General features: G+C 70.2%; 151 protein-coding genes, 5 tRNA genes and 4 pseudogenes (1 of these 160 cut by a window edge). 90 read left to right on the top strand and 70 right to left on the bottom strand.

All coding sequences use genetic code 11. The features are described from left to right. Positions 1-296 precede the first annotated feature (296 nt). From ACWCQ1_RS09060 to ACWCQ1_RS09040, 5 genes are all read right to left on the bottom strand, one after another. Positions 297-2,264, bottom strand: a complete 1,968-nt coding sequence (locus ACWCQ1_RS09060; RefSeq protein WP_451026154.1) for a copper resistance CopC/CopD family protein — start codon at positions 2,262-2,264, stop codon at positions 297-299. A gap of 129 nt (positions 2,265-2,393) precedes the next feature. Further along, complete coding sequence (locus ACWCQ1_RS09055; protein WP_133049730.1) at positions 2,394-3,152, bottom strand: SDR family NAD(P)-dependent oxidoreductase; 759 nt, start codon at positions 3,150-3,152, stop codon at positions 2,394-2,396. Then, positions 3,149-3,622, bottom strand: coding sequence for a cupin domain-containing protein (locus ACWCQ1_RS09050; RefSeq protein ID WP_451026146.1), 474 nt, complete (start codon positions 3,620-3,622; stop codon positions 3,149-3,151). The genes ACWCQ1_RS09055 and ACWCQ1_RS09050 overlap by 4 nt, the downstream gene beginning before the upstream one ends. Further along, positions 3,619-4,227 carry a GNAT family N-acetyltransferase gene (locus tag ACWCQ1_RS09045; protein WP_451026145.1) on the bottom strand — a complete coding sequence of 203 codons (609 nt, stop codon included), beginning with the start codon at positions 4,225-4,227 and terminating at the stop codon, positions 3,619-3,621. Before ACWCQ1_RS09045 ends, ACWCQ1_RS09050 begins: the two co-directional genes overlap by 4 nt. Continuing rightward, positions 4,220-6,298 carry a penicillin acylase family protein gene (locus ACWCQ1_RS09040; RefSeq protein ID WP_451026144.1) on the bottom strand — a complete coding sequence of 693 codons (2,079 nt, stop codon included), beginning with the start codon at positions 6,296-6,298 and terminating at the stop codon, positions 4,220-4,222. Before ACWCQ1_RS09040 ends, ACWCQ1_RS09045 begins: the two co-directional genes overlap by 8 nt. Positions 6,299-6,436: 138 nt before the next feature. Between ACWCQ1_RS09040 and ACWCQ1_RS09035 the strand changes: the two genes are divergently transcribed. The 3 genes from ACWCQ1_RS09035 (at position 6,437) to ACWCQ1_RS09025 (ending at position 7,711) form a co-directional block, all read left to right on the top strand. Continuing rightward, entirely contained in the window at positions 6,437-7,039 is a 603-nt protein-coding gene (locus ACWCQ1_RS09035; RefSeq protein ID WP_133049734.1) for an HhH-GPD-type base excision DNA repair protein, read from the top strand. A gap of 199 nt (positions 7,040-7,238) precedes the next feature. Then, positions 7,239-7,541: a hypothetical protein gene (locus ACWCQ1_RS09030; RefSeq protein WP_451026143.1), complete on the top strand. Its 303-nt coding sequence runs from the start codon at positions 7,239-7,241 to the stop codon at positions 7,539-7,541. Between the two features lie 47 nt (positions 7,542-7,588). Next, on the top strand, positions 7,589-7,711 hold the full coding sequence (locus ACWCQ1_RS09025) for a hypothetical protein (RefSeq protein WP_358607319.1): 123 nt from the start codon (positions 7,589-7,591) through the stop codon (positions 7,709-7,711). An 18-nt stretch (positions 7,712-7,729) separates the two neighbouring features. On the opposite strand, the gene ACWCQ1_RS09020 is transcribed toward ACWCQ1_RS09025, so the two are convergent. Next, positions 7,730-9,319, bottom strand: coding sequence for a helicase HerA-like domain-containing protein (locus tag ACWCQ1_RS09020; protein ID WP_451026142.1), 1,590 nt, complete (start codon positions 9,317-9,319; stop codon positions 7,730-7,732). A 104-nt stretch (positions 9,320-9,423) separates the two neighbouring features. Between ACWCQ1_RS09020 and ACWCQ1_RS09015 the strand changes: the two genes are divergently transcribed. Next, a complete protein-coding gene (locus tag ACWCQ1_RS09015) occupies positions 9,424-9,720 on the top strand; it encodes a type II toxin-antitoxin system VapB family antitoxin (RefSeq protein ID WP_003999914.1) in 297 nt (98 codons plus the stop codon). 112 nt (positions 9,721-9,832) lie between these two features. After that, positions 9,833-10,471, top strand: coding sequence for a LytR C-terminal domain-containing protein (locus ACWCQ1_RS09010; RefSeq protein ID WP_358607305.1), 639 nt, complete (start codon positions 9,833-9,835; stop codon positions 10,469-10,471). A gap of 93 nt (positions 10,472-10,564) precedes the next feature. Here the strand turns inward: ACWCQ1_RS09010 and upp are convergent, their stop codons facing one another. After that, on the bottom strand, positions 10,565-11,200 hold the full coding sequence (gene upp, locus ACWCQ1_RS09005; protein WP_133049737.1) for a uracil phosphoribosyltransferase: 636 nt from the start codon (positions 11,198-11,200) through the stop codon (positions 10,565-10,567). A 96-nt stretch (positions 11,201-11,296) separates the two neighbouring features. Between upp and ACWCQ1_RS09000 the strand changes: the two genes are divergently transcribed. The 9 genes from ACWCQ1_RS09000 to ACWCQ1_RS08960 all read left to right on the top strand — a co-directional run bounded on the left by ACWCQ1_RS09000 (position 11,297) and on the right by ACWCQ1_RS08960 (position 16,486). Then, positions 11,297-11,482 (top strand): hypothetical protein, encoded by a 186-nt coding sequence (locus tag ACWCQ1_RS09000; protein ID WP_133049738.1) that lies wholly within the window; start codon positions 11,297-11,299, stop codon positions 11,480-11,482. A 240-nt stretch (positions 11,483-11,722) separates the two neighbouring features. After that, a complete protein-coding gene (locus ACWCQ1_RS08995; protein WP_133049775.1) occupies positions 11,723-12,256 on the top strand; it encodes a tRNA adenosine deaminase-associated protein in 534 nt (177 codons plus the stop codon). Positions 12,257-12,294: 38 nt separating this feature from the next. Further along, a complete protein-coding gene (gene tadA / locus ACWCQ1_RS08990; RefSeq protein ID WP_451026141.1) occupies positions 12,295-12,720 on the top strand; it encodes a tRNA adenosine(34) deaminase TadA in 426 nt (141 codons plus the stop codon). A gap of 45 nt (positions 12,721-12,765) precedes the next feature. After that, positions 12,766-12,850 (top strand) — tRNA-Ser (locus ACWCQ1_RS08985). 84 nt (positions 12,851-12,934) lie between these two features. Beyond that, positions 12,935-13,111, top strand: coding sequence for a hypothetical protein (locus ACWCQ1_RS08980; RefSeq protein ID WP_165955203.1), 177 nt, complete (start codon positions 12,935-12,937; stop codon positions 13,109-13,111). 12 nt (positions 13,112-13,123) lie between these two features. Next, complete coding sequence (locus ACWCQ1_RS08975; RefSeq protein ID WP_133049739.1) at positions 13,124-13,417, top strand: Dabb family protein; 294 nt, start codon at positions 13,124-13,126, stop codon at positions 13,415-13,417. A 178-nt stretch (positions 13,418-13,595) separates the two neighbouring features. Then, the gene (locus tag ACWCQ1_RS08970) at positions 13,596-14,480 is read left to right on the top strand and encodes an RNA polymerase sigma factor SigF (protein ID WP_439959899.1); all 885 of its coding nucleotides are present in this window, start codon (positions 13,596-13,598) and stop codon (positions 14,478-14,480) included. Positions 14,481-14,794: 314 nt separating this feature from the next. Continuing rightward, positions 14,795-15,685: an RNA polymerase sigma factor SigF gene (locus ACWCQ1_RS08965; protein ID WP_133049741.1), complete on the top strand. Its 891-nt coding sequence runs from the start codon at positions 14,795-14,797 to the stop codon at positions 15,683-15,685. Positions 15,686-15,754: 69 nt separating this feature from the next. Further along, entirely contained in the window at positions 15,755-16,486 is a 732-nt protein-coding gene (locus ACWCQ1_RS08960; protein WP_451026140.1) for a hypothetical protein, read from the top strand. Between the two features lie 23 nt (positions 16,487-16,509). Here the strand turns inward: ACWCQ1_RS08960 and ACWCQ1_RS08955 are convergent, their stop codons facing one another. Further along, a complete protein-coding gene (locus ACWCQ1_RS08955) occupies positions 16,510-16,707 on the bottom strand; it encodes a hypothetical protein (protein WP_133049743.1) in 198 nt (65 codons plus the stop codon). Between the two features lie 194 nt (positions 16,708-16,901). Between ACWCQ1_RS08955 and ACWCQ1_RS08950 the strand changes: the two genes are divergently transcribed. The 5 genes and pseudogenes from ACWCQ1_RS08950 to ACWCQ1_RS08930 form a co-directional block, all read left to right on the top strand. After that, positions 16,902-17,408 carry a MarR family winged helix-turn-helix transcriptional regulator gene (locus tag ACWCQ1_RS08950; RefSeq protein ID WP_451026139.1) on the top strand — a complete coding sequence of 169 codons (507 nt, stop codon included), beginning with the start codon at positions 16,902-16,904 and terminating at the stop codon, positions 17,406-17,408. Positions 17,409-17,421: 13 nt separating this feature from the next. Beyond that, a complete protein-coding gene (locus ACWCQ1_RS08945) occupies positions 17,422-19,986 on the top strand; it encodes an MFS transporter (protein WP_451026138.1) in 2,565 nt (854 codons plus the stop codon). A gap of 103 nt (positions 19,987-20,089) precedes the next feature. Further along, the gene (locus ACWCQ1_RS08940) at positions 20,090-20,911 is read left to right on the top strand and encodes a YceI family protein (protein WP_358607245.1); all 822 of its coding nucleotides are present in this window, start codon (positions 20,090-20,092) and stop codon (positions 20,909-20,911) included. A gap of 48 nt (positions 20,912-20,959) precedes the next feature. Further along, positions 20,960-21,433 carry a PPOX class F420-dependent oxidoreductase gene (locus ACWCQ1_RS08935; RefSeq protein ID WP_133049747.1) on the top strand — a complete coding sequence of 158 codons (474 nt, stop codon included), beginning with the start codon at positions 20,960-20,962 and terminating at the stop codon, positions 21,431-21,433. Between the two features lie 51 nt (positions 21,434-21,484). Further along, positions 21,485-21,568: pseudogene (locus ACWCQ1_RS08930) on the top strand (PPOX class F420-dependent oxidoreductase); the annotation flags it as partial. 3 nt (positions 21,569-21,571) lie between these two features. Here the strand turns inward: ACWCQ1_RS08930 and ACWCQ1_RS08925 are convergent. The 9 genes and pseudogenes from ACWCQ1_RS08925 to ACWCQ1_RS08885 all read right to left on the bottom strand — a co-directional run. Next, a complete protein-coding gene (locus ACWCQ1_RS08925; protein ID WP_451026137.1) occupies positions 21,572-22,330 on the bottom strand; it encodes a TetR/AcrR family transcriptional regulator in 759 nt (252 codons plus the stop codon). A 56-nt stretch (positions 22,331-22,386) separates the two neighbouring features. Next, positions 22,387-23,193, bottom strand: a pseudogene (locus tag ACWCQ1_RS08920) (MFS transporter); the annotation flags it as partial. Between the two features lie 71 nt (positions 23,194-23,264). Continuing rightward, positions 23,265-25,508 carry an ArnT family glycosyltransferase gene (locus ACWCQ1_RS08915; RefSeq protein WP_451026136.1) on the bottom strand — a complete coding sequence of 748 codons (2,244 nt, stop codon included), beginning with the start codon at positions 25,506-25,508 and terminating at the stop codon, positions 23,265-23,267. Further along, positions 25,505-26,989 carry a glycosyltransferase gene (locus tag ACWCQ1_RS08910; protein WP_451026135.1) on the bottom strand — a complete coding sequence of 495 codons (1,485 nt, stop codon included), beginning with the start codon at positions 26,987-26,989 and terminating at the stop codon, positions 25,505-25,507. Before ACWCQ1_RS08910 ends, ACWCQ1_RS08915 begins: the two co-directional genes overlap by 4 nt. Before the next feature lie 14 nt (positions 26,990-27,003). Then, positions 27,004-28,647 carry a HAMP domain-containing sensor histidine kinase gene (locus tag ACWCQ1_RS08905; RefSeq protein WP_451026134.1) on the bottom strand — a complete coding sequence of 548 codons (1,644 nt, stop codon included), beginning with the start codon at positions 28,645-28,647 and terminating at the stop codon, positions 27,004-27,006. After that, positions 28,644-29,384, bottom strand: a complete 741-nt coding sequence (locus ACWCQ1_RS08900) for a response regulator transcription factor (protein WP_165955204.1) — start codon at positions 29,382-29,384, stop codon at positions 28,644-28,646. The genes ACWCQ1_RS08905 and ACWCQ1_RS08900 overlap by 4 nt, the downstream gene beginning before the upstream one ends. Before the next feature lie 243 nt (positions 29,385-29,627). After that, positions 29,628-30,503, bottom strand: a complete 876-nt coding sequence (locus tag ACWCQ1_RS08895; protein WP_451026153.1) for an amidohydrolase family protein — start codon at positions 30,501-30,503, stop codon at positions 29,628-29,630. 444 nt (positions 30,504-30,947) lie between these two features. After that, positions 30,948-31,832, bottom strand: coding sequence for a DUF2797 domain-containing protein (locus ACWCQ1_RS08890; RefSeq protein ID WP_451026133.1), 885 nt, complete (start codon positions 31,830-31,832; stop codon positions 30,948-30,950). A gap of 177 nt (positions 31,833-32,009) precedes the next feature. Next, positions 32,010-32,407, bottom strand: a pseudogene (locus tag ACWCQ1_RS08885) (aminoglycoside phosphotransferase family protein); the annotation flags it as partial. Between the two features lie 316 nt (positions 32,408-32,723). Between ACWCQ1_RS08885 and ACWCQ1_RS08880 the strand changes: the two are divergent. After that, positions 32,724-32,924, top strand: a complete 201-nt coding sequence (locus ACWCQ1_RS08880) for a hypothetical protein (protein ID WP_451026132.1) — start codon at positions 32,724-32,726, stop codon at positions 32,922-32,924. A gap of 228 nt (positions 32,925-33,152) precedes the next feature. Next, the gene (locus ACWCQ1_RS08875; protein ID WP_133049755.1) at positions 33,153-33,983 is read left to right on the top strand and encodes an alpha/beta fold hydrolase; all 831 of its coding nucleotides are present in this window, start codon (positions 33,153-33,155) and stop codon (positions 33,981-33,983) included. A 90-nt stretch (positions 33,984-34,073) separates the two neighbouring features. Here ACWCQ1_RS08875 and ACWCQ1_RS08870 read toward each other — a convergent pair whose 3' ends face one another. Next, positions 34,074-34,598, bottom strand: a complete 525-nt coding sequence (locus ACWCQ1_RS08870) for a MarR family winged helix-turn-helix transcriptional regulator (RefSeq protein WP_358607223.1) — start codon at positions 34,596-34,598, stop codon at positions 34,074-34,076. A gap of 85 nt (positions 34,599-34,683) precedes the next feature. On the opposite strand from ACWCQ1_RS08870, the gene ACWCQ1_RS08865 reads away from it, so the two are divergent. After that, the gene (locus ACWCQ1_RS08865) at positions 34,684-35,271 is read left to right on the top strand and encodes an NADPH-dependent FMN reductase (protein WP_451026131.1); all 588 of its coding nucleotides are present in this window, start codon (positions 34,684-34,686) and stop codon (positions 35,269-35,271) included. A gap of 189 nt (positions 35,272-35,460) precedes the next feature. Here ACWCQ1_RS08865 and ACWCQ1_RS08860 read toward each other — a convergent pair whose 3' ends face one another. Continuing rightward, positions 35,461-35,829 (bottom strand): VOC family protein, encoded by a 369-nt coding sequence (locus tag ACWCQ1_RS08860; RefSeq protein WP_451026130.1) that lies wholly within the window; start codon positions 35,827-35,829, stop codon positions 35,461-35,463. Positions 35,830-35,892: 63 nt separating this feature from the next. Between ACWCQ1_RS08860 and ACWCQ1_RS08855 the strand changes: the two genes are divergently transcribed. Continuing rightward, positions 35,893-36,354, top strand: a complete 462-nt coding sequence (locus ACWCQ1_RS08855) for a MarR family winged helix-turn-helix transcriptional regulator (protein WP_451026129.1) — start codon at positions 35,893-35,895, stop codon at positions 36,352-36,354. Positions 36,355-36,822: 468 nt separating this feature from the next. Here the strand turns inward: ACWCQ1_RS08855 and ACWCQ1_RS08850 are convergent. Beyond that, positions 36,823-36,895: transfer RNA gene (locus ACWCQ1_RS08850), tRNA-Arg, on the bottom strand. A 1,121-nt stretch (positions 36,896-38,016) separates the two neighbouring features. Further along, a tRNA-Ser gene (locus tag ACWCQ1_RS08845) sits at positions 38,017-38,110 on the bottom strand. A 160-nt stretch (positions 38,111-38,270) separates the two neighbouring features. Between ACWCQ1_RS08845 and ACWCQ1_RS08840 the strand changes: the two genes are divergently transcribed. Together ACWCQ1_RS08840 and ACWCQ1_RS08835 are read left to right on the top strand one after the other, a co-directional pair. After that, a complete protein-coding gene (locus ACWCQ1_RS08840) occupies positions 38,271-38,768 on the top strand; it encodes an SSI family serine proteinase inhibitor (RefSeq protein WP_451026128.1) in 498 nt (165 codons plus the stop codon). A 323-nt stretch (positions 38,769-39,091) separates the two neighbouring features. Then, the gene (locus ACWCQ1_RS08835) at positions 39,092-43,930 is read left to right on the top strand and encodes a PAS domain-containing protein (RefSeq protein WP_451026127.1); all 4,839 of its coding nucleotides are present in this window, start codon (positions 39,092-39,094) and stop codon (positions 43,928-43,930) included. A 112-nt stretch (positions 43,931-44,042) separates the two neighbouring features. On the opposite strand, the gene ACWCQ1_RS08830 is transcribed toward ACWCQ1_RS08835, so the two are convergent. The 6 genes and pseudogenes from ACWCQ1_RS08830 to ACWCQ1_RS08805 all read right to left on the bottom strand — a co-directional run bounded on the left by ACWCQ1_RS08830 (position 44,043) and on the right by ACWCQ1_RS08805 (position 49,971). Then, positions 44,043-45,719, bottom strand: a complete 1,677-nt coding sequence (locus ACWCQ1_RS08830; protein WP_207930059.1) for a long-chain fatty acid--CoA ligase — start codon at positions 45,717-45,719, stop codon at positions 44,043-44,045. Positions 45,720-45,834: 115 nt separating this feature from the next. Then, entirely contained in the window at positions 45,835-46,392 is a 558-nt protein-coding gene (locus ACWCQ1_RS08825) for a SigE family RNA polymerase sigma factor (RefSeq protein WP_133049763.1), read from the bottom strand. 239 nt (positions 46,393-46,631) lie between these two features. Further along, positions 46,632-47,798: a lipid-transfer protein gene (locus ACWCQ1_RS08820; protein WP_451026126.1), complete on the bottom strand. Its 1,167-nt coding sequence runs from the start codon at positions 47,796-47,798 to the stop codon at positions 46,632-46,634. A 170-nt stretch (positions 47,799-47,968) separates the two neighbouring features. Further along, positions 47,969-48,358: pseudogene (locus ACWCQ1_RS08815) on the bottom strand (MaoC/PaaZ C-terminal domain-containing protein); the annotation flags it as partial. Then, positions 48,355-49,317, bottom strand: coding sequence for a bifunctional MaoC family dehydratase N-terminal/OB-fold nucleic acid binding domain-containing protein (locus ACWCQ1_RS08810; protein ID WP_358605667.1), 963 nt, complete (start codon positions 49,315-49,317; stop codon positions 48,355-48,357). The pseudogene ACWCQ1_RS08815 and the gene ACWCQ1_RS08810, both read right to left, overlap by 4 nt. Before the next feature lie 342 nt (positions 49,318-49,659). Beyond that, positions 49,660-49,971 (bottom strand): hypothetical protein, encoded by a 312-nt coding sequence (locus tag ACWCQ1_RS08805; RefSeq protein WP_451026125.1) that lies wholly within the window; start codon positions 49,969-49,971, stop codon positions 49,660-49,662. A 350-nt stretch (positions 49,972-50,321) separates the two neighbouring features. On the opposite strand from ACWCQ1_RS08805, the gene ACWCQ1_RS08800 reads away from it, so the two are divergent. After that, complete coding sequence (locus ACWCQ1_RS08800; protein WP_451026124.1) at positions 50,322-51,191, top strand: bifunctional DNA primase/polymerase; 870 nt, start codon at positions 50,322-50,324, stop codon at positions 51,189-51,191. A 57-nt stretch (positions 51,192-51,248) separates the two neighbouring features. Further along, positions 51,249-51,680: a hypothetical protein gene (locus tag ACWCQ1_RS08795; RefSeq protein WP_165955205.1), complete on the top strand. Its 432-nt coding sequence runs from the start codon at positions 51,249-51,251 to the stop codon at positions 51,678-51,680. 74 nt (positions 51,681-51,754) lie between these two features. Here ACWCQ1_RS08795 and ACWCQ1_RS08790 read toward each other — a convergent pair whose 3' ends face one another. Then, on the bottom strand, positions 51,755-52,093 hold the full coding sequence (locus tag ACWCQ1_RS08790; protein ID WP_133049769.1) for a DUF6233 domain-containing protein: 339 nt from the start codon (positions 52,091-52,093) through the stop codon (positions 51,755-51,757). A gap of 307 nt (positions 52,094-52,400) precedes the next feature. On the opposite strand from ACWCQ1_RS08790, the gene ACWCQ1_RS08785 reads away from it, so the two are divergent. Then, complete coding sequence (locus ACWCQ1_RS08785; protein ID WP_358605675.1) at positions 52,401-52,724, top strand: hypothetical protein; 324 nt, start codon at positions 52,401-52,403, stop codon at positions 52,722-52,724. A gap of 142 nt (positions 52,725-52,866) precedes the next feature. On the opposite strand, the gene ACWCQ1_RS08780 is transcribed toward ACWCQ1_RS08785, so the two are convergent. Both ACWCQ1_RS08780 and ACWCQ1_RS08775 read right to left on the bottom strand, forming a co-directional pair. Continuing rightward, positions 52,867-52,953, bottom strand: a tRNA-Ser gene (locus ACWCQ1_RS08780). A gap of 112 nt (positions 52,954-53,065) precedes the next feature. Beyond that, positions 53,066-54,547, bottom strand: a complete 1,482-nt coding sequence (locus tag ACWCQ1_RS08775) for a S1C family serine protease (protein ID WP_358600434.1) — start codon at positions 54,545-54,547, stop codon at positions 53,066-53,068. 257 nt (positions 54,548-54,804) lie between these two features. Here ACWCQ1_RS08775 and ACWCQ1_RS08770 point away from each other — a divergent pair, with 257 nt between their 5' ends. The 3 genes from ACWCQ1_RS08770 to ACWCQ1_RS08760 all read left to right on the top strand — a co-directional run bounded on the left by ACWCQ1_RS08770 (position 54,805) and on the right by ACWCQ1_RS08760 (position 57,565). After that, a complete protein-coding gene (locus tag ACWCQ1_RS08770; protein WP_133049771.1) occupies positions 54,805-55,632 on the top strand; it encodes a glycerophosphodiester phosphodiesterase in 828 nt (275 codons plus the stop codon). 146 nt (positions 55,633-55,778) lie between these two features. After that, positions 55,779-56,426 (top strand): ATP-binding protein, encoded by a 648-nt coding sequence (locus ACWCQ1_RS08765; RefSeq protein WP_133049772.1) that lies wholly within the window; start codon positions 55,779-55,781, stop codon positions 56,424-56,426. Between the two features lie 176 nt (positions 56,427-56,602). Next, complete coding sequence (locus ACWCQ1_RS08760) at positions 56,603-57,565, top strand: DUF5926 family protein (protein WP_451026123.1); 963 nt, start codon at positions 56,603-56,605, stop codon at positions 57,563-57,565. A 245-nt stretch (positions 57,566-57,810) separates the two neighbouring features. On the opposite strand, the gene ACWCQ1_RS08755 is transcribed toward ACWCQ1_RS08760, so the two are convergent. Together ACWCQ1_RS08755 and ACWCQ1_RS08750 are read right to left on the bottom strand one after the other, a co-directional pair. After that, a complete protein-coding gene (locus ACWCQ1_RS08755) occupies positions 57,811-58,377 on the bottom strand; it encodes a hypothetical protein (RefSeq protein ID WP_133048286.1) in 567 nt (188 codons plus the stop codon). Positions 58,378-58,433: 56 nt separating this feature from the next. Beyond that, positions 58,434-59,099: a bifunctional DNA primase/polymerase gene (locus tag ACWCQ1_RS08750; RefSeq protein WP_358600442.1), complete on the bottom strand. Its 666-nt coding sequence runs from the start codon at positions 59,097-59,099 to the stop codon at positions 58,434-58,436. A gap of 495 nt (positions 59,100-59,594) precedes the next feature. Between ACWCQ1_RS08750 and ACWCQ1_RS08745 the strand changes: the two genes are divergently transcribed. The 4 genes from ACWCQ1_RS08745 (at position 59,595) to ACWCQ1_RS08730 (ending at position 65,501) form a co-directional block, all read left to right on the top strand. Continuing rightward, complete coding sequence (locus ACWCQ1_RS08745; RefSeq protein WP_207929974.1) at positions 59,595-61,106, top strand: PP2C family protein-serine/threonine phosphatase; 1,512 nt, start codon at positions 59,595-59,597, stop codon at positions 61,104-61,106. Between the two features lie 116 nt (positions 61,107-61,222). Then, on the top strand, positions 61,223-62,713 hold the full coding sequence (locus ACWCQ1_RS08740) for an aminopeptidase P family protein (RefSeq protein WP_133048289.1): 1,491 nt from the start codon (positions 61,223-61,225) through the stop codon (positions 62,711-62,713). 80 nt (positions 62,714-62,793) lie between these two features. Then, a complete protein-coding gene (pdxR, locus tag ACWCQ1_RS08735) occupies positions 62,794-64,161 on the top strand; it encodes a MocR-like pyridoxine biosynthesis transcription factor PdxR (RefSeq protein WP_358600446.1) in 1,368 nt (455 codons plus the stop codon). A gap of 68 nt (positions 64,162-64,229) precedes the next feature. Then, on the top strand, positions 64,230-65,501 hold the full coding sequence (locus ACWCQ1_RS08730) for an MFS transporter (RefSeq protein WP_451026122.1): 1,272 nt from the start codon (positions 64,230-64,232) through the stop codon (positions 65,499-65,501). A 37-nt stretch (positions 65,502-65,538) separates the two neighbouring features. On the opposite strand, the gene ACWCQ1_RS08725 is transcribed toward ACWCQ1_RS08730, so the two are convergent. After that, entirely contained in the window at positions 65,539-65,985 is a 447-nt protein-coding gene (locus tag ACWCQ1_RS08725) for an ATP-binding protein (RefSeq protein WP_133048292.1), read from the bottom strand. A 233-nt stretch (positions 65,986-66,218) separates the two neighbouring features. Between ACWCQ1_RS08725 and ACWCQ1_RS08720 the strand changes: the two genes are divergently transcribed. The 9 genes from ACWCQ1_RS08720 (at position 66,219) to ACWCQ1_RS08680 (ending at position 76,074) form a co-directional block, all read left to right on the top strand. Then, positions 66,219-67,022 (top strand): hypothetical protein, encoded by an 804-nt coding sequence (locus ACWCQ1_RS08720; RefSeq protein ID WP_358600453.1) that lies wholly within the window; start codon positions 66,219-66,221, stop codon positions 67,020-67,022. Positions 67,023-67,265: 243 nt separating this feature from the next. Beyond that, complete coding sequence (locus tag ACWCQ1_RS08715; protein WP_358600456.1) at positions 67,266-67,997, top strand: YcnI family copper-binding membrane protein; 732 nt, start codon at positions 67,266-67,268, stop codon at positions 67,995-67,997. 79 nt (positions 67,998-68,076) lie between these two features. After that, complete coding sequence (locus ACWCQ1_RS08710; protein ID WP_133048295.1) at positions 68,077-68,730, top strand: SCO family protein; 654 nt, start codon at positions 68,077-68,079, stop codon at positions 68,728-68,730. Next, positions 68,727-69,179 carry a copper chaperone PCu(A)C gene (locus ACWCQ1_RS08705; protein ID WP_358600460.1) on the top strand — a complete coding sequence of 151 codons (453 nt, stop codon included), beginning with the start codon at positions 68,727-68,729 and terminating at the stop codon, positions 69,177-69,179. Before ACWCQ1_RS08710 ends, ACWCQ1_RS08705 begins: the two co-directional genes overlap by 4 nt. Before the next feature lie 14 nt (positions 69,180-69,193). Then, positions 69,194-71,107, top strand: a complete 1,914-nt coding sequence (locus tag ACWCQ1_RS08700; protein ID WP_358600463.1) for a copper resistance CopC/CopD family protein — start codon at positions 69,194-69,196, stop codon at positions 71,105-71,107. 8 nt (positions 71,108-71,115) lie between these two features. Continuing rightward, positions 71,116-72,405 carry an iron uptake transporter deferrochelatase/peroxidase subunit gene (efeB, locus tag ACWCQ1_RS08695; protein WP_358600466.1) on the top strand — a complete coding sequence of 430 codons (1,290 nt, stop codon included), beginning with the start codon at positions 71,116-71,118 and terminating at the stop codon, positions 72,403-72,405. Between the two features lie 110 nt (positions 72,406-72,515). Next, entirely contained in the window at positions 72,516-73,448 is a 933-nt protein-coding gene (gene pheA / locus ACWCQ1_RS08690) for a prephenate dehydratase (RefSeq protein WP_358600469.1), read from the top strand. Between the two features lie 551 nt (positions 73,449-73,999). After that, a complete protein-coding gene (gene serS / locus ACWCQ1_RS08685; protein WP_451026121.1) occupies positions 74,000-75,277 on the top strand; it encodes a serine--tRNA ligase in 1,278 nt (425 codons plus the stop codon). Next, positions 75,274-76,074 (top strand): HAD family hydrolase, encoded by an 801-nt coding sequence (locus ACWCQ1_RS08680; protein WP_451026120.1) that lies wholly within the window; start codon positions 75,274-75,276, stop codon positions 76,072-76,074. The genes serS and ACWCQ1_RS08680 overlap by 4 nt, the downstream gene beginning before the upstream one ends. 402 nt (positions 76,075-76,476) lie before the next feature. Here the strand turns inward: ACWCQ1_RS08680 and ACWCQ1_RS08675 are convergent, their stop codons facing one another. The 5 genes from ACWCQ1_RS08675 to ACWCQ1_RS08655 all read right to left on the bottom strand — a co-directional run bounded on the left by ACWCQ1_RS08675 (position 76,477) and on the right by ACWCQ1_RS08655 (position 80,254). Further along, the gene (locus ACWCQ1_RS08675; protein ID WP_451026119.1) at positions 76,477-76,683 is read right to left on the bottom strand and encodes an SGM_3592 family protein; all 207 of its coding nucleotides are present in this window, start codon (positions 76,681-76,683) and stop codon (positions 76,477-76,479) included. Between the two features lie 72 nt (positions 76,684-76,755). After that, positions 76,756-77,475 (bottom strand): ABC transporter permease subunit, encoded by a 720-nt coding sequence (locus ACWCQ1_RS08670; protein ID WP_133048302.1) that lies wholly within the window; start codon positions 77,473-77,475, stop codon positions 76,756-76,758. 10 nt (positions 77,476-77,485) lie between these two features. After that, entirely contained in the window at positions 77,486-78,397 is a 912-nt protein-coding gene (locus ACWCQ1_RS08665) for an ABC transporter ATP-binding protein (protein ID WP_133048303.1), read from the bottom strand. After that, positions 78,394-79,302 carry an ABC transporter permease gene (locus ACWCQ1_RS08660; protein WP_451026118.1) on the bottom strand — a complete coding sequence of 303 codons (909 nt, stop codon included), beginning with the start codon at positions 79,300-79,302 and terminating at the stop codon, positions 78,394-78,396. The genes ACWCQ1_RS08665 and ACWCQ1_RS08660 overlap by 4 nt, the downstream gene beginning before the upstream one ends. Beyond that, positions 79,292-80,254: an ABC transporter ATP-binding protein gene (locus ACWCQ1_RS08655; protein ID WP_451026152.1), complete on the bottom strand. Its 963-nt coding sequence runs from the start codon at positions 80,252-80,254 to the stop codon at positions 79,292-79,294. The genes ACWCQ1_RS08660 and ACWCQ1_RS08655 overlap by 11 nt, the downstream gene beginning before the upstream one ends. A gap of 236 nt (positions 80,255-80,490) precedes the next feature. On the opposite strand from ACWCQ1_RS08655, the gene ACWCQ1_RS08650 reads away from it, so the two are divergent. The 8 genes from ACWCQ1_RS08650 to ACWCQ1_RS08615 all read left to right on the top strand — a co-directional run bounded on the left by ACWCQ1_RS08650 (position 80,491) and on the right by ACWCQ1_RS08615 (position 87,933). Then, positions 80,491-81,333, top strand: a complete 843-nt coding sequence (locus ACWCQ1_RS08650; protein ID WP_451026117.1) for a M24 family metallopeptidase — start codon at positions 80,491-80,493, stop codon at positions 81,331-81,333. Continuing rightward, positions 81,330-83,090: an SDR family oxidoreductase gene (locus ACWCQ1_RS08645; RefSeq protein ID WP_451026116.1), complete on the top strand. Its 1,761-nt coding sequence runs from the start codon at positions 81,330-81,332 to the stop codon at positions 83,088-83,090. Before ACWCQ1_RS08650 ends, ACWCQ1_RS08645 begins: the two co-directional genes overlap by 4 nt. Then, the gene (locus tag ACWCQ1_RS08640; protein ID WP_451026115.1) at positions 83,087-83,956 is read left to right on the top strand and encodes a metal-dependent hydrolase; all 870 of its coding nucleotides are present in this window, start codon (positions 83,087-83,089) and stop codon (positions 83,954-83,956) included. Before ACWCQ1_RS08645 ends, ACWCQ1_RS08640 begins: the two co-directional genes overlap by 4 nt. Continuing rightward, positions 83,953-84,891, top strand: coding sequence for a MerR family transcriptional regulator (locus tag ACWCQ1_RS08635; RefSeq protein WP_451026114.1), 939 nt, complete (start codon positions 83,953-83,955; stop codon positions 84,889-84,891). Before ACWCQ1_RS08640 ends, ACWCQ1_RS08635 begins: the two co-directional genes overlap by 4 nt. A 122-nt stretch (positions 84,892-85,013) precedes the next feature. Continuing rightward, complete coding sequence (locus ACWCQ1_RS08630) at positions 85,014-85,562, top strand: RNA 2'-phosphotransferase (RefSeq protein WP_451026113.1); 549 nt, start codon at positions 85,014-85,016, stop codon at positions 85,560-85,562. A gap of 19 nt (positions 85,563-85,581) precedes the next feature. Then, positions 85,582-86,028, top strand: a complete 447-nt coding sequence (locus tag ACWCQ1_RS08625; protein WP_133048309.1) for a hypothetical protein — start codon at positions 85,582-85,584, stop codon at positions 86,026-86,028. 51 nt (positions 86,029-86,079) lie between these two features. Then, entirely contained in the window at positions 86,080-86,985 is a 906-nt protein-coding gene (locus ACWCQ1_RS08620; protein ID WP_133048310.1) for an LLM class flavin-dependent oxidoreductase, read from the top strand. A 78-nt stretch (positions 86,986-87,063) separates the two neighbouring features. Continuing rightward, the gene (locus tag ACWCQ1_RS08615; protein WP_133048311.1) at positions 87,064-87,933 is read left to right on the top strand and encodes an HAD hydrolase family protein; all 870 of its coding nucleotides are present in this window, start codon (positions 87,064-87,066) and stop codon (positions 87,931-87,933) included. Positions 87,934-87,966: 33 nt separating this feature from the next. On the opposite strand, the gene cydD is transcribed toward ACWCQ1_RS08615, so the two are convergent. The 4 genes from cydD to hisC all read right to left on the bottom strand — a co-directional run bounded on the left by cydD (position 87,967) and on the right by hisC (position 95,423). Further along, positions 87,967-91,461, bottom strand: a complete 3,495-nt coding sequence (gene cydD / locus ACWCQ1_RS08610; protein ID WP_451026112.1) for a thiol reductant ABC exporter subunit CydD — start codon at positions 91,459-91,461, stop codon at positions 87,967-87,969. A gap of 59 nt (positions 91,462-91,520) precedes the next feature. After that, entirely contained in the window at positions 91,521-92,525 is a 1,005-nt protein-coding gene (gene cydB / locus ACWCQ1_RS08605; protein ID WP_451026111.1) for a cytochrome d ubiquinol oxidase subunit II, read from the bottom strand. Positions 92,526-92,543: 18 nt separating this feature from the next. Further along, a complete protein-coding gene (locus ACWCQ1_RS08600) occupies positions 92,544-94,052 on the bottom strand; it encodes a cytochrome ubiquinol oxidase subunit I (RefSeq protein WP_358600510.1) in 1,509 nt (502 codons plus the stop codon). A gap of 291 nt (positions 94,053-94,343) precedes the next feature. Continuing rightward, positions 94,344-95,423, bottom strand: a complete 1,080-nt coding sequence (gene hisC, locus ACWCQ1_RS08595; RefSeq protein ID WP_451026110.1) for a histidinol-phosphate transaminase — start codon at positions 95,421-95,423, stop codon at positions 94,344-94,346. Between the two features lie 451 nt (positions 95,424-95,874). On the opposite strand from hisC, the gene ACWCQ1_RS08590 reads away from it, so the two are divergent. The 5 genes from ACWCQ1_RS08590 to ACWCQ1_RS08570 all read left to right on the top strand — a co-directional run bounded on the left by ACWCQ1_RS08590 (position 95,875) and on the right by ACWCQ1_RS08570 (position 100,766). Next, positions 95,875-96,987: a LacI family DNA-binding transcriptional regulator gene (locus tag ACWCQ1_RS08590; RefSeq protein WP_451026109.1), complete on the top strand. Its 1,113-nt coding sequence runs from the start codon at positions 95,875-95,877 to the stop codon at positions 96,985-96,987. A 200-nt stretch (positions 96,988-97,187) separates the two neighbouring features. Beyond that, positions 97,188-98,264 carry a metallophosphoesterase gene (locus ACWCQ1_RS08585; protein WP_133048317.1) on the top strand — a complete coding sequence of 359 codons (1,077 nt, stop codon included), beginning with the start codon at positions 97,188-97,190 and terminating at the stop codon, positions 98,262-98,264. A 192-nt stretch (positions 98,265-98,456) separates the two neighbouring features. Next, positions 98,457-99,326 (top strand): hypothetical protein, encoded by an 870-nt coding sequence (locus tag ACWCQ1_RS08580; RefSeq protein ID WP_451026108.1) that lies wholly within the window; start codon positions 98,457-98,459, stop codon positions 99,324-99,326. A gap of 236 nt (positions 99,327-99,562) precedes the next feature. Beyond that, positions 99,563-100,501: an NADP-dependent oxidoreductase gene (locus ACWCQ1_RS08575; RefSeq protein WP_451026107.1), complete on the top strand. Its 939-nt coding sequence runs from the start codon at positions 99,563-99,565 to the stop codon at positions 100,499-100,501. Between the two features lie 34 nt (positions 100,502-100,535). Next, positions 100,536-100,766 (top strand): S1 domain-containing protein, encoded by a 231-nt coding sequence (locus tag ACWCQ1_RS08570; RefSeq protein WP_133048320.1) that lies wholly within the window; start codon positions 100,536-100,538, stop codon positions 100,764-100,766. A gap of 114 nt (positions 100,767-100,880) precedes the next feature. Here the strand turns inward: ACWCQ1_RS08570 and thiC are convergent, their stop codons facing one another. Next, a complete protein-coding gene (gene thiC, locus ACWCQ1_RS08565) occupies positions 100,881-102,677 on the bottom strand; it encodes a phosphomethylpyrimidine synthase ThiC (protein WP_451026106.1) in 1,797 nt (598 codons plus the stop codon). Between the two features lie 251 nt (positions 102,678-102,928). Between thiC and ACWCQ1_RS08560 the strand changes: the two genes are divergently transcribed. Continuing rightward, on the top strand, positions 102,929-104,428 hold the full coding sequence (locus tag ACWCQ1_RS08560) for a YibE/F family protein (protein ID WP_451026105.1): 1,500 nt from the start codon (positions 102,929-102,931) through the stop codon (positions 104,426-104,428). A 76-nt stretch (positions 104,429-104,504) separates the two neighbouring features. On the opposite strand, the gene ACWCQ1_RS08555 is transcribed toward ACWCQ1_RS08560, so the two are convergent. From ACWCQ1_RS08555 to ACWCQ1_RS08540, 4 genes are all read right to left on the bottom strand, one after another. After that, on the bottom strand, positions 104,505-104,942 hold the full coding sequence (locus ACWCQ1_RS08555) for an SsgA family sporulation/cell division regulator (RefSeq protein WP_133048323.1): 438 nt from the start codon (positions 104,940-104,942) through the stop codon (positions 104,505-104,507). A 98-nt stretch (positions 104,943-105,040) separates the two neighbouring features. After that, positions 105,041-105,775 (bottom strand): IclR family transcriptional regulator, encoded by a 735-nt coding sequence (locus tag ACWCQ1_RS08550; RefSeq protein WP_451026151.1) that lies wholly within the window; start codon positions 105,773-105,775, stop codon positions 105,041-105,043. Positions 105,776-106,236: 461 nt separating this feature from the next. Beyond that, a complete protein-coding gene (locus ACWCQ1_RS08545; RefSeq protein ID WP_058924335.1) occupies positions 106,237-106,449 on the bottom strand; it encodes a DUF5326 family protein in 213 nt (70 codons plus the stop codon). A gap of 181 nt (positions 106,450-106,630) precedes the next feature. Beyond that, positions 106,631-106,948 (bottom strand): cupin domain-containing protein, encoded by a 318-nt coding sequence (locus ACWCQ1_RS08540; protein ID WP_133048325.1) that lies wholly within the window; start codon positions 106,946-106,948, stop codon positions 106,631-106,633. Between the two features lie 59 nt (positions 106,949-107,007). Here ACWCQ1_RS08540 and ACWCQ1_RS08535 point away from each other — a divergent pair, with 59 nt between their 5' ends. From ACWCQ1_RS08535 to ACWCQ1_RS08515, 5 genes are all read left to right on the top strand, one after another. Next, on the top strand, positions 107,008-107,385 hold the full coding sequence (locus ACWCQ1_RS08535; protein WP_133048326.1) for a phage holin family protein: 378 nt from the start codon (positions 107,008-107,010) through the stop codon (positions 107,383-107,385). Positions 107,386-107,392: 7 nt separating this feature from the next. After that, positions 107,393-107,884 carry a low molecular weight protein-tyrosine-phosphatase gene (locus ACWCQ1_RS08530; RefSeq protein ID WP_451026104.1) on the top strand — a complete coding sequence of 164 codons (492 nt, stop codon included), beginning with the start codon at positions 107,393-107,395 and terminating at the stop codon, positions 107,882-107,884. Continuing rightward, positions 107,881-109,026 carry a cystathionine gamma-lyase gene (locus tag ACWCQ1_RS08525; protein ID WP_451026103.1) on the top strand — a complete coding sequence of 382 codons (1,146 nt, stop codon included), beginning with the start codon at positions 107,881-107,883 and terminating at the stop codon, positions 109,024-109,026. The genes ACWCQ1_RS08530 and ACWCQ1_RS08525 overlap by 4 nt, the downstream gene beginning before the upstream one ends. 241 nt (positions 109,027-109,267) lie before the next feature. Next, positions 109,268-110,170: a LysR family transcriptional regulator gene (locus ACWCQ1_RS08520; RefSeq protein ID WP_133048329.1), complete on the top strand. Its 903-nt coding sequence runs from the start codon at positions 109,268-109,270 to the stop codon at positions 110,168-110,170. 88 nt (positions 110,171-110,258) lie between these two features. Beyond that, the gene (locus ACWCQ1_RS08515; protein ID WP_133048330.1) at positions 110,259-110,741 is read left to right on the top strand and encodes an NUDIX domain-containing protein; all 483 of its coding nucleotides are present in this window, start codon (positions 110,259-110,261) and stop codon (positions 110,739-110,741) included. On the opposite strand, the gene ACWCQ1_RS08510 is transcribed toward ACWCQ1_RS08515, so the two are convergent. Further along, positions 110,684-111,904: a globin domain-containing protein gene (locus ACWCQ1_RS08510; protein WP_451026102.1), complete on the bottom strand. Its 1,221-nt coding sequence runs from the start codon at positions 111,902-111,904 to the stop codon at positions 110,684-110,686. The genes ACWCQ1_RS08515 and ACWCQ1_RS08510 overlap by 58 nt on opposite strands. Positions 111,905-112,075: 171 nt before the next feature. Beyond that, positions 112,076-112,708 carry an HAD family hydrolase gene (locus tag ACWCQ1_RS08505; RefSeq protein ID WP_451026101.1) on the bottom strand — a complete coding sequence of 211 codons (633 nt, stop codon included), beginning with the start codon at positions 112,706-112,708 and terminating at the stop codon, positions 112,076-112,078. A 167-nt stretch (positions 112,709-112,875) separates the two neighbouring features. Between ACWCQ1_RS08505 and ACWCQ1_RS08500 the strand changes: the two genes are divergently transcribed. Together ACWCQ1_RS08500 and ACWCQ1_RS08495 are read left to right on the top strand one after the other, a co-directional pair. Then, the gene (locus ACWCQ1_RS08500; RefSeq protein ID WP_358600539.1) at positions 112,876-113,742 is read left to right on the top strand and encodes a GNAT family N-acetyltransferase; all 867 of its coding nucleotides are present in this window, start codon (positions 112,876-112,878) and stop codon (positions 113,740-113,742) included. A gap of 81 nt (positions 113,743-113,823) precedes the next feature. Then, on the top strand, positions 113,824-114,276 hold the full coding sequence (locus ACWCQ1_RS08495) for an N-acetyltransferase family protein (protein WP_451026100.1): 453 nt from the start codon (positions 113,824-113,826) through the stop codon (positions 114,274-114,276). A gap of 86 nt (positions 114,277-114,362) precedes the next feature. On the opposite strand, the gene ACWCQ1_RS08490 is transcribed toward ACWCQ1_RS08495, so the two are convergent. Together ACWCQ1_RS08490 and dnaB are read right to left on the bottom strand one after the other, a co-directional pair. Next, positions 114,363-115,748, bottom strand: coding sequence for a serine hydrolase domain-containing protein (locus ACWCQ1_RS08490; protein WP_358600545.1), 1,386 nt, complete (start codon positions 115,746-115,748; stop codon positions 114,363-114,365). A 68-nt stretch (positions 115,749-115,816) separates the two neighbouring features. After that, positions 115,817-117,295 (bottom strand): replicative DNA helicase, encoded by a 1,479-nt coding sequence (dnaB, locus tag ACWCQ1_RS08485; RefSeq protein WP_133048335.1) that lies wholly within the window; start codon positions 117,293-117,295, stop codon positions 115,817-115,819. 458 nt (positions 117,296-117,753) lie between these two features. Between dnaB and ACWCQ1_RS08480 the strand changes: the two genes are divergently transcribed. Beyond that, on the top strand, positions 117,754-119,091 hold the full coding sequence (locus ACWCQ1_RS08480) for an MATE family efflux transporter (protein WP_451026099.1): 1,338 nt from the start codon (positions 117,754-117,756) through the stop codon (positions 119,089-119,091). 141 nt (positions 119,092-119,232) lie between these two features. Here the strand turns inward: ACWCQ1_RS08480 and rplI are convergent, their stop codons facing one another. The 4 genes from rplI to rpsF form a co-directional block, all read right to left on the bottom strand. After that, positions 119,233-119,679, bottom strand: coding sequence for a 50S ribosomal protein L9 (rplI, locus tag ACWCQ1_RS08475; RefSeq protein ID WP_030938854.1), 447 nt, complete (start codon positions 119,677-119,679; stop codon positions 119,233-119,235). A gap of 18 nt (positions 119,680-119,697) precedes the next feature. Next, complete coding sequence (gene rpsR, locus ACWCQ1_RS08470) at positions 119,698-119,934, bottom strand: 30S ribosomal protein S18 (protein ID WP_003949403.1); 237 nt, start codon at positions 119,932-119,934, stop codon at positions 119,698-119,700. A gap of 57 nt (positions 119,935-119,991) precedes the next feature. Next, the gene (locus ACWCQ1_RS08465) at positions 119,992-120,579 is read right to left on the bottom strand and encodes a single-stranded DNA-binding protein (RefSeq protein WP_133048337.1); all 588 of its coding nucleotides are present in this window, start codon (positions 120,577-120,579) and stop codon (positions 119,992-119,994) included. Positions 120,580-120,657: 78 nt separating this feature from the next. Then, positions 120,658-120,948 (bottom strand): 30S ribosomal protein S6, encoded by a 291-nt coding sequence (rpsF, locus tag ACWCQ1_RS08460; protein ID WP_005482942.1) that lies wholly within the window; start codon positions 120,946-120,948, stop codon positions 120,658-120,660. Positions 120,949-121,212: 264 nt separating this feature from the next. Here rpsF and ACWCQ1_RS08455 point away from each other — a divergent pair, with 264 nt between their 5' ends. The 3 genes from ACWCQ1_RS08455 to ACWCQ1_RS08445 all read left to right on the top strand — a co-directional run bounded on the left by ACWCQ1_RS08455 (position 121,213) and on the right by ACWCQ1_RS08445 (position 123,931). Then, on the top strand, positions 121,213-121,524 hold the full coding sequence (locus ACWCQ1_RS08455) for a hypothetical protein (protein WP_133048338.1): 312 nt from the start codon (positions 121,213-121,215) through the stop codon (positions 121,522-121,524). Positions 121,525-121,703: 179 nt separating this feature from the next. Beyond that, complete coding sequence (gene femX, locus ACWCQ1_RS08450) at positions 121,704-122,825, top strand: peptidoglycan bridge formation glycyltransferase FemX (RefSeq protein ID WP_133048339.1); 1,122 nt, start codon at positions 121,704-121,706, stop codon at positions 122,823-122,825. Positions 122,826-122,899: 74 nt separating this feature from the next. Beyond that, a complete protein-coding gene (locus ACWCQ1_RS08445; protein WP_133048340.1) occupies positions 122,900-123,931 on the top strand; it encodes an alanine racemase in 1,032 nt (343 codons plus the stop codon). A gap of 85 nt (positions 123,932-124,016) precedes the next feature. Here ACWCQ1_RS08445 and ACWCQ1_RS08440 read toward each other — a convergent pair whose 3' ends face one another. Then, on the bottom strand, positions 124,017-125,525 hold the full coding sequence (locus tag ACWCQ1_RS08440) for a glycosyltransferase family 87 protein (RefSeq protein ID WP_451026098.1): 1,509 nt from the start codon (positions 125,523-125,525) through the stop codon (positions 124,017-124,019). Between the two features lie 131 nt (positions 125,526-125,656). Further along, the gene (locus ACWCQ1_RS08435) at positions 125,657-128,314 is read right to left on the bottom strand and encodes a transglycosylase domain-containing protein (RefSeq protein ID WP_133048342.1); all 2,658 of its coding nucleotides are present in this window, start codon (positions 128,312-128,314) and stop codon (positions 125,657-125,659) included. A 352-nt stretch (positions 128,315-128,666) separates the two neighbouring features. On the opposite strand from ACWCQ1_RS08435, the gene ACWCQ1_RS08430 reads away from it, so the two are divergent. From ACWCQ1_RS08430 to ACWCQ1_RS08415, 4 genes are all read left to right on the top strand, one after another. Further along, the gene (locus ACWCQ1_RS08430; RefSeq protein ID WP_451026097.1) at positions 128,667-129,350 is read left to right on the top strand and encodes a helix-turn-helix transcriptional regulator; all 684 of its coding nucleotides are present in this window, start codon (positions 128,667-128,669) and stop codon (positions 129,348-129,350) included. A gap of 44 nt (positions 129,351-129,394) precedes the next feature. Next, positions 129,395-130,477, top strand: coding sequence for an inositol-3-phosphate synthase (locus tag ACWCQ1_RS08425; RefSeq protein ID WP_451026096.1), 1,083 nt, complete (start codon positions 129,395-129,397; stop codon positions 130,475-130,477). Positions 130,478-130,578: 101 nt separating this feature from the next. Further along, positions 130,579-131,871: an MFS transporter gene (locus ACWCQ1_RS08420; protein ID WP_451026095.1), complete on the top strand. Its 1,293-nt coding sequence runs from the start codon at positions 130,579-130,581 to the stop codon at positions 131,869-131,871. A gap of 91 nt (positions 131,872-131,962) precedes the next feature. Then, complete coding sequence (locus ACWCQ1_RS08415) at positions 131,963-132,487, top strand: LppU/SCO3897 family protein (protein ID WP_451026094.1); 525 nt, start codon at positions 131,963-131,965, stop codon at positions 132,485-132,487. Positions 132,488-132,592: 105 nt separating this feature from the next. Here the strand turns inward: ACWCQ1_RS08415 and ACWCQ1_RS08410 are convergent, their stop codons facing one another. Next, the gene (locus ACWCQ1_RS08410) at positions 132,593-134,035 is read right to left on the bottom strand and encodes a CCA tRNA nucleotidyltransferase (RefSeq protein WP_451026093.1); all 1,443 of its coding nucleotides are present in this window, start codon (positions 134,033-134,035) and stop codon (positions 132,593-132,595) included. 211 nt (positions 134,036-134,246) lie between these two features. Between ACWCQ1_RS08410 and ACWCQ1_RS08405 the strand changes: the two genes are divergently transcribed. The 7 genes from ACWCQ1_RS08405 to trxA all read left to right on the top strand — a co-directional run bounded on the left by ACWCQ1_RS08405 (position 134,247) and on the right by trxA (position 143,955). Beyond that, positions 134,247-136,637 carry a DUF6049 family protein gene (locus ACWCQ1_RS08405; RefSeq protein ID WP_451026092.1) on the top strand — a complete coding sequence of 797 codons (2,391 nt, stop codon included), beginning with the start codon at positions 134,247-134,249 and terminating at the stop codon, positions 136,635-136,637. Positions 136,638-136,680: 43 nt separating this feature from the next. Further along, a complete protein-coding gene (gene murJ, locus ACWCQ1_RS08400) occupies positions 136,681-138,936 on the top strand; it encodes a murein biosynthesis integral membrane protein MurJ (protein ID WP_451026091.1) in 2,256 nt (751 codons plus the stop codon). 138 nt (positions 138,937-139,074) lie between these two features. Further along, the gene (locus ACWCQ1_RS08395) at positions 139,075-140,796 is read left to right on the top strand and encodes a serine/threonine protein kinase (RefSeq protein ID WP_451026090.1); all 1,722 of its coding nucleotides are present in this window, start codon (positions 139,075-139,077) and stop codon (positions 140,794-140,796) included. Between the two features lie 26 nt (positions 140,797-140,822). Further along, on the top strand, positions 140,823-141,548 hold the full coding sequence (gene sigM, locus ACWCQ1_RS08390) for an RNA polymerase sigma factor SigM (RefSeq protein WP_133048351.1): 726 nt from the start codon (positions 140,823-140,825) through the stop codon (positions 141,546-141,548). Beyond that, on the top strand, positions 141,545-142,423 hold the full coding sequence (locus ACWCQ1_RS08385) for a hypothetical protein (RefSeq protein ID WP_451026089.1): 879 nt from the start codon (positions 141,545-141,547) through the stop codon (positions 142,421-142,423). Before sigM ends, ACWCQ1_RS08385 begins: the two co-directional genes overlap by 4 nt. Positions 142,424-142,613: 190 nt before the next feature. After that, entirely contained in the window at positions 142,614-143,582 is a 969-nt protein-coding gene (gene trxB, locus ACWCQ1_RS08380) for a thioredoxin-disulfide reductase (RefSeq protein ID WP_133048353.1), read from the top strand. Between the two features lie 43 nt (positions 143,583-143,625). Continuing rightward, positions 143,626-143,955 (top strand): thioredoxin, encoded by a 330-nt coding sequence (gene trxA, locus ACWCQ1_RS08375; protein WP_058924306.1) that lies wholly within the window; start codon positions 143,626-143,628, stop codon positions 143,953-143,955. Positions 143,956-144,030: 75 nt separating this feature from the next. Here trxA and ACWCQ1_RS08370 read toward each other — a convergent pair whose 3' ends face one another. The 9 genes from ACWCQ1_RS08370 to rpmH all read right to left on the bottom strand — a co-directional run bounded on the left by ACWCQ1_RS08370 (position 144,031) and on the right by rpmH (position 150,946). Then, positions 144,031-144,648: a GNAT family N-acetyltransferase gene (locus tag ACWCQ1_RS08370; protein ID WP_133048354.1), complete on the bottom strand. Its 618-nt coding sequence runs from the start codon at positions 144,646-144,648 to the stop codon at positions 144,031-144,033. Between the two features lie 326 nt (positions 144,649-144,974). Continuing rightward, positions 144,975-146,063, bottom strand: coding sequence for a ParB/RepB/Spo0J family partition protein (locus ACWCQ1_RS08365; protein WP_133048355.1), 1,089 nt, complete (start codon positions 146,061-146,063; stop codon positions 144,975-144,977). Then, positions 146,060-147,133: a ParA family protein gene (locus ACWCQ1_RS08360; protein WP_133048401.1), complete on the bottom strand. Its 1,074-nt coding sequence runs from the start codon at positions 147,131-147,133 to the stop codon at positions 146,060-146,062. Before ACWCQ1_RS08360 ends, ACWCQ1_RS08365 begins: the two co-directional genes overlap by 4 nt. A 265-nt stretch (positions 147,134-147,398) precedes the next feature. Next, positions 147,399-148,115, bottom strand: a complete 717-nt coding sequence (gene rsmG, locus ACWCQ1_RS08355) for a 16S rRNA (guanine(527)-N(7))-methyltransferase RsmG (protein WP_208780334.1) — start codon at positions 148,113-148,115, stop codon at positions 147,399-147,401. A 117-nt stretch (positions 148,116-148,232) separates the two neighbouring features. After that, positions 148,233-148,745, bottom strand: coding sequence for a Jag family protein (locus tag ACWCQ1_RS08350; protein ID WP_133048357.1), 513 nt, complete (start codon positions 148,743-148,745; stop codon positions 148,233-148,235). Between the two features lie 15 nt (positions 148,746-148,760). After that, on the bottom strand, positions 148,761-150,038 hold the full coding sequence (gene yidC / locus ACWCQ1_RS08345) for a membrane protein insertase YidC (protein WP_133048358.1): 1,278 nt from the start codon (positions 150,036-150,038) through the stop codon (positions 148,761-148,763). 3 nt (positions 150,039-150,041) lie between these two features. Continuing rightward, entirely contained in the window at positions 150,042-150,419 is a 378-nt protein-coding gene (gene yidD / locus ACWCQ1_RS08340; RefSeq protein ID WP_208780332.1) for a membrane protein insertion efficiency factor YidD, read from the bottom strand. Continuing rightward, complete coding sequence (rnpA, locus tag ACWCQ1_RS08335; protein ID WP_451026088.1) at positions 150,416-150,787, bottom strand: ribonuclease P protein component; 372 nt, start codon at positions 150,785-150,787, stop codon at positions 150,416-150,418. Before rnpA ends, yidD begins: the two co-directional genes overlap by 4 nt. Positions 150,788-150,808: 21 nt before the next feature. Continuing rightward, the gene (gene rpmH / locus ACWCQ1_RS08330; protein ID WP_003956500.1) at positions 150,809-150,946 is read right to left on the bottom strand and encodes a 50S ribosomal protein L34; all 138 of its coding nucleotides are present in this window, start codon (positions 150,944-150,946) and stop codon (positions 150,809-150,811) included. A gap of 384 nt (positions 150,947-151,330) precedes the next feature. Between rpmH and dnaA the strand changes: the two genes are divergently transcribed. The 9 genes from dnaA to ACWCQ1_RS08285 all read left to right on the top strand — a co-directional run bounded on the left by dnaA (position 151,331) and on the right by ACWCQ1_RS08285 (position 164,108). Further along, positions 151,331-153,286 carry a chromosomal replication initiator protein DnaA gene (gene dnaA, locus ACWCQ1_RS08325; RefSeq protein WP_133048361.1) on the top strand — a complete coding sequence of 652 codons (1,956 nt, stop codon included), beginning with the start codon at positions 151,331-151,333 and terminating at the stop codon, positions 153,284-153,286. Positions 153,287-154,145: 859 nt separating this feature from the next. Further along, entirely contained in the window at positions 154,146-155,276 is a 1,131-nt protein-coding gene (gene dnaN / locus ACWCQ1_RS08320; RefSeq protein WP_133048363.1) for a DNA polymerase III subunit beta, read from the top strand. 180 nt (positions 155,277-155,456) lie between these two features. Continuing rightward, on the top strand, positions 155,457-156,332 hold the full coding sequence (gene gnd / locus ACWCQ1_RS08315; protein WP_358600604.1) for a phosphogluconate dehydrogenase (NAD(+)-dependent, decarboxylating): 876 nt from the start codon (positions 155,457-155,459) through the stop codon (positions 156,330-156,332). Positions 156,333-156,384: 52 nt separating this feature from the next. Beyond that, positions 156,385-157,506, top strand: coding sequence for a DNA replication/repair protein RecF (recF, locus tag ACWCQ1_RS08310; protein ID WP_133048365.1), 1,122 nt, complete (start codon positions 156,385-156,387; stop codon positions 157,504-157,506). Continuing rightward, positions 157,503-158,036: a DUF721 domain-containing protein gene (locus tag ACWCQ1_RS08305; RefSeq protein WP_133048366.1), complete on the top strand. Its 534-nt coding sequence runs from the start codon at positions 157,503-157,505 to the stop codon at positions 158,034-158,036. The genes recF and ACWCQ1_RS08305 overlap by 4 nt, the downstream gene beginning before the upstream one ends. A 374-nt stretch (positions 158,037-158,410) precedes the next feature. Continuing rightward, entirely contained in the window at positions 158,411-160,495 is a 2,085-nt protein-coding gene (gene gyrB / locus ACWCQ1_RS08300; RefSeq protein ID WP_208780327.1) for a DNA topoisomerase (ATP-hydrolyzing) subunit B, read from the top strand. A gap of 42 nt (positions 160,496-160,537) precedes the next feature. Next, positions 160,538-163,132 carry a DNA gyrase subunit A gene (gene gyrA, locus ACWCQ1_RS08295; RefSeq protein ID WP_358600609.1) on the top strand — a complete coding sequence of 865 codons (2,595 nt, stop codon included), beginning with the start codon at positions 160,538-160,540 and terminating at the stop codon, positions 163,130-163,132. Between the two features lie 18 nt (positions 163,133-163,150). After that, on the top strand, positions 163,151-163,930 hold the full coding sequence (locus tag ACWCQ1_RS08290; protein WP_451026087.1) for a DUF3566 domain-containing protein: 780 nt from the start codon (positions 163,151-163,153) through the stop codon (positions 163,928-163,930). A 101-nt stretch (positions 163,931-164,031) separates the two neighbouring features. Beyond that, a tRNA-Ile gene (locus tag ACWCQ1_RS08285) sits at positions 164,032-164,108 on the top strand. Between the two features lie 230 nt (positions 164,109-164,338). Here the strand turns inward: ACWCQ1_RS08285 and ACWCQ1_RS08280 are convergent. Beyond that, positions 164,339-168,340, bottom strand: coding sequence for an nSTAND1 domain-containing NTPase (locus ACWCQ1_RS08280; RefSeq protein ID WP_451026086.1), 4,002 nt, complete (start codon positions 168,338-168,340; stop codon positions 164,339-164,341). A 408-nt stretch (positions 168,341-168,748) separates the two neighbouring features. Then, a complete protein-coding gene (locus ACWCQ1_RS08275) occupies positions 168,749-169,219 on the bottom strand; it encodes a hypothetical protein (RefSeq protein WP_358600618.1) in 471 nt (156 codons plus the stop codon). Between the two features lie 197 nt (positions 169,220-169,416). Here ACWCQ1_RS08275 and ACWCQ1_RS08270 point away from each other — a divergent pair, with 197 nt between their 5' ends. Continuing rightward, entirely contained in the window at positions 169,417-169,917 is a 501-nt protein-coding gene (locus ACWCQ1_RS08270; protein ID WP_358600621.1) for a hypothetical protein, read from the top strand. Here the strand turns inward: ACWCQ1_RS08270 and ACWCQ1_RS08265 are convergent. Next, on the bottom strand, positions 169,902-170,481 hold the 3' portion of the coding sequence (locus ACWCQ1_RS08265; protein WP_358600623.1) for a glycosyltransferase family 2 protein. It continues 173 nt past the right edge of the window; 580 of the gene's 753 nt are visible here — the last part of the coding sequence; its start codon lies beyond the right edge, outside the window; it ends in the stop codon at positions 169,902-169,904. The two genes, ACWCQ1_RS08270 and ACWCQ1_RS08265, sit on opposite strands and share 16 nt — an antisense overlap.

Raw genomic sequence — 170,481 nt, 5'->3', positions numbered from 1 at the left:
GCAGCGCGGCACCACCCACACCACGCAGCACACTGCGCCGGCTGGGCGAAGGAAGAGAAAGACCCGAGGGGGAGAGGTCCATGTACGGCTCCTGAAGGCAGGGTTCGGCCGCCACTGCGCCACGTCGAAACAAGTCGAAACCGACCAGAAATCAACTCGACCGAACATCGTGGCGGTAATAACAGCCCCATATCCGGTCATGGGTCAAGACCTGCCCTAGAGCTTTGTGGAAACGTAACCGACACACTTGTGATCATCCCGTTCGATCATTCGAACAGATCGGGACGCAGGGTGACTTACTGGATACGCACGGTCTTCGAGACCGTCACCTGATCAATGTCGGACGTCCTGACGGTGACGTTCATCGTCCACGTCCCGGCGATGGGCAGGGTGACCGAGTTGGTCCCCCAGTAGCCGCCCTGATCGGTGAGTTTCGCGTCGAGCGGGCCGACCTTCTGGGCGGGGAGGGTGAACGAGAGCCGCAGCTCGGGGATGCTGACGATGCCGCCGTCGGGGCCGAAGACCACGGCCTGCACGGAGTTGTCGCCGACCCGGCCCCGGTCGAGGGTGATCTGCACCTTGCCGTGCGCCCCGGGGGTGCCGACGTCGAAGGGCACCGTCGTGACGGAGGCCGCGGGCAGCCCGCCCGCGGTCGCGGGGGCGGCCTCCGCCTCGGCCGCCGCGCGTCCCGGCAGGGTGCCGCCGAGCACGGTGGTGACCACCAGCACGACGACACCGACGGCGACCTCGGCGAGCACCGACCGGCGGAGGTTGCGGCGCGGGACGGAGCCGTCGGCGGCGATCGCGGGCGCGTCCGGCGCGGCGGGCAGCGGCGGACCGCCCACGGGCTCCGGCACCCGTTCCCGTACGACCGTCCCGGTGCCCGCGGTGACCAGCCGGGCCGTCCAGCGGCGCGAGACCTGCGCGGCCGCCAGCAGCAGCACCACGGCGACCAGTTTGACGAGCAGCAGACGGCCGTACGTCGTCCCGGTGAGGGCGCTCCAGGAGCCGAGGCCGCGCCAGGACTGGTAGACGCCGGTGGCGACGAGGACGGTCACACAGGCGAAGGCGAGGCGGGAGAAGCGGGCCACGACGGAAGCGGGGACCTCGGTGCGGTGCAGCAGGATCAGCAGCGCCGTGAGGCCGCCCAGCCAGACCGCCATGGCCAGCAGGTGCAGCACCGTGGACACCATCGCCGCGGGCACCTGGATGCCCGCCGAGGCGTGTTCGGCGGCGGCCCAGGTGAGGGCGAGGGCCACGGCGAAGGCGGTGGCGGCGAGGAGCGGGAGGCGCGGGGTGCCGCGGAGGGCGCCGGGAACGGGGCTGCCGGGCTCCTGGAGGGCCTGGCGGGGGACGGGCGGACCCTGGGCGCCCGGAGGCTCGGCGGAAGCCTGTGAGGGGTCCTCACGTTCTGCGCCCTCGGACCGGGTGCCGGACCCGCCGGCGTCCTGCCTCCCGGCCCCCGGCTCCTCGCTCCCGCCGCGCCCGGCCTCCTGCGCCCCGGACGCCGGCAGCAGGCGCGCCCGCGCCGGGTGTTTGCGAAGCAGTACGTACGCAACGGCCGCGAGCAGCAGCAGGGTGAGCCGGGCCAGCAGGGCCAGGCCCGGACGGCCGGTCAGGGTCCGGGTGAAGGCGGCCGTGTCGAAGGCCGTCGCCGGGCCCGTGCCGTTCTCGTACGGGGCGCGCAGCACCAGCAGGCCCACGGTGGTGCCCAGCAGGATCCACCACCCCACCACCAGCGGTTTCCGCAGCGGGCGCCCGTCCGTCGGGCGGCACAGCAGGGCGAAGGCGGCCGCGCCGATCACCAGCGCCACGGCGAGGTAGGCCAGATAGCGGCCGATGTTGTACAGGCTCTGGGTGGCCGGGTTCTCGACGGGACTCGTGTCGACGGTCGCCGCCGTCGCGGAGGGTTTGCCGACCGAGAAGGTGAACGCGCCGCCCACGGGATGGCTGTCGGCCGACACCACCCGCCAGGCCACCACGTACGTCCCCTGCGCCAGCTTGGCCGGCAGGGTCACGCTCGCCGTGTCGGAGCGGCCCTGCGCGTGCCCGGCCGCGCCGATGCGGACCCGGCGGTTGTCGGGGTCGAGGACCCGGAAGGAGTCGTCGAGCAGGCCGACGGACTCGGTGAAGGTGAGGGTGATGCGGTGCGGGGCCGACTTCAGGACCGTTCCGTCCTCGGGATCGGTGGACTTGAGGGCCGCGTGGGCCGACGCGGGTACCGCGCCGCCGAGGACGAGCAGGAGGAGGGCGCCCAGCAGCACCAGCACCCTGAGCCCGCGCCGGTCGAGTCGCCGGAGCCCCCGGCCGTCCACACCCTCACACTCCACGTCGTCTCTCCGTCGTCGGACTCGCCGCCTTCCCGATGGGTACGGACGTGAGCCGCCGTGTGCTCACCACGTGGGCCGTGCGCACACCCCGCCGTCGACGAGCAGGTCGTGCCCGGTCACCCAGGAGGCCAGCCGCGAGGCCAGGAACACACAGGCGTCCCCCACGTCCTCCGCCCGCCCCAACCGCCCGAGCGGCACGGCCCGTTGCCACCGCTCCACGCCCTCCGGCCAGGCCTCCTCCAGCCCTTCGCGTCCGATCAGGCCGGGCGAGACGGTGTTGACGCGGATACCGAACCGCCCGTACTCCAGCGCCGCCGACCGGGCGTGCATCACGACGGCCGCCTTGGAGGCGCTGTAGTGCGCGTGCAGCGGGGCCGGTTGGCGCGCCTCGATGGACGCGATGTGGGTCACGGACCCGCCGTCCCGCTCCCGCATGACCTCCGCGGCGGCCTGCGTGCAGGCGAACACGCTCGACAGGTTGGTGTCCACGACCGCCCGCCAGTCACCGGCCGTCATCCCGGGCAGCTCCTGGGTCGGCTGTACGGCCGCGTTGTTGACCAGCGCGTGCAGCCCGCCGCCCCACTCGGCCGCCTCGCCCACCACCCGCCGGCACACGTCCTCGTCGCTGAGATCCCCTTGCAGGACGACGGCCCGGCCGCCCGAGTCCTGGATCCGCGCGGCCAGTTCACCGGCCGCCTCCACCGCCGTACGACAGTGGACGGCGACCGCCGCGCCCTCCTCGGCGAACCGCAGCGCGATGCCGCTTCCGATGCCGCCGCCCGCGCCGGTGACCAGGGCGACCTGTCCTTCGAGCAACCTCATGGACGGCACAGTCCCGCGATCTCGGCCGCCCGGTCGGGGTGACGCGCCGTGAGAGCGGCCTCGTCCCCGTGCTCGTAGCCCTCGAAGGTGAATCCGGGCGCCATCGTGCACCCGAACAGGGTCCACGCCCCGCCCGCGAGGACCCGCCCGCCCATCCAGGTGCCGGCCGGCACGGTGAACTGGATCTGCTGGCCCCCCAGGACGTCCGGCCCGAGGACCGTCGTCCGGGAGGTGCCGTCAGGCGCGAGGAGCAGGAGTTCGAGCGGGTCGCCGAGGTAGAAGTGCCAGATCTCGTCGGTCGGCAGACGGTGCAGGGCGGAGAAGTCGTCCGCCGTGAGCAGCGCGACGATCGCCGTTCCCTCGGGCCGTCCGTCGGGTCGCTCGGGGCCCGCCCAGGTCTCGCGGAACAGGCCGCCCTCGCGCGGGATCGGCTGCAGGCCGTAATGGGAGATGAGCTCTTCGGGAGTCACCCGGGGAAGGCTACCGTCCGGTCGAGAAATGCCAGTTGAGCCGTCTTCTCGGGCAGGTGCACGTCGGGGAGGTCGATCTCCGGCAGCACGACCACCGGGCCCGCCTCGAAGCCCTGCCGCAGGAAACGGGCGATCGCCTTCTCGTTGCGCACATCGGGATCGACGACGATCCGGCGCCGGCCGAGCCCCGTCAGGACGTACGCCGTCACGGCCGTGAGCAGCGATCCCGACCACCCGGACCGGGCACCGCCCTCCCCCGCCGGCGCGAGCAGCAGATGGACCCCGATGTCCCCGTCCCGCACCTGGTAGCACTCGCTGACGCGGTCGGCCTCCGGCTCGTAGGTCTGCAGCAGCGCCACCGGGTCGCCGTCCCTGACGACCAGGAAGGCGTGATGGGTGGCGAGACCGGCCATGTGGGCGTAGATCTCGGCGACCTGCTCCCGGCCGAGCCCGTTCATCCCCCAGAACACGGCCCGCTCCTCGCTCACCCAGCGATGGACGACCTCCGCGTCCGCCTCCGGGTCCAGCGGCAGGACCCGGACGGTGCCGAAGCCGTCCAGCCGCTGCTCGTGGACGGCGGCTCGGGCCTCGTACGGATCAGACATCGCTCTCCTTGGTGAGTTGCTCGAAGTCGGTGACGACCGGGACGAGATCCCCCTCGGCCCACAGGGGGAGCTGATCGCGGTGGTGGGGCGAGCCGGGCACCCCGGAGGCCCCGAAGGGCACCACCCACCGGCTGTCCTCCCGGCGCGCCAGGTCCCACACATAGCGGGCGGCGGGGCCCCGCGCGCTCAGGTCGGTCAGCCCGGGCACGGCCGAGGTGCACAGCACACAGTCGTGGTCGCCGGAGAGACCGGGTTCGTCGTACGAGGAGGTGGTGAGCGCCCGCCAGGGGGCGAGCCGGTGTCTCGTGCCCCAGGGGGCGGCGGGCGGCCGGGCGGCCACCTCCTCCAGGGCCGCCGCCACCGCCGCGGGCCGGTCGACGCCGTACAACTCCTCGGCGCGCAGCAGGTGTTCGAGGGCGAAGGCGATGCGGGGGAGCAGGGCGAGCCAGGGGAGGAGGACCTCCGGGTAGGCGGGCGGGACGGCCAGTGCGGCGAAGGCGGGGTGTGCGGCGAGATGCCGTACGACCGCTCCGCGCACCGCCGCGTAGAGGGCCGCGTCGGTGCTGTCCGCGTCCATCCGGCGGTCCCAGGCCAGGAGACGGTCGCGGAGGCCGGTGGCCGCGGGGGACAGGTCCGTCAGGGCCGCGAGGTGGTCCAACAGGGCCGCGGCTGAGGCGAGATGGGTGTCCCTGTGGATCGCGGGCATGTCGGCGGCCGACCAGCGGTCCTTCTCCGCGAGCAGGGCGGCGATGCGGTCGGCCCGGTGGGGCGGGGCGAACTCGACGCCGAGGGGGGTGGCGAGGCCGCGCTGGTTGGCCATCACCGCGACGGCGCCGGTGAGTTCGGCGCGGGGTGTCCCGTGCCGGCCGCGCCACTCGTGGCCGGGCTCCCAGGCGGGGACGAGACGGGTCCGGTTGGCCTCGGAGCGCAGGGGGACATGGCCGGCGACCCGGTGCAGGACTCCGCCCTCGGTGTCGGCGGCCAGGACGACGTTGACGGGCTCGGCCCACAGGTCCAGGGCCCGGTCGACATCGGCGACCCGGCGGGCCCGGAGGAGGGGGAGGAGGGCGCCGAAACCGAGGTCCCGGGTCACCCGGGGCGGATAGCGCAGGGCGAGCGCCAGGGGCTCGTCGTCCGGCACCCCGCCGTCGAGCCCCTCCGGGCCCCCGGCGATCACCGGCCCCCGTTCCGTCTCGAGCACCTCGACCTCGACGGGCGCCTCCCCCGCCACCACCACGGTCTCCACCTGCCTCGACGCCCGCCGCCACACCCCGTCCGGGCCGAGGGCCTCCACGCCCGCGCCCGTCCGCCGGAGCCGCTCCCGGTAGAGGTCCTGGTAGTCGGCCATGGCGTTGGTGATGGCCCAGGCGACCGTGCCGGTGTGGCCGAAGTGGGCGATGCCCGGGACGCCGGGGACGGCCAGGCCCACGACGTCGGAGTCGGGGCAGGAGAGATGGATCTGCTGGTAGACGCCCGGGTCCTCGATGAAGCGGTGCGGGTCGCCGGCGATCACCGCGTGCCCGGTCGTGGTCCGCGCCCCGCCGACCAGCCAGCCGTTGCTGCCGGCGGTGGCGGGCCCGTCCGTGGCGAACAGGGCCACCGACTCCGGCCCCAGATGCCGTATCGCCTGCTCGCGCCAGAGTTTCGCCGGGAACCCCGCGAACAGGATGTGCGTCGCGAGCCAGACGCCGAGCGGGGTCCAGGGCTCCCAGCGGCCGGGGGCGAGGCCGGTCCGGGCGAACTCGGGGGCGGTAGTGGCGGGCAGTTCCCGGTTGACGCCGTCGACGTACGCGGCCACCCACTCCGCGGTCTCCGGGTCCCGCTCCTCCAGGGCCGTCCAGCAGCGCCGGGCGGTGTCGTCGAGTCGGGCGCGACGGGCGAACACGTCCCAGGGCAGCGCCTCCGGGCCCAGGAAGGTGGCCGAGGTGCCCTGCGCGCGGTGCCGTTCGACCTCCAGCTGCCAGGCCCGGTCCCGGGCGGTCACCACCCCCTGCGCGCGGGCGAGTTCACGGACGCCGCCGGCCCGCAGATGCGGAATGCCCCATGCGTCCCGGTGGATCTCGGTCGCCACCCTGCCCCCATCTCTTAGGTAAGGCTTTCCTAATATTCTGTGCCCGAATCGTACGGGAGCCGTGCGGGCTCGATGAGACAGGGTGCGGGCCTCGCGCTCACGTGGAGCTCCGCCCCGTACCGAGGCATGATCGGGGGCATGGACGTCACCCTTCACCTCGCCCAGGACCCCGCGGCCGACGCGCTCCTCGGACGGTCCCCGCTCGCCGCGCTGGTCGGGATGCTGCTGGACCAGCAGGTCCCGATGGAGTGGGCGTTCAAGGGGCCCCGCACCATCGCGGACCGGCTCGGCGCCGACGACCTGGACGCGCACGAGATCGCCGCGCAGGACCCGGAGGCCTTCGCCGCGGTCCTCTCCGAGAAGCCGGCGGTGCACCGCTACCCCGGCTCCATGGCCAAGCGGATCCAGCAGCTGTGCCAGTACCTGGTCGAGCACTACGACGGCAACGCCGAGCTGGTGTGGAAGGGCGTGGCCGACGGGCGCGAGCTGCTGCGGCGCCTGGAGGAGCTGCCCGGATTCGGCAGGCAGAAGGCGCAGATCTTCCTCGCCCTGCTCGGCAAGCAGCTGGGCGTGACGCCCGAGGGGTGGCGGGAGGCCGCCGGGGCCTACGGCGAGGCGGAGTCCTTCCGGTCCGTCGCCGACATCACCGGGCCCGAGTCGCTGGCCAGGGTGCGGGCGCACAAACAGGAGATGAAGGCGGCCGCCAAGGCCGCGAAGTCCTCGAAGTCAGCCGGGAGATAGGGGCCAGTCGACCGCCCTCAGAGGTGGCGCGCCGCCCCGCGCGGGTCCAAGCCCGGAGCATGACCGCCCCACCGTCCAATGCCCCGTGGGGGGCGCAGCCGATCCTCGGTGTTCTGGTACCCGTGCGCGGTGTAGCCCGTACGGGCGGATCCGGTGACCGGCAGGTCGATCACCGGGCGTGTCGGGGCAGACACCTGACGTGAGTGCCGCACGACACCTCCCCCGCAGCCGCACCTGGCTGCGGGTGCTCGTGCTGCTGCTCGCCCTCCTGGTGCCCGGTGAGACACACACGGCCGCTCCGGTCCCGGTGTCGGCCGAGTGCGTCCAGTGCGACGCGGCCGAGGCGGCTCTGCCTCCCGTGGTCCGCGCCGCGGCCCGGGCGGTCGTACCCCTGCGGCCCGCGCCGCTGCCGGACCCGGCTCCCCAGGAGCCCGGGGTGACCGCGACGACCGTCCTGCCCCGGGCACCGCACGCCCTGCGCACCGTGGTCCTGCGCTGCTGACCGACCCCGCTCCGGGAAACGTCGGTACCTACGCGAGGAACACAGCCATGCCCACCGACCCGTACGCGGTCCTGCGCGCCCTGCTACGCGCCGAGGCCGCGCGCAGCGCACCGAAACCGGAAGTGAAGCGACCGGAACCCGAGCGGACCCCGCAGGAACGGGACCGCTGACCCGGCGGCCCGGCGGGGTCAGCGCCTCCGCCGGGCCGTCCCGAACAGGGATCGGGTGATCTCGCGCCCGATCTGCGTGCCGACGGAACGGGCCAGCGACTTGAACATGCCGCTGTCGACGACCTGTTCGACCACGGACCGCTGGGATTGGGACTTCGGCGCCCGGGCCGCCTCCCTCATCTCGTCCGGCCCCTTGGCACCGGCGGGCTTGCCGGACGTCAGCTTCTCGTACGCCGACTCCCTGTCCACAGCCTGTGCGTAACGTCCGTACGACTGCGAGGACCTCACCGCCCGGTCGAGGGCGCCCGCGTCGACGGGGCCCATCAGGGACTGGGGGGCGCGCAGCCGGGTCGCCGCGACCGGGGTCGGGGCGCCCTTCTCGCTGAGGACGGTCACGACGGCCTCGCCCGTGCCGAGCCCGGTGAGCAGCTCCTCCAGGTCGTAGGCGGAGTTGGGGAAGGTCTTCACCGTGGCCTTGAGGGCCTTCTGGTCGTCGGGCGTGAAGGCCCTGAGCGCGTGCTGGACGCGGTTGCCGAGCTGGCCGAGGACGTCGGACGGTACGTCCTTCGGGGTCTGGGTGACGAAGAAGACGCCGACCCCTTTCGAGCGAATCAGCCGGACGGTCTGGGTGATCGAGTCCAGGAAAGCCTTCGAGGCGCCGTCGAAGAGCAGATGCGCCTCGTCGAAGAAGAAGACCAGCTTCGGTTTGTCGGCGTCGCCGACCTCGGGCAGGTCGTGGAAGAGATCGGCCAGCAGCCACATCAGGAAGGTGGAGAACAGCTGCGGCCTGTCCTGCACGGCGGGCAGCTCCAGGACCGAGACCACGCCCCGCCCGTCCTGCGCCGTCCGCAGCAGGTCTGCGGTGTCGAACTCCGGTTCCCCGAAGAAGTCCGCCATGCCCTGCGCCTCGAAGGCGGTGAGGGAGCGCAGGATGACGCCGGCCGTGGCGGTGGACAGCCCGCCGACGGTCTTCAGCTCCGCCTTGCCCTCGTCGGAGGTGAGGAAGGCGACGACCGCCCGCAGGTCCTTCAGATCGATCAGTTCCAGCCCTTTCTGATCGGCGTAGTGGAAGATCAGCCCGAGGGACTGCTCCTGGGTCTGGTTGAGCCGGAGCACCTTCGACAGCAGCACCGGGCCGAAGCTGGTGATCGTGGCCCGTACGGGGATGCCGTGACCGAGTCCGCCGAGGGCGTAGAACTCGGCCGGGAAGCCGGCCGGCGTCCAGTGCTGATGGACCTCGGCGGCGCGTCCCGTCACCCGGTCGTTCGGCTGCCCCGGCGCGGAGATCCCGGACAGGTCGCCCTTCACGTCGGCCAGGAACACCGGCACGCCCTGGGCCGAGAGCTGCTCGGCGATCAGCTGGAGGGTCTTGGTCTTGCCGGTGCCGGTGGCGCCCGCGACCAGGCCGTGGCGGTTGAGCATCGGCAGCGGGACGCGGACCTGCGCGTCCGGCAGACAGGTGCCGTCCCAGAGCAGGGCGCCCAGGTCGAGGGCCGGTCCCGAGAAGGCGTAGCCGGAGGCGATCTCCAGGGCCTCGCGGGGCAGGGCGGGCGCGCTTCCGGGTGCCTCGGGAGCGGTGGCCTCAGGCATGGTCTCGCTGTCACTCATCTCGGACCCCAGTTCCCATATGCCCGGCTTTGCGACGTCTTTTCCAGCGTCGCACTCCGTCTCCATGGCTGCGCCCGGAACGTCTGGACCGGTAGGCTTTCCGTGTGATCTTCAAGCGCATCGGAAACGGCCGGCCGTACCCCGACCACGGCCGGGAAAGCACCCGGCAGTGGGCGGACGTCGCGCCGCGCCCGGTCCGCCTCGATCAGCTCGTGACGACGAAGGGGCAGCTCGACCTGGAAACCCTCCTGGCCGAGGACTCGACCTTCTACGGCGATCTGTTCGCCCATGTCGTCAAGTGGCAGGGCGATCTGTACCTGGAGGACGGCCTCCACCGCGCGGTGCGGGCGGCGCTCCAGCAGCGCCAGGTACTGCACGCGCGCGTGCTCGAGCTGGACTGACGCGCGCCGCGGTGAGGCGGTTCGGTAAAGGCTTGGCCCTTTCGGGTTCACCTGTGCGGCGTCGAATGATCATCTAGTAGGCATCGCCGCTCAGGCGCACTACGCTGCGCTCATGAGCATGCTGACTCCCCCGGGCATGGGCGGGAAGTACCGGATCACGGGGGACAAGTACCCACGGATGCGACAGCGGCGCAGGCGCGGCCGGCTGGTGCTCGCCGTGGTGGCCTCCGTCGTCGCGCTCGGGGTGATCGGCTGGGGCACGCTGCAGCTCATCGACGTCTTCACCGGCGGCGGCAAGAAGGCGTCCGCCGCGGGGCCCAAGTCGGACTGCTCGACGCGGGTGAGCGCGTCGGCGAAGGCTTCCGCCTCGCTGCCGAAGCCCGCGCAGATCACGGTGAACGTCTACAACGCCACCACCCGCAGCGGGCTGGCCAAGAGCACGGCCGACGAGCTGCGCAAGCGCGGCTTCAAGATCGGCGACGTGGGCAACGCGAGCAAGGACTACGACAAGAAGGTCAAGGGCGCCGGGATACTGCTCGGCCCCGCGTCCGCCGTGAACACCTCGCTGCCCGTGCTCGGCACGCAGCTGGTCTCCGCCGAGAAGCGCACCGACACCCGCAAAGGCGTCGATGTCGACCTGATCATCGGGGACGCCTTCAAGAACCTCACGGCCAAGGCGGACGCGGACAAGGCGCTGGCCGCGCTGTCCGGTCCCCAGCCGACGGCCACGTCCAAGAAGAAGGCCTGCTGAGGCGCCCCGCAGGGGCGCGGGGAACTGCGCGATCAGCCACGGCGGACCCGCAGTAACCGCGCACCCGCACCCCTAGGCGAACGGGGATCGTCCCTATTCGGCCGCGCCGTAAAGCCGATCGCCCGCGTCTCCGAGGCCCGGCACGATGTAGCCGTGCTCGTTCAGGCGCTCGTCCACCGCGGCCGTCACGACCGTGACCGGCGTGCCCGCCAGTTCGCGTTCCATGAGTTCGACGCCCTCGGGGGCGGCCAGCAGGACCACGGCCGTCACGTCGTCCGCGCCGCGCTTGATCAGCTCCTGGATCGCGGCCACCAGGGTGCCCCCCGTGGCCAGCATGGGGTCGAGGACGTAGACCTGGCGGCCGGAGAGGTCCTCGGGCATGCGGGAGGCGTACGTGGACGCCTGCAGCGTCTCCTCGTCGCGGATCATGCCCAGGAAGCCCACCTCGGCGGTCGGCAGCAGCCGGACCATGCCGTCCAGCATGCCGAGGCCGGCCCGCAGGATCGGCACGACCAGCGGGCGCGGCCGGGACAGCTTCACACCGGTGGTCCGGGCGACCGGGGTCTCGATGTCGATGGCCTCCGTGCGCACGTCGCGCGTGGCCTCGTAGGCGAGCAGGGTGACCAGCTCGTCGGCGAGACGGCGGAAGGTCGCGGAGTCCGTGCGCTGGTCGCGCAGCGTGGTGAGCTTGTGGGCGACCAGGGGGTGGTCGACGACGTGGAGACGCATGACCTAACAGTAACCGCGCTCGAGGCGCCTTCGCGCTGGCATCAAACCGCCCATCAGGGGGAAAGTGGGAGAGACGCACGTCGGGGTGGTGAGCCTATGCCTGAGCCTGAGTCCCAACAGGACGCGTCACAGCAGCAGACCGACGCCGAGCGCAGGCGCCGCAGGGCCCAGTTCCTGCGGGAACGCGCCGAGGCACGTGAGTTGCGGGACCGCGTGCAGCCGCGGCGGGCCAAGGTCGCCCGGCTGCGCCACGCCATGCGTATGCGCACCTTCCGCTGGTAGCCGCGAGCCGCCGGGGGACGCGCAAAGGGCCGACCGGGTGCGTGCGCACGGGATTCGCCGCGTACGATCCCGCTGGTGGTCGATCAAAACGGGCGGACACAGGGAGCCGAAGACGTCCCCTGAACGCCTTGTTTCTGCCACGATTCCGAGTGGGTGGGGCTCGGCCCTGGCTTTTCCCCGCCCAAGCCTCCGCCGGGGGGACCCCCAACCGGCACGCCTATGACCAGTGGGAGAGTCACGGTGTACTTCGCCGCACTGCTCGCGCGCACCGAAGACGGGTGGGAAGCGAGCGACACAGAGCTCCTCGACAATGTGGAGACGCTGTCGGATCTGGCCGACCTCGCACGGGAGGCCTCGGCCGAGGACGACACGGTGCTCGTTCTGATCGAGCAGGAGGACGCCTGGTTCGGCGTCGTCCGCATCGACGGCGAGGACGACCCTCGTATCTACGTCTCGGACGCCGCCGCCGCTGCCCGCAGCAGCTACGGCGAGATCCTGCTCACCGACGAACTGCTCGGAAGGGAGCCCGGCGACGACGGCCCCGACCTGGACGCCCTCGACCTCGACGGCACCGAGGACGGGGAGGACGAGGACGACGGCGAGGACGACGACGCCCCGTCCGCCGAGGCGGTGCCGCACAGCCCCGTCGGCGACGCCGAGGTCCTCGACGACCTGGGCGTCAGCGCCAAGGAGCTGCGCTCGCTGGACGAGGACGCGCTGACCGCGATCGCCGAGGCCCTCGGCGCCTCGGAGGTCCTGGAGACCGTCCGCTGACGGCGGCGGACCCCGTACGTGACCGCTGGCGGGCCGCGATGCGGCTCGCCCTGACCGAGGCCGGACGGGCGGGCACCGACGTGCCCGTGGGCGCCGTCGTCCTGGCCTCGGACGGTACGACCGTGCTGGGCGCCGGACACAACGAGCGTGAGGCGAGCGGCGATCCGACGGCGCACGCCGAGGTCCTCGCGATCCGCCGGGCCGCCGCCGACCTCGGCGAGTGGCGGCTCGCGGGCTGCACGCTCGTGGTCACCCTCGAACCGTGCACGATGTGCGCGGGCGCGATCGTGCAGTCCCGGCTGGACCGGGTGGTCTACGGCGCCCGCGACGAGAAGGCCGGCGCGGCCGGGTCCCTCTGGGACGTCATACGCGACCGGCGGCTCAACCACCGTCCCGAGGTGATCGAGGGCGTGCTCGCCGAGGACTGCGCCCGGCTTCTCACCGAGTTCTTCCGGGGCCGCTGAATACCGATTTCTGAGCACGGCTCGCGGTGCTGTAAGGTCTCCCTCGGTAGCGTGTCCGAGCGGCCGAAGGAGCTCGCCTCGAAAGCGAGTGTGGCGCAAGTCACCGAGGGTTCAAATCCCTCCGCTACCGCTTCTGAAGGGCCCCGTCGAAAGACGGGGCCCTTCGTGCGATCATGTGCGGTCGTTGGGCAAGGAATGACCTGGGGAGGCCGCGATGGCGGTGAACGCGAAGAAGATCGCCGTCTATGTGCTCGTGGTCTTCGCCCTGTACGTGATCATCACGGACCCGGCCAAGGCCGCCGACTACGTCCAGATAGGGTTCGAGGGCATCTCGGACGCCGCGAAGGCCATCGGTGACTTCTTCACCTGGATCGCCGACGGGGCCCACTAGCCAGGAGCGCAGATGATCCGCCACCTCGTCCTGTTCAAGCTCAACGAGGGCGTCGAGCGCGACGACCCGCGGGTCGTGGAGGGCGTCGAGGCCTTCCGCTCGCTGGAGGGCAAGATCCCCGAGATCCGCTTCTGGGAGCTGGGCTGGAACCTCAGCGACCGGCCCATCGCCTACGACTTCGCCATCAACTCCGGGTTCGAGGACACGGCCGCGCTGCGCGCCTACGTGGAGCACCCGGAGCACCAGGCCGGTGTGACCCTGTGGAAGGAGTTCTCCACCTGGGTGATCGCCGACTACGAGTACTGAGCCCGGAGCGCTCCCCGGCACCGAGCCTCCCGCCGCGACGGCGGGAGGCTTTCGTGCATCTTTTGCACCAACTTGCCCCTCAACACGGCGTAACACATCGTTATGCGGTGCTTGCACACAGTGCACATGTCTTGTGATGCTATGACCGCTTTTGACGGATGAGTTGATCGATGAAGAGGTGGCGTTGACCGTGTCGGCCAGTACTGCGCCTCCCCAGGAAGCCGTCGCCGAAGCCGTCGTGGAAACCGTCGTGGAAGCCGTCACGGAACCCCCGGCGGCCCCCGCCGCCGCGCCGCGCAGCCGTGGCGCCGACACCAGGGCCCTCACCCAGGTGCTCTTCGCCGAGCTCAAGGAGCTGCGGCCGGGCACCCCGGAGCACGACCGGGTGCGCTGCGCGCTCATCGAGGCCAACCTGCCGCTGGTGCGCTACGCCGCCGCCCGCTTCCGCTCCCGCAACGAGCCGATGGAGGACGTCGTCCAGGTCGGCACCATCGGGCTCATCAACGCCATCGACCGCTTCGACCCGGACCGGGGCGTGCAGTTCCCGACCTTCGCCATGCCGACGGTCGTCGGGGAGATCAAGCGGTACTTCCGGGACAACGTCCGCACGGTCCACGTACCGCGCCGGCTGCACGAGCTGTGGGTACAGGTCAACAGCGCGACGGAGGACCTGACCACGGCGTTCGGGCGCTCCCCCACCACCGCCGAGATCGCCGAGCGGCTGCGCATCACCGAGGAGGAGGTCCTGTCCTGCATCGAGGCAGGCCGCTCCTACCACGCCACCTCGCTGGAGGCCGCGCAGGAGGGCGACGGGCTGCCGGGACTGCTGGACCGGCTCGGCTACGAGGACCCGGCCCTGGACGGCGTCGAGCACCGCGATCTGGTCCGGCATCTGCTCGTCCAACTCCCGGAGCGCGAACAGCGAATCCTTCTTCTGCGCTACTACAGCAATCTCACCCAGTCGCAAATCAGTGCGGAACTCGGAGTCTCCCAGATGCACGTCTCCCGCCTACTCGCGCGTAGCTTCCAGCGGCTGCGATCCGCGAATCGGATCGAGGCATAAGAGGCGCACGGGCGCACGCTCCGGAACACACCGGAACGCCCCAGTTCGCAAGCAGGATCGAGTTGTCACCGGCACGAGCGAATCGCTCACCAGGGACGTTCCCGACCGTTCTCTGCCGAAAAACGCTCAGACCCCCTCTTTCCAGGGCCGTTTCGCATCTCGCATGTCGACATGTCACTACAGCGTGTTGCCGACATGTGACATTCTTCCGCCAGTGCGTTTGCCGCGGCTTCGGCTCCGGTATTCAGGTGAAGGCTGAACTCCTCACCAGGGGAGGCTCGGCCGCGACCGTCCCGCGACCCAAAGGGGGTGGCATGTCCGCAGATCAGGGCAGCTCGAAGGTGCTCACGCTCACGAAGAGCGAGACCGCGCCCGACGCCGTTCTCGACGACGTCACGGTCCTGGAGGCCGTGCCGGCCCCGGCCCTTCCGGCCTCCTCGGAGGCCATCGACACCCGCACCCTGTCCCGCTCCCTCTTCCTGCGGCTTGCCACGCTGGACGAGAACAGTCCCGAGCGCATGTACGTCCGGGACACCCTGATCGAGCTCAACCTCCCGCTCGTGCGGTACGCGGCGGCCCGGTTCCGCTCGCGCAACGAGCCGATGGAGGACATCGTCCAGGTCGGCACGATCGGGCTGATCAAGGCGATCGACCGCTTCGACTGCGAGCGGGGCGTGGAGTTCCCGACCTTCGCGATGCCGACGGTCGTCGGGGAGATCAAGCGGTTCTTCCGCGACACCTCGTGGTCGGTGCGGGTGCCGCGCCGGCTGCAGGAGCTGCGCCTGGCCCTCACCAAGGCCAGCGACGAGCTCTCGCAGAAGCTGGACCGCTCCCCGACCGTCCCCGAACTCGCCGCCGTGCTCGGCGTGTCCGAGGAGGACGTGGTCGACGGCCTCGCGGTCGGCAACGCGTACACCGCGTCCTCGCTGGACTCGCCGGCCCCGGAGGACGACGGCGGCGAGGGTTCGCTGGCGGACCGGCTGGGCTACGAGGACACGGCCCTGGAAGGCGTCGAGTACCGCGAGTCCCTGAAGCCGCTGCTGGCCAAACTCCCGCCCCGGGAGCGGCAGATCATCATGCTCCGCTTCTTCGCGAACATGACCCAGTCGCAGATCGGCGAGGAGGTCGGCATCTCGCAGATGCACGTCTCCCGCCTGCTGACCCGCACGCTGGCCCAGCTGCGCGAAGGCCTCATCTCGGACTGAGAGCGGAGACCGAGAGCGGAACGGAACCCGGGGGTTCCTTTTTGACGGAGCGTCAGCCACCATGGCGCGATGCTGCGAGCGACTCCCGGGACGACATGGACACGTGGCCGTCGAGGCGCCCTGATCGGCGCGTCGGCGGCCGTCGTCTGTCTGGGCGCGGCACTGGCGGCGTGCGGGGGCGGCGGGCGCGAGGGCTATGTCGCCACGGGCGCGGTGGGCGGTCCGCAGGTCTCCGGTGCGGCGGCCCCGACGGGCGGGGTGACGCTGGTGCCTTTGGAGCGGCCCCGGACTACGACGGGCGGGAGCGGGGCGCCGACGACGGCGAACGGTGAACGGGACGCGGGCGCGGGGAGTGTGGACGCGCCGGGCAGCGCACCGGCCGCGGGGACGCCAGGTGCGCAGGGGGGTTCCTCGACCGGCGGCGCCGAGCCCGGTCGTACGACGCCCGCTTCACCGCCCTCGACGGCAACTCCCGGTCCGACGGCTCCCGTCGGGCCCGCCGCCCTGAGCTGGGGTGAGCCGGTTCGCACGGCCGCCGAGCAGCGATGGTGCGAGGACGTCCAGCTGACCTTCGCCAACTCGGGCGGGACCGCGGTGCGTTCGGGCACGGTGACGTTCGGGACGCACATCATCGGGCTGCTCGGCATCGACTGGGGGACGGTCGAGTCGGCCGAGCCGCTTCCGGTGCCGATCGGGGCCGGGGCGCGCAAGGAGAAGACCTGGAGGGTGTGCGTCGACGCCTGGCGCGTGCCGCTGGGCATGCACGTCGAGACGCGGGACGTCACCGTCCAGTGGAAGTAGCGCGCCCGAGTGGCGCGCCCGGGTTACATCAGGGCGAGCCAGGCCACGGCGGCGACGACCGCGACGGCCACGACGACGCCGACGATCAGGCCGATGCGGGGGCCCGAGGGGGCGGGGGCCTGCTGCTGCCGGCCCTGCGGTCCCTCGTCCACGAACGCACGGAACATCTGCGTGCTGCCGGCGGGGTCGTAGTTGCCCTGGGGGTTCTGGGGGTTAGCCATAGCCCGAGACCCTAGCGAATAGGCGAGGGGGACCCAAGTGGGGGCCCTCCGGCCCCGGCGCCCCACCCCACCTGCGTGTTTACTTTCGCAATACTTGTCTTTGCCAAGTTTTTATGTCGATCACACCATATTTGTTTGCCTGCAGCAACCAACAACTTCTATGGTTGCCCCAAGCAACGAATGCGGGAGGTGTGATGGCCGAGCGGGTGCAGTACGAGGAGTTGATGCGCCAGTTCAGCGCCTTCGGTGCCGTGAAACGGGAGATCGGACGGATCATGCCGTCCGACTGCCCGAGCGGCAGCGCCGCCGTGCTGACCCTGCTGGGCCGCTTCGGCGACATGCGCATGAGCAAGCTGGCCGACCTCCTCGCCGTGGACATGTCGGTCACCAGCCGCCATGTCGCGCACCTCGCGGAGCGCGGCTGGATCGACCGCTCCCCCGACCCGGCGGACAAGCGGTCCCGGATCGTGCACCTCACCCCCGCGGGCCTCGCCCGCCTGGACGCGCTGTCCGAGCGGACCACGCAGCTGCTCGCCGAGCGGCTCGCCGACTGGAGCGACGAGGAGGTCGCCCAGCTCACCGGGCTCATGGCCCGGCTGCGGGCCAGCTTCGACGACAACCGGGTCGCCGCGCTGCCGCCCCGGCTCCCGCCGCCCGCCCCCGCACTCGAACCGACCACCCGTACACCCGCGAGCACCTAAGAAAAGGAAACCCATGGCAACGACCACACCAGCCGGTGTGCGGGCTCATGCCAAGCACGGGGGAGGTGCCTCCGCCGGCAGCGCCCCGATGACGCACCGGCAGATCATGGAGGCGCTCTCCGGGCTGCTGCTCGGCATGTTCGTGGCGATCCTGTCCTCCACGATCGTCACCAACGCCCTCCCGCACATCATCGGCGACCTCGGCGGCGGCCAGTCCGCCTACACCTGGGTCGTCACCGCCTCGCTGCTGGCGATGACCGCGACCACGCCCCTGTGGGGCAAGCTCGCCGACCTGTACAGCAAGAAGGCGCTCGTCCAGATAGCCCTGGTCATCTACGTACTGGGTTCGATGGCCGCCGGCCTCTCGCAGAACCCGGGCATGCTGATCGCCTGCCGTGTCGTGCAGGGCATCGGCGTCGGCGGTCTGAGCGCGCTCGCCCAGATCGTCATGGCCGCGATGATCTCCCCGCGTGAGCGCGGCCGTTACTCCGGCTACCTCGGCGCGACCTTCGCCGTCGCCACCGTCGGCGGCCCGCTGCTCGGCGGTGTCATCACCGACACCTCGTGGCTGGGCTGGCGCTGGTGCTTCTACGTCGGCGTCCCCTTCGCCGTCATCGCGCTGATCGTGCTGCAGAAGACCCTGCACCTGCCCGTCATGAAGCGGGACGTGAAGGTCGACTGGGCCGGCGCGTTCTTCGTCGCCGCGGCCGTCTCGCTGCTCCTGGTCTGGGTCACCTTCGCCGGTGACAAGTACGACTGGATCTCCTGGCAGACCTACGCGATGGTCGGCGGTTCGATCGCCCTGGGTCTGGTCTTCGTGCTCGTCGAGTCGAAGGCCCGGGAGCCGATCATCCCGCTGCGGCTGTTCCGCAACCGCACCATCACGCTGGCCTCGCTGGCCTCGCTGTTCGTCGGTGTCGCGATGTTCACCGGCACGGTGTTCTTCAGCCAGTACTTCCAGCTGGCCCGCGACAAGTCCCCGACGATGTCGGGTGTGATGACCATCCCGATGATCGGCGGGCTGTTCGTCTCCTCCACCGTCTCCGGGCAGTTCATCACCCGCACCGGCCGCTGGAAGGCCTGGCTGGTCAGTGGTGGCGTCCTGGTGACGGCCGGCCTCGGCCTGCTCGGCACCATCCGGTACGACACGGCGTACTGGAAGATGGCGATCTTCATGGCCCTGATGGGTCTCGGCATCGGCATGATGATGCAGAACCTGGTGCTGTGCACGCAGAACCAGGTCGACCCGTCCGACCTCGGCGCGGCCAGCTCCACGGTCACCTTCTTCCGCTCCCTCGGCGGTGCGGTCGGCGTCTCGGCGCTGGGCGCGGTGATGGCCCGCCGGATCACCCACTACGTCGCGGACGGCGTCGCCGCCCTCGACCCCAAGTACCGGGCCGCGCTGGCCGGTTCCAGCTCCTCCGCGGACAGCATCCCGGACCTGGGCAAGCTGCCGGCCCCGATCCGCACCCTCATGGAGAGCGCGTACGGGCACGGCATCGCCGACGTCTTCCTGATCGCCGGCTGTCTCGCCGCCGTCGCGTTCGTGATCACCCTGTTCATCAAGGAGGTCCCGCTGAAGACCAAGGGCGCCCTGGCGCAGGCCGCGGACGCGGACCGGACGCCGGCCGAGGCGGAGGCCCCCTCGGCGGCTCCGGTCGCCGCGCAGGCCCCCGCCGCCGCGCAGGCTCCCGCCGCCGACCACGTCCCGAGCTGGGCCGTGTCCGACACCGAGGCCACGGAGGCCGCCGCCGACCGCACGCAGAAGCTCGCCGCCGTGGCCACCCTCGCCCGGCCCGAGGCGACCGAGGGCTCCGGCGGGATCCCGGTGCGCGGCTTCGTGCGCGGCGCCGAGAGCGCGCCGGTGCCGCAGGCGGCCGTCACGCTGATCTCGCTGGCCGGACGTCAGCTGGGCCGCTCGGTGACGCAGTCGGACGGTTCGTACGCGGTGGACGCGCCGAGCGTCGGGTCGTACGTCCTGATCGCCTCCGCGGACGGGTTCCAGCCGCAGGCGTCCACGGTCGTGGTCAACGGTGAGCCGGTGTCGTACGACATCCTGCTCAGCGGCACCAGCGGGCTGAACGGGCTGGTGCGGGCCGCGGAGAACGGGCTGCCGGTCAAGGACGCGATGGTCATCGTGACCGATGTGCGCGGGGATCTGCTGGCCACCGGAAACACCGGTGAGCAGGGTGAGTTCTCCTTCGCCGAGCTGGTGCCGGGGCAGGTCACCGTCGCCGTGAACGCCGCCGGGTTCCGGCCGCGGGCGCTGCCCGTCGAGGTCGGCGGGGCCGGGGTGACCCGGATCGAGGTCGACCTCGACTCGGGGGCGCAGCTGCAGGGTGTCGTACGGGCGCCGCACGGGCCGCTGGCCGACGCGCGGGTAACGCTGGTCGACGCGGCCGGCAACGTCGTGGGGACCGCGACCACCGGGGCGGACGGGGCGTACGCCTTCACCAACCTGAACAGCGGCGACTACACGGTCATCGCGACCGGCTACCCGCCGGTGGCGACGGCCCTGACGGTGAACGGCCGCGGGGTCGACGACCACGACATCGAACTGGCCCACCCGGCCGAGTAGTTCGAACCCCGGCCCGTGGCGGTCACGCGCTCCGATCGCTCGGACGCGTCCCCGCCACGGGCCGGTTCTCTTGAGACCGACAGCTTTCGCAGGGAGAAACGGGATGGGACTGACCGCGAGGATCCGTACGCGGGACGGATGGGCCGTGTCGCACGCGGTCGTCACGGTGACCGACATGACCGGCGCGCAGGTGCTGCGGGCCGAGGCGGACGCCGAGGGCGCCGTACGGGACACGACCGCGCTGGCCCCGGGGCCGTACGTCGTCATCGTCACCGCCGTCGGGTACGCGCCCACCGCCTCCACGGCGATCGTCACGGCGAGCGGCCGGGCCGAACTCGGGAACGTGACGCTGGCCCGGCAGGGCGGTACCGAGCTGCCGCCGCCGGGGGCGTGGACCATCGACCCCGCGCACTCCTCGGTGGGCGCGGTCGCCCAGCACCTGGCCATCTCCAGCGTCCACGGCCGCTTCACCGACTTCGCCGGGCGGATCGAGATCGCGCCGGACGAGGTGGAGAAGTCGCGGGTGGAGGCGGTGATCCGGGCGGCCTCGATCGACACGGGCAACGGCATGCGCGACGATCATCTGCGCTCGCCGGACTTCCTGGACGCCGAGAAGTACCCGGAGATCACCTACCGGTCCTCCGGGCTCACGGCGGCGGGCTCCGACCGCTGGACCGTGCACGGCGAGCTGACCCTGCGCGGGGTCGTCCGGCCGGTGGACCTGGACCTCGCCTACCTGGGCACGGGCGCCGACCCCTGGGGCGGCACGCGGGCCGCCTTCCGCGCGACGACCGAGCTGCGGCGCGAGGACTTCGCCATGAACTACAACCAGGTGATCCAGGCCGGGATCGCCGCCATCGGCACGACCCTGCGGGTGGAGCTGGACATCCAGGCGGTGCAGGGGGAGTCCCTGCCGCAGGCGTAGGCCTGACAGAAGCAGGCTGAGCGGAGGCCGTCGGCCTAGGCTGGCTCCATGGCACCGAACATCGCTACGAACACGACCGTCTCGCTGGACGAGTTGCTGGACTTCGTACGGCCGCGGCACCGCGCGATCCTGCTCACGCGACGGGCCGACGGAAGCCCGCAGGCCTCACCGCTGACCTGCGGGGTCGACGACTCGGGGCGGATCGTCGTCTCCACGTACCCCGAGCGGGCGAAGACGCGGAACGCGAAGCGGGACGACCGCGTCAGCCTGCTGATCCTGAGCGACGACTGGAACGGACCCTGGGTCCAGATCGACGGCACCGCGGAGGTCATCGACTCGCCCGACTCCGTGGAGCCGCTGGTGGAGTACTACCGCAACATCGCCGGCGACCACCCCGACTGGGACGAGTACCGCGAGGCGATGGTCAAGCAGGGCAAGTCCATCATCCGGGTCACGCCGGAGCGGTGGGGCCCGGTCGCCACCGGAGGCTTCCCGGCACGGCTGGCTTCGCCGGAGGCCTGAGGGCCAACCGGATGCCTGAGGGCTAATCGACGCCGCCCAACACCCCAGGGCACCATCATCCGAGTCACCCCCGAGCACTGGGGACCCGTCGCCACCGGAGGCTTCCCGGCACGGCTGGCTTCGCCGGAGGCCTGAGGGCTAGTGGGGCTTGGTCATCGCCTCGATGCCTGCGATCAGGAGGTCCAGGGCGAAGGTGAAGTCCCTCGCCCTCATCTCCTCCACCGTGTCACCGCCCCGGGCCGCCATGATCTCCTCGTTCTCCTTGACGATCTCGGCGGCCTCCGGTGACCGGGTCACCGCAGTCATCGCGTGCTGGAAGTACTCGTCCTGGGTCATCCCCGCCTCGGCACAGCGGGCGATGAAGTGGCCCTCGATGGTGCCGTAGCCGTACACGAACTGGAAGACGAGCGAGATGGCGCCGGTCAGGCCGTGCACCGGCAGGCCGGTCTTGCGGATGACCCGCTGGACGACCCGGGAGAAGGCCAGCGAGTTCGGGCCGATGTTGAGGAACGTGCCCGCCAGCGGGGACAGCCAGGGATGGCGGACCAGCAGGGCGCGGTACTCCGTCGCCAGCGTGCGCAGCTGCTCGCGCCAGTCCTCGCCGGCGTCCGGGTCGGGCAGGGTGAGTTCGCCGTAGGCCGCGTCCAGGGCGAGTTCGAGGAGATCGTCCTTGGTGTCGACGTACCAGTAGACGGACATCGCGGTGACGTTCAGCTCGGCGGCCAGCCTGCGCATGGAGAACTTCGCCAGCCCCTCGGCGTCCAGGAGCCGCACGGTCACCTCGGTGATCCGGTCCCGGTCGAGACCCGACGGCTGCCCGCCGCCGCGCCCGCCCCGACGGACCTTGCCCTCCAGCCACACACTGGTCCGCACGGCCCGCTCGGCTGCCCTCACCATGGCGTACCTTCCTAGACTTCCATTCACACATCGAGGTGCCGGCCGGCGGCCGGCCCTCAGGCGGCCACCATCTCCGAGTCTGCCCGCTGGGCACGTCGCAGCAACGCCGCCGCCACGAACCCGCCCGGCAACACGGCCCCCGCACCCACCAGCTGACCGGCCTTCAGCCCCTCGGCCAGCCCTCCGGAGGAACTGAGCACGGCCCCGAGCACGGCGACGCCCAGGCCGTTGCCGAACTCGGCCAGGGTGCCGTTGACACCGGCTCCGACCCCCGCCTTCTCCGGGGGAATCGCGCTCATGATCGCATGCGCCATCGCCGGGTTGGCGATCGCGCACCCGCCCCCGATCAGCAGCAGCCCCACCAGCGTCCCGGCATAGCCCCGGGCGTCCAGCAGGGCGATCGACACCAGCCCGGCCGCCATCAGCACCATCCCGAGCGCGATGGGCACCGGTGTCCCCAGCCGCGCCGACCACTTCGCCGACAGTCCGGAGAAGTTCAGGGCGACGACCGTGAGAGCGAGCGGCGCCGTGCGGAGACCGGCTTCGAGCGGTCCGTAAGGGAGCACGAACTGCAGATGCCGGGTGAGCAGGAACAGCGCACCCCCCATGCCGAAGGTGATCAGCACCAGCCCCGGTGACGGCCCCCGTGAACCGGCGGTCCCGGAAGAAGTGCAGGTCCAGCTTGGGATGCGGAATGCAGTTCTCCCCAGTACGCGAACAGGGCCAGTACGGCGACACCCACGCCCGCCGACCCCCATCCCGGCCCGCGCGGCGATCAACTGGCCCGTGGAGCCCGCGAGTCCGGCCGCCAGCGAACCGATGCCGAAGAGGGCGAGTCCCGCGATCAGTATCTTCTTGCGGCCGAGCCATACGCCGTACAGCTGGCTGCTATACGGCGTACAACGCGTTTTCCGTCAGATCTTAGGAGTGCGGGTCAGCTGCTCGCCTTCTGCGTCAGGTCGTAGAAGGTCGACGAACCCACGGTCACCTTCTTGAAGTTCTTCTCGACCCAGGAGGTGATCTGCGAGGACGTACCGCTGCTGCTGCCACCCATGCCGCCCATGCCGCCTCCGGTGCCGGAGGAGACGAAGTAGTGGATCTTGCCGTCCGCCACGTACTTCTGGAACTGGGCCAGTGTCGGGGACGGGTCGGTGCCGTTGAAGCCGCCGATCGCCATCACCGGGTCGCCGGTGGAGAGTTGGTAGCTCGCCGCGTTCTGGGCGCCGATGGCCGCGGCGACCCAGGTGTACTTGGACGAGTCGGTCTCCAGCAGCTTCTTGGCCGCGGAGGAGACGCTGGCGCCGTTCAGCAGACCGCCGACGCCACCGCCGCCGCCCATGCCACCGGCGCCCCGGCCGGGGAGGCCGTTCTGGCCCTGCGTGCTGCCGTTGCCGTTCTGGCCGGGCGTTCCGCCGAAACCGCCGTTGCCGTTGCCCGTCGTGCCGCCGCCCGGGAAGCCGTTGCCCTGCTGGTTCTGGCCCTGCGTGCTGCCGTTGCCGTTCTGCCCGCCCGGCATGCCGCCGCCGAAGCCGCCCCGCATACCGCCGCCACCGGGACCGCCCATCATGCTCGCGCCCGCCGGACCGGCCGTGACGATGGAGCCGGTGTGGCCCGTCTGCAGAGTGCTGAGGGTGTACGCGGTCGGACCGGCCAGGGAGGCGACCAGACCCACGGCCGCCGCCCCGAGGGCCAGCTGCCGGTTGATCCGGCCCGCGAAGATCAGGCCGAGCGCGGCGGCCAGACCGCCGATCAGGACGAGGTACTTCAGCCAGGGCAGATAGCTGGAGGTGCGGTTGAGCAGGACGTAACTCCACACCGCGCTCGCCACGACCGCGCCCGCGAGGGTGATCGAGGCCCAGGTCTCCCTGCGCTTCTCCCACAGGATCGCCGAGCCCATGCCGATGACCGCGGCCATGTAGGGGGCGAGGGCCACCGTGTAGTACTGGTGGAAGATGCCCGCCATGTAGCTGAAGACGACCATGGTCATCAGCAGCGAACCGCCCCAGACCAGGAACGAGGCGCGGGTGACCGAGGTCCGCTTCAGCTTGCGCGTGGCGACCAGGCCGGCGACGAAGAGGACCAGCGCGGCCGGGAGCAGCCAGGAGATCTGGCCGCCGACCTCGGAGTTGAACATCCGGTTCCAGCCGGTGGCCCCCCACATGCCGGTGCCGCCGCCACCGCCGCCACCGCCGCCACCGCCACCGCCGCCGACGCTGCCGGTCTCGTCGCCGCTGAGGCGGCCGAAGCCGTTGTAGCCGAAGGTCAGCTCGAGGAAGCTGTTGTTCTGCGAACCGCCGATGTAGGGGCGGGAGGACGCGGGCCACAGCTCGACGATCGCGACCCACCAGCCGCCGGAGACGACCAGCGCGAGCGTCGCCGCGGACAGCTGTGCGAACCGCTTCCTCAGCGACACCGGCGCGCAGACCGCGTACACGATCGCCAGCGGCGGCAGGATCAGGAAGGCCTGCAGGGTCTTGGCGAGGAACGCGAAGCCGATCGCGACACCGGCCCACACCAGCCACCTCGTCCTGCCGTCCTCGACGGCACGCACCACGAAGTAGCAGGCCAGCGCCATCAGCAGGGCCAGCATGGCGTCCGGGTTGTTGAACCGGAACATCAGCGCCGCGACGGGGGTGAGCGCGAGCACCGCACCCGCGATCAGACCGGCCCCGGGGCTGAAGCGGCGCCGCACGCCCGCGTAGACGACGGCCACCGCGCCGACGCCCATCAGGACCTCGGGGAGAAGGATCGCCCAGGAGTTCAGGCCGAGGATCCGGACCGACAGCTCCATCGGCCACAGGGACGCCGGGGGCTTGTCGACGGTGATCGCGTTGCCCGCGTCCAGCGAGCCGAAGAAGAACGCCTTCCAGGACTTGCTGCCGGCCTGCACGGCCGCCGAGTAGAAGGAGTTGGCGTAGCCGGAGGCGCTCAGGTTGTAGAGGTACAGGAGCAGGGTGGCGGCCAGCAGGCCGAGGAAGGCCGGGCGCGCCCAGCGGGGGTCCTCGGGGCGGCCGCGCCACAGTCTCCGTACGAAGGGCTGCCGCGGCTCGCCGGCCCGGGGCTCGGTGGGGACCACCGGCTCCTGCACGGCCGTGGTGACCGTGGGGCCGGGGGGCGGTCCCCAGGAGGAGGGACCGGCTCCCCCCTCGTACGTAGTCCGGTCGTAGTGCGTGGTCATCGGGCGTCCCTCGGATCGGTGTCGGTCGGACGCACCGGCTGCAGATGCAGGGTGGCGTCCTCCCAGGTGCGGTCCGCGACATCGCCGGCGCGGAACTGGGTGGTGTCGTGGCCCCGGTACGCGGCCGGGCGCTGTGGCAGCGGGCGCTGCGGCTGGTACTGCGGGAACGGGGTCGTCGGGGTCGTCACGTACGTCGGCGAGGACGGGGTGTGCGCGGCCACCACCGTGGACGGCCGGCTCTCGTCCCGATCGGGGAAGACCCAGGCGCGGAAGAGCAGGAAGCGCAGCACGGTCGCCGCGAGGTTGGCGGCGATCAGCACCGCCAGCTCGGTGGAGTGCGCCGGATCGGACGTGGCCGCGTTCAGGGCGGCGAGCGAGCCGCTGGTCAGGGCGAGGCCGATACCGAAGACGACGAGGCCCTGCGCCTGGTGGCGGACGGCGCCCCCGCGGCCGCGCACCCCGAAGGTCAGACGCCGGTTGGCGGCCGTGTTGGCGACCGCGGAGACCAGCAGCGCGAGCGCGTTGGCGAGCTGCGAGCCGCCGAACTGCCGGAAGAGGCTGTAGAGGACGAGATAGAAGAGCGTCGACAGACCGCCGACGACACAGAACCCGACGAGCTGGCGGGCCAGTCCCTTCGGCACGTCCTGGATCTCGCGGTCACGCGGGTCGTCGCCGAACGGGCGGGTGATCCGGTCCAGCGGCAGCGAACCGGTCGCGAGCGCCTTGCCCACCCGCCACACGCCCTTGAGGTCCTCGGTCGCCGTCTTCACGATGTGGACGGTGGAGTCGGGGTCGTCGACCCAGTCGACGGGCACCTCGTGGATACGAAGGCCCGCGCGCTCGGCGATGACCAGCATCTCGGTGTCGAAGAACCAGCCGGTGTCCTCCACCAGCGGCAGCAGCACCTGGGCGACATCACGCCGGATCGCCTTGAATCCGCACTGCGCGTCCGAGAAGCGGGCCTGCAGCGAGCCGCGCAGGATCAGGTTGTACGTCCGTGAGATGAACTCCCGCTTGGGACCGCGCACCACCCGGGAGCTGCGGGAGAGCCGCGAGCCGATGGCGAGGTCCGAGTGGCCCGAGATCAGCGGGGCCACCAGCGGGAGCAGGGCGTTGAGGTCGGTGGAGAGGTCCACGTCCATGTAGGCGAGGATCGGGGCGTCCGAGGCGGACCACACGGTGCGCAGGGCGCGTCCGCGGCCCTTCTGCTCCAGGCGGAAGTTCCTGACCTCGGCGATCTCCGACTCCAGCCGCGACGCCACCGTCGGGGTGGTGTCGGTCGACGCGTTGTCCGCGATGGTGATGCGGAACGCGTACGGGAACGTGCGCTTGAGGTGCTCGTGCAGTCTCAGCACACACGGCTGGAGGTCCTTCTCCTCGTTGTAGACGGGGATCACTACGTCCAGGACAGGCGTACCGGCGTCGTCGGCCGGGAGGTGCTCCCGCGCCGGCAGGGTGCCGGGAGAAGAGTCGGTTCGCATGGAAACGACTCTGGTCAAGTGCCCTGTTGCACCCATGTGCTGGCACTGTGCTGCACCTGTGAGTGCGATTGCCAGTTCGTTTCGGGAGCCGGGTGGGGGAGCGCCGGGGCGAGCGCCGGCAGATGCACGGTGAAGACCGTACGGCCCGGAGCGCTGTCCACGGTCACCGCGCCGCCGTGCGCGGTCGCGACGGCCTGCACGATGGCGAGCCCGAGCCCGGTGGACCCGGTGGCACGCGAACGCGCCGAGTCGCCGCGGGCGAACCGCTCGAAGACGTGCGGCAGCAGATCGGGCGGGATGCCCTGGCCGTTGTCCTCGACGTCCACGCACATCCATGGGCCGCGCCGCTGGATCCGTGCGGTGACGGTGGTGCCGGGCGGAGTGTGCTTGCGGGCGTTGCCCAGCAGATTGACCAGCACCTGTTGGATGCGGGCCGCGTCCGCCGACACCAGCGCCGGTTCGTCGGGCAGGTCCAGCCGCCAGTTGTGGTCCATGCCGGCCGCGCGGGAGTCGCTGACGGTGTCCACGACCAGCGGGATCAGATCGGTCTGCTCGAACTGCAGCGGGCGCCCCGCGTCGAGCCGGGCGAGCAGCAGCAGATCCTCGACCAGGAGGGTCATCCGTCCGGCCTCGGACTCGATCCGGCCCAGGGCGTGCCGGGTGTCGGGCCCGACCTGCTCCCTCCCGCGCCGGGTCAGCTCGGCGTACCCGCGGATGGAGGCGAGGGGCGTCCTGAGCTCATGACTGGCGTCCGCGACGAACTGCCGTACCCGCATCTCGCTCTGCTGACGCGCGTGCAGGGCGCCGTGGACGTGGTCCAGCATCCGGTTGAGCGCGGCGCCGACCTGGCCGACCTCGGTGTGCGGATCGGTCTCCGACTCCGGCACCCGCTCACTGAGATTCACCTCACCCGTGTGCAGGGGCAGTTCGGACACCCGGGTCGCGGTGGCGGCGACCCGCCGCAGCGGCCGGGTGGCGACACCGACGAGCACGTAACCGGCGATGACGGCGGCCCCGAGCCCGGCAGCGGTGACGCTGACCTCGACGAGGATGAGGGTGTTGATCGTGTTGTCGGTTTCCTTGGTGGGGATGGCGACGTAATAGTTGCCGCTGGGTCCATGGACGTACGAGACGCGGTACGAGCCGAGGTCCGGGATGTCCGCGGTGTGCATGTTGTCGTCATGGGCAACGGAGTTGAGGGCGGCCAGCTGGGCGCTGGTGAGTGACACCGCGCTCATCGAGAACGTGGAGCTGGACTTGTGACCCACCTTGCCTTCCGTGGCCGAGCCGTTCACGACCTTGGCGGCGATTGTGGACGACGTGGGCTGGGGCCCCCGCGTGACGAAGTCGCTGAGGTTGGTCGTGTGAATGTTCGTGGGTGCGTTGTTCTGCCCGTTGCCCTGCTGGCCGGGCGCGTCGTTGTTCCCCTTACCGGGACCACCCGGTGCGAACGCACCCGAGGCGCGCTTGCCGACCTCACTCAGTTGCTGGTCGAGTTCGTTGTACAGATGCGACCTGAGCGCCAGCGTCGTCACCGTACCGATCACCGCGCACACCACCGCGATCAGCACCACGGAAGCGACGACGAGCCGCGCCCGCAGGGTGCGCGGCTGTCCCGCTCGTCGCTGCTGCGGACGCGTTCGTCGTCGCCCGCTCATGAGGCGGCGGGCTTGATCAGATAACCGGCCCCACGCCGTGTGTGGATCATCGGCTCCCGCCCGGCGTCTATCTTGCGCCGCAGATACGAGATGTACAGCTCGACCACATTGGCCTGCCCACCGAAGTCGTACGACCACACCCGGTCGAGGATCTGCGCCTTGCTGAGCACGCGCCGCGGATTGCGCATCAGGAAACGCAGCAGCTCGAACTCGGTCGCGGTGAGGTGAATGGAGTCCCCGGCCCGCGACACCTCGTGGCTGTCCTCGTCCAGGGTCAGGTCACCGACCACCAGCACGGAGTCCGAGCGGCGGTCGGCGGCACCGGAACGGCGGATGAGACCCCGCAACCGCGCCACGACCTCCTCCAGGGAGAACGGCTTGGTGACGTAGTCGTCGCCGCCGGCGGTGAGCCCGGCGATACGGTCCTCGACCGCGTCCTTGGCCGTCAGGAACAGCACCGGCACGTCCGGCAGCTCCCGGCGCAGCCGCCCCAGAACGGTCAGCCCGTCCATGTCCGGCAGCATCATGTCGAGTACGACGGCGTCGGGACGGAACTCACGAGCGCTCTGGATGGCTCCCGTGCCGTCTCCGGCCGACCGTATCTGCCAGCCCTCGTAACGGAGGGCCATGGACAGCAGTTCGGTGATCGACAGCTCGTCGTCCACCACAAGCACGCGGACGGGGCTCCCGTCCGGCCTCAGCAGTTCGGTGCGCCCCTGGGGCGAGGTCGTGGTCATGGTGGACACACTGTCTGGATCCTCTGAGAGCACCCTTTCGACAACCTGTGATTTCCCTGAGAAACGCACAGGCGCCTCTCAGGAAACCCCTGGGAAGTTCTTGCCCGGCCGTGTCCGCGCCGGTCGGGACGGGTTCATCATCCGTGGGCCGGGGTGTTCGGAACGTAAAGGTTGTCTGTGGGGGACCTGGGTGAGAGAGGTTCCCGGGGCTCGAAGCCGGGGAGGGGAAGGAACCCCTGGGCCTCAGAGTGCGAACAGCCGCGCCCCGTTGTCGTGGCACACGGCCCGCAGCCAGTCGTCGCCGAGGTCCAGGCGCTCCAGGGCGTGGAGTTGGTGGAGGTAGGGATACGGGATGTTGGGGAAGTCGCTGCCGAGCAGAACGCGGTCGCCGAGCTCCCCGAGCCGCGGCAGGGCCCGCCCGGGGAACGGCGCGAACCGTTCGCTGAAGTCCGTGAACGCCATCGTCGTGTCCAGCCGCACCTCCCCGTACCGCTCGGCCAGGTCGAGGAAGTCCTCGTACTCGTGCATCCCCATGTGCGCGATGACCAGTCGCAGGCGGGGATGGCGGGCCAGCACGCGGGCGATCGGTTCGGGCCCGGTGTGCTTGCCCGGCGCGGGTCCTGAACCGCAGTGGATCACCACCGGCACGCCCGCCTCCGCGAGCAACCCCCAAGCGGGATCGAGGAGTTCACTCGCCGGGTCATACGCGCCCACCTGCACATGCGCCTTGAAGACCCGCGCCCCGGCGTCGACCGCCTCCTGGACGTAGACCTCGACGCCGTCCTCCGGGAAGAGCGTCGAGGTGCGCAGACAGTCGGGAGTGCGGGCGGCGAACTCGACGGCCCAGCTGTTGAGCCAGCGTGCCATGCCGGGCTTGTGCGGGTAGAGCATGGCGGTGAAGGCCCGCACCCCGAACTCCCGTATCAAGGCGACCCGTTCCTCCTCCTCCGCCCGGTACGTGATCGGCCATTCCACCCCGCCGGTCAACGGCCCGAGCGAGTCGAAGTAGCCCCACACCTTGCGCAGCACGCGCTCGGGCATGAAGTGCGTGTGCACGTCGACCAGCCCCGGCAGCCCCAGTCGCTCCCAGAAACGCCGGACCTGCCCGGCCTCCGCCATCTCAGCCATATGCCCTCTCGAACCCGCTCGCCGGTCTTCTGCTGCCGCTCATCCCCATCCCCATCCTCACCCTCACCCACATCTGGATGTCCGGAACAGCCCGGCGAGCGGTTCCTCAGCCCTGGCAGAGCAGTTCCTCATGTGCGGCGGAGCAGGCCGTCAGGTTCGGCGGAGCCGTCGGCTGGGCCCGGCGGAGCTGTCGGCAAGGCCCGGAGAAGCAGGCCGTGGGACCCGGCAGAGCAGTCGGCCAGACCCGGAGAAGCAGGCCGTCGAACCCGGCGAAGCAGTCAGCCAGACCCGGAGAAGCAGGCCGTCGAACCCGGCGAAGCAGTCAGCCAGACCGGCGACCAGGCTCGCCAGATCGGGCGAAGCAGGCCGTCCACGCCGCCGAAGAGGCGCGCCAGCCCCGGCGAGGAAGCCCACCAGACCCGGCGGAGCGAGCCGTCAGAAGAGTCCGTCCTGAACACCGCCCGCCTCCCTCACCCCCCGCACCTCTCGCACCGGAACGGTCACGTCCTCCCCCTCCCCGCTCGGCACGATGTCCCACCCCGTCATCAGCCGCGTGTCGAGCACGACGACCCCGCGTCCCGTCGCGAGGTGCAGATCGGGCCCCGCGGCCGCGAGCAGCTTCCCGTTCACCCCGCTGCCCGCGGCCAGCTCTGTCACCTCCCCGGCGGCGGCCGGAAGGTCGGTGAGCCCGAACACCCCCACGTGGTCGACGACTTGGCACGGCTCCCGCCTCAGCGACTCCGGCCAGGCGGTCAGCGCGCGGGCCCGGTCGTGCAGGGCCTCCACCTCGGCCGCCCGCTCAGCCGCCGACGCCGGCAGCCGGGAACGGACGGCCCGCTTCTCGCCGTACGGGATGCGGTCCGGCACCCGGAGCGCGGCGCGCAGCATCTCCTCCGTGCGCCGGGCGGCCATCAACGGCCCCAGCCCCAGCCAGCTGAAGCACACTGCGCCCTGCTCGAGCAGCCGCGCCGAGCCCCGCTCTTCGGCGGTGATCCCGACCTTGACCATGCCGGGCCCGAACCAGGCCAGATACACGTGGTACGGGCGCGGATCGTCCGCGATCGTGTCGGCGGCCACGGAGTGCGCCCGGTCCAGCCGCGCGCACTCCTCGCACCGCGCCCCCGTACTCCGTCCCGGCACCGCCGCCCGCACCGGGCACGTATGCCGCCGCGCTCCCACACATGTCCGCACACCCCCGTCCGCGACCCTGAAGGCCACCCGTTTCCCCCAGGTCAGCGCGCTGCGCCGACCACCGTCCCACGCCAGCACGGGACCGCCGCCCGCCCACCGCAGCCCCGAGCACTTCCATGCCTGTGCCATCGCCTCCGAGATTAGAGGGCACCACTGACAACGGGCTCCGTCGACGGTATCCGTCCAGGGCAGAGCCCAGATTGGGGTATCGGAGGAACACCGCCGGACGCACTAAACCGTCCAACTGGGTCCGAATGGATCCGGCTGGATCCGACCGGACGTGCCACACCTCCACGAAGGTGGGCCGAGACGGACCTGTGCGGCCTGCGCAGCGACCGGCGGCGCCTCGCATGCGGACGACACGCACCAGGGCCACGCCATATAGCCGAGATCCTCCAGCGGATCGCCGGGTGCGGCAAGGCGGCGGTACGCGCGCGTGGCGTCGTGCAGCGCGTCGGCGGCGGTGACCTGGGCGTCGCGTCGGTCCAGTGCTGGAAGCGGGCGGGGACCCAGCCGGGGAGGCAGCCGAGGACGTCCCGTCCGGCGGCGTCGAGTCCCAGGTACCGCGGGGCGCCGACGAAACCCGCCTCGGCGAGATGCCCGAGCACTTCGGCGACGAAGGCGGACGAGGCGCCGACGGGCCGCCGTACCGTGTCCCCCACCCGGACCACTCCCGGGGTGATCCGCCCTCCGGACAACGGCACCTCCGCCTCCGTACGGCCTCCCTCGCTCACCGCATCAACGCCCGTTACCGCCTCGTGCCCACGGCCTCGTACTCCTTCCACCGACGGATCCTCGGGGTGCGGGCAACCCCCCGGAAGTACGGCCACCTACACCTCCCGTCCGGTGGGAGGCTTCATGGCGAGGGCGCCGCCACGGCGGCATCGTGGAACCGAAGCCAAAGACGCGCCGAAGGGACATCCGATGAACCCGCTCGAACCCATCACCACCGGGAAGACAACCGCGAAGCCCACCGCAAAAGCAGCCCCAAAACCCACCGCAACGGCAACGGCAACGGCGATGGCGACCGAAAAGACAACGGAACAGGCAGCAGCAGCCCCCGCCCAGCCCCCTGACGAGGGCGAACTAACCCCGCTCCTCACCGCCTGGGACCTGGCCCACCCGGACCTCTCCGACCCCGAATGGCGTCACCTCCTGGACGAACTCGCCCACCCCAGCACCACCCGAGCCTTCCAACGCCTGGCGGACACGAAGGCCTGACGCGCGGGGACAGCGACTCGGCCCGCCCGCCCCGGTCCCAGCAGCCCGCGTCCCCCACCGCGCGGTCTTCGAGGGCGGAAGTCCGTTTGAGGATGTGGCGTTCACAGCCCGCGCGTACTGTGGTCCGGGTACGTCCAGACCGCGCCCCAGGGCGTGAATTCGTCGATCCCGGCGTGCCCCCACACCTCTGTGCCACCGGAGCACGCCCGGGCGAGCGGAGGATCAGCGATGGGTACAGTCACCACCGACGACGGCACCACCATCTTCTACAAGGACTGGGGGCCGCGAGACGGCCGGCCGGTCGTCTTCCACCACGGATGGCCCCTGAGCGCCGATGACTGGGACAACCAGATGTTGTTCTTCCTGGCGCACGGCTACCGGGTCATCGCCCACGACCGCCGTGGGCACGGACGCTCGAGCCAGTCCGCCACCGGCCACGACATGGACACCTACGCCGCCGACGTGATCGCCCTCGCCGACGCGCTCGACCTGCGGGACGCGGCCCACGTCGGCCACTCCACCGGCGGCGGCGAGGTCGCCCGCTACGTCGCACGCGCCAAGCCCGGACGTGTCGCGAAGGCGGTGCTGGTAGGCGCCGTACCGCCCATCATGGTCAAGTCGGAGAGCAACCCGGGCGGCCTGCCCATCGAGGTCTTCGACGGCTTCCGCACGGCCCTCGCCGCCAACCGCGCACAGTTCTACATCGACGTGCCCTCGGGCCCGTTCTACGGCTTCAACCGCCCCGGCGCGCAGGTGTCCCAGGGGCTGATCGACAACTGGTGGCGGCAGGGCATGATGGGCGCGGCCAACGCCCACTACGAATGCATCAAGGCGTTCTCGGAGACCGACTTCACCGAGGACCTCCGGCAGATAGACGTACCGGTCCTGGTCTGCCACGGCACCGACGACCAGATCGTCCCCTACGACGACTCGGCACCGCTGACCGTGGAGCTCCTGAAGAACGGCACCCTCAAGAGTTACGAGGGCTTCCCGCACGGCATGCTGTCGACCCATCCGGACGTCCTCAACCCGGACATCCTCGCCTTCCTCGAGTCCTGACGGCCCGTCCCCTGCAAAACATCGGAGGCCCCGGATCACCGCTCCGGGGCTTCTGGACGACCTGCCGTCACGCGCCCGAGGGAGACTCCCTCACGCGCGAGAGGCATTACCGTCCACGGCACCGGCGCCGCCCCGTTCGTCCCTTTCGCCCCGCTGCTCGAGCCGCTCAAGTAGCTCGATCATGTGGTCACTCCATGCGCTGATGGCAGCGGCCTGCTCGGGCGCGAGCTGATCGATGAAGTAGCGGCGGACGTTGCCGGCGTGCGCGACGACGGCGCTCTCCGCCAGGCGGCGCCCGTCCGGTGTCAGCCCGATCCCGGTGCGTCGCCCGCTGGCCCCGCTCTCGGTACGGACCACGAACCCCCGGCTCTCCATGCGCGTGAGCTGATGGGAGACCCGGCTCTTCTCCCAGCCGAGCGACTCCGCCATGTCCACAACGCGCACCTCACGGCCGGGCGCCCGCAGAAGTGAGACGAGAACGCTGAACTCCGCCTTGGAGATGCCGAATTCGGCCTGCAGGCGCCGGTCGATCTCCTGAAGGAGCAGGCGCTGTGCGTGCATCCACCGGTCCCAGAGATCCCACTCCTCCGGCTCGAGCGCGTCGGGTTCCACCATGACGGCAAGGCTATCGGGGAGGAGTTGACGTGACAACTCATCCGCTCCTAGAGTTGTCACGTCAACTCCTCCCCGAAAGGGCGCCATGACCCTGCGTATCGGCATCATCCTCGGCAGCACCAGGCCCGGACGCCGCGGCGACCAGATCGCCTCCTGGCTCCTCGACACCGCCCGCACCCACGGCGGCGCCGACTACGAACTCATCGACCTCGCCCACCACGACCTAGGCAACCTGGACGAGCCCGGCAATCCGAACCACCAGCAGTACCAGCACGCCCACACCCGCACATGGGCCGAGCTGATCGACGGTTTCGACGGTTACGTCTTCCTCGTCCCCGAGTACAACCACTCCTTCCCCGGGGCCCTCAAGAACGCCCTGGACTACGTCTACCGGGAGTGGAACGACAAGGCCGCCGGCATCGTGAGCTACGGCGGATGGGCGGCCGGGGTCCGGGCCGCCGAGGCACTGCGGCTCGTCCTGGCCGAACTCCAGATCGCCACGGTCCGCACCCAGCCGGCCATCCCCCTGCTTCCCGCCTTCGCCTCCGGCACCTTCACCCCCGGCGAGGGCCTGGCGGCCTCGGTGACCACGATGCTCGACCAGCTGACCAACTGGTCGACCGCACTGCGCACGGTACGAGGGGTGACGGCGACGGCGCCCGCGACGACCTAGCAGACTTCGGGTGACGCGCCTGCATGCCGAAGATTGAAGCGCCAGGCCCTCTCCGCGCCGACGACTCAGACGGCGCCAGGCCCTCTCCACACCCGAACCTCGACGCGCGACCCACCAACAGCGTCCAACTTGCCACCCTGAGGAGCCTGCTCAGGACACCCGCCGCACCGGAGGCCAGGCCGCCGTGGCTCAGCCGCGGTCGTGGAGGGTCACCTGGTAGCCGTCGGGGTCCGCGAAGGTGAAAGTGCGGCCGAACGGCCCATCGACGGGCGCCGAGACGATCGTCGTGCCGGCGGCGGCGAGAGCGTCGTGGATGTCCTGCACATCCGTGGCGTGCAGCCACAGCGCCATTCCCTGGCCCGGCTGGGCGATCGCGTCCAGGTCGACGCCCGGGACGAGGTCGCGGACGGCGAACGCGATCGGCTTGGTGTCGAACACGACAGCGTGCGGCGGTCCGGCGTCGGAGCGCTTCAGCCCCAGGTACTCCTCGTAGAAAGCGGCGGAGCGCTCCAAGTCGCGCACCTGCAGTGAAACGAAGTCGGGTCCGGTGACGGCCACGATCCTTACCTCCTAATCCATGTCAGTCTTCTGACATGCAGCACCGTATGTCAGACTACTGACATGAGTCAAGGTGAGCCCGGAATCGAGCTGGACACATCGCTGGGGTACATGCTCAAGGCGGCCGCGAGCGCCCTGCACTCCGCCCTGGAGGCCGTGCTGAGTCCGCTGGGCATGACGATCACCCACTACTCCTGCCTGGAGCTGCTCGCCCAGCGACCCGGTCTGTCCAACTCCGAGCTGGCCCGCGGCGCCTTCGTCACCCGGCAGTCGATGAACGTGCTTCTGCAGTCCCTCGAACGCCAGGGACTCGTCATCCGCCCGGCACGGGCACCCGTAGGCAGAGCCCTGCCGACCGAGCTCACCGACCTCGGGCGGCGTCAACTGGAGGTGGCCAGCGCCGCGGTCCGCCGCGTCGAGCAGAACATGCTCGCCGGCCTGGATGCCGACGAACAGGATCAGATGCGGCGCCTGCTCCGAACATGCATCACTTCACTCACCGAACCCCCCGCATCGACGACGTAACCGCTCCGGAACTTCGTCAGGACCCTGCCGCACCCTGTCACCCTCGCAGGCAATCCCGGCCCGCCAACTCGCGGTGTGGGTAAGGCCCATCGGGCACCACACCGTGCAGCCAATCCGCGTCGGTGAGGGACGGCACGCCCTTCGGAGCGAAGCCGCCGTTGCCGACTTCGAGATACATCAGCCGCAGTGGTACGTGCATGAGGTGGCCCACGATTCACTCGAACCTGGCGACGTCCTTCGCGCTGCCGGACGGGGCAGTCCCTGACCGACCGCATGGCAGGTTGTCGAGATCGACGGTCGGCCAGCGACAGGTAGACCGCCGAGGCGCGCTTCGAAGAAAGGTGGCGGGAGAGCCCGCCAGGCTGTCCCAAGCGGTGGGCGGTAACCGCACCGACGGGTCGAGGAACCGTTGCCGCACGCCCTGGAGATGCGAGAGGCCCCGGAAGATTCCGGGGCCTCTCACCTATGTGCACTCGGCAGGATTCGAACCTGCAACCTTCTGATCCGTAGTCAGATGCTCTATCCGTTAAGCTACGAGTGCTTGTTCTGTTCTTGTCGCCGTTTCCTGCCCTTCCGGGCCCTTCGCGGCGACAGGAAGAACATTACATGACTGCCGCTGACATGTGAAATCCGTTAGCTGTACCCCTTGTGACCTGCGGAAACGGTGTCCGGGCGGGGCTAGGGCATGAGTACCTGTTCGAAGGTGTAGCCGCCCTGCGGGGTCGGTCGGATCTCGGCGTTGACGGTGGCGGAGCCGTCGTCGCCGGCCGCCTGGTGGATGGCGACGTCCAGGTCCACACCGCGTTGTGGCCGAGAGTCGCCTGGCCGTCCTGGGACTGGGCGTCACCCGTGCCACCGAAGGGCCGGTGGTGGAGGTCGAGGAAGCCGATGTAGGGGGGTCTCGGGCTTCTCGTAGAGCTTGTTGGGAAGTTGGGGATGGGCCAGCGCGGTGTAGAGCACTGCCGACATTCGCGATGACGAAACCGCGGAGGTCCGCTCCCCGGCCTGCGAAGAAGATCGCGTCCGGTTTCTTGTAGCGGACCTGCTGGGCGCCCGTGGAGAAGGCGTTGCTGGTGCCGTAGCCATTCGGCGTGGTCGCGGGACTCCGGCAGCGGCGACCGCTCGGGCAGCGTCTTGAGGACGGCGCCCGCGTGGTGGAGCACCTCCTCGCGGTTCCAAAGTCCCGCAGCCAGCCGGCGGGCAGACCCCGCAGGTGGACCAGTCGAAAAGCCGTTTCATCGGGCCAGCTGCCGGTGCGGTGGTCCAGTACGGCGGACCGCGTCCCCTGCTTGCGCCGGGCAGCGTCCCCGCGGATGCGGGCGGCGGCCATGACAAGCAGCGGATCGGCGTGGTCCCGGCGGCCCTGCACTCCAACAGCCCCGCACTCCAGCAGCAGCTTCAGCAGCCGGTCCCCCGCCTCGCAGTGGGTGGTACGACGTCTTCGGCCCCCTCTGTCGGTGTAGGCGGCGCGTCGCAGATCGGCGAGGAAGGCCCGCGTCAGCAGTGCCTCCGCCTCTGGCCCCCGTGTCCGAGGGAGCCCAGCAGGGAGCTCTCCGCATGGCACGCTCCACCCGGCATGCGCATACATCGCGTAACGGTACGTAACTGTCGCGAAAACGACTCAGGGAGTCCGTGCCGTCGGCATGGACTCCCTGAGTGAGATGGCGGAGGCGGAGGGATTTGAACCCTCGATGGGCTTTAAGGCCCAAACCGCATTAGCAGTGCGGCGCCATAGACCGGACTAGGCGACGCCTCCAGCACAACCTCCCGCGCCAGCGCGAGTGGTGCGTGCAGATGATGACACAGTCGAGCGTGCTGTCACCAATCGGCCTCCACGGTACTAGGCAGCCCGCCCGCAGAGCAAAGCCCTTAATGCCCTTTCGCAACCTCCGGGGGCGCCTCGCGTTGGTCAGGTCATGTCCCCCATGAACCGCAGCGGCCTCCCGCTCGCCCGCCTTCTCGCCGCCGGCGCGGCCACGGCGGCCGCCGTCGCGTCCTGCGCCCTGCCCGCCGTCGCGCACGCCGAGAGCGCGTCCCGGACCCTCGTTCCCCCGCCCTCCCGCGACGAGGACCGCCCCGACCACCTCACCGTCACCGTTCGGGACGCGGGCGCCGGCCGGGACGGCACGTACCACCTGTCCTGCCACCCCGGCAGCGGCGACCACCCGGACGTGGCCGGTGCCTGCGCGGCCCTCGACCGCGGGACCCACTGGGGCCGGGAGACCTTCGCACCGGTCCCCGACGGCAGCATGTGCACCATGCAGTACGGTGGCCCCGCCACCGCCCATGTGACCGGGACCTGGGCCGGGCGGCCCGTGGACGCCTCGTACAGCCGTGGCGACGGGTGCGAGATCGCGCGCTGGGACCGGATGGTGCCGTTGCTGCCCGATCTGCGTCCGCAAGGGCGGTCGTAGCCTCCGAAAGGAGAGACGGTCGGTCATTTCAGTCCCGAAGCACGGTTGCCTCGTCCGGGAGGACCGTCGCGCCGTCCCGGAGGGCCGTCGCGTCGATGAATGTGCTCACACGCTTTCCATGGCGGAAACCCGGGGTCCGTAAAGTCGCGCAGGCCAGGGGAGGCGGTCACACGTTCTACTTCACTTCGTCGTGCGACCTCCCTCTCATCCGGCGTCGTCGGCGCAACCCGTGGCTTTAGACTCCCTCGCGTGACACGTCGCGGGCAGGTTGGCAAGATGGCCCGAGCGGTCGGCAAGGTGCGGTAACAGGGAGGAAGCGTCTCGTGAGCAGCAGGCCATCCCGAGGCGCTGCTCGCCTCGCAGCCATACTGGACGCGCTGCCCGACGCGTTGGTGCTGGTCAACGCCAACGGGACCGTCGTCAACGCCAACACCATCGCGCTCGAGGCCTTCGAGGCACCCGGGACCGCGCTGGTCGGGCGCGGGCTGCTCGATCTGCTGCCCCAGTTCGACTCCAAGCTCATTCCCGGGTCCATGCGGCGGCCCGACCACATGGACCCGCGCGGGCGGACCAAGCCGACCCGGATGGTCGCCCGCCGCACCGACGGCACCGAGTTCCCGGTCGAGGTCACCAGCGCCAACCTGGAGAACGGCCAGCAGGCGTACGACGGTTACGGCTACAGCGGCGACGAGCTGCTGATGCTCGTCGTGCGCGATCTGACCGGGACCGTGGACACCGAGGCCGAGCTGGCGCGCTCGCAGCGGCAGACCGAGATGATCCTGCGGGCCGCGGCCGAGGGCGTGGTCGGCACCGACACCGACGGACGGATCGTCCTGGTCAACCCGGCCGCCGCCCAGATACTGGGCTACCGGGCCAGCGACCTCGGCGGCAAGGAACTGCACACCCTCGTCCTGCACTCGCGCGCGGACGGCTCCCCCTTCCCGTACGACGAGTCGCCGCTCGCCGACACCCTGCGCTCCGGGCGCAAGCACCGGGTGCGCGGGCAGGTGCTCTTCGCCAAGAACGGCGACCGGGTCTCGGTCGACCTGACGACCGCGCCGGTGCGCGACGGCGACCAGCTCGTCGGCGCCGTGATGACCTTCACCGACCGGCGGCCCTACGACGCCCTCGCCGACGAGAAGGCCGCGCAGGAGAAACGGCACGCCGAGGAGCTGGACCGGCTCGAGGAGGAACACGCCTCCGAGCTGACCGCGCTGCGCCAGAAGCACATCACCGAGCTCGAGGAACTGCAGGAGCGGCACGACGAGGAACTCGCTGCCGGCGAGGAGCGGTACGCGGCTCTCGGCGAGCGCGAGAAGGACCGGTACGAGGCTCTCGCCGGGCGGCACGAGCAGTTGCTGACGCTGCTGGCGCGGTCCCTGCGCGGGCCCCTCGACGAACTGCGCCGCGAGCTGGCGGCGCTGGCCGCCGACGACGCGGGACAGCTGTGGCCCGAGGCCAACCAGGTGCTGCACCATCTGTCCGCCGGCTACTCGCGGATCACCACCCTGATCGACAACGTCCTCGGCTACCAGCGGCTCGACGCCGGGGCCGAGCAGATCACCCGTACCAAGGTCATGCTCGACGCCGTGGTCGCCGCCGGTGTGGACGGAGCCGTGGAACTCATCGGGCCCGGTCGGGTGCAGTTCGCCGTGCACGCGCCGCCCATCGAGGCCGAGGTCGACCCACAGCGCCTCGCCGGCGCGCTCGCGCATCTGGTCGCGGACGTCGCCGGCGTCGACGCGACCGGCAACGCGCCCGTGTCCGCGGGCGGTTACATGGACAACACGGTCGTCGTCGCGGCGGCGCAGCGCGGCGAGGTCGTCCGTATCGAGGTGCGCGGGCCGTACGCCGGGGGAGACCCGGTGCACGAGCCCATCGTGCGCGGGATCGTGCGCGCCCACGGCGGTGTGCTGCAGACCCATGAAGTGCCGGGGATGAGTGGCAGCGCGTACGTCCTGGAGGTGCCCATCGGCGGCGGCGCCGGAGCCGTACCGGCCGCGGCCCCCGCCGAGCTCCCGGCCGCCGAGGACACCTCCGGTGGCCGGCGCCGGGCCCGGCGCTCCTCCGTCGACGCGTTCCTGGACGGCGAGGGCTCGGAGGACCCCGGCGACGCCGAATCCGGTACGGCGGCGGAGGCGGAGCCGGGCACACCGACGGGCCGGCGCCGCAGGCGTGCCGTGGAGGAGTCTGCGGCAGCGGCGGCCGCCACGGGTGCCGGAGCTCCCGGGGGCGCGGTCGAGGTGGCCGGCGGTACCGGGCGCCGGCGCGGGCGGTCGGCCGAGGGCGCCGGTGCCGAGGGTGGCGGTGCCGGGGTCTCCGAGGGTGCTGTGGTCACGGCTGCCGAGCATGCCGCGGGGACCGCTGCCGTCGGGAGCGGGTTGGGCGGGACGGTACCGCCCCAGGGCGTACCCGCACCGTCGGGACGGCGCGCCCGGCGTGACGGGGGCGAACAGCACGCGTTGCCCGCGGCGCTGCCGCCGGCCGGGTCATCGGCGGGGCAGGCCGGGGCCGGGGACGGACAGGCCGTCCCGGCGGACCAGGCAGCCGAGGGGGGCCAGCCGACCGGGCGCCGGCGCCGCGCGCTGGCCGCCGCGAACGAGCGTGCGGCGGCCCAGGAGGCGGGACCTCGCGCGGTGTTCGCCCTGCCTCCGGCGGAGGCGGACCGGGCGCCGGGGGGTGCTTCGGGTGCCAGTGCCGGTGTCGGTGCGGGTGTGGAGGCGGGCGCGGGCTCGGTGAGTGCGGGTGTCTCGGGTGCGGAGGGCACTGCGGGTTCGGTGGGCGCTACGGGTGGGCAGGGGCTCACGCCGGTGCAGCCGCAGGGGGCGGTACAGGTGCCGGGTCCCGGGCAAGTGCCCGGTGCTGGACAAGTGACGGCTCCGGGGCAGACGCCGGGTGCGGGACTGGTCCAGGTTCCCGGGCAGATGCCCGTTGTCGGGCAGGCCCCGGGGGTTGGACAGCCGCCGCTTCCCGGGCAGACACCGGGTGCCGGGCTGGTGCAGGTGCCGGGGCAGATGCCGGGTGCCGGACAGGTGCCGGGGGTTGGACAGCCGCCGCTTCCCGGGCCCATGCAAGTAGGTGCGCAACCGCAGGTTCCCGGCGCGGCGCAGGGTGCCGGCCAGGTGCCGGTTCCCGGGCAGGTCCAAGGCGCGGGCGTTGGGCAGGCGCAGGTTCCCGGGCAGGTTCCGGGTGTTGCGCAGCCGCTTCCGGGGCAACCGCAAGTCGTCGGTCAGGCGCAGGTGGGCTGGCAGGCCGCAGTCGCCGGGCAGCCGCAGGTTCCTGGACAGCCGCAGGCCCTCGCGCAGCCCCAGGTTCCTGGACAGCCGCAGGCCCTCGCGCAGCCGCAGATCGCCGTACCGGCGCAGGTGCCCGGGCAGGGTGGGTCTGATGGCGTCGGGGACGCGGTCGGCGAGGACGGACGGCACGATGCCGTTCCGCATGACCAGTCCGGGGACCACACCCCGCCCCAGCCGCACCCCACCAGCGCGCCGACCGGCCGTCGTCGCCGTGCCGTGGCCCAACCGGCGGGTACGGCCGCGCAGGACGCCGCCGGTCAGCCGGTCGCGCAGGGTCAGCAGGCCGCGGTGACCGTTCCGGCGCAGGGCTCGCTCCCTGCGGGCGTACAACTCGCCCCGGGTCAGCCGGTCCCGGCCCAGGTTTCCCCCGGTCAGTCCGTCCCCGTACAGGCCCAGGCACCCGGTGTTCCCGTGCAGAACGCCACCGGGCAGGTCGCGCTGCCCGCTCAGCAGGCCCAGCCGGTTCAGCCGGTTCAGCCAGTGCAGCCGGGCGCGGCTCAGCCGGTGCCCGGGGCGGGCATGCAGCCGGTTCCGGGACAGCCGCTTGCCGCGCCGGGTGCGCAGGCTGTGCCTGGGGCGCCCGGGGTACCGGCGGCTCCCGGACAGGCCCTGCCCGCGGAGGCCGGTGCCGGCGTGCCGGTCGGCGGCGCCACCGGTGCCGTACCCCCGCAGGCCGTGCCGCAGCCCGGTGCCCCGTTGCCGCCCGAGGCGCAGGCCGTGGCCGCCGATCCGGCTGTCGATCCCAACTCGACGCAGGGGCGGGCGATCAGTGTGCGGACGCTGGGGCAGGGTGTGCCGTTCACGCGTCAGGCGGCGCAGGTGCAGCAGCCGACGGCGACCCCCGCGCCGCACAACCCGGGCGGTTCGGGGCGGCGGCGGAAGCTGGGCACGCGCACCGGGGCGGGGGCGGCGCCGGAGCAGGCGGCCCGGCCGCATCCGGGCGGCGAGCAGACGCCCGCGCAGGTCCCCCAGCCGTCCCTGGCCGGCCAGTCACGGCTGGCGCAGGCCACCGAGGGCAGCGGACGGTCGTACGCCATAGGCGCGCCGGACGAGAACGCCGCCGAGGGGCCCGAGCCGCTGGACGGTCCTGGCGGTGCCGTGGAGATCGCGGACACCCCGCGGCCCGTCCCGCTGGACGACGAACTGCCCCCGGAGCCCCTGGACAACCCGCGGCGGCTGCTGGTGTGGCCCGCCCCGGACGTGACGACCCAGCAGGCGCTCAGCGACCGCGGGTATCGCCCGGTCATCGTGCACTCGCGCGAGGAGGTCGACGCGCAGATCGCCGCGTTCCCGGCAGCGCTGTTCGTGGACCCGCTGACCGGGCCGATCACCCGGACCGCGCTGCAGTCGCTGCGGGAGGCCGCCGTCACCGCCCAGGTGCCGGTGATGGTGACCGCGGGACTGGGGCAGGCGACGCGCGAGGCGGCGTACGGCGCCGACCCCGCCGTACTGCTGAAGGCGCTGGCGCCGCGGGACAGCGAGCAGCATCCGCCGCGGGTGCTGCTGATCGAGGAACACGCGGAGATCGCGCTGGCGTTGACCGCGACGCTGGAGCGACGCGGGATGCAGGTGGCGCGGGCCGCCAGCGACGCGGACGCCGTGACCCTGGCGGGGCAGCTGCGGCCGAACCTGGTCGTGATGGACCTGATGCAGGTGCACCGGCGGCAGGCCGGGATCATCGACTGGCTGCGCGCGAACGGACAGCTCAACCGCACCCCGCTCGTCGTCTACACCGCCGCCGTCGACCAGGCGGACCTGCCGCGGCTGGCGTCCGGCGAGACGGTACTGTTCCTGGCGGAACGGTCGACGAGTGCCGAGGTGCAGTCGCGGATCGTCGACCTGCTGGCGCGGATCGGCACCAATTGACCACCGCACTCACCACCCGCATTCACCACCGCCACTGACCACCCGCACTGCCGACTGACGCGGACACGGCCGCGCCAGTCGGTGCCGGGGGTACCGGGGATGCCGGGGTTCGTCAGAGCTGGGTGACGTCCAGGTCGCCGTCGGCGTACCGCCTGCGCAGGACCTTCTTGTCGAACTTGCCCACGCTGGTCTTCGGCACCGCCTCGATGATCGTCCAGCGCTCCGGGAGCTGCCACTTGGCGATGTGGCCCTCATCGGCGAGGAAGGCGCGCAGGGACGCGAAGTCGGCGGTGGCGCCCTCCTTGAGGACGACCGTGGCCAGCGGACGCTCGCCCCACTTCTCGTCGGGGACGGCGACGACGGCCGCTTCGGCCACCTCCGGGTGGGACATCAGGGCGTTCTCGAGGTCGACGGAGGAGATCCACTCGCCGCCGGACTTGATGACGTCCTTGGCACGGTCGGTGAGGGTGAGGAAGCCCTCGGGGGAGATCGTGCCGACGTCGCCGGTCTTCAGCCAGCCGTCCTCGCTGAACTTGTCGGCGGGGCGCAGCGGTTCGGCGTCCGGGCCGTTGTAGTAGGCGCCCGCGATCCAGGGGCCGCGGACCTCCAGCTCACCCGCCGACTCGCCGTCCCAGGGCAGGCGTTCGCCGCCGGGGCCGCTGAGCCGCGCCTCGACACCTGCCGGGAAACGGCCCTGCGTCAGCCGGTACCCGAACTCCTCGTCCGTGCCCACCACATGGGCCGGCGGGCGGGCGATCGTGCCGAGCGGGGAGGTCTCCGTCATGCCCCAGGCGTGACAGACCCGCATACCGAGCTCGTCGAAGGCCTCCATGAGGGAGGGCGGACAGGCGGAACCGCCGATGGTGACCTGGGTGAGGGAGGAGACGTCCCGCGGCTTGGCGTTCAGCTCCGCCAGCAGGCCCTGCCAGATGGTGGGGACGGCGGCCGCGTGGGTGGGGCGCTGGGTCTCGATCATCTCGGCGAGCGGGCCGGGCTGCAGGAAGCGGTCCGGCATCAGCAGGTTGACGCCGGTCATGAAGGTGGCGTGCGGCAGGCCCCAGGCGTTGACGTGGAACTGCGGCACCACGACCAGCGAGGTGTCCTGGTCCGTCAGCCCCATCGACTGGGCCATGTTGACCTGCATGGAGTGCAGGTAGATCGAACGGTGGCTGTACACCACGCCCTTGGGGTCGCCCGTCGTGCCCGACGTGTAGCACATGGCCGCGGCCTGGCGCTCGTCCAGCTCCGGCCAGTCGTACGTCGTCGGCCGGCCCGCGATCAGCTCCTCGTACTCGTGCACCCGCGCCCGGGCACCCTCGAGCACCGAACGGTCACCGGGACCGGAGACCACGATGTGCTCCACCGTCGGCAGCTTCGGCAGCAGCGGGGCGAGCAGCGGCAGCAGCGAACCGTTGACGATCACAACCTTGTCGGCCGCGTGGTTGACGATCCACACCAACTGCTCGGCCGGCAGCCGCAGGTTGAGCGTGTGCAGCACCGCGCCCATGGAGGGGATCGCGAAGTAGGCCTCGACGTGCTCCGCGTTGTTCCACATCAGCGTCGCGACCCGGTCGTCGCCCTGGACGCCGAGTTCGTCCCGCAGGGCGTTCGCCAGCTGCACCGCGCGGGTGCCCGCCTCGGCGAAGCTGCGTCGATGCGGCTCGGACTCGCCGGTCCAGGTGATGATCTGCGACCGTCCGTGCACCAGCGTCCCGTGCGTCAGGATGCGGGCAACGGTCAGCGGTACGTCCTGCATCGTGCTCAGCACGGTGTCCTCCCGGGGCGACATTGCCTACGCGGCGGTAACGTATGCGCTGATTCTGCGCACATACCGAGCGGTATGTCACTAGGTGCCGGTGATCGATCGCGTCACTGCGGTCCCCAATAGCCTCCAGGTCGGCGCATTAACGCACAAGCCCCAGCTCAGGGTCCTCGCGAAGTTTCCCGAGCGCACGGGAGACCGCCGATTTCACCGTGCCCACCGACACGCCGAGCACCTCGGCCGTCTGCACCTCACTGAGGTCCTCGTAGTACCTGAGGACGACCATCGCCCGCTGCCGGTCGGGCAGCTTCATGATCGCCCGCCACATCGCGTCGTGCAGCGCCTGCTGCTCGGCCGGGTCCTCCCCGCCGGGCGCCGGCTCGGGCTCCGGCATCTCCTCGCACACGAACTCGTCGACCTTGCGCTTGCGCCACTGCGACGTCCGCGTGTTCAGCAGCGCCCGGCGCACATAGCCGTCCAGCGCGCGGTGGTCCTCGATCCGCTCCCAGGCGACGTAGGTCTTGGTGAGCGCGGTCTGCAGCAGGTCCTCCGCGTCGCTCGGGTTCGCGGTCAGCGACCGGGCGGTACGCAGCAGCACCGACTGCCGGGCCCTCATGTACGAGGCGAACGACGGGTACGACAGGGTCTGCGTCGCCGGGGCGGCGGCGGTCGAAGCGCTCGTGCAGACGGGTGTGGTCATGGACTCCACGCTAGGAGCGAGGGCGCCTCCGGCTCATCGGCCGCAGGTCCCGAAGCCGAGTCCCCCTCAGGTTGTAGGGGTGGGGTTGACTGCACCTCCTGAAGGTGGACGAGGGGGTGACACGTACTGCGGGATTACCCCTGGGGGAGCACCCCGGGCTCCTGCCGTCGCTCCGTCCGGGCGGCCTCGGTGGCGAGATCGAGCGAGGTCAGCAGGCCGCCGTCGGCCCAGGCCCCAGGTCAGCCGTCCGCTGCCAGGACCAGGCCCGAGGTGGGCACCCCGGTGCCCGCCGTGACCAGGACCCGCTCCGCGCCCGGTATTCGGTTCACCGCCGTCCCGCGCACCTGTCTCACCCCTTCGGCGATCCCGTTCATCCCATGGAGGTACACCTCTCCGAGCTGTCCGCCGTGCGTGTTGACCGGCAGCTTCTCCCCGGCCATGAAGTCGGCCCCCTCCCCCTTGCCGCAGAACCCGAACTCCTCCAGCTGCATCAGCACGAACGGTGTGAAGTGGTCGTACAGGATCGCCACGTCCACATCGGCCGGCGTGAGCCCGGAGGTCCGCCACAGCTGGCGGGCCACCACGCCCATCTCCGGCAGGCCGGTGAGGTCGTCACGGTAGAAACTCGTCATCTGCTCCTGGCCGCGCCCGGCGCCCTGGGCGGCCGCCGCGACGACCGCGGGCGGGTTGGGCAGATCGCGGGCGCGCTCGACGGACGTCACGACGATCGCCTGGCCGCCGTCCGTCTCCTGACAGCAGTCGAGGAGTCTGAGCGGTTCGACGATCCAGCGGGAGGCCGCGTGGTCGGCGAGGGTGATCGGCCGGCCGTGGAAGTAGGCCGCCGGGTTCGTCGCCGCGTACTTCCGGTCGACCACCGCCACATGCCCGAAGGCCTCCGGGGTCAGCCCGTACGTGTGCAGATAGCGCTGCGCCGCCATCGCCACCCAGGAGGCCGGGGTGAGCAGTCCGAACGGCAGGGACCAGCCGAGCGCGGTGCCCTCCGCGGACGGCTCCCGGTGCTGCACGCCCGAGCCGAAGCGGCGGCCGGAGCGCTCGTTGAAGGCCCGGTAGCAGACGACGACCTCGGCGACACCGGTGGCGATCGCCAGCGCCGCCTGCTGGACGGTGGCGCAGGCCGCGCCGCCGCCGTAGTGGATGCGCGAGAAGAAGGACAGCTCGCCGATCCCGGCCGCCTGCGCCACGGTGATCTCCGGGCTGGTGTCCATCGTGAACGTCACCATCCCGTCCACGTCGCCCGGCGTCAGCCCCGCGTCGTCCAGCGCCGCCCGCACCGCCTCCACGGCGAGCCGCAGCTCACTGCGTCCCGAGTCCTTGGAGAACTCGGTGGCCCCGATCCCGACGACGGCCGCCCGCCCACCAAGGCCGTCCCGGCCGCGGACACTCATCGGGCACCGCCTGAGGGGGCGACGGTGACGGTGGGCACGGGGGCGTCGGAGCCCACGGGGGGATCGGTGGGCACGGGGGCATCGGTGGGCGCGCCCGCATCGGTACCCACGGCGGCGTTGGTGGGCGCGGCGGTGTCGGTGGGCGCGGCGGTGTCGGTGGGCGCGGTGATCGCGTCGGCCGAGGGGACCGTGACCGTCACCGTGCCGGTTACGTGTCTGCCGATGCCGTTCGACCCGACCACCCGGACCGTCGCCGTGTCGCCGTCGACCTCTTCGACCGTGCCCGTCAACACCATGGTGTCACCGGGGTAGTTGGGCGCCCCCAGTCGTATGGCGACCTTGCGTAGGTGGGCCGTGGGTCCGAAATGGTCGGTGATGTAGCGGCCCACCAGGCCGTTCGTCGTCAGAATGTTCATGAAGATGTCCGGGGAGCCCTTCTGCCGGGCCAACTCGGCGTCGTGGTGCACGTCCTGGTAGTCGCGGGAGGCGATGGCGCCGGCCACGATCAGGGTGCGGGTGATCGAGACCTCCAGCGGCGGAAGCTTCTCACCGGCCCTCATACGGTCTCCTCCTCTCGGGCGCGGAACACGGGCAGCACCAACTCGTCGTCGTACGACTGGAATTCGAGATGGACGGGCAGTCCTATCCGCACCTTGTCGTAGGGCACGCCGATGACGTTGCTGATCAGGCGGACGCCCTCGGTGAGCTCTATCAGGGCCACGGCGTACGGGGGGTCGAAGGCCAGGAAGGGCGGGTGGTGCATGACGACGTAGGAATAGACCGTGCCCTCGCCGCTCGCCTCCACGGTGTCCCAGTCCGGGCCACCGCAGGCGTTGCAGCCCGGCAGCCAGGGGAAGCGGAGGGTGCCGCAGGCCGTGCAGCGCTGGATGAGGAGGCGGTGGCGCTCCACGCCCTCCCAGAAACCGGCGTTGTCGCGGTTGACGACCGGGCGGGGACGGCGGGCGGGTGGCTGAGTCCCGCTTCTGGCCGGCTGCTTCTCCTTGTTCTCCGATTCCTTACGCCTCCTGCCCGCGGGGGCGTACTTGAGGATCCGGAAGCGGTGAGTGCCGACCAGGTCGCGGGCAGCGCCGGCCCGTACCTCCGTGCGTGTGGTGACGAAGTACCCCGTCCCCAGCTTGGTCGTCTTGCGGTCGGAGACCGACTCGATCACGGAGTCGAAGCTGACCTCGTCGCCGGGCCGCAGGGGCCTGACGTACTCCTGCTCGCAGTCCGTGGCGACGACCGAGGTGCAGCCCGCCTCATCGAGGAGGCCGAGCAGCTCGTCGTACGCCTGCGAGCGGCCCGTGTGCCCGGAGAGGCCTCCCATGGTCCAGGCCTGGAGCATGGTGGGCGGGGCGATGGCGTCCGGGCCCTCGTACGCGGGGTTGGTGTCGCCCATCGCCTCGCACCAGTGCCGGATCATGGGCAGGTTGACCGGGTCCTTGCCCGCACCGGAGACGGCGGCGGCCCGTCCCTCATATGCCTTCAGCCGTGCGACCAGCTCGTCCTCGCTCACCATCGCCCCCTCGTCCCGCGCCGCATCGCATTGACACTTCTGGTACACCGCAGCCGCCGGTCGGGTTCCACGACCCCGGCGAGAGTTTTCTGACTGTCCGTCAGATCTGGTGGGCTGTCAAGGTCGTCTCCATGCGCCGCGAAGGTCGTTCCCGATGCGCCGCGAAGGGTCGCCCCTATGCGCCGCGAGGGTCGCCCCCGATCCGCTGTGAGGGTCGTCTCCGATGCGCGGTGACAGGCGTCCCCCACGGCATACATACGTCTGCGCGGCGGCACCGAAGTACCACCGCGCAGACGTATCCCCCCACCCCCCGGGCACCCGACTCCGCGAGTCAGGGCCGTCGGCTCACCACAGGTGGCTGAAGTGGACGGCGACGTTCTCGTTTCCCTGCTGGATGGCGGTGAACGCGGAGCCGTTGACCTGCGCGGTGTTGCTCTGGTTCGAGGCACCGGAACCGACCGCGTTCTGCTGCGTGGTGGACGAGTTGCCGTTGTTGTTGTGTCCGACGCCGCTGCCGACGACGCTCGCGACACCCGCGTTCGATCCGTCGTCCGCGAAGGCGCCGTTGTCCGCCGCCGCGACGCCGGCGAACAGGGCGGCTGCCAGCGGGAGGGCGGAGACGGCGGCGACGACGCGGGCAGTACGGATGCTTGCCATGTTTCTTCCTCCAGAACCCGGCCTCCTGGCCGGTAGTGCGTCAAGTGATGCTGTTACCAAGGCAGTTGGCCAACCGCCTCAGTGCTGTGCACGACGTCGCGAGACCAGGGTTGCCCACCGAATCCCCGGCGAACCACCCCGGAAGCCGCGATTCCCACTCAAGTGCTACGACAAGTCGATAAACCCCTTTCGCCACTTTCCGCACCCGGCTCGGGTCGGAGCGGGCACCCGGCCTTCAAGCGACAGAAGGGATGAAGCGTTCCGGCAGTTTTCCGGCCAAATCTCTCCGGACGGGCGCGTCGCATTCGAAGACCCTTCCCTTTTTCGAACGTACGTACGAACATAGAGGCATGGCCACCACCGACCGGCAGGCCACGACGCTGGCCCTCGCACACGCCCTGTCAGCCGCCGAGCGCGGACTGGCCGTCATCCCCCTGTCCCGGACGAAACTCCCGGCCCTGCGCTCCCCTCACCGCGACGACCCCGAACCGCGCCCCTGCCACGGCGAGTGCGGACGCCTCGGCCACGGCGTGTACGACGCCTCGACCGACCCCGTCCGCATCCGCGAACTGTTCGCCGCGGCCCCCTGGGCCACCGGCTACGGCATCGCCTGCGGCCTGCCGCCCCACCACCTGATCGGCGTCGACCTCGACACCAAGACCGGCACGGACTCCTCGACAGCGCTGCGTGAACTCGCCTTACGCCACCTGTTCACCATCCCGGACACGGTGGTCGTGCTCACCCCCAGCGGCGGCCGCCATCTGTGGCTCACCGGCCCGCCGGACGCGGCCGTCCCCAACTCCGCCGGCCGCCTGGCCCCGGGCATCGACATCCGCGGCGCCGGCGGCTACCTCGTCGGGCCGGGCTCCCGCACCGACCACGGCACCTATACGACGGCCCCCGGCACCGCCCACCTCGCCCCGGCCGCCTGCCCACCGGCCCTGCTGCGCCTGCTGCTCCCGCCGCCACGGCCCGTCCACCCGGCGACGCATCCCTCGGCGGGACACCACGGGCAGGGGCTGGTCCAGTTCGTCCTCGCCGCGCACGAGGGGCAGCGCAACACCCGGCTGTTCTGGGCGGCCTGCCGGGCCTACGAGAACGGAATCGGCCCCGCCCTCGTCGCCCCCTTGGTCGACGCCGCGCTCAACACCGGCCTGACCGAACGCGAGGCACGGGCGACGATCGCGTCGGCGGCACGCATGACAGGGCACCGGCCGTGAGGCCACCGGCAACAAAAGCAAAGGAAGTCCATGCACGACCGCCCTAGAGTGCGGTTCATGTCGCTGACCCGCGTGATCCTCACCTCCGGCCGCTCCGTCGAGCTCACCGAGCTTCGGCTGTCGTCGACGTACGGCGGGATGCTGGAGGGCTATCCCTGCAGGCTGGTCAACGACATGAAGATCAAGGGCCTGCTCCACACCGCCGAGCGCGTCTTCCCCACCACCCCGGTCCATCTCGTCCCGCCCGCGCGGGAGTACCCCGACCAGTACTCCGGCGCGTTCGGCCCGGTCGAGGTGCTACCCCCGGTCGCCTGCGTCGGTTCCCTGCACTCCGCGCCTCTCGACCCCGCCCACGATCCGGTCCTGTACCGCTCCTCCCTCACGGTCATCTGGTTCCAGCCGACCCCGGACGTTCCGCACGAATGCGACGCGGAGGCGGGTCTGCGGGAGGTGGACTGGGCGGGACTGGCACGGGACTTCGAGCTCTAGCCGAGGCGGTGCGGCGACCGCGCGAGTACGGCCTTATCCAGCATCGCGAAGGCCCGATCCAGCATCCCCAGCGCCTAGTCCAGCATCCCCAGGGCCGTGTCCGGCTGGCACTGCGGGCAGGGCTTGATCCCGTCGGCGAGGGCGCGCCGTGCCTGGTCGCGGCTGATGCCCTGGCTGCGCTTGCCCGCGTTCCAGCAGTCCCCCGCGTGCACGTACAGCGGTGCGGCGTGCCGGTTCAGCCCCACCTCGATGAGCCACTCCGGCGCGGGCGGACGGGCCTGGATGCCGCGCTGACGCTCGGCCTCGCGGCGTTCCTCGTCGAGGATCCACCGGCGGGTGCGGGCGAGGTCCCGTTCCTGCACGCGCTCGAGGAAGCGGAGCAGTGCGAGTCTCGACGGGACCGGATCGTTCACACGTTCGATTCTAAGATCGTGGCGCCGACCTGCAATCCCCGGGAGGGCATCCCACCCGCCGCATGATCCGGCCGACTCGACCCGCCTCGGCCCGACGCCCATTCGGCCGGAGGAGGTGTCCATGCGAGCCGCCGGACGAGGGATGGGGACGGCTCCTGCAGGGCGGTGCGCCCGGCAGGTCCCGGGCCCTCGTCTTCCGATAATCTCCCCGCGCCAGGGTTGCCTCGCCCGAAGTCGTGTGGGGCCCGACTATGCGGCGCGACCGTGTGACTACGCAGCTCACACCGCTCACGGACTGGAGAACACCATGCCCGGATGGGCCGTTATGCGAGCCCTCGGTCTGTCGGAGCTTTCCCATTACACCGTCTACCGTGAACTCGAGGGGACCGAAGCCGAAGCCCTGGCCGGGATGCTGCGCATCATCGACGCCTTTGGACAAGCTGCCACCGCAGCAGGGCGTCGGCGCCAGAGGAGGCAGGTCTTCCGCGTCTCCGAACGCAGCTACTTCGTGCGCGTCGAGAAGGGCTGGTCCACCCCCCAGGAGGCGCACTTCATCCTCGCCGAACTCGTAGCGGACACCCACGACGACGACCTTCCCGACACCGTCGCCGACCTGACGGCGAAGCCGTGAATCCAGCCGCACGTTGGCCACACGCGCTGGTCAGGGGTGGGATACCGGCGAGCCAGGGTGAGACGAGGGCATGCAGAAGGGGTGCCGCTCCGGAGAGAGGCACCCCTTCTGATCCTGACCCGCAGGCTTCTGACCTGCGAAGCGGTGGGTGTGGGATTTGAACCCACGGTGACATCGCTGCCACGACGGTTTTCAAGACCGTTCCCTTAGGCCGCTCGGGCAACCCACCCCGCGCCGTCCAGGAGATCGAACGGCGCGGGGACCAGGGTAACGGGTCCGCACGCGCGCGTGGGTCGGTTGTTGATCGACCGGGGAGGTACGCGCGCGTGAGGTCGGTGGGGTCAGCTGTCGCCGACGCGGGAGCCGAGGGTCAGGTCCACGGTGTGGGACTTGCCGTCGCGCTCGTAGGTGATCGTGACCTTGTCGCCCGGCTTGTGGGTCCAGATCTCGCCGATCAGCGTCGGACCGGAGTCGATCACCATGTCGTCGAGCTTGGTGATGACGTCCCCGGGCTTGAGACCGGCCTTGTCGGCGGGACCGCCCGACTCCACCGCGGAGGCGCCCCCGGCACCCTGCTGGGTGATCTTGGCGCCGTTGCTGGAGTCCTCCAGGGAGACGGACGCGCCGATCTTGGCGTAGACCGGCTTGCCGGTCTTGATCAGCTGCTGGGCCACGTACTTGGCCTGGTTGATCGGGATGGCGAAGCCCAGACCGATGGAGCCGGACTGGCTGGTGCCGCCGAGGCCCCCGCTGCCGGTGGACTGGATCGCCGAGTTGATGCCGATCACGTTGCCCTGGGCGTCGAGGAGCGGGCCTCCCGAGTTGCCCGGGTTGATCGAGGCGTCCGTCTGCAGGGCGCTCATGTAGGAGGCGTTGGTGCCCTGTCCGTCGCTGGAGGCCACCGGACGGTTCTTGGCGCTGATGATGCCGGTCGTCACCGTGTTCGACAGGCCGAAGGGGGCGCCGATGGCGATCGTGGAGTCGCCGACCGCGACCTTGTCCGAGTCGCCCAGGGTGAGCGGCTTGAGGTCCGACGGGGGGTTCTTCAGCTTGATGACGGCGACGTCGTAGCCCTGCGCGTGTCCGACCACCTCTGCGTCGTACTTCTTGCCGTTCGGGAAGGTGGCCGTCAGCTTGCCGCCGTCGAGGGCGTCGGCGACGACGTGGTTGTTGGTGACGATGTGGCCTTGGGTGTCGAAGACGAACCCTGTGCCGGTGCCGCCCTCGCCGTTGGTGGACTCGGCCTCGATGGTGACCGTGCTGGGCAAAGCCCGGGCGGCCACGCCCGCGACCGTGCCGGCGTCGCGCTTGACGGCGCCGCCGCTGGTGGAGGAGGAGACCGTCGTGGAGCCGCTGTTGTCGTCGTTGTTCTTGGCCAGCGTGTAGCCGAGACCGCCGCCCAGACCGCCGGCGACCAGCGCGGCCACCAGGATCGCGGCGACCAGGCCGCCACGGCCGGACTTCGGGGACCGCGGCTGCGGCTGGTAGGAGGAGCCCCAGCCGGAGTTCGAGCCGCCGGAGCCGTCGGCGTACGAGGGGGTCGCGGGCGGCGGGGGCGGCCAGGAGGCGTCGGGGGCCGAGCCGCCGGAGCCGCCGTGGTTCTGGGGGTTGTGCGGTTCCGTCGACGCGTACGCGGGCGCGTGCCCTGCGTACGGCAGGTCCTGCCCCTGCGGGCCGGGAGCGCCCTGCGGAGCCGGCGGGAGCGGGCTGGTCGGCGCGCCCCCCTCGGGGGCCGCGGGTGCCGAGGGAGCGGGAGCGTCCACCGGCACGGGGGGTGCAGACGGGGCCGGGGGTACCGCGGTGCCCTCGTTCTCGGTGCTCACAGCTTCTCTCCTCGATCCACGGCTGTTCTTCTCGGTCGCACTCGGTCACGCCCGTTCACGTTCCTCGACGGTCCGGCGCGCTGCAGCTGTGCATGTCCTTTTGTATGCCGTCAGCTTTTCCCATGAGCCGTCAGGGCACCATAAGCGGTGCCTGTGGGTCCGGGGCCATTCCTTATATAGGTCATGACTCGCAAAAAGGATGCATTCTCTGCCTCTTCGACGCCACGACTACCCCCTGGCGGTGGCACCATGACGCGGTGACCCACGTACGGCAGCACACGATCCAAGTCGTCGCCCACCGCGGAGCCTCCGAGGAGGCCCCGGAGCACACCCTCGCCGCCTACAAGAAGGCGATCGAGGACGGCGCGGACGCCCTCGAATGCGATGTACGCCTGACGGCGGACGGCCACCTCGTCTGCGTCCACGACCGTCGCGTCAACCGTACGTCCAACGGCCGGGGCGCGGTGTCGGCGCTGGAGCTCGCCGATCTGGCCGCCCTGGACTTCGGCTCCCGCAAGGCGCGCGAGTTCTGGCGGACGCGCGACGAGGAGCCCGACTGGGAGTACCTGCCCGAGGGGCGCGAGCACACCGCCGTACTGACGCTGGAGCGGCTGCTGGAGCTGGTCGCGGACGCCGGGCGGCGCGTGGAACTGGCCATCGAGACCAAGCACCCCACGCGCTGGGCGGGGCAGGTGGAGGAGCGGCTGTTGGTGCTGCTGAAACGGTTCGGGTTGGACGCGCCCGCGTCGGCCGCGGAGTCCCCGGTCCGCGTGATGAGTTTCTCGGCGCGATCGCTGCATCGCGTGCGGGCCGCCGCGCCGAACCTGCCGACGGTCTATCTGCTGCAGTTCGTCTCGCCGCGACTGCGGGACGGGCGGCTGCCGGCCGGTGTCCGGATCGCCGGCCCCTCGATCCGGATCGTGCGCAACCAACCGGGGTACATCGAGCGCCTGAAGCGGGCCGGCCACCAGGTGCACGTGTGGACCGTCAACGAGCCCGAGGACGTGGACCTCTGCCTGGAGCTGGGGATCGACGCCATCATCACCAACCGCCCGCGCGCGGTGCTGCGCCAGCTCGGCCGTTGATGGTGTGCCACTGGTAAAGACCTGTGAAGAACTCTTGACCCTTCGCCCCCTTTAACGCCATTCTCCCACTCCGGCGACCGTCGAAATCAGGCCACTCGGCTACAGGGAGTGCTCCGGCGCGCTCGATCCGTATTCGATCGTTGCGAATGCGTCACCGGGCTCGTGCCGGCCGGTTTCCGGTACAGGCCAATGGGGCATCCACACCGTGGCGTGGGGCGAAGGAGGTCTCGGGGGTGGCGTTGGTGGTGGCACAGGAGGTGCCCACGTCGTCGAGCATGGCCGTACCCCATGGCCCTGCGGGCGTGGGCGAGGCGAGACACCGTATGCGTGCGCAACTGCGCAGGGGCGGTGTGTCGGAAGCGGTCATCGACGACGCCGTACTGATTCTTTCCGAACTCTTGAGCAACGCGTGCAAACACGGCCGGCCGCTGGGCGACGCCCTGGCCGGTGACGGTGACGTCCGCGCGGCCTGGCGGGTCGACGTGAGCGGCAGGCTCACGGTGGAGGTGACGGACGGCGGCGGGCCCACCCGCCCTGCTCCGGCCACGCCCTCGGTCACCGCGCACGGCGGCCGCGGGCTGAACATCATCACCGCTCTGGCCGACGACTGGGGCGTGCGGGACGACGCCCGCGGCGAGGTCACAGTGTGGGTGGTCGTCCACGAGGACGTTCACGACCCGGACGCCGGACGCCGACGCGACGACTTCGCCACGCGGGTCACAGCACCGACGGTGTCACGGATCCCCGGAATGCCCGGCCTGGAGTTCGCGGACGCGTTCGACGACCTGGACTGAGACGCCGCTTCCGGGACAGGCCGGAGCGCTGTCCACGCCGGCGCGTCATCCACCGCCCGCGCGTCATCCACAGGTCGGCACGAGCGTCGCCGGTTGTCCACAGGCTCCCGTCGCTCATGGCGTGAACGGCTAGGCTCCCGACGTACGAGACGAGCCGTAACCGGGAGACACCCACGATGGCCAAGAAGCGCCCCCAGACGAAGGCCAAGCCCCAGATCGCCGATGGAGAGATCCCGGTCGTCGGCGCGCGCGAGCCCTGCCCCTGCGGCAGCGGCCGCCGCTACAAGGCCTGTCACGGCCGGGCCGCCCAGCACGCGGTGACCGAGCTGGTGCACCGTCCCTTCGAGGGACTGCCCGGTGAGTGCGACTGGGTGGCGCTGCGCGAGCTGGTACCGGCGGCCACGGTCGAGCTGGCACTGAAGGACGGCCTTCCCGAGGGCGTTCCGTCGGTCACGCTCGCCACGGTGCTGCCGATGGCCTGGCCGGCGCTGCGCCGCGACGACGGCTCGGTGCTGATCGGCCTGCAGAACGACACGGCGTCGGGCGACATCAGCCGCGACCTCGCCGACACGCTCCGGCGCGCGCTCGCGGCCGAGCCGGGCACCCCGGTCGAGGGCCGGCGGGCGCCCTCCGACGGTCCGCGGCTGCAGGAGCTGCTCGATCCCGAAGGCGCGTTCGAGCCAGTTGTGCACAGCGGTTTCGAGTTCTGGGTCCCCGATCCGGAGAACGCCACCCCGGACGTGACCGCCTCGCTGGAGCGGGCCAACGCCGCGGCCATCCCGACCGTGAAGCTGACCGGGGTGGACGCCGCGTACTGGTGCGAGACGCCGGAGAAGAACCACCTGCGCTGGGTCATGCCGCACGAGGAGGAGCGGCTTCTGGACGCTCTCGCGCGGCTGCACGCGGCGGGCCGGTCGAACCTCGGTGACGGAACCCGCCTCGTGGGTTCCTTCCGCGCTCACGGGCTCACCGTGCCGGTCTGGGACCTGCCGAGTTCGGTCACCGCCGAGGACATCGAGAAGCCGGCCGCGGAGTTCGCCGAGCGGCTCGCCGGTGCCTTGGCCTCGGACGCGCCGCTGACCGCCGACGAGCGCCGCGCGCGCGGCGGCCTCACCAACCGGCAGGTCACGCTCAGTTGACAGGCGTTGACGAAATCGGACGGGGCTGAACGGCGGATCAGCCCCGCCGGGTCACGGGCGATCGGCCACCGCGCGCACAAGTCCCGCCAGGGGCAAGGCAGATGGGTGACCGGAAAGCCCGGATCGAATTTGCGAACCGCCGATCTCTTGTTACCGTTCGAGTAGCCCGGTTGCTGGTGCATCCCCCGTCGCCAGCAACCGGGTCTTTTTCATGCCGCGCTTCCTTTACGGAATGCCGTCGCTCGTCAACTTCCCGCGGTGTCCCCGGAGTTGCTCCCGGACCGCAGCAGCAGCCGCCCGCTCCCGGCGCGCTCCGCGAACTCCGACACGGCCGTGTAGCCGTCCAGCGAGCCCCGGGTGCGCTCCCGCGGCGTCTCACAGGTCCCCGGCTCGTCCCCGCCGTCCACGGCGCAGTTCGTCTGCACGGTCCGGCTGCCGGGGCCCATGAGGCTCAGGACGGAGTCCAGGGCCCGGCCGGTGGCGTTGCGGTAGTAGGTGCGCGCCCAGGTGTCCTGGCCCTGCGTGAGCACACAGGTCTGCGCCTCGACGCCCTCGGGGGAGGTGAGCTGGGGACCGCAGCGGGCCGCGGTGGCCAGGCCCAGGCCGAGCAGGAAGGGGGAGCGGCTGGGCTCGGCGGCGGGCAGTTTGGGGTCGTCGTGGGTCAGGGTGCGTACGACGGCACCGCCCTGGTCGCCCACCGGGCCCGCGGACGCCACGGCCAGCGGCAGCGCGACCGCGCACACCACGACGGCGGTGAGGGCGAGCAGACGGGTTCGGGGGTCCGTGGGGTGCCCACCAGAATGACGCGGCATAGAGCGGAAGATAACGACCACGCGCGCGTGTGCCGTCCCACGCGCGCTCGACACCCCTACAACTCGGGCGCGCTGACACCCGTACGAGTGAGGACCTCCACCGCCGCGTCCACCACGGGCTCGACGTCCGGGACCCAGGGGGAGGCGGAACCGGGCAGCGGCGCGCGCTCCCAGCGGATCTCGCCCTCACCGGTCTCGGACGGCGGCAGCGCGAGGTAGCCGCCCTCGCCGTGGAAGCGCAGGGAGCCGGGGACGAAGTCCTTGGCGTAGAGCAGTTCGCCCAGCTGCTCCAGGGAGTACGGCTTCACCAGGATCGCCCAGCGGCCTGCCGAGGCCACGACCGGGCCCAGGCGCAGGCCCATGCGGTCCAGGGCGTTGAGGGTGTGCGCGGCGGCCAGGGCCGGCAGGCTCACCGCACAGGGCGCTGAGCCGCCGGTGGCCAGGACGATCGGCGCCGCGGGCCGGTTGGTCCACCACCAGCGCACCATCCGGGCGTCGGTGGTGGCGGCGAGGAGACCGGGGTCGAAGGGATGCGCGCCGGGCACCGTGCACTCGGGGTCGGGGCAGGCGCAGCGGGAACGTCCCTGCGGATCCGCCGCCACACCCGGGAGTACGGGCCACTGCCATTCCGTCGCGAAGGTCAGGGCCGCGCTGATCAACTCAGGCCTTCCGTCACTGCGCTGGGACAGGAGCCTGCGTCGCCTTCCGAGGATCTCGCGCATGAGCGCTCGTTCCTTTCCGTTGCACCGCTGGCAACACCGTGGGCCACATCACACCATGTGTCGATCACTTCACTGTGCGTACCTGTTGGCGCATCACACCCCTGCTGGAGGCAAGGGGAACCCCTATGGGTAGAACGTGGGCTGCTTCCGTGGCAGCCTCGCCACCCATACTGCGTCAGTCAAAAGCATGGGCATGGCGGGGGGTGGCGAAGTCTGGCGTTTTGCCGTCCCGCGTATTTCTCTTCGCCTCCGCCACGGGAGGATGGGGCACGGTCGTCGGTGGATAGGACGCCCGGGTCGGTCACCAGGTTCCGGGTGGCTGTCAACCGCCCCTGGTCTTCTCCGAGTACGTACCCATCACGACCGCTGTGACGCTCCGTGGAGCAAGGCCAGTCGACCGCAATACCCCGTTACCCGAGGCAGTTTTAGGCCAACTTTGCTTTATGGCAGGCGAGGCACTCGCTTACCACGGACACCAGGAATCCCAGCAGGACAATGCTGGACATCCCCTTACGAGTGCGTGTACATGTGGAGACACTGCTAGCGGCGCAGAATGACATGGGGGTTTGCGATGCTTTTGAGCAGTACGCACCGGTCGGAAAGCCGGACGCCATGAACGCCCCTCACCCTCCGAAAGTGGCTGGAATCGATTCAACGGTTCCCGCGCCCGCACACACTGTCGCGCCCGCGCCCGTCGCCCCGGGAACCACCCCGGTCCCCCCGCCGAACGCCCCGGGAGCACTGCTCCAGGACCGCCTCGCCGGCTGGGTCTCGGACCTCACGACCCTCCATGAACTGACCGAACGGCTGGTCCGCACGGACGCACTCGCGGACGCCCTGACCGAACTGCTGCGCGCCGGAGCCGCCCTGGTGGGCGCCCGGCGCGGTCTCGTCGTACTGGAGCCCGCCGACGGACTCGGCCCGGCCACGACGATCGGCCTGGGCCTCGGCCGGGCCGACCTCGGTCACATCGAGACCGTGCCGCGCAGCGCGATGCCGTACGGCCGCATCCTGGACGGACTGCCGGGCGCGGACGGCGAGATCGCCGAACCCGACCTGCTCTCCGAGGACGGCCTCGATCCCCGCCACCGCGAGGTGGCCGCCCGGCTCGGCTACGCCGCGAGCTACTCCCTCCCCCTGTCCGCCGAGGCCACGGGCCGCCTGGGCGCCGCCGTGTGGCTGTACGACGAGCCCGCCGAGCCGGTCGAGCGCCAGCGCCACCTCGTCGGCCTGTACGCGCGCTACGCCGGTGAGCATCTGGGCCGGCTGGTCGAAGTGGAGCGCACGCGCGCGTGCATGGCGACGATGACCGAGGAGCTGCTGCCGTCCCGGCTCCCCCGCGTCGCCGGCGTCCAGCTCGCCTCCCGGCACCGCACCGGCCCGCGGGGCGGCGGCGACTGGTACGACGCGCTGCCGCTGCCGGACGCCGCCCTCGGCCTCGCGGTCGGCTCGGTGACCGGTTCCGGGCCGAGCGCCGTCGCCGCGATGGGCCGGCTGCGGGCCTCCCTGCGCGCGTACGCCGTGATGGAGGGCGAGGACCCGGTGGCCGTCCTGTCGGACCTGGAGCTGCTGCTGCGCCTCACCGAGCCCGCCCGCTCCGCGACCGCACTGTTCGCCTACTGCGAACCCGCGTTGCGCAAGATCACCCTGGCCGGCGCCGGACACTGCCCCCCGCTGCTGGTCGGCGAGCGGCGCACCGAGTACATGGAGACGTCGGTGTCCGCGCCGCTGGGCATGCTCGCCTGCTGGGAGGCGCCCAGCGTGGAACTCGAGGCCCAGCCCGGCGAGACGGTGCTGCTCTACACCGACGGCCTGCTGCACCGCACCGGGGACCCCACCGACCGCGCCTTCGCCCGGCTGCACGCTGCGGCGGCCGGTGTGCCGAGGGCGCTGCGGCACGACCCCGACGCGATCGCCGACCACGTGCTGCGCACCGTGCTGCCGGAGGGGCTGGACGCGGCGGACGGCGAGGAGGACGTCGTCCTGCTGGCGGCACGCTTCGAGTGAGCCGGAGGTGAGTTCTTCCGTACGCGCGCCGCTTCCCTCGGTAACAGGCCTTTCGTCCCTGGGCCCCCTTCCGTACGACCGTACGATGGAGGGGGTCCAGTGCCGTATCGAGGAGGATGACCGTGGCCGAAGAGCTCAATCCGGCTGAGACATCCGCTGTTGCCGCAGCGGACCCGGAGACTGAGTCTGAGGAGCCGATCAAGCAGCGCAAGAACGGCCTGTACCCGGGCGTGTCCGACGAGCTGGCCGAGAACATGAAGTCCGGCTGGGCCGACACGGAGCTGCGCGGCCTGGAGCCGATCGCGCAGGCCGCCGAGACCGCGGCCCGCCGCGCGGCGCTGTCCGCGCGCTTCCCGGGCGAGCGTCTGGTGATCCCCGCGGGCAACCTGAAGACCCGTTCGAACGACACGGACTACCCCTTCCGGGCATCCGTCGAGTACGCGTACCTCACGGGCAACCAGAGCGAGGACGGCGTGCTCGTGCTCGAGCCGACCGCCGAGGGCCACCGGGCGACGATCTACCTCCTGCCGCGCTCCGACCGCGAGAACGGCGAGTTCTGGCTCTCCGGCCAGGGCGAGCTGTGGGTCGGCCGCCGGCACTCGCTGACCGAGGCGGAGAAGCTGTACGGCATCCCGGCCTCCGACGTGCGCGAGCTGCCCGACGCGCTGCGCGAGGCGACCGGCCCGGTGCGCGTCGTGCGCGGGTACGACGCCGGGATCGAGGCGGCGCTGACCGACAAGGTCACCGCCGAGCGCGACGAGGAGCTGCGGGTCTTCCTGTCCGAGGCGCGGCTGGTCAAGGACGAGTTCGAGATCGGCGAGCTGCAGAAGGCCGTCGACTCGACGGTGCGCGGCTTCGAGGACGTCGTACGCGTGCTCGACAAGGCCGAGGCGACCAGCGAGCGGTACATCGAGGGCACGTTCTTCCTCCGCGCGCGGGTGGAGGGCAACGACGTCGGCTACGGCACGATCGCCGCGGCCGGACCGCACGCGTGCACGCTGCACTGGGTACGCAACGACGGGCCGGTGCGCTCCGGTGAGCTGCTGCTGCTGGACGCGGGCGTCGAGACGCACACGTACTACACCGCCGACGTCACGCGGACGCTGCCGGTGAGCGGGCGGTTCAGCGAGATCCAGAAGAAGATCTACGACGCCGTGTACGACGCCCAGGAGGCCGGTATCGCGGCCGTGCAGCCGGGCGGCAAGTACCGGGACTTCCACGATGCCGCGCAGCGCGTGCTCGCCGAGCGGCTCGTCGAGTGGGGGCTGGTCGAGGGCCCCGTGGAGCGGGTGCTGGAGCTGGGGCTGCAGCGGCGCTGGACGCTGCACGGGACGGGCCACATGCTCGGCATGGACGTGCACGACTGCGCCGCCGCGCGCGTGGAGTCGTACGTCGACGGCACGCTGGAGCCGGGGATGTGCCTCACCGTCGAGCCGGGGCTGTACTTCCAGGCCGACGACCTGACGGTGCCCGAGGAGTACCGGGGCATCGGTGTCCGGATCGAGGACGACATCCTGGTGACCGAGGACGGGAACCGGAACCTGTCGGCGGGCCTGCCCCGGCGATCGGACGAGGTCGAGGCCTGGATGGCTTCGCTCAAGGGCTGATACGGGACGGATGGCCGGGTACCAGTGAGGTGCCCGGCCATCGACGTGCCTGGACACACGTACCTAGGGGGAGGGTTTTCGTGAACGACTTCTTGGCCGGTGTCGGGGTCGACCTGCATCTGGAGCCCGATGCCGGTGACGGCCGGCGGGTCGGGCTGGAGCGGGCCCTGCGGGACGCCGTGCGGGACGGGCGGCTGGCGCCCGGCACACGGCTGCCCGCCACCCGGCGGCTCGCGAGTGAGCTCGGGATCTCCCGGGGGACCGCGAAGGCGGCGTACGACCAGTTGGTCGCCGAGGGGTATCTGACCGCTCGGCAGGGATCGGGGACGCAGGTCGCGCAACTGCCCTCGGCCGACCAGGAGGCGCCCGACGCGGCCACGCACGCGCGTACCCCGCGTTTCGATCTGCGGCCGGGCAGCCCGGACGTCGGGGCGTTCCCGGCGGCGGCCTGGCTGCGGGCGCTCAGGCGCGCCATCGCCACGGCTCCCCTGCTGGCGTACGACTACGGGGACCCGCGCGGCCGCACGGAGCTGCGGCAGGCGCTGTCGGGATACCTGGGGCGCGCGCGAGGGGTCATCGCGCCCCCGGAGCGCATCGTGATCACCTCCGGGTACGTGCAGGGGCTCGCGCTCCTCACGCGCGTGCTGGAAGGCGGCGAGATCGCCATGGAGGACCCGGGGCTGCCGTTCCACCGGGAGGTCGTGCGGCACAACGGCGGCACCGTGGTGCCGGTGCCGGTCGACGAGCGCGGGGTGTGCGCCGACGCGTTGGTGGACGCCAAGGCCGTCGTCGTCACCCCCGCCCACCAGTACCCGACCGGCGTCACACTGCGCCCCGAGCGGCGGCGGGCGCTGACGGACTGGGCACGCGCGCGTGGCGGGCTGATCGTCGAGGACGACTACGACGGGGAGTTCCGGTACGACCGCCAGCCGGTGGGCGCGTTGCAGGGGATGGCTCCCGGGCAGGTCGTCTATCTGGGCACCGCCTCCAAGACGCTCGGGCCGGCGCTGCGGCTCGGCTGGATGGTGCTGCCGCCGCACCTCATCGACGCGGTCGCCGACGCCAAGCTGCACAGCGACCACCACACCGAGTCCATCGGCCAGCTGGCGCTCGCGGAGCTCATCGACAGTCATGCCTACGACCGGCACGTGCGCGCGTGCCGGCTCCGGTACCGCAGGCGCAGGGACCAGCTCCTGGACCGGCTCGGCGGGCGACGGAACGTGCGCGGGATCGCCGCCGGGCTGCACGCGCTCGTGGAGGTCGCCGACGAGGCGGAGGTAGTCAAGCGCGCCGAGGCGGAGGGGCTCGCGCTGGGGCGGCTCGGCGACCACTGGCACACGCCGGGCGAGGACCGGCCACAGGGCGTGATCGTGGGGTACGGGACGCCTCGGGAACGGGTGTATCCGGAGGCGTTGGAGGTGCTGGGCAAGGTACTGGAAGGCAGCTGAATTGGGCCAGCGAGACAGCGAGCGATTGGTCCTGTCCGGGGGCCCATTGCCTTCGTAGTCTCGCTGGCATGACCACTCGACTCGTTCCGCCCGCAGGTCCGCGGCGCGTCCTGGCGCTGGCCCAGCTGGCCAACTCGATCGGCGACGGCGCCTACTACGTGACCTCCGCGCTGTACTTCACGCATGTCGTCGGTCTGGCGCCCGCGCGTGTGGGGCTCGGGCTGACCGTCGCCTGGGCGGTGGGGTCGCTGGCCGGGGTGCCGCTCGGACGGGTCGCCGACCGACGTGGAGCGCGGGGTGCGGCCGTGCTGTTGGCGGTGGGAACCGCGGCCGCTGTCGGTTCGTTCCTGGTGGTGCGGGGGTTCGTTCCGTTCGTCCTCGCCGCCTGCGCGTACGCGACGGCGCAGTCGGGCCTGGCGGCGGCCCGACAGGCGCTGCTCGCGGGACTGGTGACGGCCGGGGAGCGGACGGGGCTGCTCGCGCACCTGCAGGCGACGCTGAACGCCGGGCTGGCGGTGGGCGCGGGGGTGGGCGGACTGGCGTTGCAGGCGGGGAGCCCTACGGCGTACCTCGGGGTGTTCGCCCTGGACGCGGCGAGCTTCCTGATGTGCACGGCCCTTCTGCTCCGGCTGCCGGCCGTGGCACCGGTCGCGGTGGGCGAGGGGCGGGAGCGGGGCGGGCTGCGGGGGCGGCCGACGCGGGAACGGGACAGGCTCGGTGTGGTGCGGGACCGGCCGTATGTGGTGGTCGCGTTGCTCAACACCGTGCTGCTGTTGCGGATGCCGCTGCTCAGTCTGGGGCTGCCGCTCTGGATCGCCGAGCGGACGACCGCGCCCGCGTGGCTGGTCTCGGCGCTGTTCGTGCTCAACACCGGCGCGGTGATGCTGTTCCAGGTGCGGATGGCGCGCGGTGTCACGGGGCTCGGGTCCGCCACGCGCGCGGTGCGGCGCTCGGGGTGGGTGATGCTGGCGGCGTGCGCGGTGTTCGCGCTTTCGGGAGGGGTGCCGCGCTGGCCGGCGGTGGGGTTCCTGGTCGTCGGGGCCGTGCTGCAGGTGGTCGCCGAAATGGGGCAGTCGGCCGGTTCCTGGCAGCTGTCCTTCGATCTCGCGCCGGTGGACCGGGTCGGCGAGTACCAGGGCTTCTTCGGCACCGGCGTGACGGTGGCCCGCACCCTGGGCCCGCTGCTGCTGACCTCGCTGCTGGTGGGATGGGGAACGCCTGGGTGGCTGCTGCTGGGCGGGGCGACGGTGGGGGCGTCGTATGCGATGGGGCCGGCGACGAGGTGGGCCGCCGGTCAGTCGGGCGAGAAGGTCGAGCAGCCGGTGCTGGTGGCCCGCTAGAGAGCCAGGCCCCCCGAAGCCCGCCGATTCCCGCCGCTCACACCGCCATCAGGGGCGCGTCCTCGCGCCACTTGAGGATCTTGTCGAAGCTCACCACCGTGCCGCCGCGGCCCGGCTTGTCGCCGATGTGTACGTGGTCGGCGAGTGCCTGGATGAGGCAGAGGCCCCGGCCGTGCTCGGCGTCGGTGCGGGCCGGGCGGACGGGGGCGGTGCCGGAGATGCCGGGTCCGGAGTCGGTGACCTCGATGCGGCACTTCTCGCCGTCGAGATAGGCGGTGACCCGGTACGCCTCCGAGTACGCGCCCCGCGCCGCGTCGCCGCCGTGCTCCACGGCGTTCGCGCAGGCCTCGCTCAGCGCGACCGAGAGGTCGTAGGAGACGTCGGGGTCGACGCCCGCCGTCTCCATCGTGCCGAGCAGCAGCCGTCGCGCGAGAGGAACGCTCGCAGCTTCCCGCCGCAAGTGGAGTGACCACCAGATGCTCATGCTCCAGCCTCCCGGCCGCGGCTCGACATACCGTTTCTTATTGCCGCGCGTGCCCGTGTGTAAGCACGGAGTTGACGTGACACCGCCCATATGGTCGATGCATACAGGCCGGAATCGGTGTATGTGTGGGCAGCCCCCATCGACTCACACCAGAGGGTGATCTTCCCAGCCGGACACGACCTTGCGGACCTGCCGTATGGCGGCCGTACGGCCAATGGGATGATGAGCGCGCCATGACCGACCCCCTCCAGCGCACGGCGCGCTCCGGACGAGACATCCGGATGCTGCGGGCCGCGGTGTTCGCCGCGGTCTGCGTCGTGCTGGCCGCCGGCGGTCACACGCTGGCCTCCTGCGCCACCGTTCCGCTGTGGACGCTGGGCGCGGGGTTCCTGGGGGCCCTCCTGGTCGCGGCGCCGCTCGCCGGACGCGAGCGCTCGCTGCCCGGCATCGCCGCGCTGCTGGCGCTCGGCCAGACCGTGCTGCACACGCTGTTCGGGCTGGGACAGAGCGCCTCGGCCACCGGCGGGATGGCGATGACGTCGACCGACGCCTCGCTGGTCGAACGCGCGGCACGGCTGGTGTGCGGCACGACGGCGGCGGCGATCACTCCGGCGCACGCCCGGCGGATCCTCGCCGACGCCCGGCTGTCCACCACCCCGGCCATGGACATGAGTTCCATGCGCCATCCGACGGACGCGCTGTCCACGACCACGTCACTGCTGCCATCCCTGCCGATGCTGCTCGGTCACGTCCTCGCGGCCGTCGCCGCCGGCTGGCTGCTGCGCCGCGGCGACCTCGCGCTGCTCCGGCTCATGGCCCTGTCCGCCGGCTCCCTGGCCGACGGGGCGCTCGTACGGTCGCTGCGCGCCGCCCTGGCCCTGGTGCGCGCCCTGCGCGCCGGATTGCCCACCACACCCGGGGTGTGCCCGCGACCGCCGCGCACCGCGCTGCTCGCGCCGCCGAAGCCCCGTACCGCACTCCAGCACTCGGTGATCCGGCGCGGCCCGCCGGCCGTCGCGTACGCCCTCGCCGCCTGACGCGACGCGACCGCTCTTCCGGTTTCGAGTTCCCGGTTCCTGGTCTCCGGTTCCTGATCTCCGGTTCCTGATCTCCGGTTCCTGATCTCCGTTTCCCGGTTTCCGTTTTTCGGATGACGGGCCGCCGTCGCGCGGCGCACACGCGCGTGCCCGCGTTGCCGAGTTCTTCGACCACGGCGACGGCCACGCGCGCGTACCCCTCGTCATCACCGGAACCTCACTCGAAGTGGAGTGCTCCCTGCCATGAAGGCTTCTCGTCTCGCCGCCACCGGCGCCCTCGCCGGCTCCGCGGTGCTCGCCCTGTCCGCCCCCGCGTTCGCACACGTCACCGTGCAGCCGGAGGGCACGGCCGCCAAGGGCGGCTACGCGGTGATCGATTTCAAGGTCCCCAACGAGCGCGACGACGCCTCGACCACCAGGCTCGAGGTCACCTTCCCGACCGGCCACCCGCTGGCCTCCGCCTTGCCGCAGCCGATGGCCGGCTGGAAGATCCAGGTCACCAAGTCCAGGCTGGCCAAGCCGGTCGAGATGCACGGCGAGAAGATCAACGAAGCCGTCTCCAAGATCACCTGGACCGCCGAGGACAAGGGCGTCGGGCCCGGCTACTTCCAGAAGTTCCCGGTCTCCGTCGGCGCCCTGCCCGAGGACACCGACACACTCGTCTTCAAGGCGCTGCAGACGTACTCCGACAACGAGGTCGTGCGCTGGATCGAGGTGCCGCAGGACGGCCAGAAGGAGCCCGAGAGCCCGGCTCCCGTGCTCACCCTGTCCGCCGCCTCCGGGGACGGTCATCACGGCACGGCGACGGCCGAGGACGCCTCCGACAAGACCACCACGACCGCTGCGGACTCCTCCGGCGACACGGGCGACGGCACCGACACCACCGCGCGCGTGCTCGGCGTCGTCGGCATCGCCGTGGGCGCGCTGGGCGTCGCCTACGGCGTCCTCGCCGGCCGTCGACGCACCGACGCCTGAAGCCCTCGATCCGCCGTGTGCACCGGGGGCGTACGACCCCCGGTGCACACCGGGACTCTCACATCTGGGACATTTTTCTATGCGCAAGAAGACGTTCGCCGCGGCCGCGCTGCTCGCCGCCGCCACCCTGACCCTCTCCGCCTGCGGCAGTGGTGACAGCGGCGACTCAGCCGTCGCCGTGGTCTCCGAGGACTCCTCGCAGAAGGCCGCGACGGTCCTCGACCAGCCGTTCGAGAAGCCGGATCTGGTGCTCACCGACACCAAGGGACAGAAGTACGACTTCCGCAAGGAGACGGCGGGCCGGCCCACGCTGATCTACTTCGGCTACACCCATTGCCCGGACATCTGCCCGCTGACGATGAACAACATCGCCGTCGCCAAGAAGCAGCTGCCCAAGGCCGAGCAGGACAAGCTGCGGGTCGTGTTCGTCACCACCGACCCGGCCCGTGACACCCCGTCGGAGCTGGGCAAGTGGCTCAAGGGCATCGACCCGCAGTTCATCGGCCTGACCGGCGACTTCGCCACCATCCAGGCCGGTGCCCGCACCCTCGGCATCTCGATCGAGCCCACCCACAAGGACAAGAAGACCGGCAAGGTCGTCTCGGTCCACGGCACCCAGGTCATCGCGTTCTCGCCGAAGACCGACGGCGGTTACGTCCTGTACGGCGAGGACGCCACCGTCGACGACTACACCAAGGACCTACCCAAGATCATCAAGGGGCAGACCCCGTGAACCGGCTCGCCCCGACGGCCCTGCTGATAACCGGGACGCTGGCCCTGACCGGCTGCGGCGGCTCCGGCGACACCAAGCCCGAACTGTCCGTCGGCTCCGCCTACATGCCCCAGCCGGTCACCGGCGACATGGCCGCGGGCTTCTTCACCGTCGTCAACAAGGGCGGCGCCAAGGACGAACTGACCTCCGTCACCAGCGGCGCCTCCGCTCGTGTCACCCTCCACGAGACCGTGGGGCAGTCCATGGAGCAGGTCACGTCCCTGGATGTGCCCGCGCACGGTCAACTCGTGTTCAAGAGCGGCGGCAACCACCTGATGTTCGAGAACCTGAAGCGGAAGCCGGTGCAGGGCGAGAAGGTGACCGTCGAACTGCACTTCGCCACATCCGATCCGATCACGATCGAGATGCCGGTGAAGTCGGCGACGTACAACCCTGCGACCGGCCACTGAGGGAAGGCACGACCGTGACACCGACCATCACCCCCCGCCGACTGCGGGCCCTGGTGCTGCTGTTCCTGGCCGTCGCCGGCGCGCTGCTCGCCGGTGCCGGACCGGCCTCGGCGCACGCCGCGCTGACCGGAAGCGACCCCGCGCAGGGGGTGGTGGTCGACAAGGCTCCCACCGAGGTCGCGCTGACCTTCTCCGAGAAGGTCGCCACCAACTCCGACTCGCTGCGCGTGCTCGATCCCAAGGGCAAGCGGGTCGACACCGCCAAGCCGTCGAACATCAGCGGCACCACGTACGCCGTGCCCCTGCACAGCGGGCTGGCCGACGGCACCTACACGGTGTCCTGGCAGGTCGTGTCGGCGGACAGCCATCCCGTCGCCGGTGCCTTCACCTTCTCCATCGGCGCCCCGTCCAAGACCTCCGTCAAGGCGGTCGGGCAGGAGGTCGGCGGTGGGGTCGTCGGCTGGCTGTACGGCTTCGGACGCTACATGTCGTACGCCGGCTTCATCGTGATGGTCGGCGGCGCGGCCTTCGTCCTCGGCTGCTGGCAGCGCGGATCGGGCGTACGGCCGCTGCAGCGGCTCGTGGTCGCGGGGTGGCTCTCGCTCACCGCGGCGACCCTTCTGCTGCTGCTCCTGCGCGGCTCGTACACCAGCACCGGCAAGGTCGGCGACATCTTCGACCTGAGCCTGCTGGGACAGGTGCTGCAGACCAAGACGGGCGCGGCGCTGGTGTCCCGGCTGCTGCTGCTCGCCGCGGCGGCCCTGTTCATCGCCGTGCTGTTCGGTGCGTACGACAAGCGCGAGGACGACGAGAAGCGGGACCTGACCTTCGGGCTCGCGATCGGCGGAGTCGTGGTGTCCGCGGGGCTCGCGGCGAGCTGGGCGATGGCCGAGCACGCCTCGACCGGACTGCAGCCGGGCATCGCCATGCCGGTCGACGTGGTCCACCTGCTGGCCGTCGCGGCCTGGCTGGGCGGACTCACCGCCCTGCTGGTCGCCCTGTACCGCTCGCAGACTCCGATCGAGGCCTCCGCGGTACGGCGCTTCTCGACCGTCGCCTTCGGCAGTGTCCTCGCGCTGGTGGCGACCGGCGTCTACCAGTCCTGGCGCCAGCTCGGCTCCTGGTCGGCGTTCACCGACACCGCGTACGGACAGCTGCTGCTCATCAAGATCGGGCTCGTGGCGCTGCTCGTCGGCATCGCTTCGATCTCGCGGCGCTGGACGGCCCGGCTGGTGGACACCGTGCCTGCCAAGGCGGGCAAGCGGGAGAAGGAGCACGTCAGCGCGGGCGCCAGCGGGAAGAAGGGGACTGCGGGCGGGACGAAGACCACCGGCGACTCCAAGCGGGCCGCTCAGCTCGCCCGCCAGCAGGCGGCCATGGACACGGCTCGGCAGAAGCAGCGGCGCGACGCCGACCCCCACCGGTTCGGGCTGCGGCGCTCCGTGCTCGCCGAGGCGGGGGTGGCCGTCGTGCTGCTCGCCGTCACCACGGTGCTGACACAGACCGAGCCGGGCCGTACCGAGCAGGACGCCAAGGCGGCCGCCGACTCCACGTCGGCCTCCTCCTCCACGTCGGACTCCTCCTCCGGCGCGCTCACGCTGACCATGCCCTTCGACACGGGCGGCACCGACGGCAAGGGCGTGGTGTCGGTCGACCTCGATCCCGCGGGCGTGGGCGCCAACGAAATGCACGTCTACGTCACCCGGCCCAACGGCCGCGCCTTCGACGTCCCCGAGGTGAAGGTCGCCTTCACCCTCGACGCCAAGAAGATCGGGCCGTTGCCCGTCTCTCCCGACCACATCACCACCGGGCACTGGGCGGCGAACGGGGTGCAGATCCCCATGGCCGGCGACTGGAAGGTCGCCGTCACCGTGCGCACCTCCGCCATCGACCAGGTGACCGTCTCAAAGAACGCGCAGATCGGCTGAACCGCACCATGGCTGACCAGACCAGTCCGCAGGCCCGGACACCGCTCGACACGGGTGTCCCTCCGCAGACCCCCGCCCGGGACGGCATCTCGCGCCGCGCCCTGCTCGGCACCGCCGGCGCCACCGGGCTCGTGCTCGGCGCGGCAGGGGGTGCCGTGGGGTATTCCGCGGCACCCTCCGAGGCCACGCCCTTGGCCTCCGTCGGCGCGAACATGGCAATGTTTCACGGGAAACATCAGCCCGGCATCACCGACGGTCTCCAGGCGCGCGGCCACCTGGTGGCCTTCGACCTGGTGGCGGGGGCCGGCCGCAAGGAGGCGGCCGCGCTGCTGCGCCGCTGGTCGGCGACGGCAGAGCGGTTCATTGCGGGCGAACCGGCGGCGAGCGACGACACGGACGTGGCCCGCGACGCCGGGCCCTCGTCTCTGACGATCACCTTCGGCTTCGGGCACAGCTTCTTCGCCCGGACCGGCCTGGAGAAGCAGCGGCCCGTCTCCCTCGACCCGCTGCCCGACTTCTCCTCCGACCAGCTCGACAAGGACCGCAGCGACGGCGATCTGTGGGTGCAGATCGGCGCCGACGACGCCCTGGTCGCCTTCCACGCCCTGCGCGCGATCCAGAAGGAAGCCGGGAGCGCGGCGAAGGTCCGCTGGCAGATGAACGGCTTCAACCGCACCCCGGGCGCCACGGCCCACCCCATGACGGCACGCAACCTCATGGGCCAGCTCGACGGCACGCGCAATCCCAAGCCGACGGACGCCGACTTCGACCGGCGCGTCTTCGTGCCGGCGTCCGGCTCGAAGGACCCGTCCTGGATGGCGAACGGCTCCTACGCCGTCGTACGCCGCATCAGGATGCTGCTGGACGACTGGGAGAAGCTCTCGCTCACCACCCAGGAGAACGTCATCGGGCGCCGCAAGTCCAACGGCGCACCGCTGTCGGGCGGCTCGGAGACGACGGCGATGGACCTGGAGAAGACGGACGCCAAGGGCGAGTACGTGGTCCCCGTCAATGCCCATGCCCGCATCACCCGGCCCGACCAGAACGGCGGGGCGGCGATCCTGCGGCGGCCGTTCTCCTACCACGACGGCATCGACGCCGACGGGGTGCCGGACGCGGGTCTGCTCTTCGTCTGCTGGCAGGCCGACCCGCTGCGCGGCTTCGTCACCATCCAACGCAAGCTCGACCGCGGGGACGCCCTGTCGAAGTACATCCGCCACGAGTCCAGCGGCCTGTTCGCGGTGCCGGGCGGCGCGGCGAAGGGGGAGTACGTGGGTCAGGCGCTGCTGGAGGGCTGACGGGCCGGGTGGGGCGGTACGGAAGGGCTCCGCGGGGGCGCGGGGGCCGTACCGGAGGGCTTCGCCGAGACGCGTGAGCCGTCTTCCGTGAGGGCCATTAGGGTGAGGTCATGCCTGCGAGCTACGCCTATCTCGGTCCCGAGGGCACCTTCACCGAGGCCGCCCTGCGCACGCTGCCCGAGGCGGCCACGCGGGAGCTGGTCCCGTACGTGTCCGTCCAGTCCGCGCTCGACGCGGTCCGCTCCGGCGAGGCCGAGGCCGCGTTCGTGCCGATCGAGAACTCCGTCGAGGGCGGCATCACCACCACCCTCGACGAACTGGTGGCGGGCGCACCGCTGATGATCTACCGCGAGGTGCTGCTGTCGATCACCTTCGCGCTGCTGGTCAGGCCCGGCACGAAGCTGACGGACATCAAGACCGTCTCCGCGCACCCGGCCGCCCAGCCGCAGGTGCGCAACTGGCTGCGCGCGAACCTCCCTGACGCGCACTGGGAGTCGGCCGCCTCGAACGCGGACGCGGCCCGGCTGGTCCAGGAGGGTCAGTACGACGCCGCCTTCGCCGGTGAGTTCGCCGCCGCCCTGTACGGGCTGGACGCGCTGGAGACCGGCATCCACGACGCCGAGAACGCCCAGACCCGCTTCGTGCTCGTCGGCCGGCCCGCCCGTCCGGCGGCCCCGACCGGCGCGGACAAGACCTCGGTCGTGCTGTGGCAGCGCGACGACCACCCCGGCGGTCTGCGCGATCTGCTGGGCGAGTTCGCCACCCGAGGCATCAACCTGATGCTGCTCCAGTCCCGTCCGACCGGCGCCGGCATCGGCAACTACTGCTTCTGCATCGACGCCGAGGGTCATATCTCCGACCGCCGGGTGGCCGAGGCCCTGATGGGGCTGAAGCGGATCTGCCTGGAGGTGCGGTACCTCGGTTCGTACCCGCGTGCGGACGTCGGCGTCGAGGACGTGAGCGCTCCGCGGGCCGGGACCTCGGACGAGGAGTTCGTAGCGGCGTCGGACTGGGTGGCGCGCTGCCAGGATGGACGTTTCTAGCGTGTTAACGGACGCTGTACACCGGTCCTACCTGCAGATTTTCGTTATCCACAGGAGTTATCCACAGGTCCGCTTCTCGACCTGGGGACAAGTCGACATCAACAGGCGACCGTGTCGACAAATCTGCCCTCCGGGCACCGCCGCGTCCACATGCGCGCACATCACCGTTCGTCCACTCGTTTCCTTTAGGCAATCCTTTGGGGCGACCCCTTCCCACTCGAAAGTAGGGGTAAGAGCGGGTTTGGGCAGGGAATCCTCACGGTGATCCCCCGGTTTCGGAGTGATCAATTCCGAAATCCACAGATCCCCCGCACAGCCTGTGGATAACTCTTCCGAGGGTGTGGATCCCTGTGGACAACCGACGCCCAAGTCCCGTCCCGCACAAGGGATTCAGGTCAACCCGGCGCCGGTGGCATGATCCGTCTCGGGGAGTGGGACACCTTTTATTGACACGCTGCGCATTTCACCCATAACGCCATGTAAAGGTCTTTTCGTGATCGTTGGAATGGTTGAGTCGTGAGCCGTATCCCCGCACCGGTAGCCTTGGCCACGTGATTGACCTTCGCCTGCTCCGTGAGGACCCCGACCGTGTGCGCGCGTCCCAGCGCGCCCGTGGAGAGGACGTCGCGCTCGTCGACGCTCTCCTGTCTGCCGACGAGCGGCGCAGGTCGTCCGGCGTCCGCTTCGACGAGCTGCGTGCCGAGCAGAAGCAGCTCGGCAAGCTCATCCCCAAGGCCGCGGGTGACGAGAAGGCCGAGCTGCTGAAGAAGGCCGGCCAGCTCGCCGCCGACGTCAAGGCCGCCGACGCCGAGCGGGACGCGGCCGAGGCCGAGACCCAGGAGCTGCTGCTCCAGCTCGGCAACCTCGTCCACCCCGACGTGCCCGTCGGCGGCGAGGAGGACTTCGTCACCCTCGAGACGCACGGCACGATCCGCGACTTCGGCGCCGAGGGCTTCGAGCCCAAGGACCACCTGGAGCTCGGCACCCTGCTCGGCGCGATCGACGTGGAGCGCGGCGCCAAGGTCTCCGGCTCCCGCTTCTACTTCCTCACCGGCGTCGGCGCCCTGCTCGAGCTGGCGCTCGTCAACGCCGCGATCGCCCAGGCCACGGCGGCCGGCTTCACGCCGATGCTGACGCCCGCCCTGGTGCGCCCCCAGTCGATGGCGGGCACGGGCTTCCTCGGCCAGGCGGCCCAGGACGTCTACCACCTCGACAACGACGACCTCTACCTGGTCGGGACCTCCGAGGTCCCCCTCGCCGCGTACCACATGGACGAGATCCTCGACGTCGACCGCCTCCCGCTGCGCTACGCCGGCTTCTCGCCGTGCTTCCGCCGCGAGGCCGGCTCGCACGGCAAGGACACCCGGGGCATCTTCCGCGTCCACCAGTTCGACAAGGTGGAGATGTTCTCCTACGTCGCCCCCGAGGACTCCGAGGCGGAGCACCGGCGGCTGCTGGAGTGGGAGAAGCAGTGGCTGAGCTCGCTGGAGCTGCCGTTCCGGGTCATCGACGTGGCCTCCGCCGACCTCGGCGCCTCGGCCGCACGCAAGTTCGACTGCGAGGCGTGGATCCCGACGCAGGGCAAGTACCGCGAGCTGACGTCCACCTCGGACTGCACCGAGTTCCAGTCCCGGCGGCTGCAGATCCGCGTCCGTGACGGCAAGCAGGTCAAGCCGCTGGCGACGCTCAACGGCACGCTGTGCGCCGTACCGCGCACCATCGTGGCGATCCTGGAGAACCACCAGCAGGCCGACGGCTCCGTGTACGTGCCGCCGGTGCTGCGCCCGTACCTGGGCGGCCGGGAGGTCCTGGAGCCGGTCGCCAAGTGAGCGACTTCCCCTACCGGCTGGTCGCGACCGACCTCGACGGAACGCTGCTGCGCTCCGACGAGTCGGTCACCCGCCGCACCCGTGACGCGCTCGCCGCAGCCGCCGCGGCGGGCGCCGCGCACATCGTCGTCACCGGGCGCGGAGCGCCGTGGACCCGGCACATCCTGGACGACCTCGGCTACGACGGCCTCGCCGTCTGCGGTCAGGGCGCCCAGGTCTACGACGCCAGGGAGCACCGGCTTCTGACGTCCGTGACGCTGGACCGGCAGCTGGCGGGCGTCGCCCTGGCGAAGATCGAGGCGGAGGTCGGCCCCCTGCACCTGGCGGCGAGCCGGGACGGGCTGGACGGCGACGTCCTGGTCGGGCCGGGCTACGCGGTCACCGGCTCACTGCCCGCCGTTCCGTTCACGGACGCGGCCGACCTGTGGGCCGCCCCGCTGAACAAGATCTACATACAGCACCCGACGCTCGGCGACGACGAACTGGCCGAGGCGGCCCGCCGGGCGGCTGGTGGCTTCGTCACGGTGGCGATGGCGGGCGCGGGCATCGTGGAACTGCTGCCGCTGGGTCTGTCGAAGGCGACGGGACTGTCGCTGGCGGCGCGCAGGCTCGGTGTGAAGGCGGCGGAGACCATCGCCTTCGGCGACATGCCGAACGACATCCCGATGTTCGCCTGGGCGTCCTACGGGGTGGCCATGGCCAACGCCCACGAGGAGCTCAGGGCGGTGGCTGACGAGGTGACGGCCTCCAACGAGGAGGACGGGATCGCGGTGGTGCTGGAGCGGTTGCTCACGTAGCCGCCTCAGGTCCGCGCAGCTGCGGGCCGTGCCGCTGGGCGGCACGGGTGGGCGCGGCGGCACCTGTCGGCGCCGAGTCGCGCGACCGGCCCGTGCCGCTCCAGCGGTGGGTGCCCCCTTGCAGCAGGGGGCGACAGGGAAGGCGGCCCACGCCGGCGCAGCGCGCCGCGTGCTCGAAGCGGCCGCCCCGGGCAGTTGCTGAAAGTGGACTCGACGGTGGGGTAACTACACCGGAGTCCTCCGTGAACTGCCCTGGCGGGAGCTCGACGGACTGTCGTGCATGGACATCGCCGGCTCCTCTCCCAGAACGTGGCGCCGGACTCGTCGTCCGGCGGTGTGGACACAACCACTGTGCCGGTCGGACGAGTTGGACGCCACCGAATAAAACGGCCGTACGACGGTCTACCGCCGGCGCCACTTCCGGCGGCGTCCCCTGCTGAAGAACCACCCGGCGGGCGGTTCGTCGGAGCGCCAGGGCTGCGGCTCCGGTTCCTCGGTGCGCCAGCGGGCGGCGAGCATCCGGGCGCGGGCTGAGGGTTCGGTCGTCTCGGCGGACCGTATGAAGTTCTCGTCCAGGACGAGGTCGTCCCAGTTGTCTGCCATCCCCATTCCTCTCAGCCCACTTCCCTTTTGCCCAGTGTGCCCGGACAGGGGTGAAGTCCCCGTCAATAAGGCCGGCGTCTACTCCTCTCCCGCCAGCGTCAGCGACCGCAGCTTCTGTCCCGCGTACCAGGTGGCCAGTACGGTCACCACGACCAGGAACACCGTCGCCGTGGTCAGGCCGACGTCCGAGGTCACCAGGTCCCCGCCGGCCACCTTGTGGGCGACGGCCAGCGACCACTGCTGGACGCTGAGCGTGCGCGCGCCGGGCACCAGGGAGCCGAACAGGGCCTCCCAGACGAGGGCGTAGACGAGTCCGAAGACCACCGCGTGCCGGGACACCGTGCCCAGCAGGAGGAACAGCGCCGCGTAGGCGATCGAGGAGACCAGGGCCGCGACCGTGTAGGCGACCGCGATCTGCTGTCCGTTGCCGTTGAGGATGAACCCGGCGATCAGGGTCGGCAGGGCCGAGAAGACCATGGTGACCGCGATCGCCACGATCAGCTTGGTGAAGATGATCGTCGGACGCTTGAGCGGCTTGGACAGCAGGTACACCACCGAGCCGTCGTCGATCTCCGGGCCGATCGCGCCCGTACCGGCGATGACACCGATGATGGGCACCATCGTGGCGAGCGCGAGCCCGCCCAGCAGGTCGGCGGCCGTCTGGTCGTCGGCTCCGGCGAGGGCGCGGACGACGACGGAGATGACGATGAGCAGCAGGGGCAGGGCCCCCAGGATGAGGGCCCGGCGGCGGCCGAGCAGGGCCCGGTAGGTGAGCCGGGCGACTGTGGGGTCGTACATCTTCGGCCTCCTACGCCGCGACCAGGTAAGAGAAGACGGACTCGAGGGACTCGTCGGACGGCGAGACCGTGAGCAGCCGGATGCCGTGGTCACGGGCGACCCGGGGCAGCAGGGCGGTGAAGCGGCCGAAGTCGACGGCCTGGACGCGCAACGCGCCCTCCGCGAGGTCGACCTCGATGCCGGACGTGGACGGGTCGGCGATCAGCGCGGCCGCGAGGGCGCGGTCGTCGCTGGAGCGGACCAGGTAGCGGTGCGGGCGGTCGGTCATCAGCCGGCGGATCTTGCGGAAGTCGCCGCTGGCCGCGTGCCGTCCGGCCACGACGACCTCGATGTGCCAGGCGAGCTGCTCGACCTCTTCGAGGATGTGGGACGAGAACAGCACCGTGCGGCCCTCGTCGCCCATGCGCCGCAGCAGGTCCATCAGCTGCATCCGCTGGCGCGGGTCCATGCCGTTGAAGGGCTCGTCCAGCAGGAGCAGCGAGGGGTCGTGGACCAGGGCGGACGCCATCTTCACGCGCTGGCGCATGCCCTTGGAGTAGGTGGAGATCTTGCGGTCCTGCGCGTACTCCATCTCGACCGTCGCGAGCGCCCGTTGGGCGGCCTTCTCGCCGAGGCCGTGCAACTCCGCGTTGGCGACGACGAATTCGCGTCCGGTGAGGAAGTCGTACATCGCCTCGCGCTCGGGGACGATGCCGATGTGCCGGTAGATCGCCTCGTTGCGCCACACCTGCTCGCCGTCGAGGGTGACGGTGCCGGTGGAGGGGGCGAGGAAGCCGGCCATCATGTTGATGAGGGTCGACTTCCCGGCGCCGTTGGGGCCGAGCAGGCCGGTGACGCCGGGGCCGATGGTCATGGTGATGTCGTTGACGGCGACCACGTTGCCGAACCAGCGGGAGACGTGGTCGATGGAGAGCGTGGTCACAGTCCCACCTTCTTGTAGCGGCGCATCAGGAGGCCGTAGCAGGCGGCGATCAGACCCAGGACGACCAGCACGTAGACCGCGCCCTCGCCGTTGGTGGGGCCGACCGCGCCGGGGAACGCCGAACTCGCGCCAAGGAAGGCCGACTGGACTCCGTCGATGAGCGTGACGGGCGAGAAGAGGCCGATCCAGGGGATGGCGCCGCTGCTGTTCTGCGCGTCGGCGATGGCCTGGAGCGTGGAGACGGCGCCGTAGGAGATGGTCAGTACGGCGATGACGGCCGCGATGCCGAAGCCGCGCCGGGGCGTCACCGAGGCGATGACCAGGCCGATGCCGGCGAAGAGCAGGGAGAGCAGTGCCACGGAGACCAGCCCCTGTGCGAACCCCTTGGTCTGGTGCGCGAAGTCGAGTTTGGCCAGCAGCGCGCCCACGTAGAGCACGATCAGCGGGGCCGCGGTGAGGACGAACATCGCGGAGGCCAGCGCCGCGTACTTCGCGCGGACGTAGTCGGCGGTCTCGATCGGCCGCGAGAAGTACAGCGGGACGGTCTTGAAGCGCAGGTCCCGGGAGACGGACTGGGGCGCCTGCGAGGCGACGTACAGGCTGATGACGGCCTGCATGATGATCGCGTAGCGCGTGTAGTCGACGGGCAGTTCCTTGGCCTTGGTGGCGACCGCGACGGCGACCATGATGGCCGCGGGCACGCACATCACCACGAACAGCAGCATCGGCAGCACCTTGGACTTGATGGAGCGTCCGAGGCCGTAGGCGCCGCGCAGGGACTGCGAGTAGAGGGAACGGGTGGCGTAGGAGCGGCCGAGGCGGGGGCCGTCGTAGTTGCGGTAGCCGATGTTGTGGATGCGGGTCTGGTCACCCGGTACAGCGGCCGTGGGGTGCTCAACTGCCATGGACTGCCGCCTCCTTGCGCTGCTCGTCCTCGGTGGTGAAGACCTCCGAGATGTGGTGCCTGCGCTGCTCCATGCGCACGAGGCCCAGGCCCAGGTCGGCGACGACGTCACGGACCAGGTCGTAGGTCTCCTCGCCCTGCGCGGTCAGCAGCAGGATGTGGCCCGCGCCCGGCAGTCCGCTGCCCGCCTCGACGGTCACCCCGCGCGCGTGCAGCGCCTCGCGCATCGCGCGCGTGCCGTCGGGGTGCTCGTCGGTGTCGGTGACCTCGACCGCGAGGGTGGTCGTGGTCTGGGTGAAGTCCGTGGTGGAGCTGGAGCGCAGCAGCTTGCCGCCGTCGATGACGACGACGTGGTCGCAGGTGCGTTCGAGTTCGCCCAGGAGGTGGGAGGTGACCAGGACCGAGATGCCGAAGTCGGTGTGGATGCGGCGGATCAGGCCGAGCATCTCGTCGCGGCCGACCGGGTCGAGGCCGTTGGTCGGCTCGTCCAGGAAGACCAGCTGCGGGTCGTGCACCAGGGCCTGCGCGAGCTTCACGCGCTGCTTCATGCCGGTCGAGTAGCCGCCGATGGGGCGATAGCGCTCCTCGTACAGGCCGACGTGGCGCAGGGTGTCGGCGGTGCGCTCGCGGGCGGCGGTCGGCGGCAGGCCCGACATACGGGCCATGTGCACGACGAACTCGGTCGCCGAGACGTCCGGCGGCAGGCAGTCGTGCTCCGGCATGTAGCCGACCCGCTCGCGGATGGCGGCACCCTTGGTCGCGACGTCGAGCCCGAGCACTTCGGCTCGGCCCTCGGAGGCGGGGGACAGACCCAGCAGGATCTTGATCAGTGTGGACTTGCCGGCTCCGTTCGCTCCGACGAGTCCGGTCACACCGGGCCCGACGTCGACGGAGAGCCGGTCAAGCGCGGTCACCCGGGGGAACCGCTTGCTCAGGCTTTCGGTCGCGATCACAGTCACGCTTCGAAGGTAGTGACCTGGACCACCCCTGTAGTCAGACCCGAGGGCCGTCTTCGTCTCAGTCTCCAGATGTACGGGGCCGTAGGGGATTCCCCTACCTGAGAGCTACGCAGAGTTATCCACAGGCGGGAGCCGAGCTGTTGACGCAGCCTCTAACAACTGTCACATTCACCGGTGTCACGTTACGGACACGTACCGCGGTCGAGGTACGACGAGGGGTGGGCGGTGGCATGACGACGGCAGTGACGGGCGAACTCTCGGCGCGGCTGAGGGGGTTCAGAAAGGTGCAGCGCCTCGCCTACGAGTGCGCCGAAGCGGTCGCCGCCCGGCTGCGACCGGGGGTGACCGAGCGGGAGGCGGCCCGCATGCAGCGGTCCTGGCTGCGCGAGCGGGGCGTGCGGGACTGGTTCCATCTGCCCTTCGCCTGGTTCGGCGACCGCACCGCGTTCGTGAACTTCCGCGTCCCCCTGCAGTTCTTCCCGACCGACCGGCGCCTGGAGCCGGGAATGCCGTTCATCCTCGACATGGCCCCCGTCCTCGACGGCTGCACCGCGGACATCGGCTACTCCGGCTCCCTCGGCCCCAACCCGGTGCAGGACCGGCTCATGGCGGACCTGGAGGCGCACCGGGAGCTGATCCTGCGCGAGGTCCGCGAGCGGCGCCCGCTGCGCGAGATCTACGAGGACGTGGACCGCCTCATGGTGCGCCAGGGCTACGCCAACCGGCACCGCGCCTACCCCTTCGGCGTGATCGCCCACAAGGTCGGCCGGGTGAAGCGGCGTCGCTGGTCACCGCACGTCTTCGGGTTCGGCACCCAGGCGCTCAAGGGCCTCGCCTCCGACGGGCTGCACGGTCACCGCGAGGGCTGGTCGCCGCTGTGGTCGCCCTACCGCTTCTCCGACCACCCGCCGCAGCCGGGTCTGTGGGCGGTCGAGCCCCATCTCGGGTTCCGGGGCACGGGTGCGAAGTTCGAGGAGATCCTCGTCGTCACCGACTCGAAGGATCCCCTGCAGAGCGCCTTCTGGCTGGACGACGATCTGCCGCACGTGCGGCGCTGGGCGGAGGAGAAGTGACGGTACTGGAGGGCGCGCGCGAGCGCCGGGTGCACACCGGGGGCATCGAGCTGTGCGTCGCCGAGCTGGGCGAGCCCGGGCGGCCGACGGTCGTGCTGGTGCACGGCTACCCGGACAGCAAGGAGGTGTGGTCCGAGGTGGCCCCACGGCTGGCCGAACGCTTCCACGTCGTGCTGTACGACGTCCGCGGACACGGCCGGTCGACGGCGCCGCGGCCACTGCGCGGCGGCTTCACCCTGGAGAAGCTGACCGACGACTTCCTGGCGGTGATCGACGCCGTCAGCCCGGACCGCCCGGTGCACGTCGTGGGGCACGACTGGGGCTCGGTGCAGTCCTGGGAGTTCGTCACCGTCCGGCGCACCGAGGGACGCATCGCCTCCTTCACGTCGATGTCCGGTCTGTCCCTGGACCACTTCGGCCACTGGATCGACCAGCGACTGAGGAAGCCCACACCGCGCCGCCTGGGCCAGCTCATCGGCCAGGGCGCCAAGTCCTGGTACGTCTACGCCCTGCACACGCCCGTGCTGCCCGAACTCGCCTGGCGCGGCCCCCTCGGCAAACGCTGGCCGCGCATCCTGGAGCGCGTCGAGAAGGTCCCCGGCGGCGACTACCCGACCTCCTCGCTCCCCAGGGACGCGGCACACGGGGCGTGGCTGTACCGCGACAACGTCCGCGCCCGACTGCGCCGCCCGCGCCCCGACGCACACGCACACGCGCCCGTGCAGCTCATCACGCCCCTCGACGACGCCTTCCTCTCCGAGCGGCTCTACGACGACCTGGACCGGTGGGTTCCGCGGCTCACCCGCCGCACCCTCCCGGCCAAGCACTGGATACCCCGCACCCGGCCCGACCAACTGACCGCCTGGATCACCGAGTTCGTGCGGTCGGTCGAGGACGGCGGGCCCGAGACGGTCAAGCCCACCGGCAGGTACGCCGACCGCTTCGGCGGGCAGCTCGTGCTGGTCACCGGCGCGGGCAGCGGCATCGGCCGGGCCACTGCGTTCGCGTTCGCCGAGGCGGGCGCGCGCGTGGTCGCCGTCGACCGGGACGCGGAGGCCGCCGCCCGCACCGCGGAACTGTCCCGGCTGATCGGCGCCCCCGAGGCGTGGGCGGAGACGGTCGACGTCTCCGACGAGCAGGCCATGGAGAAGCTCGCCGACAAGGTCGCCGCCGAGTACGGCGTGGTGGACGTCCTCGTCAACAACGCGGGGATCGGCCTGGGCGGCTCCTTCTTCGACACGACCCCGGAGGACTGGAGGAAGGTCCTCGACGTCAACCTGTGGGGGGTCATCCACGGCTGCCGGCTCTTCGGAAGGCAGATGGCCGAGCGCGGCCAGGGCGGCCACATCGTCAACACCGCGTCTGCGGCGGCCTACCAGCCCTCCAGGGCGCTGCCCGCCTACAGCACCTCCAAGGCGGCGGTGCTGATGCTGAGCGAGTGCCTGCGCGCCGAACTCGCCGGTCGGGGAATCGGCGTGAGCGCCATATGTCCCGGCTTCGTCAACACGAACATCACCTCCACCGCGCGCTTCGCGGGCGTGGACGCGGAGGAGGAGAAGCGGCGCCAGAAGAGGACGGCACGGCTGTACGGCCTGAGGAACTACCCGCCGGAGAAGGTCGCCGACGCGATCCTGAAGGCGGTCGTGCGCAACCGGGCCGTCGTACCCGTCACCCCCGAGGCGCGGGGCGCCCGGCTCATGTCCCGCCTCACCCCGCGCGCGTTGCGGGCGATCGCACGACTGGAGCCCCCGCTGTGAGCGCGCCGATCGCACCCCGGCGGGTGTCCTTCGACTGGTCGCGCACGCCGCTGCACTGGATACCGGGCGAGCCGACCGCGACGCACGTGATCAATGTGCTGCACCTGCTGCTGCCGGCGGGTGAGCGGTGGTTCGTGAAGGTGTTCAAGGAAGGGCTGCCGCTGGTCAGGGATGCCGAACTGCTCGCGGACGTCAAGGGGTTCATGGGCCAGGAGGCCACGCACAGCGTGCAGCACGCGTACGTGCTGGACCACCTGGCGGCCCAGCGGCTCGACACCGCGGACTTCACCCGGTACGTCGACTTCCTCTTCGAGCGGCTGCTGGGTGAGCGGCCTCCGCTGAACGCGCCGCTGCCCGCGCGCGAGTGGCTGCGCTTCCGGCTCGCGGTCGTCGCCGCGATCGAGCAGTTCACGGCGGTGCTCGGCGACTGGATCCTGTCCGCCGACGGCCTCGACGCGGCCGGCGCCGACGAGGTCATGCTCGACCTGCTGCGCTGGCACGGCGCCGAGGAGGTCGAACACCGGGCGGTCGCCTTCGACATGTACCAGCACTGCGGCGGCACGGGCGCGCCCCGTTACGCCCGCCGCCTCGCCGCGATGGCCGTGACCGCGCCCGTGATGCTGTACCTGTGGGTATGGGGATCGGCGTATCTCATACACCACGACCCGCAGCTCGCCGGCCGTGCCCGCTACTCCCTGGCAGAGCACAACAAGGCTGTGCGCAAAGGTCTGCTGCCGGCCTGGAAAGACCTCGGGGCGGCGATTCCGCGGTACTTCCGGCGGTCCCACCACCCGTCGCAAGAAGGGTCGTTGAGCCGCGCGGTGGCGTACCTGCGCAGGTCACCCGCCGCGGGGACGGCGGCGTGAGCGGGACGGCCGGATACCGGATCGAGGATCTGGCGCACCGCAGCGGCGCCACGGTCCGTACGATCCGCGCCTACCAGGACCGCGGGCTGCTCCCCCGCCCCGAACGCCGTGGCCGTGCCAACGTCTACTCCGACGCCCATCTCGTCCGGCTGCGCCAGATCGCCGACCTCCTCGACCGCGGCTACACCCTGGCGTCCATCAGGGAGCTCCTGGAGGCGTGGGACGCCGGCCGGGGGCTCGGCGGAGTGCTGGGGCTGGTCGCCGAGGTGGACGGGCCGTGGACCGACGAGGAGGCGGTACGGATCTCACGCGCCGAGCTGGACGAACGGTTCGGCGGTTCCCCCGACGACGAGGCGGTCGCCGAGGCGGTGGAGCTCGGGGTGCTGGAGCCGGTGCCCGGCGACGAGGGCGTCTTCCTCGTGCCCAGCCCCCAAGAGCTGGCCGTCGCGGCCGAGTTGTACGGCGCAGGCGTTCCGTTGTCCGCGATCTCCGGTCATCTGCGGGAGTTGAGGGGACAGGTCGAGCACATCGCCGCCCGTTTCCTTGAGTTCACCACGGAGCACGTCTTCGCTCGCTATCTGCGGGGACCGCACCGTCCGACCGACGCGGACGCGGCCGAGGCGGCCTCCCTGGTACGACGGCTGCGGCCCCTGGCGCAGCAGACGGTGGACGCGGAACTGGCGCGGGCGATGCGGTCGTTGGCGGTGCGGCATCTCCGGCGGCAGTTGGAGAGGCGTGAGGTGCCGGAGGAGCGGGCGGTGTCACGCTCCGTGTTCCTGCCCGAGGAGACAATGCGGGCGGTGGAGGGACTGGTTGGGGCGGAGCGGGTGGCTCAGTTCGTGGCGCTGGCGGCTGAACGCGAGGTGCGGGCACGGGAGTTGGACGCGCTCACGTCAAGGGGTGGACCCCCAGTCGATCTTGACGAAGAGGGCTGACATGTCGGGGAGTTGTCCACAGAACTGCCAAGTAGCCTGTGGATAACTACAGTTGGTTGTGGATCAAACCTCCGGGCGAAAATAATCTGCGTGATGCGCGTCTCTCCCGCCATGCTGAGCGGATGGATGAAAGACGCACCGTCAAGGTGTCCAAGTACCTCTCGAAGCACCTGCGCCACCAGCCCGAGCGGATCGGGCTCACGCTGGACGAGGCCGGCTGGGTCGAGATCGACGTGCTGATCGCCGCGGCCGCCGCGCACGGCTTCCGCTTCACCCGCGCCGAACTCGACCATGTGGTCGCCCACAACGACAAGAAGCGCTTCGCGATCGACGGCACCCGGATCCGCGCCAGTCAGGGCCACAGCATCGAGGTCGAACTGGGCCTCCCCCCGGCGACCCCGCCGCCGTACCTCTACCACGGCACCGTGGCCCGCAACCTGGACGCGATCCGTGCCGAGGGGCTGCGCCCCATGAACCGGCACGACGTCCATCTCTCAGCCGACCGTGAGACGGCGACCCGGGTCGGCGCGCGCCGCGGACGGCCCGTCGTGCTCTCCGTGGACGCGGGCGCCATGCACCGCGACGGGCATGTCTTCCACGTCAGCGCCAACGGCGTGTGGCTGACACAGGCCGTACCGCCGCGGTACCTGAGGTTCCCCGAAGCGCACTGAGCCCTGCATGATCCACCGTATGGATCATCTCCCCACCACCCAGGCCGCCGTCAACGCCCTTCGCGCCATCGCAGCCGAGTACGGGCGCGAGATCGAGGTGAGCCACGACATCGGCGCCGACCAGACCTCCCGCCGCACCGCCGCGGGCATCGGCGTCACCACCGACCCGGACGGCTCCCTTCCGCACGAGGCGTACGCCGAGTTCGGCGGACTGCCCCGAGTGAGTGTGCGGCTCTACCCGGACGACGACGCGCTGATCGAAGTCGAGGGCGTCCAGTGCCCCGACGTCGCCCGCGACGACGTCCCCGCTTTCCTCCGGTCCCTCTTCGACGATCGCGCCCACGTCAAGAGCCGCCGCTTTCCGCCCGGCCACTTCCTGATCGTGCCGCTGCCCGGGGACCGTACGCATCGCGAGTACGTGCCGATGCTCACCCTCACGCCCTGGCTCAGCGGCCGCGTGCGATGACCGTCGGTGACCGTTTCACGTGAAACCCTCTCTCCCGCTTACGCTCGACACATGAGTCTGCGCTTGAGCACCGTGATCCTTCCGCACCGCCGCTGGCACGAGGGCGGCCGCATGGCATGGCAGCGGGCCGAGCAGCTCGGCTTCCACACCGCCTACACCTACGACCATCTCTCCTGGCGCGTCCCGTTCCGGGACGGCCCGTGGTTCGGGGCCCTGCCGACACTGACCGCCGCCGCGGCCGTCACCGAACGACTGCGCCTGGGCACGCTGGTGACCTCGCCGAACTTCCGGCACCCGGTCACCCTCGCCAAGGAGCTGATCTCCCTCGACGACATCTCCGCCGGCCGGATCACCCTCGGCATCGGCGCGGGCGGCACCGGCTTCGACGCCACCGCGCTCGGCCAGGAGCCGTGGACCCCGCGCGAACGGGCGAACCGTCTCGCGGAGTTCGTGCCGCTGCTGGACCGGCTGCTGACCGAGGACGAGGTGTCGTACGGGGGCGACTTCTACTCGGCGCACGAGGCGCGCAACATCCCCGGCTGTGTGCAGCGGCCCCGGCTGCCCTTCGCCATCGCCGCCACCGGGCCCCGCGGGCTGAAGCTCGCCGCACGGTACGGACAGGCATGGGTGACCACAGGGGATCCCCGGCTGTACGAGAACGGCACTCCTGAACAGTCGGTTCAAGCCATTCGCGGACAGGCCGAGAACCTCGCCGACGCGTGCGCCGCGATCGGCCGTAACGCGGCGGACATGGACAAGATCCTGCTCACCGGCTTCACCCCGGACCGTGGCCGCCCGCTGGAGTCGCTGGACGCGTTCGTGGACTTCGCGGGCCGGCACCGGGAGCTCGGCTTCACCGAGATCGTGATCCACTGGCCCGTGCCCGACACCGTCTTCGCCGCCGACGAGAAGGTCTTCGAGCAGATCGCCATGGAGGCGCCCGCCCAGCTGGGCTGACCGCGACTGGGTGTCGTCTGTGCACCGCCTGTGGGCACTCCCGCACGGTCGCGCGGGCATGTGCGGGAGAATGGCCCGGTGACCTCAGCGACTCGACAGCCCGAGACCCCGGCCGCCGCCGTACCGCCGCGGCTCATAGCCACCGATCTCGACGGCACCCTGTTGCGGGACGACAAGTCGGTCTCCCCACGCACGGTCGCCGCTCTCGCCGCCGCCGAGGAAGCGGGCATCGAGGTCTTCTTCGTCACCGGACGGCCGGCCCGCTGGATGGACGTCGTCAGTGAGCATGTGCACGGCCACGGCCTCGCGATCTGCGGCAACGGTGCCGCCGTGGTCGACCTGCACGGCGGCCCCGGCGCCCACCGCTTCGTGAAGGTGCGCGAGCTGGCGCGGGAGAACGCGCTGGACGCGGCTCTGCTGCTGCGGGAGGCGGCTCCGGGCACGGTGTACGCGATCGAGCAGACCTACGGCTTCCACCAGGAGCCGGACTATCCCGCCCTGCACATGGAGATCCCGGACAACCTCGCCCCGGCCGAGGACCTCCTCGCGCCGGACGGCCCGGGCGCCGAGGAGCCGGTCCTGAAGATCCTCGCCTACCACCCCACGATCGACCCGGACGCCTTCCTCACCCTGGCCCGCCTCGCCATCGGCGACCGCGCCACCGTCACCCGCTCCAGCCCCAGCGCCCTGCTCGAGCTCAGCGGCCCCGGCGTCTCCAAGGCCAGCACACTCGCCCTGTGCTGCGCCGAGCGCGGCATCTCGCACGAGGAGGTCGTCGCCTTCGGGGACATGCCGAACGACGTCGAGATGCTGACCTGGGCGGGCCGCTCGTACGCCATGGGCAACGCCCACCCCGACGTCATCGCGGCCGCGTCCGGCCGGACGGTCGCCAACAACGACGACGGGGTGGCGGTCGTGATCGAGCGGATGCTGGCGGAGCAGGCCTAGTCGGCCGACGGGAACTTGAGGACCGTTCCGGTCCTACGCCGCTCCCAGCACCAGCGACTCCGTCTCCGCCTCCCGCTCCACCATCGCCCGCAGCGGCCCGGGGACGGCGGCCAGTTCGGCGTACGTCCCGCGCTGCACGACCCGTCCCCCGTCGAGTACGACGACCTCGTCCACCGCCTCCAGCCCGGCCAGCCGGTGCGTGATGAGCAGGGTCGTACGCCCCTCGGTGGCGGCCAGCAGATCGGCGGTGAGCGCGTCGGCCGTCGTCAGGTCGAGGTGCTCGGCGGGCTCGTCGAGCACCAGCACCGGGAAGTCGGCCAGCAGCGCGCGGGCCAGCGCGAGCCGCTGCCGCTGCCCGCCGGACAGCCGTGCCCCGTGCTCGCCGACGAGCGTGTCGAGCCCGTCGGGCAGACCGTCGCCCCAGGCGAGCAGCCGGGCACGCCGCAGGGCGTGCCGCAGTTCGTCCTCGGTGGCGTCCTTCTTCGCCAGCAGCAGGTTCTCGCGCACCGAGCTGTCGAAGAGGTGCGCGTCCTGCGCACACAATCCGACGAGCTTGCGGACGTCGTCGCCGTCGAGGGCGTGCGCGTCCACGCCGGCCAGCGTGTAGGAGCCCGCGTCCGCGTCCAGGAACCGCAGCAGCACCTGCGCGAGGGTGGTCTTGCCGGAGCCGGAGGGGCCGACCACGGCGATCCGGCGCCCTTGGTCGAGGGTGAGGTCGAGGCCGGCGAGGGCGTCCCGTTCCTGGCCCGCGTACCGGGCGGTGAGCCCCCGGAGGGCGACCGGGAACGGGGAGGCGGGCGCCTGCCTGGGCTGCATCGGCTCCCGTACCGGTTCGGGCGCGTCCAGGACCTCGTGGACCCGCTCCGCGCTCCTGCGCACCCGCTGGCGGTACTGCACGGCCAGGGGCAGTCCGAGGACGGCCTCGAAGGCGGCCAGCGGGGTGAGCACGACCACGGCCATCACCACGCCGCCCAACCGGCCGTCGGCGACCCCTTGGGCGCCCGCGAGGGCGGCCGCGGCGACGGTCAGGCCGGAGATCAGCGCGGTCAGTCCGTCGCCGAGCGCGGTCGCGGTGGCCGCGCGGGAGGCGATCCGGGTGAGCGTGCCGTCGGCCCGCCGCGCCTCGGCGGTACGGGCGGGCAGGGCGCCCGCCACCGTCAGCTCGGCGGTGCCGGTGAGCAGGTCGGTCACGCGCGTCGCCAGCACCCCGCGGGCAGGAGCCAGTCGGCGCTCCGCACGCCGGGACACCATGGCGGTGACCAGCGGGACACCGACGCCTGCCGCCAGCAGGCCGACGGCGAGGACCGCGCCCGCCTCGGGGAGCAGCCATGCCGTGAAGCCGACGGAAGCGGCGGAGACGATCACCGCGGCACCGGCGGGCAGCAGCCAGCGCAGCCAGTAGTCCTGCAGCGCGTCCACGTCGGCGACCAGCCGCGACAGCAGGTCGCCCCGGCGGGTGTCGCGCAGCCCGGCGGGCGCCAGCCGCTCCAGGCGCCGGTAGACGGCGACCCGGGTGTCGGCGAGCATCCGCAGCACCGCGTCGTGCGACACCAGCCGCTCCGCGTACCGGAACACGGCCCGCCCGATGCCGAACGCCCGCGTCGCCGTCACCGCCACCATCAGGTACAGCACCGGCGGCTGCTGCGAGGCGCGCGAGATGAGCCACCCGGAGGTCGCCATCAGCCCGACGGCACTGCCGAGGGCGAGGGAGCCGAGCAGGAGGGCGAGGGCGAGACGGCTGCGGCGCGGGCCGGACATGGCACGGACACGGCCGAGGACGCCGCCCTTGGTCTTCGGGGGCTCGGTGACTGCGGCGGCGTCGAGGGTGATGTCCTGGACCGTCTCCCGCTCGGCGCGGGGTGCCGTGGAAGCCGGGTTCTCCACGGGAACGGGGGCCGACGGTTCCGCCAGCCGCACGACCCGGTCCGCCACCCCGAGCAGCGCCGGCCGATGCACCACCAGCAGCACCGTCCGCCCGACCGCGAGCCGCCGTACCGCCTCCACGACCTCGGCCTCGGTGGCGCCGTCCAGCGCGGCCGTCGGCTCGTCGAGCAGCAGTACCGGCCGGTCCGCGAGGAACGCCCGGGCCAGGGCCAGCCGCTGCCGCTGACCGGCGGACAGGCCCGCACCCTCCTCGCCGAGCAGCGTCTCGGCACCGGCGGGCAGCGCGTCCACGAACTCCAGCGCACCGGCATCCGCCAGCGCCCTGCGTACGGAGGCCTCGTCGGCCTCGGGACGAGCCAGCCGTACGTTCTCGGCGATGGTCCCGGCGAACAGATGCGGCCGCTGCGGCACCCAGGCGATCCGTGAGCGCCACTGCTGCGGATCGACGTCCGTGAGGTCGGTGCCGCCGATCCGCACCCGCCCCGCACTGGCCGGCACGAACCCCAGCAGCACGTTCAGCAGCGTCGACTTGCCCGCACCGCTCGGTCCGACCAGCGCGACCGTCTCTCCGGGACGCACCGAGAAGGACACGTCCGACACGGCGTCCTCGGCCCGGCCCGGGTAGCGGACGGAAACCCCTTCGAACACCACGGCGCCCGTCGACACCGCTGCCGTGCCCGACGCCGGAACGGGCGTCTCCAGCACGGCGAAGATCTCCTCGGCGGCGGCCAGGCCCTCCGCCGCGGCGTGGTACTGCGCTCCGACCTGCCGCAGCGGCAGATACGCCTCGGGGGCGAGCACGAGGATGACGAGACCGATGTACAGGTCCATCTCGCCGTCGACCAACCGCATGCCGATCGTCACGGCGACCAGTGCCACCGAGAGCGTGGAGAGAAGTTCCAGGGCGAAGGAGGAGATGAAGGCGATGCGCAGGGTCCGCATGGTCGCCTGCCGGTACTCGCCCGTGATGCGCTTGATCGACTCGGCCTGCGCCTTGGCCCGCCCGAACACCTTCAGCGTCGGCAGCCCCGCCACGACGTCCAGGAAGTGCCCGGACAACCGGGACAGCAGCTTCCACTGACGGTCCATCCGGGACTGCGTCGCCCAGCCGATCAGCATCATGAAGACGGGGATGAGCGGCAGCGTGCCGATGATGATCGCCGCCGAGACCCAGTCCTCGGTGACGATCCGGGCCAGCACGGCCACCGGCACGACCACCGCCAGCCCCAGCTGCGGCAGATAACGCGAGAAGTAGTCGTCGAGTGCGTCGACTCCGCGCGTGGCCAGAGCGACGAGCGAGCCGGTCCGCTGCCCGCTCAACCACCCCGGGCCCAGTGCGCCGGCCCGCTCCAGCAGCCTCCCCCGCAGTTCCGACTTCACCGCGGCGCTGGCCCGATGGGCGGCGAGTTCCGTGAGCCAGGAGACCAGCGCCCGGCCACAGGCGACGGCTGCCAACAACAGCAGGGGAGTGCGGAGTTCGGCGACCGACATCCCCTGCTGGAAGGCTCCGACCACCACTTCGGCGATGAGCATGGCCTGAGCGATGACCAGCGCCGCACCGACCGCTCCCAGGCCGACGACCGCCACCATGAACAGGCGGGTGGCGCGGGCATATCGGAGCAGGCGCGGGTCGACCGGTTTCACGTGAAACACACCCTCTTCTCAAGGGGCATGTTTCACGTGAAACACGCCCCAAACCGGAATCAGTGCGCGGCCTCGGCGAGGTGCTGCGTACCGATCCGCTTGCGGAACACCCAGTAAGTCCAGCCCTGGTAGAGCAGCACGATCGGCGTGGCGATCCCGGCGCACCAGGTCATGATCTTCAGGGTGTAGGGGCTCGACGAGGCGTTGGTGACCGTGAGGCTCCAGTCCTCGTTGAGCGACGACGGCATGACGTTCGGGAAGAGGGAGAGGAAGAGCATCGCCACCGCGGCCACGATCGTGACCCCGGACAGCGCGAACGACCATCCCTCCCGTCCGGCCTGGTTCGCCACCAGCGCCGCGATCAGAGCGGCCACGGCCACGACGAGCGCGACCAGGCTCTTGGCATCGCCGCTGTCGATCTGCGTCCACAGCAGGAACACCAGCGCCAGCGCGGCGGTCAGGAGCCCCACCTTGAGGGCCAGCTTCCGCGCCCGTTCCCGGATGTCACCGACGGTCTTGAGCGCGGTGAACACCGCTCCGTGGAAGGTGAACAGCGTCAGTGTCACCAGGCCGCCGAGCAGGGCGTACGGGTTGAGCAGGTCCCAGAGGTTGCCGACGTACTCGAAGTTCTTGTCGATCTTCACGCCCCGCACGATGTTGCCGAAGGCCACACCCCACAGGAACGCGGGGAGCAGGGAGGTCCAGAAGATCGCGGTCTCCCAGTTGCGCTGCCAGTTCTCCTCGGGCCGCTTCGCGCGGTACTCGAAGGCGACTCCGCGCACGATCAGGCAGACCAGGATGACCAGCAGCGGCAGGTAGAACCCGGAGAAGAGGGTGGCGTACCACTCGGGGAAGGCGGCGAAGGTCGCGCCGCCCGCCGTGAGCAGCCACACCTCGTTGCCGTCCCAGACGGGGCCGATGGTGTTGATCAGCACCCGCTTCTCGGGCCGGTCGCGGGCCAGCAGCCTGGTGAGGATGCCGACCCCGAAGTCGAAGCCCTCCAGGAAGAAGTAGCCGGTCCACAGGACGGCGATGAGGACGAACCAGACGTCGTGAAGTTGCATGACTCGATCTCCCTGGGCCTAGTACGAGAAGGCCATCGGCTTGTCGGCGTCACGGGAGTCGCCGCCGATCTTCGTGGGCGGGTTGAGGTCGGCCTCGGTGAGCTCGGGCGGTCCGGCCTTGACGTACTTCACCAGCAGCTTGACCTCGACGACGGCGAGGATCGCGTACAGCGCGGTGAAGGTGATCATCGAAGTGAGGACCTCGGCCTGGGAGACACCGGGGGAGACCGCGTGCCGGGTCTGCAGGACGCCGTAGACGACCCACGGCTGCCGGCCCATCTCGGTGAAGATCCAGCCCCAGGAGTTGGCGATCAGCGGGAAGCCCAGGGTCCAGATGGCCACCAGCCAGTACAGCCTGCTGAGCTTCGGGTTGAGCGCCTTGTTCCGGAACAGGACAAGATGCGGCACCTCGTCCTCGCCCACCCTCAGATGCTGGGGCAGCATGAACTTCTTGCGGGTCAGCCAGAGCCCGAGCAGTCCGATCGCGAAGGACGCCATGCCGAAGCCGATCATCCAGCGGAACGCCCAGAAGGTGACGGGGATGATGGGCCGGTAGTCGCCGGGCCCGTACTTGGCCTGCTCGGCCTTGTTGGTGTCGTTGATGCCGGGGACATAGGAGTTGAAGTCGTCGTCGGCAAGGAAGGACAGCACGCCCGGGACCGAGAGCTCGACCGTGTTGTGGCCCTTGCTGACATCGCCGTAGGCGAAGACCGAGAACGGCGCCGACTTCTGGCCGTCCCACAGGGCCTCGGCCGCGGCCATCTTCATCGGCTGCTGCTTGAACATGACCTTGCCGAGCGTGTCCCCGCTGATCGCGGTGAGCAGTCCGGCGATGACGACCGTGATCAGGCCCAGCCGCAGCGAGGTCTTCATCACGGGGACGTGCTTCTTGCGGAACAGGTGGAAGGCGGCGATGCCGACCATGAACGCGCCGCCGGTCAGGAAGCACGCGGTGAGCGTGTGGAAGGCCTGCGCGAGCGCGGTGTTCTGGGTGAGGACGGCCCAGAAGTCGGTGAGTTCGGCGCGGCCCTTGGCCTTGTTGATCCGGTAGCCGACCGGATGCTGCATCCAGGAGTTGGCCGCGAGGATGAAGTACGCCGACAGGATCGTGCCGAGCGAGACCATCCAGATACAGGCCAGATGGATCTTCTTCGGAAGCTTGTCCCAGCCGAAGATCCACAGACCGATGAAGGTCGACTCGAAGAAGAAGGCGATCAGGGCCTCGAAGGCGAGCGGGGCGCCGAAGATGTCACCGACGAAGCGCGAGTAGTCGGACCAGTTCATGCCGAACTGGAACTCCTGCACGATGCCCGTGACCACGCCCATCGCGATGTTGATCAGGAAGAGCTTGCCCCAGAACTTCGTCGCCCTGAGGTACTTCTCGTTCTCCGTGCGCACCCATGCGGTCTGAAGGCCGGCCGTCAGGGCGGCGAGCGAGATCGTCAGGGGGACGAACAGGAAGTGGTAGACGGTGGTGATGCCGAACTGCCATCGCGCCAGGGTCTCCGGCGCCAAAGCCAGGTCCACGTCGCCGCTCCTTACCTCACAGGCTGGTGGAACTTACGCTCATAGGAGCGCTTGTGAAAGCGTTCACATTCACAAGCAATTATGGCGCATGGAAGTTCGGCCCGGGATGGGCGGGGGGTCCTGAAGCGGGTCCGATAGGTCACACCTGGACAGGGCCGGTCGGCACCTGGCGTTCGGGGCGCCTCGGTTCCACGTGAAACCAAGACGCCCCGCGGCTTCCGACTGCCGTCACGGCGTGACGATCACGACAGCCATCGCTGTATGGCGACCGTCACAGCTTCTTGCGGACCGTCACAGCTCCTTGCGGAAACCCTCAGCCACCTTCAGGAAGATGTCGTTCGCCTCGGTCTCCCCGACCGTCACCCGCACACCCTCGCCCGGGAACGGCCGGATCACGACACCGTGCTGCTCGCAGGAGGCGGCGAAAGCGACCGTCTGCTCCCCCAGCCGCAGCCAAACGAAGTTGGCCTGGGTCTCGGGCACGGTCCAGCCCTGGGCACGCAGCGCGTCGACCACGCGCGTGCGCTCGCACACCAGCGAGCCGACCCGTCCGATCAACTCGTCCTCGGCGCGCAGCGAGGCGATCGCCGCCTCCTGAGCGATCTGGCTCACCCCGAACGGCACGGCCGTCTTGCGCAGCGCCGCCGCCACCGGCTCATGGGCGATCGCGAAACCGACCCGCAGGCCGGCGAGGCCGTACGCCTTGGAGAACGTGCGCAGCACACAGACGTTGGGCCGCTCCCGGTAGATCTCCACCCCGTCCGGGACCTCCGGATCGCGGATGAACTCGCGGTAGGCCTCGTCCAGCACCACCAGCACATCGCCCGGCACCCGGTCCAGGAAGCGCTCGAGCTCGGCACGCCTGACCACCGTGCCCGTCGGGTTGTTGGGGTTGCAGACGAAGATCAGGCGCGTGCGGTCGGTGATCGCGCCGGCCATGGCGTCCAGGTCGTGCACATCTCCCGGTGTCAGCGGCACCTGGACCGAGGTCGCGCCACTGATCTGCGTGATGATCGGGTACGCCTCGAAGGAGCGCCAGGCGTAGACGACCTCGTCGCCGGGACCCGCGGTGGACTGGATCAGCTGCTGGGCGACACCGACCGAACCGGTGCCGGTCGCCAGGTCGGAGAGCGGGACGCCGAAGCGGTCGGACAGCTCGTTCATCAGGCCGGTGCAGGCCATGTCGGGGTAGCGGTTGAAGGACGAGGCCGCGGCCGTCACGCTCTCCATCACGCCGGGCAGCGGCGGATAGGGGTTCTCGTTGGAGGACAGCTTGTAGGCCGCCGGGCCACCGGCCGCGGCAGGCTTGCCCGGCTTGTAGGTGGGGATCCCCGCCAGCTCGGCGCGCAGCTTGGGGCTCGTCTCGCTCACCGCAGTCCTCCTCGCGACCACCGGCGGCAGGTCCACGCCGCCGGCTTCCAATACTCCACACCTTATGAGGATTCGGCGCCGCTGCGTACAGGTGCGGCCGGACCCGGTCCGGCGGCCCGGCCGACCGCATCCGCCGTCACAGGCATCAGGGGCATCGCCGTACGAAGCCAGACGAATCGCGGACCGGTCCAGGGGCGCGGCCAGATATATCTGTGCGCCGGTGGCTCACGCCCTGGCGCGCATCACCCGTGCAGGTGAGTTGAGACCTCTTCGAGACATCGGGAAGTTGGCAGGCTCATGCGTGCCGACAAGTCACGTAGTGCCATTGGATCGTTCAACTGACTCTCTTTCAAAGGTAGTTGACGGTAAATGACCATGCAGAAACGTGCCTGTCAACGCGTGCATATGCGTCCGCCCTACCCCACCGCATGAGCCCTACTATCGGCTCGCCATGACAGCAGCAGGGAAGCACCAGGTGAGCCGCGCGGAAACCTCACGTCGAGGCAGTCGGCCGGGCCGGGCGGGCATCAGAGACGTGGCCGCCGCCGCCGGAGTCTCCATCACGACCGTCTCCGATGCCCTGAACGGCAAGGGCAGGCTCCCGGACGCCACCCGACGCCATGTCCGTGAGGTCGCCGACCGGCTGGGCTACCGGCCCTCGGCGGCGGCCCGGACCCTCCGTACGGGCAAGTCGGGACTCATCGGCCTGACCGTGACGACGTACGGGGATGAACCTTTCACCTTCACCGAGTTCGCGTACTTCGCCGAGATGGCGCGCGCCGCCACCTCCGCCGCGCTCGCCCGCGGCTATGCCCTGGTGATCCTGCCCGCGACCTCCCGTCACGACGTCTGGTCGAACGTGGCACTGGACGGCACGGTCGTCATCGACCCGTCCGACAAGGACCCGGTGGTCAGCGAACTGGTCCGGCAGGGTTTACCGGTCGTCTCCGACGGCCGCCCGGCCGGCGCGCTGCCGGTCACCGCGTGGGTCGACAACGACCACGAGGCCGCCGTCCTCGGCATCCTCGACCATCTGGCCGACGCCGGCGCCCGCCGCATCGGTCTGCTGACGGGGACCACGACGGACACGTACACCCATCTGTCCACGACGGCGTACCTGCGCTGGTGCGAGCGCGTCGGCCAGGACCCGGTGTACGAGGCCTACCCCGCGCACGATCCGTGCGCGGGCGCCGTCGCCGCCGACCGGCTGCTCGCCCGCCCCGACCGGCCGGACGCCGTCTACGGGCTGTTCGACCCGAACGGCACCGATCTGCTCGCCGCCGCCCGTCGTTACGGCCTGCGCGTACCGGACGACCTGCTTCTGGTCTGCTGCAGCGAATCCACCGTGTACGCCAACACCGAACCGCCGATCACCACGCTCTCACTGAAGCCGCGCCGGATCGGCACGGCGGTGGTGCAGCTGCTCATCGACGCGATCGAGGGGGTCGAATCGGACCAACCGGTCGAGCAGGTGATACCGACCGAGCTGATCGTCCGTACCTCGTCCCAGCGACGTCCGCCGCGCACGACCGTCAGCCCCCCGCGTTCGCCCGAAGAGGAGTGAAACAAGCGCTGTCAGCAGCGGTCGAAGCCCTGCCCAATCGGGGCGAAAGCCGCGGTGAACTGGACTCTTGCTCCGATTCACCACCCCTGGGTCATCACATGGCGCGATCCGCATTCCTATGATGGGCCCACGACACCGCGGGCCGCTGCGACCAGGCAGTCCGAAGCGGTGCAGATGCGGCGCGATGGTGGAGGGGTCTGATGACTCAGGGGGCCGGTCAGGGACCCGAGGTGGAGCGGACGGCGACGTTGCGCGACTTCCGGGTGCCTGCATACGTCCACGAGACCGGCCCGTACGGCCACAGCACGCACCCCGGCGACGTCGTACCGCCCCAGGAGGAGGCGTATCCCGACGGGTACACACCCACCGAGCGCGATCTGCCGGTCGTCCAGCCCGGTGACCCGCTCGGCGGGAACGTCGACCCGGTGTCGGCGGGCATCCCGCAGCAGACGGAGGGCGTGGGGCCGCTGTACGTCGTGGGGGACGTGCACGGCTATCTGGAGGAACTGCTGGCCGCCCTGCGCGAGCAGGGACTGATCGACGTGGCGGGCAACTGGTGCGCGGGCACCGCCCGGCTGTGGTTCCTCGGCGACTTCACCGACCGCGGACCCGACGGCATCGGCGTCATCGAGCTGGTGATGCGGCTGTCCGCCGAGGCGGCCGCGGCCGGCGGCTACTGCAAGGCCCTCATGGGCAACCACGAGCTGCTGCTGCTCGGCGCCAAGCGCTTCGGCGACACCCCCGTCAACTCCGGCGCGGGCACCGCCACCTTCCAGGCGGCCTGGCTGCTCAACGGCGGGCAGAAGACCGACATGGACCGTCTGCAGGACCACCACCTGCAGTGGATGGCCCGCCTCGACGCGGTCGAGGAGGTCGACGGCTATCTGCTCGTCCACTCCGACACCACCGCCTACCTCGACTACGGCGACTCGATCGAGGCGGTCAACGACACGGTCCGCGAGACACTCACCCGTAACGACGCCGACGAGTGCTGGGACCTGTTCCGCAAGTTCACCAAGCGCTTCTCCTTCCGCGACGAGGGTGGTGCAGACGCCGTACGCTCCCTGCTGGATACGTACGGCGGCACCCGGATCGTTCACGGCCACAGTCCCATTCCCTATCTGCTGGGCGAGGTCGGTTCCGAGGACGGCGAGGAGCGCCCGGAGCCGGTGGTCGAGGGACCGCACGTCTACGCGGACGGCCTGGCCATCGCGATGGACGGCGGAGTGACCATGGCCGGAAAGCTGCTGGTCCAGCAACTTCCGCTGGATAACTGAACGTTCTCGGGGCAGGCGGGGCCACACGGAGGATCGTGGAGAACGGCCCTGGCCAGGGCCCAATTTCCGGAAACCCCCTGTCACCGCGTGCCGTCCCCGCTCTACCATCGGCTTATCCGTAGCAGGCTCCCCTCCGTTTCTGCCCGACGGCTCGTTGGCATGCGAGCCCCAAGCCCTACGGAGCATCGGGGGATGCACATGAACAGCGTTCCGCAGCACCTGCTGAGTGAGGACCGCCAGGAGTACGAGCGGGTCCTCGACGAGGCGCTGCGCTCCGCCCCACACCGCCCGGAACTGGCCGCTGTGGGACAGCGGCTGAATCCCGAACAGCTGCGCACCATGGCGCTGAACGCCACCGCCCTCATCACGGTGGCCGCCGCGACCGAGTACCAGCACTACGTGAAGGTCCGCGAGGAACTGCGCCAGCCGGCGTCGTCCACCCCGTCACCCTCCCGTGAATCCGGCTCCGCGGAGCCGGGCGCGGGCGCGATGGGGCTCGCCACCACCCTCGGCGAGGCCGCCGAGCCGGCCGGCGCGGGCGCCGTCGCCGTCGCCGCCGTCCTCACCCCCGTCCTCGCCGGAACGGCCGCGGCGATATTCCTGCTCGTCGGCTACATCATCAGGTCCGTCGCCCCCGAACAGACGTTCGGCAAAACCCTCCTGACGGCGGGTTGGGTGTTCGGCGCCCTGACCGCGGCCGCGATCCTCGTCGCCGCCGTCGGGCTTCTCCTGACGGCCCTGCGCAACAGCCCCTCGCTGGAGGCGGGACCGTACGGCGAACTGAACGAGGAGGTGACCCGGGCCAGGGAGGCCTGGCGTGAAGCGCTGCTGGAGCGCGGGATCCTGCCGTTCCTGCGCGACGCACTGGCCGACCCGGGCACCGCGGCAGCCCTGCACGATCCCGCCCCGCAGGCGCCGACCAGCCGCATCCCGCATCTGGGGTACGACCGCCCGGGCTTCACCAGCCCGGACGACGGCCCGGCACGCGGTCACCGCCCGAGCTTCACCAGCCCGGACTACACCAGCCCGGACTTCGGAGGCCCGGAACACCAGCCGGAGTGACCACCGGCTTGCGCCTCCCACCGCCAAGGCCCCTCGTAGGAGCGCAAGCCGGACAGTCGGTCGCAGCCAGCGGTCTTACGGGCGACGAGTCGCGGTCGCGACGTCACGGGCGGCGCGTTCATCGCATCGCGCGCGTGCGGCCTGAACGGCCTCGACATCGCACAAGCGCCTTATTCCGCCGGGGCATCGAGCGGGCCGAGCATGGGCGCACCACGCCCACCTGACGAGGAGACCTGATGTCCGCCCGCATGCATGCCGTCGTCCAGTCCGCGTTCGGCGGCCCCGAGGCGCTCGTGTACACGGAGACCGACGTGCCCGAACCGGGGGCGGGTGAGGTGCTGCTCCGCGTCGCCGGTGCCGGGGTCAACCCGGGAGACGCGGTGCTGCGGTCCGGCCGGGTGCCGGAGCTGGTCACCCTGCCGTGGACGCCGGGCAACGACGTTGCCGGGGTCATCGAGCGGGTCGGTGAGGGCATGACGCGGTTCGCGCCCGGCGACGCGGTGTACGGCATGCTGGCGGTCGGCCGGCACGGAGCGTACGCCGAGTTCACCGTCGCCCCGGCCGAGGCGCTGGCCCTCGCGCCGAGGAACCTCGATCTGGTGCACGCGGGTGCCGTGCCGCTGGTGGCTGTGACCGCATGGCAGGCACTGGCCGTGCTGGCGGGGGTCCAGCCGGGCGACCGGGTGCTGATCCACGCGGCGGCCGGCGGCGTCGGGCATGTCGCGGTGCAACTGGCCAAGGAGTTGGGGGCGCACGTCATCGGCACCGCACGAGCCGCCCGTCACGACCTGCTGCGCCGACTGGGCGCCGACGAACTGGTCGACTACACCACCACCGACTTCCGGACCGCCGTGGCGCCCGTGGACGTGGTCCTCGACCTGGTGGGCGGTTCCTACGGTCCACACTCCCTAGACGTGTTACGGCCGGGCGGCCTGCTCATCGGTGCGTCGATCGATCCGGGAACCGACCAGCGCCAGGCCGCCGACCGGGGGCTGCGTTATGTCTGGGTCACGGCCGAGCCCACGGGGGCGCTGCTGGATCACATCACCGAGCGCATCGAGACCGGCCGGCTGCGGGTGATGGTCCAGGACACCTACCCGCTGTCCGAAGCGGCGGCGGCCCACCGCGCGATCGAGACCAGGCAGACGACTGGCAAGATCGTCCTGGTGCCCTGACGGCCCCCAGCAGAGCGTTCCTTGGAGTCCGCGGATGATCGATGCAAGCGTGCGTGTGTGGCATGACGAAGAGGGCTGGGGGATCCTCGACTCCCCACAGACGCCCGGCGGTTGCTGGGCGCACTTCTCGGCGATCGAGATGGCGGAGTTCCGTTCTCTGTCCGTCGGCCAGGTCGTCGCCCTGGAGTGGGAGGTCGGCGAGCAGGACGGCTGGCACTACCGAGCCGTCCGCGTGGTGCTCACGGACACCGAGTCCGCGGACTGACAGACGCCGATTGCGCGAACTGGCAGACGCCGATTCCGCGGACTGACGGACGCCGGGTCACGGCGGAGGAAGCGCCGTCCCGGGTCGGTGGCGGGACGGCGCTTCCGGCGTTCGTCAGTCGGCGATCGGCAGGTACACCCTGTTGCCGCTCGCCGCGAACTCCTTGGACTTCTGCAGCATCCCCTCCGCGATCTCCTCCTGCGACGCCCCGTCGACCGCCTCACCGCCGAAGCGCTCGGTGATGGTGTGGCTGATCTTCATGGAGCAGAACTTCGGCCCGCACATCGAGCAGAAGTGGGCCGTCTTGGCCGGCTCCGCGGGGAGGGTCTCGTCATGGAACTCGCGGGCCGTGTCCGGGTCCAGGGCGAGGTTGAACTGGTCCTCCCATCGGAACTCGAAGCGGGCGTCGGACAGCGCGTCGTCCCACTCCTGCGCCCCGGGGTGCCCCTTGGCGAGGTCGGCCGCGTGGGCGGCGATCTTGTAGGTGATGACACCGGTCTTGACGTCGTCCCGGTTGGGCAGCCCCAAGTGCTCCTTGGGAGTGACGTAGCAGAGCATCGCCGTGCCCCACCAGGCGATCATCGCGGCACCGATACCGGAGGTGATGTGGTCGTACGCCGGCGCGACGTCCGTCGTCAGCGGGCCGAGCGTATAGAACGGAGCTTCATCGCAGATCTCCTGCTGAAGGTCGATGTTCTCCTTGATCTTGTGCATCGGGACATGCCCCGGGCCCTCGATCATGGTCTGTACGTTGAAACGCTTCGCGATCCGGTTGAGTTCCCCGAGCGTGCGCAACTCCGCGAACTGCGCCTCGTCGTTGGCGTCCGCGATCGAACCGGGACGCAGACCGTCCCCGAGCGAGTACGTGACGTCGTACGCGGCGAGGATCTCGCAGAGTTCTTCGAAGTTCTCGTACAGGAACGACTCCTTGTGGTGCGCCAGGCACCACGCCGCCATGATCGAGCCGCCGCGCGAGACGATGCCGGTCTTGCGGTTGGCGGTGAGCGGGACGAACGGGAGGCGCACGCCCGCGTGGACGGTCATGTAGTCCACGCCCTGCTCGGCTTGTTCGATGACCGTGTCCTTGTAGATCTCCCAGGTCAGCTCCTCGGCCCGGCCGTCGACCTTCTCCAGCGCCTGGTAGAGCGGCACCGTGCCGATGGGGACGGGGGAGTTGCGCAGCACCCACTCACGGGTGGTGTGGATGTTGCGGCCGGTGGACAGGTCCATGACCGTGTCGGCGCCCCAGCGGGTCGCCCAGGTCATCTTCTCGACCTCCTCCTCGATGGAGGAGGTGACCGCGGAGTTGCCGATGTTCGCGTTGACCTTCACCAGGAACCGCTTGCCGATGATCATCGGCTCGATCTCCGGGTGGTTGACGTTCGCGGGGAGAACCGCCCGGCCCTCCGCGATCTCCTCGCGGACGACCTCCGGTGAGACGTTCTCCCGGAGGGCCACGAACTCCATCTCGGGCGTGATCTCGCCGCGGCGCGCATACGCAAGCTGCGTGACCGCCTTGCCGTCGCGGCTGCGCCGCGGCTGGCGCGGCCGTCCCGGGAAGACGGCGTCGAGGTTGCGCAGACCGCCGCGGGGCGATGTGTGCTTGAGCCCGTCGTCCTCCGGACGGACGGGCCGGCCCGCGTACTCCTCGGTGTCGCCGCGGCCGACGATCCAGTTCTCGCGCAGCGGGGCGAGCCCCCTGCGGACATCCGTGACGGTGAGCGGATCGGTGTACGGCCCCGAGGTGTCGTACAGCGTGACCGACTGCCCGTTGGTGAGGTGCACCTGACGGACCGGCACCCGCAGATCGGGGCGCGAACCCTCGATGTACGCCTTGTGCCAGCCGATGGACTTCCCGTTCTCCCCGTCGAACTGCGCGGAGGCAGGCGTGCGTGCGTCCTTGTTGGTCATGAGACCTACTCCCTACGCCGGCATTACCCGGTAACAGGTTCGGCGGTCGACGCAGCGGTTTCCGTCTGCCGACGTTTCGTGTGGAACATCACTCTTTGGGTGATGTTCCACGTGAAACATCGCTGGGACGGAGGTCAGCGCCCTCTCAGCCCGGTGCTCCGAGCTCCCGCGTGTGCAAAGGTGCCTACACGCTAGCGCCATATGTGGCGCGGTCAACAGTGCGCCTCTGCCGTTGTTGGGATGATCTGCCGGTGACCACGACACACCAGCCCTCGTATCCGCCCCCGGAGCCGCCCCCTGGGCACGGCCCGGGATACGGCGGCACCCATGGGGCCGACGGCCACGAACGCGGTCACGGACCCGGAGGCCCCGACGGGCAGGGACATGGGCACGATACGGGCGCCCATGGTGGGCACGGGAACGATGCGGGCGGCCACAGCGGGCACGGCCACAGTCACAGCCATGGTCCGGCTGCCCCCGTCTCGCAGCATCTGCGCAAGGTCATCGCGGCCATCCTCATCCCGTTCGCCGCCGCCGTGGTCGTCGGGCTCGTGGTGCTGTGGCCGGGCGGCGCCCCGTCGCACCAGCGAACCGGAGTGGGCTTCGACCGGCAGACCCAGCAGGCGACGGTCACCAAGGTCGTCTCCGTGAGCTGCAAGTCGGTGAACGCCTCCGGCGGGAGCTCGCTCGGCGACACCTCCGCCACCGGGGGTTCCTCCGCCCAGCAGCAGGAGAAGGGCACCTGCAAGAAGGCGACGATCCGGGTCGACACCGGCAACGACAAGGGCCGTACGTTCACCGAGATCGTGCAGCCCGACCAGTCGCGACAACTGCACCAGGGCGAGAAGGTGGTGGCCGCCTACGAGCCCTCGGCACCCAAGGACCTGCAGTACTCCGTGGCCGACGTGAACCGACGGTTCCCGATGGCCCTGCTGGCCGGCATCTTCGCGCTCGCCGTCGTGATCGTCGGACGGCTGCGGGGCGTCATGGCGCTGGTCGCGCTGGCCATCAGTTTCCTGATCCTGAACTTCTTCATCCTGCCCGCGATCCTGCAGGGCTCGAATCCGCTGCTCGTGGCGGTGATCGGGTCGAGCGCGATCATGCTGATCGCCCTCTACGCGTGCCACGGGCTGTCGGCCCGTACGTCCGTTGCGGTGCTCGGCACGCTGATCTCGCTGGTGCTGATCGGTTTCCTCGGCTCGCAGTTCATCGGCTGGGCCGCGCTCACCGGGAACACCGACGACAACACCGGCCTGATCCACGGCCTGTATCCCTCGATCGACATGAGCGGTCTGCTGCTCGCGGGCGTCATCATCGGCTCGCTCGGTGTCCTCGACGACGTGACGGTCACTCAGACCTCGGCGGTCTGGGAACTGCACGAGGCCAACCCCTCCACGGGGTGGCGCGGGCTGTACCGCGCCGGCATCCGCATCGGCCGCGACCACATCGCGTCCGTCGTCAACACCCTGGTCCTCGCCTACGCCGGTGCCGCGCTGCCCCTGCTGCTGCTCTTCTCCATCGCGCAGAGCAGTGTGGGCACGGTGGCCAACAGCGAGCTGGTGGCGGAGGAGATCGTGCGCACGCTGGTGGGATCGATCGGGCTGGTCGCCTCGGTCCCGGTCACGACGTTGCTGGCCGCGCTGGTGGTCTCGGCCGACCGACCGTCACGGGAGACGGCACCCAGCACGGCAGCGGCCGGCATCGCACCGCCTGCGGCCCGCACGGGGAAGGGCCGACGACGCAAGCACTGAGGACGAGGCCCACGGGTGCACACGTCAGCGGAAGAAGCGTTACTGCGTTCCGTTCCGGCCGCCCCCCGCGCAGGCCTCACCCGGCGCTTTGCTCCTCCGCCAGGATGCGGTCCAGCGCCTCGTCCAGGTGGGCGTCGAACTCGGCGAGCGCGCCCTCCTGGCCGAGCGGCACCAGTTTGTCGGTGCGGTCCAGGAATGCGATGAGCGGCGCCGTCGACGAACGGAACAGCGCCTGGTCACCGCCCACCTGAAGCCGGATCAGCACCTCGCTCAGCGAGTCCACCTCGGCGGGCGACACCCGCACATCACCCTCACCGCACGGCCTGCCCACCCCGTCGATCAGCAACTCCCTGCCGAACGCCCAGGTCACCGGGGCATCGCCCGGCAGATGGAAGGTCAGCCGAACGGCATAGGGATCACACGTCTCGTACCCCAGCTCGACCGGGATACGGAAGGAGAGCTCCTCGGAGACGAGGAAGCTCATCATGACCTCTGCCTGTACGGACTCGCGCATCGCCTACCCCGTCATATGAAGCCGAATGGCTGGGAATGATCCCCTGACACTGCAGGCATCTTGCTGAAAGTGAGTGACAGATCACAAGGAGTGAGTTTTCAGATACTGATAGAGAGCGCCAGTGACCCCAGCAGGCGCCCGATCTCGTCCTGCAGTTGCCGCGCCGCCGCCTGCAGACGGTCGGCCTGATGGGCGGGCAGGGAGATGGCCATCGTCGCCGCTGTCGTACCGATGGTGATCGGGACCGCCGCGCACACCGTCCCCAGCGCGTACTCCTGCCGCTCGGTGACCGGCTCCATCCGACCTGTCCGTTCGAGCCGCCGCAACAGGGTGTGACTGTCACGCACCGTGTACGGCGTGATGGCCTGCACGGGATAGCGGTCGAGATGATCGCGACGCGCCTCCTCGTCCAGCTGGGACAGCAGGCACTGTCCGATCGCGTGCGCGTGCCCGGTCTCACGGAAGTCGGCCCACTCCTCGACCGCCGGATTGCCCGGGGTGTCGGAGACGCACATGACCTCGATCTCGCCGTCCCGGTACACCGCGTAGTACACCGGCACGCCGATCGCGTCCCGCCAGCTGGCGAGCGCGTCGACCATGGTGCTGCGACGTTTCTCCTGCGCTCCGCTGCTTCCCAGCCGCTCGGCCGCGTCGCCGAGGAAGAACAACCCCTTCTCCCGGCGCAGATAGCCCTCGTGCACCAGCGTGCGCAGCAGGTGGTACGCCGTGGGCAACGCCAGGCCGGTCTCGCGGGCGAGTTGTTTGGCGGGGGCTCCGTGCTCGTGACCGGCGACGCATTCCAGCAGGCGCATCGCACGCTGGACGGACCCGATCAGGGTCGACTGCTGGGGTGGCGTGGTGGGGGACGGCGGTAGGCACCTCCCCGGCGGGGACGGCACCCGCTCCGGCGTCCGGGACCGTGGCCGCGAGGCGGCCGTCGACACTGACACCGTCGACGCCGGGGCGGCCGTCGCGCGCTTCTGCGCGGAGGGGCCCGGCTGTTCGGGGGGCCTGAGGCGACCCGGCGGGGAGACGGCCGTCCGGGGCGGGGTGGGGGGTGCGTGAGGGGCTGTGACTGCGGTGTCTACCGTGGCCAAGGGGTCACTCCCGAAGCGCGAGAGGGGCAGCCCGTGCGGGGAGACACGGGAGGGGGTGTGCGCCGCCCGCGGGGTCTTGCCCGCGTCGGATTCCGGACTCTAATCGCCCCCCACCGCACAGGGACGGCCCGTCCGGGAAACTTCCCCCGCCCGAGGGAACCGGTGATTCCTGTTACCTCACCGGTGCCCCGGGGTTCTCACCAGTCGCTGCGCGACGAGGAACTCGAGGTGAACTTCCGTACGACGTAGATCAGTCCACCGACCAGCGCCACGAAGACCAGCGCCTTGAAGAGCAGTCCGATGACGAAGCCGACGACGCTGGCGATCAGCCCGCCGAACACGACCAGGGCGATGACCGGCACCGCGATCCACTTCACCCACCACGGCAGTCCCGAAAAGATCTCTCCCATTGCTCTCGTCCTGTCCTCTCCGCCCGCCGCTGCTGCCGGGTTCCGTCGACGACCCGGTCCTACGAGGCCGGATCCTTCTCTTGTCCTGCCCTCGATGCTAGGGCCGGCAGGGGTCCCGGCGGGGGCCTCGCATCCCTTGTCCTCCCCTGATCGAACCCCTAGGGAACCCCGAGGCCGCGGCTCAGCTCTCCGGCGGAGAGAACACCACGAGCACCCTCAGGTCCTCGCTGATGTGGTGGAACTTGTGGGCGACGCCGGCCGGCACGTACACCACGCTGCCGCGCGCCACCTGAGTGGTCTCCAGACCGACGGTGATCGAGGCACGGCCGCTCACGACGAAGTAGACCTCGTCCTGGTTGTGCGGCTTCTGTGGATCATGTTCGCCGGCATTGAGCGCGTACAGTCCGACCGACATGTTCCGCTCCCGCAGAAACTGCAGGTAGGCGCCGTCGTTGGAGGCGCGCTCCGCCTCCAGTTCGTCCAGTCGGAATGCCTTCATCTCTCTTGCCGCCCTCGTCCCTCTGCTCATGGTCGATCTCGTCTGCCACGATCAGACACATGAAGAATTTCGTAGTCAAGACGATCGCCAACGCGGGTGCCCTGGCGGTCGCCGTCTGGCTGCTCGACAAGATCACTCTTACCGGTGACAGCACGGGCAAGAAGGTCGGCACCCTGATCGGCGTCGCGCTGATCTTCGGCCTGGTGAACTTCCTGGTCAAGCCCATTGTGCAGCTGCTTTCCCTCCCGTTCGTCATCCTGACGCTCGGCCTGTTCATACTCGTCGTCAACGCCCTGATGCTGCTGCTCACCTCATGGCTGGCCGGCAAGCTCCACCTGAGCTTCCACGTCGAGGGGTTCTGGACCGCGGTCCTGGGCGGGCTGATCATCTCGATCGTCTCGTGGGCGCTGCACGTCGTCCTGCCCGACGAGGACTGACCGAGCGATGAGCTATCGCGTCTGCTTCGTCTGCACGGGCAACATCTGCCGTTCCCCGATGGCCGAGTCGGTCTTCCGCGCCCGCGTGCGGGAGGCCGGTCTCGGCGACCTGGTCGAGGTCGACAGCGCCGGCACGGGCGGCTGGCACGAGGGCGACGGCGCCGACCCGCGCACCGTCGCCGTACTGGAGGAGGCCGGCTACGACAGCGCCCACACGGCCCGTCAGTTCCAGCCGTCCTGGTTCTCCCGCCTCGACCTCGTCATCGCGCTCGACAACGGCCACCTCAGGGCCCTGCGCCGCCTGGCGCCCACCCCGGAGGACGCGGCCAAGGTCCGGTTGCTGCGCTCCTACGACGCCGCGGCGGGCGCCGACCTCGACGTGCCGGACCCGTACTACGGGGGCCTGGACGGCTTCGAGGAGTGTCTTGAGATGGTGGAGACGGCGAGCGAGGGTCTGCTCGCCGCGGTGCGCGAGCAGGTGGAGGGACGAGCGGCATGAACGATTCGGGTACGTCCGTGGGCGACGGTGACGGCACGCGCGCGGTGCGGGCGGGACTGCCCGAGCCGGTCAAGAACGAACCGACCCTGCCCGGACCGGTGTTCGCCGCTCATTTCCACCTCCCGGGCGACGTGAGCGGCCCGTACACCTACGGCCGCGACGAGAACCCCACCTGGAGCCTGCTGGAGCGTGCCATCGGCGAGCTGGAGGCGCCGGGGCAGGAAAACGTCCAGACGCTGACGTTCGCCTCGGGCGTGGCCGCCACCGCGGCCGTGCTGTTCTCCCAGGCGGGCGCGGGCGATGTCGTCGTCCTGCCCGACGACGGCTACCAGGTGCTGCCCCTGGTCCGCGCCCAGCTGGAGGCCTACGGCATCGAGGTGCGCACGGCGCCGACCGGCCAGGACGCCCAGCTCGACGTCCTCGAGGGAGCGAAGCTGCTGTGGCTGGAGACGCCCTCCAACCCCGGACTCGACGTCTGCGACATCCGCCGCCTCACCGAGGCGGCGCACGCACAGGGCGCGCTGGTGGCCGTGGACAACACGCTCGCCACGCCCCTGGGTCAGCGGCCCCTGGAGCTCGGGGCCGACTTCGCCGTGGCCAGCGGCACCAAGCAGCTGACCGGGCACGGGGACGTCCTGCTCGGTTATGTCGTCGGGCGCGACGCCGGGGCCATGGCGGCCGTGCGGCGCTGGCGGAAGATCGTCGGCGCGATCCCGGGCCCCATGGAGGCCTGGCTCGCACACCGTTCGATCGCCACGCTCCAGTTGCGCGTCGACCGGCAGTGCGCCACGGCCCTGACGGTCGCCGAGGCCCTGCGGGAGCGACCCGAGGTGACCGGGCTGCGCTATCCCGGTCTGCCCGACGACCCCGCGCACAAGGTCGCCGCACAGCAGATGCGCCGCTACGGCAGCGTCGTGTCCTTCACGCTGCCCACGCGTGCGCGTGCCGAGCGTTTCCTCGAGGCGCTGCGGCTGGTGGACGACGCGACGAGCTTCGGCAGCGTGCGGTCCACGGCCGAGCGGCGCGGACGCTGGGGCGGGGACCCGGTGCCGGAGGGCTTCATCCGGTTCTCGGTCGGAGCCGAGGATCCCGAGGACCTGGTGGCGGATGTGCTCCGCGCCCTGGACGAGTCGTCCGAATGACCACGTCGGAGCCCGCTTCACGGGTGCCCCGCCGCGGTCCGGCCGGTCGTGACGGACGGTCCGAGCCTCCCCCCTCGTGGCTCGGACCGTCCTCGGTTCCGCGCGCGAAGAACCGCGCGACCAAGGCTAGTTGACTCTCTGTCAGTGTCCAATCACAGTAGCGACAGAGACCTATCGACTTATTTATAGTTAGGCCCTGCCTGGGGCCGGGAGAAGGGCAGGGAACTGGGGAGGGCGAACCATGGATCTGGCCTTGCTGCGCACTTTCGTGACCGTGCACCGGGCCGGTTCCTTCACCCGCGCCGCCGCCCTGCTCGGCCTGTCGCAGCCGGCCGTCACCTCGCAGATCCGCACGCTGGAACGGCAGCTGGGCCGCCCCCTGTTCCTGCGCCAGGCCCGCGGAGTGACCCCGACGACCATCGGCGACGAACTCGCGCACAAGGCCGCCCCGCATCTGGACGCCCTGGTGGAGATCACCGAGACCGGCCTCGACGACGAGTCCTCCTTACGGACACTGCATCTCGCCGGTCCGCCCGAGTTCACCGCCGAGCGCGCCCTGCCCGCCCTCACGGAGCTGACCGGCGAGGACGGCCAGGGGTTCGCCCTGCGCGCCTCCTTCGGGAACGCGGAGGAAACCCTGGAAGGACTCGCCGCGGGCCATCACGATCTGGCCATCAGTACGGCCCGTCCGCGCGGCGCGCTCCTCACGGCGACTCCGCTCTGCGACGAGGAGCACGTCCTGGTCGCCTCCCCGGCCCGGGCCGAACAGATCGGTCCCGGATCGCGCGGGAAGGCGGTGCCCGCCCTGGAGGACGTCCCGGTGATCGAGGTGCACGAGTCCCTGCCCTTCGTCTCCCGCTACTGGGCCTCCGTCTTCGACTCCCGTCCGGCCTCCCCGGGCACGGTCATCGTCCCCGACCTGCGTGCGGTCCTCGCCTGTGCCGTCGCGGGCGCCGGGCTCGCGGTGCTGCCCCGCTATCTGTGCACGGCCGCCCTCAAGCGTGGGGACGTCGTCGCCCTGCACGAACCCGCGGTGCCGCCCCTGCGGACGTACTTCCTGGTGGTTCGCACCGGCACGCTGGCGATGCCGCATATCGCGCGGGCGCACGAATGGTTGCTCCAAGCGGCTTCCGACTGGTGCTGACCAGGGCTTTTGCCGTGGTCACGGGGTGAGCTCGGCCAGTGACGTGCTGCGATGTTTCACGTGGAACCATCCGGGCCACATTCCCCCCATGACCGTCCGACCCGTGGTCAAGCGCACCGCCCGTGCCGTCCTCCTCGACGGCGACGACCTGATTCTGATCAAGCGCACCAAGCCCGGTGTCGATCCCTACTGGGTCACTCCCGGTGGCGGGGTCGAACCCGGGGACACGACCGTCGTCGACGCCCTGCACCGCGAGGTGCACGAGGAACTCGGCGCCAAGATCACCGACGTGGTGCCCTGCTTCGTCGACACCGTCGAGCACATCGGCGAGGACGGTGGCGCGACCGGCGTGAAGGTGCAGCACTTCTTCGTGTGCCGCCTGGAGTCCATGGACACATCCCAGCGGCACGGCCCCGAGGTGGATGAGCCCGCGGGAGAGTACGAGATCGTCCGGGTGCCGTTCACCCGTGTCGGGATCGCCTCCGTCCATCTCGTCCCGCTGTCCCTGCGGCACTACCTCGACGGCAACATCGAGGGCGTACGGGCCATGCACGCCCCGGACCTGGGCTGAGACCGGGGTCCCACGGCGACGAGTTCCTCCACCGAGTCGTGCCGTATCCGCTCCGACGGGACGCCGAGCCTCCTGAGGACGTCCACACCGCTGCGGATCATGCCGGGCGGTCCGGAGAGATACGCGTCGTACCGGTTCCAGGGACCATAGGAACGTACGGCGTCCGGAAGGTGGGAGTGCGCCTGTCGGTCCACGATCGCGCGGACCGAGAGCCAGGGGTGGGACTGCTGGAGCCGGAGCATCGTGTCGATGTCGTAGAGGTCCAGGTCGGTGCGGGCTCCGTAGAACACCTCGACCGGCCGTCGGTGGCCGTGCTCGGCGACGTCCTCGACGAGTGCCTTGATGGGTGCTATGCCGGTCCCTCCGCCCAGGCAGAGCAGACCGTTGTCGGTGGTGTGGTCGACGGTCATCGAACCGGCCGGCGGCCCGAGCCGGACGACATCGCCGGGACGGGCGCGGTGCACCAGGGCGTTGGAGACCCAGCCTGCGGGAACGGCCTTCACATGGAAGGTCAGCAGGCCGTCCGAGCGAGGTGCCGAGGCGAAGGAGTAGTTCCGCCAGATCCGCGGCCACCACGGCGTTTCCACACCCCCGTACTGGCCGGCGACGAAGGGATAGGGCTGGTCGGGGCGGACGGTGACCACGGCGACGTCCGGCGTCCTGAGGTCGTGCGCGACGATCTCGCCGTTCCACCAGGCGGGGGCGACGAGTTGGTCCGCGGCCGAGGCGTCGATCATGACCTGCGAGATCGTCGTGTACGCCCGCACCCATGCCGTTTCCGTCTCCGCGTCCCAGACGTGGGAGGCGTACTTGCTCAGCGCGCCGATGAGGCACTCCCCGACGGCCGGGTAGTGCTCGGGGCGGGTGCCGTACTTGCGGTGACCGCGGCCCAGGTTCTGCAGGTAGGGGATGAGGACCTCGGCATCGTCGATGTGCTCGGCCGCGGTGAGCAGGGCTCTGAGCAGCCGGTCCCGCTGGGTGTCCATCGCCGCCGGGAACAGTGAGCGCAGTTCGGGGTGGCGAACGAAGAGCAGCGCGTAGAAGTACGAGGTGACCTTGTCGGCAATGGGGGTGACCTCGGCCATCGTCCGACGGATCAGAGCGGCGGAGATCCCGCCGCCGAAAGGCCCATGGTCGGCGGACGCGGGGGTCGGAGCGTCCATGGTGTGCCTCGCCTCGAGAATTGCACTCTCGCCACAGCATCCCGCCCCCTACGGATGCCGCGACCGGGTAACCGGAAACGTGGGTCTTCGATCTCTCCGTCCCGTTAGGCTGCCTTGCCCTCACCGCGTCGCGTGACCGAGTCCGGTCCAGCGAGGCACCGATTCCTTCGGTTACCGGGCCTGGCGAACCAATTCATATGCTTCCCACAGATCTCCGCCGATGTAGGAGTGTGTGGCAATACCGGACACATGACGGTCCGCATTGACCGCGACGGAGACCGGCACCACAGCGAACAGATCCCGGTCCGAGAGTGAGTCGCCGTAGGCCACGCAGTCGGCCGCCGTCACCCCGAACTCCTCGCACAGGCGAGCGGCGATCTCGACTTTCGCCGCCGCACTCAGAACTCCGGTCGGATCCACGGGCTCGGTGAACGGCACGGCGGGAAAACGCGACCCATAGGCCGCGTGGGCCCCCCAGCCGATGAGCCTCTCCACGAAGAAGGAGGGTGAGAGCGACACCACGGCGCAATAGTCGCCCCGTTCCCTGATCTCCGCCCACACCTCGCGGATGCGCTCCAGCCACGGGGCTCCTTCGAAAGCCGCCGTGACATGAGCGTCCGTGAGATCCGCCCACAGGGTGTGCACGCGGGTCGCATATTCGGGAGGATCCATCAGCCCTGCCGAGATCGCCTCGTCGAGCGCGATCGTCTCGGCTTCCAGCCCCAACTGCCGTGAGATCTCGACGGGCGACGAGGTACCGCGCAGCAATGTGCCATCGAGGTCGAAGAGATGAAGTCTCGCCATGGCGCCGAGGCTACCGGCGCCTGGCCGACCGCCGTTGGCCTGTGTTTCACGTGAAACATCGGGCAACGGCAACGGGCTGTGCGCTTGCCCATGACATGGCCAAAAGCCCTTGTTTCTCACCGGAAACAGGTGGACGGCGAGTACACCCGTCGGACAGCCTGACCTGCGTGCCGACTCCTTCTCTTGCCGACCTTTCCATCCGCCGTTTGAGCTTGCGCGATCTGAGCGCCTGCGCGGACCTGTCCGAGGACCGGGGGTGGCCACGCGAGGAGCACAAATGGAGCTTCCTTCTCACGGCGGGGAAGGGATTCGGCATCGACGACCCGGAAGGCGGTCTGGTCAGCGCCTGTGTCGTCACCGAGTACGGGCTGTGGGACCGCCCCGATCTCGCGGCCATCGGCATGGTGCTGGTCGCCGAACGGCACGCCCGCAAGGGCATGGGGCGCCGCCTGATGCGGCACGTCGTCTCGGAGATGGGGAGCACCCCGCTGACGCTGCACGCGACTCCGTACGGCCGGCCGCTCTATGAGGAACTCGGCTTCAAGGTCACCGGCCGAGCCGAGATGCTGCGCGGACACTTCATCCCCGGTGGGCCGGCTCCCCAGGGCGCGACACGGGCAGCAACCGCCGAGGATCTCGGCGCCATCCTCCGGCTCGACAAGGAGGTGTTCGGGACCGATCGCACTCACATCGTGACCAGGCTGCCCGCCTTCGCCGACCGCTTGTGCGTCGCCGAGGAGGACGGTCGGATCGTCGGCTACGCGGCTGCCTGGCCCAACATGGACACCCATGTCATCGGTCCGCTGATCGCCCGGGACACCGAGACGGCGAAGGCGCTCCTGGCCTCTCTCGCCGCCCACACCGACCGGCCCCTGCGCACCGACATCGACGTACGCCATGGGGAACTGCTGGCCTGGGCGAAGGAGCGGGGGCTCGCCTCGGTCGCCTTCAACTCGGTCATGACCTACGGAGTCCCGGACCTGCCCGGCGACTGGACGCGGCGCTTCGCACCGGTCACCGTGGCGGCGGGCTGAGCGTCCCGGGCTGCTTCCAGGCCTGGACGGCCGCATCCCCGGCTGTCCGCAGGCCTCGACGGCCCACGTAAGGTGCCGGTCATGGGAGATCTTGAGATACGGGCCGCGACGGTGGCCGATGTGCCGGCGATCGTCGCGATGCTCGCCGACGACCCTCTCGGCGCCCAGCGCGAGACTCCGGAGGACCTGGCGCCCTATCTGACCGCGTGGGAGCGCCTAGCGGCCGACCCGAATCAGCATCTGGTCGTCGCCGTTCGCAAGAGCCGGGTGATCGGCACCCTTCAGCTCACGATCATTCCCGGCCTGTCGCGCCGGGGTTCCGTCCGGTCGATCATCGAAGCCGTTCGTGTCCATGCCGATGAACGAGGCAGTGGCCTGGGAACGCGGCTCATCGAGTGGGCGATCGAGGAATCCCGCTGTCAGGGCTGCCAGTTGGTCCAGCTGACCTCCGACAGGGCTCGGACCAACGCTCACCGCTTCTACGAGCGGCTCGGCTTCACCGCCTCGCATGTGGGCTTCAAGCTCCAGCTCTGAACCAGGCGGGCCTCAGCTCCGGCTGAGAGAAGGATCGGTAAGCGTCTGTTTCACGTGAAACAGGACGCCCGCGGGTGCTTCGGTGCTCAGCCGATCCCCCGCCACCCGTCGGGGTCCACCCCACCCGGCACAGGAGCCTCCTCGTCGTACGGCTGACGCGTGAACACGAACGACCCGAGGTCCAGATGACTCACGGTCCCGTCGGGCCGTCGTACGGCCCTCAGAAGCTCTCCGGCGTAGTAGCCCTCAAGTCCGGTCCAGGTGCCGTCACCGTTCGCCCGAAACCGCGAACGGCGGCCCGAGCCGGACAGCGGCTCCAGCGCCATGCTCCCGTCGGACGTCAGCCGCAGCGCGAACGCATATGTCCCCCAGTACCAGGGCCCGACCAACTCCAGTACGGCTGCGTCGACTTCGGGCAGGGGACGCCATGGCTCCGGGATGCGTGGCTCGGCCTCGGCGACGATACGCACGAGATCGGCGCCGACAGTGAACAGCGGCGGACCGGAGGTGCAGTTGGCCAGCACCACCGACGCGACGTCGTCGTCGATGCTGATGGTCAGGTTCGCGAGAAAGCCGGGCAGTGAACCGGAGTGCCCGATGAGCAGCCGCCCGTGCCGGTGCTGGATCTGCAGCCCGAGCCCGTACGAGGTTCCGTCAGCCACGTCCGCCGCCTCCACGGGCGCCGCTGGTGTCCGCATCTCCCGCACCGTCTCGGCACTCAGGACCCGCTCGTCCCCCTGCGCCAGGAACACGGCGAACCGTGCCAAGTCGGCCGTGGTTGACCAGAGTTGGCCCGCTGGGGCCATCCGTCCGAGGTTCTCGCCGGGTTCGGGCAACAGGACGTCCGCCCAGGGGTGCACGGCCCAGCCACCCGCGTGGGGCGCCCGCGGGTGGGCGCTCGTGCCGTCGAGCCCCAGGGGCTCGAGCACCTCACGCCGCAGTACCTCCTCCCAGGGGGCTCCACGCAGCTTCTCGATGAGCGCGCCGAGCACGGTGTAGCCCGGGTTGGAGTAGTGGAAGCGGCGCCCGACCGGATGCAGCTGGGGCTGCTCGCCCAGGACGTCGGCGAGTTCGGGGCGCAGGGATCCCGGGGTGCGCTCCCACCACGGGCCCGGCGACTCGGCCGCCAGTCCGCCGGTGTGGGCGAGGAGGTCGGCGATGGTGGCCTCCCCCGCGCCCGTGCCCGGCAGGTGCTTCTCCAGGGGGTCTCCGAGCGCGAGCAGCCCCTCGTCGCGCAGCCGCAGCACCAGGACGGCCGTGAACGTCTTGGTGATCGAGCCGATGCGGTACTGCACGTTCTCGTCCGGGCCGTGTCCGTCCACCGAGGTCCGCGCCCCGTGCCACACCGTCCGCCCGCCCCGGACGACCGCGGCGACCAACGACGGCGCACGCCCTTCGGTCTGGGCCACGGCGATGCGGTGCAGCAGGGCCCGACGGGTAGCGGGAAGCAGCTCTTCCAGAGAAGTCGTCATGCCCCCAGTCCATCCCGGGGGACGCTCGGCCGTCGAGTTCATTTGCCCGGGAGGTCCGGGCGGGCGGATCAGGTCTGCGCCATGTCCACGAAGCGCGAGTAGTGGCCCTGGAAGGCGACCGTGATCGTCGCCGTCGGGCCGTTACGGTGCTTGGCCACGATCAGATCGGCCTCGCCCGCGCGCGGCGACTCCTTCTCGTAGGCGTCCTCGCGGTGCAGCAGGATGACCATGTCGGCGTCCTGCTCGATGGAGCCGGACTCACGCAGGTCGGAGACCATCGGCTTCTTGTCGGTGCGCTGCTCGGGACCACGGTTGAGCTGGGACAACGCGATAACCGGGATCTCCAGCTCCTTGGCGAGGAGCTTGAGGTTACGGGACATGTCCGAGACCTCCTGCTGACGGTTCTCGGCGCGCTTGGAGCCGCCCGACTGCATCAGCTGGAGGTAGTCGATGACGACCAGGCGGATGTCGTTGCGCTGCTTGAGGCGGCGGCACTTGGCGCGGATCTCCATCATCGACAGGTTCGGGGAGTCGTCGATGAACAGCGGTGCGGCGGAGACGTCGGGCATCCTGCGGGCCAGGCGCGTCCAGTCCTCGTCGGTCATCGTGCCGGAGCGCATGTGGTGCAGGGCGACCCGGGCCTCGGCGGAGAGCAGACGCATCGCGATCTCGTTGCGCCCCATCTCTAGGGAGAAGATGACGCTCGGCAGGTTGTGCTTGATGGAGGCGGCCCGGGCGAAGTCCAGGGCGAGCGTGGACTTACCCATGGCGGGACGGGCGGCGATGACGATCATCTGGCCGGGATGCAGACCGTTGGTGAGCGAGTCGAAATCGGTGAACCCGGTGGGCACACCCGTCATCTCGCCGCTGCGGGAGCCGATCGCCTCGATCTCGTCGAGCGCGCCCTCCATGATGTCGCCGAGCGGCAGGTAGTCCTCGCTGGTTCGCTGCTCGGTGACCGCGTAGATCTCGGCCTGGGCCCGGTTGACGATCTCGTCGACGTCGTCGTCGGCCGCGTATCCCATCTGGGTGATCCGCGTGCCCGCCTCGACCAGCCGGCGCAGCACCGCGCGCTCGTGGACGATCTCGGCGTAGTACTCGGCGTTGGCCGCCGTCGGCACCGTCTGGACGAGGGTGTGGAGATACGAGGCGCCGCCGACCTTGTTGATCTCACCGCGCTTGGTGAGCTCCGCGGCGATCGTGATGGGGTCGGCGGGCTCGCCCTTGGCGTAGACGTCGAGGATGGCCTGGAAGATCGTCTCGTGGGCCGGCTTGTAGAAGTCGTGTCCCTTGAGGATCTCGACGACGTCGGCGATGGCGTCCTTGGACAGGAGCATGCCGCCGAGAACGGACTGCTCGGCGTCGAGGTCCTGTGGCGGCACACGCTCGAAGGACGTTCCCCCGCCGTCCCACGAGCCGCTGTCGCGGCCTCGGTCGTGCTGCTCGTCACGACCCCGGCCTCCCTCGCCACGCCGCCGGGAGGCGGGCAGACGATCGCTGGGCCCGCTGTCGGCCCACGGATCGTCCAAGGGCTCGGAAATGCTCACCGAGCCACCTCCTCCCGTCCGCGGAGCGGACCTAGCCGTGCCCTAAGTTCTACGGCACGGCACTGACAAATGAGAGGCCCAACTCCGGTTGTGGCGCGTCGGGTTTGTGAGGGTTTCCCAGCCGACGAACGGAGCGGGCGCCGGACCACCGTAGGCCCGCGGGCACCGTCAGCCAATCTGGTTATCCACAGGCCATGTGGACGACGGCCCGGATGCTGTGGAGAACTCCGCAAAACCTGTGCACGACGCGGTGGACAGGCCTGTGAACAAGCTCCGGAACCTTCCGTGAGGCGCCATCTGACCTGCATCTTTCCCGTCCACCGGCTGTGCAGAAGAAAAACTTCCCCCGTCAGACCAAGATCGCTTCGAACTGCGCGCGAAAGAGTGCACGACGAACCGAGAGGTAAGGGTCACAAAAGCTTTGCATCTCTTACCTGTGGACGATTAGATTGATGCTCATGACACAGGCTCCCGCGACCCCCAAGGCCACCAGGCGACAGCACGACCGAGAGATCGTCGCGCTGGCCGTGCCGGCCTTCGGCGCACTAGTCGCCGAGCCCCTGTTCGTCATGGCCGACAGCGCGATCGTCGGCCATCTGGGTACCGCCCAACTCGCCGGACTCGGCGTCGCCTCGGCCCTGCTGACGACAGCGGTCAGCGTCTTCGTCTTTCTCGCCTACGCCACCACGGCCGCCGTGGCCCGGCGCGTCGGCGCCGGCGACCTCCAGGCCGCCATACGGCAGGGCATGGACGGAATCTGGCTGGCTCTGCTTCTGGGTGCCGCCGTCATCGCGGCCGTGCTGCCCACCGCGCCGGCCGTGGTGAGCCTCTTCGGCGCCTCCGACACAGCCGCCCCTTACGCGTCCACCTATCTGCGCATCTCGGCCCTCGGCATCCCGGCCATGCTCGTCGTCCTGGCCGCGACCGGTGTGCTGCGCGGCCTGCAGAACACGAAGACTCCTCTTTATGTCGCCGTCGCGGGCTTCGTCGCCAACGCCGCCCTCAACGCGGGCCTCGTCTACGGCGCCGGCCTCGGCATCGCGGGCTCCGCCTGGGGAACCGTCATCGCGCAGTGCGGCATGGCGGCGGTCTACCTCACGGTGGTCGTCCGCGGCGCCCGCCGACACGGCGCCTCCTTGCGCCCCGACCTGGGCGGAATCAGGGCCTCGGCCCAAGCCGGCGTGCCGTTGCTGGTGCGGACCCTTTCCCTGCGGGCCATCCTGATGATCGCCACCGCGGTCGCCGCCCGGCTCGGAGACGCGGACATCGCGGCCCACCAGATCATCCTCTCCCTGTGGAGCCTCCTGGCCTTCGCCCTCGACGCGATCGCCATTGCGGGACAGGCCATCATCGGCCGCTATCTCGGCGCCGAGGACGCCCGGGGAGCCCGTCAGGCATGCCGGCGCATGGTGGAGTGGGGCATCGCTGTGGGCATCGTCCTCGGAGCGTTGGTCGTGATCACCCGACCGGTGTTCCTGCCGCTGTTCACGAACGACCCTGTCGTCAGGGGCGCCGCTCTGCCGGCTCTGGTGATCGTCGCCCTCTCACAACCGATCTGCGGGATCGTCTTCGTCCTGGACGGTGTGCTGATGGGCGCGGGAGACGGCCCTTATCTGGCGGGAGCGATGCTGATCACCCTTGCGGTGTTCGCCCCGGTGGCCCTCCTCGTGCCCACGCTGGGCGGCGGGCTGACGGCCCTGTGGGCGGCGATGACGTTGATGATGGCCGTACGCATGCTGACCCTGTGGCTCCGTGCTCGCTCGGGCCGTTGGCTGGTGACCGGCGCGACCCGTTGAGCAGCCTGCATGGCTCGTTTACCCGTTTCACGTGAAACATCGTGAGCCCTGGCTCGACGACCGCGACGCCGGGCCCGGACGCGAAGAGGGGCCGCCCGACCGGGGCGGCCCCTCTCTCAGCTACTCAAGCCGAGCGCGGCGTCAGGCCGCGACGACCTCGATGTTGACCTTGGCGGCAACCTCGGGGTGCAGACGCACGGACGTCTCGTGGGCGCCCAGCGTCTTGATCGGCGCGCCCAGCTCGATGCGGCGCTTGTCGACCTCGGGGCCACCGGAAGCCTTGATCGCGGAAGCGATGTCGGCCGGGGTGACGGAACCGAAGAGACGACCGGCGTCGCCGGAGCGAACGGCCAGACGGACCTTGACGCCCTCGAGCTGGGCCTTCACCTGGTTGGCCTGCTCGATGGTCTGGATCTCGTGGATCTTGCGAGCACGACGGATCTGCTCGACGTCCTTCTCGCCACCCTTGGTCCAACGGATAGCGAACTTCCGCGGGATCAGGTAGTTGCGAGCGTAACCGTCCTTGACGTCGACGACGTCGCCCGCGGCACCGAGGCCGGAGACCTCGTGGGTGAGGATGATCTTCATGTGTCGGTCACCCTTCCCTTATCGCGCGGTGGAGGTGTAGGGCAGCAGCGCCATCTCACGGCTGTTCTTCACGGCCGTGGCGACGTCACGCTGGTGCTGCGTGCAGTTGCCGGTCACGCGGCGGGCACGGATCTTGCCGCGGTCGGAAATGAACTTCCGCAGCATGTTCGTGTCCTTGTAGTCCACGTACGTGACCTTGTCCTTGCAGAAAGCGCAGACCTTCTTCTTCGGCTTGCGCACAGGCGGCTTCGCCATGGTGTTTCTCCTGTGTGATCAAGAAGTTTGGGTACGACCCGCCCTCCGGCCCTAGGCCTAGAAGGGGGGCTCGTCCGAGTAGCCGCCGCCACCGCCGCCGGAGTTTCCACCCCAGCCGCCACCGCCGCCGCCCTGGTTGCCACCGGCGGGAGCGCCGGTCGCCCACGGGTCGTCGGCAGGAGCGCCGCCGCCCTGCTGGCCGCCACCGGAGCCGCCGCCCCAGCCGCCGCCACCCTGGCCGCCACCGCCGCCGTAACCGCCCTGACCCTGCCCACTGCGGCCGGCGGTCTTGGTGACCTTGGCCGTGGCATTGCGCAGGCTGGCGCCGACTTCCTCGACGTCCAGTTCGTAGACCGTGCGCTTGACGCCCTCACGGTCCTCGTAGGACCGCTGCTTCAGCCGGCCCTGCACGATGACGCGCATGCCTCGCTGGAGCGACTCGGCGACGTTCTCCGCCGCCTGACGCCAGACGGAGCAGGTCAGGAACAGGCTCTCGCCGTCCTTCCACTCGTTCGTCTGACGGTCGAAGGTGCGGGGGGTGGACGCGACACGGAACTTCGCGACCGCCGCACCGGAAGGGGTGAAGCGCAGCTCGGGGTCATCGACAAGGTTGCCGACGACCGTGATGACGGTCTCGCCTGCCATGGGGGAACCTCTCGGCGGGTTTGCTGCTGGCTGCTTGTGCTGCTACTCGAATCCCGGGATCCGGCTGAGCGGGAGAGCTCAGTGGGTCTCGGGACGGAGGACCTTGGTCCGGAGGACCGACTCGTTCAGGTTCATCTGGCGGTCGAGCTCCTTGACGACCGCAGGCTCGGCCTGCAGGTCGATGACCGAGTAGATGCCCTCGGGCTTCTTCTTGATCTCGTACGAGAGACGACGACGGCCCCAGGTGTCGACCTTCTCGACCTTGCCGTTGCCCTCACGGACGACGGAGAGGAAGTTCTCGATCAGGGGGGCGACGGCGCGCTCCTCCAGATCGGGGTCGAGGATGACCATCACCTCGTAGTGACGCATGTGGAACCCACCTCCTTTGGACTCAGCGGCCACGGTCGTTCCGTGGCAGGAGGGTTGTGATGCGTACGCAACGGTATCGGCCGCCACTGACAATCAGGGGTGACCTCGCGGTTTACCCGAGCTGGCCTGGGCAGACACCAATGCAGACGGTACAGACTACCCGCACACCGGCTTCCGGTTGAAATCCGGCCCGGGAGACCGTCAGTCTGTACACATCGGGTGTGTATGGCGCTACGATGCGCCGCCTTTCGCAGGAGGTGCCCCATGGCACAGGCATTGCGACCCAACACCGCCGAAGGCCTTTTCGCCACGGACGGCAAGCCCCACCCGCTCCAGGACACGCTGCTCGCGGTGACCCTGGTGCTCGGCGTGATCGCGTTCGTGACCTGCTTCTTCGACAACCTGCACCTGCTGAGCTCCTGGACCGGTCTGGTGGGCATCCTCACCGGCGCCTACGGACAGTGGATCTCGGAGACGACCCGCGAGCGCTTCGGCCTGATCCTCGGCCTCGGCGCCTCCGGAGTCGGCTTCTTCCTCGGCATGGCGCACGGCGGCCTCTTCGGCGGGGTCATCTGACGCCAGGGACACCGTTCTCCCAACTTGATACAAAGCACCGCGGAACGCCTCGGCGGCCCATGAGCCGGGGCGCGGGTTGCGTACGCCCAGCCGGGGCGCTCGCAAGGCGCAGTAGGCTTCGGCGCGAGAGCCGGAGCCCCTGTACCCATGGGGACACACCAGCCCGAGGAGCGCCCCGAATGAGCCTGACCCTGAGGACGATCAGTCGCGAGCAGCATCTGGCGTACATCCAGAGCCTGCCGTCGGCGAGCCACATGCAGGTCCCGGCCTGGGCTGACGTCAAGGCGGAGTGGCGCTCCGAGAGCCTCGGCTGGTTCGACGAGCGGACCGGTGAGCTCGTCGGCGCGGGTCTCGTCCTCTACCGCCAGCTGCCCAAGATCAAGCGCTATCTCGCCTATCTGCCCGAGGGCCCGGTCATCAACTGGTTCGCGCCGAATCTGACCGAGTGGCTGGAACCGATGCTGGCGCACCTCAAGCACCAGGGCGCCTTCTCGGTGAAGATGGGGCCGCCGGTGATCATCCGGCGCTGGGACGCGAACTCCATCAAGCAGGGCATCCAGAACCCGGACGTGAAGCGGCTGCGCGACATCGAGGCCGACTTCATCGAGCCTCGCGCCTTCGAGGTGGCGGACAAGCTGCGCCGCATGGGCTGGCAGCAGGGCGAGGACGGCGGCGCCGGCTTCGGTGACGTGCAGCCGCGCTACGTCTTCCAGGTGCCGCTGGCCAACCGCTCCCTGGAAGAGGTCCACAAGAACTTCAACCAGCTGTGGCGCCGCAACATCAAGAAGGCCGAGAAGGCCGGTGTCGAGGTCGTCCAGGGCGGCTACCACGATCTCGAGGAATGGCAGCGGCTGTACGAGATCACCGCCGTGCGCGACCACTTCCGGCCCCGCCCGCTGTCGTACTTCCAGCGCATGTGGACGGCCCTCAACACCGAGGACCCCAACCGCATGCGGCTGTACTTCGCCCGCCACAACGGCGTGAACCTCTCGGCCGCGACCATGCTGATCGTCGGCGGCCACGTCTGGTACTCCTACGGTGCCTCCGACAACATCGGCCGTGAGGTCCGGCCCTCGAACGCGATGCAGTGGCGGATGCTGCGCGACGCCTACGCGCTCGGCGCGACCGTCTACGACCTGCGGGGCATCTCCGACTCGCTGGACGAGACCGACCACCTCTTCGGCCTCATCCAGTTCAAGGTCGGCACGGGCGGCCAGGCGGCCGAGTACCTCGGTGAGTGGGACTTCCCGCTCAACAAGCTGCTCCACAAGGCGCTCGACATCTACATGTCGCGTCGCTGACGTCGCGTTCTTCGCCTCAATAGCTCCCATACCTCTGATACACCGCAGCGACCAGAAAGGTTCCAGGTCCGGCCATGGCGCTCACGCTCTACGTCGACACCGCGCGCTGGCGGGCGCACCACAAGCACGTGCAGGAGCAGTTCCCGGGTCTCGTCCCGGTCTGCAAGGGCAACGGCTACGGGTTCGGGCACGAGCGGCTGGCGGAGGAGGCCACGCGGCTGGGGTCGGACGTCCTCGCCGTGGGCACCACGTACGAGGCCGCGCGCATCAAGGACTTCTTCGGTGGTGACCTGCTGGTGCTGACGCCGTACCGGCGTGGCGAGGAGCCCGTGCCGCTGCCGGACCGGGTCATCCGCTCGGTGTCGTCCATCGACGGCGTGTACGGCCTCGTGGGCGCCCGGGTGGTGATCGAGGTGATGTCCTCGATGAAGCGCCACGGCATCAGCGCCCAGGACCTGCCTCAGCTGCACGCCGCCATAGAGAACGTGCGCCTGGAAGGCTTCGCCATCCACCTGCCGCTGGACCGCACCGACGGCTCGGACGCCGTCGAGGAGGTCATCGGCTGGATGGACCAGCTGCGCGCGGCCCGGCTGCCGCTGCACACGATGTTCGTCAGCCACCTCAAGGCCGACGAACTCCACCGTCTGCAGCAGCAGTTCCCGCAGACCCGCTTCCGCGCCCGTATCGGCACCCGGCTGTGGCTGGGGGACCACGAGGCCACCGAGTACCGCGGAGCGGTCCTGGACGTCACGCGCGTGGCCAAGGGGGACCGTTTCGGCTACCGCCAGCAGAAGGCGGCCTCGGACGGCTTCCTGGTGGTCGTGGCGGGCGGTACGTCGCACGGGGTGGGCCTGGAGGCCCCGAAGGCGCTGCACGGCGTCATGCCGCGCGCCAAGGGCGTCGCCCGGGCCGGTCTCGCCACGGTGAACCGGAACCTTTCGCCGTTCGTCTGGGGCGGCAAGCAGCGGTGGTTCGCGGAGCCGCCGCACATGCAGGTCTCCATCCTCTTCGTCCCGTCGGACGCGCCCGAGCCCAAGGTCGGCGAGGAGCTGGTGGCCCATCTGCGGCACACCACCACGCAGTTCGACCGCATCGTCGATCGCTGAGCCACAGGCCGGAGCAGCCGAAAGGCCGTACACGGAGCGCTCCGTGTACGGCCTTTGGCGTGGGTCTTGTGCGCGCTCCGTTCGCTCAGAGCGAACCGTCCCTCGGGGGTGTGGCGCCGTGACTGCCCCACTGCACCTGCGGCCCGTCGAAGTGGGCCGCGTGCTGCGGGGGATGGGCGGCGGCTCCCAGAGCGAAGACGTCCTCCGCACCGTCGAGTACGCCTCCTGAGGGATCGTCGTCACCCGACCGGCGTACCGGGTCGCGTTCCGGCATGAGGATGTCGCGCACGACGACGGCGCACAGGAAGAGCGTCCCCAGGATGTGGACGGCGATCACCCACTGGTAACCGACCTCGGGCAGTCCCTTGTGGGCGTTCCCGCTGGTCGTGTACGCGAGGTACATCCAGATCCCGAGGTAGTAAGCGACCTCGCACGCCTGCCAGATGAGGAAGTCCCGCCACTTGGGCCGGGCCAGCACCGCCAACGGGACGAGCCACAGGACGTACTGCGGCGAGTAGACCTTGTTGGTGACGATGAAGACCGCGACGATCAGGAATGCCAGCTGAGCGAAGCGCGGGCGGCGGGGAGCGGTCATCGTGAGCACCGCGATACCGATGCAGCCGAGCACCACCAGTGACGTGGCCAGGTTGTTGACCGTGTCGGTGGAGAGCGGACTGGTCGAGTGCTGGGCCATGATCAGCCAGAAGGATCCGAAGTCGACGCCCCGGTCATGGCTGAACTTGTAGAACTGCACCCAGCCGTCCCAGGCGAAGAGCATCACCGGGATGTTCACCACGAGCCAGGAGACGACCGCACCTCCCACGGCCTTCCCGAAGTCCTTCCACTTGCCGGCGCGCCAGCACAGCAGAAACAGCGGCCCCAGCAGGAACACGGGATAGAGCTTGGCGGCCGTGGCAAGGCCCAGGAGGACGCCGAAGGCGACAGGGCGGCTACGGGACCACATCAGCATCGCCGCGGCCGTCAGAGCGACCGCCAGGAGGTCCCAGTTGATGGTGGCGGTGAGCGCGAAGGCGGGCGCCAGAGCGACCAGTAGACCGTCCCAGGGGCGGCGCGCGTGTGTGCGGGCCACGCAGACCACGATGACCGCCGCGCACACCATGAGCATCCCGGCGTTGACCATCCAGTACCACTGTTCCTGGTCCTGGATGCTGCCGCTGCCGGGCGTGAGCCAGGCGGCCACCTCCATGAACACGCCGGTCAGCACCGGGTATTCGAGATACGGCATGTCGCCGGGAAGCTTGTCGAAGTACGGCACGAGCCCGTCGGCGAATCCACGTCCCTGATAGAGGTGCGGGATGTCCGAGTAACAGGCCTTCGTGTACTGGGAGCTGGCGCCGAAGAACCAGGCGCTGTTGTAGCAGGGCGCCTTCTGGACCATTCCGAGGGCGAACATGCCGATCGCGACGAGCGCGACGACCCGGACAGGGGTCCACCAGGACGTCCCGAGCAGGGCGCGCCGCCCGAGGGGGCCGCCGATCAGCTCGCTGCCGGTCGTGGCGACCTTGTCCTCCTTGGTAGGCCGCACCAGGTCCGCTCCGTGCACGCTCGCTTGCGTCGATTCTGCGCTGGGCATGTCGCACATCCTGCCGTACATGTCTGGGAATACGCCGAGGGCCGCCCCACCCTCTCAGGTGCGGCGGCCCTTGTTTCACGTGAAACATGTACATGTTTCACGTGAAACACCCGTGCTGGGCGTTTTGACGGCTAGCCGCCCCCGCCTCCGAAGAGGCCTCCATTGCCGTTGCCTCTGGTGTTGCCGTTGCCGGACGTCTCCGTGGCCGTCGGTGTCGAGGTCACGCCTCCGTCCGTGCCGCCGGCATCGGTGCCGCCGGTGCCCGTGCACTGCCAGCTGAACCGGCAGGTCTGGCTCGGCGAGGGACTCGGACTGGTCAGCGTCTGGCTGGGCGTCGGGCTCGGGGTCGGACTCGACTCCGGGGTGTTCTCGACCGTCGGAGTGGGCGTCGGACTCGGCACGTCGTTGACAACCTCACCGATGGGCTCCGGCGTCGGGAAGTCCTTCGCCGGCTCGTTCGCCAGCGCCTCCGCCATGTAGTCGTGCCAGATCTCCGCCGGGAACGACGCACCGTGGATCTTCTTCTGACCGCCCGTTCCGTACATCTCCAGGAAGGTGCGGTTCTTCTGCGTCTCGTCGTCGTTGTAGCGGAACATCGTGATCGCCGTGGACAGCTGCGGGGTGTAGCCGATGAACCAGGCGGACTTGTTGCCGTCCGTGGTACCGGTCTTGCCGGCGACCTCGCGTCCGGGCAGCTGCGCGGCGGTACCCGTGCCCTTGTCGACCACGGTCCTCAGCACGTCGGTGACGTTGTTGGCCACGGCCGGAGTGAAGGCCTCGGTGGGCTTGTCCGTGTGGGTGAAGACCGTGCCGTCCTTGCTGGTGACCTTGGTGACGGAGAACGGATCACGCTGCTGGCCGCTGGCCGCGAAGGTGGCGTAGGCGCCCGCCATGCGGATCGCGCTCGGGTCGGAGATACCGATGGAGAAGGACGGGAAACTGGTGCCGGCCAGGCTGCTCTGCTTCAGCCCCGCCGCGATGGCCGCCTGCTTGACCTTGTCCAGGCCGACGTCCATGCCGAGCTGCACATAGGCGGAGTTCACCGACTCACGCATCGCCTCGCGCAGGTCGATCTGGTAGTTGGGCGGATTGCCGTACGACTCGTTGCCGTCGTTGGTCTGCAGCCACTCCTGCCCCTTCTCGTTCTTCCAGACCGTCCCGTCGTAGTCCTTGATCTTCAGCTTGTTCTTGCCGCTGTACAGACTCTTGGGGGAGACCTGGGTGCGCTCGTCCTGTGCCTGTTCCGGGCCGAGGCTCTTGTCCCGGACACCCCACTGCATCGCCGCCGCGAGCACCAACGGCTTCATGGTCGAACCGATCTGGGCACCGGTCTGGTCGGCGTTGTCGGTGAAGTGCTTGGTCGCGTCCTCACCGCCGTAGATCGCCTTGATGGCGCCGGTGGTCGGATCCACGGAAGCGCCGCCGAACTGGACGTGGGTGTCCGTGTTCGGCCGTTGCTTGGGCTTGATGTTGGCCTTCTGGACCTTCGTGATCGAGGTCTGGAGCTCCTTGACCTTCTTCTTGTCGAAGGTCGTGTAGATCGAGTAGCCACCCTTCTGCAGATCATCGGCGGTGATCTTGGTGTTGTTGACCAGATACGCCTTGGCAAGGTCGACGAGGTAGCCGACCTGGCCGCTCAGCTTGTTGTTGGAGCGGGGGTTCTGCCAGGTGGGGAGGGTGGTGTACTTGGCCCGGTCCGCGGCGCTCAGATGGCCGTACTGCACCATCTTGTTCAGGGTGTCCTGCATCTGCGCCAGGGCCCGCTTCTGGTTGGCCTCAGGGGTGGCGGACGGGTCGAGGGACGTCGCGCCGGCCGGGTCGTAGTACGTGGCGCCCTTGAGCATCGCGGCCAGGAACGCGCACTCGCCGGGGTTCAGGTCGACGGCGTCCTTGTTGAAGTAGGCCCGCGCGGCCGCCTGGATGCCGTACGCCCCGCGCCCGTAGTACGCGGAGTTCAGATAGCCGGCCATGATCTCGTCCTTGGAGACCGTGGTGCCGACCTTGACCGAGACGAAGATCTCCTTGAGCTTGCGGGAGATGGTCTGCGACTGGTCGTTCAGCATCGCGTTCTTCACGTACTGCTGGGTGATGGTGGAGCCGCCCTGGGTCTCACCGCCCCTGGCCATGTTGAACACGGCCCGCGCGATGCCCTTCGGGTCGACGCCGCTGTCGGTGTAGAAGGTCTTGTTCTCCTGGGAGATGACGGCGTACTGCATCTCCTTGGGGATCTGCGAGAGGTTGACGTTCTGGCGGTTGATCTCGCCACCCGTGGCGACCATCTCGCTGCCGTCGGACCAGTAGAAGACGTTGTTCTGGGCCGTCGCCGTCTTCGCGAGGTCCGGAACGCCCACCATGGCGTAGGCGATGCCCGCGGCGGCCACCAGGCTGCCGAAGAAACCGATGAACAGCCCGCTCACCAGCTTCCAGGACGGCACCCAGCGCGCGGCGCCGTACTTCCCCGCGCGCGGGTAGTCGATGAACCGCTTCTGGGGGGGACCGGCTGCCCGTCCGCGCCCAGGTGCGGGTCCCCCGCGTCGACCACCGCGGGGGGGCTCGGCCGCTCTGCGGCGGCCTCCTGCGTTTCTCTGTGCGGCGCGGCGGGCGTCGGCTCGGCCTCCGTACGACCGTTCCTCGCCACCCAACTCCTGGCCCAGCCCGTAATCGGCCGGGGATCCGGTGGCGCCTCGCGGTGCCGCACGGCGGCCGGAGGACGAGCCGGACTGGCCGCGTCGGGCCGCGGCACGTCCGCCTCCCTGCGGCTGCGGCGGTTTGCGACGGTGCTCGCTCATCGAACGACTACTCCTCGGGCAGGCGCACCCGTGCGCGCCTGGAAACGGCGGCTGGTTTCCGGTCCCCCCGAAGTACGGATGTGGTCGATCCCGCATTCATCCGTACGGCACCCAGGACGACGACGCCCCCTCGCGTCACTCGGTTCCCGGTGGTGTGCATGGCGCACAGACTACGCACCGTCAAAACCCACCGAGTTCCCAAGTTCGCCCTAAACCAGACAACTTGCCTCGGATGAATAAGTGGTGTGATCCCGTTCACCGTCTCCCCACTTGTCCCATCCGGAAGGCCGTTCTATCGTCGTGATGTATCGAGTCGATACATCGGAGCGAGATAAGGCGAGGAGGCGAGGGGATGAGCCGGAGGTCCGGGATCCTCGAGTTCGCCGTCCTCGGCCTGCTCCGCGAGTCCCCGATGCACGGATACGAGCTGCGTAAGCGGCTCAACACGTCACTGGGCGTGTTCCGCGCGTTCAGCTACGGGACGCTGTACCCCTGCCTCAAGACGTTGGTCGCCAACGGCTGGTTGACCGAGGAGTCGGGGAACGCTCCTGAGGACGCCCTCGCCGCACCACTCGCAGGGCGTCGCGCCAAGATCGTCTACAGGTTGACGGCCGAGGGCAAGGAGCACTTCGAGGAGCTGCTGTCGCAGACCGGCCCCGACGCGTACGAGGACGAGCACTTCGCCGCCCGCTTCGCCTTCTTCGGGCAGACGTCACGCGACGTGCGCATGCGCGTGCTGGAGGGCCGCCGCAGCCGGCTGGAGGAGCGCCTGGAGAAGATGCGTGTCTCCTTCGCCCGCACCCGGGAGCGCCTCGACGACTACACGCTTGAGCTCCAGCGCCACGGGATGGAGTCCGTGGAGCGCGAAGTGCGCTGGCTGAACGAGCTCATCGAGAGCGAGCGGGCCGGACGGGACCTCAAGGGTCCTGCCTCCGGGGAGCCCGCTCGGCACGACACCACATCTGGAGCGCCGGGCGTCCTGCCCCGGCCCGGGGACACCCCCGGGCCGGATTCGCCCGACGACACCGCCACGTGAGCGCCCAGTCAGGGCCTCACTCGTACACATAGGGAGCAACCGGAATGGGTTCGGTTCGCGTAGCCATCGTCGGCGTGGGCAACTGCGCCGCGTCGCTGGTGCAGGGAGTCGAGTACTACAAGGACGCCGACGCGGCGTCGAAGGTCCCCGGCCTGATGCACGTGCAGTTCGGTGACTACCACGTCGGGGACGTCGAGTTCGTCGCCGCGTTCGACGTCGACGCCAAGAAGGTCGGCCTCGACCTCGCGGACGCGATCGGCGCCTCCGAGAACAACACCATCAAGATCGCCGACGTCCCGCACACCGGCGTGATGGTCCAGCGCGGCCACACCCTCGACGGTCTCGGCAAGTACTACCGCCTCACCATCGAGGAGTCCGCCGAGGAGCCGGTCGACGTCGTCCAGGTCCTCAAGGACAAGCAGGTCGACGTCCTCGTCTGCTACCTGCCCGTGGGCTCCGAGGACGCGGCGAAGTTCTACGCCCAGTGCGCCATCGACGCCAAGGTCGCCTTCGTCAACGCCCTTCCGGTCTTCATCGCCGGCACCAAGGAGTGGGCCGACAAGTTCACCGAGGCGGGCGTCCCGATCGTGGGCGACGACATCAAGTCGCAGGTCGGCGCCACCATCACGCACCGCGTCATGGCCAAGCTGTTCGAGGACCGCGGCGTCATCCTGGACCGCACGATGCAGCTGAACGTCGGCGGCAACATGGACTTCAAGAACATGCTCGAGCGCGACCGCCTCGAGTCCAAGAAGATCTCCAAGACCCAGGCCGTCACCTCCCAGATCCCCGACCGGGACCTCGGCGAGAAGAACGTCCACATCGGCCCGTCCGACTATGTCGCCTGGCTCGACGACCGCAAGTGGGCCTACGTCCGCCTCGAGGGCCGCGCGTTCGGCGACGTCCCGCTGAACCTGGAGTACAAGCTCGAGGTCTGGGACTCCCCGAACTCGGCCGGCGTCATCATCGACGCCCTGCGCGCCGCGAAGATCGCCAAGGACCGCGGCATCGGCGGCCCGATCCTGTCGGCCTCCAGCTACTTCATGAAGTCCCCGCCGGTCCAGTACTTCGACGACGAGGCCCGCGAGAACGTCGAGAAGTTCATCAAGGGTGAGGTCGAGCGCTAAGCGGCTCGCAGCACCACGCACTGAAAACGCTCCTGCCAGGGCTCCAGAGGGTCCCCGGGCCACGTGCCCGGGGACCCTCCCCGTATGTGAGGCTGTGCCCCATGTCCGTCGTCCGCGACCTGCGCGTCCTGCTCCGCTTCCGGAACTTCCGACGACTGCTCGCCGTACGACTGCTCTCCCAGGGAGCCGACGGGGTCTACCAGATCGCGCTGGCCGCCTACGTGGTCTTCTCGCCGGAGAAACAGACCTCGGCCGCCGCGATCGCCTCCGCGATGGCGGTGCTGCTGCTCCCGTACTCCTTGGTCGGCCCCTTCGCGGGCGTTCTTCTGGACCGCTGGCGCCGTCGCCAGGTCTTCCTCTACGGCAACCTGCTGCGCGCCCTCATGGCCTCGGCCACGGCCGTTCTGATCCTCGCCCACGTCCCGGACTGGCTCTTCTACGCCTCCGCGCTCTGCGTCACCGCCGTCAACCGCTTCGTCCTCGCGGGCCTGTCCGCCGCCCTGCCCCGCGTCGTGGACGAGGAACGGCTCGTGATGGCCAACTCCCTGTCGCCGACCGCCGGGACGCTCGCCGCGACCGTCGGCGGAGGTCTCGCCTTCGTCGTACGGCTGGTGGTGGCCGACTCGGACGCCGCCGTGGTGCTGCTGGGCGCCCTGCTCTACCTGTGCGGGGCATTGGCCTCACTGCGCCTGGCCCCCGGACTGCTCGGGCCCGACCAGGAGTTGGTACAGCCGCGCCTCGGTACGGCACTCGCCGGCACCGCTCGCGACCTGGCGGCAGCGGTACGGCACCTGACGTCCCCACCGCGCCGGGAGGCGGCCTGGGCGCTCCTCACGATGACGCTGATGCGGTTCTGCTACGGCGCTCTGCTGGTCATGCTGCTGATGCTGTGCCGGTACGCCTTCTCCTCGAACGCGGACGACGGACTGCGGCTGCTGGGACTGGCCTTGGGGACGTCCGCAGCCGGCTTCTTCGCGGCCGCCGTCGTGACGCCCTGGGCGGCGGGACGGCTCGGTCCCGGCCGCTGGATCGTCGTGTGCGCGGCGAGTGCCGCGGTTCTGGAGCCTGCCCTCGGGCTCCCGTTCGCCGTCGGCCCCATGCTCGTCGCCACGTTCGTCCTGGGTCTGACGACGCAGGGGGCGAAGATCGCGACGGACACGATCGTGCAGTCCCGCGTCGACGACGGTTTTCGCGGACGGATCTTCTCCGTCTACGACGTCCTGTTCAACATCGCCTTCGTCGGCGCCGCCGCGGTCGCCGCACTGATGCTGCCACCGGACGGCCGTTCCACGACCGTGGTCGGCACGGTCGCCGTTGCCTACGGAGCGATTGCTGCGACTATGGCCCACTTTGAGCGCCGTAAGTGTCACATGAAGGCCACAGAGTCCACCTGAGCCACAGCAGTGTCAGTGGCGGCCGGTAACTTACCTGCGTCTTACGCGCCTCTTATGTGCGCAGCTCATTCACTTTCAGGGGGACACCCACGTGACCACTCCGCCTCAGGGCCAGAACCCGTTCGCTCAGGTCCAGCAGCCCTACGGCCAGCCGCAGCCTCAGGCACCGTACCCGCCGCACGCCGCCTACCCGCAGCAGCCGGGTCAGCCCGGGCAGCCCGGGTTTCCCCCGCCGGGGGCCGCACCGTACGCCCCGGTTCCGGCGCAGCCTCGCCGCAAGCTGAGCGCCAAGGCGATCAAGAACATCGTCATCGTCGCGGTCGTGGCCGTCGCGGCCATCGTGGGCTACATAGCCAGCCAGGACGACGCCAACACCGCCAAGGTCGGTGACTGCATGCATCGCGGCAGCACCTCCGACACCAACCCGGACCTCGAGGTGGTCGACTGCGGCTCGTCGAAGGCCCAGTACGTGGTGCTGGCGAAGGTGAAGGGGTCGTACTCGACCGAGCTCTCGGCGTCGACGAAGTGCGAGGCCGCGGCCAAGGACTTCCAGTACACGTACACCGAGTCCGGCGACGGCAGCGACTTCCTGCTCTGCCTGAAGGACTACAAGTAACAAGGATCGACATGCTGCGGGGCGGTGTTTCACGTGAAACACCGCCCCGCAGCATGTCCGGTGGCGGCATGTTTCACGTGAAACATGCCGCCGTTTCACGGAGGCTCAGCTCTGCTCGGCCCACCACTCCTTGAGCGCGGCCACCGCCGTGTCGTGCTCCATCGGTCCGTTCTCCAGGCGCAGTTCCAGCATGTGCCGGTAGGCGCGGCCGATGACCGGGCCCGGCGCGACACCCAGGATCTCCATGATCTGATTGCCGTCCAGGTCCGGGCGGATGGAGTCCAGCTCCTCCTGCTCCTGGAGTTGGGCGATGCGCTCCTCCAGACCGTCGTAGGCGCGGGACAGTGCCGCCGCCTTCCGCTTGTTGCGGGTGGTGCAGTCCGAGCGGGTCAGCTTGTGGAGCCGGCCGAGGAGCGGGCCGGCGTCCCGGACATAGCGGCGGACCGCGGAGTCCGTCCATTCACCGGTGCCGTATCCGTGGAAGCGCAGGTGGAGTTCGACCAGACGTGAGACGTCCTTCACCAGTTCGTTGGAGTACTTGAGCGCCGTCATGCGCTTCTTGGTCATCTTCGCCCCGACCACCTCGTGGTGGTGGAACGAGACGCGTCCGTCCTTCTCGAAGCGACGAGTACGCGGCTTTCCGATGTCATGCAGGAGCGCCGCCAGGCGCAGAGTCAGATCGGGACCGTTCTCCTCCAGCGCGATCGCCTGTTCCAGGACGATGAGCGTGTGCTCGTAGACGTCCTTGTGACGGTGGTGCTCGTCGCTCTCCAGTCGCAGGGCCGGCAGCTCGGGCAGAACGTGGTCAGCGAGGCCGGTGTCGACCAGGAGGGCCAGGCCCTTGCGCGGATTGTCGGAGAGGATCAGCTTGTTGAGCTCGTCCCGAACCCGCTCGGCCGAGACGATCTCGATCCGTCCCGCCATCTCCTTCATCGCTGTCACGACCTCGGGAGCCACCTCGAAGTCCAGCTGAGCGGCGAACCGTGCCGCGCGCATCATCCGCAGCGGGTCGTCCGAGAAGGAGTCCTCGGGGGTGCCGGGGGTGCGCAGCACACGGGCGGCCAGATCGGCCCGTCCGTCATGGGGATCGATGAACTTCCGCTCGGGAAGCGCGAGAGCCATGGCGTTCACGGTGAAGTCGCGCCGGACGAGATCTTCCTCGATCGAGTCGCCGTACGACACCTCGGGCTTGCGTGAGGTGCGGTCGTACGCCTCCGACCGGTAGGTCGTGACTTCGATCTGGTAGCCGTCTTTTTGCGCGCCGACCGTGCCGAAGGCGATGCCGACCTCCCAGACGGCGTCCGCCCAGGGCCGGACGATCTTGAGGACGTCCTCGGGGCGGGCGTCGGTCGTGAAGTCGAGGTCGTTGCCGAGCCGTCCCAGCAGCGCGTCCCGGACCGAACCGCCGACGAGGGCGAGCGAGAACCCGGCCGCCTGGAAGCGGCGGGCGAGGTCGTCTGCGACAGGGGTGACCCTCAGCGCCTCGTCCGGCGTGCTGGACGGGGCCTGGTTCGGGGTACGGGCGTTGTCTTCGTTGGCGTTCGGCACAACAGAAGAGGGTACGTGGCCCGAACGACCGCGGGCGCCTCCATTAAACGTGCACAACCCCGCGGTCCTTATACAGGCACATATGGGACGGGACGATCTTGTTCCCCGATCTTGTGGAGCAGTCCGCGGCACTTCCCCTCAGCGCGCATCGTTACCATGCGTGGACGCACATTGCGGCGACCACTGACGACGACGAGGGACGGGCGAACGCGTGGCCGAGGCGGCAGACTTCCAGGGGATGAGTCCCTCACCTGCCCGCCGCTGGCTGCGGCGCTCCGGGGCACTGCTCGCCGGGGTACCGCTGCTGGCCGGTCTGCTCCAGCTGCCCGCCGCGAGCCACGCGGACGCCGTGGGCCGGACCTCCCTGCAGGATGCCTCCGGCTCCGGCTCGGTCGCCATCGCCCTCGACTCCCTCAGCCCGACCGTGCCCTCGGACGGCGACACCCTCACCGTGTCCGGGACGGTGACCAACAACGGCAGGCAGGCGGTCACCGACGCCCATGTGGGACTGCGCGTCGGCCCCGAGCTGACCACGCGTTCCGGCATCGACAGCGCCGCCCGCGACAGCGCCAGCCTCCAGGGCCCCACCGGCACGGAGGTGGGCGGCAAGTACGTCGAGGACTTCGCCAAGCTCACCCCGGGGGTCGCCGAGCCCTTCAGCATCTCCGTGCCGGTCGACAAGCTGGACCTCGGCGACGACGGGGTGTACCAGTTCGCGGTCTCGCTCTCCGGCCAGACCCCCGCCCAGCCGTGGGACCAGGTCCTCGGTATCCAGCGGACCTTCCTGCCCTGGCAGCCCGACGCAGCGGACACCAAGACGAAGACGACGTTCCTGTGGCCCCTGGTCTCCGACGTCCACATGACGGCGGAGACCGGGTCGAACCAGCAGCAGACGCCGGTCTTCCTCAACGACGACCTCGCCAAGGCGATCTCCCCCGGCGGCCGCCTGGACGAGATGCTCTCGCTGGGCAAGAACCTCGACGTGACCTGGGTCGTCGACCCCGACCTGCTGGCCTCCGTCGACGCCATGACCGGCAGCTACAAGATCCAGACCGCGGGCGGCACCGCGGCGGGCACGCACCAGGCGATCGCGAAGCAGTGGCTCGACGAGCTGCAGCAGGCGGTGGCGGACAAGGAGGTCGTCGCCCTCCCCTTCGCCGACCCGGACCTGGCCTCCCTCGCCCACAACGGCACCAGCGTCACCGGCTCGCTGAGCCACCTCAAGGAAGCCACGGACGTCGCCGCCACCACTGTGAAGACGGTGCTGCACGTCACCCCGACGACCGACTTCGCCTGGCCCGTGGACGGCGCCGTCGACCCGTCGATCGTGAAGGTCGCCACCTCCGCGGGCGCCGACCAGATCATCGCCCGCAGCGACAGCCTCCAGGAGACCGGCGGCCTGTCGTACACGCCCTCCGCCGCCCGCCCCGTCGGTGGCGGCGTCACGGCGGTGGTCGCGGACTCCCGTCTGTCGACGGCGTTCCAGGGCGATCTGAGCAAGGCCTCCGCCTCCACGCTGGCCGTGCAGAGGTTCCTCGCCCAGAGCCTCGCCCTGAACACCCAGACGAACAGGCAGCGCAACATCGTCGTCGCCCCGCAGCGCATCCCGACGACCCGCCAGGCCCAGGCCATGGCCGAGGCCGTGACGGACCTCGAGGCCGGGAACTGGTCCCAGTCCGAGAAGCTCACGGCGGCCGCTAAGGCCAAGCCGGACCCCGGCGCCACCACCAAGGTGCCGCCGGCCTCGGAGTACCCCTCCTCGCTGCGCAAGCAGGAGCTGCCGCGCTCGGCCTTCGAGCAGATCGCGGGCACCCAGGACAAGCTCGACAACTTCCGGGTGATCCTGAGCAACGAATCACGGGTGGTGACCCCCTTCGGGCGGGCCATGAACCGCGAGATGTCCACGTCGTGGCGTGGTCGTCCGTACGCCGCGCAGAGCTTCCGCACCGACGTGGACACCTACCTCACCGGCCTGACCGGCCAGGTCAAGCTGATCGACAAGTCCGACACCAAGCTGTCCGGACGCAGCGCCACGATCCCCGTCACCGTCCAGAACAACCTGGTGCAGGGCGTCCAGCACCTGGTGCTGCGGCTCACCTCGAACAGCCCCACCCGCCTCAAGATCGGCGATGACGCCTACGACGAACAGCCCATCGCGGTCTCCGGCGGCCACAGCCAGACGGTGAAGTTCACCACGACGGCCAAGGCCAACGGCCAGGCGACCGTGACGGCCCAGCTGTACACGGAGGACGGTCAGAAGTACGGCGGCCCGGTGTCCTTCGAGGTCAAGGTCACCGAGTTCACGGCCACCGTGATGCTGGTCATCGGCGGCGGCTTCCTGCTGCTCGTCCTCGCCGGTTTCCGCATGTACACCCAGCGCAAGCGGGCAGCCGCCCGCGAAGCCGCGGAGAACGGCCCGGACGACACGGCGGCCGAGGGCGGCGAGGGACCGGAGAACCCCGAGGGCCCGGACAGCCGTCTCAAGGAGGAGTCGGGCACCGATGCCCGGGCAGATGACCCGCAGCAGCCGAGTGACCCGACAGCGGACACCGCAGCGGAAAGCACGGACCCGTCCGGCACGGGTGAGAGAGTGGACCGTTGAGGATGTCGTGGCCGTGGGCCCGGGACTATGAGGTGGGGTAACCATGAACGCGCCGTACGACGGTGACCGCGGCCAGGCCGCGGGCAGCTCGGGGTACCCCGAGGGCCCGCCGCCCGAGCCCGGTCAGGTGCCCCCGCAGCCGCCCGCCGACATGTACCTCCAGGACGCCTACGACCAGGACCCCTACCGCGCACAGGACCTCGCGGCGCAGGATCCCGTCGCCGAGGCGCTCTACGACCGTGCCGCGCATCCCCCGCCGCCCCCGGGCACTTACCAGCCCCAGCAGCCGCTGTACGCCCAGCCGCCCCAGTCGCCGTACGCCCCTGACCCGCGCGTGTGGGCACGGCCCCCGGCGCCCGAGCCGGACGGCGCAACCCAGTACCTGCCGCACGGCGACGACCCCCGCACCACCCAGTACGTCGGTGTCGACGACCTGGTGACCCGGGCCGGTGAGGAGCCTCCCGAGCACGACGCGTTCGCGCACCTCTTCCGGGACCAGCAGCAGGGCGCCGGACCTCTGACGCCCGAACCCCTGACGGTGCCGGGCCCGGCGACCGCTCCGGGTGCGCAGACCCCCGCGTCGGCGCCGGTCGACGACCAGACCATGAACCTCACCCCCGCGCCCGCCGCGCCCCCGGCCGCCACCTCGGCTCCGGCCGGGAAGAAGAGCGGCCGGGCCTCCGGGCTGCTGCAGTCCAGTGCCGTCATGGCCGCGGGCACGATGGTCTCCCGCCTCACCGGCTTCATCCGCTCCGCGCTGATCGTCTCGGCGCTCGGCACCGCCCTCCTCGGCGACACCTTCCAGGTGGCCTACCAGCTGCCGACGATGATCTACATCCTCACCGTGGGCGGCGGCCTGAACTCCGTCTTCGTCCCGCAGCTGGTGCGGTCGATGAAGGAGGACGAGGACGGCGGGGAGGCCTTCGCCAACCGGCTGCTGACCCTGGTGATGGTCGCGCTGGCCGCTCTCACCGTGGTCGGCGTCCTCATCGCGCCGCTCCTGGTGCGGACCCTGTCGAACTCCGTGGCCGGCGATCCCGCCGCCAACGAGGTCGCCATCACCTTCACCCGGTACTTCCTGCCCTCGATCTTCTTCATGGGCGTCCACGTGGTGATGGGTCAGGTCCTCAACGCGCGCGGGAAGTTCGGCGCCATGATGTGGACGCCGGTCCTCAACAACATCGTCATCATCGTGACGCTCGGCATGTTCCTGTGGGTGTACGGCACCTCCAGGGACTCCGGGATGAGCGTCACCACCATTCCGCCGGAGGGGCAGCGGCTCCTCGGCATCGGCGTCCTGCTCGGACTCGTCGTCCAGGCGCTGGCGATGATCCCCTACCTGCGCGAGACGGGCTTCCGGCTGCGGCTGCGCTTCGACTGGAAGGGCCACGGTCTCGGCAAGGCGGCGATGCTCGCCAAGTGGACCGTGCTCTTCGTCCTCGCGAACCAGGCCGGCGCGCTCGTCGTCACCCAGCTGGCCACCGCGGCCGTCAAGGACACGAATATCGCCGGTACCGGCTTCTCCGCCTACGCCAACGCCCAGCTCATCTGGGGCCTGCCACAGGCCATCATCACGGTCTCCCTGATGGCCGCCCTGCTGCCGCGCATCTCGCGCTCGGCCGCCGAGGGCGACGGCGGCGCCGTCCGCGACGACATCTCCCAGGGCCTGCGCACCACGGCCGTCGCGATCGTGCCGATCGCCTTCGGCTTCCTCGCCCTCGGCATCCCGATGTGCACGCTCATCTTCGGCACGTCGGGCACCGGCGGGGCGACCAACATGGGCTACATGCTGATGGCCTTCGGTCTCGGCCTCATCCCGTACTCCGTGCAGTACGTCGTCCTGCGCGCCTTCTACGCCTACGAGGACACCCGGACCCCCTTCTACAACACGGTCATCGTGGCCGCGGTCAACGCGGCTGCCTCCGCCCTCTGTTACCTCGTGCTGCCGGCCCGCTGGGCCGTGGCCGGCATGGCCGCCGCCTACGGCCTCGCCTACGCCATCGGCGTAGGTGTCGCCTGGAACCGGCTGCGCAAGCGGCTGGGCGGCGACTTGGACGGCGCCCGCGTCCTGCGGACGTACGCCAGGCTCGGCATCGCCTCGGTGCCCGCGGCCGCCCTCAGCGGCGCCGCCTGCTACGGAATCGGCCACGCGCTCGGCCAGGGCGTCGTCGGGTCCTTCGCGTCGCTGCTGGTCGGTGGGGCGGTCCTGCTCGGGACCTTCTTCCTCGCCGCTCGCAAGATGCGCATCGAGGAGCTCAACTCGCTGGTCGGCATGGTCCGCGGGCGTCTGGGGCGCTGACGCGGGGGTACGCGCACAACCATCGTCCGCCACCGTGTGTCGTGCATAGCGGCGGACTGTGGGCACAATTGGTTTCGGCGTCGGACGGCGCGCACGGATGGCGGTCGGCGCGCAACGGATGGGGAGGCAGGGACGACGGTGGCGGAACGGAGCACGGCTGCCGTCGACGTGGCAGACAACAGCGGCGACGAGCCGCTGACCGCACAGGCGGACCAGTCCACGGCCGACGGGGTGGCCCAGAACCGGGAGCGGGACACGGAGATCGACGAGGCACAGGGGAGTGACGGGACCGAAGGTTCCGGGGAGGCCTCAGCGCCCGAGCTGCACAGCGGTCACAAACTCGCCAGACGGTACCGCCTGGAGGAGTGCGTCACCCGTCTGGACGGATTCAGCAGTTGGCGCGCCGTGGACGAGAAACTTCGCCGCGCCGTCGGCGTCCACATCCTGCCCGCGGACCACGCGCGGGCACGTTCCGTACTGGCCGCGGCCCGTTCCTCGGCGCTGCTCGGTGATCCACGCTTCGTGCAGGTGCTGGACGCGGTCGAGGAGGACGACCTCGTCTACGTCGTCCACGAGTGGCTCCCCGACGCCGTCGAGCTGACCACCCTCCTCGCCCCGGGCCCGCTCGAGGTGTACGAGGCGTACCAGATGGTCAGTCAGATCGCCTCCGCCATGGCGGCCGCGCACCGTGAGGGCCTGGCCCATCTGCGTCTGAACCCCAACGCCGTGCTGCGCACGTCGTCCGGACAGTGGCGCATCCGCGGCCTGGCCGTGAACGCCGCGCTGCGCGGCATCAGCTCCGCCACCCCGCAGCGCACCGACACGGAGGCCATGGGCGCGCTGCTGTACGCGGCGCTCACCCAGCGCTGGCCGTACGAGAGCGACGCCTACGGTCTGTCCGGGCTGCCCAAGGACGTCGGCCTGATCGCGCCGGACCAGGTGCGGGCGGGCGTGCACCGCGGCCTGTCCGAACTCAGCATGCGCGCGCTGGCCAACGACGGGGCGACCGCTTCCCGGCACGAGTCCCCCTGCAAGACGCCGGAGGAGCTGGTGAAGGCGATCGGTGAGATGCCGCGCATCCGCCCGCCGGAGCCGGCGTTCACCGCCCCGCCGGAGTACCAGCGCACGACCTACCAGCAGGGCACCTACGGCCGTCCGGCACCGCACCCGGGCGCCACCCGTCCCGTCCCGTCACCACCTGCCCCGCTGCAGAGCCGTACCGGCAGGGCACTGAAGTGGGCCGTGTCGGCGCTCCTCATCGCCGCGCTGGGGCTGGGCAGTTGGCAGCTCGCGGAAGTCCTCATGGACAGCGGCAACAAGTCCGACGACACCAACAAGACCCAGACGACGGACGGCAACGACAAGAACGGCAAGGCGCCGAAGCCGGTCAAGACCCTCGCCATCCAGGGAGCACAGGAATACGTCGCCAAGGGCGACGCACAGCACCCGGGCGACGTCGACAAGACCTACGACCACGACAGTTCCACGTACTGGCGCACCGCCAGCTACAAGGACGGTCCGAACATGAACCCCCTCTTCAAGCCCGGCGTCGGTATCGTCTACGACTTCGGCTCGAAGCAGGAGGTGTCCGCCGCCTCGATAGGGCTTCTGTTCGGCGGCAACCACACGACCGTGACGCTGTACGCGACCAATTCCATGAGTTCGTCGGTTCCGCTGACGTCGATGACGAAAATGGGGTCGGTGACGACGACGGGAACGACCGCCAAGGTGAGGGTCACCAAGCCGGTGAAGAGCCGGTACGTACTCGTCTGGTTCACGGCCCTGCCGTACGCGGCAGGCGACTCGTACAGCGACGCGGGATACAAGCAGGCCATCACCGACCTGAAGTTCACAGGCTGAGCACGTCGTCCACGGGAGGGGGTCCGATGGCAGATGGGAACGCATATGGCGACGCAAGCGATCAGGACCTTCTCGCCCGCCATGTAGAGGGCGACCCGGACGCCTTCGGTGAGCTCGTGCGGCGGCATCGGGATCGTCTCTGGGCCGTGGCGCTGCGGACGCTGGGCGACCGCGAGGAAGCCGCCGACGCCGTCCAGGACGCGCTCGTGTCCGCCTACCGGGCCGCCCACACCTTCCGCGGACAGTCGGCCGTCACGACCTGGCTCCACCGCATCACGGTGAACGCCTGTCTCGACCGCGCCCGGAAGGCTGCCTCGCGCAAGACCGCGCCGGTCGACGACACCGAACGGCTGGAGCAGCTGCTGGAGCCGCACGAGGAAGCGTCGGCCCCCGCGGAGCGCAACGACCTGCACCGCCAGCTGCTGGAGGCGCTCGGCACCCTCCCGCCCGACCAGCGTGCCGCCCTCGTCCTCGTGGACATGCAGGGATACCCCGTCGCCGAAGCCGCCGCCGTGCTCGACGTCCCGACCGGAACCGTCAAGAGCCGCTGCGCCCGTGGCAGAGCGAGACTCCTCCCGCTGCTCACCCATCTCCGGCCGGAAAGCGCCGGTACCGGAAAAGAACAGGGTGAGAGGCGGAACCGGACTCAGGGGACATCCGTCCCACCGGCAGCGGGGCCGCCGACTGCCGGTCCACGTGATACCGGGCCAAGCGATTCAGCTGCTGTGAAGGGCGGAGGTGGGCGAGCGTGACATCCACGACGGACAGGGCCGGGCACCCGGACGCCGCCGAGATCTCCGACCTCACCGAGGGACTCCTTCCCGCGACCCGTACCGCCGACATACGGCAGCATCTCGACGGGTGCGAACTCTGCGCGGACGTCCATGCGTCCCTGGAGGAGATCAGGGGACTGCTCGGCACGCTCCCCGGACCGCCGCAGATGCCCGCCGACGTCGCCGGTCGTATCGACGCCGCCCTCGCCGCAGAGGCCCTCCTGGGCGCCACCTCACCCGGCACCGACGACAGCGCTCATGTTTCACGTGAAACATCGGCAACCGCGGATCGTCCCTCCGGGCGGGCACGGACCTCGACGACCGGTCCGGGCCGTAAGAACCGCAAGAGGGCGGGACGTCGCAGGATCGCCGTTCTCGGTGGCGTCTTCGCGATCGCCGCGCTAGGACTCGGATCCGTACTGATCGCCACGCTCGACGACGGAAAGCCCTCCAGCACGGAAGCCGGCGGCCGGCAGACCGCGACGGCGGACACCTTCTCCGACAGTAGGCTGGAGAAGCAGGTGACCGACCTCCTGGCGAAGCCGCAGACCCAGGGACGCGGCTCGTCCGCTCCGCACAGCAGCGTGGGCGTGCAGAGTGACCCTGGCATCGTCTCGCCCAAGATCGACCGTGCGCCCTCGGTGCCTCCCTGCATCCAGAACGGCATCGGCCGCAATGACGTGGCGCTGGCGACCGAGGAGGGCACCTACAAGCGCACTCCCGCCCTGCTCGTCGTCCTCTCCGATCCCTCGGACAGCACTAAGGTGAACGCGTACCTCGTCGACACGGCGTGTGTCTCCCATCCGTCGACGAAAGCCAAGGTTCTGCTGAGGCAGTCCTACACCCGGCCGTAGCGCTGAGGCTTCGCCTGCGTCTCCCGTGGTATCCCGTACGGTGTCGCGTCCTCACGTGCTCCGGCGTCATGCTCCGTGCGCCCGGACACAGCGGGAATGCGCGCCCCTTAGGATCCGTTGGGTGGTGTGAGAGTTCCGAAAGGCGCTCCCGCCGGTCCGACGACGCAGACCAGAGACGAGGAAACTAGCCGTGAGCGACGTCCGTAACGTGATCATCATCGGCTCCGGGCCCGCCGGCTACACGGCGGCGCTCTACACCGCGCGCGCGTCGCTGAAGCCGCTGGTCTTCGAGGGCGCCGTCACCGCCGGTGGTGCGCTCATGAACACCACCGAGGTGGAGAACTTCCCCGGCTTCCAGGACGGCATCATGGGCCCCGAGCTCATGGACAACATGCGCGCCCAGGCCGAGCGCTTCGGCGCCGAGCTCGTCCCGGACGACGTCGTCTCCGTCGACCTGACCGGTGAGATCAAGACCGTCACGGACACCGCCGGCACCGTGCACAAGGCGAAGGCCGTCATCGTCGCCACCGGCTCGCAGCACCGCAAGCTCGGCTTGCCGAACGAGGACGCGCTGTCGGGTCGCGGTGTCTCCTGGTGTGCCACCTGTGACGGCTTCTTCTTCAAGGACCAGGACATCGCCGTGATCGGCGGAGGGGACACCGCGATGGAGGAGGCCACCTTCCTCTCCCGCTTCGCCAAGTCCGTGACGATCGTCCACCGCCGGGACACCCTGCGCGCCTCGAAGGCGATGCAGGAACGCGCCTTCGCCGACCCGAAGATCAAGTTCGTGTGGGACAGCGAGGTCGCCGAGATCCAGGGTGACCAGAAGCTGGCGGGTCTGAAGCTGCGCAACCTCAAGACCGGCGAGCTGAGCGACCTGGCGGTCACCGGCCTGTTCATCGCGATCGGCCATGACCCGCGCACCGAACTCTTCAAGGGCCAGCTCGACCTGGACGAGGAGGGCTACCTCAAGGTCGACGCCCCCTCGACCCGCACCAACGTGGCCGGCGTGTTCGCCGCCGGTGACGTCGTCGACCACACCTACCGCCAGGCGATCACCGCCGCCGGCACCGGTTGCTCCTCCGCTCTCGACGCCGAGCGTTTCCTCGCGGCCCTGGCGGACGAGGAGCAGGCCGAGCCCGAGAAGACCTCCGTCTGACCCCCTTCCGCCCCACCGCACACCAGTAAAAGGAGCCCCCGCAGTGGCCGACCTGAAGAACGTGACCGACGACTCCTTCGAGCAGGACGTCCTCAAGAGCGACAAGCCCGTCCTGGTGGACTTCTGGGCCGCCTGGTGCGGTCCGTGCCGCCAGATCGCCCCGTCGCTCGAGGCGATCGCCAAGGAGTACGGCGACAAGATCGAGGTCGTCAAGCTCAACATCGACGAGAACCCGGGTACGGCCGCCAAGTACGGCGTCATGTCCATCCCGACGCTGAACGTCTACCAGGGCGGCGAGGTCGCCAAGACCATCGTCGGCGCCAAGCCGAAGGCCGCGATCGTCCGCGACCTCGAGGACTTCATCGCCGAGTGACGTTTCACGTGAAACATGAAGGGGGCCGACCCGTCCGGGTCGGCCCCCTTCGCGTTATGCGGCCCGTCAGACCGGTCAGAGAGGACGGAGCGCGGGCTCCTTCTGTACGGCCCCCAGGAGCCGGTCGAGCGCCATCTCCACGTCTTCCTTCCAGGAGAGCGTCGTCCGCAGCTCCAGCCGCAGGCGCGGGTACGTGGGGTGCGGCCGTACGGTCTTGAAGCCCACGGCCAGGAGGTGGTCGGCGGGCAGCACACACGCGGGCTCCTTCCACCGAGCGTCTCCGAAGGCTTCGATGGCCTTGAAGCCCCGGCGCAGGAGATCCTTGGCGACCGTCTGGACCATCACCCGGCCCAGCCCCTGCCCCTGGTATCCCGGCATGATGAACGCGGTCATCAGCTGTACCGCGTCCGGTGACATGGGGCTCGTGGGAAACGCCGTGGAGCGGGGTACGTAAGCGGGCGGTGCGTAGAGCACGAAGCCCACCGGGACATCGTCGACGTACACGACCCGGCCGCATGATCCCCAGTCCAGCAGGACGGCCGAGATCCATGCCTCTTTCTCCAACGCGGCCGTGCCCGCCTTTATCGCGGCCTCACCGCTGACGGGGTCCAGTTCCCAGAAGACACACGAGCGGCAACGGTTGGGAAGGTCCTGAAGGTTGTCCAGCGTGAGCGGTACGAGCCGACGCCCCATGAAGGCTGTTCCTCGCTTCCTTCGCCCGCAGCGTCGCGAGCGGCTGTCAGAGCGCTCCGTTCTCTCAGCAGACTGCCGACGAAGCCGCCGACCGCGCCGAGTCCAAGGCCCGCGCCCACCAGCCCGGTGCGGCTCATCGTTCGCATGGCCCCTGCCCCCTCTCAGAGGTACTGCCAGGTGGATGCGCCATACCTGAACGCATCGTATCCACACAGCCATTCCATCGATACCGCCTGAAAGCAAAGAGCGGGCCGTGTCCGTACACACCGGACACGGCCCGCCTCGTCCACCGGCCGAGCGAGACGACTCGGCCCGCCTCGGACTGCCTAGGCCTCGGACTCCTCCGAGTCACCCTCCCCAAGGCCCTTCTGCAGGACCGGACCCTCGCCCGGGGCGAGCGTGCCGAGGATCCGCTCGAGGTCCTCCATGGAGGCGAACTCGACCGTGATCTTCCCCTTCTTCTGCCCCAGGTCGACCTTCACCCGCGTCTCGAAGCGGTCCGAGAGCCGGGTCGCCAGGTCGCTGAGCGCCGGGGAGACCCGGGCACCGGCCCGCGGGCCCTTGGAGCGCTGAGCCGTCTGCGGCCGCGAGCCCATGAGGGTCACGATCTCCTCGACGGCCCGGACGGAGAGACCCTCGGCCACGATCCGGTGGGCGAGCCGGTCCTGCTCCTCCGAGTCCTCGACGGACAGCAGCGCCCTGGCGTGACCGGCGGAGAGGACTCCGGCGGCGACCCGCCGCTGGACCGCCGGCGAGAGCTTCAGCAGACGCAGGGTGTTGGAGACCTGAGGGCGGGAGCGACCGATGCGGTCGGCCAGCTGGTCGTGCGTGCAGTTGAAGTCCTTCAGGAGCTGGTCGTAGGCCGCGGCCTCTTCCAGCGGGTTCAGCTGCGCGCGGTGCAGGTTCTCCAGGAGGGCGTCCAGGAGAAGCTTGTCGTCCTCCGTGGCCCGCACGATCGCCGGAATCGCCTCGAGACCGGCCTCACGGCTGGCCCGCCAGCGCCGCTCACCCATGATGAGCTCATAGCGCGCGGGGCCGACCTGCCGTACGACGACCGGCTGGAGGAGGCCGACCTCCTTGATGGAGGTGACGAGTTCCTGCAGCGCGTCCTCGTCGAAGACGTCACGTGGCTGGCGCGGGTTGGGGCTGATGGAGTCGAGGGGAAGTTCCGCGAAGTGGGCGCCCATGGGAGGCCCGGGAGTCTCCGCGGCGCCGTACAGCGACGGCTCCTCGGTTTCATGTGAAACAGGCGGCAGCGTCGCCACCTTCGCCGCGGCCACTCCGCGGTCGGTCGTCAGCACCGGAACCGATGCGGGGGACGCGGAAGCCGCAGCCGGGGCCGGCGTCTTCTCCGTCGGGGCCGCGGGGATCAGTGCGCCGAGACCACGGCCCAAACCCCTCCGTCGCTCGCTCACTGAATCCCCTCCACCATGCTCGGGTTGCCCTGGGCCCCGATATGGGCCTGCGTCGGGTCGTAGCTGACGCCGACACCCTTCAGAGCGATTTCTCGTGCCGCCTCAAGATAGGACAAGGCACCGCTGGACCCCGGATCATAGGTCAGCACTGTCTGTCCGTAGCTCGGCGCCTCGGAGATGCGGACCGAGCGGGGAATGCTCGTCCTCAGCACCTCGTCGCCGAAGTGGGTGCGCACCTCTTCCGCGACCTGCGACGCGAGTCGCGTCCGGCCGTCGTACATGGTGAGCAGGATCGTCGAGACATGCAGGGCGGGGTTGAGGTGCCCCCGCACCAGGTCGACGTTGCGCAGCAGTTGTCCCAGGCCCTCCAGCGCGTAGTACTCACACTGGATCGGGATGAGCACCTCCGCGCCGGCGACCAACGCGTTGACCGTCAGCAGACCGAGTGAGGGCGGGCAGTCGATGAGGATGTAGTCCAGCGGATGCTCGTATGCCTGGATCGCCCGCTGCAGTCGGCTCTCCCGCGCCACCAGGGACACCAGCTCGATCTCCGCACCGGCGAGATCGATGGTGGCGGGCGCGCAGAAGAGTCCTTCGACATCGGGGACGGGCTGGACGACTTCGGCCAGCGGTTTGCTGTCGATCAGCACGTCGTAGATGGACGGCACTTCGGCATGGTGGTCGATTCCCAGGGCCGTGGACGCGTTGCCCTGGGGGTCGAGGTCGACCACGAGGACACGGCCGCCGTGCACAGCCAGCGAAGCGGCGAGGTTGACCGTAGTCGTCGTCTTCCCCACGCCACCCTTCTGGTTGGCGACCACGATGATGCGGGTCTGCTCGGGCCGTGGCAGGCCCTCGCCGGCGCGATTCAGCGCCTCCACCGCCAGTTGGGCAGCACGACCGATCGGAGTGTCGTCCATCGGGGGCGGTGTTTCACGTGAAACATCCTCCCCCATCGACTCGGTACGGGGACCGGGGACCGGATCGGTCATCGGTCCCGCGATGTTGGCGTCGGACCGCAAGGATTCACTCTCCTCGACTTCAGGCTCGCAATGAACAGAGCCTCCCATGTCTTCGGGGTTGTGAACCAGTGAGGCCTGTTGTTCTGTGGAGAAATCCACCTCTGTGGACAACTCCACACCCTCATCGAGTGAACCAAGGGGCTTTCGGTCGCGGGGTTCGGCCGCAGCGCGGCCCCGGCTGATGATGCCGTGCAGCAGTGAGCGACGTTTCACGTGAAACACGATGCACAGCAGCCGTGATCGAACTGTCGCGACACTCCGGCGCGCGTAGGTTTGGCAGCTTGTGTGGAGTACGTCTCGTCGTCAGGACGGATCAGCGGCGTCGACGCGCGCGACCGGTGCGAGCGGCCTTCGCACGCTTGGCCGCGAACCGCACACCGCCGGGGCTCTCCCCGACTTCGACCCGGACGACCGTGGACAAGGGATCCACCACTCCCTCACCCACATGCAGGATGGAGGTCTCCACGGCACCGAGCTTGCTGAGCGCCGTGGCGGCGCTCTTGAGCTCCTCCTCCGCGGTGTCCCCCTTGAGCGCCAGCATCTCGCCGTACGGGCGCAACAGCGGGATTCCCCAGGTGGCCAGCCGGTCCAACGGAGCCACCGCTCGCGCCGTCACCACATGGACCGGAGTGAGCTTGCCCATGACCTCCTCGGCGCGGCCACGGACGACCGTCACATGGTCCAGGCCCAGCAGTTCCACGACCTCGGTGAGGAAGGTGGTCCGCCGCAGCAAGGGCTCCAGCAGCGTGATCTTCAGGTCCTCCCGGACGAGCGCCAGGGGAATGCCCGGCAGACCGGCCCCGGAGCCGACGTCGCACACGGTGACGCCCTCGGGGACGACCTCCGAGAGCACCGCGCAGTTCAGCAGATGCCGCTCCCACAGGCGGGGCACCTCCCGTGGGCCGATCAGCCCCCGCTGCACACCCGCCTCGGCGAGCAGCTCCGCATAGCGCACCGCGTCCGCGAAGCGATCACCGAACACCTCACGCGCATGCTCGGGCGCAGGGGGGAGTTCCGCTGCCTCCGTCACGGGGACCGTCCTTCCGTACCGCACCGGCGCACTCGGCGCCGACCACCAGAACTATCAGGCTGACAAAGACCGGCCCCGTCTGCGCAACAGACGGGGCCGGAGGAACGTGGGGACCGATCAGGCGGGAAGCACGACGACGAAGCGCTGCGGCTCCTCGCCCTCGGACTCGCTGCGCAGGCCCGCGGCCTTGACCGCGTCATGCACCACCTTGCGCTCGAACGGCGTCATCGGCTGCAGTTTCACCGGCTCGCCGCTGTTCTTCACATCGGCGGCGGCCTTGGCACCCAGCTCGGACAGCTCGGCACGCTTCTTGGCCCGGTAGCCAGCGATGTCCAACATCAGCCGGCTGCGGTCCCCGGTCTCCCGGTGGACGGCCAGGCGTGTCAGCTCCTGCAGCGCCTCCAGCACCTCGCCGTCACGGCCGACCAGCTTCTGCAGGTCTCGGCTTCCCGCGTCGCTGATGATCGAGACAGCGGCGCGGTCGGCCTCGACGTCCATGTCGATGTCGCCGTCGAGATCGGCGATGTCCAGCAGACCCTCGAGGTAGTCCGCCGCGATCTCGCCCTCCTGCTCCAGGCGGGTCAGGGTGTCTGCACCCTCGGCAGCGGCGGAGGTGGTGCCTTCCGTCACGGGATGGGCTCCTTCTTACTTCTTGGAGGGGGACTTGGGGCGCTGCGGGCCTTTGCGCTGCCCGGACTGGGCCTTGCTGCGGGTGCCGCCGGCACCGGGCTGTGGAGCGGCCTTCTTGGCAGGGGCGGCAGGCTTGGCGTCCTCGGGCTCGTCGGACTTGCTCAGCGAAGTGGTCTCACCGGCCGGCTTGGCACTGCCGGACTGCCGCTGGGCCTTGGTCTGACGCTTGGGCTGCTGGCGCTTGGGAACGGCGGTGCCGGTCGTCGTGGGCGTACCGTCCTCGGTCTGGACCGCCACGGCGCTGTCGCTCTTCACCACGGTGCCGTCGGCCTGGGCCGCGAGGCCCGCCTTGTTCAGACCGTTGATGAACTTGCGCTCGAACTCGTTGCGGTCGCGGCCCTTGGCGACGATCGCCTTGACGATCGTCTTCTCGCTGCGGCGACGGACCTTGCCGTGCTGCGTGACGTGCTTGCTCAGGCGCTCCAGGTAGGCGGCCTGGGCCTTGGAACCCGGGGTGGGGTTGTTGTGGATGACGTACATCTGCTGGCCCATGGTCCACACGTTGGTGGTCAGCCAGTAGACGAGGACACCGACCGGGAAGTTGATGCCGAAGACGGCGAACATGACCGGGAAGACGTACATCAGCATCTTCTGCTGCTGCATGAACGGCGTCTTCACCGTGGTGTCGACGTTCTTCGTCATCAGCTGGCGCTGCGTGTAGAACTGCGACGCCGACATCAGGACGATCATGAGTGCGGTGACGACCCGCACGTCGGTGACCGTGGCGCCCAGGGCGTGGACGGTGGCGGCGCCGTCCTTGAACTTCGCGGCGAGCGGCGCCCCGAAGATGTGCGCCTTACGGGCGCTGGCCAGCAGCGAGTCGTTGATGACGCCGATGGTCTTGCCCGAGGCGATGCCGTTGAGCACGTGGTACAGGGCGAAGAAGAACGGGGACTGCGCCAGGATGGGAAGGCACGAGGAGAGCGGGTTGGTGCCCGTCTCCTTGTACAGCTTCATCATCTCTTCGGACTGACGCTGTTTGTCGTTCTTGTAGCGCTCCTGGATCTTCTTCATCTCCGGCTGGAGCGTCTGCATGGCCCGCGTCGACTTGATCTGCTTCACGAAGAGCGGGATCAGGCAGATACGGATCAGGATCACCAGGGACACGATCGACAGGCCCCAGGCCCACCCGGTGTCGGGGCCGAAGATGGCGCCGTACATCTTGTGGAACTGGACGATGACCCATGAGACGGGTGTCGTGATGAAGCTGAAGAGGCTGGCAATCGTGTCCACTAATCATGCTCCTTGGGCATGGGACGAGGTCTCTGCGGCCGGGCTCGAAGGAGGATTCTCTTCGGTGCTCGAAACAGGATTCTCTTCGGTGACCGGTTCGGCGGCGGAGGGCCCGCCCCTGCGTGCGCGCCAGGCGTCACGCAGCATTTCGTGCCACCGCGGGCGCTTGCGCTCAGGGACATGGTCCACACCGCCCAGCGACCACGGATTGCACCGCAGGATGCGCCAGGCCGTGAGCGCCGTGCCCTTGATGGCGCCGTGGCGGTCGATGGCCGTGTAGCCGTAGTGGGAACACGACGGGTAGTACTTGCACACCGGTCCGAGCAGCGGACTGATCGTCCACTGGTACAGCTTGATCAGAGCCAGCAGCGGGTACTTCATCGCGCGCCCCCTCCCAGCAGCCGCTCCAGGGCGGCATCCAGGTCTCGGGCCAGTTGTACATGGTCGGCGTCGCCCGCACCGGGCAGCGCTCGTACGACTACCAGGCTACCGGGGGGAAACAGGGCGACTCGATCGAGCATCAGATGACGAAGCCTGCGCTTCACCTTGTTGCGGACGACCGCTCCACCCACGGCCTTGCTCACGACGAAACCCGCACGCGTCGGGGGAGCGCTCTCCCCAGGCGCGTGCGGGTCCGTGGCACCGCTACGAAGATGGACGACGAGGGACGGGCGGCCGGCCCGGCGCCCTCGTCGTACCGCGGTCGCGAAGTCCTCGCGCCGCCTCAGCCGGTTCTCGGTGGGCAGCACGACGGCATGACCTGACCGGGATCAGGCGGACAGACGGGCGCGACCCTTGCTACGGCGGGACGCGAGAATCGCGCGGCCGGCACGGGTGCGCATACGCAGCCGGAAGCCGTGGGTCTTCGCGCGACGACGGTTGTTCGGCTGGAAGGTGCGCTTGCTCACTCGGGGGCTCCAGAAATCAAATCGGTGGTTGCGGGTGCCGTCCTGGCTGTCACCGTGCGCCCACGAGTAGCTCGCAGTTACGCCCGAGTGCACCGCTTCCCGATCACCTTCAGCGATCTGTGCCCTTCGGAGGCAGGCGGCAGCAGCCATCGACAACTCGACCTGGTTACGGTACGCGCGGCTACGCCATCCGGTCAAACCAGGGGTCACGGAGAGACACTATCCACAGGCTGGGGACAACAACTTGAACCGCACCCGTCGCCCTGACTACCGTGGCTGAACTCCGATTCGTTCCCTTGACCCCTTGTTCTTGGCTCCACCCCATTTGAATCCCGACCCGTCCCACAACCACACGTTCGTGGGACTCGTGAGAGAGCGTGCCCTGTGGCTGACGTACCTGCCGATCTTGCCGCAGTGTGGCCACGAGTACTGGAGCAGCTTCTCGGCGAGGGGCGCGGGCAGGGTGTGGAGACGAAGGACGAGCACTGGATCCGGCGCTGCCAGCCGCTCGCGCTCGTCGCCGACACCGCCCTGCTCGCCGTACCGAACGAGTTTGCGAAGGGGGTGCTCGAGGGGCGCCTCGCGCCGATCGTCAGCGAGACGCTGAGCCGCGAGTGCGGCCGCCCGATCCGTATCGCGATCACCGTCGACGACTCCGCCGGCGAACCCCCGGCCCCGCCGGCGCCCCCGGTCCGCTCCCAGCCGCGCTACGAGGAACCGGAACTGCCCTCGGGCCAGTACGACGGCTCCTACGACAACCAGTACGAGGGGTACGGCCGCCACCGCGCCGACGATCGCCACCAGGCGCGCACCGAGCAGCTGCCCGGCGGCCCGGGCGACCAGCTGCCGCCCCCGCGCGCGGACCAGCTCCCCAGCCCGCGCCCGGCCTACCCCTCCGAGTACCAGCGTCCCGAGCCCGGCGCCTGGCCGCGCCCTTCCCAGGACGAGTACAGCTGGCAGCAGCAGCGCCTCGGTTTTCCGGAGCGCGACCCCTACGCCTCTCCGTCGCAGGACTCCTACGGCTCCCCGCAGGACTCGTACGCCCCGCCGTCCCAGGACTACCGTCCGCAGTCGATGGAGCGGCCGCCCTACGACGGCCAGCGCCCCGACTACGACCAGACGCGCCCGGACTACGACCGCGACGGCCGGAGCGAGTACGACCGCGCCCCCCGCCGGGAGCTGCCCGAGCCGCCGTCCGGCTCGGGACACGTCCACCGCGGCGGCCCCGTGGGCCCCAACCTGCCCACCACCGGCGCCCCCGGCCCGCTGGCAGCGAAGCCCGCGCCGGCCACCGGTCCCGGTGAGCCCACCGCGCGCCTGAACCCGAAGTACCTCTTCGACACGTTCGTCATCGGCGCCTCCAACCGCTTCGCGCACGCGGCCGCGGTCGCCGTCGCCGAAGCACCGGCGAAGGCCTACAACCCCCTGTTCATCTACGGGGAGTCGGGCCTCGGCAAGACCCACCTGCTGCATGCCATCGGGCACTACGCGCGCAGCCTCTACCCGGGCACGCGCGTGCGTTATGTGAGCTCGGAGGAGTTCACCAACGAGTTCATCAACTCCATCCGCGACGGCAAGGGCGACAGCTTCCGCAAGCGCTACCGCGAGATGGACATCCTGCTCGTCGACGACATCCAGTTCCTCGCGGACAAGGAGTCGACGCAGGAGGAGTTCTTCCACACCTTCAACACGCTCCACAACGCCAACAAGCAGATCGTGCTCTCCAGCGACCGGCCGCCCAAGCAGCTGGTCACGCTGGAGGACCGGCTGCGGAACCGTTTCGAGTGGGGTCTGATCACCGACGTCCAGCCGCCCGAGCTGGAGACGCGCATCGCGATCCTGCGCAAGAAGGCGGTGCAGGAGCAGCTCAACGCCCCGCCGGAGGTACTGGAGTTCATCGCCTCCCGCATCTCGCGCAACATCCGCGAGCTGGAGGGCGCGCTGATCCGGGTGACGGCGTTCGCCTCGCTCAACCGGCAGCCGGTGGACCTGGGGCTGACCGAGATCGTCCTCAAGGACCTGATCCCCGGCGGCGAGGACTCCGCTCCCGAGATCACGGCCGGCGCCATCATGGCGGAGACCGCGCAGTACTTCGGGCTGACGGTGGAGGACCTGTGCGGCACCTCGCGCGGCCGGGCCCTGGTCACCGCCCGGCAGATCGCCATGTACCTGTGCCGTGAGCTGACCGACCTCTCGCTGCCGAAGATCGGCGCGCAGTTCGGCAACCGCGACCACACGACCGTCATGCACGCGGACCGCAAGATCCGCAATCTGATGGCCGAGCGACGCTCCATCTACAACCAGGTGACGGAGCTGACGAACCGCATCAAGAACGGCTGAGCCGGCCGCACTCACGCCGTCGAGGGCGCCCCCGGGACCGATCCCGGGGGCGCCCATCGTCGTCCCGGGGACACCCGCTGTTCGATTACCTGCCGGGTTACGGCCTCTCTCCACAGATCCGGTGACTTTTTCCCGTCCACATGCTGGGGACTGCGAAGTTGTCCAGATCACGGTCCACAGGCAGCCTGGTGGAAGACGATCACCCCAGTTCAGGTGGCTGTGGATTCGTGGACGAAGGATCTCCACAGACTGTGGACAGTCGGAAGATCCACAGGCTGTGCATCGAGTTGTCCACTGACAACCCACAGGCAGGGCCCCGTTGTCCCCAGCGAATCGCCACTTCTCCACATGCCTGTCCACTGTTCGGCAACCCGACGCGCCTGATCACCGCGTCGAGTGAAAGGCGTCACATGAAGGTGCCGGGTTGGGCTGTGGGAAACGTGGGTAAAGCTGGGGACGGCACTGGGGAGAAGTCGCCTCAGGCTGTGCACGGGGTGTGCAGAACTTTCCGTTCTCCACAGAACCCCGGAGTTGTCCACCGCCTCCGCCCACAGGGCCAGTGGACAAAATCTCGCCTCTGAGCTGGGAAAACGGGGTTATCCACGGTATCCACAGCCCCTACTACTACTCCCGACTAGAGAGAGTGAGAAGTTCGTTTCGAAGAGGGCCCTGTGCACAACTCGCCGTCCGGCTCCCGGCTGCTCCTCGTCACGACTTGACCCCGACGGGCGCCTACTGTCAGTGCCGTGCGTCAGACTGTTCCCTGGTGTCCTTCCCGCCACAGGGGCCGACGACACCGAGACAGACGACGAAGCCAGGCAGGCCGTAGAAGCGCCGGCAACAGCAGGAGGCGGCAACAGTGAAGATCCGGGTGGAACGCGACGTACTCGCGGAGGCAGTGGCCTGGGCGGCGCGCAGCCTCCCGGCCCGTCCGCCGGCGCCTGTCCTCGCCGGCCTCCTGCTGAAGGCCGACGACGGGGCCCTGAGCCTGTCCAGCTTCGACTACGAGGTTTCCGCGCGGGTGTCGGTGGAGGCGGAGGTCGAGGAGGAGGGCACGGTCCTCGTCTCCGGCCGGCTGCTCGCCGACATCTGCCGCGCCCTCCCCAACCGCCCGGTGGAGATTTCCACAGACGGTGTACGGGCGACGGTGGTCTGCGGCTCCTCGCGGTTCACACTCCACACCCTGCCTGTGGAGGAGTACCCGTCCCTGCCGCAGATGCCGAACGCGACGGGCACGGTGCCGGGCGAGGTCTTCGCCTCCGCGGCCGCCCAGGTGGCCATCGCCGCCGGCCGTGACGACACGCTGCCCGTCCTCACCGGTGTGCGCATCGAGATCGAGGGCGACACGGTGACGCTGGCCTCCACCGACCGCTACCGCTTCGCGGTCCGCGAGTTCCTGTGGAAGCCGGAGAACCCGGAGGCCTCCGCGGTCGCCCTGGTGCCCGCCAAGACGCTCCTGGACACGGCCAAGGCGCTGACCAGCGGTGACAGCGTGACCCTGGCGCTGTCCGGCTCGGGCGCGGGCGAGGGTCTGATCGGTTTCGAGGGCGCCGGGCGGCGCACGACCACCCGCCTCCTCGAGGGCGACCTCCCGAAGTACCGCACGCTGTTCCCGACGGAGTTCAACTCGATCGCCGTGATCGAGACCGCCCCGTTCGTGGAGGCCGTCAAGCGCGTGGCTCTGGTCGCCGAGCGCAACACCCCGGTGCGGCTCAGCTTCGAGCAGGGCGTGCTCATCCTGGAGGCCGGCTCCAGCGACGACGCACAGGCTGTGGAGAGGGTCGACGCGCAGCTGGAGGGCGACGACATCTCGATCGCCTTCAACCCGACCTTCCTGCTGGACGGCCTGAGCGCGATCGACTCCCCCGTCGCCCAGCTCTCCTTCACCACGTCCACGAAGCCGGCCCTGCTGAGCGGCAAGCCGGCCCTGGACGCGGAGGCGGACGAGGCCTACAAGTACCTGATCATGCCGGTTCGGCTCAGCGGCTGACACGGTGCCGGTTGTCCACAGGCCGTGGAGAAAGACCTCGCGGCCTGGGGAAACCCGCAGGTCGGGGCGTACATCTGAGCGTGTATGCCCACAGCTGTGCGTGAGCGTCCGGGTCTAGGCTCGGACGTGGGTACGAACAGGTGCCTCACACGCCACACAGCAACCTAAGGATCAACACTGATGGAGCTCGGTCTCATCGGCCTCGGCAAGATGGGCGCCAACATGCGCGAGCGGATCCGCCGCGCGGGCCACACCGTCGTCGGATACGACCGCAACCCGGACCTCGCGGATGTCCACAGCCTGAAAGAGCTTGTGGAGAGCCTCGCGGCCCCGCGCGTGGTCTGGGTGATGGTCCCTGCCGGTGCCCCCACCCAGTCGACGGTCGACGAGCTGGCCGAGCTTCTTGAGCCGGGCGACGTCGTCGTGGACGGCGGCAACTCCCGCTGGACGGACGACGAGAAGCACGCAGAGGAGCTCGCGGCCAAGGGCATAGGCTTCGTCGACTGCGGGGTCTCCGGCGGCGTCTGGGGCCTGGAGAACGGCTACGCGTTGATGTACGGCGGCGACGCGGAGAACGTCGCCAAGGTGCAGCCGGTCTTCGACGCCCTCAAGCCGGAAGGGACGTTCGGCGCGGTGCACGCCGGCAAGGTCGGCGCCGGCCACTTCGCGAAGATGGTCCACAACGGCATCGAGTACGCGATGATGCAGGCCTACGCCGAGGGCTGGGAGCTGCTGGAGAAGGTCGACTCCGTCACGGACGTGCGCGAGGTCTTCCGCTCCTGGCAGGAGGGCACCGTCATCCGTTCCTGGCTGCTGGACCTGGCGGTCAACGCCCTCGACGCGGACGAGCACCTGGACAGGCTGAAGGGTTTTGCACAGGACTCCGGCGAGGGACGCTGGACTGTGGAAGCAGCCATCGACAACGCCGTGCCGCTCCCGGCGATCACGGCCTCCCTCTTCGCGCGGTTCGCGTCGCGCCAGGAGGACTCTCCGCAGATGAAGATGATCGCGGCGCTGCGGAACCAGTTCGGCGGCCACGCGGTCGAGACGAAGTAATCCACAGGGCTGCGCGAGCAGTCCACAACCTGGGGGAGGTCGGCGACCGACCATGCACGTCACGCATCTGTCGCTGGCCGACTTCCGCTCGTACGCCCGGGTCGAAGTCCCGCTCGACCCGGGCGTCACCGCCTTCGTCGGCCCCAACGGCCAGGGCAAGACCAACCTCGTCGAGGCGGTCGGCTACCTTGCCACCCTCGGCAGCCACCGGGTCGCCTCCGACGCCCCCCTGGTGCGCATGGGCGCCGACCGCGCGGTGATCCGGGCGCAGATCAGGCAGGGCGAGCGGCAGCAACTGGTCGAGCTGGAGCTGAACCCCGGCAAGGCCAACCGGGCCCGCATCAACAGGTCCTCGCAGGTCAGACCCCGTGACGTGCTCGGCATCGTACGGACCGTGCTGTTCGCGCCCGAGGATCTCGCCCTGGTCAAGGGCGACCCCGGCGAGCGGCGCCGTTTCCTCGATGAGCTGATCACCGCCCGTTCCCCGCGCATGGCCGGCGTCCGCTCCGACTACGAGCGGGTGCTCAAGCAGCGCAACACCCTGCTGAAGTCGGCCGCCCTCGCCCGGCGGCACGGCGGCCGCTCCATGGACCTGTCCACCCTGGACGTCTGGGACCAGCATCTCGCCCGCGTGGGTGCCGAGTTGCTCGCCCAGCGCCTCGACCTGATCGCCGCGCTCCAGCCGCTCGCCGACAAGGCCTACGAGCAACTGGCCCCCGGCGGCGGCCCGATCGCCCTCGACTACAAGCCGTCGGCGCCCGGTGAGGCACACACGCGTGAGGATCTGTACGAGCAGTTGACGGCGGCGCTCGCCGAGGCGCGCAAGCAGGAGATCGAGCGGGGCGTCACCCTCGTGGGACCGCACCGGGACGATCTGCTACTCAAACTGGGCCAGTTGCCGGCCAAGGGGTACGCCTCGCACGGCGAGTCCTGGTCGTACGCGCTGGCGCTGCGCCTGGCCTCCTACGACCTGCTGCGCGCCGAGGGCAACGAACCGGTGCTGGTCCTCGACGACGTCTTCGCCGAGCTGGACACGCGCCGCCGGGAGCGGCTGGCCGAGCTGGTCGCGCCCGGCGAGCAGGTGCTGGTGACGGCCGCGGTCGACGACGACGTACCGCACGTGCTGGCGGGTACCCGGTTCTCCGTGGCGGACGGGACGGTGGAGCGCGTATGACGGATCGGGAACCCACCCCTGACAAGCCCGCCGAGCCCAGCGGCGTCGACCTCGCGCGCGTGGCGCTCAGGGCGGCGAAGGAAGCGGCACGCGCGCGGGGGGACGCGGCGCAGCAGAAGAAGCAGGCGCGGCGCGGGGGACTGCGCTCCGGCGCGCGCGCCGACGGACGCGACCCCATGGCGCTCGGCGCCGCGATCAACCGGCTGATCACCGAACGGGGTTGGGAGACGCCGGCCGCGGTGGGCGGGGTGATGGGCCGCTGGCCGCAGATCGTCGGCGAGGACGTGGCCAAGCACTGCGTGCCGGAGAAGTACGACGAGGACGAGCGGGTGCTCTTCGTGCGCTGCGACTCCACGGCCTGGGCGACGAATCTGCGCCTGCTGGCCCCCACCCTGGTCGCCCGGCTCAACGAGGACCTGGGGCACGGCGCGGTGCGGGTGATCAAGGTGAACGGCCCCAGTGGCCCCTCCCGTCGCTACGGCCCCCTGCGCGCCCCGGGCAGCACCGGACCCGGCGATACCTACGGGTGACAGACCTCACATCCGGGTCCCCCCGGCGGTGCCGTCGTACCGCCGGGGGGCGCCCTGTCGTACCACCGCACGCGGTTGCGAATCGCGACCTGACTCCCAAGTAGCCAGGGGTTGACAGCCGAAAGCGCTGAGTGCCTGCGTGAGCCTCTTGGAGCCCCGCTCCGCATATGGGGAGTCGGACGAGACCGGTTGAGGGCGCCACATGAGGACTCAGGTACCGGCAAACCCCCATCACTGTCGGCGCTACCGGTAGACTGGAAGCTAATCCCGCCCCATTCGTGGGGACCGTCCGGGAAAAGCTGAGCAACGCTGATCAAGGCTTACCAACGCAACATGCCGCAGCCGCTCCGGCAACCCGCCGACGAGCCCGGCTCGTGCTGTGCCAGAAAGGGCGCTTCGTGGCCGATTCCGGCAACCCCAACGAGAACATCCCGTCCACCGACGCCGGCGAGAACGGCGCGGTGACCTCGTCGAACGGCGAGGCCACCGCCTCGTACGACGCCAGCGCCATCACCGTCCTCGAGGGGCTGGACGCGGTCCGCAAGCGCCCCGGTATGTACATCGGTTCGACCGGTGAGCGGGGGCTGCACCACCTCGTGTACGAGGTCGTCGACAACTCGGTCGACGAGGCACTGGCCGGCTACGCGGACACCATCGACGTCACGATCCTCCCGGACGGCGGCGTGCGCGTCGTCGACAACGGCCGTGGCATCCCGGTGGGCATCGTCGCCTCCGAGGGCAAGCCGGCCCTCGAGGTCGTGCTGACCGTGCTGCACGCGGGCGGCAAGTTCGGCGGAGGCGGCTACGCGGTCTCCGGCGGTCTGCACGGCGTGGGTGTCTCCGTCGTGAACGCGCTGTCCTCGAAGGTCGCCGTCGAGGTGAGGACCGACGGCCACCGCTGGACGCAGGACTACAAGTTGGGCGTCCCGACGGCGCCGCTGGCCAAGCACGAGGCCACCGAGGAGACCGGCACCTCGGTCACCTTCTGGGCCGACCCGGACATCTTCGAGACCACCGAGTACTCCTTCGAGACGCTCTCGCGGCGCTTCCAGGAGATGGCGTTCCTCAACAAGGGTTTGACGATCAAACTCACTGACGAGCGCGAGTCGGCGAAGGCGACCTCCGGTGCCGACGAGGCCGGTGCGGACGAGAAGGCCGAGGTCAAGACCGTCACGTACCACTACGAGGGCGGCATCGTCGACTTCGTGAAGTACCTCAACTCCCGCAAGGGAGACGTGGTGCACAACACCGTCATCGATCTCGAGGCCGAGGACAAGGACAAGAGCCTGTCCCTCGAGGTCGCGATGCAGTGGAACAGCGGTTACAGCGAGGGCGTGTACTCCTTCGCCAACATCATCCACACGCACGAGGGCGGTACGCACGAGGAGGGCTTCCGCGCGGCCCTGACCTCGCTCATCAACAAGTACGCGCGCGACAAGAAACTGCTGCGCGAGAAGGACGACAACCTCACGGGTGACGACATCCGCGAGGGTCTGACCGCGATCATCTCGGTGAAGCTGAGCGAGCCGCAGTTCGAGGGTCAGACGAAGACCAAGCTCGGCAACACGGAGGCCAAGACCTTCGTGCAGCGGGCGGTCTACGAGCACCTCAACGACTGGCTGGACCGCAACCCGGTCGAGGCGGCGGACATCATCCGCAAGGGCATCCAGGCGGCCACCGCGCGCGTGGCGGCCCGAAAGGCCCGCGACCTGACCCGCCGCAAGGGCCTGCTGGAGTCGGCGTCGCTGCCGGGCAAGCTCTCCGACTGCCAGTCGAACGACCCGACCAAGTGCGAGATCTTCATCGTCGAGGGTGACTCCGCCGGCGGCTCGGCCAAGTCCGGCCGCAACCCGCAGTACCAGGCGATCCTCCCGATCCGCGGCAAGATCCTCAACGTCGAGAAGGCCAGGATCGACAAGATCCTGCAGAACCAGGAGATCCAGGCGCTGATCTCGGCCTTCGGCACCGGAGTTCACGAGGACTTCGACATCGAGAAGCTGCGCTATCACAAGATCATCCTGATGGCGGACGCCGACGTCGACGGGCAGCACATCAGCACCCTGCTGCTGACCTTCCTGTTCCGCTTCATGCGGCCGCTGGTCGAGGCCGGGCACGTGTTCCTGTCGCGTCCCCCGCTCTACAAGCTCAAGTGGGGCCGGGACGAGGTCGAGTACGCCTACTCCGACCGCGAGCGCGACGCCCTGGTGGAGCTCGGCCGGCAGCGCGGCAAGCGCATCAAGGAAGACACCATCCAGCGCTTCAAGGGCCTCGGTGAGATGAACGCCGAGGAGCTGCGTGTGACGACCATGGACCAGGAGCACCGCGTGCTCGGCCAGGTCACCCTCGACGACGCCGCCCAGGCCGACGACCTGTTCTCGGTGCTGATGGGCGAGGACGTCGAGGCCCGGCGCCAGTTCATCCAGCGCAACGCCAAGGACGTCCGCTTCCTCGACATCTGAGTCGGTCTCAGCTGACCGCACCAGGAAGGATCTTCACCAGCAATGGCCGACGAGAACACTCCTGTCACCCCTGAAGAGGGCGGCGACATCGTGATGCGCATCGAGCCCGTCGGGCTCGAGACGGAGATGCAGCGCTCGTACCTGGACTACGCGATGTCCGTCATCGTGTCCCGTGCGCTGCCCGACGTCCGGGACGGTCTCAAGCCCGTCCACCGTCGCGTCCTGTACGCCATGTACGACGGCGGCTACCGCCCCGAGCGCGGCTTCTACAAGTGCGCCCGTGTCGTCGGCGACGTCATGGGCAGCTACCACCCGCACGGCGACTCCTCGATCTACGACGCGCTGGTCCGTCTCGCGCAGCCGTGGTCGATGCGGATGCCGCTGGTGGACTCCAACGGCAACTTCGGCTCTCCGGGCAACGACCCGGCGGCGGCCATGCGCTACACCGAGTGCAAGATGGCGCCGCTGTCGATGGAGATGGTCCGTGACATCGACGAGGAAACCGTCGACTTCATGGACAACTACGACGGCCGCTCCCAGGAGCCGACCGTCCTGCCCGCCCGGTTCCCGAACCTGCTGATCAACGGCTCGGCCGGTATCGCGGTCGGCATGGCCACCAACATCCCGCCGCACAACCTGCGCGAGGTCGCGGCCGGCGCCCAGTGGTACCTGGAGAACCCGGAGGCCTCGCACGAGGAGCTCCTGGACGCCCTGATCGAGCGCATCAAGGGCCCCGACTTCCCCACCGGCGCCCTGGTGGTGGGCCGCAAGGGCATCGAGGAGGCCTACCGCACGGGCCGCGGCTCGATCACCATGCGCGCGGTCGTCGAGGTCGAGGAGATCCAGAACCGCCAGTGCCTGGTGGTCACGGAACTGCCCTACCAGGTCAACCCCGACAACCTCGCGCAGAAGATCGCCGACCTGGTGAAGGACGGCAAGATCGGCGGCATCGCGGACGTCCGCGACGAGACGTCCTCGCGCACCGGCCAGCGCCTGGTCATCGTGCTCAAGCGGGACGCGGTCGCCAAGGTCGTGCTGAACAACCTCTACAAGCACACGGACCTGCAGACCAACTTCGGCGCCAACATGCTGGCGCTGGTCGACGGCGTGCCGCGCACCCTGTCGCTGGACGCGTTCATCCGGCACTGGGTCGCGCACCAGATCGAGGTCATCGTCCGCCGTACGCGCTTCCGGCTGCGCAAGGCCGAGGAGCGGGCGCACATCCTGCGCGGCCTGCTGAAGGCCCTGGACGCCATCGACGAGGTCATCGCGCTGATCCGGCGCAGTGAGACCGTCGAGATCGCGCGCACGGGCCTGATGGACCTCCTGGAGATCGACGAGATCCAGGCCAACGCCATCCTCGAGATGCAGCTGCGCCGGCTCGCGGCCCTGGAGCGGCAGAAGATCGTCCAGGAGCACGACGAACTCCAGGCGAAGATCAACGAGTACAACGAGATCCTGGCCTCCCCGGTCCGCCAGCGCGGCATCGTCAGCGAGGAACTCGCCGCGATCGTCGAGAAGTACGGTGACGACCGCAAGACCATGCTGGTGCCCTACGACGGCGACATGTCCATCGAGGACCTCATCGCCGAGGAGGACATCGTCGTCACCGTCTCGCGCGGCGGCTACGTCAAGCGCACCAAGACGGACGACTACCGCGCCCAGAAGCGCGGCGGCAAGGGCGTGCGCGGCACGAAGCTGAAGGAAGACGACATCGTCGACCACTTCTTCGTCTCCACCACGCACCACTGGCTGCTGTTCTTCACCAACAAGGGCCGGGTCTACCGGGCGAAGGCGTACGAGCTTCCCGACGCCGGCCGTGACGCGCGCGGCCAGCACGTGGCGAACCTGCTCGCCTTCCAGCCGGACGAGGCGATCGCCGAGATCCTCGCCATCCGCGACTACGAGGCGGCGCCCTACCTGGTGCTGGCCACCAAGGGCGGTCTGGTCAAGAAGACGCCTCTGAAGGATTACGATTCTCCCCGTTCCGGCGGTGTCATCGCCATCAACCTCCGGGAGACGGAGGACGGTTCCGACGACGAACTGATCGGTGCCGAACTCGTCTCGCCCGAGGACGATCTGCTTCTGATCAGCAAGAAGGCGCAGTCGATCAGGTTCACCGCGACCGATGAGGCACTGCGGCCCATGGGGCGCGCCACCTCGGGTGTCAAGGGCATGAGTTTCCGTGAGGGAGACCAGCTGCTCTCGATGAATGTTGTTCGACCCGGTACGTTCGTGTTCACTGCCACAGACGGTGGGTACGCGAAGCGGACCGCCGTCGACGAGTACCGCGTCCAGGGTCGCGGCGGTCTGGGTATCAAGGCCGCCAAGATCGTCGAGGACCGCGGCTCGCTCGTCGGCGCGCTGGTGGTCGAGGAGACCGACGAGATCCTCGCCATCACACTGTCGGGCGGCGTGATTCGTACGCGAGTCAACGAGATCAGGGAGACGGGCCGTGACACCATGGGCGTCCAACTGATCAACCTGGGCAAGCGCGATGCCGTCGTCGGTATCGCTCGTAACGCCGAGGCGGGACGCGAGGCGGAGGAAGTCGACGGCGACGTGGCCGTGGACGAGACCGCGGAGGGTGCCGTGACCACCGGCACGGACGAGGGTGAGGCGCCCTCGGCCGAGTAGCACGAGGAGAGAGTCATCGTGAGCGGAGCCACGGGCGCCGGATCGGCCGGTACCCCCACGGGTACGGAAACGGACGGCGGCGGCCGTGGCTCCGCCGCGCGTGCGTCCGATCCGCACACGACTCAACTGCGCAAGGTGGAGGTGGAACCGACCAGTCCGCCCTCTGCCGACGCGCATGGATCACAGGGGGGAACTGTGACGGACACCCGGGGCGCGCAAGCTCAGCAGCCGCCCGGAGCGGGCCAGGCCAAGCACCAGCCGCCGGCCCAGCCGGCGCCGCCGCAGCAGTCGGCCTCCCCGCTCCCCGGCGAGCGGCAGCAGCAGCAGCCCGCCGGGCCCTACCACCCGCCGCAGGCCTACCCGAGCCAGACGCAGCCGGCCACCGGCGCCGTACGCCGTCCTCGTACCGGCGCGCGCACCACGCCCCGCATCCGCAAGGCACGTCTGCGCGTGGCGAAGGCCGATCCGTGGTCGGTGATGAAGGTGAGCTTCCTGCTCTCCATCGCGCTCGGCATCTGCACGATCGTGGCGTCCGCCGTGCTGTGGATGGTCATGGACGCGATGGGCGTGTTCTCGACGGTCGGCGGCACCATCTCGGAGGCGACCGGCTCCAACGAGTCCAACGGCTTCGACCTGCAGTCCTTCCTGTCGCTGCCGCACGTCCTGATGTTCACGTCGATCATCGCGGTGATCGACGTCGTCCTCGCGACGGCACTCGCGACCCTCGGCGCGTTCATCTACAACCTGTCCGCGGGCTTCGTCGGAGGCGTCGAACTGACGCTCGCCGAGGACGAGTGAGGGTCCCGCTCCGCGGAGCGGGAGTATCGATTTTGGGACTGCCCACGTCGTGCGCTAATCTTCAGGAGTCAGCGCGCGGGACACACACCGCAGAGCGCGGCGGGGCTATAGCTCAGTTGGTTAGAGCGCATCCCTGATAAGGATGAGGCCACAGGTTCAAATCCTGTTAGCCCCACCAGCGAAAAGACCCCCAGTCCATTTGGGCCGGGGGTCTTTCGCGTCTCCGGGTGACACCCACGCGTTCCTGGAGGACACCGACCGGAGCGGGTACGAAAACGCCCGACCGCTGGCGACGGGGGATGCACCAGCGGTCGGGCTATGGCCAAGGGTAACAAGGTCGGTTGTCCGGCGGGAGCCAACTGCTCGGGGCGAACCGAGAGTTGTGATCCGGATCACCGGGTTCCGCCTTCAGTCCTCCGCACACGGAGGGTCGTACGAGAGCCGCGGCAGGTACTCGTGCCACTTCTCCGGTGTCAGTACGCCGCGGGTGGTGGAGCAGATGTGGCGTACGGCGCTGTCGACGTCGAGGTTCCACAGGCGCACGGTGTCGGCGCCGCTGGAGACGCCGAGGAGATGGCTTCTGGGGCTGAAAGCAAGGAAGTTGCCGGTCTTGGCGTTCGGGCTCATCGACTGGCCGATGGGCGCCGCGTCCGCAGGCTCGGCGACGTTCCACAGCCGCACGGTGTTGTCGTTGCCGCCACTCGCCAGGGTGCGGCCGTTCCGGCTGAACGTCAGGGACACCACCGCCTCGGTGTGGCCGGTGAGCGGGGAGCCCAGGATCCTCGCCCGGGACGGGTCGGTGACGTTCCACAGGCGGACCGTGTCGTCGTCGCTGCCACTGGCCAGGGTGTGGCCGTCCGGGCTGTAGGCGAGCGTGTTGACGGGGCCCAGATGCCCGGTGAGCGGAGAGCCCGTCAGGCGCGGCCGCCGGGGGTCGGTGACGTTCCACAGACGTACGGTGCCGTCCGCGCTGCCGCTGGCGAGGGTGCGGCCGTCGGGGCTGTAGGCGAGGGCGTTGACGTAGCCGGTGTGGCCGGTGAGGGGCTTGCCCAGCCGGCGGGGGTGGGCCGGGTCGCCGATGTCCAACAACTGGATGGTCCGGTCGTCGTGGTCGACCGCCAGCGTGCGCCCGTCGGGGCTGAGTGCCAGCGCGTCGGCGCCGGCGTACCGGGTCAGCAGTTCGACGGCGGGGCCGTACGGGACGGGGTGCGCGGGATCGGCGACGTTCCACAGCTCGACCGAGTTCGTGGTTCCCGTCAGCGCGATGAGGGTGCGGTCGTCGGGGGAGAACACCATCGAGCGGGGGGTGCGGTCCTTGGTCGCGAAGGGCTCGCCCAGCGCCACGGGGCGGGCCGGCTCCGTCACGTTCCACAGCCGGATCCTGCCGTCCTCCGCGGCGGTGGCCAGCACCTTCCCGTCCCGGCTGAACGCCCCGATCCGGCCGATCATGTCCGACGCCGGTATCGACCACAGACGGACCTTGCTGTCACCGCTGCCGGTGGCCAGCGTCCGCCCGTCGGGGCTGAAGCCGACGGCGTACATCTCACCGCTGCTGCCCGCGAGCGGCTCCCCGACCTGCGAGGGGTAGGCGGGATTGCTGACGTTCCACAGGCTCGCCGTGCTGTCCGCGCTGCCCGCCGCGATCATCGAGCCGTCCGGGCTGAAGGCCACGGACCACACAGGGCCGGTGTGGCCGATCAGGGGGTCGCCGAGGGAGCTCGGGTGCTCCCGGTCGGCGACGTTCCACATCCGGACCGTGTCGTCCGAGCTGCCGCTGGCGAGAGTCCTGCCGTCGGGGCTGAAGGCGACGGAGTGCACGGTCTGGGTGTGGCCGGTGAGGGGCGTGCCCACGGATCGCGGATCCCGCGGATCGCTCACGTCCCACAGGCGTACCGTGTCGTCGTCGCCGCCGGACGCCAGGGTCCTGCCGTCCCGGCTGAACGCGATCGAACGAACCGAGTCGGTGTGCCCCTTCAGCGTGGTGAGCGAGACAGGGCGGCGAGGGTCGGTCACGTTCCACAGCCGTACGGTGTGGTCCTCGTCGGCGGTGGCAAGCGTGTGCCCGTCGGGGCTGAAGGCGGCCAGGAAGATCGTGCCGTCGTGTCCCGTCACCGGCGGGCCCAGGGAGCGCGGGTGGCGCGGGTCGCTGACGTCCCACAGCCGTACGGTGCCGTCGTCCCCGGCGCTTGCCAGTGTGCGGCCGTCCGGGCTGAAGACAGCGCTGCTCACCCAGCTCGTGTGACCGGTGAGGGGCTTGCCCAGCGGCTTGGGCCGGGTCCGGTCGCTGACGTCCCACAACCGGACCGTGTGGTCGTAGCTGGCGGTGGCCAGCAGCCGTCCGTCCGGGCTGAAGGTGGTCAGGTAGACGGCGCCGGTGTGGCCGAGGAGCGGTGTGGCCAGGGGCGCGTTCACGATGGAGATCAGGCGATTGCGCGTGCCCTTGTCGTTTCCGCGCAGCCGGTGGGCGACCAGGTCGAGCTGGGCCGACAGCGAGGGGTCCGCGGCCTGGACGCGGTCGGCCTCGGCGAGGACCTGCTGGAAGACGGCGTCGTCGCGCTGCTGTCGGGCGACGACGGCGGAGCCGACGGCCACGACGGCGAGTACGACCAGCGCCGAGACGGCGGCGCGGCTGATCAGCAGGGTGCGCTTGCGCAGCCGCACGGAGGCGGCGAGGAAGTCCACCGCGCTGCGGGTCAGGAAGGTGTCACCCGCCGATCCGGCCCAGCCGCGGGCCTGCTCCAGCCGGGAGCCCCGGTACAGCAGTGAGGAGTCCCGGGCGGAGGCCTCCCAGGCCCGGCCGTCCTCCTCCAACTGCTGGCGCAGCAGGTTGCCGTTCCTGTCCTCGTCGATCCAGTCCCGCAGCCGCGGCCAGGCGTGCAGCAGCGCCTCGTGGGTGATCTCGACCGTCTCCGCGTCCAGGGTCACCAGCCGGGCGCGCACCAGGGCCTCGAGCGACTCCTCCGTCGCTGCGGGGTCCGTCGACTCCCGGGCCAGCTGGCGCCGGGTCCCGCGCCGCCGGGTGGCCTGGGTGTCCTCGCCGAGCCGCACCAGCCTCAGCAGCAGCAGTCGCGCGGCCGCTCGGGCCGCCGGGTCCAGGCCGGACCAGGCGCGCTCGGCGGTCGCCGCCACCGCGCCCTGGATGCCGCCGGCCGCCCGGTAGCCGGCCAGCGTCAGCCGCCCCGCCTTGCGCCGCTGCCAGGTGGCGAGCAGGGCGTGGGACAGCAGGGGCAGCACACCGGCGTCATGTGCCCCACGGGGCCCGTCGGCGCTCACCTCGCGCACGATCAGCTCTGCCAGCCCCGGCTCCAGCTCCAGTCCGACGGCCTTGGCGGGACCGGTGACCGCCTCGCGCAGTTCCGCGGTGGTGAGCGGGCCGAGCACCATGTGCCGGTGCTGCAGCGCGTCGGCCAGCTCGGGATGGGAGAGGCACTGCTCGTAGAAGTCGGCGCGGATGCCGAGGACCACGAGGACGGGCGCCGCCTCGTCGGGGCCCGCGGGTGAGCAGGCGGCGCTCAGGGTCTGTACGAAGGTGCGGCGGGCCGTTTCGTCCGAGCAGAGGGTGAAGGACTCCTCGAACTGGTCGACGATGACGACCGGGCGGCTCATGCCGGAGCTCTCCCGCTTGCCCCAGACCGCGACGGCCTCCCGCACGTCCAGGGTGAACTCCTCGGTCCCCGGCTCCGCCGCGGCGAGGACGTCCGCGAGCTCCGGTATCCGTCCGGTCAGCTCCCGGAGGGGGTCCGCCCCCGGCACGAACTGGACGACCGTCGTCGTGCCGATGCCCTCGTCCCTCAGCACGCCGTTCTGCACGGCGGGCACCAGGCCGGCGTTCAGCAAGGAGGACTTCCCCGCCCCGGAAGCCCCGACGAGCATGATCAGCCCGCCTGTCCGCTCCACCGCACGGAGCTGGTCGACGAGGGAGTCGGTGCTCCGCTCCCGGCCGAAGAACCAGCGGGCGTCCTGCTCGCGATAGGAAGCCAGACCCCGGTACGGACACACCCCGGTGACGGCGGGAGCCTCGGTCGGGGGCCCTTCCTCCACGGCTGTCGGTGTGGCGGGCCGCTCCCCGGCCGGGTCGGCCACCGCGCGCTCCCACAGGCGCTGCCACTGAGCCATGTCGTACAGCCCCGCGGACACCGGAGCGGGCCGCGTTCGGCGGGCCTGGGGGATCAGGATGTGCAGCACCGCGGCGAGGGCGGCGAACTGGGCCGGCACGTTCTTCGCCCGTCGCCAGTCGCTGATCCGCTGGGCGGACACCCGCACGGGCCGCCCTCGCTCGTCCACCCGCTGCAGCTGTACGACCGCCTCGGCGACGCGCGCCAGGGGAGGATTACCGGCCTCCTTGTACAGCAGCGCGAGCCGTTCCGCGAAGGCTGTACGTGCCCCTGAGTCGGGACTCAAGGCCTCCACCCCTAACCTCCCCCGCGTTCGACTTCCGGACCGGAAAACTCACTTTATACGGCTGACCTGCGGTTTAAGGCAGCGGAAGGTGACCGGAATCTCCTCGTCGGCGCACCGAACTGGCAGGATCCCGACCGGGTAGCCAACCCATCACGCTTCGTCCACGCAGGCCATCGGCTCAGCGTTCGGAGGGGCAGCGCATGGCGCCATCGGTTCTCGGCCAGCTTTCGCCGGGAGAACCGGAGGGTGGCGCCGCCCCGGGTCGGCTGAGTCCGAGAGATCCGTGGCGTTCGGCGCCGGTCCCCACGAGGGGAGGGACCGGCGCCGAACGGCGCGGCACCCGGGGATGCGCCCGCCGATGTTTCACGTGAAACCCGATGTTTCACGTGAAACACGGCCTGGCTCCGGGTGCCCGCTTCACATCCACCCCGCCTCGAAAGCCGCGACCACCGCGAATTTCTCAGCTTCGTCGGCAGTCGCATTGAGGGCGATGTCTCGGCCCGCCGCTACTCCGCCGGCCGCGACCGCCGCGGCCCGCGAGGCGGCGAGAGCGGCCCGCAATGCGGCGAGGGATCCGTCACCGTCCGCCGCTTGGGCCACCTGAGCGGCCAGTGCGGCCGTGGCGGCCGCGTTCCGTGCGCAGCGGGCGTCGGCGGCCGGGTCGGCGGTGCCGGCGGTGAGCGCGTCGAGCGACTGGGCACAGAGGCGCAGGGCGTGGGCGGCCCGCCCGACAGGGCTCTTCGGCACGAGTTCGGCGTCGGACTGGTCCACTCCGGCGTGCCGGCACGCGGCCACGGCGCGGTCGTACGCACTCCGCGCGCGAGTGCGGTGTGCCGTGCGGAGCGACTCCGCGGACCTCGTCGTACCCACCTCTTCGACTTCGCTCATCTCCGCCTCCCTGATCAGGACGTGCACTCGTCCTGCCCGCCCCCGAAGCCGGGTGTCGCCGTGTGCAGGGGCAGCAGGCGCGGGCAGGGTGACATGCCGGGCGTGAAGAGAACAGGCGGACGGAAGGGCGGCCTGGTTATCTGACGGGTCGTCAGCTATGGTCACCCTGCCGTGCAGCCTCCGAAGGGGTGATTTACGTGGAGACCCGTCCCGAGAGTCCGCAGCCGACCGGCGTCCCGCGCTGGGTCGCGCTGACCTACCGGCCCTCCTCGGCCTCCTGGCAGACGTGCGCCGAATCACCCCACCGCGCCCCCGTCCAGTACGCCCTCGGCGAGATGGCGCACACGGTACGCGCGCGTGGAGAGGACCTGACGGTCAGTCTGTGGGGCCCGAAGGACGGATCCTGGCAGCGCTACGACGTCTCCACGGCCACAGCCACGGCCACGGCGCCCGCCGCGACGCCCGAGGCTCCTCCCACGGGCCCGGAGAAGCCGAGCAGGCTCACGGAGCGCATGGACGACCGCCGGCAGCAGGTCATCATGGCCGGCCTGGGCAAGGCGGGACTCTACGACCTCACGCAGGACGACTGGGCGGCCGTGGAGGCCGTCGTGGACCGGCTCGACGAGACGACCGTGCGCCGGGTCGCCCAGTGGCTCGCGTCGGCGGGACGTGCGCAGGGAGCTCAGGACGCCGAATAGCTCCAGCCGAGGGAGGCGAGAGCCCGTGCCCTCTCCTCCACCACCGCCATGCGCGCCGCCCGCTCGGCTGGGTCCACATGCGCCGCCTGCCCGGTCACCTGTCCCTCCCACTTCCGGTAGAGGAGCCCCGGCTCGCGGGTGAACCAGCCCCGGCTCACGCCGTTCAGCGCCAGCAGCAGTCCTGTGTCCTCGGAGGCGGGCAGGGCCATCCACCCGCCGAGCGCCAGCAGCAGGTCCCGTCGGACGAAGAGGGTCGCGGGGTGGACCTGGGCGCGGAAGTCGTTCGCCCGCCAGAAGTCGAGCACGGTCCCGCGCTCGACGGGGCCCTCGTCGGGGTCGTCCGCAAAGCCGACGGTCGAACCGTCCGGCAGCAGGTCCAGGGCGCGTGACGTCGCCCAGCCGAGGGTGGGGTCGGCTTCGAGAGCCGCGAGGTCGCGCGCCAGCGCCCCCGCCGTGAGCAGGTCGTCGGCGTCCAGCACTTTGACGTACGCGGCCTCGGTGTGGGCGAGGGCGATGGTCCGGGCGACTCCCGGGCCGCCGGGCCGCCCCTGGAGAAAGGTCACC

The organism is Streptomyces sp. NPDC002144, assembly GCF_053593695.1.
The sequence above is the reverse complement of the archived record's forward strand: the minus strand, read 5'-3'. Positions and strand labels throughout refer to the sequence as shown.

What these genes read in the sequence shown, in the direction of transcription:
- ACWCQ1_RS08425 (WP_451026096.1), top strand. Translation starts at nt 129,395, where the DNA reads ATGGGTTCGGTTCGCGTAGCCATCGTCGGCGTGGGCAACTGCGCCGCG.
- ACWCQ1_RS08445 (WP_133048340.1), top strand. Translation starts at nt 122,900, where the DNA reads ATGGCGCTCACGCTCTACGTCGACACCGCGCGCTGGCGGGCGCACCAC.
- ACWCQ1_RS08955 (WP_133049743.1), bottom strand. Translation starts at nt 16,707, where the DNA reads ATGGCTAACCCCCAGAACCCCCAGGGCAACTACGACCCCGCCGGCAGC.
- ACWCQ1_RS08625 (WP_133048309.1), top strand. Translation starts at nt 85,582, where the DNA reads ATGGATCATCTCCCCACCACCCAGGCCGCCGTCAACGCCCTTCGCGCC.
- rplI (WP_030938854.1), bottom strand. Translation starts at nt 119,679, where the DNA reads ATGAAGATCATCCTCACCCACGAGGTCTCCGGCCTCGGTGCCGCGGGC.
- recF (WP_133048365.1), top strand. Translation starts at nt 156,385, where the DNA reads ATGCACGTCACGCATCTGTCGCTGGCCGACTTCCGCTCGTACGCCCGG.
- gyrA (WP_358600609.1), top strand. Translation starts at nt 160,538, where the DNA reads ATGGCCGACGAGAACACTCCTGTCACCCCTGAAGAGGGCGGCGACATC.
- gnd (WP_358600604.1), top strand. Translation starts at nt 155,457, where the DNA reads ATGGAGCTCGGTCTCATCGGCCTCGGCAAGATGGGCGCCAACATGCGC.
- ACWCQ1_RS08820 (WP_451026126.1), bottom strand. Translation starts at nt 47,798, where the DNA reads ATGAGTGTCCGCGGCCGGGACGGCCTTGGTGGGCGGGCGGCCGTCGTC.
- ACWCQ1_RS08915 (WP_451026136.1), bottom strand. Translation starts at nt 25,508, where the DNA reads ATGACCACGCACTACGACCGGACTACGTACGAGGGGGGAGCCGGTCCC.
- ACWCQ1_RS08630 (WP_451026113.1), top strand. Translation starts at nt 85,014, where the DNA reads ATGGATGAAAGACGCACCGTCAAGGTGTCCAAGTACCTCTCGAAGCAC.
- ACWCQ1_RS08750 (WP_358600442.1), bottom strand. Translation starts at nt 59,099, where the DNA reads ATGCGCGAGATCCTCGGAAGGCGACGCAGGCTCCTGTCCCAGCGCAGT.
- ACWCQ1_RS08795 (WP_165955205.1), top strand. Translation starts at nt 51,249, where the DNA reads ATGTCGCTGACCCGCGTGATCCTCACCTCCGGCCGCTCCGTCGAGCTC.
- ACWCQ1_RS08590 (WP_451026109.1), top strand. Translation starts at nt 95,875, where the DNA reads ATGACAGCAGCAGGGAAGCACCAGGTGAGCCGCGCGGAAACCTCACGT.
- ACWCQ1_RS08905 (WP_451026134.1), bottom strand. Translation starts at nt 28,647, where the DNA reads ATGAGCGGGCGACGACGAACGCGTCCGCAGCAGCGACGAGCGGGACAG.
- ACWCQ1_RS09010 (WP_358607305.1), top strand. Translation starts at nt 9,833, where the DNA reads ATGAGCATGCTGACTCCCCCGGGCATGGGCGGGAAGTACCGGATCACG.
- ACWCQ1_RS08725 (WP_133048292.1), bottom strand. Translation starts at nt 65,985, where the DNA reads ATGAGCATCTGGTGGTCACTCCACTTGCGGCGGGAAGCTGCGAGCGTT.
- ACWCQ1_RS08430 (WP_451026097.1), top strand. Translation starts at nt 128,667, where the DNA reads ATGAGCCGGAGGTCCGGGATCCTCGAGTTCGCCGTCCTCGGCCTGCTC.
- ACWCQ1_RS08825 (WP_133049763.1), bottom strand. Translation starts at nt 46,392, where the DNA reads ATGACCACACCCGTCTGCACGAGCGCTTCGACCGCCGCCGCCCCGGCG.
- ACWCQ1_RS08660 (WP_451026118.1), bottom strand. Translation starts at nt 79,302, where the DNA reads ATGGCAGTTGAGCACCCCACGGCCGCTGTACCGGGTGACCAGACCCGC.
- ACWCQ1_RS08965 (WP_133049741.1), top strand. Translation starts at nt 14,795, where the DNA reads ATGTCCGCAGATCAGGGCAGCTCGAAGGTGCTCACGCTCACGAAGAGC.
- ACWCQ1_RS09055 (WP_133049730.1), bottom strand. Translation starts at nt 3,152, where the DNA reads ATGAGGTTGCTCGAAGGACAGGTCGCCCTGGTCACCGGCGCGGGCGGC.
- ACWCQ1_RS08810 (WP_358605667.1), bottom strand. Translation starts at nt 49,317, where the DNA reads ATGGTGAGCGAGGACGAGCTGGTCGCACGGCTGAAGGCATATGAGGGA.
- ACWCQ1_RS08880 (WP_451026132.1), top strand. Translation starts at nt 32,724, where the DNA reads ATGGCGACCGAAAAGACAACGGAACAGGCAGCAGCAGCCCCCGCCCAG.
- ACWCQ1_RS08870 (WP_358607223.1), bottom strand. Translation starts at nt 34,598, where the DNA reads ATGGTGGAACCCGACGCGCTCGAGCCGGAGGAGTGGGATCTCTGGGAC.
- ACWCQ1_RS08305 (WP_133048366.1), top strand. Translation starts at nt 157,503, where the DNA reads ATGACGGATCGGGAACCCACCCCTGACAAGCCCGCCGAGCCCAGCGGC.
- ACWCQ1_RS08275 (WP_358600618.1), bottom strand. Translation starts at nt 169,219, where the DNA reads ATGAGCGAAGTCGAAGAGGTGGGTACGACGAGGTCCGCGGAGTCGCTC.
- sigM (WP_133048351.1), top strand. Translation starts at nt 140,823, where the DNA reads ATGGCAGATGGGAACGCATATGGCGACGCAAGCGATCAGGACCTTCTC.
- ACWCQ1_RS08370 (WP_133048354.1), bottom strand. Translation starts at nt 144,648, where the DNA reads ATGGGGCGTCGGCTCGTACCGCTCACGCTGGACAACCTTCAGGACCTT.
- ACWCQ1_RS08960 (WP_451026140.1), top strand. Translation starts at nt 15,755, where the DNA reads ATGCTGCGAGCGACTCCCGGGACGACATGGACACGTGGCCGTCGAGGC.
- ACWCQ1_RS09000 (WP_133049738.1), top strand. Translation starts at nt 11,297, where the DNA reads ATGCCTGAGCCTGAGTCCCAACAGGACGCGTCACAGCAGCAGACCGAC.
- ACWCQ1_RS08515 (WP_133048330.1), top strand. Translation starts at nt 110,259, where the DNA reads ATGACCGTCCGACCCGTGGTCAAGCGCACCGCCCGTGCCGTCCTCCTC.
- ACWCQ1_RS08520 (WP_133048329.1), top strand. Translation starts at nt 109,268, where the DNA reads ATGGATCTGGCCTTGCTGCGCACTTTCGTGACCGTGCACCGGGCCGGT.
- ACWCQ1_RS08865 (WP_451026131.1), top strand. Translation starts at nt 34,684, where the DNA reads ATGACCCTGCGTATCGGCATCATCCTCGGCAGCACCAGGCCCGGACGC.
- ACWCQ1_RS08535 (WP_133048326.1), top strand. Translation starts at nt 107,008, where the DNA reads ATGAAGAATTTCGTAGTCAAGACGATCGCCAACGCGGGTGCCCTGGCG.
- ACWCQ1_RS08855 (WP_451026129.1), top strand. Translation starts at nt 35,893, where the DNA reads ATGAGTCAAGGTGAGCCCGGAATCGAGCTGGACACATCGCTGGGGTAC.
- ACWCQ1_RS08545 (WP_058924335.1), bottom strand. Translation starts at nt 106,449, where the DNA reads ATGGGAGAGATCTTTTCGGGACTGCCGTGGTGGGTGAAGTGGATCGCG.
- ACWCQ1_RS08440 (WP_451026098.1), bottom strand. Translation starts at nt 125,525, where the DNA reads ATGCCCAGCGCAGAATCGACGCAAGCGAGCGTGCACGGAGCGGACCTG.
- ACWCQ1_RS08760 (WP_451026123.1), top strand. Translation starts at nt 56,603, where the DNA reads ATGGCCAAGAAGCGCCCCCAGACGAAGGCCAAGCCCCAGATCGCCGAT.
- pheA (WP_358600469.1), top strand. Translation starts at nt 72,516, where the DNA reads ATGCCTGCGAGCTACGCCTATCTCGGTCCCGAGGGCACCTTCACCGAG.
- ACWCQ1_RS08945 (WP_451026138.1), top strand. Translation starts at nt 17,422, where the DNA reads ATGGCAACGACCACACCAGCCGGTGTGCGGGCTCATGCCAAGCACGGG.
- ACWCQ1_RS08975 (WP_133049739.1), top strand. Translation starts at nt 13,124, where the DNA reads ATGATCCGCCACCTCGTCCTGTTCAAGCTCAACGAGGGCGTCGAGCGC.
- femX (WP_133048339.1), top strand. Translation starts at nt 121,704, where the DNA reads ATGAGCCTGACCCTGAGGACGATCAGTCGCGAGCAGCATCTGGCGTAC.
- tadA (WP_451026141.1), top strand. Translation starts at nt 12,295, where the DNA reads ATGCGGCTCGCCCTGACCGAGGCCGGACGGGCGGGCACCGACGTGCCC.
- ACWCQ1_RS08435 (WP_133048342.1), bottom strand. Translation starts at nt 128,314, where the DNA reads ATGAGCGAGCACCGTCGCAAACCGCCGCAGCCGCAGGGAGGCGGACGT.
- ACWCQ1_RS08830 (WP_207930059.1), bottom strand. Translation starts at nt 45,719, where the DNA reads ATGTCGCCCCGGGAGGACACCGTGCTGAGCACGATGCAGGACGTACCG.
- ACWCQ1_RS08620 (WP_133048310.1), top strand. Translation starts at nt 86,080, where the DNA reads ATGAGTCTGCGCTTGAGCACCGTGATCCTTCCGCACCGCCGCTGGCAC.
- ACWCQ1_RS09020 (WP_451026142.1), bottom strand. Translation starts at nt 9,319, where the DNA reads ATGAGTGACAGCGAGACCATGCCTGAGGCCACCGCTCCCGAGGCACCC.
- ACWCQ1_RS08890 (WP_451026133.1), bottom strand. Translation starts at nt 31,832, where the DNA reads ATGGCACAGGCATGGAAGTGCTCGGGGCTGCGGTGGGCGGGCGGCGGT.
- ACWCQ1_RS08840 (WP_451026128.1), top strand. Translation starts at nt 38,271, where the DNA reads ATGTCCCCCATGAACCGCAGCGGCCTCCCGCTCGCCCGCCTTCTCGCC.
- ACWCQ1_RS08895 (WP_451026153.1), bottom strand. Translation starts at nt 30,503, where the DNA reads ATGGCGGAGGCCGGGCAGGTCCGGCGTTTCTGGGAGCGACTGGGGCTG.
- ACWCQ1_RS08675 (WP_451026119.1), bottom strand. Translation starts at nt 76,683, where the DNA reads ATGGGGATGGCAGACAACTGGGACGACCTCGTCCTGGACGAGAACTTC.
- ACWCQ1_RS08525 (WP_451026103.1), top strand. Translation starts at nt 107,881, where the DNA reads ATGAACGATTCGGGTACGTCCGTGGGCGACGGTGACGGCACGCGCGCG.
- ACWCQ1_RS08505 (WP_451026101.1), bottom strand. Translation starts at nt 112,708, where the DNA reads ATGGCGAGACTTCATCTCTTCGACCTCGATGGCACATTGCTGCGCGGT.
- ACWCQ1_RS08730 (WP_451026122.1), top strand. Translation starts at nt 64,230, where the DNA reads ATGACCACTCGACTCGTTCCGCCCGCAGGTCCGCGGCGCGTCCTGGCG.
- ACWCQ1_RS08490 (WP_358600545.1), bottom strand. Translation starts at nt 115,748, where the DNA reads ATGACGACTTCTCTGGAAGAGCTGCTTCCCGCTACCCGTCGGGCCCTG.
- ACWCQ1_RS08950 (WP_451026139.1), top strand. Translation starts at nt 16,902, where the DNA reads ATGGCCGAGCGGGTGCAGTACGAGGAGTTGATGCGCCAGTTCAGCGCC.
- ACWCQ1_RS08800 (WP_451026124.1), top strand. Translation starts at nt 50,322, where the DNA reads ATGGCCACCACCGACCGGCAGGCCACGACGCTGGCCCTCGCACACGCC.
- upp (WP_133049737.1), bottom strand. Translation starts at nt 11,200, where the DNA reads ATGCGTCTCCACGTCGTCGACCACCCCCTGGTCGCCCACAAGCTCACC.
- ACWCQ1_RS09025 (WP_358607319.1), top strand. Translation starts at nt 7,589, where the DNA reads ATGCCCACCGACCCGTACGCGGTCCTGCGCGCCCTGCTACGCGCCGAG.
- ACWCQ1_RS08465 (WP_133048337.1), bottom strand. Translation starts at nt 120,579, where the DNA reads ATGGCAGGCGAGACCGTCATCACGGTCGTCGGCAACCTTGTCGATGAC.
- ACWCQ1_RS08765 (WP_133049772.1), top strand. Translation starts at nt 55,779, where the DNA reads ATGCGTCACCGGGCTCGTGCCGGCCGGTTTCCGGTACAGGCCAATGGG.
- ACWCQ1_RS08585 (WP_133048317.1), top strand. Translation starts at nt 97,188, where the DNA reads ATGACTCAGGGGGCCGGTCAGGGACCCGAGGTGGAGCGGACGGCGACG.
- ACWCQ1_RS08480 (WP_451026099.1), top strand. Translation starts at nt 117,754, where the DNA reads ATGACACAGGCTCCCGCGACCCCCAAGGCCACCAGGCGACAGCACGAC.
- ACWCQ1_RS08925 (WP_451026137.1), bottom strand. Translation starts at nt 22,330, where the DNA reads ATGGTGAGGGCAGCCGAGCGGGCCGTGCGGACCAGTGTGTGGCTGGAG.
- ACWCQ1_RS08670 (WP_133048302.1), bottom strand. Translation starts at nt 77,475, where the DNA reads ATGTACGACCCCACAGTCGCCCGGCTCACCTACCGGGCCCTGCTCGGC.
- ACWCQ1_RS09035 (WP_133049734.1), top strand. Translation starts at nt 6,437, where the DNA reads ATGGACGTCACCCTTCACCTCGCCCAGGACCCCGCGGCCGACGCGCTC.
- ACWCQ1_RS08360 (WP_133048401.1), bottom strand. Translation starts at nt 147,133, where the DNA reads ATGGGAGGCTCTGTTCATTGCGAGCCTGAAGTCGAGGAGAGTGAATCC.
- rpsR (WP_003949403.1), bottom strand. Translation starts at nt 119,934, where the DNA reads ATGGCGAAGCCGCCTGTGCGCAAGCCGAAGAAGAAGGTCTGCGCTTTC.
- ACWCQ1_RS08710 (WP_133048295.1), top strand. Translation starts at nt 68,077, where the DNA reads ATGCGCAAGAAGACGTTCGCCGCGGCCGCGCTGCTCGCCGCCGCCACC.
- ACWCQ1_RS08785 (WP_358605675.1), top strand. Translation starts at nt 52,401, where the DNA reads ATGCCCGGATGGGCCGTTATGCGAGCCCTCGGTCTGTCGGAGCTTTCC.
- ACWCQ1_RS08805 (WP_451026125.1), bottom strand. Translation starts at nt 49,971, where the DNA reads ATGGCAAGCATCCGTACTGCCCGCGTCGTCGCCGCCGTCTCCGCCCTC.
- ACWCQ1_RS08715 (WP_358600456.1), top strand. Translation starts at nt 67,266, where the DNA reads ATGAAGGCTTCTCGTCTCGCCGCCACCGGCGCCCTCGCCGGCTCCGCG.
- ACWCQ1_RS08910 (WP_451026135.1), bottom strand. Translation starts at nt 26,989, where the DNA reads ATGCGAACCGACTCTTCTCCCGGCACCCTGCCGGCGCGGGAGCACCTC.
- ACWCQ1_RS08580 (WP_451026108.1), top strand. Translation starts at nt 98,457, where the DNA reads ATGCACATGAACAGCGTTCCGCAGCACCTGCTGAGTGAGGACCGCCAG.
- ACWCQ1_RS09045 (WP_451026145.1), bottom strand. Translation starts at nt 4,227, where the DNA reads ATGTCTGATCCGTACGAGGCCCGAGCCGCCGTCCACGAGCAGCGGCTG.
- ACWCQ1_RS08900 (WP_165955204.1), bottom strand. Translation starts at nt 29,384, where the DNA reads ATGACCACGACCTCGCCCCAGGGGCGCACCGAACTGCTGAGGCCGGAC.
- thiC (WP_451026106.1), bottom strand. Translation starts at nt 102,677, where the DNA reads ATGACCAACAAGGACGCACGCACGCCTGCCTCCGCGCAGTTCGACGGG.
- efeB (WP_358600466.1), top strand. Translation starts at nt 71,116, where the DNA reads ATGGCTGACCAGACCAGTCCGCAGGCCCGGACACCGCTCGACACGGGT.
- ACWCQ1_RS08570 (WP_133048320.1), top strand. Translation starts at nt 100,536, where the DNA reads ATGATCGATGCAAGCGTGCGTGTGTGGCATGACGAAGAGGGCTGGGGG.
- ACWCQ1_RS08875 (WP_133049755.1), top strand. Translation starts at nt 33,153, where the DNA reads ATGGGTACAGTCACCACCGACGACGGCACCACCATCTTCTACAAGGAC.
- ACWCQ1_RS08740 (WP_133048289.1), top strand. Translation starts at nt 61,223, where the DNA reads ATGACCGTGGCCGAAGAGCTCAATCCGGCTGAGACATCCGCTGTTGCC.
- ACWCQ1_RS08940 (WP_358607245.1), top strand. Translation starts at nt 20,090, where the DNA reads ATGGGACTGACCGCGAGGATCCGTACGCGGGACGGATGGGCCGTGTCG.
- ACWCQ1_RS08510 (WP_451026102.1), bottom strand. Translation starts at nt 111,904, where the DNA reads ATGGACGCTCCGACCCCCGCGTCCGCCGACCATGGGCCTTTCGGCGGC.
- ACWCQ1_RS08755 (WP_133048286.1), bottom strand. Translation starts at nt 58,377, where the DNA reads ATGCCGCGTCATTCTGGTGGGCACCCCACGGACCCCCGAACCCGTCTG.
- ACWCQ1_RS08650 (WP_451026117.1), top strand. Translation starts at nt 80,491, where the DNA reads ATGACGACGGCAGTGACGGGCGAACTCTCGGCGCGGCTGAGGGGGTTC.
- ACWCQ1_RS08495 (WP_451026100.1), top strand. Translation starts at nt 113,824, where the DNA reads ATGGGAGATCTTGAGATACGGGCCGCGACGGTGGCCGATGTGCCGGCG.
- ACWCQ1_RS08420 (WP_451026095.1), top strand. Translation starts at nt 130,579, where the DNA reads ATGTCCGTCGTCCGCGACCTGCGCGTCCTGCTCCGCTTCCGGAACTTC.
- ACWCQ1_RS08530 (WP_451026104.1), top strand. Translation starts at nt 107,393, where the DNA reads ATGAGCTATCGCGTCTGCTTCGTCTGCACGGGCAACATCTGCCGTTCC.
- ACWCQ1_RS08575 (WP_451026107.1), top strand. Translation starts at nt 99,563, where the DNA reads ATGTCCGCCCGCATGCATGCCGTCGTCCAGTCCGCGTTCGGCGGCCCC.
- yidD (WP_208780332.1), bottom strand. Translation starts at nt 150,419, where the DNA reads ATGAAGTACCCGCTGCTGGCTCTGATCAAGCTGTACCAGTGGACGATC.
- ACWCQ1_RS08745 (WP_207929974.1), top strand. Translation starts at nt 59,595, where the DNA reads ATGCTGGACATCCCCTTACGAGTGCGTGTACATGTGGAGACACTGCTA.
- cydB (WP_451026111.1), bottom strand. Translation starts at nt 92,525, where the DNA reads ATGCAACTTCACGACGTCTGGTTCGTCCTCATCGCCGTCCTGTGGACC.
- murJ (WP_451026091.1), top strand. Translation starts at nt 136,681, where the DNA reads ATGAACGCGCCGTACGACGGTGACCGCGGCCAGGCCGCGGGCAGCTCG.
- ACWCQ1_RS08455 (WP_133048338.1), top strand. Translation starts at nt 121,213, where the DNA reads ATGGCACAGGCATTGCGACCCAACACCGCCGAAGGCCTTTTCGCCACG.
- ACWCQ1_RS08720 (WP_358600453.1), top strand. Translation starts at nt 66,219, where the DNA reads ATGACCGACCCCCTCCAGCGCACGGCGCGCTCCGGACGAGACATCCGG.
- ACWCQ1_RS08980 (WP_165955203.1), top strand. Translation starts at nt 12,935, where the DNA reads ATGGCGGTGAACGCGAAGAAGATCGCCGTCTATGTGCTCGTGGTCTTC.
- ACWCQ1_RS08540 (WP_133048325.1), bottom strand. Translation starts at nt 106,948, where the DNA reads ATGAAGGCATTCCGACTGGACGAACTGGAGGCGGAGCGCGCCTCCAAC.
- rpsF (WP_005482942.1), bottom strand. Translation starts at nt 120,948, where the DNA reads ATGCGTCACTACGAGGTGATGGTCATCCTCGACCCCGATCTGGAGGAG.
- ACWCQ1_RS08555 (WP_133048323.1), bottom strand. Translation starts at nt 104,942, where the DNA reads ATGCGCGAGTCCGTACAGGCAGAGGTCATGATGAGCTTCCTCGTCTCC.
- ACWCQ1_RS08935 (WP_133049747.1), top strand. Translation starts at nt 20,960, where the DNA reads ATGGCACCGAACATCGCTACGAACACGACCGTCTCGCTGGACGAGTTG.